General features: G+C 67.5%; 213 protein-coding genes and 1 tRNA gene (2 of these 214 cut by a window edge). 127 read left to right on the top strand and 87 right to left on the bottom strand.

All coding sequences use genetic code 11. From position 1 onward, the window contains the following. From pcaQ to FHR96_RS02425, 5 genes are all read left to right on the top strand, one after another. A protein-coding gene (gene pcaQ, locus FHR96_RS02445) for a pca operon transcription factor PcaQ (RefSeq protein ID WP_183386040.1) crosses the window boundary here: on the top strand, window positions 1-322 show its end. 617 nt of this gene lie to the left of the window's left edge; the window shows 322 of its 939 coding nt (coding positions 618-939); its start codon lies off the left edge, out of view; the stop codon is at window positions 320-322. Window positions 323-474: 152 nt separating this feature from the next. Further along, the gene (locus FHR96_RS02440) at window positions 475-1,158 is read left to right on the top strand and encodes a metal-binding protein ZinT (RefSeq protein ID WP_183386039.1); all 684 of its coding nucleotides are present in this window, start codon (window positions 475-477) and stop codon (window positions 1,156-1,158) included. 239 nt (window positions 1,159-1,397) lie between these two features. Then, window positions 1,398-2,129: a protocatechuate 3,4-dioxygenase subunit beta gene (pcaH, locus tag FHR96_RS02435; protein ID WP_183386038.1), complete on the top strand. Its 732-nt coding sequence runs from the start codon at window positions 1,398-1,400 to the stop codon at window positions 2,127-2,129. Window positions 2,130-2,169: 40 nt separating this feature from the next. Further along, window positions 2,170-2,802: a protocatechuate 3,4-dioxygenase subunit alpha gene (gene pcaG / locus FHR96_RS02430; RefSeq protein WP_183386037.1), complete on the top strand. Its 633-nt coding sequence runs from the start codon at window positions 2,170-2,172 to the stop codon at window positions 2,800-2,802. Between the two features lie 140 nt (window positions 2,803-2,942). Further along, window positions 2,943-3,773 carry a 3-oxoadipate:acetyl-CoA acetyltransferase gene (locus FHR96_RS02425; protein ID WP_183386036.1) on the top strand — a complete coding sequence of 277 codons (831 nt, stop codon included), beginning with the start codon at window positions 2,943-2,945 and terminating at the stop codon, window positions 3,771-3,773. Window positions 3,774-3,810: 37 nt separating this feature from the next. On the opposite strand, the gene FHR96_RS02420 is transcribed toward FHR96_RS02425, so the two are convergent. After that, window positions 3,811-4,269 carry a MarR family winged helix-turn-helix transcriptional regulator gene (locus FHR96_RS02420; RefSeq protein WP_183386035.1) on the bottom strand — a complete coding sequence of 153 codons (459 nt, stop codon included), beginning with the start codon at window positions 4,267-4,269 and terminating at the stop codon, window positions 3,811-3,813. 207 nt (window positions 4,270-4,476) lie between these two features. Here FHR96_RS02420 and FHR96_RS02415 point away from each other — a divergent pair, with 207 nt between their 5' ends. From FHR96_RS02415 to fabG, 9 genes are all read left to right on the top strand, one after another. Then, complete coding sequence (locus FHR96_RS02415) at window positions 4,477-6,315, top strand: feruloyl-CoA synthase (RefSeq protein WP_183386034.1); 1,839 nt, start codon at window positions 4,477-4,479, stop codon at window positions 6,313-6,315. Between the two features lie 22 nt (window positions 6,316-6,337). Next, entirely contained in the window at window positions 6,338-6,757 is a 420-nt protein-coding gene (locus FHR96_RS02410) for an acyl-CoA thioesterase (RefSeq protein ID WP_183386033.1), read from the top strand. Between the two features lie 255 nt (window positions 6,758-7,012). Beyond that, entirely contained in the window at window positions 7,013-8,143 is a 1,131-nt protein-coding gene (locus tag FHR96_RS02405) for a C4-dicarboxylate TRAP transporter substrate-binding protein (protein ID WP_246392729.1), read from the top strand. Window positions 8,144-8,207: 64 nt separating this feature from the next. Then, window positions 8,208-8,726 carry a TRAP transporter small permease gene (locus FHR96_RS02400; RefSeq protein WP_183386032.1) on the top strand — a complete coding sequence of 173 codons (519 nt, stop codon included), beginning with the start codon at window positions 8,208-8,210 and terminating at the stop codon, window positions 8,724-8,726. A 3-nt stretch (window positions 8,727-8,729) separates the two neighbouring features. Then, window positions 8,730-10,028, top strand: coding sequence for a TRAP transporter large permease (locus FHR96_RS02395; protein WP_183386031.1), 1,299 nt, complete (start codon window positions 8,730-8,732; stop codon window positions 10,026-10,028). 100 nt (window positions 10,029-10,128) lie between these two features. Then, complete coding sequence (locus tag FHR96_RS02390; RefSeq protein WP_183386030.1) at window positions 10,129-11,688, top strand: malonate decarboxylase subunit alpha; 1,560 nt, start codon at window positions 10,129-10,131, stop codon at window positions 11,686-11,688. A gap of 40 nt (window positions 11,689-11,728) precedes the next feature. After that, window positions 11,729-12,919 carry a thiolase family protein gene (locus FHR96_RS02385; RefSeq protein WP_183386029.1) on the top strand — a complete coding sequence of 397 codons (1,191 nt, stop codon included), beginning with the start codon at window positions 11,729-11,731 and terminating at the stop codon, window positions 12,917-12,919. Between the two features lie 33 nt (window positions 12,920-12,952). Next, complete coding sequence (locus tag FHR96_RS02380) at window positions 12,953-14,137, top strand: porin family protein (protein WP_246392727.1); 1,185 nt, start codon at window positions 12,953-12,955, stop codon at window positions 14,135-14,137. A 312-nt stretch (window positions 14,138-14,449) separates the two neighbouring features. Continuing rightward, complete coding sequence (gene fabG, locus FHR96_RS02375; RefSeq protein WP_183386028.1) at window positions 14,450-15,190, top strand: 3-oxoacyl-ACP reductase FabG; 741 nt, start codon at window positions 14,450-14,452, stop codon at window positions 15,188-15,190. 415 nt (window positions 15,191-15,605) lie between these two features. Here the strand turns inward: fabG and FHR96_RS02370 are convergent, their stop codons facing one another. The 9 genes from FHR96_RS02370 to FHR96_RS02330 all read right to left on the bottom strand — a co-directional run bounded on the left by FHR96_RS02370 (window position 15,606) and on the right by FHR96_RS02330 (window position 26,350). Next, window positions 15,606-16,556: an electron transfer flavoprotein subunit alpha/FixB family protein gene (locus tag FHR96_RS02370; protein WP_183386027.1), complete on the bottom strand. Its 951-nt coding sequence runs from the start codon at window positions 16,554-16,556 to the stop codon at window positions 15,606-15,608. A gap of 29 nt (window positions 16,557-16,585) precedes the next feature. Then, on the bottom strand, window positions 16,586-17,347 hold the full coding sequence (locus FHR96_RS02365) for an electron transfer flavoprotein subunit beta/FixA family protein (RefSeq protein WP_183386026.1): 762 nt from the start codon (window positions 17,345-17,347) through the stop codon (window positions 16,586-16,588). Between the two features lie 26 nt (window positions 17,348-17,373). Next, on the bottom strand, window positions 17,374-19,161 hold the full coding sequence (locus FHR96_RS02360; RefSeq protein ID WP_183386025.1) for an acyl-CoA dehydrogenase: 1,788 nt from the start codon (window positions 19,159-19,161) through the stop codon (window positions 17,374-17,376). 347 nt (window positions 19,162-19,508) lie between these two features. Next, window positions 19,509-20,291 (bottom strand): 3-hydroxyacyl-CoA dehydrogenase, encoded by a 783-nt coding sequence (locus tag FHR96_RS02355; protein WP_183386024.1) that lies wholly within the window; start codon window positions 20,289-20,291, stop codon window positions 19,509-19,511. An 81-nt stretch (window positions 20,292-20,372) separates the two neighbouring features. Next, the gene (locus FHR96_RS02350; protein ID WP_183386023.1) at window positions 20,373-21,143 is read right to left on the bottom strand and encodes a crotonase/enoyl-CoA hydratase family protein; all 771 of its coding nucleotides are present in this window, start codon (window positions 21,141-21,143) and stop codon (window positions 20,373-20,375) included. Between the two features lie 31 nt (window positions 21,144-21,174). Then, on the bottom strand, window positions 21,175-23,037 hold the full coding sequence (locus FHR96_RS02345) for a feruloyl-CoA synthase (protein WP_183386022.1): 1,863 nt from the start codon (window positions 23,035-23,037) through the stop codon (window positions 21,175-21,177). A 215-nt stretch (window positions 23,038-23,252) separates the two neighbouring features. Continuing rightward, entirely contained in the window at window positions 23,253-24,263 is a 1,011-nt protein-coding gene (locus FHR96_RS02340; protein WP_183386021.1) for a TRAP transporter substrate-binding protein, read from the bottom strand. A gap of 42 nt (window positions 24,264-24,305) precedes the next feature. After that, window positions 24,306-25,286 carry a PDR/VanB family oxidoreductase gene (locus tag FHR96_RS02335; protein ID WP_183386020.1) on the bottom strand — a complete coding sequence of 327 codons (981 nt, stop codon included), beginning with the start codon at window positions 25,284-25,286 and terminating at the stop codon, window positions 24,306-24,308. Next, window positions 25,283-26,350, bottom strand: a complete 1,068-nt coding sequence (locus FHR96_RS02330; protein ID WP_183386019.1) for an aromatic ring-hydroxylating dioxygenase subunit alpha — start codon at window positions 26,348-26,350, stop codon at window positions 25,283-25,285. Before FHR96_RS02330 ends, FHR96_RS02335 begins: the two co-directional genes overlap by 4 nt. A 167-nt stretch (window positions 26,351-26,517) precedes the next feature. Between FHR96_RS02330 and FHR96_RS02325 the strand changes: the two genes are divergently transcribed. The 4 genes from FHR96_RS02325 (at window position 26,518) to FHR96_RS02310 (ending at window position 30,173) form a co-directional block, all read left to right on the top strand. Then, window positions 26,518-27,174, top strand: coding sequence for a GntR family transcriptional regulator (locus tag FHR96_RS02325; protein WP_343066312.1), 657 nt, complete (start codon window positions 26,518-26,520; stop codon window positions 27,172-27,174). 151 nt (window positions 27,175-27,325) lie between these two features. After that, window positions 27,326-28,360, top strand: a complete 1,035-nt coding sequence (locus tag FHR96_RS02320) for a TRAP transporter substrate-binding protein (RefSeq protein WP_183386017.1) — start codon at window positions 27,326-27,328, stop codon at window positions 28,358-28,360. Between the two features lie 3 nt (window positions 28,361-28,363). Then, window positions 28,364-28,894, top strand: a complete 531-nt coding sequence (locus FHR96_RS02315) for a TRAP transporter small permease (protein WP_343066311.1) — start codon at window positions 28,364-28,366, stop codon at window positions 28,892-28,894. Next, window positions 28,884-30,173: a TRAP transporter large permease gene (locus FHR96_RS02310; protein ID WP_183386016.1), complete on the top strand. Its 1,290-nt coding sequence runs from the start codon at window positions 28,884-28,886 to the stop codon at window positions 30,171-30,173. Before FHR96_RS02315 ends, FHR96_RS02310 begins: the two co-directional genes overlap by 11 nt. A 105-nt stretch (window positions 30,174-30,278) precedes the next feature. Here the strand turns inward: FHR96_RS02310 and FHR96_RS02305 are convergent, their stop codons facing one another. Next, on the bottom strand, window positions 30,279-31,187 hold the full coding sequence (locus FHR96_RS02305) for an MBL fold metallo-hydrolase (RefSeq protein ID WP_183386015.1): 909 nt from the start codon (window positions 31,185-31,187) through the stop codon (window positions 30,279-30,281). 178 nt (window positions 31,188-31,365) lie between these two features. Continuing rightward, entirely contained in the window at window positions 31,366-32,277 is a 912-nt protein-coding gene (locus FHR96_RS02300) for a helix-turn-helix domain-containing protein (RefSeq protein ID WP_183386014.1), read from the bottom strand. Window positions 32,278-32,428: 151 nt separating this feature from the next. Here FHR96_RS02300 and pobA point away from each other — a divergent pair, with 151 nt between their 5' ends. From pobA to FHR96_RS02280, 4 genes are all read left to right on the top strand, one after another. Beyond that, entirely contained in the window at window positions 32,429-33,625 is a 1,197-nt protein-coding gene (pobA, locus tag FHR96_RS02295) for a 4-hydroxybenzoate 3-monooxygenase (RefSeq protein WP_183386013.1), read from the top strand. Window positions 33,626-33,816: 191 nt separating this feature from the next. Then, window positions 33,817-34,770, top strand: a complete 954-nt coding sequence (locus tag FHR96_RS02290; protein ID WP_183386012.1) for a Gfo/Idh/MocA family oxidoreductase — start codon at window positions 33,817-33,819, stop codon at window positions 34,768-34,770. A 27-nt stretch (window positions 34,771-34,797) separates the two neighbouring features. Then, the gene (locus tag FHR96_RS02285) at window positions 34,798-35,586 is read left to right on the top strand and encodes a M48 family metallopeptidase (protein ID WP_343066310.1); all 789 of its coding nucleotides are present in this window, start codon (window positions 34,798-34,800) and stop codon (window positions 35,584-35,586) included. A gap of 101 nt (window positions 35,587-35,687) precedes the next feature. Continuing rightward, the gene (locus tag FHR96_RS02280) at window positions 35,688-36,470 is read left to right on the top strand and encodes an ion transporter (protein ID WP_183386011.1); all 783 of its coding nucleotides are present in this window, start codon (window positions 35,688-35,690) and stop codon (window positions 36,468-36,470) included. A 59-nt stretch (window positions 36,471-36,529) separates the two neighbouring features. On the opposite strand, the gene FHR96_RS02275 is transcribed toward FHR96_RS02280, so the two are convergent. Beyond that, window positions 36,530-37,405, bottom strand: coding sequence for a LysR family transcriptional regulator (locus FHR96_RS02275; RefSeq protein ID WP_183386010.1), 876 nt, complete (start codon window positions 37,403-37,405; stop codon window positions 36,530-36,532). Between the two features lie 102 nt (window positions 37,406-37,507). Here FHR96_RS02275 and FHR96_RS02270 point away from each other — a divergent pair, with 102 nt between their 5' ends. From FHR96_RS02270 to FHR96_RS02155, 24 genes are all read left to right on the top strand, one after another. Next, window positions 37,508-38,629, top strand: a complete 1,122-nt coding sequence (locus FHR96_RS02270) for a muconate cycloisomerase family protein (protein ID WP_183386009.1) — start codon at window positions 37,508-37,510, stop codon at window positions 38,627-38,629. 30 nt (window positions 38,630-38,659) lie between these two features. Beyond that, window positions 38,660-38,950, top strand: coding sequence for a muconolactone Delta-isomerase (catC, locus tag FHR96_RS02265; protein ID WP_183386008.1), 291 nt, complete (start codon window positions 38,660-38,662; stop codon window positions 38,948-38,950). 47 nt (window positions 38,951-38,997) lie between these two features. Beyond that, complete coding sequence (gene catA / locus FHR96_RS02260) at window positions 38,998-39,972, top strand: catechol 1,2-dioxygenase (protein ID WP_183386007.1); 975 nt, start codon at window positions 38,998-39,000, stop codon at window positions 39,970-39,972. A gap of 552 nt (window positions 39,973-40,524) precedes the next feature. After that, the gene (locus tag FHR96_RS02255; protein WP_246392725.1) at window positions 40,525-41,634 is read left to right on the top strand and encodes an NAD/NADP-dependent octopine/nopaline dehydrogenase family protein; all 1,110 of its coding nucleotides are present in this window, start codon (window positions 40,525-40,527) and stop codon (window positions 41,632-41,634) included. Window positions 41,635-41,659: 25 nt separating this feature from the next. Next, on the top strand, window positions 41,660-42,643 hold the full coding sequence (locus tag FHR96_RS02250; protein WP_183386006.1) for a 3-hydroxybutyryl-CoA dehydrogenase: 984 nt from the start codon (window positions 41,660-41,662) through the stop codon (window positions 42,641-42,643). 21 nt (window positions 42,644-42,664) lie between these two features. Continuing rightward, window positions 42,665-43,714 carry a TRAP transporter substrate-binding protein gene (locus tag FHR96_RS02245; protein WP_183386005.1) on the top strand — a complete coding sequence of 350 codons (1,050 nt, stop codon included), beginning with the start codon at window positions 42,665-42,667 and terminating at the stop codon, window positions 43,712-43,714. A gap of 413 nt (window positions 43,715-44,127) precedes the next feature. Next, window positions 44,128-45,192, top strand: coding sequence for a porin family protein (locus FHR96_RS02240; RefSeq protein WP_183386004.1), 1,065 nt, complete (start codon window positions 44,128-44,130; stop codon window positions 45,190-45,192). 300 nt (window positions 45,193-45,492) lie between these two features. Continuing rightward, window positions 45,493-46,545 carry a TRAP transporter substrate-binding protein gene (locus FHR96_RS02235; protein ID WP_183386003.1) on the top strand — a complete coding sequence of 351 codons (1,053 nt, stop codon included), beginning with the start codon at window positions 45,493-45,495 and terminating at the stop codon, window positions 46,543-46,545. 73 nt (window positions 46,546-46,618) lie between these two features. Beyond that, window positions 46,619-47,095, top strand: a complete 477-nt coding sequence (locus FHR96_RS02230) for a TRAP transporter small permease (RefSeq protein ID WP_183386002.1) — start codon at window positions 46,619-46,621, stop codon at window positions 47,093-47,095. Next, window positions 47,092-48,381: a TRAP transporter large permease gene (locus FHR96_RS02225; RefSeq protein WP_183386001.1), complete on the top strand. Its 1,290-nt coding sequence runs from the start codon at window positions 47,092-47,094 to the stop codon at window positions 48,379-48,381. Before FHR96_RS02230 ends, FHR96_RS02225 begins: the two co-directional genes overlap by 4 nt. A gap of 84 nt (window positions 48,382-48,465) precedes the next feature. Beyond that, the gene (locus tag FHR96_RS02220) at window positions 48,466-49,590 is read left to right on the top strand and encodes an amidase (protein ID WP_183386000.1); all 1,125 of its coding nucleotides are present in this window, start codon (window positions 48,466-48,468) and stop codon (window positions 49,588-49,590) included. Window positions 49,591-49,608: 18 nt separating this feature from the next. After that, complete coding sequence (locus FHR96_RS02215; protein ID WP_183385999.1) at window positions 49,609-50,754, top strand: acyl-CoA dehydrogenase family protein; 1,146 nt, start codon at window positions 49,609-49,611, stop codon at window positions 50,752-50,754. A gap of 37 nt (window positions 50,755-50,791) precedes the next feature. After that, window positions 50,792-51,136 (top strand): IacB protein, encoded by a 345-nt coding sequence (locus FHR96_RS02210; protein ID WP_183385998.1) that lies wholly within the window; start codon window positions 50,792-50,794, stop codon window positions 51,134-51,136. A gap of 42 nt (window positions 51,137-51,178) precedes the next feature. Next, entirely contained in the window at window positions 51,179-52,468 is a 1,290-nt protein-coding gene (locus FHR96_RS02205) for an aromatic ring-hydroxylating oxygenase subunit alpha (protein ID WP_183385997.1), read from the top strand. A gap of 5 nt (window positions 52,469-52,473) precedes the next feature. Next, window positions 52,474-52,950 (top strand): aromatic-ring-hydroxylating dioxygenase subunit beta, encoded by a 477-nt coding sequence (locus tag FHR96_RS02200; RefSeq protein ID WP_183385996.1) that lies wholly within the window; start codon window positions 52,474-52,476, stop codon window positions 52,948-52,950. Between the two features lie 10 nt (window positions 52,951-52,960). Next, entirely contained in the window at window positions 52,961-53,704 is a 744-nt protein-coding gene (locus FHR96_RS02195; protein WP_183385995.1) for an SDR family NAD(P)-dependent oxidoreductase, read from the top strand. A 24-nt stretch (window positions 53,705-53,728) separates the two neighbouring features. Continuing rightward, complete coding sequence (locus tag FHR96_RS02190; RefSeq protein ID WP_183385994.1) at window positions 53,729-54,685, top strand: PDR/VanB family oxidoreductase; 957 nt, start codon at window positions 53,729-53,731, stop codon at window positions 54,683-54,685. A 26-nt stretch (window positions 54,686-54,711) separates the two neighbouring features. Further along, window positions 54,712-55,260, top strand: a complete 549-nt coding sequence (locus FHR96_RS02185) for a TRAP transporter small permease subunit (protein WP_183385993.1) — start codon at window positions 54,712-54,714, stop codon at window positions 55,258-55,260. After that, on the top strand, window positions 55,253-56,584 hold the full coding sequence (locus tag FHR96_RS02180) for a TRAP transporter large permease (RefSeq protein WP_183385992.1): 1,332 nt from the start codon (window positions 55,253-55,255) through the stop codon (window positions 56,582-56,584). The genes FHR96_RS02185 and FHR96_RS02180 overlap by 8 nt, the downstream gene beginning before the upstream one ends. Window positions 56,585-56,632: 48 nt before the next feature. Next, entirely contained in the window at window positions 56,633-57,661 is a 1,029-nt protein-coding gene (locus FHR96_RS02175) for a TRAP transporter substrate-binding protein (protein WP_183385991.1), read from the top strand. Continuing rightward, a complete protein-coding gene (locus FHR96_RS02170; protein WP_343066315.1) occupies window positions 57,637-57,909 on the top strand; it encodes a 2-hydroxymuconate tautomerase in 273 nt (90 codons plus the stop codon). Before FHR96_RS02175 ends, FHR96_RS02170 begins: the two co-directional genes overlap by 25 nt. 33 nt (window positions 57,910-57,942) lie before the next feature. Then, entirely contained in the window at window positions 57,943-58,872 is a 930-nt protein-coding gene (locus tag FHR96_RS02165) for a flavin reductase (protein WP_183385989.1), read from the top strand. Window positions 58,873-58,962: 90 nt separating this feature from the next. Next, on the top strand, window positions 58,963-59,532 hold the full coding sequence (locus tag FHR96_RS02160) for a nuclear transport factor 2 family protein (protein WP_183385988.1): 570 nt from the start codon (window positions 58,963-58,965) through the stop codon (window positions 59,530-59,532). 187 nt (window positions 59,533-59,719) lie between these two features. Continuing rightward, window positions 59,720-60,196, top strand: coding sequence for a MarR family winged helix-turn-helix transcriptional regulator (locus tag FHR96_RS02155; protein ID WP_183385987.1), 477 nt, complete (start codon window positions 59,720-59,722; stop codon window positions 60,194-60,196). A 237-nt stretch (window positions 60,197-60,433) separates the two neighbouring features. On the opposite strand, the gene FHR96_RS02150 is transcribed toward FHR96_RS02155, so the two are convergent. Continuing rightward, complete coding sequence (locus FHR96_RS02150; RefSeq protein WP_183385986.1) at window positions 60,434-60,844, bottom strand: hypothetical protein; 411 nt, start codon at window positions 60,842-60,844, stop codon at window positions 60,434-60,436. Next, window positions 60,837-61,313: a PepSY domain-containing protein gene (locus FHR96_RS02145; RefSeq protein WP_183385985.1), complete on the bottom strand. Its 477-nt coding sequence runs from the start codon at window positions 61,311-61,313 to the stop codon at window positions 60,837-60,839. Before FHR96_RS02145 ends, FHR96_RS02150 begins: the two co-directional genes overlap by 8 nt. Window positions 61,314-61,524: 211 nt before the next feature. Between FHR96_RS02145 and FHR96_RS02140 the strand changes: the two genes are divergently transcribed. The 3 genes from FHR96_RS02140 to FHR96_RS02130 are packed head-to-tail and all read left to right on the top strand — an operon-like array spanning window position 61,525 to window position 63,922. Then, window positions 61,525-61,911: a PepSY domain-containing protein gene (locus tag FHR96_RS02140; protein WP_343066309.1), complete on the top strand. Its 387-nt coding sequence runs from the start codon at window positions 61,525-61,527 to the stop codon at window positions 61,909-61,911. Continuing rightward, window positions 61,908-62,582, top strand: coding sequence for a response regulator transcription factor (locus FHR96_RS02135; RefSeq protein ID WP_183385984.1), 675 nt, complete (start codon window positions 61,908-61,910; stop codon window positions 62,580-62,582). Before FHR96_RS02140 ends, FHR96_RS02135 begins: the two co-directional genes overlap by 4 nt. Further along, window positions 62,579-63,922: an ATP-binding protein gene (locus tag FHR96_RS02130; protein ID WP_183385983.1), complete on the top strand. Its 1,344-nt coding sequence runs from the start codon at window positions 62,579-62,581 to the stop codon at window positions 63,920-63,922. Before FHR96_RS02135 ends, FHR96_RS02130 begins: the two co-directional genes overlap by 4 nt. A gap of 41 nt (window positions 63,923-63,963) precedes the next feature. Here the strand turns inward: FHR96_RS02130 and FHR96_RS02125 are convergent, their stop codons facing one another. Continuing rightward, the gene (locus FHR96_RS02125; protein WP_183385982.1) at window positions 63,964-64,965 is read right to left on the bottom strand and encodes an LLM class flavin-dependent oxidoreductase; all 1,002 of its coding nucleotides are present in this window, start codon (window positions 64,963-64,965) and stop codon (window positions 63,964-63,966) included. A gap of 367 nt (window positions 64,966-65,332) precedes the next feature. On the opposite strand from FHR96_RS02125, the gene FHR96_RS02120 reads away from it, so the two are divergent. Then, entirely contained in the window at window positions 65,333-66,034 is a 702-nt protein-coding gene (locus FHR96_RS02120) for an extensin-like domain-containing protein (protein ID WP_183385981.1), read from the top strand. A 6-nt stretch (window positions 66,035-66,040) separates the two neighbouring features. On the opposite strand, the gene FHR96_RS02115 is transcribed toward FHR96_RS02120, so the two are convergent. The 4 genes from FHR96_RS02115 to FHR96_RS02100 form a co-directional block, all read right to left on the bottom strand. Beyond that, complete coding sequence (locus FHR96_RS02115; protein WP_183385980.1) at window positions 66,041-66,280, bottom strand: hypothetical protein; 240 nt, start codon at window positions 66,278-66,280, stop codon at window positions 66,041-66,043. Window positions 66,281-66,437: 157 nt separating this feature from the next. After that, window positions 66,438-67,553 (bottom strand): agmatine deiminase, encoded by a 1,116-nt coding sequence (gene aguA, locus FHR96_RS02110; RefSeq protein WP_183386096.1) that lies wholly within the window; start codon window positions 67,551-67,553, stop codon window positions 66,438-66,440. Between the two features lie 14 nt (window positions 67,554-67,567). Continuing rightward, the gene (locus tag FHR96_RS02105) at window positions 67,568-68,911 is read right to left on the bottom strand and encodes a Na+/H+ antiporter NhaC family protein (protein ID WP_183385979.1); all 1,344 of its coding nucleotides are present in this window, start codon (window positions 68,909-68,911) and stop codon (window positions 67,568-67,570) included. Window positions 68,912-68,984: 73 nt separating this feature from the next. Next, complete coding sequence (locus FHR96_RS02100) at window positions 68,985-70,403, bottom strand: aminotransferase (RefSeq protein WP_183385978.1); 1,419 nt, start codon at window positions 70,401-70,403, stop codon at window positions 68,985-68,987. Window positions 70,404-70,542: 139 nt separating this feature from the next. On the opposite strand from FHR96_RS02100, the gene FHR96_RS02095 reads away from it, so the two are divergent. From FHR96_RS02095 to FHR96_RS02070, 6 genes are all read left to right on the top strand, one after another. Continuing rightward, window positions 70,543-71,781, top strand: a complete 1,239-nt coding sequence (locus FHR96_RS02095) for a M20 family metallo-hydrolase (RefSeq protein ID WP_183385977.1) — start codon at window positions 70,543-70,545, stop codon at window positions 71,779-71,781. A gap of 15 nt (window positions 71,782-71,796) precedes the next feature. Further along, window positions 71,797-73,311 carry an aldehyde dehydrogenase gene (locus FHR96_RS02090; RefSeq protein ID WP_183385976.1) on the top strand — a complete coding sequence of 505 codons (1,515 nt, stop codon included), beginning with the start codon at window positions 71,797-71,799 and terminating at the stop codon, window positions 73,309-73,311. A gap of 62 nt (window positions 73,312-73,373) precedes the next feature. Continuing rightward, window positions 73,374-75,269 (top strand): amidohydrolase, encoded by a 1,896-nt coding sequence (locus FHR96_RS02085; RefSeq protein WP_183385975.1) that lies wholly within the window; start codon window positions 73,374-73,376, stop codon window positions 75,267-75,269. A 196-nt stretch (window positions 75,270-75,465) separates the two neighbouring features. Further along, window positions 75,466-76,377, top strand: a complete 912-nt coding sequence (locus FHR96_RS02080) for a LysR substrate-binding domain-containing protein (RefSeq protein ID WP_183385974.1) — start codon at window positions 75,466-75,468, stop codon at window positions 76,375-76,377. Window positions 76,378-76,447: 70 nt separating this feature from the next. Continuing rightward, window positions 76,448-77,566, top strand: a complete 1,119-nt coding sequence (gene aguA, locus FHR96_RS02075; protein ID WP_183385973.1) for an agmatine deiminase — start codon at window positions 76,448-76,450, stop codon at window positions 77,564-77,566. Window positions 77,567-77,730: 164 nt separating this feature from the next. Beyond that, complete coding sequence (locus FHR96_RS02070) at window positions 77,731-78,954, top strand: MFS transporter (RefSeq protein ID WP_183385972.1); 1,224 nt, start codon at window positions 77,731-77,733, stop codon at window positions 78,952-78,954. A 75-nt stretch (window positions 78,955-79,029) separates the two neighbouring features. Here FHR96_RS02070 and msrA read toward each other — a convergent pair whose 3' ends face one another. After that, on the bottom strand, window positions 79,030-79,752 hold the full coding sequence (gene msrA, locus FHR96_RS02065) for a peptide-methionine (S)-S-oxide reductase MsrA (RefSeq protein WP_183385971.1): 723 nt from the start codon (window positions 79,750-79,752) through the stop codon (window positions 79,030-79,032). Window positions 79,753-79,848: 96 nt separating this feature from the next. Beyond that, window positions 79,849-80,700, bottom strand: a complete 852-nt coding sequence (locus FHR96_RS02060) for a helix-turn-helix transcriptional regulator (protein ID WP_221195655.1) — start codon at window positions 80,698-80,700, stop codon at window positions 79,849-79,851. Window positions 80,701-80,798: 98 nt separating this feature from the next. Between FHR96_RS02060 and FHR96_RS02055 the strand changes: the two genes are divergently transcribed. The 8 genes from FHR96_RS02055 (at window position 80,799) to FHR96_RS02020 (ending at window position 91,413) form a co-directional block, all read left to right on the top strand. After that, complete coding sequence (locus FHR96_RS02055; RefSeq protein ID WP_183385970.1) at window positions 80,799-81,896, top strand: PDC sensor domain-containing protein; 1,098 nt, start codon at window positions 80,799-80,801, stop codon at window positions 81,894-81,896. A 156-nt stretch (window positions 81,897-82,052) separates the two neighbouring features. After that, window positions 82,053-82,988, top strand: a complete 936-nt coding sequence (locus tag FHR96_RS02050; protein WP_183385969.1) for a cobyrinic acid a,c-diamide synthase — start codon at window positions 82,053-82,055, stop codon at window positions 82,986-82,988. Between the two features lie 137 nt (window positions 82,989-83,125). Further along, window positions 83,126-84,307, top strand: coding sequence for a toxic anion resistance protein (locus FHR96_RS02045; RefSeq protein ID WP_183385968.1), 1,182 nt, complete (start codon window positions 83,126-83,128; stop codon window positions 84,305-84,307). Window positions 84,308-84,537: 230 nt separating this feature from the next. Further along, entirely contained in the window at window positions 84,538-86,028 is a 1,491-nt protein-coding gene (locus FHR96_RS02040) for a PAS domain S-box protein (RefSeq protein WP_183385967.1), read from the top strand. Between the two features lie 218 nt (window positions 86,029-86,246). Continuing rightward, window positions 86,247-87,554, top strand: a complete 1,308-nt coding sequence (locus FHR96_RS02035; protein WP_183385966.1) for an ATP-grasp domain-containing protein — start codon at window positions 86,247-86,249, stop codon at window positions 87,552-87,554. 15 nt (window positions 87,555-87,569) lie between these two features. Further along, window positions 87,570-89,597 (top strand): CocE/NonD family hydrolase, encoded by a 2,028-nt coding sequence (locus tag FHR96_RS02030; protein WP_183385965.1) that lies wholly within the window; start codon window positions 87,570-87,572, stop codon window positions 89,595-89,597. Between the two features lie 116 nt (window positions 89,598-89,713). Continuing rightward, complete coding sequence (locus FHR96_RS02025; RefSeq protein ID WP_183385964.1) at window positions 89,714-91,069, top strand: MFS transporter; 1,356 nt, start codon at window positions 89,714-89,716, stop codon at window positions 91,067-91,069. Between the two features lie 170 nt (window positions 91,070-91,239). Then, window positions 91,240-91,413, top strand: coding sequence for a hypothetical protein (locus tag FHR96_RS02020; RefSeq protein ID WP_183385963.1), 174 nt, complete (start codon window positions 91,240-91,242; stop codon window positions 91,411-91,413). Between the two features lie 49 nt (window positions 91,414-91,462). On the opposite strand, the gene FHR96_RS02015 is transcribed toward FHR96_RS02020, so the two are convergent. Next, complete coding sequence (locus tag FHR96_RS02015) at window positions 91,463-92,077, bottom strand: flavin reductase family protein (RefSeq protein WP_183385962.1); 615 nt, start codon at window positions 92,075-92,077, stop codon at window positions 91,463-91,465. A 98-nt stretch (window positions 92,078-92,175) separates the two neighbouring features. Between FHR96_RS02015 and FHR96_RS02010 the strand changes: the two genes are divergently transcribed. From FHR96_RS02010 to modC, 7 genes are all read left to right on the top strand, one after another. Then, window positions 92,176-92,703 carry a retropepsin-like aspartic protease family protein gene (locus FHR96_RS02010; protein ID WP_183385961.1) on the top strand — a complete coding sequence of 176 codons (528 nt, stop codon included), beginning with the start codon at window positions 92,176-92,178 and terminating at the stop codon, window positions 92,701-92,703. A 47-nt stretch (window positions 92,704-92,750) separates the two neighbouring features. Then, window positions 92,751-94,430, top strand: a complete 1,680-nt coding sequence (locus FHR96_RS02005; RefSeq protein WP_183385960.1) for a VRR-NUC domain-containing protein — start codon at window positions 92,751-92,753, stop codon at window positions 94,428-94,430. Next, window positions 94,427-96,694 (top strand): helicase C-terminal domain-containing protein, encoded by a 2,268-nt coding sequence (locus FHR96_RS02000; RefSeq protein ID WP_183385959.1) that lies wholly within the window; start codon window positions 94,427-94,429, stop codon window positions 96,692-96,694. The genes FHR96_RS02005 and FHR96_RS02000 overlap by 4 nt, the downstream gene beginning before the upstream one ends. A gap of 51 nt (window positions 96,695-96,745) precedes the next feature. Next, window positions 96,746-97,117, top strand: a complete 372-nt coding sequence (locus FHR96_RS01995) for a winged helix-turn-helix domain-containing protein (RefSeq protein WP_183385958.1) — start codon at window positions 96,746-96,748, stop codon at window positions 97,115-97,117. A 94-nt stretch (window positions 97,118-97,211) separates the two neighbouring features. Further along, complete coding sequence (gene modA, locus FHR96_RS01990) at window positions 97,212-98,018, top strand: molybdate ABC transporter substrate-binding protein (protein WP_183385957.1); 807 nt, start codon at window positions 97,212-97,214, stop codon at window positions 98,016-98,018. A 15-nt stretch (window positions 98,019-98,033) separates the two neighbouring features. Further along, a complete protein-coding gene (modB, locus tag FHR96_RS01985; protein WP_221195671.1) occupies window positions 98,034-98,729 on the top strand; it encodes a molybdate ABC transporter permease subunit in 696 nt (231 codons plus the stop codon). Window positions 98,730-98,755: 26 nt separating this feature from the next. Continuing rightward, a complete protein-coding gene (gene modC / locus FHR96_RS01980; RefSeq protein WP_183385956.1) occupies window positions 98,756-99,883 on the top strand; it encodes a molybdenum ABC transporter ATP-binding protein in 1,128 nt (375 codons plus the stop codon). Between the two features lie 244 nt (window positions 99,884-100,127). Here the strand turns inward: modC and FHR96_RS01975 are convergent, their stop codons facing one another. Next, window positions 100,128-101,372 (bottom strand): amino acid deaminase, encoded by a 1,245-nt coding sequence (locus FHR96_RS01975; protein WP_183385955.1) that lies wholly within the window; start codon window positions 101,370-101,372, stop codon window positions 100,128-100,130. 206 nt (window positions 101,373-101,578) lie between these two features. Here FHR96_RS01975 and FHR96_RS01970 point away from each other — a divergent pair, with 206 nt between their 5' ends. From FHR96_RS01970 to FHR96_RS01955, 4 genes are all read left to right on the top strand, one after another. Continuing rightward, window positions 101,579-102,442 carry a MurR/RpiR family transcriptional regulator gene (locus FHR96_RS01970; protein ID WP_183385954.1) on the top strand — a complete coding sequence of 288 codons (864 nt, stop codon included), beginning with the start codon at window positions 101,579-101,581 and terminating at the stop codon, window positions 102,440-102,442. A gap of 1 nt (window position 102,443) precedes the next feature. Beyond that, a complete protein-coding gene (locus FHR96_RS01965) occupies window positions 102,444-103,904 on the top strand; it encodes an N-acyl-D-amino-acid deacylase family protein (protein WP_183385953.1) in 1,461 nt (486 codons plus the stop codon). A 44-nt stretch (window positions 103,905-103,948) separates the two neighbouring features. After that, window positions 103,949-104,341: a RidA family protein gene (locus FHR96_RS01960; protein ID WP_183385952.1), complete on the top strand. Its 393-nt coding sequence runs from the start codon at window positions 103,949-103,951 to the stop codon at window positions 104,339-104,341. 208 nt (window positions 104,342-104,549) lie between these two features. Further along, window positions 104,550-106,043, top strand: coding sequence for a sodium:solute symporter family protein (locus FHR96_RS01955; RefSeq protein ID WP_183385951.1), 1,494 nt, complete (start codon window positions 104,550-104,552; stop codon window positions 106,041-106,043). 95 nt (window positions 106,044-106,138) lie between these two features. Here FHR96_RS01955 and FHR96_RS01950 read toward each other — a convergent pair whose 3' ends face one another. The 4 genes from FHR96_RS01950 to FHR96_RS01935 all read right to left on the bottom strand — a co-directional run bounded on the left by FHR96_RS01950 (window position 106,139) and on the right by FHR96_RS01935 (window position 110,833). Beyond that, entirely contained in the window at window positions 106,139-107,956 is a 1,818-nt protein-coding gene (locus FHR96_RS01950) for a monovalent cation:proton antiporter-2 (CPA2) family protein (RefSeq protein ID WP_183385950.1), read from the bottom strand. 112 nt (window positions 107,957-108,068) lie between these two features. After that, the gene (locus FHR96_RS01945; protein WP_183385949.1) at window positions 108,069-108,275 is read right to left on the bottom strand and encodes a DUF3565 domain-containing protein; all 207 of its coding nucleotides are present in this window, start codon (window positions 108,273-108,275) and stop codon (window positions 108,069-108,071) included. A gap of 2 nt (window positions 108,276-108,277) precedes the next feature. Continuing rightward, window positions 108,278-108,685, bottom strand: coding sequence for an NUDIX hydrolase (locus FHR96_RS01940; protein ID WP_183385948.1), 408 nt, complete (start codon window positions 108,683-108,685; stop codon window positions 108,278-108,280). A 90-nt stretch (window positions 108,686-108,775) separates the two neighbouring features. Continuing rightward, a complete protein-coding gene (locus tag FHR96_RS01935) occupies window positions 108,776-110,833 on the bottom strand; it encodes a TonB-dependent receptor family protein (RefSeq protein WP_183385947.1) in 2,058 nt (685 codons plus the stop codon). A 184-nt stretch (window positions 110,834-111,017) separates the two neighbouring features. On the opposite strand from FHR96_RS01935, the gene FHR96_RS01930 reads away from it, so the two are divergent. Next, window positions 111,018-111,656 carry a rhomboid family intramembrane serine protease gene (locus FHR96_RS01930; RefSeq protein ID WP_221195654.1) on the top strand — a complete coding sequence of 213 codons (639 nt, stop codon included), beginning with the start codon at window positions 111,018-111,020 and terminating at the stop codon, window positions 111,654-111,656. A 78-nt stretch (window positions 111,657-111,734) separates the two neighbouring features. On the opposite strand, the gene loiP is transcribed toward FHR96_RS01930, so the two are convergent. From loiP to FHR96_RS01905, 5 genes are all read right to left on the bottom strand, one after another. Then, the gene (gene loiP, locus FHR96_RS01925) at window positions 111,735-112,493 is read right to left on the bottom strand and encodes a metalloprotease LoiP (RefSeq protein WP_183385945.1); all 759 of its coding nucleotides are present in this window, start codon (window positions 112,491-112,493) and stop codon (window positions 111,735-111,737) included. A 418-nt stretch (window positions 112,494-112,911) separates the two neighbouring features. Continuing rightward, window positions 112,912-113,940: an L-glyceraldehyde 3-phosphate reductase gene (gene mgrA, locus FHR96_RS01920; RefSeq protein ID WP_183385944.1), complete on the bottom strand. Its 1,029-nt coding sequence runs from the start codon at window positions 113,938-113,940 to the stop codon at window positions 112,912-112,914. A gap of 227 nt (window positions 113,941-114,167) precedes the next feature. Beyond that, on the bottom strand, window positions 114,168-114,488 hold the full coding sequence (locus FHR96_RS01915; RefSeq protein WP_246392722.1) for a hypothetical protein: 321 nt from the start codon (window positions 114,486-114,488) through the stop codon (window positions 114,168-114,170). Window positions 114,489-114,734: 246 nt separating this feature from the next. Then, window positions 114,735-115,970: a ribonucleotide-diphosphate reductase subunit beta gene (locus tag FHR96_RS01910; protein ID WP_183385942.1), complete on the bottom strand. Its 1,236-nt coding sequence runs from the start codon at window positions 115,968-115,970 to the stop codon at window positions 114,735-114,737. A 180-nt stretch (window positions 115,971-116,150) separates the two neighbouring features. Beyond that, window positions 116,151-119,057 carry a ribonucleoside-diphosphate reductase subunit alpha gene (locus tag FHR96_RS01905; protein ID WP_183385941.1) on the bottom strand — a complete coding sequence of 969 codons (2,907 nt, stop codon included), beginning with the start codon at window positions 119,055-119,057 and terminating at the stop codon, window positions 116,151-116,153. 353 nt (window positions 119,058-119,410) lie between these two features. On the opposite strand from FHR96_RS01905, the gene FHR96_RS01900 reads away from it, so the two are divergent. Together FHR96_RS01900 and FHR96_RS01895 are read left to right on the top strand one after the other, a co-directional pair. Continuing rightward, window positions 119,411-120,124: a winged helix-turn-helix domain-containing protein gene (locus FHR96_RS01900; RefSeq protein ID WP_246392720.1), complete on the top strand. Its 714-nt coding sequence runs from the start codon at window positions 119,411-119,413 to the stop codon at window positions 120,122-120,124. Next, window positions 120,124-121,767, top strand: coding sequence for an ATP-binding protein (locus FHR96_RS01895; RefSeq protein WP_183385940.1), 1,644 nt, complete (start codon window positions 120,124-120,126; stop codon window positions 121,765-121,767). The genes FHR96_RS01900 and FHR96_RS01895 overlap by 1 nt, the downstream gene beginning before the upstream one ends. 9 nt (window positions 121,768-121,776) lie before the next feature. Here the strand turns inward: FHR96_RS01895 and FHR96_RS01890 are convergent, their stop codons facing one another. Further along, on the bottom strand, window positions 121,777-122,691 hold the full coding sequence (locus FHR96_RS01890) for a LysR family transcriptional regulator (protein ID WP_183385939.1): 915 nt from the start codon (window positions 122,689-122,691) through the stop codon (window positions 121,777-121,779). A 261-nt stretch (window positions 122,692-122,952) separates the two neighbouring features. Here FHR96_RS01890 and metE point away from each other — a divergent pair, with 261 nt between their 5' ends. The 3 genes from metE to FHR96_RS01875 all read left to right on the top strand — a co-directional run bounded on the left by metE (window position 122,953) and on the right by FHR96_RS01875 (window position 126,852). Then, the gene (metE, locus tag FHR96_RS01885; protein ID WP_183385938.1) at window positions 122,953-125,259 is read left to right on the top strand and encodes a 5-methyltetrahydropteroyltriglutamate--homocysteine S-methyltransferase; all 2,307 of its coding nucleotides are present in this window, start codon (window positions 122,953-122,955) and stop codon (window positions 125,257-125,259) included. Window positions 125,260-125,361: 102 nt separating this feature from the next. Then, the gene (locus FHR96_RS01880) at window positions 125,362-126,132 is read left to right on the top strand and encodes a COG3650 family protein (protein ID WP_183385937.1); all 771 of its coding nucleotides are present in this window, start codon (window positions 125,362-125,364) and stop codon (window positions 126,130-126,132) included. Window positions 126,133-126,252: 120 nt separating this feature from the next. Continuing rightward, window positions 126,253-126,852 carry an FMN-dependent NADH-azoreductase gene (locus FHR96_RS01875; RefSeq protein ID WP_183385936.1) on the top strand — a complete coding sequence of 200 codons (600 nt, stop codon included), beginning with the start codon at window positions 126,253-126,255 and terminating at the stop codon, window positions 126,850-126,852. 81 nt (window positions 126,853-126,933) lie between these two features. On the opposite strand, the gene FHR96_RS01870 is transcribed toward FHR96_RS01875, so the two are convergent. After that, window positions 126,934-128,001, bottom strand: coding sequence for a metal-dependent hydrolase (locus FHR96_RS01870; protein WP_183385935.1), 1,068 nt, complete (start codon window positions 127,999-128,001; stop codon window positions 126,934-126,936). Between the two features lie 30 nt (window positions 128,002-128,031). Continuing rightward, entirely contained in the window at window positions 128,032-128,586 is a 555-nt protein-coding gene (locus tag FHR96_RS01865) for a DNA-3-methyladenine glycosylase I (protein WP_183385934.1), read from the bottom strand. Window positions 128,587-128,670: 84 nt separating this feature from the next. On the opposite strand from FHR96_RS01865, the gene FHR96_RS01860 reads away from it, so the two are divergent. Further along, on the top strand, window positions 128,671-129,111 hold the full coding sequence (locus FHR96_RS01860; RefSeq protein ID WP_183385933.1) for a VOC family protein: 441 nt from the start codon (window positions 128,671-128,673) through the stop codon (window positions 129,109-129,111). Between the two features lie 134 nt (window positions 129,112-129,245). Here the strand turns inward: FHR96_RS01860 and FHR96_RS01855 are convergent, their stop codons facing one another. After that, entirely contained in the window at window positions 129,246-129,650 is a 405-nt protein-coding gene (locus FHR96_RS01855) for a DoxX family protein (RefSeq protein WP_183385932.1), read from the bottom strand. 103 nt (window positions 129,651-129,753) lie between these two features. Here FHR96_RS01855 and FHR96_RS01850 point away from each other — a divergent pair, with 103 nt between their 5' ends. Next, window positions 129,754-130,194, top strand: a complete 441-nt coding sequence (locus FHR96_RS01850; RefSeq protein ID WP_183385931.1) for an META domain-containing protein — start codon at window positions 129,754-129,756, stop codon at window positions 130,192-130,194. A 67-nt stretch (window positions 130,195-130,261) separates the two neighbouring features. Here the strand turns inward: FHR96_RS01850 and FHR96_RS01845 are convergent, their stop codons facing one another. The 5 genes from FHR96_RS01845 to FHR96_RS01825 form a co-directional block, all read right to left on the bottom strand. After that, window positions 130,262-133,111, bottom strand: coding sequence for a valine--tRNA ligase (locus FHR96_RS01845; RefSeq protein ID WP_183385930.1), 2,850 nt, complete (start codon window positions 133,109-133,111; stop codon window positions 130,262-130,264). Window positions 133,112-133,404: 293 nt separating this feature from the next. Continuing rightward, window positions 133,405-133,848 (bottom strand): DNA polymerase III subunit chi, encoded by a 444-nt coding sequence (locus tag FHR96_RS01840; RefSeq protein ID WP_183385929.1) that lies wholly within the window; start codon window positions 133,846-133,848, stop codon window positions 133,405-133,407. Window positions 133,849-134,056: 208 nt separating this feature from the next. Next, window positions 134,057-134,797: an SDR family oxidoreductase gene (locus tag FHR96_RS01835; RefSeq protein WP_183385928.1), complete on the bottom strand. Its 741-nt coding sequence runs from the start codon at window positions 134,795-134,797 to the stop codon at window positions 134,057-134,059. Between the two features lie 60 nt (window positions 134,798-134,857). Continuing rightward, a complete protein-coding gene (locus tag FHR96_RS01830) occupies window positions 134,858-135,958 on the bottom strand; it encodes a branched-chain amino acid aminotransferase (RefSeq protein WP_183385927.1) in 1,101 nt (366 codons plus the stop codon). 146 nt (window positions 135,959-136,104) lie between these two features. After that, a complete protein-coding gene (locus FHR96_RS01825) occupies window positions 136,105-137,628 on the bottom strand; it encodes a leucyl aminopeptidase (RefSeq protein WP_183385926.1) in 1,524 nt (507 codons plus the stop codon). A 282-nt stretch (window positions 137,629-137,910) separates the two neighbouring features. Here FHR96_RS01825 and lptF point away from each other — a divergent pair, with 282 nt between their 5' ends. The 5 genes from lptF (at window position 137,911) to bfr (ending at window position 141,481) form a co-directional block, all read left to right on the top strand. Next, window positions 137,911-138,993, top strand: a complete 1,083-nt coding sequence (gene lptF, locus FHR96_RS01820; protein WP_183385925.1) for an LPS export ABC transporter permease LptF — start codon at window positions 137,911-137,913, stop codon at window positions 138,991-138,993. Then, window positions 138,990-140,054 (top strand): LPS export ABC transporter permease LptG, encoded by a 1,065-nt coding sequence (gene lptG, locus FHR96_RS01815; protein WP_183385924.1) that lies wholly within the window; start codon window positions 138,990-138,992, stop codon window positions 140,052-140,054. Before lptF ends, lptG begins: the two co-directional genes overlap by 4 nt. 14 nt (window positions 140,055-140,068) lie before the next feature. Next, the gene (locus FHR96_RS01810) at window positions 140,069-140,542 is read left to right on the top strand and encodes an RDD family protein (RefSeq protein WP_183385923.1); all 474 of its coding nucleotides are present in this window, start codon (window positions 140,069-140,071) and stop codon (window positions 140,540-140,542) included. A 103-nt stretch (window positions 140,543-140,645) separates the two neighbouring features. Then, the gene (locus FHR96_RS01805) at window positions 140,646-140,852 is read left to right on the top strand and encodes a (2Fe-2S)-binding protein (RefSeq protein WP_183385922.1); all 207 of its coding nucleotides are present in this window, start codon (window positions 140,646-140,648) and stop codon (window positions 140,850-140,852) included. Between the two features lie 152 nt (window positions 140,853-141,004). Then, entirely contained in the window at window positions 141,005-141,481 is a 477-nt protein-coding gene (gene bfr, locus FHR96_RS01800; protein WP_183385921.1) for a bacterioferritin, read from the top strand. A 155-nt stretch (window positions 141,482-141,636) separates the two neighbouring features. Here bfr and FHR96_RS01795 read toward each other — a convergent pair whose 3' ends face one another. The 3 genes from FHR96_RS01795 to FHR96_RS01785 are packed head-to-tail and all read right to left on the bottom strand — an operon-like array spanning window position 141,637 to window position 143,460. Further along, window positions 141,637-141,861 (bottom strand): DUF1653 domain-containing protein, encoded by a 225-nt coding sequence (locus FHR96_RS01795; RefSeq protein WP_183385920.1) that lies wholly within the window; start codon window positions 141,859-141,861, stop codon window positions 141,637-141,639. Window positions 141,862-141,874: 13 nt separating this feature from the next. Continuing rightward, the gene (gene tcdA, locus FHR96_RS01790; RefSeq protein ID WP_183385919.1) at window positions 141,875-142,699 is read right to left on the bottom strand and encodes a tRNA cyclic N6-threonylcarbamoyladenosine(37) synthase TcdA; all 825 of its coding nucleotides are present in this window, start codon (window positions 142,697-142,699) and stop codon (window positions 141,875-141,877) included. Next, on the bottom strand, window positions 142,696-143,460 hold the full coding sequence (locus FHR96_RS01785; RefSeq protein WP_183385918.1) for a pseudouridine synthase: 765 nt from the start codon (window positions 143,458-143,460) through the stop codon (window positions 142,696-142,698). Before FHR96_RS01785 ends, tcdA begins: the two co-directional genes overlap by 4 nt. A 151-nt stretch (window positions 143,461-143,611) precedes the next feature. On the opposite strand from FHR96_RS01785, the gene FHR96_RS01780 reads away from it, so the two are divergent. Both FHR96_RS01780 and FHR96_RS01775 read left to right on the top strand, forming a co-directional pair. Then, window positions 143,612-144,334: an SIR2 family NAD-dependent protein deacylase gene (locus FHR96_RS01780; RefSeq protein ID WP_183385917.1), complete on the top strand. Its 723-nt coding sequence runs from the start codon at window positions 143,612-143,614 to the stop codon at window positions 144,332-144,334. Window positions 144,335-144,479: 145 nt separating this feature from the next. Then, window positions 144,480-145,235, top strand: a complete 756-nt coding sequence (locus FHR96_RS01775) for a tRNA-uridine aminocarboxypropyltransferase (RefSeq protein ID WP_183385916.1) — start codon at window positions 144,480-144,482, stop codon at window positions 145,233-145,235. Window positions 145,236-145,238: 3 nt separating this feature from the next. Here the strand turns inward: FHR96_RS01775 and FHR96_RS01770 are convergent, their stop codons facing one another. Beyond that, window positions 145,239-147,170, bottom strand: a complete 1,932-nt coding sequence (locus tag FHR96_RS01770) for an FUSC family protein (RefSeq protein WP_183385915.1) — start codon at window positions 147,168-147,170, stop codon at window positions 145,239-145,241. After that, window positions 147,167-147,628: a MarR family winged helix-turn-helix transcriptional regulator gene (locus tag FHR96_RS01765; protein ID WP_183385914.1), complete on the bottom strand. Its 462-nt coding sequence runs from the start codon at window positions 147,626-147,628 to the stop codon at window positions 147,167-147,169. The genes FHR96_RS01770 and FHR96_RS01765 overlap by 4 nt, the downstream gene beginning before the upstream one ends. A gap of 160 nt (window positions 147,629-147,788) precedes the next feature. Between FHR96_RS01765 and FHR96_RS01760 the strand changes: the two genes are divergently transcribed. Continuing rightward, window positions 147,789-148,736, top strand: coding sequence for a bile acid:sodium symporter family protein (locus FHR96_RS01760; protein ID WP_183385913.1), 948 nt, complete (start codon window positions 147,789-147,791; stop codon window positions 148,734-148,736). A gap of 33 nt (window positions 148,737-148,769) precedes the next feature. Here FHR96_RS01760 and FHR96_RS01755 read toward each other — a convergent pair whose 3' ends face one another. The 9 genes from FHR96_RS01755 to def all read right to left on the bottom strand — a co-directional run bounded on the left by FHR96_RS01755 (window position 148,770) and on the right by def (window position 158,563). Beyond that, window positions 148,770-150,071 (bottom strand): TrkH family potassium uptake protein, encoded by a 1,302-nt coding sequence (locus tag FHR96_RS01755; RefSeq protein WP_246392718.1) that lies wholly within the window; start codon window positions 150,069-150,071, stop codon window positions 148,770-148,772. Window positions 150,072-150,149: 78 nt separating this feature from the next. Then, the gene (locus FHR96_RS01750) at window positions 150,150-150,806 is read right to left on the bottom strand and encodes a potassium channel family protein (RefSeq protein WP_183385911.1); all 657 of its coding nucleotides are present in this window, start codon (window positions 150,804-150,806) and stop codon (window positions 150,150-150,152) included. Between the two features lie 61 nt (window positions 150,807-150,867). Beyond that, the gene (locus tag FHR96_RS01745; protein ID WP_183385910.1) at window positions 150,868-152,106 is read right to left on the bottom strand and encodes a TraB/GumN family protein; all 1,239 of its coding nucleotides are present in this window, start codon (window positions 152,104-152,106) and stop codon (window positions 150,868-150,870) included. Between the two features lie 152 nt (window positions 152,107-152,258). After that, window positions 152,259-153,746, bottom strand: a complete 1,488-nt coding sequence (locus FHR96_RS01740) for a TrkH family potassium uptake protein (protein ID WP_183385909.1) — start codon at window positions 153,744-153,746, stop codon at window positions 152,259-152,261. A 102-nt stretch (window positions 153,747-153,848) separates the two neighbouring features. Then, entirely contained in the window at window positions 153,849-155,222 is a 1,374-nt protein-coding gene (gene trkA / locus FHR96_RS01735) for a Trk system potassium transporter TrkA (RefSeq protein ID WP_183385908.1), read from the bottom strand. A gap of 105 nt (window positions 155,223-155,327) precedes the next feature. After that, complete coding sequence (locus FHR96_RS01730; protein WP_183385907.1) at window positions 155,328-155,531, bottom strand: dodecin; 204 nt, start codon at window positions 155,529-155,531, stop codon at window positions 155,328-155,330. A gap of 84 nt (window positions 155,532-155,615) precedes the next feature. After that, complete coding sequence (rsmB, locus tag FHR96_RS01725; protein ID WP_183385906.1) at window positions 155,616-156,956, bottom strand: 16S rRNA (cytosine(967)-C(5))-methyltransferase RsmB; 1,341 nt, start codon at window positions 156,954-156,956, stop codon at window positions 155,616-155,618. Further along, the gene (fmt, locus tag FHR96_RS01720) at window positions 156,953-157,936 is read right to left on the bottom strand and encodes a methionyl-tRNA formyltransferase (RefSeq protein ID WP_183385905.1); all 984 of its coding nucleotides are present in this window, start codon (window positions 157,934-157,936) and stop codon (window positions 156,953-156,955) included. The genes rsmB and fmt overlap by 4 nt, the downstream gene beginning before the upstream one ends. A gap of 114 nt (window positions 157,937-158,050) precedes the next feature. Continuing rightward, on the bottom strand, window positions 158,051-158,563 hold the full coding sequence (def, locus tag FHR96_RS01715) for a peptide deformylase (RefSeq protein ID WP_183385904.1): 513 nt from the start codon (window positions 158,561-158,563) through the stop codon (window positions 158,051-158,053). 165 nt (window positions 158,564-158,728) lie between these two features. Between def and FHR96_RS01710 the strand changes: the two genes are divergently transcribed. From FHR96_RS01710 to FHR96_RS01685, 6 genes are all read left to right on the top strand, one after another. After that, the gene (locus FHR96_RS01710) at window positions 158,729-159,817 is read left to right on the top strand and encodes a LysM peptidoglycan-binding domain-containing protein (RefSeq protein ID WP_183385903.1); all 1,089 of its coding nucleotides are present in this window, start codon (window positions 158,729-158,731) and stop codon (window positions 159,815-159,817) included. A gap of 9 nt (window positions 159,818-159,826) precedes the next feature. After that, entirely contained in the window at window positions 159,827-160,945 is a 1,119-nt protein-coding gene (dprA, locus tag FHR96_RS01705; RefSeq protein ID WP_183385902.1) for a DNA-processing protein DprA, read from the top strand. A 37-nt stretch (window positions 160,946-160,982) separates the two neighbouring features. Continuing rightward, window positions 160,983-161,552 (top strand): L-threonylcarbamoyladenylate synthase type 1 TsaC, encoded by a 570-nt coding sequence (gene tsaC / locus FHR96_RS01700; protein ID WP_183385901.1) that lies wholly within the window; start codon window positions 160,983-160,985, stop codon window positions 161,550-161,552. A gap of 29 nt (window positions 161,553-161,581) precedes the next feature. Then, the gene (gene hemF / locus FHR96_RS01695; protein ID WP_183385900.1) at window positions 161,582-162,505 is read left to right on the top strand and encodes an oxygen-dependent coproporphyrinogen oxidase; all 924 of its coding nucleotides are present in this window, start codon (window positions 161,582-161,584) and stop codon (window positions 162,503-162,505) included. A 159-nt stretch (window positions 162,506-162,664) separates the two neighbouring features. Next, window positions 162,665-163,477 carry a shikimate dehydrogenase gene (gene aroE / locus FHR96_RS01690; protein ID WP_183385899.1) on the top strand — a complete coding sequence of 271 codons (813 nt, stop codon included), beginning with the start codon at window positions 162,665-162,667 and terminating at the stop codon, window positions 163,475-163,477. Between the two features lie 8 nt (window positions 163,478-163,485). Further along, a complete protein-coding gene (locus tag FHR96_RS01685; RefSeq protein ID WP_183385898.1) occupies window positions 163,486-164,496 on the top strand; it encodes an MDR family NADP-dependent oxidoreductase in 1,011 nt (336 codons plus the stop codon). 7 nt (window positions 164,497-164,503) lie between these two features. Here FHR96_RS01685 and FHR96_RS01680 read toward each other — a convergent pair whose 3' ends face one another. Both FHR96_RS01680 and FHR96_RS01675 read right to left on the bottom strand, forming a co-directional pair. Then, window positions 164,504-164,788: a hypothetical protein gene (locus FHR96_RS01680; protein WP_343066308.1), complete on the bottom strand. Its 285-nt coding sequence runs from the start codon at window positions 164,786-164,788 to the stop codon at window positions 164,504-164,506. A 58-nt stretch (window positions 164,789-164,846) separates the two neighbouring features. Next, window positions 164,847-165,638, bottom strand: a complete 792-nt coding sequence (locus tag FHR96_RS01675; protein ID WP_183385897.1) for a M48 family metallopeptidase — start codon at window positions 165,636-165,638, stop codon at window positions 164,847-164,849. Window positions 165,639-165,757: 119 nt separating this feature from the next. Between FHR96_RS01675 and FHR96_RS01670 the strand changes: the two genes are divergently transcribed. After that, entirely contained in the window at window positions 165,758-166,615 is an 858-nt protein-coding gene (locus tag FHR96_RS01670; RefSeq protein ID WP_183385896.1) for an ATP-binding protein, read from the top strand. A 249-nt stretch (window positions 166,616-166,864) separates the two neighbouring features. On the opposite strand, the gene FHR96_RS01665 is transcribed toward FHR96_RS01670, so the two are convergent. The 15 genes from FHR96_RS01665 to trmJ form a co-directional block, all read right to left on the bottom strand. Then, window positions 166,865-167,500 (bottom strand): hypothetical protein, encoded by a 636-nt coding sequence (locus FHR96_RS01665; protein ID WP_183385895.1) that lies wholly within the window; start codon window positions 167,498-167,500, stop codon window positions 166,865-166,867. 287 nt (window positions 167,501-167,787) lie between these two features. Continuing rightward, window positions 167,788-169,191 (bottom strand): ribosome biogenesis GTPase Der, encoded by a 1,404-nt coding sequence (gene der, locus FHR96_RS01660; protein ID WP_183385894.1) that lies wholly within the window; start codon window positions 169,189-169,191, stop codon window positions 167,788-167,790. After that, window positions 169,188-170,339: an outer membrane protein assembly factor BamB gene (bamB, locus tag FHR96_RS01655; RefSeq protein WP_183385893.1), complete on the bottom strand. Its 1,152-nt coding sequence runs from the start codon at window positions 170,337-170,339 to the stop codon at window positions 169,188-169,190. The genes der and bamB overlap by 4 nt, the downstream gene beginning before the upstream one ends. Beyond that, window positions 170,336-170,992, bottom strand: a complete 657-nt coding sequence (locus FHR96_RS01650; protein ID WP_183385892.1) for a tetratricopeptide repeat protein — start codon at window positions 170,990-170,992, stop codon at window positions 170,336-170,338. The genes bamB and FHR96_RS01650 overlap by 4 nt, the downstream gene beginning before the upstream one ends. A 29-nt stretch (window positions 170,993-171,021) precedes the next feature. Then, on the bottom strand, window positions 171,022-172,329 hold the full coding sequence (hisS, locus tag FHR96_RS01645; RefSeq protein ID WP_281378351.1) for a histidine--tRNA ligase: 1,308 nt from the start codon (window positions 172,327-172,329) through the stop codon (window positions 171,022-171,024). A 23-nt stretch (window positions 172,330-172,352) separates the two neighbouring features. Continuing rightward, window positions 172,353-173,468, bottom strand: a complete 1,116-nt coding sequence (gene ispG / locus FHR96_RS01640; RefSeq protein ID WP_183385891.1) for a flavodoxin-dependent (E)-4-hydroxy-3-methylbut-2-enyl-diphosphate synthase — start codon at window positions 173,466-173,468, stop codon at window positions 172,353-172,355. A gap of 5 nt (window positions 173,469-173,473) precedes the next feature. Beyond that, window positions 173,474-174,508: a RodZ domain-containing protein gene (locus tag FHR96_RS01635; protein WP_183385890.1), complete on the bottom strand. Its 1,035-nt coding sequence runs from the start codon at window positions 174,506-174,508 to the stop codon at window positions 173,474-173,476. A gap of 30 nt (window positions 174,509-174,538) precedes the next feature. After that, window positions 174,539-175,258 carry a type IV pilus biogenesis/stability protein PilW gene (gene pilW / locus FHR96_RS01630; RefSeq protein ID WP_183385889.1) on the bottom strand — a complete coding sequence of 240 codons (720 nt, stop codon included), beginning with the start codon at window positions 175,256-175,258 and terminating at the stop codon, window positions 174,539-174,541. A gap of 105 nt (window positions 175,259-175,363) precedes the next feature. After that, entirely contained in the window at window positions 175,364-176,491 is a 1,128-nt protein-coding gene (gene rlmN, locus FHR96_RS01625; protein ID WP_183385888.1) for a dual-specificity RNA methyltransferase RlmN, read from the bottom strand. A 235-nt stretch (window positions 176,492-176,726) separates the two neighbouring features. Next, the gene (ndk, locus tag FHR96_RS01620; RefSeq protein ID WP_183385887.1) at window positions 176,727-177,152 is read right to left on the bottom strand and encodes a nucleoside-diphosphate kinase; all 426 of its coding nucleotides are present in this window, start codon (window positions 177,150-177,152) and stop codon (window positions 176,727-176,729) included. A gap of 162 nt (window positions 177,153-177,314) precedes the next feature. Then, a complete protein-coding gene (locus FHR96_RS01615; protein ID WP_183385886.1) occupies window positions 177,315-177,641 on the bottom strand; it encodes a HesB/IscA family protein in 327 nt (108 codons plus the stop codon). A gap of 62 nt (window positions 177,642-177,703) precedes the next feature. Further along, window positions 177,704-178,852 (bottom strand): aminotransferase class V-fold PLP-dependent enzyme, encoded by a 1,149-nt coding sequence (locus tag FHR96_RS01610; RefSeq protein WP_183385885.1) that lies wholly within the window; start codon window positions 178,850-178,852, stop codon window positions 177,704-177,706. Window positions 178,853-178,874: 22 nt separating this feature from the next. Further along, window positions 178,875-179,345 (bottom strand): Rrf2 family transcriptional regulator, encoded by a 471-nt coding sequence (locus FHR96_RS01605; protein WP_183385884.1) that lies wholly within the window; start codon window positions 179,343-179,345, stop codon window positions 178,875-178,877. A 106-nt stretch (window positions 179,346-179,451) separates the two neighbouring features. Then, complete coding sequence (cysE, locus tag FHR96_RS01600; RefSeq protein ID WP_183385883.1) at window positions 179,452-180,333, bottom strand: serine O-acetyltransferase; 882 nt, start codon at window positions 180,331-180,333, stop codon at window positions 179,452-179,454. 255 nt (window positions 180,334-180,588) lie between these two features. Further along, the gene (trmJ, locus tag FHR96_RS01595) at window positions 180,589-181,335 is read right to left on the bottom strand and encodes a tRNA (cytosine(32)/uridine(32)-2'-O)-methyltransferase TrmJ (protein ID WP_183385882.1); all 747 of its coding nucleotides are present in this window, start codon (window positions 181,333-181,335) and stop codon (window positions 180,589-180,591) included. Window positions 181,336-181,572: 237 nt separating this feature from the next. Between trmJ and FHR96_RS01590 the strand changes: the two genes are divergently transcribed. Both FHR96_RS01590 and FHR96_RS01585 read left to right on the top strand, forming a co-directional pair. Then, the gene (locus FHR96_RS01590; RefSeq protein WP_183385881.1) at window positions 181,573-182,367 is read left to right on the top strand and encodes an inositol monophosphatase family protein; all 795 of its coding nucleotides are present in this window, start codon (window positions 181,573-181,575) and stop codon (window positions 182,365-182,367) included. A gap of 276 nt (window positions 182,368-182,643) precedes the next feature. Next, window positions 182,644-182,991, top strand: a complete 348-nt coding sequence (locus tag FHR96_RS01585; RefSeq protein ID WP_246392716.1) for a hypothetical protein — start codon at window positions 182,644-182,646, stop codon at window positions 182,989-182,991. Between the two features lie 103 nt (window positions 182,992-183,094). Here FHR96_RS01585 and FHR96_RS01580 read toward each other — a convergent pair whose 3' ends face one another. Further along, entirely contained in the window at window positions 183,095-183,997 is a 903-nt protein-coding gene (locus FHR96_RS01580) for a LysR family transcriptional regulator (protein WP_183385880.1), read from the bottom strand. A 114-nt stretch (window positions 183,998-184,111) separates the two neighbouring features. Between FHR96_RS01580 and trpB the strand changes: the two genes are divergently transcribed. Beyond that, window positions 184,112-185,347, top strand: coding sequence for a tryptophan synthase subunit beta (gene trpB / locus FHR96_RS01575; RefSeq protein WP_183385879.1), 1,236 nt, complete (start codon window positions 184,112-184,114; stop codon window positions 185,345-185,347). 11 nt (window positions 185,348-185,358) lie between these two features. Then, window positions 185,359-186,192: a tryptophan synthase subunit alpha gene (trpA, locus tag FHR96_RS01570; protein ID WP_183385878.1), complete on the top strand. Its 834-nt coding sequence runs from the start codon at window positions 185,359-185,361 to the stop codon at window positions 186,190-186,192. A 76-nt stretch (window positions 186,193-186,268) separates the two neighbouring features. Here trpA and secF read toward each other — a convergent pair whose 3' ends face one another. The 5 genes from secF to queA all read right to left on the bottom strand — a co-directional run bounded on the left by secF (window position 186,269) and on the right by queA (window position 191,838). After that, window positions 186,269-187,192 carry a protein translocase subunit SecF gene (secF, locus tag FHR96_RS01565; RefSeq protein WP_183385877.1) on the bottom strand — a complete coding sequence of 308 codons (924 nt, stop codon included), beginning with the start codon at window positions 187,190-187,192 and terminating at the stop codon, window positions 186,269-186,271. Window positions 187,193-187,201: 9 nt separating this feature from the next. Further along, the gene (secD, locus tag FHR96_RS01560; RefSeq protein WP_183385876.1) at window positions 187,202-189,052 is read right to left on the bottom strand and encodes a protein translocase subunit SecD; all 1,851 of its coding nucleotides are present in this window, start codon (window positions 189,050-189,052) and stop codon (window positions 187,202-187,204) included. 145 nt (window positions 189,053-189,197) lie between these two features. Next, window positions 189,198-189,536 (bottom strand): preprotein translocase subunit YajC, encoded by a 339-nt coding sequence (gene yajC / locus FHR96_RS01555; protein WP_183385875.1) that lies wholly within the window; start codon window positions 189,534-189,536, stop codon window positions 189,198-189,200. 81 nt (window positions 189,537-189,617) lie between these two features. Next, complete coding sequence (gene tgt, locus FHR96_RS01550; RefSeq protein ID WP_183385874.1) at window positions 189,618-190,736, bottom strand: tRNA guanosine(34) transglycosylase Tgt; 1,119 nt, start codon at window positions 190,734-190,736, stop codon at window positions 189,618-189,620. A 64-nt stretch (window positions 190,737-190,800) separates the two neighbouring features. Next, window positions 190,801-191,838 carry a tRNA preQ1(34) S-adenosylmethionine ribosyltransferase-isomerase QueA gene (queA, locus tag FHR96_RS01545; protein ID WP_183385873.1) on the bottom strand — a complete coding sequence of 346 codons (1,038 nt, stop codon included), beginning with the start codon at window positions 191,836-191,838 and terminating at the stop codon, window positions 190,801-190,803. A 139-nt stretch (window positions 191,839-191,977) separates the two neighbouring features. Between queA and FHR96_RS01540 the strand changes: the two genes are divergently transcribed. Further along, window positions 191,978-192,064: transfer RNA gene (locus FHR96_RS01540), tRNA-Leu, on the top strand. Between the two features lie 289 nt (window positions 192,065-192,353). On the opposite strand, the gene FHR96_RS01535 is transcribed toward FHR96_RS01540, so the two are convergent. After that, window positions 192,354-192,968, bottom strand: coding sequence for an exopolysaccharide biosynthesis protein (locus FHR96_RS01535; RefSeq protein WP_183385872.1), 615 nt, complete (start codon window positions 192,966-192,968; stop codon window positions 192,354-192,356). Window positions 192,969-193,304: 336 nt separating this feature from the next. On the opposite strand from FHR96_RS01535, the gene FHR96_RS01530 reads away from it, so the two are divergent. The 3 genes from FHR96_RS01530 to FHR96_RS01520 all read left to right on the top strand — a co-directional run bounded on the left by FHR96_RS01530 (window position 193,305) and on the right by FHR96_RS01520 (window position 196,347). Continuing rightward, entirely contained in the window at window positions 193,305-194,417 is a 1,113-nt protein-coding gene (locus tag FHR96_RS01530) for a glycosyltransferase family 9 protein (protein ID WP_183385871.1), read from the top strand. Between the two features lie 31 nt (window positions 194,418-194,448). Beyond that, window positions 194,449-195,066, top strand: coding sequence for a LysE family translocator (locus tag FHR96_RS01525; RefSeq protein WP_183385870.1), 618 nt, complete (start codon window positions 194,449-194,451; stop codon window positions 195,064-195,066). A gap of 81 nt (window positions 195,067-195,147) precedes the next feature. Beyond that, a complete protein-coding gene (locus tag FHR96_RS01520) occupies window positions 195,148-196,347 on the top strand; it encodes an EAL domain-containing response regulator (protein ID WP_183385869.1) in 1,200 nt (399 codons plus the stop codon). A gap of 12 nt (window positions 196,348-196,359) precedes the next feature. Here the strand turns inward: FHR96_RS01520 and FHR96_RS01515 are convergent, their stop codons facing one another. Together FHR96_RS01515 and kynA are read right to left on the bottom strand one after the other, a co-directional pair. Further along, the gene (locus FHR96_RS01515) at window positions 196,360-198,015 is read right to left on the bottom strand and encodes an acyl-CoA dehydrogenase family protein (protein WP_183385868.1); all 1,656 of its coding nucleotides are present in this window, start codon (window positions 198,013-198,015) and stop codon (window positions 196,360-196,362) included. 74 nt (window positions 198,016-198,089) lie between these two features. Next, on the bottom strand, window positions 198,090-198,938 hold the full coding sequence (gene kynA, locus FHR96_RS01510; RefSeq protein WP_183385867.1) for a tryptophan 2,3-dioxygenase: 849 nt from the start codon (window positions 198,936-198,938) through the stop codon (window positions 198,090-198,092). 160 nt (window positions 198,939-199,098) lie between these two features. Between kynA and FHR96_RS01505 the strand changes: the two genes are divergently transcribed. Next, a complete protein-coding gene (locus tag FHR96_RS01505; protein WP_183385866.1) occupies window positions 199,099-199,647 on the top strand; it encodes an NUDIX hydrolase in 549 nt (182 codons plus the stop codon). Between the two features lie 82 nt (window positions 199,648-199,729). Next, complete coding sequence (locus FHR96_RS01500) at window positions 199,730-200,215, top strand: glutathione peroxidase (protein ID WP_183385865.1); 486 nt, start codon at window positions 199,730-199,732, stop codon at window positions 200,213-200,215. A 51-nt stretch (window positions 200,216-200,266) separates the two neighbouring features. Here FHR96_RS01500 and FHR96_RS01495 read toward each other — a convergent pair whose 3' ends face one another. Then, window positions 200,267-200,659 (bottom strand): DUF7079 family protein, encoded by a 393-nt coding sequence (locus tag FHR96_RS01495; RefSeq protein ID WP_183385864.1) that lies wholly within the window; start codon window positions 200,657-200,659, stop codon window positions 200,267-200,269. A gap of 164 nt (window positions 200,660-200,823) precedes the next feature. Here FHR96_RS01495 and fabV point away from each other — a divergent pair, with 164 nt between their 5' ends. The 5 genes from fabV (at window position 200,824) to FHR96_RS01470 (ending at window position 205,054) form a co-directional block, all read left to right on the top strand. Beyond that, complete coding sequence (fabV, locus tag FHR96_RS01490) at window positions 200,824-202,032, top strand: enoyl-ACP reductase FabV (protein ID WP_183385863.1); 1,209 nt, start codon at window positions 200,824-200,826, stop codon at window positions 202,030-202,032. 52 nt (window positions 202,033-202,084) lie between these two features. After that, window positions 202,085-202,294, top strand: coding sequence for a hypothetical protein (locus FHR96_RS01485; protein ID WP_183385862.1), 210 nt, complete (start codon window positions 202,085-202,087; stop codon window positions 202,292-202,294). Between the two features lie 142 nt (window positions 202,295-202,436). After that, the gene (locus tag FHR96_RS01480; protein WP_183385861.1) at window positions 202,437-203,414 is read left to right on the top strand and encodes a GlxA family transcriptional regulator; all 978 of its coding nucleotides are present in this window, start codon (window positions 202,437-202,439) and stop codon (window positions 203,412-203,414) included. 121 nt (window positions 203,415-203,535) lie between these two features. After that, complete coding sequence (locus FHR96_RS01475) at window positions 203,536-204,093, top strand: isochorismatase family protein (protein ID WP_183385860.1); 558 nt, start codon at window positions 203,536-203,538, stop codon at window positions 204,091-204,093. Beyond that, window positions 204,080-205,054 carry a GlxA family transcriptional regulator gene (locus FHR96_RS01470; RefSeq protein ID WP_343066307.1) on the top strand — a complete coding sequence of 325 codons (975 nt, stop codon included), beginning with the start codon at window positions 204,080-204,082 and terminating at the stop codon, window positions 205,052-205,054. Before FHR96_RS01475 ends, FHR96_RS01470 begins: the two co-directional genes overlap by 14 nt. Window positions 205,055-205,120: 66 nt before the next feature. Here FHR96_RS01470 and FHR96_RS01465 read toward each other — a convergent pair whose 3' ends face one another. Next, on the bottom strand, window positions 205,121-205,744 hold the full coding sequence (locus FHR96_RS01465) for a class I SAM-dependent methyltransferase (RefSeq protein WP_183385858.1): 624 nt from the start codon (window positions 205,742-205,744) through the stop codon (window positions 205,121-205,123). A 182-nt stretch (window positions 205,745-205,926) separates the two neighbouring features. Here FHR96_RS01465 and FHR96_RS01460 point away from each other — a divergent pair, with 182 nt between their 5' ends. The 14 genes from FHR96_RS01460 (at window position 205,927) to FHR96_RS01395 (ending at window position 221,594) form a co-directional block, all read left to right on the top strand. Continuing rightward, window positions 205,927-207,141 (top strand): aspartate aminotransferase family protein, encoded by a 1,215-nt coding sequence (locus FHR96_RS01460; RefSeq protein ID WP_183385857.1) that lies wholly within the window; start codon window positions 205,927-205,929, stop codon window positions 207,139-207,141. A 50-nt stretch (window positions 207,142-207,191) separates the two neighbouring features. Next, on the top strand, window positions 207,192-208,262 hold the full coding sequence (locus FHR96_RS01455) for an arginine N-succinyltransferase (RefSeq protein WP_183385856.1): 1,071 nt from the start codon (window positions 207,192-207,194) through the stop codon (window positions 208,260-208,262). After that, window positions 208,262-209,308 (top strand): arginine N-succinyltransferase, encoded by a 1,047-nt coding sequence (gene astA, locus FHR96_RS01450; protein WP_183385855.1) that lies wholly within the window; start codon window positions 208,262-208,264, stop codon window positions 209,306-209,308. The genes FHR96_RS01455 and astA overlap by 1 nt, the downstream gene beginning before the upstream one ends. Continuing rightward, window positions 209,308-210,777: a succinylglutamate-semialdehyde dehydrogenase gene (gene astD / locus FHR96_RS01445; RefSeq protein WP_183385854.1), complete on the top strand. Its 1,470-nt coding sequence runs from the start codon at window positions 209,308-209,310 to the stop codon at window positions 210,775-210,777. Before astA ends, astD begins: the two co-directional genes overlap by 1 nt. Further along, on the top strand, window positions 210,774-210,923 hold the full coding sequence (locus tag FHR96_RS01440) for a hypothetical protein (RefSeq protein WP_183385853.1): 150 nt from the start codon (window positions 210,774-210,776) through the stop codon (window positions 210,921-210,923). Before astD ends, FHR96_RS01440 begins: the two co-directional genes overlap by 4 nt. After that, window positions 210,920-212,275 carry an N-succinylarginine dihydrolase gene (astB, locus tag FHR96_RS01435; protein ID WP_183385852.1) on the top strand — a complete coding sequence of 452 codons (1,356 nt, stop codon included), beginning with the start codon at window positions 210,920-210,922 and terminating at the stop codon, window positions 212,273-212,275. Before FHR96_RS01440 ends, astB begins: the two co-directional genes overlap by 4 nt. A gap of 112 nt (window positions 212,276-212,387) precedes the next feature. Beyond that, window positions 212,388-213,308, top strand: coding sequence for a DUF808 domain-containing protein (locus tag FHR96_RS01430; protein ID WP_343066306.1), 921 nt, complete (start codon window positions 212,388-212,390; stop codon window positions 213,306-213,308). Window position 213,309: 1 nt separating this feature from the next. Then, window positions 213,310-214,446: a cell division protein ZapE gene (gene zapE / locus FHR96_RS01425; RefSeq protein ID WP_183385850.1), complete on the top strand. Its 1,137-nt coding sequence runs from the start codon at window positions 213,310-213,312 to the stop codon at window positions 214,444-214,446. Between the two features lie 193 nt (window positions 214,447-214,639). Beyond that, window positions 214,640-215,836, top strand: coding sequence for a maltose/maltodextrin ABC transporter substrate-binding protein MalE (malE, locus tag FHR96_RS01420; RefSeq protein WP_183385849.1), 1,197 nt, complete (start codon window positions 214,640-214,642; stop codon window positions 215,834-215,836). Between the two features lie 70 nt (window positions 215,837-215,906). Continuing rightward, window positions 215,907-217,478, top strand: a complete 1,572-nt coding sequence (gene malF, locus FHR96_RS01415) for a maltose ABC transporter permease MalF (RefSeq protein WP_183385848.1) — start codon at window positions 215,907-215,909, stop codon at window positions 217,476-217,478. Between the two features lie 19 nt (window positions 217,479-217,497). Further along, a complete protein-coding gene (gene malG, locus FHR96_RS01410; protein WP_183385847.1) occupies window positions 217,498-218,388 on the top strand; it encodes a maltose ABC transporter permease MalG in 891 nt (296 codons plus the stop codon). A 356-nt stretch (window positions 218,389-218,744) separates the two neighbouring features. Next, complete coding sequence (locus FHR96_RS01405; protein ID WP_183385846.1) at window positions 218,745-220,013, top strand: maltoporin; 1,269 nt, start codon at window positions 218,745-218,747, stop codon at window positions 220,011-220,013. Between the two features lie 98 nt (window positions 220,014-220,111). After that, window positions 220,112-221,026, top strand: coding sequence for a MalM family protein (locus FHR96_RS01400; RefSeq protein WP_183385845.1), 915 nt, complete (start codon window positions 220,112-220,114; stop codon window positions 221,024-221,026). A gap of 67 nt (window positions 221,027-221,093) precedes the next feature. Then, window positions 221,094-221,594: a DUF1993 domain-containing protein gene (locus FHR96_RS01395; RefSeq protein ID WP_183385844.1), complete on the top strand. Its 501-nt coding sequence runs from the start codon at window positions 221,094-221,096 to the stop codon at window positions 221,592-221,594. Window positions 221,595-221,648: 54 nt separating this feature from the next. Here FHR96_RS01395 and ugpC read toward each other — a convergent pair whose 3' ends face one another. From ugpC to malT, 3 genes are all read right to left on the bottom strand, one after another. Further along, on the bottom strand, window positions 221,649-222,764 hold the full coding sequence (gene ugpC / locus FHR96_RS01390) for a sn-glycerol-3-phosphate ABC transporter ATP-binding protein UgpC (protein WP_183385843.1): 1,116 nt from the start codon (window positions 222,762-222,764) through the stop codon (window positions 221,649-221,651). Further along, on the bottom strand, window positions 222,752-224,425 hold the full coding sequence (locus FHR96_RS01385; RefSeq protein WP_183385842.1) for an alpha-amylase family glycosyl hydrolase: 1,674 nt from the start codon (window positions 224,423-224,425) through the stop codon (window positions 222,752-222,754). The genes ugpC and FHR96_RS01385 overlap by 13 nt, the downstream gene beginning before the upstream one ends. A gap of 163 nt (window positions 224,426-224,588) precedes the next feature. Continuing rightward, a protein-coding gene (gene malT, locus FHR96_RS01380; protein ID WP_183385841.1) for an HTH-type transcriptional regulator MalT crosses the window boundary here: on the bottom strand, window positions 224,589-225,729 show its 3' end. The gene runs 1,571 nt beyond the window's last position; 1,141 of the gene's 2,712 nt are visible here — the last part of the coding sequence; the start codon falls outside the window, past its right edge; the stop codon is at window positions 224,589-224,591.

Here is a 225,729-nt window from a genome sequence, read left to right as displayed (position 1 = left end):
GCGCCAGCAGGTCGACAGCTTCTGCGTGCGCCATTCGCTGACGCTGCCCGGCCGGCTGCTGGAGACCCTGTCGCTGCCGATCAGCCGCCGCTTCACCCAGGAGGGCGATGCCATCTGGGTGGCGCCTCGTGAGTCGGTGCTCGAGGATCTCGCCGACGGCCGCCTCGTCGAGCTGGCGCTGCCGCTGGAGGGGCAGGGCGGCTCGGTGGGGCTGTGCACCAACGCCACCATGCAGCCCTCGCTGGTGCTGGAAGCGTTCTGCGAGGTGCTGCGCGAGGTGGCCGCCGAGCAGCGGATCGGGCAAGCCACCGGCGACGCCTGAACCAGCGCTTTCCCATCGAGCGGTTGGGCAGGGGATCGAGGTCGGGGGCGTCGGTAGGGCTGGTGTCGCATGAGATTTTTTTGTTATGTTATATCGTAGCTTGTTAGCCTCCGCCAACTCCGGCGGGATTCGACCATCAAGGAAAGGACATCATGGAGATGCGATCTGCAAGGAAGGCCAGCGTCCTGGCCATCGGGCTGCTGTCATTGGCAGGCAGCCAGTGGGTCATCGCCCACTCGTCCGAGGGCGAACACGACCACGGGCATGACCATGCACACGACCATGGGCACGACCACGACGAGGATATCTACGCCGGCTATTTCGACGACAGCCAGGTCGAGGACCGTTCGCTGGCTGACTGGCAGGGCGACTGGCAATCGGTATATCCCTATCTGCAGGATGGGACGCTCGACGAGGTGATGGCCGCCAAGGCCGCGAACAGCGCCGACAAGACGGCCGACGACTACAAGGCGTATTACCGGAAGGGCTACCAGACGGACGTCGCGCGCATCGAGATCGACGGCAGCGACGTCACCTTTCATGACCCGCAAGGAGCCCGCACCGGCGAGTATGTCTATGACGGCTACGAGATCCTGACCTACGAGGCCGGCAACCGCGGCGTCCGCTATATCTTCGAGCGGCAAGCCGGGGGCGAGGCGCTGCCCGAGTTCATCCAGTTCAGCGACCACGCGATCGCCCCGAACGACGCCGGGCATTACCACCTGTACTGGGGCGACGATCGCCAGGCGCTGCTGGAAGAGGTCGAGCACTGGCCGACCTACTATCCCGCCGATCTGGAGGGCCAGGAGATCGCCGAGGAGATGCTGGCGCACTAGCGCCGCTGACCGCGCCCTCGCGGCATGGCCGTGCCCCTGTATCGTGCAACCCGTTTAGTACACGAAGGCCCCTCAAGCGAGGGGCCTTCGCGTTGTCGAGGTGATAACCATGGAGTTATACCCCCTCGGCGAGACGTCAATTGGCAGCCCCGCGACGAGGCGCCACACTGGCTGTCATGAGGTGGCTTTCCGTCTTTGCCGGCGGTGCCACTCCCGTCAGCCAGCAAGAGACACGCCATATGCAAGACGATAACAAGCGTTTCGTGGAACGCGACCGTGACTGGCATCCGCCCGCCTATGCGCCGGGCTACAAGACCTCCGTCGCCCGCTCGCCGAGCCAGGCCCTGGTGAGCCTGCAGTCGCCCAGCATCTCCGAGCTCGGTGGCCCCGACTTCCGCCGGCTGCGTATGGGACGCTACGACAACGACCTGCTGATGAACTATCGGGAAGGCCAGGGGCAGGACGGCCTGCCGGTAGGCGAGCGCATGATGCTGTTCGGCCGCGTGGTCGACCAGTTCGGCAAGCCGGTGCCGCATACCCTGGTGGAAATGTGGCAGGCCAACGCCGGCGGCCGCTATCGCCACAAGAAGGATGCCTACCTGGCCCCGCTCGACCCCAACTTCGGTGGCGTGGGGCGTTGCCTCACCGACGAGCAGGGCTGGTACCGCTTCCGTACCGTCAAGCCTGGCCCCTATCCCTGGGGCAACGGCATCAACACCTGGCGCCCGGCCCATATCCACGTCTCGGTGATGGGGCCGGCGATCTCCACCCGCCTGATCACCCAGATGTATTTCGAGGGCGATCCGCTGATTCCGATCTGCCCCATCGTGCAGACCCTCAAGGACCCCGAGGCCGTCGAGACCATGATCGGTCGACTCGACATGGCGCAGAGCAAGCCCATGGATTGCCTGGCCTATCGCTTCGACCTGGTGGTGCGCGGCGAGCTGCAGACCTACTTCGAAAATCAATGAGCTGGTTCGAGAATCAGTGATACAGGATCAGGGGACCATCATGAAACAGCCCAATTCGACCCCCACCGCCGAGCTGATGCTGCGCGAGACCGCCTCCCAGACCGCGGGGCCCTACGTGCACATTGGCCTGGCCCTGGACGTGGCCGGCCTGCCCGAGCGTGAGGAAGAGATCTGGAACCGCATGGCCAAGGCGGAAGCCGAGGGTGAGCACATCGAGGTGGTCGGCACCGTCATCGACGGCAACGGCGACCCGGTGCGCGACGCCCTGATCGAGGCCTGGCAGGCCGATAGCCAGGGCGTATACCGGCCCGGGTTCGATCTCGAGCAGCCGTTCAACGGCTTCGGCCGCACCGCCACCACCGCCGAAGGTGCCAGCGAGTGGCGCCTCGAGACCATCAAGCCGGGGGCGGTGACCCGCGGTGACGGCAAGGTCATGGCGCCGCACATCAACCTGGCGATCTTCGCCCGGGGGATCAACATTCAGTTGCAGACCCGGCTCTACTTCGAGGACGAGGCCCAGGCCAACGCCTCTTGCCCGGTGCTGAACGCCATCGAGTCGCCGACCCGGCGCCAGACGCTGTTCGCCAAGCGCGAGGAAGTGAACGGCAAGGTGCGCTATCGCCTCGATATTCGCCTGCAGGGCGAGGGCGAGACGGTGTTCTTCGACTTCTGAGTCGCGCCCCGTGACACGAGCATAGCCGTGGCGCCGTCCTATGCTTGGGGCGGCGCGCTTCGTTGGTGCTATCGCCAGCCAGGGCCGGGCCCGTGGGAGCCGCGGCCCCACCCGCCCCGGCGACAACAGGAGAGGTCGTGATGTCCAACCCCTGCATCATCTGCGTTGCCATTACCGGCAGCCTGCCACGCAAGGAAAACAACCCCGCCGTTCCCATCAGCGTCGAGGAGCAGGTCGAGAGCGCCCAGGGGGCCTTCGAGGCCGGCGCCAGCATCGTCCACTGTCATGTGCGTAACGAGGACCAGACCCCGACCTCCGATCCGGAGGCGTTCGCCAGGCTGTTAGAGGGGTTGCGCAAGCACTGCCCGGGCATGATCGTGCAGCTCTCCACCGGCGGGCGCTCGGGAGCCGGCCAGGAACGTGGCGGCATGCTGCGGCTGCGGCCCGACATGGCGAGCCTGGCGGTGGGCTCCAACAATTTCCCCAACCGTGTCTACGACAACCCGCCGTCACTGGTGGAGTGGCTGGCCGACGAGATGCTGAAGTACGACGTCAAGCCGGAGATCGAAGCGTTCGACCTGTCGCATATCCACCAGGCGGCGAGCCTGTGCCGGCAGGGCAAGATCAAGGCGCCGCTCTATGTGCAGTTCGTGATGGGCGTCAAGAATGCCATGCCCGCCGACAGGCCGACCTTCGATTTCTATATCGAAACGCTGAAGCGGCTGGCGCCGGACGCCCAGTGGTGCGGCGCAGGAATCGGCGCCAACCAGCTGGTGCTCAATGAGTGGTCCATCGCCGCGGGCGGCCATACCCGCACCGGCCTCGAGGACAACGTGCGTCTCGATCGCCATACCCTGGCCCCGTCCAACGCCGCCCTGGTGGAGCGCGTCGTGGCGATGTGCGAGCAGTACGAGCGGCCGGTGGCCAGTTGGCAGCAGGCCCGGGAGATCCTGGGGCTGAAGCCTGCCTGAAGACGCTCCATGATGGGGGCGGGCCGTTGCCGCGGGTTCAGCTGCCCCTGCGGGCCTGGATGATCCGGTCGAGGGTCTCCAGCAGCTGTTCCCGCTCTCCCTCTTCCATGAAGGTGGTGAACGCCTCCTCGCCCGCCTCGACCTTCTGATTGAGACGTTCGGTGAAGGTCTTGCCCTTCGGTGTCAGGTAGAGCGCATAGGAGCGACGGTCGTGCTTCGACTTGCGTCGCTCGATCACTTCCATGCCCTCCAGCTTGTCGATCGCCGCCACCATGGCGGAGCGGTCCACGTCCAGCGCATTCGAGACGGCCGACTGGGTCAGTCCGGGGTTGTGGTAGACGATGGCGAGGATGCCGAACAGTCCCGGGGTGATGCCTTCCCTGGCACAGGCCTCGGCGAAGACGTCGAAGTAGACCATCTGGGCGCGCCGCAGCTTGTAGCCGAGGCGTGACTTCAGCATCGAATAGTCGATCTCATTACTGTCGTCGTGATTCATGTGTCTGCTCTGCTCGTGTGTAAGCGTCAGGCGCACAAAGGCGGTCGGAGCCGTTCGCAGCGGTACCCTAGACCAATGTTTAACACATATAATGTTTTGCACCTAAACAATATGTGGAACTATTGAAGAGCATGCTACCAAGGCATCGATGCCCGGGGTAGGGCAGATCGAGCCTTCTCGACAACGACACAATGACCGGGTGCGAACATGCTTCATTCCTTCCGCGATGTCCGTCTGGGCGAGGCGACGGCGCAGCTCACGCGCCGCGATGATGGCGTCCAACTGCTGCGAGTCGCCGAGCCGCTCGGCGACTATCCGGACACCCTGATGGATTGCCTGGACCGCTGGGCGGCCGAGGCGCCAGCGCGCTGCTTCGTGGCGCGGCGTGATGACACGGGCCAGTGGCAACGCCTGAGCTATGCCGATGCGCTCGAGCGGGTGCGCTGCCTGGCCCAGTGCCTGCTCGATGCAGGGCTGAGCGTCGAGCGTCCTCTCGTCATCCTCAGCGGCAATTCCGTTGAGCACCTGCTGCTGGCGATGGCCGCCATGTACGTGGGGATCCCTTATGCATCGATCTCCCCCGCCTATTCGCTGGTCAGCCGCGACTTCGTCAAGCTGCGCCATATCGTCGATCTGCTGACGCCGGGCATGGTGATGGTCGACAGGGCCGACGATTTCGCCGCCGCCCTGGCGGCGGTCAAGCCCGACGACTGCGAATGCCTGGCCGTGGAGCCCGGGGCCGTGGACGGGGCACGCCAGTTCCGCGAGCTGCTTGATACCCCGGTCAGCGAGGCGGTCGACTCGGCCCATGCGGCCGTCACCCCCGACACCATCGCCAAGTTCCTGTTCACCTCCGGCTCCACCGGCATGCCCAAGGGAGTGATCAACACCAACCGCATGCTGTGCGCCAATCAGGAGATGCTGGCCGCCCAGATGCCCTTCCTGCGCGACGAGCCGCCGGTGCTGGTCGACTGGCTGCCCTGGAACCATACCTTCGGCGGCAACCACAATGCCGGCATCGTGCTCTACAACGGCGGAAGCCTCTATATCGATGACGGCCGTCCGGTGCCTGGGGAGTTCGACAAGACACTCGACAACCTGCGCGAGATCGCCCCGACGATCTACTTCAACGTTCCCAAGGGCTTCGAGATCCTGGTTGAACATCTGAAGCGCGACGATGCCCTGCGCGAGACCTTCTTCTCGCGTCTCAACCTCATGTTCTTCGCCGCCGCGGGACTCTCTCAGCATGTCTGGGACGAGCTCGATCGCCTGGCCATCCAGACGCTCGGCTGCAAGGTGGGCATGCTGACCGGGCTGGGCGCCACCGAGACGGCGCCCTCGGCGATGTTCGCCTCGCTGGAGGAATCTCGCTCCGGCGTGGTCGGGCTGCCGGCCCGCGGCGTGACGGTCAAGCTGGTGCCCAACGGCGGCAAGCTGGAGTGCCGGGTGAAGGGGCCAAGCGTCATGCCGGGCTACTGGCGTCAGCCCGAGATCACCGCCAAGAGCTTCGACGAGGAGGGCTTCTACTGCCTGGGCGATGCGGTCAAGTTCATCGACCCTGAAACGCCCCAGCGCGGCATGCGCTTCGACGGCCGCATCTCCGAGGACTTCAAGCTCGATACCGGCACCTGGGTAAGCGTCGGCCCGCTACGGGCCCGCGTCATCGAGCTGGGCGCGCCCCACGTCAAGGACGTGGTGATCGCCGGGATCGACCGCTCCCATGTCTCGATCCTGGTCTTCCCCGAGCTCGACAAGTGCCGTGAGCTGGCGGGGGCTGGTCGGGAGGCGACGGTCGCGGAGGTGCTGGCCAGCGAGCCGGTGCGCGAGCGCTTCCGCCGCCTGCTGGGCGAACTGGCCGAGCACGGTACGGGCAGCTCGAATCGCGTCCGACGCGCGGTGCTGCTCGACGAGCCGCCGCGCCTGGATGCCAACGAGGCCACCGACAAGGGCTCGATCAACCAGCGAGCGGTGCTGGAGAATCGCGCCGCCATCGTCGACGAGCTCTACGCCGACGCGCCGTCCGAGAGGGTGCTGCGGCTCGACTGAGCCCGGCCCCGGTGAGGAGCCCATGCTGACCCATACCCATGTTCGCACCATCGAATGGGGCGACTGCGATCCGGCGGGGATCGTCTTCCATCCCCGCTACCTGGCCTACTTCGATCACGCCACCTGCCTGTTGTTCGCCAAGGCCGGTCTCGACCTGGCGACCCTGCAGGCGCGCTTCGCGGTGATCGGCTACCCGGTGGTCGACCTGCGCAGCCGTTTCCTGGCCCCCTGTCGCTTCGGCGACGAGGTGCGCATCGAGACGCGGATCGCCGAGTTCCGGCGCAGCAGCTTCGATGTACACCATGTGCTGCATCGCAGCGAGGCGGTGGCCGTGGAAGCCTCCGTGACCCGCGTGTGGGCGGGATGGCATCCGGACGACCCGCAGCGACTGCAGGGCCGGCCGGTGCCGGAGGAGGTGCGGGAGGCCCTGGGGCCGGGTTAGTAGGGCAACACGCTGGCATTCGCGCCCCGTGTGTCACGCCTTGAGCCTTCATGACGCAATACGCCCCGACAGGCTATGCCTGCCGGGGCGTATTGCGTCCTCGCACTTTGCCACACCCGAGACCACGACGTTCATACCAAAGTCTGGTATCGGGCATGGTGGTTGTGTGACCTATAATCGGGCTCAAGATAGATGTGTAAATCTATTGTTTTATAAATAAACAAATACAACGCCACCCGACCGCTGAGGTGATCCATGATGCATCGCTCCTTCAAGACCCTCGCCATCGCCGCCGCCCTGGGCAGCCTGACGCTCGCTGGCCAGGCCCAGGCCCGCGACCTGCGTATGGCGCCGGGGGTGCCGCCGGCGCATCCCGCCCACACGCCGCTCTATACCGACTTCGTGGACCTGCTGGGGGAGGCGACGGATGGCCGCCTGGGCGGGCAGCTCCTCGGCACCGAGATCGCCTCGATCAGCAACATGCGCAACGCGATGCGCAGCGGCCTGGTGGAGGTGGGGCTGTTCCTGCCGGCCTATTTCCCGGCCGACCTGCCCGAGATCAACCTGGTCGGCGACATGGCGCTGCTCGGCACCAATCCCTATGCCATGGGGGCGGCGATGACCGAGTACATCGCCACCTGCGAGGCCTGCCAGGCGGAGCTCAAGGCGCTCGGCATCGTCTATACCAGCACCCATTCCACCGATACCTATCAGCTGCTGAGCACCCAGCCGGTGCGTACCCAGGAAGACCTCGAAGGGCTGCGCCTGCGGGTCGGTGGTCCGCAGTACTCGCGCTGGGCGGAGGCCATGTCGGCCTCGCCGGCCTCGATCCCGGTGGGCGAGCAGTTCGAGGCGCTGTCCCAGGGCGTCATTGACGGCACCGTCGCTTCGATGGGCGACATCATCTCGTTCCGCCTCGAGGACGCGATCGACAGCATCACCAAGCTCGACCTGGGCACCTTCCACAGCACGATCTCCCATGCCGTGAGCGAAACGACCTGGCAGAGCCTGTCGCCGGCGGATCGCGAGGCCATCGTGCGCGCCTCGACCGAGGCCAGTGCCCGGGCGATCGAGCGTTGGGCCTACGAGATGACCGACGAGGCCATGGAGATCGCCCGCGAGCATGACATCGAGATCATCGAGCCCGACGAGGCCCTGGTCGAGGCCAGCCGTGCCTTCGGCGAGCAGGATCTCGAGTACGCCGCGGAGCAGGCCCAGGAGCGCTACGGCGTCGAGGATGCGCGTGCCAAGCTCGACCGTTTCATCGCGCTGGTCGACAAGTGGAACGGCATCGTCGAGGAGGTCGGCGAGGAGCCTGAGGCCGTGGCGGAAGCGGTGAACCGCGAGGTCTGGGACAAGGTCGACTTTTCCTCCTACGGCATCTGATGCCCCACCCCGGAGACCGTGAATGGCGGTCTCCGGGCCCGACCACGATGCTGGAGACTCGCTCATGGCCGCTTTGTATCGCTTGACCGATCGCATCGCCGTCGGCCTGGCGCTGCTCGGGACCCTCGGTATGCTGCTGATGGTGATCCACATCACCCTGGACGTGGTACTGCGCTGGACCCTGTCGGTGTCGGTGCCCGCCACCGTCGAGCTGGTGACCCGCTACTACCTGATCGCCATGGCGCTGCTGCCCCTGGGCTGGGTGGAGCGCCGCCGCGGGATGATCGCCGTGGAGGCCCTGGAGGGGCTGATGCGTCCCTGGCTGCTGCGCCTCTCGGACCTGTTGGTGGTGGTGCTCTCGGTGGCGGTCTACGTCGTCCTGGCCGTGGCCACCTGGGGCAAGGCCATGGAGCAGTTCGACATCGGTTCCTACGTGATGTCGCTCAATGTCGCCATTCCCGTCTGGCCGACCTATTTCGTGCTGCCGCTCGCCTTCGGCCTGGCGGCCCTGGTCTGCGCCGTCCGCCTGCCCGCGCTGCTCGGGGGCGAGGCGCCCGAGCCCGCCGGCCAAGGAGAGAGGTGAATCATGTCCGTCTCCATCGGCCTCTATGGCCTCGCCGCCCTGCTGTTGCTGCTGGCCCTGCGCGTGCCGGTCGCCCTGTCGCTGATCAGCGTGTCGCTGGGCGGCATGACCCTGATGCTGGGGTGGGACACCGCCATCGGCATGCTGTCTTCCTCCCCCTACGAGTTCATCGCCAAGTGGACGCTCAGCGCGGTGCCCATGTTCCTGCTGATGGGCTTCGTCTGCTTCCATTCCGGCCTGACCCAGGGATTGTTCAATGCCGCCAAGGTGCTGTTTCGCTGGCTGCCTGGCGGGGTGGCGATCTCGAGCATCGTCGCCAGCTCCGGCTTCGCCGCGGTGAGCGGCTCCAGCGTGGCCTGTTCGGCGGCCATGGGACGCATCGCCATTCCCGAGATGGTCAGCGGCGGCTACAAGCCCAGCTTCGCCTGCGGCACCATCGCCGCCGGCGGCACCATCGGCGCGCTGATCCCGCCGAGCATCCTGATGATCGTCTACGGGGTGTTCGCCCAGGTCTCGATCACCCAGGTGTTCCTGGGCGGTATCACCATCGGCCTGCTGACCGCGCTGAGCTATGCCCTGGTGATCCTGCTGGTCAGCTGGTGGCGCCCGGACATCGTGCCGCGCGAGGCCGTCGGCGCCCGCGAGCTCGGCGCCCGTGAGGCCCTGGTCGATATCTGGCCGGTGCTGGTGCTGGGCGTGCTGGTGTTCGGCGGGCTGTTCTCGGGCGTGTTCACCGCCACCGAGGCGGGGGCCGTGGGCGCCGCCGGGGCCATCGTCATCGCCCTGGTTCTGGGTCGCCTGAATCGCGAGGCCATGAAGGCCGCGCTGCTCGAGACGCTGACCACCACCTCGGCGCTGCTGATCATCGGGGTGGGGGCGAGCATGTTCACGCTCTTCCTCAGCCTGAGCGGGCTGGCCGGCTACATCACCGGGGCCGTCAGCGGCTGGGATCCCTCCTATCTCGAGCTGATGCTGGTGGTCGTCTGCATCTACCTGTTCCTGGGGCTGTTCATGGAACCGTTCGGCGCCATGCTGGTGACCCTGCCGGTGCTGCTGCCGGTGTTCGAGCTCTACGACGTCAGCCTGATCTGGTTCGGGGTGCTGCTGGTGAAGCTGCTGGAAATCGGCATGATCACGCCGCCGGTGGGCATGAACATCTTCGTCATCAAGGGCGTCGCCGGGCAGTACGCCTCGCTGGTGGACATCTTCAAGGGCGTTGCGACCTTCCTGGTCGCCGACATCCTGGTGGTGGCGCTGGTGATCTTCTATCCCCAGATCGTGCTGATGATGACCGGCGGCTGAAGGCCGCCAGCGGCGGGGAGTGGTGCGCCTCAAAATGTTTGTTGTTTAAACAATATATTCAAATCTCAGCATTCTATGCCTGCACAAGAGGGCCGAGACAGTGAGCAAGATCATCGACAGCAGTACCGCGGCCGCACTGATCCAGGATGGCGACACCGTCGCCTGGACCACCGCCGGCCTGTGCGGCTTCGCCGAGGCAGTGGCCGCGGCGCTGGAGACGCGCTTCCTCGACAGCGGATCGCCCCGTGACCTGACCGTGGCGCACAGCTGCGGCTGCGGCGACGGCAAGACCCGCGGCATGAACCACCTGGGGCATGCCGGCCTGGTCAAGCGGCTGGTCAGCGGCCACACCGGCCAGGCGCCGCGCATGGGCGAGCTGATCCGCGAGAACCTCATCGAGGGCTACTTGTTGCCCCAGGGCGTGATGGCCCACCTGTGGCGACACATCGCCGGCGGTAAGCCGGGGGTGATCAGCAAGGTGGGGCTCGGCACCTTCGTCGACCCGCGCCTGGAGGGTGGCAAGGCCAATACGGCAGCCGAAGAGGACCTGGTCAAGTGCCTCGAGCTCGAGGGCGAGGAGTGGTTGCTCTATCGCACCTTCCCGATGGACGTGGCGGTGATCCGCGCCACCACCGCCGACGAGCGCGGCAACCTGAGCCTGGAGCGCGAGGCGATCTTCCTCGAGCAGCTGTCGATGGCCCAGGCGGCCAAGAACAGCGGCGGCATCGTCATCGCCCAGGTGGAGTACCTGGCCAAGCAGGGCAGCCTGCATCCGCAGCGCGTCAAGGTGCCGGGCGACCTGGTGGACTACGTGGTGGTGGCCGAACCCGAGCAGCACATGCAGACCATGGCGACCGGCTACAACCCGGCGCTCTCCGGCGATCTCAAGGTGCCGCTCGGCGGCATCGCGCCGATGCCGCTGGATCCGCGCAAGGTGATCGCCCGGCGCGCCGCCATGGAGCTGGTGCCGGGTGGCATGGTCAACCTCGGCATCGGCATGCCCGAGGGGGTCTCGAGCGTCGCCGCGGAGGAGGGCGTCAGCGACCTGATGACCCTGACCACCGAGCTCGGCACCTATGGCGGGGTGCCGGCTAGCGGCGGCGACTTCGCCACCTCCTGGAACGCCGAGGCGATCATCGACCACGGCTACCAGTTCGACTTCTACGACGGCGGCGGCCTGGACGTCTGCTTCCTCGGCCTGGCCCAGACCGACCACGAGGGCAACCTCAACGTCAGCAAGTTCGGCGACAAGGTGGTCGGCCCGGGCGGCTTCATCAACATCAGCCAGAACGCCCGCAAGGTGGTGTTCTGCGGCACCTTCACCAACGGCGGCGAGGTGATGGTCGAGGACGGCCGGCTGGCCATCCGCCGGGAAAGCCATCGCCGCAAGTTCGTGCAGCGCGTCGACCAGGTCACCTTCAGCGGGCGCTACGCCCGCGAGGTCGGCAAGCCGGTGCTGTTCGTCACCGAACGCTGCGTGTTCGAGCTGATCGACGGCGAGATCACCCTCACCGAAGTGGCGCCGGGCCTCGACATCGAGCGCGACATCCTGGCGGCCATGGACTTCGTGCCGCGCATCGCCGACGAGCTGCGCGAGATGCCCCATGAGCTCTTCCAGCCCCAGTGGGGCGGGTTGCGCGAGCGGCTGACCGTCGCCTGAGCCCCGCGGCGAGTCCCTTCATCCCATCGAGGAGTCGAACATGTTCAAGAACGCCTATATCCCCTATGGCGGTTATTACTCCAGCCCCTTCTGCAAGTGGATGGGCAGCCTGGCCAACGTCAACTCCATCGAGCTGGGCGCGGCCACCAGCAAGCGCTGGTTCGCGTCCCGCGATCTCGACCCGACGATCATCGACTACCTCTATCTCGGGGTCTCGGTGGGACAGAAGTCGATCTTCTATGGTGCGCCCTGGGCGGCGGCCATGATGGGCGCCGGACAGGCGCCCGGGCAGAACATCACCCAGGCCTGCGCCACCGCCACCACCGCGGTGTTCAATGCCGCCCTGGCGGTGGAGGCCGGCGCCTTCGACACCACCTATTGCCTGCTCGCCGATCGCACCTCCAACGGCCCTCACACCATCTGGCCGAATCCCACCGGGCCGGGCGGCGAGGTGATCGCCGAAAACTGGAACATGGACAACATCGCCGCCGACCCGGCCACCGGCAAGGACATGCTGACCACCGCCGAGAACGTGGCCCGCGAGCACGGCTTCACCCGCGAGCAGGCCGATGAATTGACGCTGCATCGCTACGCCCAGTACGCCGAGGCGCTGGCCGACGATCGCGCCTTCCAGAAGCGCTACATGTTCCCGCTGGAAGTTCCCGTCTCGCGGAAGGACACCAAGCTCGTCGAGGCAGACGAAGGGGTGACCGCCACCAGCGCCGAGGGCCTGGCCAGGCTGCGCACGGTGCAGCCCGACGGCATTCACAGCTTCGGCGCCCAGACCCATCCCGCCGACGGCAACGCCGGCATCCTCGTGACCACCCGGGAGCGGGCTCGAGACCTGAGCACCGACCCCCAACTGGCGGTGCAGGTGGTGGCCTACGGGCACGCCCGCACCAAGCCGGCCCATATGCCCATGGCACCTGCCACCGCCGCTCAGCGGGCGCTCGATCAGGCCGGGCTGACGCTCGACCAGATCAAGACGGTCAAGAACCACTCGCCGTTCATCGCCAATGACCTGCACCTGGCCAAGGCCCTGGGCCTCGATGCCAACGCCTTCAACAACTATGGCACCTCGCTGGTGTTCGGCCATCCGCAGGGGCCGACCCTGGCGCGGCTGCTGATCGAGGCCATCGAGGAGACCGCGCTCAAGGGCGGCGGCTACGCCCTGGTGACCGGCTGCGCGGCGGGTGACTCCGCGGCGGCGCTGGTCGTCAAGGTGGGCTGAGGTCGCGCCGCCGCCATTCACGCCCGGGGGCATATGCCCGGGCAACGCAGAAAAACAACAAGAGAACAGCAGTTCTCCAAGGGGACTTTCCCCATTCATGGCTCTCTGGAAATCGAGCCTTTCATCACGACAACAATACGGAGCAACGCAGCGATGACATTCAATAACAAGCTCGCACTCGCCGTGGCCGTCGCCTCCATGTCTTCCCAGGTTCATGCCCTGGAGATCGCGGAGGTCGACGGAACGACATTCAGCGTTGGTGGCTATGTCAAGGCAGAAGGTATTTTCACCGACCCCGACGGTGGGGACAGGTACTTCGATGGTTCTGCCCGCCAGTCTCGGCTTAACTTCAAGGTGGACCGAGAGATCGAGGGGCATGATGTCACGGCCTTCGTGGAAGGCGACTTCTGGGACAATGCCACCGATACCAGCGATACGAGCTACGCCATGCGCTTGCGCCATGCCTATGTCAAGGTCGACAACCTGACGCTTGGCCAGACATGGACGGGACAGTTCTATGCCTCGGCGCCGTTCGACGTTCGGGTTCTGGATTTCTATGGCACGGGCATCGGCACCATCGCGGGAAGCGGGGCCGTCGTGCGGCCCGACCTGGTCCTGCACTATACGACGGGCGGTTTCCGTTTCAGCTTCCAGGATCCGGTCTACAGCGATGCCGACGTCCCGGACATGGTGGCCTCATACACCCATCGAACCCAGGCGGGGCATGCGTTCAACCTGGCCGTTACCGGGCGTGAGGTCGAAACCGGGCTGGATGACTCGGAGTTCGGTGCCGCGATCTCTCTGGCGGGCAAGCTGAACTTCGGCGATACCTCTGTCGCCCTGAGCGGCTACACGGGGGAGGGGAATAACGTACAAGCCGGCTGGGGGTATAACGGCGCGGCATCACCGGGCAGCATCGCACGCAAGGGAGAAGTCGACGCCAACGGCGATCTGGTCAGCACGACAGGCTTTTCCGCCGGTATCAGCCACCGCTTTACCGAGCGACTGAGTGGCAACGTGCGCTACGGGCAGGTGACCGCCGATGAGGTATCGCCGGCAGTGGAGGACGACACCCTGCAGGTGACCAACGTCAACCTGATCTACACCTACCTGCCGGGCCTGGACCTCGGCATCGAGTGGCGTGATCGCAACGCGCTCACCATGCCGCTGCGCCCGGGCGGCCAGCAAGTCGAGCTGATGGCCATGTACAAGTTCTGATGCAGTGATTCCCGGATAAATTCTTTTCCGCGTTTCGATCCATTGAAAGGTGAATCATCGGCCGTTCCGGTGCTCGATGATTCGCCTCTTTTTTAGTGTTCTTCGTGGGAGCGACCTTTAGATCGCGAAGGCGCCGTCAGGCGCCTAGGAATGCGTTCCCAATCGTGCAGTGGTGCCGGATCTTGCACTCCCATAATGATATTACACGCCAAGATGCGAAGACCCCTTGTTTAGGGGCCGACGTCGGCTTGGTGCCATTTTCGAATGTTCCAGCATGGTGGGCACGGGACCCAACTAAATGGAGATGATGCGATGAAGTTGCACGAACGCGTGGCCGTGGTGACCGGTGCCGGTCGCGGCCTGGGCGCCGCCATGGTCGAGCGGCTGGCCGCCGAGGGGGCCCGCACCGTGGTGGTGGACATCGATGGCGAGGCCGCCCGGCGGGTGGCCGAAACGCTGGTCGAACGGGGCCACGACAGCCTGGCGATCGCCTGCGACGTGGCTGACCGTGCCCAGGTAGCGGCGCTGGTACGGCGCGTGATAGAACGCTTCGGCCACCTGGACATCCTGGTCAACAACGCCGGCATCACCCGCGATGCCGCTTTCCTCAGGATGACCGACGAGCAGTGGAACGCGGTGATGGACGTCAACCTCACCTCCATGTTCCTGTGCACCCAGGAGGTCGCCCGACACATGGTCGAGCGCCAATCCGGGCGCATCGTCTGCATCAGCTCGCTGTCCGGCAATGAGGGCAACGTCGGCCAGGCCAACTATTCCGCCGCCAAGGCGGGCGTGATCGGCTTCGTGAAGAGCCTGAGCAAGGAGCTGGCGCGTCAGGGCGTGGCGATCAACGCGGTGGCGCCGGGGTTCATCGACAGCGAGATGACCGCGCAGATTCCGGAAAAGGTCCGCGACAAGCTGCTGGCGCGGATTCCCCAGGGCCGCAGCGGCCGACCGGAGGAGGTGGCGGCGGTGGTGGCCTTCCTGGCCTCCGACGAGGCTTCCTACGTCAACGGGCAGACCCTCAACGTCAACGGCGGGATGTACGTGTGACGACGTGGGTTGGCATACAGAAGGCGCAGACCGCACCTGGTCAGCGCCAAGGATATCGCAGTTGGCCATGGTGAGAGCGCCGGGGGCAGCTCGTCGAGGGGGTTTTTGGCCATGGGTGAGGCGATCTTCGCCGAACGCGCTGGCCATGGATGGCCAGCGCCGGCTCTGCAAGCGGAGCAGGATGCGAGAGCGAAGCAGGGCCAAAGTAGCGCCCAGGGAGGGGTTCATAGCGCCCCTCGCCGACCTGTCGCCGGATCAGCCCAAACGATGCGGTTATCTGCGATTGCCCCGTGGTCAGCGCCTTCTAGCGTAGCTTACAGCTTGCTCTCGAGCTCCGGCAGCGCCTCGAAGAGATCGGCGACGAGATCGGTGGCTGCCGAGAGCGCGACCGATGGGGTCGCGCCTTGCCTTGGGCTTAGAGCTTCTGTTCCAGCTCGGGCAGCGCCTCAAAGAGATCCGACACGAAACCATAGTCTGCGACCTGGAAGATCGGCGCCTCGTCGTCCTTGTTGATGGCGACGATCACCTTGGAGTCCTTCATCCCCGCCAGGTGCTGGATGGCACCCGAGATGCCCACCGCGATGTACAGCTCCGGGGCCACGATCTTGCCGGTCTGGCCGACCTGCATGTCGTTGGGCACGAAGCCGGCATCCACCGCCGCGCGCGAGGCGCCGATCGCCGCGCCGAGCTTGTCGGCGACGGCCTCGAGCAGCTTGAAGTTCTCGCCGCTGCCCATGCCGCGGCCGCCGGAGATGACGATCTTGGCGGCGCCCAGCTCGGGGCGGTCGCTCTGCTCGAGCCGCTCGTCGATGAAGCTCGACAGGGCGTTGTCGATGCCGGCCTCGACCGCTTCCACGGCGGCGCTGCCCTGATCTTGTGAAGAGCCGCCCACGGCATCGAAGGCGGTGGGCCGCACGGTGATCACCTTCAGCGCGTCCTCGCTCTGCACGGTGGCGATGGCATTGCCGGCGTAGATCGGCCGCTGGAAGGTGTCGGCGCTCTCCACGCCGATGATCTCGGAGATCTGGCTGACGTCCTTGAGCGCGGCGAGCCGCGGCAGCACGTTCTTGCCGGTGGTCGAGGCCGCCGCCAGCACGTGGCTGTAGTCATCGGCCAGCGCCACCAGCAGGTCACCCAGCGGCTCGGCCAACTGGTGGGCGTAGACGGCGGCGTCGGCGACGCGCACCCGGGCCACGCCGTCGAGCCTGGCGGCGGCCTCGGCGATGGCGCCGACGTTCTCGCCGGCGACAAGGACGTCGATATCGCCACCGATGCTCTCTTTCACTTTCCGGGCCGCGGCGACCACATGGGCGGTGGCCTCGGTCAGCTGGCCGTCGTGGTGTTCCGCAAGGATCAGGATGCTCATCCGATCGGCTCCTTTCAAAGCAGCTGTTTTCAAAGAACCTTTGCTTCGTTCTTGAGTTTGTCCACGAGCTCGTCCACGGAGCCCACCTTGACGCCGCCCTGACGCTCGGCCGGCGGCTCGACGCGGATCCGCTTGAGCCCGGAGGCGACCGACACGCCCAGTTCGTCCGGGGTCTTGGTGTCCAGCGGCTTCTTCTTGGCCTTCATGATATCGGGCAGCTTGGCGTAGCGCGGCTCGTTGAGGCGCAGGTCGGTGGTGACGATGGCCGGCAGCTGGAGCGCGACGGTCTGCAGGCCGCCGTCGATCTCGCGGGTGACCTTGAGGCTTTTGTCATCAGCCCCGCCATCAACCTCCACTGCGGAGGCGAAGGTGCCCTGGGGGCGGCCGGTCAGCGCGGCGAGCATCTGGCCCACCTGGTTGTTGTCGCTGTCGATGGCCTGCTTGCCGAGAATCGTCAGGCCCGGCTGTTCTTCCTCGACCACCTTGGCCAGCAGCTTGGCCGCGGCCAGCGACTCGACGGCCTCATCGGTCTGTACGTGGATGGCACGATCGGCGCCCAGCGCCAGCGCGGTGCGCAGCTGCTCCTGGGCGGCCTTGGGGCCCACGGTGACCGCGACCACTTCCGTCGCCACCCCTTTCTCCTTGAGCCGCACCGCTTCTTCCACGGCGATCTCGCAGAAGGGGTTCATGGCCATCTTGACGTTGGTCAGGTCGACGTCGGAGTGATCCGGCTTGACCCGGATCTTGACGTTGTAGTCGATGACGCGTTTGACCGCGACGAGGACTTTCATGGGCTTCTCCTGTCTGTGAAGAGAACTTAGAGGCGGGTTTCGGGAAACTGGGCCAGGACGTTGCCGCCGTCACGCACGGCCCGGGCGTGGGAGGCTGCCTCGGGCGCCACGCTGGCCATGTAGAAGCGGGCGAGATCGATGATGCCGGCCAGGTAGTCGGCGTCGCCCTCGTCGGCGTCGAGCTGGCGCTGTGCCGCCTGGGCGGCCCGGGCCAGTTGCCAGCCGCCGCACACGGTGCCCAGCAGGTGCAGCAACGGCACCGCGCCGCCGTATAGCGCGGCGGTCCGTTCCTTGCCCTGGGCGAGCAGCCAGTCGGCCGTGGCGGCCAGGGTGTCGAGCATCTCGTCCAGGCTCGTGGCCAGCTCGGTGAGCCGATCGTCCTTGCCGACCGAGCGGGCGCAGGCGCGGATGTCGTCGATCAGCTCGCGCAGCGTTTCGCCGTTCTCGCGCAGGATCTTGCGGCCCAGCAGGTCGTTGGCCTGGATGCCGGTGGTGCCTTCGTAGATGGTGATGATGCGGGCGTCGCGAAACAGCTGGGCGACGCCGGTCTCCTCGACGAAGCCCATGCCGCCGAACACCTGGATCGCCTCGTCGCACAGGTCGTTGCCAATCTCGGTGCACCAGCCCTTGGCCACCGGCATCAGCAGGTCGACGTAGCGCCGGTGCCTGTCGGCGACCTCGGCGTCGGGATGGTGGCGGGCCAGGTCGAACCAGCCGGCGGCGGTGTAGAGGAAGGTGCGCATGGCCAGTAGCCGCGCGCGCATGCCCACCAGCATGCGCTTGACGTCCGGGTGGTGCAGGATCGGCAGGCCCGTCTCGCCGCTGACCACGTTGCGTCCCTGGACGCGCTCCCGGGCATGCTCCAGCGCCGCCTGGTAGGCGCGCTCGCCCAGCGCCAGGCCTTGCACGCCGACCCCGAAGCGGGCCTCGTTCATCATGATGAACATGGTCTTGAGGCCCTGGTGGGGCTCGCCGACCAGCTGGCCCACGGCGCCGTCGTTATCGCCGAAGCTGAGCGTACAGGTGGGGCTGCCGTGGATGCCCATCTTGTGCTCGATGGAGATGCAGCGCACGTCGTTCTTCTCGCCGGGGGTGCCGTCCGCCTCCAGGCGGTACTTGGGCACCAGGAACAGCGACAGCCCCTTGACCCCCTCGGGGGCGTCGGGCAGTCGAGCCAGCACCAGGTGCACGATGTTGGGGGTGAGTTCGTGCTCGCCGTAGGAGATGTAGATCTTCTGCCCGAAGAGGCGGTAGTCGCCGCCGGGGTCGGGCTCGGCGCGCATGCGGGTGGCGGCCAGGTCGGAGCCGGCCTGGGGCTCGGTGAGGTTCATGGTGGCGGCCCACTCGCCGCTGACGATCTTCTCGAGCCAGGTGGGTTTCTGATCCTCGCTGGCGGCGATCAGCAGCGCCTCGGCCTGGCCGACGTTGAGCTGTGGCAGCATGGTGAAGGCCATGTTGCTGGAGAACCACATCTCCCATACCGGGGTGGAGACCAGCTTGGGCAGGCCCTGGCCGCCGAATTCCTCCGGCAGCGACAGCCCCAGCCAGCCCGACTCGCAGAACTGGTCGTAGGCGGCCTGCCAGCCCTCGGGCACGATGACCCGCTCGCCCTCCAGGCGGCAGCCTTCCAGGTCGCCCTGGCGGTTGGTCGGGGCCAGCACGCCGGTGGCGAACTTGCCGGCCTCCTCGAGGATCGCCGCCACCAGGTCGGGGGAAGCCTCCTCGCAGGCGGGCAGCGCTGCCACGTCGGGAAGGCCGGCGAGCTCGTCGAGAATGAACTGCATGTCACGCAGCGGCGCGTGGTAATCGATCATGGTGGTGTCCTCCTGGCCTGGGGTGTCCTGTGCCGAGCATTAGTGGTTGGCACAGGCGCCCCGCCTGGCCGCCACCGGCGGCCAGGCTATCGAGATCAGCAATGAAGCGGCTCATCGCAGACTGGCGTGCAAGTGCTAAGGTCGAGGGAGCGCACGCCCCGGCGCGCTAGCTCGGCGACTCGCTGCGTGCATGGGGCGCCTGCCGGCGCCATCGCGCACTGAAGTGCACTCCCACAGGCATTGGCGGTGTCCGCGAGCATTCCCGCCGACAGGCATGAGCCAATGAATCGCATGGCTCCGAGGATGGCCGGAACACTCGACGAAGCTGGTCCGTCCTCTGGCGGGCCTTACCGGGGTGCCATGCGCAGGGCGCCGTCCAGCCGGATCGTCTCGCCGTTCATCATGGCGTTGTCGACGATCTGGCAGGCCAGGCGGGCGAACTCGTCGGGCCGGCCCAGGCGGTGGGGGAAGGGGATCGACTCGGCCAGCGACTGCTGGACCTCCTCGGGCAGCGTCTCCATCAGCGGCGTCATGAACAGCCCCGGGGCGATGGTCATCACGCGGATGCCGTGGCGGGCCAGCTCGCGGGCGACGGGCAGGGTCATCGACACGATGCCGCCCTTGGAGGCGGCGTAGCCGGCCTGGCCGATCTGGCCGTCATAGGCCGCCACCGAGGCGGTGTTGACGATCACCCCGCGCTCGCCGTCGGCCTGGGGCTCGCCCTCGGCCATGGCGGCGGTGGCCAGGCGGATCATGTTGAAGGTGCCGATCAGGTTGATCTGCACCACTCGCGAGAAGGTCGCCAGCGGCTGGGGGCCCTGGCGGCCCAGCACCTTGGCGGGATCGCCGATGCCGGCGCAGTTGATCAGCCCCTGCAGGCCGCCGAAGTGCGAGACGGCCAGGTCCACTGCAGCCTGGGCGTCGTCCTCGCGGGTGACGTCGGTGCGCTGGAAGGCCGCGCGCTCGCCCGAGCCATTCTCATTCAGCTCGGACGCCAGGGCCTCGCCGCGTTCGGCGTTGAGGTCGGCGATCACCACTCGAGCGCCGGCGCCGTGCAGTTCGCGCACCGTGGCTTCGCCGAGGCCGGAGGCCCCGCCGGTGACGATGAAGGTATTGTCCTGAAACTTCATGGTTCTCTCCTGAAACGGTAAACGACGTCGGTAGGAAAACGCTGATTCATGTCGCGAATGCCGCCATCCATCGGCCTTTCCTCAGGTGCGCGGGCCCTTGCCCTTGCGCGTCAGGAACTCCCCGATGCGTTCGGCCACCTCGGGGCTGGTCTGGGTCAGGGCGGCGGTCAGCGACTCGACGAACAGGCCGTCGTCGCTGGACATGTCGCCGATGCGCGAGATGGCCGAGACCATGGCCCAGTTGGCCATGGGCGCGTTCTCGGCGATCCGCTCGGCCAGCTGGCGGGCCTTGGCCAGGCTCTCGCCCTCGCCGACCACGTAGTGGGAGAGCCCCAGGCGCTGGCCCTCGTCGGCGTCCATGAGGCGACCGGTGAGCATCATTTCGCACATGCGGCCGGCGCCGATGATGTTGGCGACCCGCACCGAGGCACCGCCGCCGACGAAGATGCCGTGGCGCCCCTCGGGCAATTGATAGAGGGTGTTCGGCTCGGCGACGCGCACGTGGGCGGCACTGGCCAGTTCCAGGCCGCCGCCGATCACCGCCCCCTGCATGGCGGCGACCACCGGGATGCCGCCGTTCTGCAGGCGATCGAAGATGCGGTGCCAGCCGCGTGAGTGCTGCATCACGCCGAAGGGTTCGCGATGCTGGTGCTCGGCGAGATCCAGCCCGGCGCAGAAGTGCTTGCCCTCGGCGGCGAGGATGATCACCCGGGTGCCTTCCGGTGCGGCGACCACCGCCTCTTCCAGGGCGCCGAGCAGGCGGTCGCTGACCGCGTTGCGCTTCTCGGGGCGGGCCAGGGTGATGGTGTAGATGCTGTCATCCAGTGACGTCTTGACGAGGGTCTCGGTCATGGTGGGCCTCGGCGATGTGGAAAGTGGTGAATCAGAGCGTGATGACGGCCGTGGCCGGCGTGTCGGTGGCATACAGGGTCTGGACCCGATCGGCGCGCCGGGTCAACACCTGGCGCTGGTTGATGTAGCCCTTGTCGGTGATCTCGCCGGCTTCCGTGGAGGGCGGCTCCTCGAGCAGCAGGGCGCGGGTCGGATAGGTGGAGCTGCCGCCGCCCTTGGCCTTCAGGGCCTGCATGCCCTGGCGCACGCGCTCGACGACCGCGGGATGCGACAGCACGCTCGCCGCGGGAGCGTGCTCGTCGAGATCCGGGCACAGGCGGCGGCACTCGCCAAGATGCGGGAAGATCAGGAAACCGATCTCGTCGCGGTCGTGGCCGGCGACCACGATGTCCAGGGCGATAGGCTTGAGGGCGTCGAGGCCGGCCATGCGCAGCGCGCCCACGTGCACCCAGGTGCCGGTGAGCAGCTTGAAGTCCTCGCTGACGCGGCCGTCGAACAGCAGGCCCTGTTCGGGACGCTCGGCATCCACGAACTTCACCGCGTCGCCGATCATGTAGAAGCCCTCGTCGTCGAAGGCCTTGGCCGACAGCTCGGGCTGCTTCCAGTAGCCGGTGAAGATGTTGGGCCCCTTGACGCGTACCTCGAGTTTGCCGGCGGTGGGCACCAGCTTCAGGGTGGTGCCCGGCACCGGCACGCCGATCACACCGGAGCGGATCGCCGGGTAGTGGCAGTCGGTGCAGATCGGCGCGGTCTCGGTGGAACCCCAGGAGGAAGCGATCAGCACCTCGCGGCCGGTGGTCTGCCGCGCCATGCTCTCGAGCTCGGTCCACAGGTGCGCGGGAAGGGCCGCGGCGGCGTAGAAGACCAGCTGCAGGCGGCGGAAGAAGGCCTCGCGCAGGGCGGCGTTCTCGCGCAGCAGGGGCATCAGCATGTCATAGGCGCGCGGCACGCTGAAGTAGTGGGTCGGCGAGACGTCCACGAGATTGCGGGCGGTCTTCCCGATCAACTCCGGGGTCGGCTTGCCGTCGTCCAGATAGAGGGTGCCGCCCCAGTGCAGCACGATGTTGAAGTTGTGGTTGCCGCCGAAGGTGTGGCTCCAGGGCAGCCAGTCGAGCAGCACCGGCGGACGTTCGGCCAGCGTCGGCCAGATGAGGGCCTTGGCCCGCTGGTTGGAGCACAGCATGCGCTGGGTGTTGGGCACCGCCTTGGGCGTGCCCACCGAGCCCGAGGTGAACAGGAACTTGGCGATGGTGTCCGGGGTGATGGCCGCGAAGGCGCGTTGCACCGAGGCCTCGTCGCGCTCGACCTCGAGTTCGGCGAAGGGCAGGGCGCCTGCGATGTCGCGGCTGCGGCCGCCGGCGACCAGCTCGCCGTCGTGGCAGTCGGCGATGTTCTCGAGCGCCGGGCGAAAGGGCTCGATCGGGTCGGCGTAGACCATGCCCGGCTCGAGCAGCGCAATCTGACGCTTGAGCTTGGCGTGGTCCTTCGACATCAGCGAGCTGCCCGGCGAGATCGAGCAGCAGGGCACGCCGATATGCATGGCCGCGGTCATCAGCAGCGCATGCTCGATGCTGTTGTCCGAGAGGATCACCAGCGGACGCGCCGCGGAGAGCTCCCGGTGCAGCAGGGCGCTGGCGATGGCGATCACCCGACGATGCGCCTCGCCGTAGGTCAGTTCTCGCCAGCCTCCCTCGCCATCGCGCTCGGCCAGCCAGACCCGTTCCGGGGCCTCGCGGGCCCAGTGCTCCAGCCATTCGCCGCTGCAGCGAGCGTAGTCGCCGGCCAGGGGAATCGCGGAATCCAGCAGCTGGGTGCCATCCTCCCGCACCTCGAGTCGTACCCGGGGCTCGGTGAAGGACGGGGAGGCGGATGGTTCGAGTGTGGAGGCTGTCATGTCGGCTCCTTTCGGTCTCCCGGCTGAGCGGGCGATATGTTGTTATCAAATACTGTTGTTGTGTTAAACATTATGTTTGGAGACTACAACAGCTTTCCCGACGGGTCATCCCCGCGAGCTACGTCTTTGGTCTATGGGCCTGATGCGCACGGAAACGCGAACGGCGGCCCGTGGGCCGCCGTTCGCGTTGTTCAGGAAGGAAAGGGAGGAGGGGATCAGGCAGGGCACTGTCCCTTCAGGGCCATGGCGTCATCGTAGACCTCGGCGGCGCGCTCGCCGTGCTCGCCCAGGTAACGGTCGATGGTCTCCTGCAGTACCGGGCCCCAGTCGGGGTCGTCGAGGGCATCGTCGATGACCAGGATCTCGTCGCCGGCCGCCTCGGCCTCCTGGCGCCCCTGGCGGATCAGCTCGTCGTAGACCGCCGCGGCGCGCTGCGACCACTCCGGGCCGCTATGGTCGTCGATGACCCGTTGCAGGTCGGCGGGCAGCGTCTCATAAGCGCGCTGGCTCATGGTGGCGAATAGCGACAGGTCGTAGAGCGGGATTTCGGTGTGATGGTCGGCCAGTTCGTTGAGCCGGAAGGTCTTCATGGCCTCCCAGTTGAAGCTCAGGCCGTCGACCACGCCGCGCTGCATGGCGGTGAACACGTCCGGCGCCGGCATGCCCACCGCCTGGGCGTCGAGGCGCTCGAACATGTCGCCCACCAGCGGCGTGGGGCGGCGCAGGCGCAGGCCGGCCAGGTCGTCGGGCGTCTCGATCGCCCGCGCCTGGGTGTGCAGGTAGCCCGGCCCGGTGGTGAACAGGAACAGCGGATGGGTGTCGGCGTATTCGTCGTCCAGCGCTCCCCGGTCGTAGAGCGACTGCAGGATGCAGGCGCCCTGGGCGGCGCTGGCCGAGACGCCGGGCAGCTCGACGACCTGGGTCAGCGGGAAACGCCCCGCGGTATAGCCCTGGGCCGAGGCGCCGATATCGGCGATGCCGCTGGCGGTGCTCTGGTAGGTCTGATCCGACTTGGTCAGGGTCTGGCCGGGGTAGACCTCCACCTCCAGGCGGCCCTGGGCGGCCTCCTCGACGCTGGTCGCCCAGGCCTGGAAGAGTTCGCGGTCGATCAGCGAACCGCCGGGCCACACGTGGGCGATGCGCAGGGTGGTGGTCTCGGCGAGGGAGGCTTGGCTGGCCAGGGCGCAGGCCAGCGCGAGGCAGGTCACGGTCGGCTTGAGTCGCATGGAATCCTCATCGTGTCGTTGTGGTTATGGGGAATCGAGGGATCAGAGGTCCAGCACCAGCACCTTGCTTTTCGCTCGCGAGCAGCAAGGCGTGAACTGGTCGTTGGCGGCGTGCTCGTGGTCTTCCAGGAACAGGTCGCGATGGTCGGGCTCGCCCTCCAGCACCCGCGTCAGGCAGGTGCCGCACACGCCCTGTTCGCAGGAGACCATGATCTCGACGCCGTTCTCGGCCAGCACCTGGTGCACGGTCTTGTCGGCGGGCACGGTGTAGCTGGCGCCGCTGCTGGCGAGCCGGACCTCGAAGCTGTCATCGTCTTCGCTGGCGGTCACGGCGCCGGCGAAGTACTCGCTGTGCAGCCGCTCGTCGGGCCATCCCTGGGCCTTGGCCGTCGACATCACGGCGTCGATGAAGCCGGAGGGGCCACAGACATAGACCCGGGCGTCGGGATCCGGGGTGGCAAGCAGTCCGGCCAGGTCGAGCTTCTGGTCCTCGTCGCCGTCGTCGAAGTGGAAGCGCACCCGGTCGGCGAAGCCGGCGGCGTCGATGCGCTCGCGGAAGGCCGTGCGCTCCGGTGACCGGGTGCAGTAGTGCAATTCGAAGTCGGCGCCGGTGTGCGCCAGCCGTTCGGCCATGCACAGCAGCGGAGTGATGCCGATGCCGCCGGCCAGCAGCAGGATGCGCTTGGCCGGCTCGAGCGGGAAGTGGTTCTTGGGCGCGCTAATCTGGATCAGGTCGCCCTCCTGGAGCTGGTCGTGCATGGCCACGGAGCCGCCCCGCGAGTTCGGGTCGCGCAGCACACCGATCTGGTAGCGGTCGCGTTCCTCGGGGTGATTGCACAGCGAGTACTGGCGAACCAGGCCTTCCTGACCCTGCGACGGGACGCGCACGTCGATGTGAGCACCGGCACCGAAGGCCGGCAGCGGCCGGCCGTGAGGATCGGCCAGCTCGAAGGTGACGATGTCGCGGGCTTCCTCGCGGCGCGCCTTGACCTCGACGATCAGCGACAGGGGAACCTGGCTCATGAGACGCCCTCCTTCTCGGAGACCTCGTTTTCCTCGGCGAGGATCCGGTCGATGATGCGCCGCGCCTGGACGCCGCCGCCGTCGATGTTGAGCTTGAGCAGCTGGCGGTCGGGGTAGCGCAGCAGGTTGCGCTGCTGGGACTCCAGCATCTCCAGGTCCTCGGAGAAGATCTGGCCCTGGCCCTCGCGGATGCGGTCGGTGAGCGCCTGGTCCTCCGGCTTGAAGTTGCGCGCCATGCCCCAGAAGTACCAGATCGAGGTATCGGTCTCGGGGGTGATGAAATCGACCACGATGCTCGATGCCTTGACCTCCGCCGGCGCCTCGTAGCCGCCATGGCCGGCATGGGCCACGCCCACTTCGATCAGCACGTGACTTGGCGGGGTGAAGCGGCAGATCTGCCAGCGATCCACCGGCACGTCGTCGGCCAGGCCGTTGCCGCGCAGCGCCGCCTGCCAGAATGGCGGGGCGGGGATGCGCTCCATGTGGCGTTCGGTGATCGCCTCGTCGCCTTCGATGCGGGTCGCGGGCGCGGACTCCTCGATCTCGGGCTGGCCGATGCTGGAGGCGTGGACGTAGGTCTCATGGGTCAGGTCCATGAGGTTGTCGATCATCAGCCGATAGTCGCAGTGGATATGGTAGAGCCCGCCGCCGTAGGCCCAGTCCGGATCCTCGGCCCAGTGCAGCTCGGGGATCAGGCTCGAGTCGGCCTGCTCGGGATCGCCGGGCCAGATCCACACGAAGCCGTGGCGCTCCTCGACCGGGTAGGCGCGGATGCGCGGGAAGCCTCGCACGCGCTGCCCCGGCATGCTGGAACACTTGCCGTCGCAGCCCATCTCCAGGCCGTGGTAGCCGCACACCAGCTGGCCGTCGCGCACGAAGCCCAGCGACAGCGGCGCGCCACGGTGGGGGCAGAAGTCCTCCACCGCGGCGACCTTGCCTTCCTCGCCGCGGAAGAACACGATCGGTTCATTGCAGATGGTGCGGCCCAGCGGTTTGTCCTCCAGCTCGTCCGGAGTGCAGGCGACGTACCAGGTATTCTTGGGATAGGGCGCTCGGTGGGTCATGGGATCTCCTCGGGTGCCGGTCCAGGTTGCTTGTATTTTGGATCCAAAGTTAAGGCTTTATGGCTTATTGTCGTCAACTTATCCTTTAGTTGGATCCAAAGTCTTCGCGGCGATGAATCGAATGATCACGGTAGGGAAATCAAGTGAGTAACAGTGGCAAGAGTGTGGTGAGCCAGCTTCGCCGATTGATCAGCGACGGTGAGTTAGCGCCCGGGAAACGGCTCGGTGAGGTCGCGGTGGCGGAGCAGCTGGGCGTGTCGAGGACGCCGGTGCGCCTGGCTTTCCGCACCCTGGAGCAGGAAGGACTGCTGCAGCGGGCCGGCAAGCGTGGCTTCCAGGTGCGCGAATTCTCCGACACCGATGTGCGCTGTGCGGTGGAGGTGCGGGGCGTCCTGGAGGGGCTGGCGGCACGCCGTCTGGCCGAGCAGGGACTCTCCTCGGAGCTGCTCGGCCAATTGGAGTTATGGATCCAAAAAGGGCGTGATCTGCTCGCCAAGGGCTATCTCGACGAAGACGATGTCGTCGACTGGAGCGAGCTGAATCTGGGCTTCCACGATGCGATCGTGGCGTCGGCCGGCAGCGAGGTCATCGGCGATGCGATCGCTCGCAACAACCATCTCCCGTTTGCGGCGGCGGACTCGATCATCCTCGATACCGGGGCGCTGGAACGGGAGTATCGCAAGCTGCAGCTGGCGCAGATGCATCACGAGCTGGTGCTCCAGGCGCTGCGCGACGGGGAGGGCGCCCGCGCCGAGATGCTGATGCGCGAACATGCCCTGGTCGGGCTGCGCTACGCTGAGGTGCTGGAAGGGCGGTCTCGCTGAGCCAGACGGGTGTCGATGGATCCCATCTACGACCAAAGTCGCTTTCCCCCCTGGCGACGGGTGGTTTACCTTTCTTCGTTATAACGAACAGATGTTCACCATGCGAACCGCAGGTGGCATACGACCAAGATGCGAACGCTCGGAGGAAACCATGAAGACCAAGGTCACCGCTTGCCTGCTGGCGGCAACCATCGCCGGCCTGGCCACCGCTTCTGCACAGGCCGCCACGACCCTGCGCATGGCCCACTTCTGGCCCGGTGCCTCCGGCATCAACCAGGATCTGTTCGAGGCCTGGGCCAAGGCCGTCGAGGAGGATTCCGACGGTGATCTGCGCGTCGAGATGTACCCCTCCGGCACCCTGGCCAAGCCCGATGCCATCTACGAGGCGGCGGCCAACGGCATCGCCGATATCGGCGCCACGGCACAGGGCTACACCGCGGGACGCTTCCCGCTGTCGCAGGTCGTCGAGCTGCCTGGGGTCGCCGACAACGCCACCCAGGGTGCCTGCGTGCTGCAGACCCTCTACGACGAGGGCCACCTGGACTCGGAGTATGAGGATACGCGTCCGCTGTTCATGTTCACCACCGGGCCGGGCGGCATCCACACCATCGACACCGATGTCCAGGTGCCGTCGGACCTGGATGGCCTGCGTATCCGCCGGCCCACCGCGGTGGCCGGAGAGATGCTCGAGAACATGGGCGCCACGCCGGTCGGCATGCCGGCGCCGGACATCTACACCGCCATGCAGCGCGGCGTGATCGACGGCCTGAGCTTCCCCTGGGAAGGACTCAAGGGCTTCCGTATCAACGAGCTGGTGAACTACCACACCGAAGTGCCCTTCTACACCCTGATCTTCGTCGCCACCATGAACCAGAGTACCTATGATCGCCTGAGCCCCGAGCAGCAGGCGGTGATCGACGAGAACTCGGGCATGCAGTGGGCCGAGAACGCCGGTGCGGTGTTCGACCGGCTCGATCGCGAGGGCAAGCAGGAGGCCATCGAGGCCGGCCACACCATCCGCGAGATCGACGACCCGCTGAACGATCCCGACTGGCAGAAACCGCTCAAGGACGGCATCGACGGCTATCTCGCCAACCTCGAGGAGCGTGGACTGCCGGGCCGTGAGGTCTACGAGGCGGCGCTGGCCGCTCGCGATTCCTGCGCCGGCGCCGCGTCCCAGGAATAAGCCATGATGACGACCTATCTGGAACGGGCCAGCCACGCGCTGGCCCTCGTCTGTCGGGTGGTGGCCGGCATTGCCCTGGTCGCCCTGCTGGCGGTGACCATCGCCGACGTCAGCACCCGCTACCTGTATCGGCTCACCGAGGGCGCCATCGCGCTGCGGGTGACCGGCAGCGTCGAGCTGGTCAGCTACCTGATGCTGTGCTCGCTGCTGGCCGCCATGGCGGCCAACGTCGAGAAGAGCCAGGTGGTGGTCGAGGCCTTCTCCCACGGCCTCGCCCCGGCGATAAAGAACCGCCTGCATGGCGTCTACCTGCTGGGTTTCGCGGCACTGGGCCTGGTGCTGTTCCTCGGCCTGGTCGACTCGGCGCAGAGCGCCGCGGGCCACGGCGAGGTGACCCAGGACCTGCGCCTGCCGATGAGCCCCATCTACTACGCGGCCGCGGCCCTGAGCCTGCTGCTCGGGGTACGCAGCCTGATCGAGGCGCTGCTCGGCGCGCTGTTCGGTCGCGACGCGGAGGTGTCCCATGGCGAGTGAGATGATCGGGACGCTGGGCCTTGGCGGACTGCTGGTGCTGATGATCCTGCGCGTGCCGGTGGCGCTGACCATGCTGGTCGTCGGGGTGGTGGGCTTCGCCCAGGTGATCAGCTGGGACGCGGCGATTTCCCAGCTCAAGACGGTGCCGGTGGAGGTGCTGTCCAACTACAGCTTCAGTGCGGTGCCGATGTTCATCCTGATGGGCGTGCTGGCGGCCCACTCCGGCATGGCCGGCAAGCTGTTCCAGGCCACCCGGGTGATCTGCGGCGGCTGGAAGGGCGGCCTGGCGATCGCCGCGGTGGGCTCGTGCGGGGTGTTCTCGGCGATCTCCGGCTCGTCGCTGGCCACCGCCAGCACCATGACCCGCGTGGCGCTGCCGGAGATGGAGCGCTATGGCTACCATCGAGGCCTGGCCACCGGCGCGCTGGCCGCCGGCGGCACCCTGGGGATCATGATTCCGCCATCCATCGCGCTGCTGATCTACGCCATCCTCACCGAGCAGTCGGTGGGCGACATGTTCATGGCCGGGCTGGTGCCGGGGTTGATGGGGCTGGTGATGTACGCGCTCACGGTGACCGTGGTGATGCGCGTGAAGCCGTCGCTGGCGGTGGCCGGCGAGCCGACCACGTGGCGCGAGAAGCTGGCCTCGCTGTCCGGGCTGGTGCCGTTCTTCGCGGTGTTCCTGGTGATGATCCTGGGCATCTACTTCGGCATCTTCACCCCCACCGAGGGGGCCAGCGTAGGGGCCTTCGCCACCCTGCTCTACGCCCTGGCCAAGGGCCTGCGCGGGCGTGAGCTGTGGCGGGCGGTGCAGGAGACCCTGGCGCTGTCGACGGTGGTGTTCTTCATGCTGGTGGGCGCCGACACCCTGGGCTACTTCATCTCGGTGTCGCGGATCTCGTTCTCGATCAGCGACTTCCTCTACGGCATGGAGCTGGCGCCGATCGTGGTCGTGCTGTGCATCCTGCTGATGTACTTCGTGCTGGGCATGTTCATGGACTCCATCGCCATGCTGGTGATCACGGTGCCGGTGGTGTTCCCGATCATCCAGTCGCTGGGCATCGACCCGGTGTGGTTCGGCATCGTCACGGTGCTGACCGTGGAGCTGGGGCTGATCACCCCGCCGGTGGGCATGAACGTGTTCGTGATCAAGGCCATGGCGCCGCACGTGGGGCTGGGCGAGATCTTCCGCGGGGTGTCGCCGTTCATCGCCTCGGACTTCGTGCGCCTGGCGCTGCTGATCCTGTTCCCTGCACTGACGACGCTGTTCCTGATGTAGTCCGGGAGTGCTTCCCCACGGACCCGGCCTGGCAACAGGCCAGGACAAGGCCGGCCCTCGGGCCGGCCTTGTCGTGTCAGCGCGACGGGCAGACGGAGACGGGGGTCAGCGGAAGACGTCGAGGTCGTCGGCCAGCACCACCTCGCCGTCGTACCGCTGCTGAACCTCCTCGAGGGCGGACTCGATCGGCGCGCCGTAGTGCAGCACATGGTAGAGCACCAGCAGGTCCGGCCGGGCGGCGTTCGCCAGGCCGGCCAGCTCGTCGCTCAGGGTGTGGGCATACTGATGGTAGGCCTGCCATTGCTCCGGGAGATCTGCCCAACCGCTGCGGCTGATCACCTCATGGATCAGGATATCGGCGCCCTCGGCCTGGCGCTGGACCTCGGCGTCGATCGAGGTGTCGCCGGAGATGACGATGGTCTTGTCGGGCGTCGTGACCTTGTAGCCGTAGGCCTCGTCCCAGTCGCCATGCGACACCGGGAAGGCGTCGATCCGAATCTCGCCAGCCTCGTACACCGTGCCGGGGCCGCTGATCTCGGTGACGGCGGCATGGGCCGCCTCGGGATTGGTGACTGGGCTCTTGTCCTTCAGGCGCGTTTCGGTGTCATCGGCGAGCATGGTGTAGATGCCTTCGCTCATCGCGTGGGTGCCCGGCGGGCCGATGACCTGCAGCTGATCGCTGCGCCGCCACCAGTAAGTGGCCAGCAGTTCCGGATAGTCCAGCACATGGTCGCTGTGCAGGTGGGTCAGGAACAGGTGATCGATGTTGATGGGGCTCAGCGGCTCGATATCGAATCGCTCGGCCGCTTGGGTCGCTCGTTCGACGACGCCCGCCCCGACATCGAAGACGTAGGCTTCACCGTCGTGGATGACGGCGACGCCGGCCCCCGCGCGTTCACCATCGGGGACGGGGGTGCCGGTGCCGAGCATGACCACCTGGGTTTCGGCCAGTGTCACGCCGGAGGCGCTGGCCGAGAGGCCGAGCACGGCCAGGCAGAAGAGACGTTTTTTCATGGTGTGGATCTCCCGTGGAGAGAGGAGGGCCGCAGGGGGATTGCTCATGAATGCGGTTCGTTATGCGAATTAATGTTTGTTATTCGCTCAGGGAGATTAGCATTCAACTCTGGCACGGCAATTCGACGAATGTGGGCATGTGCGGAGGTGGATATCGTCAGAGCGAGAGAGAAGCGCTTCACGGCGTCTCTGGCTGTTCGGTGCCCTTGTGCTGGTGCCGGAAGTCGCGAGGCGGCATGCCGGTGAGGCGCTTGAAGAAGCGTGTGAAGTAGGCGGGCTCGGAGAAGCCCAGGCCGTCGGCCACCTCGCCGACCGTCATGTTGGTATAGGTGAGCTGACGCTTGGCTTCGAGCAGCAGGCGTTCATGGAGCAGTTGCAGTGCGCTGCGACCGGCGAGGCGTCGGCACAGCAGGTTGAGATGGGCGCTGCTCATGCCCAGTCGTTCGGCGAACCACTCGATACCGGGCTGCTCGGCGTAGTGCTCTTCGATCAATGCCTGGTAGGCCTGAAGGTGTTCCCTTGCCTCGCCGCGCTGACGAGGGCGCGAGCGCGCGGCGGCGCCGGGCAACGGCTCTGCCAGCCGTGCCACCTCGACGGTCAGTGCCTCCACCAGGGCCTCCAGCAGGTGGCTACGGCCCAGCGCCGGGTGCCGATACTCGTCGTCGATCTGGTCGATCAGGGTGGCGATACGTGCCCGCTGACGCGGCGAGTTCAGCGGATGCGCCTCGGGCCGTGCCAGCACGCCGGCCTGGCCGGCCAGGCGCTGCTGCAGTCCTTCGGCCAGCGGCCGCGACAGGGTGACGATATGGCCCTGGGTGTCCGGCGAGAAATGAAAACCATGGATGCTCATGGCCGGTACCACGATCAGCAGCGGGGCATCGAAGGTCCGCTCGCTGCCCTCAAGCTCCAGGTTCACGCCGCCCGCCGAGAGATGCAGCAGGTGGTAGAGGTCGGCATGGCGGTGGGGGCGAATGCGCCAGTCGTGGCGGCGGCTGCGCTCGGGGATCGATTCGCAGTGCAGCAGGTCGGGCGTCGGCCACTGTCGGGTCTCGCCGTAGAGCTGGAAGACGGGCACGAGGGAGTCGGCCATGGCGGTTCCTGAAGATGGGGATACTACGACTAAGGTAGGTGGTTAATGCCGGAAATGTCCAAGGCGTGATGCGGATATTGCCTTATCCAGGCCGTGGTTTCAGTGAAAAATACAACTCATCAACTGCGAACGCATCATCACGGAGCACGCCATGAAAACACAGGTCGCGATCATCGGCGCCGGACCCTCGGGGCTGCTGCTGGGCCAGCTGCTGAGCCGTCAGGGTATCGACAATGTCATCCTCGAGCGCAAGAGCGGCGAATACGTGCTGAGCCGCATCCGTGCCGGCGTGCTGGAGCAGGGCATGGTCGACCTGCTGCGCGAGGCCGGCGTGGACGAGCGCATGGATGCCGAGGGCCTGCCCCACGACGGTGTCGAGCTGGCCTTCGACAATCGCCGAGTGCGCATCGACCTCGCCGGGCTGACCGGCGGCAAGCGGGTGATGGTCTACGGTCAGACCGAGGTGACGCGCGACCTGATGGAGGCCCGTGAGGCCAGCGGCGGCACGACGATCTACGAGGCCGACAACGTCCAGCCCCACGATCTCGAGGGTGACAGCCCCGATGCCACGCCCTACGTCACCTTCGAGAAGGACGGCGAGACGCATCGCCTGGACTGCGACTACGTGGCGGGCTGCGATGGCTTCCATGGCGTGTCGCGGCGCTCGATTCCCGAACACCGCATCAAGGAGTTCGAGCGGGTCTACCCGTTCGGCTGGCTGGGTATGCTGTCCGACACCCCGCCGGTGGCCGACGAGCTGATCTATGCGCGCCACGAGCGCGGCTTCGCGCTGTGCAGCATGCGCTCCGAGACCCGCAGCCGCTACTACATTCAGGTGCCGCTGGACGAGAAGGCCGAGGACTGGTCGGACGAGCGTTTCTGGGAGGAGCTCAAGCGCCGTTTGCCCGAGGAGACCGCGGCCCAGCTGGTCACCGGTCCGTCGCTGGAGAAGAGCATCGCGCCGCTGCGCAGTTTCGTGGTCGAGCCCATGCAATACGGCCGGCTCTTCCTGGTGGGCGATGCCGCCCATATCGTGCCGCCCACCGGGGCCAAGGGACTCAACCTGGCGGCCAGCGACGTGAATACCCTCTATCGGTTGCTGGTCAAGGTCTACCGGGAAGGGCGCACCGACCTGATCCCGCGCTATTCCGAGACCTGCCTCAAGCGCATCTGGAAGGCCGAGCGTTTCTCCTGGTGGATGACCTCGATGCTGCACAAGTTCTCCGAGGAGGAGGATTTCGGCACCCGCATGCAGCAGGCCGAGCTCGACTATGTCACCGGCTCCGAGGCGGGGCTCACCACCATTGCCGAGAACTACGTGGGACTGCCCTACGAGCCTCTGGAATAGCCTCGGCTGCGGGCTGCGGGCTGCGGGCTACGGGCTGCGGGCTGCGGGCTGCGGGCTGCGGGCTGCGGGCTGCGGGCTTCGGGCTTCGGGCTTCGGGCTGCGGGTTAAAGGCAAAGGGCTACGAGCTGTGGGCTTTCTGCGCAGGGCCGTCTCTGGAATCATGCGCTCGACGTTCAAGCAGGGAGAACACCATGAGCGAGCAACCGCTGCGTCTGTTGCTGGCCGGCGAGGGGGGCATTGCCGGCGTCCATATGCGGGTCCTCGGCGAGATCCCCGGCGTGGAGGTGGCCTGTCTGGTGGGTGGCGACGAGGCCGATGCCCGCACCTTCGCCGCGGAGTGGCAGATCCCCGAGGTGGTGCTCGACATGGACACGGCGCTGACCCGTGATGACCTCGACGCGGTGATCCTGGCCACGCCGAGTCCCCGGCATGCCGATCAGGCAGAGCGGGTCATCGCCGCTGGCAAGCATCTGCTGTGCGAGATTCCCATGGCCCTGAGCCTCGCCGATGCCGAGCGGATCGTCGCCCGGGCCGAGGCCTCGGACAGGGTCTGCATGGTAGCCCATACGCGGCGCTTCAATCCGCCGCACCGCGAGCTCAAGCGGCGCCTGGCCGCCGGCGAGTTTCATCTCCAGCACCTCGTCTCGGAGACCTATTTCTTCCGTCGCGAGAACCTCAACATGCAGGGGCAGCCGCGCCGCTGGGTGGACAACCTGCTGTGGCACCACGCCTGCCACAGCGTCGACCTCTTTGCCTGGCTGCTCGACGATCCCGAGCCCGAGGCCTGGGGCAGCCGGGGGCCGGACCATCCCGAGCTCGGCATTCCCATGGACATGAGCATCGGGCTGCGCTCGCGCCGCGGGGTACTGGCGACCCTGGCGCTGTCGTTCAACAACCGCGGCCCGTTCGGCGGCTTCTATCGCTACATCGGCGAGGAAGATACCTTCCTGGCCTTCCGCGATGAGCTCGAGGATCATCGGGGCGAGTCGGTTCCGTTGAGCGGCAGTGGCTTCCTCGACCAGGACCGCGAGTTCGTCGCCGCCATCCGCGAGGGCCGCGCGCCCGAGGCCTCCTTTTCCAGCTGCCTGCCGAGCATGCGGGTGCTCGATCGTCTGCAGCGGAGCATGGCATCCTCTCAGGCCTGACCCCGCCGAGCCGAGAGACGAACGATCGTGAAACGTGTACTGACGTGGATCCTGCTGGTGCTGTTGCTGGCCGGCTGCGAGGAAACCCCTTCCGGGCGCTCGCAGCTGGCGCTGGTGCCCGACACCCTGATGGCGCAGCTGGGCGAGCGGAGCTTCGCCCAGCTGCGCGAGCGCCGGCCCACCGTGCAAGATTCGGCCATCGACCGGCGGGTGCAGTGTGTGGCCGACGCGGTGGTGGAGGCCGCGCGGCGCCACTATCCCGAGGTCGAGATGCCCGAGGCCTGGGAGGTGGTGGTGTTCGACGATGCCGCGCCCAACGCCTTCGCCTTGCCCGGCGGGCGCATCGGCGTGCATAGCGGCCTGCTGCGGGTGGCCGAGTCGCCTGACCAATTGGCGGCGGTGATCGGTCACGAGGTCGCCCACGTGCTGGCCGACCACGGCAACGAGCGGCTGACCCAGCAGCTGGGCATCAAGGCCGCGCTGCTGGTGGTGGGGCTGGTCAGCGAAGGCGAGCTGGCCGGGGAGCCGCTGATGCGGGCGCTGGGCATCGGCGCCCGGTTGGGCATCAGCCTGCCGTTCAGCCGCACCCATGAAGAGGAAGCCGACCTGATGGGGCTGGAAATCATGGCGGCGGCGGGCTTCGAGCCTGGGGAAAGCGTCGCGCTGTGGCGCAACATGGCCGCGGCGGGGGGCGGCCAGCCGCCGGAGTTTCTCTCCACCCACCCCGCCCACGACTCGCGCATCGCACTGCTGGAAGGACACCTCGACGAGGCACGCGCGCTAGGCCGCCAGGCCCAGGCGCCGGCCTGCGGTTGATGTCCCGTCGTGAAGGCCCGTCGTGAAGGGGGAGAGGCGACAAGCGGGCGCCGGGAGCGTAAGGTTCGGCATTTCGTACCATCGAATCCGATCTCTATGCCATGAACGATCGTCTCACCCCCTTCCAGCTGCTGATCCTCGTGCTGTCCTTCTACGTCCTCGGTGCGCTGGCCGTGGACGTGCTCTTCGCCTTGCCGCCGGAGATGTCGCGGCTGCTGCACTACCTCGATCTGGTGGCCTGCCTGTTCTTCTTCGCGGATTTCTGCATCCGCTTGCGTGCCGCGCCGAACAAGTGGCGCTTCATGCGCTGGGGGTGGATCGACCTGGTGGCGAGCATTCCCGCGGGCCTGCTGTTCGCTGGCCGCCTGGTGCGGGTGGTGCAGGTGATTCGGCTGCTGCGGGCGATCAAGTCGTTGCACATGATCTGGCGGCTGCTGTTTCGCAATCGCGCCGAGGGCATCTTCGCCTCGGCCGCCACCGCGACCCTGCTGCTGGTGGCCTTCGGCTCGATGACCATCCTGCTGGTGGAGGGGCCCAATCCCGAGAGCTCCATCGACACCGCAGAGGAAGCGCTATGGTGGGCCTTCGTGACCGTGACCACGGTCGGCTACGGCGACTACTTCCCGGTGACCACCCTGGGACGCATGGTGGCCGTGGCGCTGATGATCGCCGGGGTGGGACTGTTCGGCAGCTTCGCCGCCTACGTGGGCTCGCTGTTCGTCGACGACCAGGAGGACGAGCAGGCGCGGTTGCACCGGGCCAATCGCGATCTGATTCGCGAGCTTCACGGCGAGGTGCGCGCCCTGCGCGAAGAAGTCGGAGCGCTGCGCGGCGAGCTCGCCGGCCGGGAAGGCGAAGTCAGCGGCGAGCGGCGGGCCGATTAGCCCCCGCCGTCGCGGTCCTTGACCTCGTAGTCGCCCTCGAGGCGTCTGCCAGAAGTCGGTTATCCCTCTTCGCTCAGCAGCGCATCGACTTGGCGCATGACAGGAGATAGCGGTTCCCCTTTACGCCGGCTGTAGATCACGGGAGAAGTGATGGTCTCGTCGGCCAGGGGGGTGAAAACGATACCCGGTCGATGAACACAACTGACCTGTTCTGGCACCAGGGTGATGCCTAGGCCCGAGGCCACCAGTCCGAGGGCGGTCTGTAGTTCGTTGGTTTCCTGCACCACGCGAATGGCGATGCCGCGACGCCGGAACTGACCCTGCACCATATCGGCCAGGCTGGGGCGTGGCGTGGCGGGAAACAGGATCAAGGGGTACTCGGCCAGCTCGGCCAACGTCGGTTGTCTGTCCCTCAGAGGGTGATCGGCCGGCAGGGCGGCGATCAATGGTTCGTCGAATAACACCTTCTGCTCGATCTCAGGGTCATCGATCTTCAGGCGTCCGAAGCCCAGATCGATGCGACCGGCTTTGAGGGCTTGGACCTGCTCCACCGTGGTCAACTCTCTAAGGGCAAGCTCGACCTCATCCTTTTGTCGCAGGCTGCGAACGAGTAACGGTAACTGCCCGTAGAACACCGAGGGCACGAAGCCGATGCCGAAGATTGGCGCCTGGCCGCGCTCCATCTGGCGAATGGTCGCCATGCTTGTCTCTACCTTGCTCAGAATCTGCTTTGCCTGCTCATGCAAGAATTCTCCGGTCGCCGTCAGGGATAGTCCCCTGGGGCTTCGAAAGAACAGCTGAGTGCCGAGCTCCTCCTCTATTGTCTTGATTCTTCTTGATAAAGGCGGCTGTGTCATATGTAGCTTGGCGGCCGCTCGCGTCAGGTTGAGCTCTTCGGCGATGACGAGAAATACCCTCAGTTGACTAAGTTCCATCATACCTCCTGGGGCATGGAGCCTGCCCGAATGGATATTGGTCGGGAGACACGGGTATGACGAGAATACTTGAAAAGTATAGTTACTGGTATCGGGACACTCATGTCATCTGTGATCGAGTCCATAGAGACGCTGCTGGTCGATCTGCCGACCATCCGCCCCCACAAGCTTTCCATGGCCACCATGGCCTGCCAGACGATGGTCATCATCCGTCTGCGCCTGTCCGACGGCACCGAGGGGCTGGGCGAGGCCACGACCATCGGAGGCCTGTCTTACGGCCCGGAGAGCCCCGAGGGCATCAAGCAGACCATCGACACCTACCTGGCGCCGCTGCTGATCGGCCAGCCGTCGCACAACCTCAACGCCCTGCGAGCGTGCCTGGATCGCCATGCCCGCGGTAACAGCTTCGCCAAGTCGGGGCTCGAGACCGCGCTGCTCGACGCCGAGGGCAAGCGCCGCGGCCTGTCGGTGGCCGAGCTGCTGGGCGGCGCTCGCCACACGCATCTGCCGGTGCTGTGGACCCTGGCCAGCGGCGACACCCGGAAGGATATCGACGAGGCCTTCCAGCGCCTCGAGGAACGCCGCCACTGCGACTTCAAGCTCAAGATCGGCGCCAACCCGTTGGACCAGGACGTGCGCCATGTCGCGGCGATCAAGGCAGCGCTGGGCGATCGGGCAAGCGTGCGCGTCGACGTCAACCAGGCCTGGGACGAGGCCACCGCGGCCCGCGGCATCGACGCCCTGGAGGCCGCCGGCATCGATCTCATCGAGCAGCCGATCCCGGCCCGGGAGTTCGCCGGCCTGACCCGGCTTGCCCAGCGCTTCGTGGTGCCGATGCTGGCCGACGAGGCGGTCCACGACGCCCGCGACGGCTTCACCCTGGCCGCCGGCGGCTTCGGCGATGCCTTCGCCTTGAAGATCGCCAAGGCCGGCGGACCGCGCAGCGTGCTGGAACTGGCCCATGTGGCTCGGGCCGCCGGCGTCGGCCTGTACGGCGGCACCATGCTCGAGGGCACCATCGGCACCGCGGCCTCGCTGCACGCCTGGGCGACCCTGCCCGAGATGACCTGGGGCACCGAGATGTTCGGCCCGCTGCTGCTCAAGGACGACATCGTCGCCGAGCCGCTGCGTTACCACGACTTCGGCGTCGACCTGCCGGCCGGTCCCGGCCTCGGCATCAGCCTCGACGAGGACAAGCTCGACCATTACCGGCGCCGCGACTGAGCCGCGCCCAGCCCAGCCAAGGAGATTCCCATGCTCTTCCAGGTGGAAATGACCGTGAAACTGCCGCCGGAGATGCCCGCCGAGCAGGCCGCCGAGATCAAGGCGACCGAGAAGGCTTACTCCCAGGAGCTGCAGCGCGCCGGCAAGTGGCGCCACCTGTGGCGGGTGGCCGGCAGCTATTCGAACGTCAGCATCTTCGACGTCGAGGACAACGCCGAGCTGCAGGAGCTGGTCTCCCACCTGCCGCTGTTCCCCTACATGGAGATCGCCGTCAAGCCGCTGTGCCGCCATCCCTCGTCGATCCGTGACGACGACAGCTGATACGCCGTTCATCGATGACTCGCTATAACAACCATGAGGACGCCAGCATGACCGTGAAGATTTTCGATACCCCCGAGGTTCAGGACTTTCTCAAGGCCGTCAGCGGCTTCGAGCAGGACGGCGGCAACGAGCGCGCCAAGCAGATCCTGCATCGCCTGCTCTCCGACCTGTATCGGCTGATCGACGATTTCGACGTCAGCCCCGAGGAGTTCTGGAGCAGCGTCAGCGTGCTCAACGCGCTCGGCCAGGGCACCCAGTTCGGCCTGCTGGCCCCGGGGCTCGGCTTCGACCACTACCTGGACATGCGCATGGACGCGGCCGACGCCGAGGCCGGCCGCACCGGTGGCACGCCGCGCACCATCGAGGGCCCGCTGTACGTGGCCGGCGCCCCGGAGCTGCAGGGCAGCGGGCGCATGGACGACGGCACCGATAGCGACGGCGAGGCGATGTGGTTGACCGGCCAGGTGCGCGACACCGACGGCCAGCCGGTGGCCGGGGCCAAGGTCGAGATCTGGCACGCCGACTCCAAGGGCGGCTACTCCTTCTTCGACCCGTCGCAGGCCGAGTACAACCTGCGCCGCTCGATCATCACCGACGCCGAGGGTCGCTACGCGGTGCGCAGCATCGTTCCCTCCGGCTATGGCGTGCCGGAAGGCGCGCCCACCGACCAGGTGCTCAAGGCCCTGGGCCGCCACGGCCAGCGCCCGGCGCACATCCACTACTTTGTCTCGGCGCCGGGGCACCAGCACCTGACGACCCAGATCAACCTGGCGGGCGACCCCTACACCTTCGACGACTTCGCCTTCGCCACTCGCGAGGAGCTGGTGGTCGCCGGGCAGCGAGTCGAGGATGCGGCAACGATCGAAGCACGCGGCTTCGAAGGCCCCTTCACCGAGGTGGTGTTCGACGTCGAACTGTCGGCGACTGCGGACCGTGAACTGCAGCATCGCCACAAGCGCCCGCGGGCCAAGGAAGACGAGCAGGACCAGGCCAGCCAGCAGGCGGGTTCCGCCAAGGTCTGAGTTATGCACTGCCCGTGTGCAAGGAAGTCTGCCTGGCACGCAAAAAGTGCCGGGGGGCGTCCGGAGAGTAAAAAAGAATATATATAATTAGCTGTCATATAAGGAATTTAAGTGAGTTGGCATATGGAGTGCCTTCTATTGATAGCATCAGCCTAGTCTTGAGGCACGGGCTAACTATTACTGATCAATTTGGTTGAAATTTCATGTGATATTTTCTTTTTAGGTATCGATGCCCGATACAAGACAATCATGAGGAGCCCCGACATGACCAAGCTATCGATAAGCGGGAATCTGATGACTTGGCAGTTTTTAACGATATTGCCGCAGAGCACCATGTGTGCCTTCAAGATGGAGCAAGAGTTCGGGGTAAAGCCTGGCAGCTGGTAGGAACCGTAAATACCAGAACCATTATCTTTGCTTGGGATGATAGTTGGTGAAGATTTAATTAGAGGGCTTTGGTGGGAGCAGGGACTCTAGGTGGTGCCGCGTTTTAAAAAAATAAGACAACGCTGTGCATTTGTGAAACATGAGAAACGAAAAAGGACAAGAGAAATGATGAAGGTGAGTGTAATTGGTGGTGGTCATGGCTGTTATGCCGCGGCAGTGGAGATGGTCGAGAAAGGCTTCGATGTCGTGCTGTGGCGGCGAGATGGTGAGGCGTTGAGGGAACTGAAAGAGCTGGGAGGCATAGACGTCAAAGACGTCAAAGGCGAGCGACGTATTCCCGTCGGCGGGGGACGGGGAGAGCTGACCCTGACAGATGATTTGGCAGCCGCAGTGGAACATGCTCAGTTGTTGGTCATGCCGCTACCTTCGACCACTCACGAGAGCCTGGCAAAACAGATGGCCCCGCTATTCAAGGACGACCAGGTGGTGTTTTTGCCACCGGGGACCTTCGGTAGCTATCTGTTCTACCAGGCCATGCGCGATTCCGGCAATCAGAGTCGTGTGGCGTTCTGCGAAACAGGCACACTGCCCTACCTGGCGCGCAAGCACGGGCCGAATCGCGTCGTTATCAGCGTCTACGCTACACGACTACCGACTGGAGTATTTCCCAGCGCGTTGTCGGACCACGCCTTTAGCCTTCTTGGCAAGGCCTATCCCAGCGTCGAGCCCATCGAGGATGCTTTGAGTGGTGCGCTAATGAATGCGGGTCCCGTTATTCATCCACCGCTGATCATGATGAACGCCGGCCCTCTGCAGCATTTCGACGCTTGGGACATTCACAACGAAGGTACTCAGTCCTCGATCCGTAGCGTCACTTCCAGGCTGGACGGTGAACGTATCGCTGTGCGCGAAGCACTGGGGTATGGCCCTTCTCACTTCCCGCTTGCTAACCATTATGCCAGTGATGGTGAAGAATGGATGTACGGTCGAGGTGCCCACGGCAAGCTCACCGATAGCGGCGATTGGCGTGAAAACATCGACCTTCAGAGTCACCGGTACATGCTGGAGGACACCCGCTTGGGTCTCTCTTTCATCGTCTCTGTCGGTCGTTGGGCAGGGCAAGCCACGCCGGTCGCGGAAGGGCTGCTGAACCTGGCCTCGGCGATCACCGGTCGAGACCTCTACGCCGAGGGTCGTACCCTGGAGGCGCTGGGGTTGGCGGACCTATCCCAAGAAGCGATGCAGAAGTTGCTGGGTCAAGGCTCCCGTGCATGAAAGTTTCTGACCGAGGAGAGCGGTTATGACCGAGCGAATTTCTGTACTGGGTTCTGGACGCATGGGGGAGGGTATCGCGCTTGCATACATGCTGGCAGGTCGGGATGTGGTGATGGTCGACTTCAAGAAGCGAGACTCCGATGCGCGCGAAGTCTATTACGCTGCCATCGTCGATAGGCTGCGTGAAGAGTTGGCTTATCTCGAGGATAGAAGGATCGTCGGTTCGGGCGATATAGATATCATCATGTCGCGACTTAGCCTGGTCAGGCACAACCAGAAAGACCTGGTGTGGGATGATATCAAACTCGCTTTCGAGGCGCTTCCCGAAGTCAAGGAAATCAAGTCGGAAGCTCTCGGGTGGGCCAGTCGACATTTCAGCGACGATACGGTGATCGCCTCTACGACCTCGACCTTCCTGGTCACCGAGTTGGCCGAGATGGTTAGCCGCCCCGAGCGCTTTATGAATGCTCATTGGCTCAACCCGGCTCATCTGATGCCGTTGGTGGAGGTGAGTAAGGGAGCCATCACTGGAAAGGTGGCCATTGACTCCCTATTCGAGAGCCTCAAGGCCATAGGCAAGGTTCCAGTGCTATGCAACGCCTCGCCGGGCTATATCGTGCCGCGTCTTCAAGTGCTGATTATGAATGAGGCCGCGAGAATGGTGGAGGAGGGAGTGGCCAGTGCCAATGATATCGATACTGCCATTCGCACTGGGTTTGGGCTTCGCTACTCGGTGCTGGGTGTGCTGGAGTTCATTGATTGGGGTGGCGGAGATATCCTCTATTATGCTTCTAACTATCTTAGTGACGCCCTCGATGAACGCTTCCGGGCGCCTGAAGTAATTCATGCCAATATGCTCGAGGAGCGTCGTGGATTCCGCGACGGTCGTGGTTTCTTTGACTACGCCGGCGTCGATCTTGCTGAACGGCGTCGTTATCGCTCAGATGACTTTCTCGAGCGCCTTCGTCTGACTCAGTTGCTACCCGTGGTCGCTACTCCGGGCGGTTGATGAAACAACGAGGAACTTGCGATGAAAACAATTATACAAGCGACAAATAATCGGGCCAGGCTGTTCGCCTCATTCATGGGATTAGGTGCTCTGTTGACAGGCCAAGGGGTCGTTCAGGCTCAAGAAAGTGTTGTTCTGAATTACGCCTTCTTCGCCCCCGCACAGAGTTTTCCAGCTGTGCAGATGAAGCACTGGGCCGAGGAGGTGGAGGATCGAACTGACGGCCTCGTCTCGGTGAATCTTTTTCCAGGGGGAACCTTGCTGACGGCCAATAATATGTACGACGGCGTATTGAGTGGCGTGGCGGACATTGGTCTGTCGGCCACTTCCTACGAGCCTGGGCGATTTCCTCTGCTCAATCTGGCCGGCACTCTGCCTGGCCAGGAGGTAAACTCTGAAGTCGCAAGCCAAATGACCTTTCAGTTGATTCAAGAGTTCGAAGAGCATATGCCGGCATTCGACGATTTAAAGGTCATTGCTGCTTTCACTTCGGAACCGGCCTATCTCCAGACTCTCGATCCGATACGTAACCTGGAAGACTTGGAGGAGCTGGAGATTCGGATATCCGGTGACAACTCGATTGCTCTTGAGGCTTTAGGCGCAACGGCTATCGGTATGTCTCAGACGGATGCGGGTGAAGCATTGCAGTCCGGTATCATCGACGGCTACGCGGCATCCCGGGAAGTGCTGATGGATCTTAAGTTCGCGAGGATGGCCAAGTATGTAACCGACTATCCGTTGACAAATACATTGTTTGTTGCGGCGATGTCACGGGATAGATGGGATTCGCTTCCCGACGACGTTCGTCGCGTGATCAATGACCTGGCGCCAGAAATGTCGGCTTTTACTGGTCGTTATCTCGACGATCATATCCAGAACTCCTTGGAGTGGGCGCAAGATACACAGGGCGTCGAGATAGTTTCACTTTCCGAAGCAGAGCGTGAGCGCTGGAATGATCGCCTTTCCCCGGTCAGCGAAACACTACTTGATAATGTCGAGGGTCAAGGGCTTCCAGCGCGAGAATTTGCTCAAAGAATGCGCGAGCTGACGGAGAAGTATCGCACTCCCTGATTTGGCTATATACGAAAAAGGTGAAGGGACCTCGTGTGATAAGAAAGTCATGAGAGTCTGGCATGAGACTGCCATGGCGGTACATCCGAGATCCCCGCCTTTTCTCATACCGGCCTCATGACGGACTTCCGCCATCGCCGATGTGATCACCTCGGATGACCTGGAGTCGGCGTTTGCCGAGGCCGTCGCCAAGTTCCCTCAAAGGCAGTAGTGGTCCCTGGGGGATCGGCTACACGGCGGGCGCCCCAAGGTGGCGCTAGTCGTGAAGATGGGGTGAAGCCTCGTCGAGGCGCCATCTCGCGAGCGAGGCAGGAGCACGGCAGGGAACGATTTTTTTACCCGGGGATGCCCCCTTTTATGGCTCGATGGCTCTCGAGCCTTTCAGCATGACAACAATACGGAGCAACGCAGCGATGACATTCAATAACAAGCTCGCACTCGCCGTGGCCGTCGCCTCCATGTCTTCCCAGGTTCATGCCCTGGAGATCGCGGAGGTTGACGGAACGACATTCAGCGTCGGTGGCTATGTCAAGGCGGAAGGTATTTTCACCGACCCCGACGGTGGGGACAGGTACTTCGATGGTTCTGCCCGCCAGTCTCGGCTTAACTTCAAGGTGGACCGAGAGATCGAGGGGCATGATGTCACGGCCTTCGTGGAAGGCGACTTCTGGGACAATGCCACCGATACCAGCGATACGAGCTACGCCATGCGCTTGCGCCATGCCTATGTCAAGGTCGACAACCTGACGCTTGGCCAGACATGGACGGGACAGTTCTATGCATCGGCGCCGTTCGACGTTCGGGTTCTGGATTTCTATGGCACGGGCATCGGCACCATCGCGGGAAGCGGGGCCGTCGTGCGGCCCGACCTGGTCCTGCACTATACGACGGGCGGTTTCCGTTTCAGCTTCCAGGATCCGGTCTACAGCGATGCCGACGTCCCGGACATGGTGGCCTCATATACTCATCGAACCCAGGCAGGGCATGCGTTCAACCTGGCCGTCACCGGCCGGGAAGTCGAGACCGGTGTGGATGACTCGGAGTTCGGCGCCGCGATCTCCCTGGCGGGAAAACTGAACTTCGGCGACACTTCCGTCGCCTTGAGCGGCTACACGGGGGAGGGGAATAACGTACAAGCCGGCTGGGGCTATAACGGCGCGGCATCACCGGGCAGCATCGCACGCAAGGGAGAAGTCGACGCCAACGGCGATCTGGTCAGCACGACAGGCTTTTCCGCCGGTATCAGCCACCGCTTTACCGAGCGACTGAGTGGCAACGTGCGCTACGGGCAGGTGACCGCCGATGAGGTATCGCCGGCAGTGGAGGACGACACCCTGCAGGTGACCAACGTCAACCTGATCTACACCTACCTGCCGGGCCTGGACCTCGGCATCGAGTGGCGTGATCGCAACGCGCTCACCATGCCGCTGCGCCCGGGCGGCCAGCAAGTCGAGCTGATGGCCATGTATAGGTTCTAGCGGTGACTATCAGGTATTGGTGGTGCCGTCGGGTTTTATGCCTGCACTACCCGAGCGCTTCGGGGCCCGCTAGGGGCGATAGTGGTGCCAGATGGTTGGCAGCAGGATGACGGGCTCTACCTTAATATTCTGTAATTAAAGAAAATTTTATTTATTGGCCTCCTTATCGCTTAAGGAACTCGGGATTAGACTTAAGGCAAAATCGATCGAATCCGTGTGGTTTTGTTTGAAATTTCATGTGATATTGAGTGTATGTGATGCCAAAGCATCCGACACAACAACAAACGAGAGGTGGAACCCATGACAACGCAGCAGACCGTGACCACGATCTCCAGGCGCCTGACAGGCGCCGCTTGCCTGAGTGGGCTGATGGCTGGCTCGCTCTTCGCTGGCAGTGCCGCCGCTAGTGAGATCACCCTCAACTATGCCTTTTTCGCTCCCGCCCAGACCTTTCCCGCTGTGCAGATGGAGCACTGGGCCGAGGAGCTGGAGCGTCGCACCGACGGCCGCGTTTCGGTAAATACTTTCCCGGGTGGCACTCTGCTGTCCGCTGGTAACATGTATGACGGCGTGCTGAGCGGTGTCGCCGACATTGGCCTCTCCGCGACTTCTTATGAGCCGGCACGTTTCCCCTTGCTCAATCTGGCCGGCAATCTGACGGGGATCGATGTTGATTCCACGGTCGCAAGCCAGGTGGTGTACGACCTGACACAGGAGTTCCCCGCCGACCAGCTGGGCCTCGAGGACTTCAAGGTCATTACCGCCTTTACGTCCGAGCCGGGCTATCTCCATACCCGAAATCCCGTGACCTCTCTGGACGACCTCCAGGGTCAGGAGATCCGTGTTCCCGGTGACAGTACCGAAGTGATGGAGGCACTGGGTGGTGTCCCCGTGGGGTTATCTCAAGCCGAGACCGGTGAGGCCCTCCAGGCTGGAGTGGTAAATGGATATGTCGGTTCTCGCGAGACTCTGATGGACCTGCAATATGCACGCAGTGTTCAGTATGTCACCGACTATCCACTGACCAACGTTGTCATGGTCGCTGTCATGAGTCGTCAGCGCTGGGAGTCTCTTCCCGAGGATGTACGACAGGTGATCGACGAGCTGGGAGGCGAGATGGCGCACTTCGCCGGTGATTATCTGGATAGTCATATCGAAGAGTCGCTGGCCTGGGCCGCCGAGAGTCACGGCGTCGAGACCCTCGCGCTGAGTGACGAGGAGGCGGAGCGTTGGTCTGAACGCCTGGAACCCATCAACGAGGCGCGCCTGACGAAGGTGGCCGAGATGGGCCTGCCCGCCGTGGCGTTCCACTCGCGCATGCAGGAGCTGGTCGAGAAGTATCGTCAGCCCTGAGGTGCGAGGAGCACGGGACCGGCGGCGAGCACGTCGCTGCCGGAAGTGACCGACCCTGCGAGGCATTCGTCCTATGTATCGATGTAATCTACTGATCAGTCGCGTCTTGCTGCTTGGGGCCGGCCTGGCCCTGTTAGCCATCGTTGCCCTGGTCGCCATCAATATCGTCATGCGCCAGGTAACGTCGTCCTTCGGCGGTACGACCGAGGTCGTCGGCTGGCTGACCGCGGTGGTGGTCGCGTTTTCCCTTGCCCATGCCCAGCTGAACAAGGCCCATGTGGAGCTGGACATCCTGGTGGCGCGGTTTCCCGTTCGGTTCCAGGCGGTGCTCCAGGCCCTGGTGGCATCGGTGAGTCTGCTGTTCTTCAGCATGGTGGCCATCAAGCTCTGGGAGTACGGCTATGGGGCCATGCAGCGTGGCATGACCTCCCAGACGCTGCGGTTACTCCTCTATCCGATGATCTATCTGGTAGCCCTCGGCTTCTCCGCCTTCTGCCTGGCTCTGCTGATGGATGTCTTCGATAGTTTGAAACGAGTGGTGATGAAATGAGCATGACCCTGATAGCGGTGGTCGGCATCATGGCCCTTTTCCTGCTGATCCTGCTCAAGATGCCGATCAGTTTCGCCATGTTTATTGTCGGTTTCTTCGGGATGCTGCAGATGACCAGTCCGATGGCCGCCTACAACATCGTCAGCTCGGGAATCTGGGAGCAGCTTTCGGCCTACTCGCTGAGCGTGATACCGCTGTTTATTTTCATGGGCGAGCTGCTCTTTCGCTCGGGAATTACAGAAAAGATCTTCGCCTCTGCCTATGCCTGGATCGGTCATCGACGCGGCTCCATGGCGACCACGACGATCCTTAGCAGTGCAGGCTTCGCGGCGGTCAGTGGCTCCAATACCGCCACGGCGGCCACTGTCGGAACCATAGCCCTGCCGGAGATGAAGAAGTTCGGCTATCACCGGGCACTCAGCGCGGGAAGCGTCGCCACCGGTGGCACTCTGGGGGTGATCATTCCTCCCAGCTCAGTATTGATCGTGATCGCCCTGCAGGCGGAGCTGGCGATTCGTGACCTGTTTATTGCCAGCATCGTGCCCGGGTTGCTCTTGGTTACGCTGTTCGTGATGACCATCGTATGGCTCTGTCGTAAGAATCCGTCCATGGCCCCCGCCGGGGAACGCGCCACCTGGTCCGTGCGGCTGGCATCGCTCAAGGGGGTGCTGGAGATCGCGGCGCTTTTCGCCCTAGTATTGGGGGGGCTCTTCGCCGGCTGGTTTACCTCCACCGAGGCAGCTGCCGTGGGCTGTGTGGGCGCGCTGGCCATCGTTGCCCTCCAGGGGCGACTGTCCTTGGAAGTGCTGCAGGAGGCCTTGGCTAATGCCCTCAAGTCGTCGGCGATGATCCTGATGTTGGTGGCCGGCGCCGTGGTCTTCGGGCGTTTCCTTACGGTGACGCGCCTGCCCTTTCTGGTCGGAGAGTGGGCCGCGTCTCTGCCCCTCCCGGCAGTTCTGATCATGGCTTGTGTGCTGATGATCTACGTGATTGGTGGAGCCCTGATGGATGCCATGGGCTTCTTGATCATCTCGATTCCGATCTTCTTTCCGGTGGCGTTGGCGCTGGGCTATGACCCTATCTGGTTCGGTATTCTGGTCTGTATTGTCACGAGTATGGGGGCAATTACGCCGCCGGTGGGTGTCAACGCCTTTATCGTCAAGAGTCTCGATACGGAGCTCAGTATCGGTGAGGTCTTCCGTGGAGTGGGCTACTTTATGCTGCCCTACTTGGTCTGCATCTTGCTGTTGTTGGCGATTCCCGAGCTGATCCTTTTCGTGCTCTAGGGATGGAGAGTGCCGGGACATCAATAAAGATGTCTTGAGATATTTATTATAAATTTCATGTGAAAAATACATAAAGGCTTTGGCATGACCTCTGTGATCGAAAACCTCGCCCTGGGGCGAGGCCCCAAGCGGGTGGTGGTCAAGGACACCATCGATATCGCCGGTCACCCGACTCGGGCCGGATCGGCGGCCCTGGCGGAGGCGGCTCCTGCCGGGCGTCACGCGGAGATCGTCGCGCGAATCCTGGCGGCGGGTTACCGCATCGTCGGTAAGGCGAACCTGCATGAACTGGCCTTCGGCATGACCGGCCTCAACGCCTGGACCGGTACGCCCGAGAACCCGCGATTCCCGGCGCTGATCCCCGGAGGTTCTTCCAGCGGGTCTGCAACGGCAGTGGCTGCCGGGCTAGCCGACATTGGTATCGGCACCGATACCGGTGGTTCGGTCCGGCTGCCGGCAGCTTGCTGCGGCCTCTATGGCCTCAAGCCGACCTTCGGACGTCTCGATCGTCGCGGCGTGATGCCGGCGATCAGCAGTCTCGATTGCGTGGGGCCCATCGCTGCGGATCTGGAAGAGTTGATCGCCTTCATGGCTGCGGTGGATTCCGGTTTCGCCATGCCAGCGACGCAGGGACCGCCCCGGGTGGCGCGGCTCGACGTCGAGGCCGATGACGCCATTCAGGACGCCGTGGACGAGGGGCTCGAGGCCTCGGGGCTGCCCATGGCGCCGGCCGCACTGGCGCTGCTGGATGAGGCCTATAACGCGGCCATGGCGGTGATCAATCGAGAGACCTTCGATGCATGCTCAACCTGGCTGGAGGGAGGCCGTATCGGTGCCGATGTGGCCAGGCGTTTGCGATTGGCGGGAGAAACCACCGATGCCGAGGTGCGCGAGGCCGAGGGGGTGCGTCACGCCTTTGCCGCCGAGGTGGATCGGCTGTTCGAGGCTTATGACCTCCTCGCGCTGCCGACCCTACCGCATGCGCCCTTGACCCGTGAAGCCGCTCAGGCGGGGCAGCAGGATCTGACGATTTCCGCGCTGCTGCGCCCCTTCAACCTCTCTGGACACCCGGCACTGACCCTGCCCCTGGCGTCTCGAGAGGGATACCCGATGGCGCTGCAGCTGGTGGGGCGGCGTGGTGGTGATGCCGGCCTCTGTCGAGCCGCTCTTCACCTGGCCGTCGCCTCACGGGCGAACGCCACCGCATAAAACAACAGGAGAATGCTCATGCATAGCACTGTCGACAAATCCCAGTGGGGCGGCGAAGCCCGTTTCGATGCCCTGCTCGACAAGATCCGCCAGCGTCGCGAGGAGTTCGAAGCCCAGCGACATATCCCTCAGGACATCATCGAGGAATTCCAGGCCATCGGTGTCTATCGCGCCATGGTTCCGGGCGGTTACGGCGGTGATGAAAGGTCTCCCGCCGAGTTCCTGAAGATGGTTGAGGCGATCTCGGCGGCGGATGGCTCTGCCGGCTGGGTGGCCAGCTTCGGCATGAACCCCGCCTACCTGGCCGCGTTGCCCGAGGAAACGCTGCAGGAGGTGTGGCGGGACTCTCCCGATGTGGTCTTCGCCGGTGGCATCTTCCCGCCCCAGCCCGCCGAGCGGGTCGATCGCGGCTTCCGCATCAAGGGGCGTTGGAAGTTCGCCAGTGGCTGCATGGGCGCCTCCCTGTGCGGGGTGGGCATCCTGCCCGAGGAGGAGGGAGCCTTGCCGCGCATGGCGGTGCTGCCTCGTGACGAGGTGGCGATCGACCCTACCTGGAACATGCTGGGCATGGTGGCCACCGGTAGCCATGACCTGGTGGTCGAGGAAGCCTATGTACCGGAGGCCTGGACCTTTGTGCGCGGCGCTAAGCCCTCCGTGGATGCGCCCTTCTTCCGGTATCCCTCGCTGGCCTTCGCCGCCCAGGTATTGGCAGTGACGACCCTGGGCCTGGCGCGTGAGGCGCTGGATATCGTGCGTGCCATGGCCGGCGGGCGCAAGTCCGTTACCGGGGCCCCCAATCTGGGCGAGCGGGAGTATGCCCAGATCACCCTGGGCAAGGCCGAGGCCCGGGTTCGCGCAGCACGAGGGTTCTTCTACGACAGCACCGAGGCCGCTTGGGCGACCATCGAAGCCGGGGGGGAGCCGAACCGCGAGCAGGTCAATCTTTTGCGCCTCTCCACGACTCACCTGACCCAGGAATGCGCCGAGGCGATTCGTAGCGTCTACCAGATCAGCGGCATGACCGGGGCCGACAACGGCCATCCCCTGTCGCGAATCCTGCGCGATTCTCAACTCTGCACCCAACACGCCTTCATGGGCGAGATCACCTGGAAGAACGCCGGAGCCATCTTCTTCGGCCATGACCCCTTGCCGGGCTACCTGTGACCGGCCACCTCCCCACTGACGAACGGAGATTACCACTATGAATCGCGTACTGTTCTGCATTGGCATCAACCAGAATTTCATGGATGCCCCCGCCGAGGAGGGCAAGCAGGTCTGGCAGGCCTTCAGCCAGATGATGCAAGGCATCGACGAGCTGCCCGGCGTCAACATTCTGGGAATCATGGATGACGACCGCATCATGGTTGGCCCTTCCGCCACCGCGCCCTGGACCGCCTACATCATGGCCGACGTGCCGGACTACGAAAGCGTCGTGGCGGCCTGCAATTTCTTCCGTACCACGCCAGTGGGCGACGGCACCTACAAGCTGTGGAAATACGCTCGCGTCGAGGCACGCATCGGCCGTGAGCTGGTCGTTCCCGAGTGACTCGCCAGCGGATGATTCATCGTAACGGATGAGGACAGGACCATGACTCAATTGATCGATATCGAAAACGTCACCGCCGACCCCGGCCACCTGGTGGAAGAGGGGCGTGTTCACAAGAGCCTCTACTCGAATTCCGAGCTCTTCGAGCAGGAACTGGACAAGATCTTCAATCGCACCTGGGTGTGGGTGGCCCACGAGAGCGAGGTGGCAGAGGCCGGCTCCTACAAGACCGCCCATGTCGGTCGACAGCCGGTGATCGTCAGCCGTGATCGCAAGAAGAACATCCATGTGTTGCTCAACCGTTGTCGTCATCGCGGCGCCACGGTGTGCGAGGGAAAGCGGGGCAAGACCCGCGCCTTTACCTGTCCCTATCACGGCTGGGGCTATTCCCTGGATGGCGAGCTGCGTGCCATTCCCAAGCCGGAACAATACGACGGCGTCATCGACAAGCAGGAGCTGCCGCTGGAACGCCTGCGCCACGAGTCCTATCAGGGGATGATCTTCGCCACCTTCAATGAGGATGCCGAGCCGCTGGAGGAGTTCCTGGGCGGGGCCAAGAAGTGGATCGACCTCTTCATGAAGCAGTCCGGCGGCTATCCGATGCAGGTGCTTGGTGACCACCGCTTCCGCTTTCCCGGTAACTGGAAGATCCAGCTGGAGAACACCACTGACGCCTACCACTTCCCTATTGTCCACAAGTCCTTTATCTCGTCGCTGGACGACCAGACATCCGAGGTCTTCGACTTCCTCGACGGCGAGGGCTTCGTCGAAGACCTGGGCAACGGCCATAGCGTCATGGTGATGATCCCAGAGCTGGTCGACCTGGAAGCCAACCTCGACGACCCCATCCCCGAGCGTTTCGCGGAGCTGGCCGTGGCACTGCGTGACGAGGGCCATGACGAGGCCAAGGTGCGTCGCCTGGTGCGCGCCGTGGGTGGTTCCGGCTTCAATCTCAATCTCTTCCCCAATGTGGCCTGCTCCATGGCCTTCTTCCGGGTGCTGACGCCGGTCAGCGTCGATGAGACCGAGATCCATCATGTTGCCATCGGTGGCGCTGGGGCCCCGGCCCCCTTCAATCAGACGCGCATGCGTCTCCACGAGCATTTCCAGGGCCCCATGGGCTTCGGCACCCCCGACGACGCCGAGGGCTGGGAACGCGTGCAAAAGGGCTCCCTGGCCGGTCCCGACGGCTGGATTTTGGTCAACCGTGGCCTCGAGCGCATGCAGCCCTCCGCAGACGGCAACCCCGCCGGTGCGGTCTGTTCCGAGGTCGGTATGCGCGCCGCTTACCAGATGTGGAAGCGACTGATGAGCGACGAGGCAGGGGAGTAAACACCATGGCAGACAACATGTTTCAGCAGGCGATCGATTTCATCAACCAAGAGGCCGACCTGCTCGATCACAAAGCCTATTCCGAATGGCTTGGGCTCTGGGAGCGAGACGGTAAGTACGTGGTGCCGGTGGATATCCACGAGACGGATTTCGCCAACACCCTCAATTTCGCCTATGACGACCACGCCATGCGCGAGATGCGGGTCGCGCGACTGCAGAACGGTGAGTCGGTTTCCAGTGTGGCCCAGGAGGGCACGGTGCGCAGCATGTCTCGTTTTCGGCTGCTCGATGAGGACGACCAAGCAATCCGCTTGCGCTGCGCCATGTTCCTGAGCGAGGTGCGCCTGGCCAAGCCGCTGCTCTATCCCGCCAATGTGGAGTATCGCCTGACCAAGACCTCCAAGGGGTTGCGCCTGCACACCAAGGTGGTGCGCCTGCTCAACGCCGGCCATCACCTCAATACCGTCGCCTTTATCTTCTGAGGAGGAAGCCATGCAACCGATTGCCGTGATCACCGGGGCAGCCCAAGGACTGGGCAGCCTCATCGCCGGCCAGCTACTTGCGGAGGGTTTCCATGTAGCCATCACCGATCGTGACCGTGAAGGGGCCGAGCGCCTGGCCAGGGAACTCGACCCCGAGGGTGGACGGACCCTGGCTTTGGGGCTGGATGTGACCCGCAAGGAAGATTTCACCGCGGCCCTGTCGGAAGTGGAGGCGCATCTCGGTGCTCCCACCGCCTTAGTCAACAACGCCGCCATGACCCCGACGACTCCGGTGATGGAGATCACACCGGAGGAGTTCGACGCAGTGGTGGCTATCAACCAGCGCGGCACCTTCTTCGGTTGTCAGGTGTTCGGCGACTACTTCGCCGGTCGTGGCTACGGGCGCATTGTCAATATCGCCTCCTTGGCGGGACAGAACGGTGGCACCGCCTCTGGTGCCCACTATGCCGCCAGCAAGGGCGCCATCCTGACCCTGACCAAGGTCTTTGCCGGCCAGTTGGCGGGGGCCAATGTCACCGTCAATGCGGTGGCGCCGGGGCCTCTGGATCTGCCGTCGGTGCGCGCCGCGGTACCCCCCGAAAAGCTGACGGACATCATTGATCGTGCAATTCCGGTCAAGCGCCTGGGTAATCCGACCTTCGTGGCCACGACCGTGGCACGGCTGCTGGGCGACGAGGCCGATTTCGTAACCGGGGCGGCCTGGGATATTAACGGCGGCATCCATATGCGCTAGCCGCCCGTCGGCGAGGAGCAAATCATGACACAAGACACCCTGACCCTGAGGGTCGTCCGACGCCAGGAGCACACCGATGAGATCGCGGTGCTAGAGCTGGTCACCGTCGACGGCTCCGCCCTGCCGCCCTTCGAGGCGGGGGCACATATCGACCTGCACCTTGGCGAAGGACTGGTGCGTCAGTACTCACTGAGCAATGCCCCCACCGAGGGGGACCGCTATCGCCTGGGAGTGCTCAATGATCCCGATTCCCGCGGTGGGTCGCGGGCGGTCCACGAGCGCCTTCATGAGGGCGTGGAGGTGGTGGCGAGCGAGCCGCGCAACCACTTTCCCCTGGCCGCCACGGCGGAGCACAGCCTGCTGGTGGGTGGGGGCATCGGCATTACCCCGATGATCGCCATGGCGCATGCGCTCAAGGTCGCCGGTCGTTCCTTCGAACTTCACTACTGCTGTCGTTCCCGGGACAAGGCGGCTTTCCTCGTCGAGCTCGAGGGCACCTTCGGCGATTCCCTGGTGCTGCACTTCGACGACCAGGGGGCGGAGCAGCGCCTCGATATCGAGGCGCTGCTCGCCGCTCAGGGCGACGCCGCCCACCTATACGTCTGTGGCCCCTCGGGATTCATGGATTGGGTGATCGGTACCGCCGGAGAGGCGGGCTGGCCAAACGAGCGTGTGCACTTCGAGTACTTCAATGCCGAAGTCGACACCAGTGGCGGCGCCTTCGAGGTGGAGGCCGCGGCCAGCGGCGTCAGTGTCTGGGTCGAAGAGGGAATGTCCATCGCTCAGGCGCTCAAGGACGCCGGGGTCAAGGTGGACGTTTCCTGCGAGGAAGGAGTCTGCGGCACTTGTATCTGCGATGTGCTGGAGGGAACCCCGGACCACCGAGACCATTTCCTCAACGACGAGGAAAAGGCCGACAACGATCAGATGGCAGTGTGCTGTTCGCGAGCCAAGAGCGAGCGGCTGGTCATCGATCTGTAGCGCAGCCGAATGGGGAGGACACGAAGATGGGGATGTGGAAACGGCGTTGGTGCGAGCGAGCCTTGGACGTCTGTGGCCTCTGCCTGCTGGCGATCGCCTTCGTGATTGCCGCGGGGGTGGCGATGCACCTCCTAGGTCTGTCCCGGCTACTCGATTTCGAGCGTTCCTACTGGCTGGTGGGGCAAGCGATTACCTTCAATAGCCTGATGGGCCTGCAGGTGTTGCTCTTCTCCATGGCCATCATGCTGGCCATCGCGCCGGTGTTGTTGCTGGACCGACATGTGCGAGTCGATGTGCTGCATGGGCGTCTCTCGCGGCGCGGGCAACGCCGGCTCGAGCTGGTCGGTCACCTGGGCTTCGCGCTCCCCTTTTTCGGTGGCCTGCTGTGGCCCGCCTGGCGCTTCGTCGAGCGTGCCTTCGTGACTGGTGAGCGCTCGATGGACGGCGGTCTGAACGATATCTATGTAATCAAGGCGATGCTGCCCATGGGCATCGTGATGATCCTGGCGGCATTGCTCATCGTGATCGCAGCCCTGCTGCGTGGGCGTACCCCGCGGGAGGTGCTCCATGGCTGAGCTCTGGATGCCTCTGGCGATGGTGGCGCTGCTCTTTGCCGGCATACTCTCCGGCTATCCCGTGGCGCTGGTGCTGGGAGGCACCTCGACGCTGTTCCTGCTGCTTTCCGACCTACCCATGGCCTTCGTCAATCTGATGCTGACACGGGTCTATGCCAACGCCTTAAGCAATTGGCTCTATGTCGCTATCCCCATGTTCATCCTGATGGGGCTGCTGTTGGAGCGCACTGGGTTGGCGCGGAATGCTTTTCGCGTCAGTGAGCGGCTGCTGCATCGCCTGCCGGGGCACCTCTCGCTGACCGTGCTGTTCGTGGGTGGGCTGTTGTCGGCAACCACCGGAGTGGTCGGCGCCTCGGTCGTGCTGCTATCAGTGCTGGCATTGCCTAGGATGCTCGATGCAGGCTACTCGGCCCGTGCTTCCTCGGGGCTGATCTCGGCCTCGGGAACGCTGGCGATCCTGATGCCCCCCTCGGTGATGCTTATCGTCCTGGCCAGCCTGGTCTCGGTGCCTGTCGGACAGCTTTTCCGTGCTGCCCTGGTGCCAAGCGCTCTGTTGATCCTGTTCTATACCCTCTACTCGCTGATCAGTGCCTGGGATTCGGCGCGCAAGGAGCCGGAACCCGAGTTCGCCCGGCGACGGCAGGACGAGAGAATGTCCACCCCATGGCGGGACGCCCTGGCGCTCTCTCCCTTTGTGGTGCTGATTCCCCTGGTGCTGGGGGCAATCATTACCGGAGTTGCTACACCCACCGAGGCAAGTGGTATCGGCGTGGTGGCGGTGCTGCTGTTTGCCTGGTTGACCGGTAAGGCGCGCCTGGTCTCGGTGCGGGAGGCGGCCCGGGAAACCGCCGTCGCCACCGCCATGATCATGCTGCTGGTGATCACCGCGACTTGCTTCTCGCTGATCTTCAAGGGCGTCGGCGGCGACCGATTGATCCTCGCGGCCCTGGGGCTGCTGGGCGCGAGCGACTGGAGTGCTATCTTCTTGATTCTGCTGCTGGTTTTCCTGCTCGGCTTCTTCCTGGACTGGCTGGAGATCTCGCTGATCCTGATGCCGATCTTCGTGCCCATCGTCGCCCAGCTCGAGCTCGACAACGACTTGGGAGGCGGCGCCTTGATGGTGTGGTTCGCGGTACTCTTCGCCATCAACCTGCAGACCTCGTTTCTTACCCCGCCCTTCGGCGTCTCGCTGTTCTACCTCAAGGGCGCCATGGGCGATCGTGTAGCCACCATCGATATCTATCGCGGCGTGATCCCATTTATCGCCATGCAGTTGCTGGTGCTGCTGATAATTCTGCTGTTTCCCGCGGTGCTGCTGCTCTAGCGGTGTGCCTAAGGATTCACCCCGAACCCCCCATTCAGGAGCCCGACAATGAACAAGACCCTGACCCCATCCATCGCCATCGTAGGGGCCGTCCTGGCCTCCAGCGGAGCCTTGGCCCAGACCCTGACACTGCAGTCGGCCTTTCCCTTCAGTCTGGAGGTGATCGACGACTCCATTCATCGCTTCGTCGAGGATGTCGAGACCGCCACGGGAGGAGAGCTGAGCTTCACGCCCTACGATGCCGGGGCTTTCTCACCGCCTTTCGAGATCCTCGCGAATGTCGGCAACGGCAGTCTGGACGCCGGCTGGTCGGCGGCCAGCTACTGGGCCGGCCAGCTCCCCGCCGCGGCCCTGTTCCAGAGCATTCCCTTCGGGCCCGATGTGCCCCAATACCTGGCCTGGCTCTATGGCGGTGGTGGCATCGAGCTGTGGGAGGAGCTCTATCGGCCCTACAACGTGGTGCCGATTCCCTGTGGCTCGATGATCTCCGAGGCAGGGGGCTGGTATGTCGATGAAATCACCGGTGTCGATGACCTGAATGGCATGAGTGTGCGCATCAGTGGGCTCGGTGGCGAGGCGATGAGTCGGCTGGGGGTATCCCCAGTCTCCCTGCCTGCCGGCGAGACCTTTCTTGGCCTCGATACCGGGCGCATCGGCGGCGCGGAACTCAGCTTTCCGACCATCGATACCAGCGTCGGCTTCCAGGAAGTGGCGAACCACTACTACTTCCCAGGCTGGCATCAGCCCGGAAGCCTCAACGAGCTGATCGTCAACGCTGACGTCTGGGATGGCCTGAGTGAGGGCCAGCGCCAGGCCGTTCGTCATGCCTGCAGCGATCTCAGTATTCATATGTATGCCCAGGACATGCAGGCCCAGTCGTCGGCCTTACAGGAGTTCCGCCAGGCGGGGGTCGAGGTGGCGCGTTTCCCCGAGGCGGTGCTGGAGGCATTGCGTGGGGCATCCACCGAGGTGCTGGCAGAGAACGCCGCCGAGGATGACGACTTCCGTCGCGTGCTCGAGTCCTACCGGGCCTTCAGCGAACGCTACGAGGAATACCGGGAGCTGACCGATTTCTAGCACCGGGCCCTGGCCGAAGCGGGGGCAAGTTAACATATTCTGATAGGAGTCATGAAATGCCTACTGTCCATGTGTACATGATGTCGGGCCGTACCCAGCCCCAGAAGGAAACCTTGATCCGCGAAGTGACGAATGCCGTTATGACATCCGTCGATGCCCCCGAGAAGAACGTGCGGGTGATCATTAGCGAGATTCCCAAGGGCGACTACGGCATCGGCGGGACCACCGGCGAGAAGTTAGGGCGCTGAAGACGATTACATGACTGTAATGGAGGATGGACGATGAGCCTCGATACGAGAGATTTCCGCCGGGCCCTAGGCAAGTTCGCCACCGGGGTCACCGTCGTCACTACCCGGGATGCTGATGGCGAGCATTTCGGTGTCACCGCGAGCAGCTTCAATGCGGTGTCGATGGACCCGCCGCTGATTCTATGGAGCATCGACAAGGGGGCATACAGCCTGCCCGCCTACCGGGATGCGGACCACTTCGTGGTCAATGTACTGAGCAACGAACAGGTCGATATCTCCAACCGTTTCGCGAGCCGTGGCGAGGACAAGTTCTCCGGGATCGACACCGGGGAAGGGGTGGGTGGCGTCGCCAAGATGAAGGATGCCGCCGCTCATTTCGAATGCCGTACCTGGAACGTCTATGAGGGTGGCGATCACCTGATTATCGTCGGTGAGGTGGTGCGCTATAGCTATCGAGACGCCGGTAGTGCCCTGGTGTTCCACAACGGCCGTTATGCTGTGCCCGAGCCGCACCCCATGATGCTGCCCGTGGACGAGAAGAGCTCTCCGGATGGTCGCCTGGGCAAGCATCTGCTGTACCTGATGCGTCAGGCTCTCGCCGCCTATCGCGCCGATTTCTATCCGCGACTGGGCAGCCTCGGTGTCAACGACAAGGAGTGGCGGGTGCTGACCCTGCTGGCGGATCGCGGCCCCCTGGAGACCGAGGTCCTGGGCCGTCGCGTGGCCCAGCCTCTGGCGGATCTCGACGATACCCTGAACGGCCTGCTGGAGCGTGACCTGGTGGCCATCGAGGGCGAGAGCCGAGTGACGCTAAGCGAGGCGGGCCGGGCGCTGGCATTGCGGCTGCTGACCATGGCCGATGATTACGAGAAACGCCTGCTCGAGGAGCTTGAGCCCGCCGAAGTCGACACCGTCAAGACGGGGCTAGGACGGGTGATTGAACGTCTCGGCGTCTCACTATAAGGCGAACACGCTGAATTCCCCCAGGCCTGAGGGCTTAGACAGTCGGCGGGGTGGTAAGCCCGGCTCGCCGTAATAGTAAAGGAGGAAGACATGCCGGAAGTATCGAATGCCGAATGGCAGGCCATGATGGCACGTATCGAGACGCTGGAAGCCGAGGCGGAGATTCGCCGGCTTCAGGCACGCTATATGTTCCTTTGCGACACACCGCTTCCCGAGTTCGGCATCAAGGAAGATGTTAAGCGTATCGACGCGATCATGGCACTCTATAGCGAAGAGGCCGTCTGGGAGGGGGTCGGCGATTATTACGATAACCAATTCGGTCGCCTCGAGGGGGCGGCGGCTATTCGTCGCCACTTCGAGAACTTCTGGGGGCAGAAACGCGATCCCGAACTGCTCTTGAACGTGCACTACCTGACTTCGGAGCAGATTCATGTCAGCGGCGATAGTGCGGAAGGTCAGTGGGTGCACTGCCAACCATGGATCTTCTCCGATGGCTCTTCGCTGTTGCGCTCGTCGCGACTTAACAATGCTTTTCGTCGCGAACCGGACGGTTGCTGGAGGATCACTCGAACCCGCACCGAGAATGTCTTCGTAGCACCACTCAAGGAAGGTTGGGCCAGTGACTTTGCGAAAACGTCGGTCTTGATGAGAGAAGCCTAGCCATCAAGGCCAGCGTGCCGTGAGGCCTTGGCCTGTGGGGCCGGTAGCGACCTCCTTCAGGCCAAGGTTTTGCCTTCTCAGGCAGGAAGGCGGCCCTGCCAGTGGCCTTGCCCATCGAGGGCCGGCTGCTGGCAGATGTGGCCATATGCTAGAATAATCAACTATTTCTTCGGAATGGCATGGGCCCATGGCTGACAAGGATGCACTTTCACCCTCCTTCTTCCCCCTGTCGGAGGGTTTTCGCTCTAGGGATTACCCCTTCTACTGGATCGCTCGCCTGAATGCGAAGTACAGCGCCGATATGGATGCCCTGCTCAAGCCAAGGGGACTGAGCTCGTCCAAGTGGAGAGTTTTGATGATCCTGCATGAGCATGGTCGGCTCAGTATGTCGGATATCGCCATCCATACCGTGGCCAAGCTTTCGACTATTACTAAGATCGTCTACAAGATGCAGGAGGCTGAACTGGTCGTTACTGCACCTTCCGACGAGGACCGCCGCGTCACAGAAGTGGTGTTGACCGAGCAGGGGGAAGAGTACCTGGAGGTGGCCAGGGAGATGACTCACCGCCTGGTGGAGAAAGCTTTCCATGGGCTGGATGCCGAGGAGATCGTGACGTTGAACCGCTGCTTAGGCAAGATTTTCAATAATCTGAATTCGATATAGCCGCCTGGAAGGCTTGTGCTTGCATTTGCCATCCCTCGTTGCTGGCGATTCCCCCTATCGCTATGGCTCCCGGCCAGTCTCCGGAGGCAGCCCGCTCACGCCCTACGGCGGAGGGCCTACCTGGGGGCCATCCCCGCCCAATGGCCTCTGAAAGGATGGTGTTCAATTGCTTCGCTATAGCTGGCGGGAGCATTCGTCTTCCCGTCAGGGAGGCACGGCCTTCGGAAGCGGGACTGACTAGTCAACTCCGTCCCGGTCCTTGACCTCGTAGTCGCCCTCGAGGACGTCGCGCTCCCGTTTCCCGGTGCGTTCGTCTCGGCCGCGAGATTGCCGGTAGTGCGTTTCCTGGTAATGCGTCTCGCGATATGACGTGCCACCGCCCACGTCCTGGGCCTGGTCGGCGCGCATGCGTTCCATGCGCTTCTTCATGCGATGGCGCAGGAAGGGCAGCATCAGCCAGCCGATCAGCAGGAAGACCAGGCCGATCAGGGTGCCGACGATCATCATGGCGCCGAACAGCAGCCAGGTGAGGATCATGCGCGGCCCGCTCATGCCCCGGGTGGGGCGCGCCCGGCGCGCCCGCTCCCGCCATTGCTCGGCCGCCAGCCAGGCGGCATTCTGGTCACGCCCTTGGCGTCGATCAGTCATTTTCCACTCCCGTGACCTTCATGTTGTGATCGAGGCGCAGCTCGATCTCGCGGTCGTCGGCGTCTCGGCCTTCGATCTCGATGGTGCCTCCGTCATCGACATCCAGCGTCGAGAATCGTTGCAGGCCGGCCCGGTGGGCGTTGGCCAGCGCCTGGCGGAGCTGGTCGCCGGTCAGGCTCCAGTCCGGGATCTGGCTCTGGCGCTGGGCCTCATGAAGCAGGTTACCATCCTCGGTTCGCATGTCGACTTCGAGCCGCCAGCCGTCGTCGCGCCAGCCTTCCAGCTCGAGGCGATGCCCGTCGTCGAGGTCGAACTCCTCATAGTGACTGAAGCCATACGCCTCCGCGCCATCCAGCAGGCGCAGCAGGTCGTCCTGGGTCAGGCTGCCGTCGTCGGCCATGGCGGTTCCCGTCATGCCGGTCATGCCGGCCAGGGTCAGGGGGGCGATCCATTGGGTCAGCGTCTTCATTGCGGCTCTCCTTGACGTGAGCGAGGCCTCATTGCCTCGGGTATCGTTATCGCACCGTGCAGCTTGCCGTGGGCTGACGGCCTCGTTCATGATCGGTTCATGTCGCGGCGCATCTTTCATGCTCGCCAGACGAGCCTGCCGCGATGCGTCTGTCCCTGGGCTGACGGGAGTGTTCATGGTGTGTTCATGCCGCTTCTGGCAGTCTTCCCGCATGAAGATGCTTTTCCCGAAAGGCGCCGCCGAGGCGAGCCTGATACGGCAGCCGGGCCGCTGGTGGCTGGCTGCCGGCCTGCTGATCGTCGCCTTGGGTGGGTCGGCGGCCGGTGCATGGGCCGATGACGACGAGTCGTGGCAGTCGCTGCACGAAGCGGTGCGCGACGGTCGCATCGTGCCCTTGCCCGAGGTGCTCGATTGGCTCGAGGCGCACTATGAGGGCCAGGTGCTGGAAGTAGAGCTGGATAGCGAGGACGGCGAGCGCCGCTATGAGATCGAGATGCTGGGACCCCAGGGCCAGCTGGTCGAGTTCGAATTCGATGCCGCGACCGGCGAGCTGGTGGGAATCGAGGGAGTGAACATCGAGGGCATGCGACGCCAATGAAGGTACTGCTGATCGAGGATGATCGGGCCCTGGCCGAGGCGCTCGGCGAGGCGCTGGGCGATGCCGGCCTGTTGGTCGAGACCGCCGGCACCGGCGGCGATGGCGACTATCTGCTGCGCACCGAGCGCTATGACGCCGTGGTGCTTGACCTTGGCCTGCCCGACGGCGACGGCACTCGCTGGCTGGCCCAGTGGCGGGAAGATGCCATCGACCTGCCGGTGCTGGTGCTGACCGCCCGCGAGCGCTGGTCCGACAAGGCCGCCGGCTTCTCCGCCGGCGCCGACGATTATGTCACCAAGCCCTTCGAGACCGCCGAGGTGCTGTTTCGCCTGCATGCGCTGGTGCGGCGAAGCCATGGCCATGCCCATCCGGTGCTGTCGGCCGGCCCCCTGTCCTACGACACCCACACCGGCAGCGTGACCCTGGCCGGGCGGCCGGTCTCGCTCACCGCCCAGGAGACGCGACTGTTGGCCTACCTGATGCACGCCGCGCCGAGGGTGGTCAGCCGCAGCGAGCTGGCCGAGCATGTCTACGACCGCGACCACGAGCCCGATTCCAACGTCATCGATGTCCAGATCAGCCGGCTGCGCCGCAAGCTGGGTGGCGAGCGCATCGAGACCCGGCGCGGCCAGGGTTATCGCCTGGTAGCGGTGGAGGGTGAGGGCGCGTGATCCCGACGCGCTGGAGTCTGGCGCGGCGCCTGCTGCTGGCCGCGGGGGTACTGGTGCTGGTGGTGCTGCCGCTGGCCGGGGCCGGGCTCGCCTATACCTTCCGCGAGTCGGTGACCGCGTCCTTCGATGAGCGTCTGGATTCGATGATGCGCGTGCTGTTGGCGGCGGTGGAGCGCGACCCCCTGGGTGGCGGGCTGTCCGTGGCCCCGGCCCTGGGTGATCCGCGCTTCGACCGGGTGTTCTCCGGCTGGTACTGGCAGGTCGGCGACGGCGAGGGCCTCACCCATGTCTCCCGCTCGCTGTGGGACCAGCGGCTGCCGCTGCAGGAAGCGGCAGCGGGGGTCGTGCGGCGCGATATCACCGGCCCCCGCGGCGAGTCGCTGCGCTTGATCGAGCGGCGCGTCCGCCTGGCCGGCTATCCTCGTCCTCTGAGGGTCGGGCTCGCGGTGTCGCGACAGGAGCTGGACGCGGAAGTGGCGCGCTTCGAGTGGCTGCTGTGGCTGTCGTTGCTGGCACTGGGCGTTCTGCTGCTGGGTGGGCTGGCGGTGCAGATTCGCTGGGGGCTGGCGCCGCTGCGCCGGCTGCACGTCGACCTTCGCGCCGTGGAGACCGGCCGAGCGGAGCGTCTCGGCACCCGCCTGCCGGCTGAGTTGGCCGAGCTGGCCGGCGCCATGAACGAAGTCCTGGCCCGCGACCGCCGGCTGATCGAGCGCGGCCGCGCCGCGGCCGGCAACCTGGCGCATGCCCTCAAGACGCCGATCAGCGTGCTGCGCACCCTGGCCGACCGTCATCCCGAACCGCAGCGCCAGCGGGTCCGCGACGAACTCGCGAGGCTCGACGAGGCGGTGCGGCATCACCTGGCGAGGGCCTCGGCCGCGGGGGGCGCCTCGCTGGCCGGACCGGTGCCGATCGCCGAGGTCCTGGCGCCGGTGGTCGATGGCCTGAGTCGCCTCGCCGAGCGGCGCGGGATCGAGCTCGACGCCGAACTGGCGCCCTCGCTCCGGGTGCGCGTGGACGCCCAGGACCTGCAGGAGATGGTCGGCAACCTGCTCGAGAACGCCCTGCACTGGGCTCGGGAAAGGGTGACGCTGCGCGTGGTGGTCGTCGACGGTGAGGCCTGCCTCGACGTCGAGGATGACGGCCCGGGGATGACGCCCGAGCAGCGCGAGGCGGCGTTGGCGCGGGGCGCGCGGCTCGACGAGCGACGCTCGGGAAGCGGCCTGGGCCTGGCCATCGTCGAGGACCTGATGGCACTCTACGACGGCCGACTGACCCTCGAGACGGCGCCGCTGGGCGGGCTGGCCGCGCGCATCCGGCTGCCGCTCGGCGCGGCGGCATGAGTCACCCCGCCGGCGTCCTTCACGCCGTTCCCGGCATCACCTCAAGCGTCGGCCTGCCATAGGTCGGCGACGATCTCGTAGCTCCTCAGGCGATCCTTGAGGCCGTAGACATCGGTGTGCAGCATCAGCTCGTCGGCGCCGGTTGCCTCGAGGAAGGCCTCGAGGCCCTCGTGCACGGTCTCCGGACCGCCGATCACCGCCGCCCCCAGGAACTGCTCGACCTGGGACTGTTCCAGCGGCGTCCAGTCCATGCGTTCCACCGGTGGCAGCGCCTGGGTGCGGCGGCCGCGCACCATGCCGAGGAATTTCTGGTAGGCGGTAGTGGCCAGGTACTCGGCCTGGAGATCGCTGTCGGCGGCGATCACCGGCAGGCCGACCATGGCATGGGGGGCGTCGAGCACCGCCGAGGGTTGGAAGTTGTCGCGGTAGACGCGCAGCGCCTGATGCAGCTGGGCCGGCGCGAACTGGGCGGCGAAGGCGAAGGGCAGGCCTTCACGGGCCGCCAGGCGGGCGCTGTAGTCGCTGGAGCCCAGCAGCCACAGCGGCACCCGGGTGCCCTGTCCGGGCACGGCGCGAACCCGTTGACCGGGTTGCTCCTCGTCGAGGAAGCCCTGCAGTTCGGCCAGGCGCTGGGGAAAGTCGTCGACGCCGGCGAACGGATCCCTGCGCAGTGCCGCCATGGTGGCGGCGTCGGCGCCCGGGGCGCGGCCCAGCCCCAGGTCGATGCGCCCCGGGTAGAGCGTTTCCAGGGTACCGAACTGCTCGGCCACCACCAGTGGCGGATGGTTGGGCAGCATGATACCGCCGCTGCCGACCCGGATGCGCGAGGTCTGACCCGCGACATGACCGATCAGCACTGCGGTGGCGGCGCTGGCGATGCCATCGATGCTGTGGTGCTCGGCCAGCCAGAAGCGCTCGAAGCCGCGGCCCTCGGCCAGCTGGGCCAGGGCCACGCTGTCGTGAAAGCTGTCGGCGGCGCTGCCGCCCTGGCGGATCGGCGCCAGGTCGAGCACCGAGAGGGGAATGTCCTTGAGGCGGGGCATGGGGGCTCCATTTATTAGCTTGCTCAAGAGTGATATGGGGACGATCGGTCGTCGGCTCAATGGGACACTGGTCTCGCGTCCCTGGGCCCCGTAAGCTCAGGGCTCAGAATGCAATACGGATTTCGCTGATGGCTTCCCCGCGCTCCCGCCCTCCGACACGCCGCCGGGGGGCGACACGTCGTCGTATGCGGCGGCGCTTCGACTGGACGGGTCTCGATCGCTGGCTGGATCGCCTGGTCGCCTTGGCCGTGGTCACCGCCCTGGTGGTCGGTGGCTCGGCGCTGGTCGTCAGCCTGGTGCTGTAGCCCGATAGCGCGGCGAGGAGGCTGACGCCGCAATCGGGATATGAGCGTTATGGGAGAGCGGTATGCGAGGAAGGGGGCTGGTCTTGCTGTTGGGGCTGGTCGGCGTCGGCATCGCCTTCGACAAGGGCGTCTGGACGCTGCCCGCCGGCTGGAACCCCTGGCAGCCGCTGTCGGTGGAGGATCCGCTGACCCCGGTGACTCGCTGGAAGCTCGGGCGGCTGCAGGGCGACCGCGAGACCTGCCTGGCGGTGCTGGCGCGCGCCCCCGAGGCTGCGCTTTCCTACGCGCCGCTGGTCGATCACACCCCGGTGGCGGGCTGCCCGCTCGAGAACGTGGTGCGGCTGGAGCGGGCGGGGGTCGCCTTCGGATCGAGCTTCGTGGCGGCCTGTCCGATGGCAGTGGCATGGCTGCGCTACGAGCGCCATCGCCTGCAGCCCGCCGCCCGGGCGCTGTTTGGCCAGCCCGTGGCCATGGTCGAGCACTACGGCAGCTTCGCCTGCCGCAATATCTATGGGCGCGAGCAGGGGCGGCGCAGCCAGCACGCCACGGCGGAGGCGCTGGACGTGTCGGCCTATCGGCTCGACGACGGCCGACGCATCGAGGTACGTCGCGACTGGGGCGACGATGACGCCGCAGGGGAGTTCCTCCGGCGGGCCCGGCAGGGCGCCTGCGATGTCTTCGGCACCGTGCTGGGACCCGACTACAACGCCGCCCACGCCGATCATTTCCATCTCGCCATGGGCGGCTATCGGGTCTGCCGCTGAGCGCGCTCAGCGATAGCGGTTGAGGTCGATGTCGTCCGAGTCGGTGGCCGCGCCGGTGGCCGCCCCCACGCCGCCGCCGATCACCGCCCCGCGGGTGACGCTGCCGCCGGTCACGGCCGCTGCCCCGGCGCCCACCGCGGCCCCGACGCCTGCCCCGCTCAGCGCCCTTTCGCCGGTCGTGGTGCCGCACCCGGCCAGGGCGATCGCCAGGGTCGTGCCGGCCAATATCATCATCAGTCGTTGCATGGTGGTCTCCTCACAGTGGCATTCCCTGAGTTGGAGGCGTGCAGGCCGGATAAGTTTCGAAACGGTGTTTTTTATTTCGGCCAAGGAGACGCGATGGGGCAGGGCTGGCAGTAGAAGGGGCCGTCGCCGCCGAGCACGGCGACGACGGGAGCAAGGCTCAGGGGCGGGGCTGCTGCTGGGTGATGCAATGGATGTTGCCGCCGCCGAGCAGGATCTCCCGGGCCGGCACGCCGATCACCCGGCGCGTGGGGAACAGCGCCTGGAGCAGGTCGCGGGCCTCGTCGTCCCGAGCCGGGTCGAGCAGCGGCATCACCACCACCGAGTTGCCGATGTAGAAATTGACATAGGAGCCGGCCATGCGGTCGCCGGGGCGCCGCGGATGCGAGTGGCTCAGGCGGTCGATGCCGCTGGCCTCGTCCTCGCCGATATGCAGCGGGCCGGGCTGGGGCAGCCGGTGCACGGTCAGCGTGCGGCCGCGGGCGTCGGTGGCGTTCTCCAGCACGGCCAGCGCCTCCCGGGAGATGGCGTGCTGGGGATCGGCCTCGTCATCGGTCCAGGTCAGGGCGACCTCGCCGGGGGCCACGAAGCAGGCCAGGTTGTCGACGTGGCCGTCGGTCTCGTCGAGATGGCAGCCGCGGGGCAGCCAGATCACCTTCTCGACGCCCAGGGTGTCGCACAGCAGCCGTTCCATCTCGGCCCTGGAGAGGTCCGGGTTGCGGTTGGCGTTGAGCAGGCACTCCTCGGTGGTCAGCAGGGTGCCTTCGCCGTCCACGTGGATGGCGCCGCCTTCCAGCACCACCGGCGCCACGAAGCGCTCGATGCCGAGCATCTCGGCGATCTTGGTGCGGATACGCCGGTCCTTGTCCCAGGGGAAATAGAGCCCGCCCTGCAATCCACCCCAGGCGTTGAACTCCCAGTCGACCATGGCCAGGCGGCCGTCCGGATGGGTGAGGAAGGTCGGGCCCACGTCGCGCATCCAGGCGTCGTTGCTGGAGAGCTCGACCACCCTGACGTGGTCGGGCAGCTGGACGCGGGCGTTCTCGTACTGCTCGTCGTTGACGCCGACGAACACCGTCTCGCTCTCGGCGATGGCCGTGGCCACTTCGACGAAGGCCTGCTGGGCCGGCTTGGCCCCATAGCGCCAGGTGTCGGGGCGCTGCGGCCACAGCATCCAGCAGGCGTCATGGGGGGCGAACTCGGCCGGCATGGCGAAGCCCTGGGCCGCCGGGCTCTCGGGAGTGGCGCCCGTCTGGGCGCCTTGGGCAGATGTCATCGTCATGGCAGGTCTCACAGGTAGCCGACCACCAGGAATACACCGGTGGCGATGGTGGCGGCAATCAGCACATAGGGGAGCTGGGTCAGGGCGTGGGCCATGGGCGTGCAGCCGCTGCCCTGGGCCGAGAGCACGGTGGAGTCGCCGTAGAAGCAGGCATGGCTGCCGAAGGCGCTGGCCGAGATCAGCGCGCCGACCACCAGCGGCATGTTGGCGTGCACGCTTTCGGCCAGCGGCAGCACGATGGGCATGGCCACGGCGAACAGGCCCCAGAAGGAACCGGTGGCGAAGGCCAGGAAGGCCATGGTGACAAACACCACCGCGGGCAGCAGGCTGGAGGTCATCAGCGGCTCCACGGCGGTGATCACGAAGTCGGTCAGCCCCAGGACGTCGTTGACCTCCTTGAGGGTGAAACCGGCCACCAGGGTGCCGAGCGGCATGAGCATCGCCTTGAACCCGTCCAGGGCGGTGTCGAAGGTCTCGTGGAAGCTCAGCAGGCGCTGGGCGCCGATCATCACCAGCAGCACGACCAGCGAGACGATGACCCCGCGCAGGATGTCGATGTCGAAGTACCAGGTGAAAAAGATCAGCGTGGCGATGGGCAGCAGGAAGTTGATCAGGTGCGGGCGCGGCTTGTCCTCGTCCACCTCCAGCGCGGCGTCGTCGACGCCCGAAGGCATCGGCTGGCCGGCGCTGGCACGGGCTTCGGCGGCCTTCATCGGGCCGATGTCTGGCATCCAGCCGAGCGCCACCAGCGGCACGATGGCGGCCGCCACCCAGGCGTAGAACATGTAGGGGATGGCCTCGATGTAAAGGCCCATGCCGTTGCCGGTCACGTTGTTCTCCTCCAGCAGGCCGGCGAAGAACACCGCCCAGGTGGAGAAGGGCACCAGGATGCACACCGGGGCCGCCGTGGAATCGACGATGTAGGCCAGCTTCTCGCGGGAGATGCCGAAGCGGTCGGTGATCTTCTTCATCGAGGCGCTGATGGTCAGGGCGTTCAGGTAGTCGTCGACGAAGATCACCAGGCCTAGCACCCAGGTGGTCAGCAGGCTGTGGTGCTTGCGATGGATGCGGCGTGTCATCACGTCGCCGAAGCTGAGTACCCCGCCGGTCTTCACCAGCAGGGCGATCAGGCTGCCGAACAGGCCGCAGACCAGGATGATCCAGGTCACGGTGTCGTTGCCCAGCACGCCGAGCAGGATATCCGAGCCTTGAGTGACCACGGTGGTCGGGTCGATCATCAGCAGGCCGACCACGGTGCCGGCCAGCAGGGACTCGATGGTGCGTCGGGTGATCAGAGCCATGCCCAGTACCACCAGGGTAGGGATCAGGCTCCAGGCGCCATAAGTATCCATGGGGAAAGTCTCTATTGTCGTTGTCTTGCGTCGTCATGGGCGCGCGGCGCCCGCGTGGGCGCCGCGCTGGCAGTTACAGGTAGCCGTCGGCCTTGAGGGACTCCGTGGCCGCCGTCAGCGCCTCGTCGAGGATCGCCACCGCGGTATCGACGGTCTCGCGGCTCCAGATCAGCGTCGGCGAGATCACGTTCAGGTGACCCACCGGGCGGATGATCAGGCCGCGCTTCTGGGCCTCGAAGGCGATGCGGTCGCCGACCCGGGCCTCCACCGGCAGCAGCTCCTTGGTGTCCTTGTCGGCCACGTTCTCCAGACACATCATGAAGTGGCTGCCCCGCACGTTGCCGACGGTGGCGTGGTGGGAGAGCGTCTTGAGCTGCTGTTCGAGATAGGGGCCGACCTCGCGGACATTCTCGCAGATGGCCTCGCGCTCGATGATCTCGATGCTCTTGAGCGCCGCGGCACAGCTTACCGGATGGCCGGAGTAGGTGAAGCCGGTGCTCAGCACGCCGCCCTTGCGCTGGGGGGTGCCCAGCACCTCGTAGATCTCGTCGGAGATCAGGGTGGCGCCCAGCGGCGCGTAGCCGGAGGACAGCCCCTTGGCGCAGTTGATGATGTCCGGCTGGGTCTCGAACACGGCCTCGGAGGCGAAGAAGTGCCCCAGGCGGCCGAAGCCGGTCACCACCTCATCGGCTATGAACAGGATCTCGTTGGCGCGGCACACCGCCTGCATGCGCTTGTGATAGCCCTCGGGCGCCACCAGCACGCCGCCGGCGCCCATGATCGGCTCGGCGATGAAGGCGGCGATGTTGTCGGCGCCGATCTCGGCGATGGTGTCCTCGAACTCGGCCACCAGGTGATCGCAGTACTCGGCCTCGCTCATGCCCTCGGGGCGACGATAGCAGTTGGCCTCGCTGAGATGGGTCACCAGGTGATCGAGGGTGTCGAAGTCCCAGTTGTTGCTCTCGATGCCGGTCAGGGTGGCGGCAAGATAGGTGGTGCCGTGGTAGGCGTTGTTGCGCGAGATGATGCGCTTCTTGTTCGGCTTGCCCAGGCGATTGAAGTAGTAGTGCACCAGGCGAATGGTGGCATCGTTGGCCGTCGAGCCGCCGCAGCTGTAGAAGACGTGGTTGAGATGCGCGGGAGCCAGCTCGGCCAGCTTGGCGGAGAGCTCCGCGGCCGGGGCGTTGGACAGGTTGTTGAAGGTCGAGAAGTAGGCCATGCGGGTGGCCTGTTCGGCCATGGCCTGGCCGATCTCGGCGCGGCCGTGGCCGACGTTGACGCACCACAGCCCGGCGATGCCGTCGATGAAGCGGTTGCCCTTGGCATCCTGGACGTAGATGCCCTCGCTGTCGGTGATCAGGTCGCAGCCTTCCTCGTGGAAGACGCTGAAGTCGGTGAAGGGATGGATGAAGTGATCCTTGTCCTTCTGCCACAGGGTCTTGGCATCGAGGACGGGGCGGTCGGTCGTCGGACGGGTGCTTGTTGTGGTCATGGCAATACCTCCTGTCGAGTGGAAGCCAGACTAGCCATCCCCGGCCAGGGGGGAACATATCCTGATTGGGGTATATCGGGGACTCGTGCCGTCCTCGTAAGGTCGCTGGCATGACGAACAACGACCAATGAGGCGCACCATGACGATTTCCATCGACGGCCAGCGGCTGTGGGACACGCTGATGGCCATGGCCGAGATCGGCCCCACCGCCAACGGCGGCAGCTGCCGCCTGGCGCTGACCCCCGAGGACGCCGCCGGCCGGCGCCTGCTGCTCGACTGGTGCGAGGCGATCGGCTGCACCTGGCGGGTCGACCGGGTCGGCAACCTGTTCATCCGCCGCGCCGGCAAGCGCGACGACCTCGAGCCGGTGGCCACCGGCAGCCACCTGGACACCCAGCCCAAGGGCGGCCGCTTCGACGGCATCCTCGGCGTGCTGGCCGGGCTCGAGGTGTTCCGCAGCCTGCATGACCAGGGCATCGTCACCGAGCGCCCGCTGGAGCTGGTGGTGTGGACCAACGAGGAGGGCAGTCGCTTCGCCCCGGCGATGGTCGCCTCCGGCACCTATGCCGGCGAGTTCGCCGTCGAGGACACCCTGGCCCGCCGCGACGCCGACGGGGTGACTCTCGGCGAGGCCCTGGAGGCCTGCGGCTTCGCCGGCGACCTGCCGGTGGGCGAGCCGCGGCTGGACGGCTTCTTCGAGCTGCACATCGAACAGGGGCCGGTGCTCGAGGACGCCGGGGAATCCGTCGGCGTGGTCACCGGCGTGCAGGGCATGCGCTGGTTCGACGTCACCTTCACCGGCCAGTCGGCCCATGCCGGCCCCACGCCGATGCGGCTGCGCCACGACGCCCTGGCGGCGGCGGCGCGCCTGATCGACCGCCTGCAGGCCCACGCCATGGCTGACGCCAGCGGCGACACCAAGGTCACCTGCGGCTGCCTGGACATCGAGGCGGCCTCGCGCAACGTCATCCCCGGCGAGGTGCGCCTCACCGTCGACCTGCGCCACGTGGTGGAAACCGAGCTGGATGCCCTCCAGGCGCTGTTCGAGCGCGAGCTGGCCGCCGCCGGCGAGACCTTCGGCGTGACCGTCTCCCAGCAGCGGATCTGGGCCTCGCCGGTGGTGGAGTTCGCCTCCGAGTGCATCGCCGCGGTGGAGGCCGCTACCCGGGCCCAGGCGGTGCCCTGGCGGCGCATGATGAGCGGCGCCGGGCACGACGCCGTCTATGTGTCCCGCGTCGCCCCCACTTCGATGATCTTCATCCCCTGCCGCGACGGCATCAGCCACAACGAGGCCGAGTACGCCACCCCGGAGCATTGCAGCCTGGGTGCCCAGGTGCTGTGCGACGCCATGGTCGCCCGCGCCGACCGTCCGGCCTGATCACGGGAGCCCCCTATGACCGAACATCGCCGAATTCCCCAGACCTGCGACGACTGGCAGGCGCTGGCCGCCTCGCTGGCCGAGCAAGGCCTCGAGACCCGCGCCTATATCGACGACGCCTTCGTCGACGCTGCCGACGGCGCGACCCTGACCACGATCAATCCGGCCACCGGCGAGACGCTCGCCGAAGTGGCGAGCTGCGACGCCGCCGACGCCGAGGCGGCGGTGGCGGCCGCCCGGCGCGCCTTCGAGGGCGGCGAGTGGTCGCGCCGGGCCCCGGGCCAGCGCAAGGCCGTGCTGCTGCGCCTCGCCGAGCTGATGGAGGCCCACCAGCACGAGCTGGCGCTGCTCGACACCCTGGACATGGGCAAGCCGGTGGGCAGTTCGCTGGGCGACATGGCCGGCGCCATCGGCTGCCTGCGCCACCACGCCGAGTCGATCGACAAGCTCTACGGCGAGGTGGCGCCCACCGGCAACGACGCCCTGGGCCTGGTGCTGCGCGAGCCGCTGGGGGTGGTGGCCTCCATCGTGCCGTGGAACTTCCCGCTGATGATGACCGCCTGGAAGATCGCCCCGGCGCTGGCCGCCGGCAACAGCGTCATCCTCAAGCCCTCGGAGAAGTCGCCGCTGTCGGCGCTGCGCCTGGCCAGCCTGGCCCGCGAGGCCGGCCTGCCGCGCGGCGTGTTCCAGGTGTTGCCGGGCTTCGGCCACACCGTGGGCAAGGCGCTGGCGCTGTCGATGGACGTCGACTGCCTGGCCTTCACCGGCTCCACCGGGGTCGGCAAGCAGCTGATGCAGTACGCCGGCCAGTCGAACCTCAAGAAGGTGTTCCTGGAGTGCGGCGGCAAGAGCCCGAACCTGGTGTTCGCCGACTGCAAGGATCTCGACAGGGTCGCCGAGCACGCCGCCGGGGCGATCTTCCACAACCAGGGCGAGGTGTGCATCGCCGGCTCGCGGCTGCTGGTCGAGAACAGCATTCGCGAGGCCTTCGTCGACAAGGTGCTGGCCGCCGCCGAACGCATGCAGCCCGGTGACCCGCTGGACCCGGACAGCTTCATGGGCGCGATGGTCGATCAGGCCCAGCACGAGCGGGTGCTCGGCTATATCCGCCGCGGCGTGGAAGAGGGCGCGACCCTGCGCTCAGGTGGAAAGGCGCTGGACGGTCCCGGGCTGTTTATTCCGCCGACGGTGTTCGACGGCGTCACCGACGCCATGGCGATCGGCCGCGAGGAGATCTTCGGCCCGGTGCTGTCGGTGTTCGGCTTCGACAGCGAGGACGAGGCGGTGCGGCTGGCCAACGACAGCGACTACGGTTTGGCGGCGGGGCTGTGGAGCCAGGACATCGACCGCATCATGCGCGTCACGCGCCGGCTGCGCTCGGGGCAGGTGTTCGTCAACAACTGGGCGGACATGGACCAGACGGTGCCCTTCGGCGGCGTCAAGCAGTCGGGCAACGGCCGCGACAAGTCGCATCACTCGCTGGAGGAGTACTCCGATCTGAAGAGCGTATGGATGACGCTCGCCACTTGAGTGTCGTCTGGTCCCCGAGGCGGGGGCGTGAACCCAGCACCACCAACGGAAGGATAACAACAATGCCCATCAAGACTTCGACGCCGAATCGCGTCCTGCTGGCCGGCGCGCTGTCCACCCTGAGCGTCGGCGCCGTCGCCGAGCCGTCGACGCCGGCCGATACCGTGCTGCGCGACGGCAGCCTCTATACCGTCGATGCCGAGCACCCCATCGCCGAGGCGCTGGCGGTGCGCGACGGGGTGATCGTCTACGTCGGCGACGAGGCCGGCGTGGAGGCCTACGTCGGCCCGGATACCCGGGTGATCGACCTCGACGGCAGGATGGTGATTCCGGGGCTGCAGGATGCCCATATCCACGGCATCACCGCCGGCCGTGCCCAGTGCGACCTCGACTACCGGCCGCTGAGCGTCGACGAGTTCACCGCGCACCTCGAGGGCTGCCTCGCCGACCCTGCTTTCGGTGCGCAGCCCGACGACTGGCTGACGGTCGAGCACTGGTACGTGCAGTTCCTCAAGCCCCGCGGCACCGAGATCGACAAGGCGGTGCTGGACGCCATCGACACCGAGCGGCCGATCATCGTCCATGACGTCTGGGGCCATGCGGCCCTGGCCAACTCCCGGGCCCTCGCGCTGGCCGGCATCGACGCCGACACCCCTGACCCCCAGGGCGGGGTCATCAAGCACGATGATCAGGGCCAGCCGAACGGCTGGCTCTACGACGACGCCCAGTTCCTGGTGGACGAGGCGATGCCCGAGCGGCCGCCGCTGGATGCGCTGGAGGCGGCCCGTCGCGGCCTGGCGGTGCTGGCCGAGGAGGGCATCACCAGCTTCCAGGCCCAGAGCGAATCGCGGGACACGGTCGAGACCTTCGCCAGGCTGCGCGAGGCTCACGGCCTGACCGCCCGGGCTCATTTCCTGATCGACTCCGGCGCCAGGACCGGCGACGACCTGGCGGCCTTCATCGACGAGCTGGATGTCATCCGCGAGGCCTTCGAGCGTCCCGAGCAGCTGCCGCTGCAGGTGCGCGCCTGGCGGCCCGGCGAGCAGCAGGGCGAGCGCCTGGTGGCCGAGCCCGGAGTCGCGGTGGCCGGCGTCGGCGAGGTGATGGCCGACGGCATCCTGCAGGCGCCGACCCAGACCGCGGCGCTGCTCGAGCCCTACCGTGTCAACGCCGGCAGCGTGGCCGCGCCGGACTGGCAGCCCGGCGACAACCGCGGCGAGGCCTACATCGATGCCGAGACCCTGGGCGAGATGGCCACCCGGTTTGCCGAGCGCGGCTACCAGACGCAGATTCACGCCATCGGCGACCGCGCGGTGCGCAACACCCTGGATGCCTTTGCCATGCTGCGAGAGGCCGACGCCACCGCGCCGCAGGCCAGCGGCTACGACCGGGGCGGCGACTCGCGACCGCTGATGTCCCACGCCGAGCTGGTCGACGCCGCCGATCACGAGCGTTTCGCAGGGCTCGGGGTGGTGCCGGTGATGTCCTACCAATGGGCCAAGCCAGCACCGGACTCCACCGATGCGGTGAAGCCCTACCTCGGCGCCGAGCGCTGGGCCGGCTACGAGCCGGAGGGCGAGCTCGCCGCGGCGGGGGCGAAGATCGCCTACGGCAGCGACTACCCGGTGGACCCGCTCGACCACTGGTTCGCCCTCGAGGCGGCGGTGCTGCGCGAGGCCGACTGGGGGCCGGAGTTCCCGGCCTACGCCGGTGACCTCAACGCCGAGCAGCAGGCCCTGTCGCTGGAGGCGGCGATCCGCGGCATCACCCTGAATGCCGCCTACGCCATGCATCAGGACGAGGTCACCGGCTCGCTGGTGGTCGGCAAGCTCGCCGACCTGCTGGTCCTCGACCGGAACCTGTTCGAGATCCCGGCCGAAGACATCTCCGAGACCCAAGTGCTGATGACCATGGTCGGCGGCGACGTCGTCCATCGTGCCGAGGCCTTCCAGCCCTAGGTGCTGACACCTCGGCCCGTCGGGGCGCCGCCAGCGGTGCCCTCGAGCTTCATCGACGTGCCATTGGGGAACGTTTTCCACGTCGTTTGCCGGCCTTCGGGCCGGCTTTTTTGATTCTTCGCAGATCGACGTGCGGCGGGCGGGAATCGCGTATCCTGTCGGCCCCGTCGAGAGAGCGCCCGAGGAGGCTCCCGCCATGCGTCGTCTACCCTCGTTGACCGCGCTGCGCACCTTCGAGTGCGCCGCACGCCATGCCCACTTCGGCCGCGCGGCGGCGGAGCTGTGCGTCACCGACAGCGCCGTCAGCCACCAGGTCCGCCAGTTGGAGGAACAGCTCGGGGCGACGCTGTTCGTGCGTCGGGGTCGCCACATGCAGCCCACGCCCCAGGCCCGGCGCCTGCTGCACAGCCTGCAGCAGGCCTTCGAGCGGGTCGGCGAGGCCTGCGAGGCGATCGCCGCCCCGGACACCCAGGCCGCGCTGCAGGTGGCCGTGCCCGCCGAGCTGGCCCAGAAGTGGCTGGTCGGGCGCCTGGACGATTTCTGCCGCCGGTATCCGCATATCGATCTGCACCTGCACGCCCGGGCCTACGACGTCCAGAGCCTCGATCCCGACCTCGACCTGGCGATCATCTACGGCGCCGGGCCGGCGGATGCCCACGAGCTCTTCGTGCGCCCCCTGCCGGCGCTGCATTTCTTCCCGGTGTGCAGTCCGGGACTGTTCAACGCGGGCGGCCTGACCCGCCCCGCGGACCTGGCCCGCTGCCGGTTGCTGCACGATGACCAGGACGGCGGCACCTGGGCCGCCTGGCTGGCCACCCATGCCGGCGACGCCCGTGCCGGGCGCAACCTCTACTTCGAGCACGCCGGCCTGGCCCTGGAAGCCGCCGCCAACGGCCTGGGCGTGGCGCTCGGCGATGCCCTGACGGCCTCGGAAGACCTGGCGCGGGGGCGGCTGGTGCGGCCCTTTGCCGCGAGCGTGGGCTCGCTCGGCCAGTACGCGCTGGTCTGCGACCGCCAGCGCCTCGAGCGGTCGGCGGTCGCAAATTTCATCGACTGGTGCGTCGAGCGTCTCGAGACTCCTGAATTCCATTCAAGGGTCGCGCAATAATCGTCGTTGGTGCGTCGCAAGAGGCCGGGCCTAGCATCGGAATACCCCAACAACGAGAAAGAGGTGTTCCATGGCGCGCTTGCTGACCTCCCTGCCCAAGGCCGATGGCTTCCGGCTGCCCGGTGAGTTCGAACCCAAGGCCGGCTGCTGGCTGGGCTGGCCGGAGCGCCCGGACGTATGGCGCAACGGCGGCAAGCCGGCGCAGCGGGTGTGGGCCGAGATCGCCGCCGCCATCGCCGAGAGCGAGCCGGTCACCGTATGTGCCTCCGCGGCCCAGTTCGCCAACGCACGGCGCCTGCTGCCGCCCTCGGTGCGGGTGGTGGAGATGACCTGCAACGACAGCTGGTTCCGCGACAGCGGCCCGGCCTTCGTGGTCAACGACGCGACCGGCGAGGTGCGCGGCGTGGACCTCGAGTTCAACGCCTACGGCGGGCTCGACGGCGGGCTGTACTTCCCCTGGGACAAGGACGACCAGATCGCCCGGAAGGTGCTCGAGATCGAAGGCCTGGACCGCTACCGGGCGCCGTTCATCGCCGAGATGGGCGGCATCCAGTGCGACGGCCAGGGCACCCTGCTGACCACCGAGCAGTGCCTGCTCAACCGCAACCGCAATGGCCACCTGGGCAAGCAAGCGGTGACCCGACACCTCGAGGACTACCTCGGCGCCGAGCGGGTCATCTGGCTGCCGCGGGGCTGCAAGTTCGACGAGACCGACGGCCACATCGACGACCTGGCCTGCTTCGTGCGCCCCGGCGAGGTGCTGCTGCAGTGGACCGACGACCGCGACGACCCGCAGTGGGAGATCTACCAGGAGGCCTACGAGGTGCTGAAGAGCACCCGCGACGCCCGCGGCCGTGAGCTCACCGTGCACAAGATGCCCCAGCCGCGCGCCCTGGAGTGGACGGCCGAGGAGGCCGAAGGCCTGGACCAGGTCGACGGCACTCACCCGCGCCAGGCTGGCACCCGCATCTGCGCCTCCTACATCAACTACTACGCCGGCAACTCGGTGATCGTGGTGCCGCTGTTCGGCGATCCCAACGATCGCGTCGCCCAGGCCACCCTGGCCGAGCTGTTCCCCCGTCACCGCATCGTCGGCATCGAGGGCTCCCGCGAGATCCTGCTCGGCGGCGGCAACGTCGCCTGCATCACCATGCCCCAGTACGCCGCCCCGACGCCGAGCGGCGGCTGACCCGGCGCGCCCGGCCGCTGCCCTCGGCGGCGGCCCTGGCCCTTTCCTCTCCAGCTCGACAGTCGGCCCCAGCGGCCGCCGGTGCCCCGCCTGTGCGGGGCGCCAGGGGCCCCTGCGGCCGGAACCGACTCGACAACAACCAACAAGCGAGTGAGGTATCCACGATGACGCAATCCACTACCGTCCCGGGCGAGGCCCGGGGACTGCCCCGCATCGGCGTCGACCATCCGCTGGCGATCGCCGCCGCCGTGGCGATCAGCTTCGTCGGCAATGCCGTGGTCATGGGCATGCCGCTGATGGTCGGTGCATGGGCCGACTTCCTGCACTTCGACGAGCAGCAGGTGGGCTGGCTGGCCTCGGCGGACCTGGGCGGCATGTTCCTGGCCTCGCTGGCCACCGCGGCCCTGGTGTCGCGCCTCAACCGGCGCCACCTGGCGCTGTTCGGCATCCTGGTGGCGATCGCCGGCAACCTGCTGTCGACCCAGTATCACGATGTCGGGCCGCTGGTGGCGGCGCGCCTTCTGGCCGGCTTCGGCGGCGGCATCTGCTACTCCACCGGCATCGCCTGCCTGGCCATCACCCACAAGACCGGGCGCAACTTCAGCATCATGATGTTCGGCCTGGTGGCCATCAACGCCATCGAGCTCTACACCATTCCCTACCTGACCGGGGCCTGGGGGATCGACGGCATCTTCCTGGCGTTCTGCGTGGCCTTCGCGCTTTGCCTGGCGGTGATTCCCTTCCTCTATCCGCACACCCCGGCCGACGCGGAGAAAGTACCCGGCGAGCGCCAAGCGGACACCGCCCCGCGGCTGCCCCGCCTGCTGCCGTGGTGCTGCCTGCTGGCGGTCTCGTGCTTCTACATCACCATCGGTTCGTTCTGGGCCTTCATCGAGCGCGCCGGGGTCGATGCCGGGCTGGGCGACGCCTTCATCGCCAACGTGCTGACCCTGGGCAACGTCTTCACCCTGGCCGGCTGCGTCGCGGCGGTGTGGCTGAGCCGTCGTGCCGGCCAGTCGCGGGTGCTGATGGCCGCGCTGGTGGGGATGGCCGGGGTGCTTCTGCTGCTGGCCGTGGAGATATCGGCGACCACCTTCGTCATCGGCACCTTCGGCTTCTGCATCGCCTGGCTGTTCACCGACATCTTCCAGCTCGGCACCCTGAGCCATATCGACGCCTCGGGCCGCTACGCGGCGCTGGTGCCGGCCGCCCAGGGGCTGGCCCAGACCGCCGCCCCGGCGATCGCCGGCTTCCTGCTGGCCCGCGAGCTGGGCTACGGCGCGGTGATGATGCTCGGCGCGGCCGGGTCGCTGGCAGCGCTGTGCCTCTACGCCTTCGTCTATGCCCGCCTGCGCCGGCTGGTCCCCGAGATGGCCGACGCCGAGTAGTCGCCGCCGTCGCCCATGGCGCGAACGCCCCGGGGCCAGGTTCCTGCACTGGCCACGGGGCGTCTTGCGTCCGGCTCAGGGCGTCGCGACGCTTGCCGGGTCGTCCCGGTAGATGCCGGGGAACAGGCGCTCGAGGTTGGCCACCTTGGGCTGGTCGTGGATCACGATGTAGGGATGCTGGGGATGGCGGCGGGCGAAATCCTGATGGTAGGCCTCGGCCGGGTAGAAGCCGTCCAGCGCCTCGACGCGGGTGACGATCTGCCGGTCGAAGGCGCCGGCGTCCTCGAGCTGGTCGATGTAGGCCTCGGCGACGCGCCGCTGGGCCGCGTCGGCGTAGAAGATCGACGAGCGATACTGCGGGCCGGTGTCTGGCCCCTGGCGGTTCAGCTGGGTCGGGTCGTGGGCCACCGAGAAGAACACCTGCAGCAGCCGGGCATAGGAGATCCGCTGCGGATCATAGGTGATGCGTACCGACTCGGCGTGGCGAGTGCGACCGGCGCTGACGCTGCGGTAGTCGGCGCCGGCCGCGCGGCCGCCGCTGTAGCCGGAGACCACGTCGTTCACGCCGTCGAGGTGTTCGAACACCGCCTCGACGCCCCAGAAACAGCCGCCGGCGAGCACCGCGGTCTCAAGTCCGCTGCCCTCTGGCGTTGGGCCGCCGTCGGCGGGTGGCGGCAGGGCGACGGCAGGTTCGGCGGCAAGGCCGGAAGGTGGCGCGGCAAGGGCGGCACACAGCGCCAGGGCGGCGCCCAGGCCGACGAGGACGGGGCGGGGCAGGGACAAGGACGAAGTAGGCATGGCGAGACTCCTGCGTGGGAAACCATGCCCCACGCTAGGCGTCCGGCGCCGGGCGAATCATCACGATTCGGTCACGATGCCCGCGATCCCGTCTTGTCAGCCGCCCTGCTGGCGGGAGACCAGCGCCACGTGGTCGAGGAACAGCCGGAACAGCTGCGATTGGCTGGAGACCTCGAGGCGCTGGTAGATGTGCTTGCGGTGCACCTTGACGGTGCCGTCGCTGATGTCGAGCTCGCGGGCCGCCGACTTGGTGGAGTGGCCGGCCAGCAGCAGCCGGACGATCTCACGCTCGCGCTGGGTCAGGGCCTCCTGGCCGAAGCTGTCGAAGGCCGCCTCCACCGGCTCGCGCTCCTCGAGGCTGGCCTGGAAGCCGTGCCCCTGCCACTTCCAGTACTCGCCGAGCAGCGCATCCACCACCGGGGCGATATGGCGCAGCGCCAGCATGTCGCGACGCGTCACCCGAGGGCCGTCGCCGCGAAAGCCCAGCGACACCACCATCACCACGTCGGCGTCGACCCGGGCGAACAGCCCGATTTCGTCGGACAGGCCGAGCGCGCGGTAGTAGTGGTGGTAGTACTCGCTGCTCTCGAAGCGGTCCGGGGCCAGCTCGCGCAGCCGATAGGCGCTGGTGTCGAGGCCGTCGTGGACGGCCTTGAAGAAGGGGTCGAGCAGGTAGGCCTGGCTCAGGTAGCGCTCGATGCCCTGCTCGCGACGCCCCGGCGGATAGTTGTCGTGAATCAGCAGCGGCCGATGGCTGCCCTTGTAGGTGTTGATCAGGATGGTGTCGAACCCGGTCAGTTCGTGCAGGGTCCGCTCCAGCATGGCCGGAAAGGCGGTGCTGCCGGCGCTGCGGATCAGCTGGGCCAGGCGCTGGTGCCACGCCAGGCTGGCGGCGGTGGCGAGAGTGTCGGCGGAGATCACGATGGGGCGGTCCTGAAGGCGTGTCATGTTCCTCGGCGGGTCGAGCATACCACGGGGTAGGCCCGCTTATTGCATCAGCAATGACTGAAGTCCCGCGAGGTCCATCGCCACCAAGGAGTCTGTCCATGCAAGAGAACCGCATCCTCGACCTGGCCTACGGCATGTCCGACGCGACCCGCGACAAGATCGGACGCATCGAGAGCATCACCCGCCAGACCGAGATCCTGGCGCTCAACGCGCGCATCGAGGCGGCGCGGGCCGGCGCCGCGGGGGCCGCCTTTGGCGTGGTCGCCGAGCAGATGGGCGAGGTGTCCAGCGACATCCAGCGCATCGCCCGGACCTTCCGCGACGAGGTGGCGCGCCAGACCGCCGAGCTTGAGGAAGCGGGCACGGCCATGGTCGACGACTTCCGCGGCCAGCGCCTGACCGACCTGGCCCTGAACGCGGTGGAGATCATCGACCGCAATCTCTTCGAGCGCTCCTGCGACGTGCGCTGGTGGGCCACCGACAGCGCCGTGGTCGAGGCGGCCGAGGCGCCCGACGATGCGGCGCGCCAGGCCCATGCCAGCGACCGACTGGCCACCATCCTGCGCTCCTACACCGTCTACCTGGACCTGTGGATCGCCGACCGTGACGGGCGGGTGATCTCGACCGGTCGCCCCGGTCGCTACCCCGAGGCCATCGGCGCCGACGTCTCCCGCGACGACTGGTTCCGCCGCGCGCTGCACACCCGCTCGGGAGACGACTTCATCGTCGCCGACATCGAACGCAATCGGTCCCTGGAGGACGCCGCGGTCGCCACCTATGCCACCGCCATCCGCGAGGGCGGACGCGAGGACGGCGCGGTGATCGGCGTGCTGGGCATCTTCTTCGACTGGGCGCCCCAGTCCATGGACGTGGTGCAGGGCGTGGGGCTGTCGGAGGAAGAGCGTGAACGCTGTCGGGTGATGCTGGTCGACGCCCGCCACGGCATCATCGCCGACTCCCGCGACGAGGCGGCGCTGGGCGAGACCTACGAGTTCGCGCCCGAGGGACGGGGGCGGGGCTATGACCTCGAGGCCGGGCGCCTGGTCGCCTTCGCCGAGACGCCGGGCTACGAGACCTACGAGGGGCTGGGCTGGTACGGGGTCATCGAGTACCGCCGCGAGGCCGAGCCGCGCCATGACCGGGCCGATGGGAAACGCGCCTCAGCGGTGCGCGATCTGGCGGCGGTTGCATCATGATGGTGCGTGAGTGGTGAGTGGTGAGTGGTGAGTGATGAGTGATGAGTGGTGAGTCGTGAGTCGTGAAGCGCGGGTCGGGGTGGCGGGATGGCCTCGCTGGCCTCATCATGAGGCCGTCACCGATGCGATCGTTCGAAGGGAGGCCACGACGACGCCATGCTGGGATTCCTTCAGGGAGCCGCCTACGGCCTGTTCCTGACCTGCCTGCCGTGGTGCCTGGCCGGCTTGGCCAGTCCGCGACTGGCGCTGGCCAACGAGCACCCCACCCGCTTCCAGGTGGTGGTTCGCTACGTCTTCCTGGTGCCCTTCGTCAGCCTGCTGATGTGGCTGACCTCGCTGTGGGGTGGCTTCGACCCCAGCCTCGGCGGGTGGCTGGCCGGGCTGGTCGCCATCGCCGTGGAATTGCCGCTGGAACGCCGCTGGCGGCGTTTTCGGGCGCGCCGTCACAAGCGCCGGCTCGAGGAGATGCTGCGCGCCGAGGCGGACCGTCGACGCCATGAGGACGCCCGCGAGGCCGGGGTCAGCGAGCTCGATCCCGCGCATCCGCCGAACGATGCCGACGAGGTGGTCCAGGCGCTTTGCCGTGCCAAGAAGGCCCTGCTGGAGGCCAGTCGTGCCGATCATGCCGCCCAGGTCGATCGCCTCTACAGCCGCTACCGACATGTGCTGGAGGTGATGGCCTCGCGCTTCACGGCCGGCGAGCTGGCCCATGAGCGGGCCCGCTCGCTGGTGGTCGAAGTGTGCCTGGGCGCGGTGGACAACTTCACCGCCATGGCCTCCCAGGCCCGCGGGGTGGCCGGCCTCGACATCGACTTCATCCGCCGTCGCCTCGGCCAGGAGGCCGACCAGCTGTCGGCCAACGAGACCAGTGCCCTGCGTCGCCGGCTGGCGCTGATCGAGGACACCGAACGCTCGCTGCGCCGGCTCGCCGCCCGCAACGAGGCGGCGCTGACCGCGCTCGACGACACCAGCGTGGCGCTGTCGCGGATCGTCACCGATCGCCCGCAGGCCCGGATCGGCGCCGATCAGGCCTGCGAGGAGCTGCGCCGTTTCATCGACGGCGCCGGGCGCTATGGCCGCGAGACGCGATAGACTGCAGGGAGACGGGTCCCGGCCGCCATCGCCAGCGCCGATGTCTTCTGGAAGAGCGCTGATGGCTTTTGGAAAAGCGCTGATGGCTTCTGGAAAAGCGCCGGCGGCTTTTGAAAAGAGAAAAGGAGAGCCACGCCATGACCGACGCGCCTCGTTCATCGGGCAGCCCGCTGTCGCTGCCCCCCGTGGAACGCATTGCCGAGGAGCTGGAACAACCGGCGGCGGATGAGGCCGGGCGTGCTGCGGCGGATCCGGAACTTGCCTCCATGGCCGAGGCCTTCGTGGCCCAGACCCTGGGCGACGAGGCCGAGGGGGCCGCCGCCCGCCAGCGCCGGGCGGTGGACGAGATGGGCCTCGAGCTCCAGCAGCAGGCCGCCCGACAGAGCGAAATGCTCAAGACGCCGCTGCGCCAGCTGGCCCGCCATGGCGAGGAGGGCGGGCCGGTGGCCAAGGCGCTGGTCGCGCTGCGCGGCCGCATGGATGCCCTGGATCCGCGCCATCATCGCCTGGAGCCCGGCCGCTTCGACCGCCTGCGCCGCCTCCTGCCTGGCGCGAGCAGCCGCCTGCAGCGCTACTTTCAGCGCTTCGAGACCGCCCAGCAGGCGCTGGAAGCGATCATCGCCGACCTCCAGGGCGGTCGCGACATGCTCGAACGCGACAACCTGACCCTCGCCGACGACCAGGAGGCCATGCGGGGTATCCTCGATCAGCTCGAGCGCCAGGTGTCGCTGGGCCGGCTGATCGACGAGCGCCTGGCGGCGGCTCGCGATGACATCGCCGACGATGCGCGGCGGGCCTTCGTCGACGAGGAGCTGCTGTTCCCTCTGCGCCAGCGCATCCTCGACCTCCAGCAGCAGCAGGCGGTGTGCCAGCAGGGCGTGCTGGCCCTGGAAGTGATCATCCGCAACAACCGTGAGCTGATGCGCGGCGTCGACCGGGCGGTCAACGTCACGGTGTCGGCGCTGAGCGTGGCCGCCACCGTGGCCCTGGCGCTGGCCAACCAGCGGCTGGTGCTGGACCGGGTCGAGTCGCTCAACGCCACCACCAGCGAGACCATTGCCGGCACCGCCCGGGCGCTGCGCCAGCAGGGCGTCGACATCCAGACCCGTGCCGCCTCGGCCAACCTCGACATGAAGGCCCTCGAGGGCGCCTTCGCCGACGTCATGGCGGCGGTCGACGACCTGGCGAGCTACCGCCGCGAGGCCCTGCCGCGGCTGGGCGAGCAGATCGAGCGCCTGGAGACGCTGACTCGAGAAGGGCATGGCGCCGTCGAACGCCTTGGCCGCGAGACCGGAGGCAAGGACGACGCCTCGAGCTAGCCTATCGTCGCCGTGCCTCGGAGCCGCTTCCTTCCTGCCCCGGTATCGCTCGATGCCGGGGCAACGTTTTCCTGCCCTCCCCTCGGCCGATCCTCATGGCACTTTAGCGACGCGATTAAACGTTGGACCTCCAACGCTGGGACTAAAGTGGCAGAAGTGTCATGTGACCGGCGGATCGTGGTCGACGTCGAATGACATAACAACGCGTCAGGACGACGCAGGGGGCTCTCATGCAACTGAACTACAAGAAATGGCTGCAGCCCGTGCAGCATCGGGAAGTGGACAAGGGAACAGGGGCGGCGGTACTGGACAGCGGGGCTGGCGAGGGGCTTGCCGAGGCGGTCCTGGAGTCGGCCGTGGACGGCATGGTGGTGATCGACGCCGAGGACCGGGTGATTCGCTTCAACGCGGCGGCGGAACGCCTCTGGGGGCTGTCCCGGGCCGCGGTACTCGGCCAGCCGGTGGATCGGCTGGTGCCCGAACTGCTTCGCGAAGAACACCAGGATCATCTTCAGGCCAGCCGAACGACCGGCCATGACGTTCAGGTGGGGCGGCATCGCGAGGTGCGGCTGGAGAGAGCCGATGGCGGCCGGCGCCGGGTGAGCATCGCCCTGTCGCGTGTGATGCTCGACGGCGGCGAGGGGTATGTCGCCGTGGTGCGAGACGTCGGTGCCGCTCGTGAGGCGGAGCAGGGGCCTCGCCAGGCGCTGGAACAGTGCCTGGACGCCGTGGTCAGCATCGACGAGCACAACCGGGTGACCTTCTTCAATGCCGCCGCCGAACGGCTATGGGGTCGCCGCCGCGACGAAGTGCTGGGCGAGAACGTCAATCGCCTGGTACCCGGCGCGATCCGCGACCGGCATGACGGCTTCGTCGACCGCCATCGGCGCCACGGCGATGACCGCATCGTCGGCACCAGCCGCGACGTCCAGCTGGAGCGCGCCGACGGCGAGGTACGCTGGGTCAACCTGGCGCTGTCGCGTTTCGTGGTCGACGGGCACCAGTGCTATACGGCCTTCGTGCGCGATATCACCGAACAGCGGCAGTTCCGCACCCTGATGGAGAGCACCCTGGAACAGGCCATCAATGCCGTGGTGACCATCGACGAACATAACCGGGTGACCTTCTTCAACGCCGCCGCCGAGCGATTGTGGGGCTACCAGCGTGACGAGGTGATGGGCGAGAACGTCAAGATGCTGGTGCCCCATGCCATCCGCGGGCATCACGACGGCTATGTGCAGCGCAATCGCGATACCGGCGAGGATCGCCTGGTCGGCAAGACCCGCGAGGTCGAGGTGGTACGCAAGGACGGCACCTCGGGATGGGCCAGCCTGTCGCTGGCGCGGATTCGCATCGACGATGCCATCGTCTACACCGCCTTCCTGCGCGATGCCACCGAGGATGTCGCCCATCGCGACAACATGGCCAGGCGCACCGAGGAATTCGCCACCGCCAACCAGCGGGTCACCCGCTTCGCCGAGGACATCGAGGCGATCGCCATGCGCACCAACCTGCTGTCGCTCAATGCCTCCATCGAGGCGGCGCGAGCCGGCGAGGCGGGGCGAAGCTTCTCGGTGGTGGCCGAAGAAGTGAGGGCGCTGGCCGAGCGCGCCTCGGCGTCGGCCAAGGACATCGGCGAGGTGGTCCAGCACTCCCAGACGCTGTTCCAGGAGCTGCAGGACGCCCTCCAGGCCATCGAGGATACCGCCCGAGGCCAGTGACCCCGGCAGCCTGCCGGATTCGGCACGGGTCGATGCCGAATCCTTGCTGACCGGCCCAGTCCTGAAGGCGGCGAGGCGTCCCTCATGCGGGGACGCCGATCCGGCTCGCCCCGACTGGACTATGCTGCCAAGGAGGCGGCAGCGCTGTCGCCGAGGAGGCAACCGGGGGGCGCCCGAGATGCCTCGATGACGCGGCCGGCTGGCCGCAAGGGGCGATCATGAGCGATGACGTGCGCAATGTCTTCGTGGTGGGGCTCAACGATTTCAACCGGGAGCGACTCGAAAACCTGAGGGGTGCCGATGGCTGCCGCTTTCATGGCGTCATCGACCCGGCGGCCGTCTACGACACCGAGGTCTTCGACATTGCCGCCATGCTCGAGGAGGCTACCGCGCAGTTGGAGGCTTTCGACGGCAACGTGGATGCCATCGTCGGTTACATGGACTTTCCCGTCTCGACCATGCTGCCGATCCTTTGCGAGCGTTTCGGCACCCGGTCGCCGACGCTTGCGAGCCTGCTCAAGTGCGAGCACAAGTACTGGAGCCGTCGGGTACAGAAGGAGGTCATTCCCGAGTACATCCCCGGCTTCACGGCCTTCGATCCCTTCGATGACGATGCGCTGACCCGCATCGGCGAGGCCGGGCTCTACTTCCCGTTCTTCGTCAAGCCGATCAAGTCCTCCGGCTCGCGGCTGGGTTTTCGCATCGACACGCCGGAAGACTTCTACCACGCCATCGAGCGGCTGCGAGGCGAGATCGGCCTGATCGCCGATCCCTTCAACACCGTGCTTGAACAGGCCAGGTTGCCGGACGAGATCGCCGCGGTGGACGGCCATTTCTGCATGGCCGAGGAGATCATCGGCGGCTGGCAGTGCACCGTGGAGGGCTATGTCTTCGACGGCGAGGTGGTCAGCTACGGCATCGTCGACTCGCTGCGCTACCCTCAGGTGTTGAGCTTCTTTCACTACCGCTACCCCTCGGGGCTGCCGGATCCCGTCCAGGCCAAGATGCGCGAACTCACCGACACGGTGATGCGCCACATCGGCTTCGACAACTCGGCCTTCAACATCGAGTACTTCTGGGACGAGGTGCAGGATCGCATCTGGCTGCTGGAGATCAACACCCGGATTTCCCAGTCCCACTGTGACCTGTTCGAGAAGGTCGATGGAGTCAGCAACCAGCAGGTCACCATCGACCTGGCGCTCGGTCGACGCCCCGACATGCCCCATCGCCAGGGCGACTACGCGGTGGCGGCCAAGTTCTTCTACCGGGTGTTCTTCGTCGACGCCGTGGCCGCCCGGGTGCCGAGCGACGAGGAGATCGCCGAGCTGGAGGCGGACTTCCCGGGCAGCGTGATTGCCCTGCAGGTGGCGACGGGCCAGCGGCTGTCGACCCTCCCCGAGCAGGACAGCTACAGCTATGCGTTGGCCTACATCTGGATGGGGGCCGACAGCGCGGAACGCCTGCTCGAGGACTACGAGCGCCTGGCGGCCCGGCTGACGTTCGAATTCGACGATATCGAGGGCTGAACGAGGAGGACAGGGATGCGCATCGTCGTTGATTTTCCCCGCGTGGTGCGGGAGGAGGAAACCTGGATTCCCATGGCCGACGGCACCCGGCTGGCGGCGCGCATCTGGCGGCCGGTGGATGCCGAGGCACATCCGGTGCCGGCGATCCTCGAGTACCTGCCGTACCGCAAGCGCGACCTCACCGCCGCCCGCGATGTCCAGAGCCACCCCTACTGGGCCGGCCACGGGTATGCCGGGGTACGGGTCGACATTCGCGGCACCGGGGAGTCCGACGGCGTGCTCACCGACGAGTACCTGCCCGAGGAGCTGGCCGACGGCGTGGCGATCATCGAGTGGCTGGTAGCCCAACCCTGGTGCAGCGGCGAGGTCGGCATGGTGGGCATCTCCTGGGGCGGCTTCAACGGCCTGCAGATTGCCGCCCTGGGCCCGCCGGCGCTCAAGGCGGTGATCACCCTGTGCTCCACCGACGATCGCTACGCCGACGACATCCATCACATGGGCGGCTGCCTGCTGGGTGACAACCTGTCCTGGGCCTCGACCATGTTCGACGGTAACGCCTGCCCGCCGGATCCGATACTGGTCGGTGAGCGCTGGCGGGAGATGTGGCTCGAGCGGCTCGACGGCAGCGGCCTGTGGCTGGCCCAGTGGCTCGAGCACCAGCGCCGCGATGCCTACTGGCGGCACGGCTCGGTGTGCGAGGACTTCTCGGCCATCCGCTGTCCGGTCTACGCCATCAGCGGCTGGGCCGACGGCTACTGCAACGCCGTGTTCCGGCTGCTGGCCGGCCTCGACGTGCCGCGCAAGGGGCTGGTCGGGCCCTGGGCCCACAAGTACCCGCACCTGGGCGTGCCGGGGCCGGCCATCGGTTTCCTCCAGGAGTCGCTGCGCTGGTGGGACCAGTGGCTCAAGGGCCGCGACACCGGGATCATGGACGAGCCCATGCTGAGAGTGTGGATGCAGGAATCGGTGCCGCCCTCGGCGCGCTATGAAATGCGCCCCGGGCGGTGGGTGGCCGAGCCGAGCTGGCCGTCGCCGCGCATCGTGCCGGCCTCTTTCCGGCTCACCGCCGGCCACGACCTGCTGCCGGAGGCCGAGGGCGTCGATGACGCGGCCGAGCTCGCCATTCGCTCGCCGCTCTCGGTGGGGCTCTACGCCGGCAAGTGGTGCTCCTACAATGCGCCGCCCGACCTGCCCCACGACCAGCGCGACGAGGACGGCGGGGCCTTGATCTTCCAGACTCCGCGGCTCGAGGAAACGGTGGAGATCTGCGGGGCGCCGACCGTCGAGCTCGAGCTCGAGGCCGACCAGCCGGTGGCCATGGTGGCGCTGCGGCTGAGCGATGTCGCCGAGGATGACAAGGCCACTCGGGTCTCCTACGGCCTGTTGAACCTCACCCATCGCGACAGCGACGAGCAGCCCGAGCCGCTGGTGCCGGGGCAACGCTACCGGGTGACCGTCACGCTCAAGCACATCGCCCAGCAGTTCCCGGTCGGCCATGCCATTCGCCTGGCGCTCTCCACCAGCTACTGGCCGCTGGCCTGGCCGGCGCCGCGGCCGGTCAAGCTGACCCTGTGCCCCGGGCGCAGCCGGCTGGTGCTGCCGGTGCGCGCGCCGCAGCCGGTGGAGGAGGCCGCATTGCCGGCCTTCCTCGAGCCGGAAGGTGCGGCACCGATCGCCAAGACCCTGATCCAGCCGACCCAGGAGAGCTGGCGGGTGATCCGCGACCTGGCCAACGACCAGACGACGCTCGAGGTGATCAACGACGAGGGGCGCTATCGGCTCGACGACATCGACCTGGAGATCGCCGCCCGGGTCACCGAGCGCTACCGCTACGCCTACGGCAGCTACGACAGCGTCAGCGGCTGGACCGAGTGGGAGCGCAGCTTCAAGCGCGGCGACTGGGAGGTGCGCACCCTGACCCGCACCCTGATGACCAGCGATCCGGACAACTTCCGGCTGCGCGCCACCCTGGACGCCTGGGAAGGCGAGACCCGCATCTTCGCTCGCACCTGGGACGAGACGATCCCGCGGGACCTGGTGTAGCGCGACCCACGAGCACCGAGGGGCGCCGGGAGCAGGTCGAAGAGGAAACCCGACGTCGATAGTCGGCGAGATGCGCGGCTGCTATCTTGGCCTCTTTCTCGACAGGGATGCCCCCCATGAGCGTGACCGCCACCGATGCGCCCGCCAAGCCCTGGGCTTCGCGCAAGGAGATCCTGGGCTGGGCGATGTTCGACTTCGCCAACCAGGCCTACACCCTGCTGATCATCACCGTGGTGTTCGGCGAGCTGTTCACCACGGTGATCGTCGGCGACCGCGGCGACGGCTACCGGCTGGCCAACTTCCTGTGGAGCCTGGCGCTGGCGATCAGCTACCTGCTGGTGGTGATCACCGGCCCGCTGTGCGGCGCGGTGATGGACTATCGGGCGGAGAAGAAGCGCTTCCTGTTCGCCAGCTACGTGGTCACCATCGTCGCCACGGCGCTGCTCTATTTCGTCGCCCCGGGCTACGTGTGGCTGGGGCTGATCCTGATCGTGGTCTCGAACTACGCCTACTCGATGGGCGAGTCCTTCATCGCCGCCTTCCTGCCGGGGCTCGGCCCACCCGAGTCGCTGGGTCGCATCTCCGGCTTCGGCTGGGCGCTGGGTTACGTCGGCGGGCTGTTCGCCGCCGGCTTCACCCTGGTGGTGCTGGGCGAGGCCAGCGCCGAGAACTTCGAGCGCATCCGCTGGGTCGGGCCCTTCGCCGCCGGCTTCTTCCTGATCACCGCCATCCCCACCTTCCTGTGGGTGAAGGAGCGCGGCACGCCGCAGCCCGTCGCGCTCTCTTACCGGGCGATCGCCTGGCAGCGGGTCTCGACCACCCTCCACGAGCTGCGTCGCTTTCGCGATCTGGCCACCTTCCTGGTGTCGCTGCTGTTCTCCATGGCAGGTGTCTACATCATCATCGCCTTTGCCTTCATCTACGGTGCCCAGGTAATCGGCTGGGACGAGTCGATCCGCAACCTGATGTTCATCATCGTGCAGGTCACCGCCGCCGCCGGGGCGATCGGCTTCGGCGCCATCCAGGACCGCATCGGCACCCGGGTCACCTACCTGATCACCCTGGTGCTGTGGGTGGCGGCGATTCTGGCCATCTGGGCGACGCCGTCGCTCACCGCCTGGTTCAACGCCGCGCTCGGCCTCGACTGGCAGGCCCAGCACCTGTTCCTGCTGGTCGGCTGCCTGGCGGGGCTCAGCCTGGGCTCGAGCCAGTCCGCCAGCCGCGCCCTGGTGGGGCTGTTCTCGCCCAGCCGCAAGGCCGCCGAGTTCTTCGGCTTCTGGGGCCTGGCCAACAAGCTTGCCGGGGTGGTGGGCATCGTCGCCCTGGGGGTGCTGCAGTCGGTGGTCGGGCTCCAGGCCTCGATCCTGCTCTGCGCGGCGTTGTTCATCGTCGCGATCCTGATCTGCCTGGGCGTGAGCCAGTCTCGCGGGATGCAGGCGGCGAGGGACTGGGAAGCCCGCAATGGCCGGTGACGCCGAGTCGCATCAGGGGCTTCGCCAAGCTTTGGTATGCTAGGGGTTCACTCAAGGACACAAGAACACGCCATGCCAACGCTGAACTCCTTCGTCGCCGCCTCGGCGGCCATGCACGACCGCCGCGCCCGCCAGTCTTTCATCGGCCATGACGCCGTGAGGAGGCTCGCATGATCCGGGCATGGAAACGCTTCGCCGCCTACGTGCTGATCTCGCTGGCCATCCTGGTGGGCATGGACATGGCGCGGGCCGATGCGGGCTCAACGGTTGCCCCGGCGGCGGGCCCCGGGGACGCCGCTCGCTCATGGGCGGGACACATCGCTGCTCTCCGGGCACGGGCCTAGCCCCGGACGTCGCTGCCCGACGGCGCCCCCGTGTCGGGCACGCGCGGGGTCATTGCGGCCGCTCGAGGGCGAAGCGATCGGTAGTTCGGCTGTAGTCGGCGCCCGCCAGTCGGCCGATCGGACGCAGGGCGTCGATGTCCACGTGGCGACCGTCCCAGACGCTTGGATCGGCGTGGACCTCCACCACCTCGGCCAGTACCAGGTTGCCGGCCCGCGGGCGGTCGCCGAAACGGATCACCTCGCGCAGTCGGCAGCCGAAGGCCACCGGCGCCTCGGCGATGCGCGGCACCCTGAGTTCCCCCAGTGCGGCCTTGGAGAGGCCGGCGTGCTCGAACTCGTCCTCGCCGCGGGGCAGGCTTGCGCTGGTGGCGTTGAGCGGCTCGGCCAGCGCCTCGCCGCCGATATGGATCACGCACTCGCCGACCTCGTCTAGGTTGCGCAGGGTGTCCTTGGCATTGCCCTCGCCGTCGAGCAGCGGCGAGAACGCCAGCACCGGCGGGTCGACGCTGGCCACGTTGAAGAACGAGAAAGGCGCCAGGTTGGCACGGCCCTCGGCATCGATGGTGGAGACCCAGGCGATGGGGCGCGGGGCGATGGCGCCGGAAAACAGTCGGTAGAGGGTGCCGGCATCGAGCGCGGCGGCGGTGGGGCTGGTGTCGCTCATGGGACGTCCTGGCAGCTGACGAAAGGCCCATCCCAGCATGGGCAGCCTCGGGCGTCCAGTGTCATGATGATGCCGGGTAAGGGCGAGGAGAGCACGCGATGGGCGAGCGCGGCAGCGAGGTGAAACGCACGGGGCTCGGCATGATGCTGGCCTTCTGGGTGCTGTTCATCGGGCTTGGGACCTGGTGGTTCCAGGGCATGCTCGAGGAACGGATGAACCCCAATGCCCAACTGGTCGAGTCGGTGGACGGCGCCCCCTTGAACCTGACGCGCAACGCCGCCGGCCATTTCGTGGCTACCGGGCGACTCAACGGCGAGGCGGTGACCATGCTGCTCGATACCGGTGCCACCCAGGTGGCCGTGCCGGCCGAGCTGGCCGAGCGGCTCGACCTGCCGCGGCTCGGCGAGGCCAGATTTTCCACCGCCAACGGGCGCGTCAGCGGGCGCTTCACCCGCCTCGACGAGGTGCGGCTCGGCGGGCTGGTCGCCCACGACGTGCGCGGGGCCATCGTGCCCGGGATCGAGGATGGCGTGGTGCTGCTGGGGATGAGCTTCCTGGGGCGCTTCGACCTTCAGATGCGCGGCGATACCCTGACCCTTCGCCTGCCCGAAAAGGACAAGGGCTGAGTGACGCAAGGGCTCACCCGCCGGCGCGGGACTGATACCATGGTGCCATGAACAGCGTCACGTCCGCCGCCGCGCTCACGGCCTCCCTGGACGATCCCTTCTACTACCTGGCGAACTTCCAGTGCGTGCTGGACTGGGTGGCCGCGCGCCATGGCGATCTGCTCAGCGAGCCCGAGCGTGCCTTCCTCGCCGATTTCCCGACCCTGCCCCGGGGGGCGCGGGCGCTGCTGGTGCGCATGGTGATGCGCAAGGGCGAGCACTTTCGCGTCTCGCGACTGGCCTACGACGAGATCGGTGACGCCGCGGCGGCGCTTGGCCCTCTGCTAGAGGCCGGCTGGGTCGATGACGCCCCGGCGCTGCCCCTCGACGAGCTGTTTCGCCAGTTGCGCCTGGCCGAGTTGCGCCACGCTCTGGCCGGCGAGATCGCCGCGGCCGGCCTGCCCGGAAGCGTCGCCAAGGGCGCGCTGCACGCGGCCATGGCCGAGCGCGGGCTCGAACCTCGCCGGCTGGAGGACTGGTGGCCTGCGGCGCCGGATCGCGTGGTGCGCCTGACCCTGATGGCGCTCTGTGACCGGCTGCGGCTGATGTTCTTCGGCAACCTGCGTCAGGACTGGGCGGAGTTCGTGCTCGCCGAGCTCGGCCTGCAGCGCTTCGAGAGCGTGCCCTTCGGCGCGGATTCCCGCGCCTTCCAGCGCCGCGACGAGGTCGACGCCTACCTGGCATTGCATCGTCTGCGTGAACGGCTCGACGACGGCGAGTGCCCGGTCGCACTGGCCGCCGAGGTGCCGCCTGTGCCCGACAACGCCTGGCTGGCCGCCCGTCGGGCGCGGCTGCTGCTGAAGCTGGGCCGCGAGGCCGAGCGCCGGGGCCAGGCCGAAGCGGCGCTGGAAGGTTATGCGGCCGCCGGGCTCGGCGAGGCGCGCGTTCGCCGGCTGCGCCTGCTCGAGCGGCGCGGCGAGTTCGCGCTGGCCCATCGGCTGATCGAGGCGGCCGAGTCGGTGAACGAGGCCGAGCGCCAGGCGCTGGCCCGCCTGCATCCTCGGCTGTGCCGCAAGCTGGGCCTGCCGTCGCCGCCCCGCGAAACGGAGCCGGTGCCCGAGCGGCTCGACCTGACGCTGCCTTCCTCTCCCGGCGGCGTCGAATGCGCGGTGGCCGAGCATCTGGCCACGCCCGAGGCGCCGGTGCATTACGTCGAGAACGCCCTGATCACCGGGCTGTTCGGCCTGCTGTGCTGGCAGGCGATCTTCGCGCCGCTGCCCGGCGCCTTCTTCCACCCCTTCCACAGCGGCCCCGCCGATCTCGGCCGCGAGGACTTCGTGGCCCGGCGCCGCGCCCTGTTCGACGCCTGCCTGGCCGAGCTCGACGACGGGCGCTATCGAGCCACCATCCGCGATCGCTTCCGCGACAAGTGGGGCCTGGCCTCGCCCTTCGTGCACTGGGGGGCGATCGACGAGGCGCTACTGGAGCGGGCCCTGGTCGCCATTCCGCCGGCACACCTGCGGGCCTGCTTCGAACGCCTGCTCGACGATCCGCGCACCAATCGCGCCGGCCTGCCGGACCTGATCCAGTTCCTGCCCGGCAGCGATACCGAAAGTCCCGGCTACCGGCTGATCGAGGTCAAGGGGCCGGGCGATCGGCTGCAGGACAACCAGCGCCGCTGGCTGGCCTTCTTCCACGCCCATGACATTCCGGTGGCGGTCAGCCACGTGCGCTGGGAGGAACCGTGAGCGAGCCGGCTGATCGCCGCGTCGCCGTGCGGGCGCTGTGCGAGTTCACCGCCCGCGAGGGTGATCTGGACCACCGCTTCACCCCGGCGCCCAGCGCCCGGGAGGGCATCGAGGGGCATGCTCGGGTGCGCAGCCGGCGCGGAGATGGCTATGAGGCCGAGGTGGCGCTGTCCGCCAGCGTCGAGGGGCTGACCGTCGGCGGCCGCGCCGACGGCTTCGACCCCGCGGCCAATCGCCTGGAGGAGGTCAAGACGCATCGCGGCAGCCTCGAACGCATGGCCGCCAACCAGCGCGCCCTGCACTGGGCCCAGGTCGAGGCCTACGGCGCGCTGCTGTGCGCCGAGCGCGGCCTGGCCGCGGTGACGCTGGCGCTGGTCTACCTGGATATCGCCACCGGTCGCGAGACCGTGCTGACTCGCGAGGCCGGCGCCGACGAGCTTTGGGCGCGTCTCGCGGCCCACTGCCGGGCCTATGCCGAATGGGCCGATCAGGAGGCCGAGCATCGCGCGGCGCGGGACGCGGCCCTCGGCGCGCTGGTCTTTCCCCACGATGACTTCCGCCCCGGCCAGCGCAATCTGGCCGAGGACGCCTATCGCGCCGCCGCTACCGGCCGTTGCCTGCTGGCGGAGGCGCCCACCGGCATCGGCAAGACGCTCGGCACCCTCTATCCGCTGCTGGCCGCCATGCCGCGCCAGGGCCTCGACCGCCTGGCCTTCCTGACCATGAAGACGCCGGGGCGGCGCCTGGCGCTGGATGCCCTGAGCGACCTGGGCGCCGCCGACGAGGCCGACCGGCTGCCGCTGCGGGTGCTCGAGCTGGTGGCGCGCGACAAGGCCTGCGAGCATCCCGACCGCGCCTGCCACGGCGAGTCCTGCCCGCTGGCCCGAGGCTTCTACGACCGGCTGCCGGCGGCGCGGCGCGACGCCGTGGCCCGGGGCTTCTGGGATCGCGCGTCGTTGCGTGAGCTGGCGCTCGAGCACGGCGTCTGCCCCTACTACCTGGGCCAGGAGCTGGCACGCTGGGCCGACGTGCTGGTCGGCGACGTCAATCACTACTTCGACGACGGCGCCCTGATCCACGGTCTGATGCAGGCGGATGGCTCGCGCCTGGGCGTGCTGGTGGACGAGGCCCATAACCTGGTCGACCGGGCCCGCGGCATGTACAGCGCGTCGCTCGACCAGCGCCGGCTCAACCGGCTGCGCAAGGCCTCGCCGCCGGCGCTGTCCAAGCCGCTTTCGCGACTGTCGCGGCACTGGCAGGCGCTGCTGCGCGAGGTCGAGGAACGCGAGTGGCAGGCGCTGGAGGCGGTGCCGGGGGGACTGCTCGGCGCCCTGCAGCAGGCGGTGGCGGCGATCACCGACTACCTGGGCGAGCATCCGACGGGCGTCGACCCGGCGCTGCAGGAGTTCCTGTTCGAGGCGCTGGCGTTCGCTCGCCGTGCCGAGACCTTTGGTGAGCATTCGCTGTGCGAGCTCGAGCGTCACGGCCGCGGTCGGGCGAGACTGGCGATCCGCAACCTGGTGCCGGCGGACTTCCTGGCGCCGCGTTTTCGCGCCGCTCGCTGCGCGGTGCTGTTCTCGGCGACCCTGAGCCCGCCGGGCTATCATCGCGACCTGCTGGGCCTGCCCGGCGACGCCGTGACGCGAAGCGTGCCGGCGCCCTTCGTCGCCGAGCAGCTCGAGGTGCGGCTGCGCTCGGATGTCTCCACCCGGCTGCGCGACCGCGAGGCGTCGCTCGCCCCCATCGTCGCCGAGCTGGCCGGCCAGTTCCGGCGCCGGCCGGGCCACTACCTGGCCTTCTTCAGCAGCTTCGCCTACCTGGAAGCGGCGCTGGCGCGCTTTCGCGAGGCCTGTCCCGAGATACCGGTGCGCGCCCAGCGCCGCGGCATGGACGAGGCCGAGCGCGAGGCCTTCCTGGCCGGCTTCGTGCCCGGCGAGACGGGCGTTGCCTTCGCCGTGCTCGGCGGCGCCTTCGCCGAGGGCATCGACCTGCCCGGCGAGCGGTTGGTCGGCGCCTTCGTCGCCAGCCTCGGCCTGCCCCCCTTCGATGCCTACCACGCGGCGCTGGAGGCGCGGCTCGAGGCGCGCTTCGGGCGCGGCCATGACTATGCCTATCGGGTGCCGGGCATGATCAAGGTGGTCCAGGCCGCCGGGCGGGTGATCCGCGGTCCCGAGGATCGCGGCGTGGTGGTGTTGATGGACGATCGCTTCGACCGCGCCGAGAATCGCGCGCTGCTGCCCGACTGGTGGCGCCTCGCGCCCTGACCCTTGCCCGTGGCCTGGCCTGCCCATTCCCCTGTCGATGAGGAAACGCCCATGACCCGAACCCGCCATGATCGCCCCACCTTCCAACTGCGGCTGGTCGCCGACCGCGATGTGGTGCTGGGACCCGGCAAGGCCGACCTGCTGGCGGCGATCGCCCGCGAGGGCTCGATCTCCGCGGCGAGCCGGTCGCTGAACATGAGCTACAAGAAGGCCTGGCAGCTGATCGAGACCATGAATCGTCACTTGCCGGGCGAGGTGATCGCCACCAGCACCGGGGGAAGCCGACGTGGCGGGGCGCACCTCACGCCGCTGGGCGAGGAACTGCTGGCCCGCTACCGGACCCTGCAGCGCCGGCTGGACCCCGAGGCCTGCGACGATGCCCGGGCGCTGCTCGAGCTGATCACGGCCAGCGGAGACGACTGAGGCCGTGGTGCGCGTCGTGGCCGGCACTTGGCAGCGCCCGGTCGAACGACTATGGTATTTCCGCTATTTCCAGTCGTACACAACGGGAGTCGTCATGTCGACCATCCAACGCCATCAGCGCGTCTTCGCCCGGGCCAGCGGCATGCTGTTGCTTGGCCTGCTGGGCGTCGTTCCGCTTGCCCAGGCCGAACCGACGGTCAAGGTGTTCGCAGCCGCCTCGCTGACCGATGCCTTGAATGCCGCCATCGAGCGCTACGAGTCGAGCCATGACGTCAACGTGGTGCCGGTCTACGCTTCGTCCTCCACGGCAGCGCGCCAGGTGGCCAACGGCGCACCGGCCGACCTGTATTTCTCGGCCAACGAGAAGTGGATGGACTGGCTGGGAGAGCAGGGCATCGAGCTGGCGGATCGCCAGGACCTGCTGCGCAATCGCCTGGCGCTGATCGCCTCGCCGCACAGCGGCCTGGACGACGTCACCCCCGGCGAGGGGCAAACGCTGGCGGCCTTGCTCGAGGACGACCAGCGCCTGTCGGTGGGCGATCCCGATCACGTGCCGGCAGGCATCTATGCCCGGCAGGCGCTCGAATCCCTCGGCGAGTGGGAGGCGCTGGCCCCGCGACTGGCCCGCGCCGACAACGTTCGCGCCGCCCTGGCGCTGGTCGAGCGAGGCGAGGCACCGCTGGGCATCGTCTACCAGACCGATGCCGGCGCCAGCGACAAGGTGAGCCTGCTGGGGCTGTTTCCGGCGGATAGCCATGCGCCGATCACCTATCCGGTGGCATTGGTCGACCCGCCGGCCAGCGATGCCGCCCAGGCGTTTCGCGACTGGCTGGGCAGCGATGCCTCGCTGGCGGTGTTCACCGATTTCGGCTTCTCGCCCGCCGCCGGCGACGGCGAGTGATCGATGGCGGCGCTGATGCTCTCCGAGGCCGAGTGGCAGGCCATCCTGATCAGCCTGCGGGTCGCCGGCGTCGCGGTCGGCTGGATCCTGGTGCCCGGCGTGGCCCTGGCCTGGCTGATGGCGCGCCGCGAGTTCCGCGGCAAGGCGCTGCTCGACGGCGTGCTGCACCTGCCGCTGGTGCTGCCGCCCGTCGTGGTCGGCTACCTGCTGCTGCTGTCGCTGGGCCGCCAGGGCTGGCTGGGACAGTGGCTGGACCAGTGGTTCGGAGTCACCCTGCCGTTCACCTGGCAGGGCGCGGCGGTGGCCGGCGGGGTGATGGCCTTCCCGCTGCTGGTGCGCGCCGTGCGCCTGTCGCTGGAGGCGGTCGACGTCAAGCTCGAGGCCGCCGCCAGCACCCTGGGTGCCGGCCGCTGGCGGGTGTTCTTCACCATCACCCTGCCGTTGGCCTTTCCCGGACTGCTGACCGGGGGCGTGCTGGCCTTCGCCCGTGCGCTGTCGGAGTTCGGCGCCACCATCACCTTCGCGGCCAATATTCCCGGCGAAACCCGTACCCTGCCGCTGGCGCTCTACACGCTGATCCAGACGCCCGGTGCGGAGGCCGCTGCGGCCCGCCTGTGCGTGCTCTCGATCGTCATCGCCATGCTCTCTCTGCTGGCCTCTGAGTGGCTGGCCCGCCATGCCCGCCGTCGCCTGAGTGAGCGCGATGGCTGACACTTCCTTCCACCAGGCCGTCGTCCATGTCCTCGATTACCCCGACCCATGATCTGCATCCGCAGCGCCGGGACGATCTCCAACTGACGGTCGACAAGCGTCAGGGGGGCTTTCGCCTCGAGGCGTCGCTGACGTTGCCCGCCAGCGGCGTCACGGCGCTGTTCGGCCCCTCCGGCAGCGGCAAGACCAGCCTGCTGCGCCTGATCGCCGGCCTCGATCGCCCCGACAGCGGCAGCATTCGGCTCGGCCACGAGACCCTGACCGATACCCGGCGTCGACGGTTCGTGCCGCCTCATCGCCGGCGTCTCGGGGTGGTGTTCCAGGAGGCGCGGCTGTTTCCCCACTACCGGGTGCGCGGCAATCTTGCCTACGGCATGCGCGGTACGGCGCGGGCGCGCTTGGACGACATCGTCGAGCTGCTGGGGATCGGGCATCTGCTGGAGCGTTTTCCGGCGACCCTTTCCGGCGGCGAGGCGCGCCGGGTAGCGATCGGCAGGGCGCTGCTCAGCGAGCCGCGACTGCTGCTGATGGACGAGCCGCTGACCGGTCTCGACGGGGCTCGCAAGCAGGAACTGCTGGACTACATCGCCCGATTGGCCCGTGACATCGATATTCCCATCGTCTACGTCAGCCACGAGACCGACGAACTGATCGCCATCGCCGATCACCTGGTACTGCTCGAGCAGGGTCGGGTCCTGGCTCATGGGCCGCTCGATGACCTGCTGACCCGCTTCGAACTCACCGACCAGCTCGGTGGCTTCGATGCCGCTTCGCTGATCACGGCGACGGTGGACGGCCACGAGCCGCACTATGCCTTGACCCGGCTGCGCCTGCCCGACGGTCAGCCGCTGACCATTCCCATCGTGGACGCCGCCCCCGGTAGCCGGCTGCGGGTGCGCATTCCGGTGCGCGAGGTGGCGCTGGCCCTCGACGAGCCCGGCGCCACCAGCTACCGCAATCGGCTGCATGCCACGGTCGAGGAGATCGGCCCGCCGCAACCGGGGCGGGCCGCCGTGGAACTGCGTCTGCGGCTCGGCGAGCAGGTGCTGCGTGCCCGCCTGACCCGCAAGTCTCTCGACGAGATGGGGCTCACGACCGGCACGTCGGTTGTCGCCCTGGTGCGCAGCGTGTCCTTCGATACTCGCCGGGGTTAAAAATTATTCATCGCCGATCAGCGTGAAGCCACTGCACAGCCCAGTTTGGCATGCTGGGAGTGCTCTTCGAGGGAGCGATCTTTAGATCCGGTCCGACGCATCGGCGAAGGCGCCGTCAGGCGCCCGGGGTATTGCCACTGATCGCGCAGCAAGCTGCGCTCCCACGAAGAGCGACGGCGCTCAGCCCCATGGAGAGTGGAATCTCCCATGATCTCAATGCCTTCACGCTAGTCCGTGATGAACCTTAAAAATACGTTGCCCAGGTGTCGATGACGTTCAGGCGTTCATCGACCAGGTGGATCCGGCGCCACTTGTCGAAGGTCAGGCAGGGGTGGGAGGCGCCGAAGGCGATGATATCGCCAACGCGCACGTCGCCAACGCGCACGTCGCCGGCACCTTCCGGCAGGGCGATGAAGGCGTGCTGGTCCATCAGCTTGGTGACCCGCCAGCCGTCCACCGACAGGGGTTCCGCGACGCTGCCGCCTTCGCGATAGCGCGCCAGCGGCTCGGGGAGCTGGTCGACGCCGATGTCGCGCTTGCCGAGCGCCACGATGGCCAGCCCCGGCTCCGGCAGCGACTGCACCTGGGCGTACACCTCGAGCGCCGGGCGCAGTCCCTCGTGCAGGTCCGGGCGCCGTGACAGCACGCCGCGCTGGGCCTCGCGATAGATGCCGTGGTCGTGTACCACATAGCAGCCCGGACGCAGCACCGGGGTGAAGCGGCCCTCAAGCCCGCCGTCGCGGAAGGCCTCGGCGATCAGGTCGTACCAGGCCGAGCCCGAGGCGGTGACGATCGGCGCCTCGACGCCGAACAAGCCTTCCTGCGCGATCCGCCGGACGCCGGCCACCAGCCGCTCGGCGTAGGCGCGGATGCCGGCCTCGGGATCGTCGCCGTGCACCACGCCCTCGTAGCCCTCCAGGCCGGCCAGCATCAGCCCCGGCCGCGCGGCGATGTCGCGAGCCAGCGCCATGACGTCCTCGTCGCGGCGGCAGCCGCAGCGCCCGCCGTCCACCCCGACCTCGATCAGCACCGGCAGCGCCAGGCCGGCCGCAGCGAAGACCTCGCCCAGCTCGGCCACGTTGGCGTGGCCGTCCACCGTCACGTAGAGCTCGGCGCCGGCGCGCACCAGTTCGACGGCGATCGCCATGTTGGCGTGGCCGACCAGCTGGTTGGCCAGCAGCAGGCGCGTCGCGCCCTCGGCGAAGGCGGCGCGGCACTGGGGGAGAGTGGCCAGGGTGATACCCCAGGCGCCGGCCTCGAGCTGGCGGCGGAACAGCGCCGGCGTCATGGTCGTCTTGCCGTGGGGGGCCAGCTCGGCCCGGTGGCGGCGGGCGAAGTCCTGCATCCAGGTGAGGTTATGGGCCAGCGGTGCCTCGTGGATGACGGCGGCGGGCAGGCTGACATCGGCCAGCAGGTCGCGGCCGGTCTCCAGGGTGCCCTTGTGGCCGCCCTGCCAGGCGGGGGAGGTGTCGGGTGTGATGTGCGTCATGGGGTGCTCCGGTGAGGGTCGGCGGGACTCCATCATACGAGCGCGATGGTGGGCCCGATGCGTCGGTGGCTGCGACTTTTGTTTGAAATTTTCATATTACCTTGACTGCTTGTTAGAAACTAACATAGCGTGAAACCCATGATCCATGCCAGCGGCAGGCGTCGCCGAGCGAACCCGACCGCTCCCGACGCCGGAGGAACCGACCCATGAGCCAACAGATCGACATTCTCTCCGGCATCACCGCCAGCGTTGGCTCGCTGAGCGAGTCGGAGCGCAAGGTGGCGGAGCTGATCTTCGAGGACATCGATTTCGTCACCGAGGCCAGCATCACCGGCATCGCCCACCGGGCCGGCGTGAGCGAGGCGACGGTGACCCGCTTTTCGCGCTCGGTGGGCTGCGCCAACGTGCGCGACCTGAAGCTGCGCCTGACCCGCGCCCTGGCCGCCGGGCGGCGCTTCATCCAGGATGCCGATCCCGCCGAGGGGCCGGGCGTGGTGTACGACATCGCCACCCAGACCCTGGCGCTCAACCGCGAGCTGCTGCTGGAGGCCGACGTGGCCGGTGCAGTGGAGAGCCTCGACGGCGCCCGTCAGATCATCGCCTTCGGCTGCGGCGGCGGTTCCAGCGTGATGTGCCAGGAGCTGCAGTTCCGCCTGGTGCGGCTGGGCTATGCGGTCAGCGCCTATCCCCAGGGGCTGCTGCCGCGGATGGTGGCCTCGACGCTGGACCCCGCCGACGTGGTGGTGGTGCTCTCGGTGTCGGGCTACACCCCCGAGATGGTCGAGTCGGCCCAGGTTGCTCGCCAGTACGGCGCCCGGGTGATCGCCATCACCGCGGTCGGCTCGCCGCTCGCCGACAATGCCGACGTGGTGCTGCCGATCGCCGCCCGCGAGACCGATTTCATCCTGCACCCCTCCGCCTCGCGCTATGCGCTGATGGCGGCCATCGATGTCCTCGCCCTGGAGCTGGCCCTGCGCCATCGCGACCAGGCGCGCGACAAGCTGCGCCGCCTGAAGATCACCCTCGACGACCACCGCGGAGGCGACAACCGCCAGCCGCTGGGAGACTGAGATGCGCCATGACCTGCTGATCCGACGCGCCGAGGTGATCGACGGCACCGGGCGTGCGCCCTATACGGCCGACGTGGCCGTGGATGGCCAGCGCATCGTGGCCGTGGGCGACCTGGAGGGGCACGACGCCGAGGAGACGATCGATGCCCGTGGGCTCTATCTGACCCCGGGGTTCATCGACGTCCATACCCACGACGACACCAACGTGATTCGCGCCCCCGAGATGCTGCCCAAGCTCTCCCAGGGCGTGACCACGGTGGTGGTGGGCAACTGCGGCATCAGCGCCGCGCCGGTGACGCTGACCGGCGAGGTGCCGGACCCCATGAACCTGCTGGGCGAGGCGGTCGACTTCGCCTACCCCAGCTTCGCGGCCTATGCCGAGGCGGTGGAGCTGGCGCGGCCGGCGGTCAACGTGGCGGCACTGATCGGCCACACCAGCCTGCGCAGCCAGGTCATGGACGACTTCCACCGCCCCGCCAGCGCCGACGAGATCGCGCGGATGCGCGCGGCACTGGAGCAGGCGCTGGCGGAAGGCGCCATGGGCCTGAGTTCCGGGCTCGCCTATCACAACGCCTTTCATGCTCCCGGCAGCGAGATGGCGCCGCTGGTAACGGCGGTGGGCGAGGCCGGCGGCCTCTATACCACCCATCTGCGCGACGAGTTCGCCGGCCAGGCGGCGGCCATGGACGAGGCCTTCGCCACCGCGCGCCGGGGCGGTGCACCGCTGGTCATCTCGCACCTCAAGTGCGCCGGGGCAGGCAACTGGGGCCAGGCGCCGCGGGCCCTGGCCCAGTTGGAGGGAGCCGCCGAGCGCCAGCGAGTGCACTGCGACTGCTACCCCTACACCGCCGGCTCCTCGACCCTGGACCTCGGCCAGGTGACCGACGAGATCGCCATCACCATCACCTGGTCGCGGTCGCACCCCGAGCAGGCCAGGCGGTCGCTGGCCGACATCGCCGGCGACTGGGGGCTGTCGCTGATGGAGGCCGCCCGACACCTGCAGCCGGCGGGGGCCGTCTATCACAACATGAGCGAGGACGACATGCGCCGGGTGCTGGCGCACCCGCTGGCCATGGTCGGCTCCGACGGCCTGCCCAACGACCCGCATCCGCATCCCCGGCTGTGGGGTGCCTTCCCGCGAGTGCTGGCCCACTACAGCCGCGACCTGGCGCTGATGCCGCTGCCCGAGGCGGTGCGCAAGATGACCGGGCTCTCGGCGGCGACCTTCGGCCTGGTGGACCGCGGCGAGATCCGCCAGGGCGCCTACGCCGACCTGGTGCTGCTGGACCTGGCATCACTCGAGGACACCGCCGACTACGACGCTCCGGTGTCGCCGGCTCGCGGCATCCTGCGCGTAGTGGTCAACGGGGCCACGGCCTATGCCGACGGCGCGCCGGGCAGGACGCGCACCGGGCGCATGCTGCGGCGAAGCGTAAGGCTGAGCCCGTCACCCGGCCAGTAGATCGCCATTTCTCATCATCAACACGTCCATCAGGAGGACATTCCATGAGCATTACACGCTATGGCGCCGAAGGCGGCGTCGGTACCGGCGGCCAGAAGCTGCCGTTCTCCCGCGCGGTGGAAGCCGGCGGCTGGCTGAAGGTGTCGGGTCAGACCCCGATGACCGACGGCGAGGTGGTCGAGGGCGGCATCGTCGAGCAGACGCGGCTGGCCTTCGACAATGCCCTGGGCATCGCCCGGGAGGCAGGCTATTCGGTGGAGGACGTGGTGCACGTCACCGCGGTGCTGACCGACGCGCGCTACTTCTCGTCGTTCAACAAGGTGTTCGCCGAGATCTTCCGCGATCATCCGCCGGCGCGCATCTGCAGCGTCCAGGACCTGGTGGTGGACTGCAAGGTCGAGGTTGACCTGACCTGCTATCGCGCCGACCGCGCCTGACGCTCAGGGGCGGCAGGCAGACGGGCCGCCGGACGCCACGTGACGTCGACATTACACGCAACATCCACAACCCGAACCAGTAACGCGATACCAAGAACAACAGGAGGCGCCGGATCCCGGCAAGGACCCGGCGCCAGGCACAGCAAACGGCAAACGTCCACTGTCCCGATCGCGGCAACGACCGGGACGACAAGTATAAGAGGTCTGTATGAACAGTCACCTTTTCCTCGGCAGTTTCTTCGTCTATATCCTGGCGATGATCGGCTTCGGCTGGTGGGTCTCGCGCAACGACCGCGGCACCGGCGATGATTTCCTGCTCGGCGGGCGCAGCGTACCGCTGTTCCTCACCGTGGGCACCACGGTGGCGACCATGGTCGGCACCGGCTCGAGCATGGGCGCGGTGGGCTTCGGCTATTCGAGCGGCTGGGGCGGCGCCCTCTATGGCATCGGCGGTTCCATCGGCGTGCTGCTGCTGGCGCTGTGCTTCTCCGGCATCCGTCGGCTGCGCTTCATGACCATGAGCGAGGAGCTGTCGTTCTACGTCGGCGCCAATCGCATCGTGCGTAACGTCGTGGCGCTGCTGATCTACATCGCCTGCATCGGCTGGCTCGGCGCCCATATCCTCGGCGGCGGGCTCTACCTGGCGTGGATGGCCGACATCCCGGCCTGGCAGGCCAAGATCATCGTCGCGCTGGGCTTCGGCGTCTACTGCGTGATCGGCGGCTACATGGCGGTGGTATGGACCGACACCGTGCAGGCCATCGTGCTGTTCATCGGCTTCTTCCTGATGGCCGGCGTGGCGGTGGTCGAGGTGGGCGGCTTCGAGGCCATGACCGCGGCGCTCGACGACTCCGCCACGAGCTTCCTGGCCATCGACAAGATCGGCCTGCTGCCGGCGATCTCGCTGTCCACGGTGATCGCGGTCGGCGTGCTGGCCACCCCGTCGTTCCGCCAGCGCATCTACTCCGGGGCCTCAGTGGGCTCGGTGCGTCGCTCCTTCCTGATCACCGGTGTGCTGTACATGGCGTTTTCCATCGTGCCTGCGATCATCGGCATGGCCACCCATGCGCTGAATCCCGACCTCGAGAACAGCAACTTCGCCTTCCCCTACCTGGCCACCGAGGTGCTGCCGGTGGGGCTCGGGCTGCTGCTGCTGGTGGCCGGCCTGTCGGCGACCATGTCCAGCGCCAGCAGCGATGCCATCGCCGGCGTCACCACCCTGATTCGCGATGTCTACGTGCTGGTCAAGGGCCGTGCGCCCTCGGCTCGCCACGTGGTGCTGTTCTCGCGGGTGGGGCTGGTGGTCACCATCGGCCTGGCCCTGTCCTTCGCGCTGAGCTCCGACAACGTGATTTCCTATATCACCAGGATGGTGTCCACGGTGCTGGCCGGGATGTTCGTGTGCGGCATGCTGGGGCGCTTCTGGCCGCGCTACAACTGGCAGGGGGCCATCGCCTCGCTGGTGGTGGCCTCGGCGACGTCGCTGGCGATCATCGCCAATGCCGATTGGAGCGCCTACTGGGGCAACCCGAGCATTCCGGCGGTGCTGCTGGCGGCCCTGGCCGGCGTGGCGGTGAGCCTGGCGACCCCGGCATCGCGGCGCAGCGAGGCGGAGGCCCTGCAGGTCATCTCCGAAGAGCGCGAGCGCATGGAAGCGGTGCCCGAGGTACCGCTCGGCAACACCAAGGCCGTCGACGCCTGACCTGAGGCTCGCTCCTCGTCGCCAGGCCCCGCTCCCGTCTCCGGGGGCGGGGCCTGGCGCGTTTCGTTCGGGGCGGCGGCTCGCGCCGCGTCGGCTCAGCGGCGCTCGGCGGGGCGCCCGGGCGCGGTGGTGGCGACGTCCTCGTCGGCTTCGAACAGCTCCTCGAGCTCACGGGCGGCCTGCTGGATGGTCTGTATCTGCTGCTGCTTGTTGCCGAAGGCTTCGAGCTGGCGCTCCAGGGCGCGCTCGTCGTGGGGGCGAAAGGTATCCACGGTGTGCTGGGCCTGGTCGCGAGGGATGCCGAGGCCGACCAGTACCTCGCGGGTCAGCTCCAGGCTCGCCGGCAGCAGTTCGCGGATGATGTAGGCGACCTCGGCGCGCATCAGCAGCTGGGCGTGGTAGCGGTCCCGGGCCCGAGCGTAGAGGCGCAGGTGCGGGAAGCGACGCTTGACCCGCTGGACGATGCGCATCGAGGTCTCGATGTCGCCCACCGCCACCACCAGCACCCGGGCCTTGTCGGCCCCGGCGGCCTCCAGCAGGTCGAGGCGCGAGGCGTCGCCGAAGTAGATCTCGTTGCCGTAGCGGCGTACCACGTCGACGTGTTCGGCGTTGATGTCGAGCACCGTGTAGGGAATCTTCAGACCCTGCAGGATGCGCCCCATGATCTGGCCGAAGCGTCCGAAGCCGGCGATGATGATCTGGGGGCCGTTCTGGGGCGGCCTGTCGAAGTCTCGGCGTGGTTTGCCGGCCTTGAACAGCGGACGGATCAAGCGTGCATGCAGCTGGACGAGCACTGGCGTGGCGGCCATGGACAGCGACACTGCCAGCACCAGCAGGCCGACCAGCGCCGGATCCAGCAGGGCGGCGGCGCCCGCCGCGGTAAGCAGCACGAAGCCGAACTCGCCGCCCTGGGAGAGCAGCGCGCCCAGGTTCAGCGCCACCTTCCAGTCGCCGCGATAGGCGCGGGTGGCGACCACCAGGCTCAGCCACTTGGCGGCCAGCAGGGCGGTGGCGAGGCCCAGCACCAGGCCGGGGCGCTCGGCCAGCAGGCCGATCTGGGCGGTCATGCCCACGGCCATGAAGAACAGCCCCAGCAGCAGGCCGCGGAAGGGTTCGATGTCGGCCTCGATGCTGTGGCGATACTCCGAGTCGGCCAGCAGCACCCCGGCGATGAAGGCGCCGAGCGCCATGGACAACCCGGCCAGCTCCATCAGCAGGGCGGCGCCGATCACCACCAGCAAGGCGGTGCCGGCGAACACCTCGCGGCTGCGGGTCGCCGCGGCGAAACGGAACAGCGGCCTCAGCAGATAGCGACCGCCGACGATCAGCCCGGCGAAGGCGCCGACGGCGATCAGGACTTCGCTCAACATATGGCCCCAGCCGCTGGCCAGCGGGTCGTCGCCGGCCAGCAGCGGGATGGCCGCCAGCACCGGAATGGCGGCCAGGTCCTGGAACAGCAGCAGGGCGAAGGCGTAGCGGCCGTGCCGGCTGGAGAGCTCGCCGCGCTCGCCGAGCAGCTGCAGCACCAGCGGCGTGGAGCACAGCCCCAGGCTGAAGCCGACCACCAGGGCCGCGGCGGGCGAGAGCCCCGCCGCCAGCGCCAGGCCGGTGAGCAGCGCCGTGGTGATGGCCACCTGCAGGCTGCCGAAGCCGAACACCGCCTTGCGCATCAGCTTGAGGCGCGACGGCTTGAGCTCCAGGCCGATCACGAACAGCAGGAAGACGATGCCCACCTGGGAGAACTGCAGCACCGCATCGGCATCGGGGACCAGCCCCAGCGCCGAGGGGCCGATCACCACCCCGGCGACCAGGTAGCCCAGCACCTCGCCGAGCCCCAGGCGCTTGACCAGCGGCACGATCAGTACCGCGGCGGCAAGGAAGATCAGGGCGTTGTAGAGCAGGGCGATGGCCAAGGCGGGCTCCTCCAGTGGCGATGCAGGTGGCGGTCGGCGAGTCCCCATCCTACCGCAGAGGACCGCCCCAATGGCCAAGCAAGAAGTGGGCCAGGGATTCCCCGGCGGGCGTTCACGGCCGGTCCGGCGGCTCGCCGCGGTCGCACTTGGTGCACTCCAGCGCCAGGCCCAGCCGCGAGCGTCGGCCGGCCTCGGTGGTCACCCAGGGGCGCTCGGCCCAGGGCGGCTGATGGCGGACGTGCTGGCCATGCCCGCAGGCCAGCTCGGCCACCCAGTGGCCCTCTTCGTCGCGGTGATAGCCGACGATTGCCTGGCGCATGGTCAGGCCGTGGCCAGGCCGGCGCGTGGCAGCACCCGGTCGCGGGTCAGCGGGGCCAGCGGCAGCGCCAGGGCCTCGGCCGGAGTCACCCAGCGCAGTTCGGCGATCTCCGCCGCGGCTTGCAGTGGCCCCTCGAGTTCGGCGCGGAACAGGTGAGCGCGCAGCTCGTGGCCCGGCTCGTTGGCGGCCGGTGCGGAGAACTCGCCGAGCGGCTCGAGACGCGTCGGGGCTTGGCCGAGTTCCTCCTCGAGCTCCCGGGCCAGGGCGGCGGCGGGAGACTCGCCGGGCTCCAGCTTGCCGCCGGCCTGCATGAAGGCGGTGGTGCCGCGCTTGCGCACCAGCAGCAGCCGGCCCTCGGCGTCCTCGATCAGGGCGGCGGCGATATGCAGGATCGGGGCGTCGGTGGTCATGGCGGAGCTCCGTGGCGGGTGAGGGCGAGCGATTCTAGCATTCCGCTTTCGGAGCCGCCTCGCCCTTCCAGGGTGGTACGGACGGCGTGGTCAGAACGCCAGCTCTACGCCGGCATGGACGCTGCGGTCCGGCGCCGTGGAGAAGTAGCGCCCGCGCTGGTCGTTGATGACGATGTTGTCGAAGTGCTCGCGGTCGAACAGGTTCTGTACGCCGACGTAGGTGCGGAGCAGGGTGTCGCCGCCGAGGCGCCAGCCATCGCCGACGCGCAGGTTGGCTAGCCAATAGTCGTCGATCTTCACGCGGTTGGCGTCGTCGGCGACCATCGAGCCGACATAGCGAGTCTCCAGGGTGGCGAAGCGCTCGCCAATGCCCTGCCAGGTCAGCTGGTTGACCCAGGTGCGCTCGGGCAGGCCCGGGATGCGGTGGTTGGCGAAGTCGTTGCCGTCGCCATCTACGTAGTCCTGGAATTCGTAGCGCGCCAGGGTCAGGGCGCTGTCGAGGCGCCAGTCCTCGGCGAACTGCCAGCCCAGGGCCACTTCCAGGCCGTCCTGGCGGCTGCGTCCGGCGTTGCGATAGAAGTCGCGGCCCGCGTCATCACGATAGGCGATCAGCGAGTCGCGCACCCGGGTCGAGAACAGCGCCACGTCGTAGTCGAGGCCGGCGTCGGCGAAGGTGCCGCGCAGGCCGATCTCGCGGTTCCAGGCCTTCTGCGGTTCGATGTCCGGATTGAAGCCGCCGACGCGGGCCGGATTGGCGAACTCGGTGAAGGTCGGCGTTTCGTAGGCGGTGCCGGTCGAGAGATAGGCCTGATGGTCGGGCAGATAGCGGTAGCTCAGCCCGGCGCTGCCGCTCCACTGATCGAAGCGGCGATCGCCGCTGTTGTCGCCGTCGGCGAGGTAGGCGTCGTCGATATCGAACTTGGTGTGGTCGAAGCGGGTGCCGAGGGAGAGGGTCCAGCGATCGCTCAGGTCCAGGTCGCCCTGGGCGAAGACGCCGACCGAACTGGCCGTCTGGGTCTCGTCGGCGACGCGGCCCTGATGGTCGCCGTCGATGGTGACCTCGTCACGGTAGCGCTCGTCCTCCTGGCGCGCCACGTCGACGCCGGTCACGTAGCTCAGCGGCAGGCCGCCGACGGTCAGCGACTGGCGATACTCGGCGCTGCCGCCGTAGTAGTCGCGATCGTAGGCGACGAAGCTGTCGCCCGCATAGGCCAGCTGCTGCTCGAAGTCGCGCTGCAGGTAGAAACCGCGCAGGGTCAACTCGCCGGGGCCGGCGGCGAGGTCCTCGTACTCCAGGCCGAGCACCTGCTGGTCGATCGACTGTCCCGCATCGATGCGGGTCGGCGAATAGAAATTGCTGTCGATCGTGCCCTTGCGGTCCTCGCTGACCGCCTCGGCGGTCAGCCCACCCGGATCCTCGGAGCGCGGATTGTCGAGCAGGTTGACGATGGCGGTGACCGAGCGGTCCGCGTCCAGCTCGCGGCGTAGCTTGGCGTTGAGCTGGTACTTCTCGACCTCGCTGTGGTCGCGATAGCCGTCCAGGCCCAGCGCCGAGACGCTGACGTGGTGCGACCAGGGGCCCTCGACGCCGCCGTTGCTGAGGGCCAGCTTGCGATAGCCGTCGCTGCCGCCCTCGACGCGCAGCCGGGTGCCGGGGTCGCTTTCGCCGTCGGCGGTGGTGACGTCGATCACGCCGCCGGCGGCGTTGCCGTACTGCACCGCGGCAGGGCCGCGAATCACTTCGATGCGCTGGGCGCTGTCCAGGTCGATGGCATCGAGCTGGGCCTGGCCATCGGGCAGGGTGTAGGGAATGCCGTCGACGCGCACCGTGATGCCGCGAACGCCCCAGGGCGTGCGGGCGCCGAAACCGCGGATCGATATGCGCTCGCCCTGGACGAAGTTGTGGCGATTCTGGAGATAGAGCCCCGGCACGCTCGACAGTGACTCATCGAGGCGCTCGCGCGACTGGCCCTGGGCGATCTGCTCGCCTTCCACCACGGAAACGGCGGCCGGCGTGGCATAGAGCTCGCGCTCGAGCCGCGATGCGCTGACCGTCATCGGCTTGAGCGCGAGCTCGGCGGCCTGGCCGGCGGCGGGCAGCAGCAGAAGGGGCGTCATCATGGCGGGAGCGAGGGCATGTCGGGGCATTGGGCGTCCTGTCGGTACGTGGTGGAGGGGGCAGAATGTTCGCATCCTAAGTGATGCCTGACAAATCGTGTCCATGCCTCCGAATCGTCGACCAGGCGACAGAGGTCTTCAACGTCGGCCAGGCCTTGCCCCTCGGATCGTCGACGTCCACCTTGAGAAGATGCCGAGCCGGGAGGAGAGGCGGATGGGACCCATGCGGGAGCGCGCGGCCGGTGGTGGGGCCTCGGTGATCACTCTGCTGCTGGCGGCCAACGGCCTGGCCTTTCTTGTGCAGCTGATGCTGCCGGGCCCGATGCTGCGCTACTTCGCGCTCTGGCCCCTCGGCGTGGCGCCGGAGGCGCTGCCGCTGCCCGCCGGCATGCCGGTGGGCGAGTTCCACCTCTGGCAACTGTTGAGCTACGCCTTCCTGCACGGCAGTTTCTTCCATCTGGCCATCAACATGTTCGTGCTGTGGATGTTCGGCAGCCCCCTGGAGCGTGATTGGGGCAGCCAGCGCTTCGCCCTCTACTACGTCCTGTGCGTGCTGGGCGCGGCCGCGGCGCAGCTGCTGGTGGTCTCGACGGGCGCCTACGCGCCCACGGTGGGCGCCTCGGGCGGCGTCTATGCGTTGCTGCTGGCCTTCGGCATGCGCTATCCCAATCAGTACATCCTGCTGCTGATCCCGCCGATTCCCATGAAAGCCAAGTACTTCGTGATCGTCATCGGCGTGGTGGAGCTATGGTCGGGCATCGCCGGTACGCGCCAGGGCGTGGCGCACTTCGCACACCTGGCGGGCATGCTGGTGGGGTTGGCGCTGATGCTGACGTGGCGGCGTCGCCGATGAAACACGCCTCCGCTTGGGCGTGCCAAGCGGAGGCGTGCAGTGACGTGTCGATGATCGCCCCTTGCGAGGCCCGCGCCATCAGCCTTCGGCGTTGAGCTTCGCTCGCATGTTCTCGGCGCGCTCCGAGGAACCCGGGTGGGAGGACATGAGGCTGCCTTCGCCACCGTCGAGGCTGGCCAGTTTCTCGAAGGCCGTGACGAGGCCCTGGCGGGAGATGCCGCGTTCGCCCAGCAGCTCGAAGGAGAAGTTGTCGGCCGCCGTTTCCTGGCTCTGCGAGAACTGCGCGTTGACGAATTTCTCCCCCAGGTCGCCTAGTTGGGAACTGGACAGGGAGGCGACCGCGGCGTTGCCGGAAGCGGCCATGGCATCGCGCGCGAGAGAAGTGGCATAGGCCGTCTGCATGGATTTCTTGCTATGGCCCAGCGCCACGTGTCCCAGCTCGTGGCCCAGCACGCCTTCGACCTCGTTGTCGTTCATCATGTCCATCAGCCCGCTGTAGACGCGCACGCAGCCGTTGGCCATGGCCCAGGCATTGGGCTGGTCATTCAGGTAGACCTTGTAGTTGACCGGCGTGCCATCGATCTCGTGGCCGAGGTGGCTGGCAATGGTCTCAAGGCGCTGCCCGTAGACGGAGTCCTCCCCGGCGATCTGCGCCTCGGCGTCCATCTGCGCGCAGGATTCTTCGGACATCTGGCGGACTTCCTCGTCACTCAGGGTGGCGGCATTGAAGGCCCCCATGCCGGTTTGCATCATGGCATCGGGTGAAAGGCTCTCGCAGCCGGCGATGAGGGCTGAACTGCAAAGGGCGGCAACGGCAAGCGTAGTGCGGATTTGCATGACATCTCCATTGAGTCTTGAGTGACGTATCCCTGTCAGCGCATTCGGTGGCGAAAACGCCTTACGCTGAGGCCGAACCGAGAAGCTTTCGCCAGGCCTGGATAGGGTGGAAAGGCTTCTGGAAGGCGGTTCAGGCGCGTCGGACTTTACAGGAGATCGGGCAATCTGGATGTGAGATATTGCTTACATCTTGGTGGGAATACTCGAACGATGGACCCGCGTTGGCGTTGGCGTTGGCGTTGGCGTTGGCGTTGGCTGTTCGGAGACCGGGCGTCGGATCACCACGTCCATCGCCGACACGGTAGGGAGCGCCGATGCCGTCATCGGCGGGTTCAGCGGGTGGAGGGCTGCTGATCGCGGAGGAGGGGAGTGCGTACCTCCCTAGGACGAGGGCGAGGCGGTGCCTCGCCCTTCCAGCTCAGCGTTCCGCCGAGGCCGCCCAGAGATTCACGCCGCCTTCCACCGCGTAGCGGTCGATCTCGGCCAGTTCCGCGTCACTGAAATCGAGTTGCTCCAGGGCGCCCACGCAGTCGATGACCTGCTGCGGCCGGCTGGCGCCGATCAGCGCCGAGGTCACCCGGCCTCTGCGCAGTACCCAGGCGATGGCCATCTGGGCGAGCGACTGGCCGCGGCGCTCGGCGATCGCGTTCAGGGCCCGCACGCGCTCCAGGTTCTCTGCCGACAGGTGGGCGTCCTTGAGGCTTCCGCCCTGGGCCGCCCGGCTGTCGTCGGGCACGCCCTTGAGGTACTTGTCGGTGAGGAGTCCCTGGGCCAGCGGCGAGAACACGATCGAGCCGGTACCCAGCTCGTCGAGGGTGTCGAGAAGGCCATCGTCCTCGATCCAGCGATTGACCAGCGAATAGCTCGGCTGGTGGATCAGGCAGGGCGTGCCCAGCGAGCGAAGGATCTCCACTGCCTCGCGCGTGCGCTGGGCGTTGTAGGAGGAGATGCCGGCGTACAGCGCCTTGCCCTGGCGCACTGCCTGGTCGAGCGCACCCATGGTCTCCTCCAGTGGCGTCTCGGGATCGAAGCGGTGAGAGTAGAAGATATCCACGTAGTCGATGCCCAGGCGCTCGAGGCTGCGATCCAGGCTGGAGAGCAGGTACTTGCGGCTGCCCCATTCGCCGTAGGGGCCGGGGTGCATCCAGTAGCCGGCCTTGGTCGAGATCACCAGCTCGTCGCGCAGCCCGGCGAAGTCGCTTTGCAGGATGCGGCCGAACAGCGCCTCGGCGCTGCCCGGGGGCGGGCCGTAGTTGTTGGCCAGGTCGAAGTGGGTGATGCCGTGATCGAAGGCGGTACGGCAGATCGCCCGAGCGTTGTCTGCGCTGGCGTTGTCGCCGAAGTTCTGCCATAGCCCGAGCGAGATGGCGGGCAGCTTCAGGCCGCTGCGCCCGCAGCGGCGGTAGGGCATTCGTTGGTAGCGGTCTTCCGAGGGCGTATAGCGCATGGGTCCGTCCTGTGCCGAGGGCGGGGCGCGCCGGCCCCGCCGGGTGGTCGTCTGCCATGCCATTATGCGCATCGACCGGCGGCGGGAAAACTCGACGACGGTCTGGCCCTGAGGACGGTGACACCGACCCGCTTGCCCAGGGGATGACGGGAGCGGCGAACGAAAAAAGCCGACGCTGCTGCGTCGGCCTTGGTGTCGCGGGCCAGGGAGAAGGCGCCGGTGTAGCCTCAATGGGTGTGAGGCCGCCGGTCGCGTGCCCGTCGGCTGAAGCGTACCGGGGGTTGGTATTTCTCGTCCCGAGAGGCCCGCTCCGGCGCCGGACGCACGTGCCAGCCCCGGTCGGTGGCCCAGGCCTTCAGCTCGCGGTAGTCGAGCAGGGGATGGTCGGGGGTATAGGGGTTGGGGGATGACGAGGGGAAGGCATGGGCCACATGGGGATAGTGGGCCAGGGCGACCTCGTCGTCATGGGCGGCCAGCGCACATTCCAGGGCCGACTGCCAGGCCTGGACATCGCGGTGGGAAGCGCGTTGCGGGGTGGCATGCATCATCGGATGGTCCTCCATGGTGTCGCCTGGAGACAGGCGTTGTCCGGGTTTTGATGGCACCCGGCGGCATGAAAAACGCCCCGCTCGGCGGTGCCGAGCGGGGCGTTTCCACGAGTGGACATCGAGCCGGCAATGGCTCGACCTCCGGTCGAGGGAGGCCACGCGGAGCGTTCTGCACTCCGGTAGTCAACATGGCGAGAAGGAATGGCGTTCTCGATCATGGCCGTGCCTCCACACGAGGAGCTGTGATCAATCCCAGCTCAGCGCGCCGCCCACCTGGTATTCGGTGACGCGGGTCTCGAAGAAGTTCTTCTCCTTGCGCAGGTCGATGATCTCGCTCATCCACGGGAAGGGGTTCTCGGCGCCCGGGAACTGCTCCTTGAGGCCGATCTGCGCCAGGCGGCGGTTGCAGATGAAGTGCAGGTACTCCTCCATGATCGCCGCGTTCATGCCCAGCACGCCGCGGGGCATGGTGTCGCGGGCGTAGGCGATCTCCAGCTCGGTGCCCTCGAGGATCATCTGGGTGACCTCGTCCTGGAACTCGGCGGTCCACAGGTGCGGGTTCTCGATCTTGATCTGGTTGATCATGTCGACGCCGAAGTTCAGGTGCATCGACTCGTCGCGCAGGATGTACTGGAACTGCTCTGCGACGCCGGTCATCTTGTTGCGCCGGCCCATGGACAGGATCTGGCTGAAGCCGCAGTAGAAGAAGATGCCTTCGGTCACGCAGTAGAAGGCGATCAGGTTGCGCAGCAGCTCCTGGTCGGTCTCCGGGGTGCCGGTGTGGAAGTCCGGGCGGGCCAGCGACTGGGTGTGCTTGAGGCTCCAGGCGGACTTGGCCGAGACGGAGGGCACCTCGCGGTACATGTTGAAGACCTCGCCTTCGTCCATGCCCAGCGATTCCACGCAGTACTGGTAGGCGTGGGTGTGGATCGCCTCCTCGAAGGCCTGGCGCAGCAGGTACTGGCGGCACTCGGGGTTGGTGATCAGGCGATAGACGGCCAGCACCAGGTTGTTGGCGACCAGCGAGTCGGCGGTGGAGAAGTAGCCCAGGCTGCGCTCGACGATGCGGCGCTCGTCCTCGGTGAGGCCGTCCGCGCTCTTCCACAGCGCGATGTCGGCGTTCATGTTCACTTCCTGGGGCATCCAGTGGTTGGCGCTGCCGTCCAGGTACTTCTGCCAGGCCCACTCGTACTTGAAGGGCACCAGCTGGTTGAGGTCGGCGCGGGCGTTGATCATCCGCTTGTCGTCGACGTCGATGCGCTGGGCGCCGACTTCCAGCTCCTCGAGGCCGGCGGCGACATCGAGCTCCTCCAGGGACTGCTTGGCGCGGGCCAGACGATCCTGCTCGGCCACCTGGTAGGCGCCGGCGCTGTCGCGGACCTCGGCCGCGGGTGCCTCGGCCTTGGGTGCGGGCTGCGGCGCCTCGGCGGTCGCGGTGTCGTTATCAGCCGTGTCTTCGTGGAACTCGTCCCAGTTCAGCATGGTGTCTCTCCCGGTGGCATTCCGGATGGTTCGTGGGAGCGCAGCTTGCTGCGCGAGGGGACCTCGGAGGTCTCTTGAATCGCGCAGCAAGCTGCGCTCCCACAGGTATCAGTTGGTCGTTGAGCCGGAAGCCGTCGGTTTTTCTTACGGCTTCCAGCTTATAGCTTAAAGCTCAAGCAGTTACTGGCAGGCCTCGCAGCCCAGCTCGTCGATCTCGCCCGCCGAGGGCGCCCGGGAGCCGCTGCCACTCTTGCCCTGCAGGAAGTCGTCGATGCCCTTGGGCTCCTTCACTTCCGGTGCGGCGGACGGCGTCGGCGCCGGGGCGGCGCCGGGCGAGGCGTTGCTCACCGCGTTGAGGTTGCCGCGGTCCACGGTGGATTTCTCCACCGAGGTGGCGCCCAGGGCGCGCAGGTAGTAGGTGGTCTTGAGGCCGCGGAACCAGGCCATGCGATAGGTCACGTCCAGCTTCTTGCCGGAGACGCCCTGGATGTAGAGGTTCAGCGACTGGGCCTGGTCGATCCACTTCTGGCGGCGCGCGGCGGCCTCGACCAGCCACTTGGGCTCGACCTCGAAGGCGGTGGCGTAGGTGGCCTTGAGATCGTCCGGGACGCGGTCGATGGGCTGTACGGAACCGTCGTAGTACTTGAGGTCGTTGATCATCACCTCGTCCCACAGTCCGCGCGCCTTGAGGTCGTTGACCATGTAGGCGTTGACCACGGTGAACTCGCCCGACAGGTTCGATTTCACGAACAGGTTCTGGTAGGTCGGCTCGATCGACTGCGAGACGCCACAGATGTTGGAGATGGTCGCGGTCGGGGCGATGGCCATGACGTTGGAGTTGCGCATGCCCTGGTGGGCGATCTTGTCGCGGATGCGATCCCAGTCCTGGGTGGCGGAGGTGTCGACCTCGATGTATTTCTCGCCGCGCTCCTGCTTCAGCTTCTCGATGGAATCGATGGGCAGCACGCCCTGGTCCCACAGCGAGCCCTCGAAGCTCTGGTAGCGACCGCGCTCGGCGGCCAGGTCGCTGGAGGCCTCGATGGCGTGATAGCTGACCAGCTCCATGGAGGTGTCGGCGAAGGTCACGGCCTCTTCGGAGGCGTAGGCGATGTCCTGGGCGTACAGGGCATCCTGGAAGCCCATGATGCCCAGCCCCACCGGGCGGTGCTTGAAGTTCGAGTTCTTCGCCTGCGGCACCGCGTAGTAGTTGATGTCGATGACGTTATCGAGCATCCGCACCGCGGTCTTGACGGTCTTCTTCAGCTTGTCGCCGTCGAAGGCGCCGTCCACCACGTGCTGGGCCAGGTTGATGGAGCCCAGGTTGCACACCGCGATCTCCTCCGGGGAGGTGTTCAGGGTGATCTCGGTGCACAGGTTGGAGCTGTGGACCACGCCGGCGTGCTGCTGGGGGCTTCGCAGGTTGCACGGATCCTTGAAGGTGATCCACGGGTGGCCGGTCTCGAACAGCATCGACAGCATCTTGCGCCACAGGTCCTTGGCCTTGACGCGCTTGAACAGCTTGAGCTGGCCGTTGCGGGTCATCTCCTCGTATTCCTGGTAGCGCTTCTCGAAGGCGGCGCCGTACAGGTCGTGGAGGTCCGGGCAGGTGGCCGGCGAGAACAGGGTCCACTCCTGGTCGTCGAAGACCCGCTTCATGAACAGGTCCGGCACCCAGTTGGCGGTGTTCATGTCGTGGGTGCGGCGACGGTCGTCACCGGTGTTCTTGCGCAGCTCGAGGAACTCCTCGATGTCGAGGTGCCAGCTCTCGAGGTAGGCGCAGACGGCGCCCTTGCGCTTGCCGCCCTGGTTGACGGCCACCGCGGTGTCGTTGACCACCTTGAGGAACGGCACCACGCCCTGGGACTTGCCGTTGGTGCCCTTGATGTAGGAGCCCAGCGCGCGCACCGGAGTCCAGTCGTTGCCCAGGCCGCCGGCCCACTTGGAGAGCAGGGCGTTGTCGCGGATGGCGCTGTAGATGCTGTCCAGGTCGTCCGGCACGGTGGTCAGGTAACAGCTGGAGAGCTGGCTGCGCACGGTGCCCGAGTTGAACAGGGTCGGGGTGGAGGCCATGTAGTCGAAGCTGGAGAGCAGCTCGTAGAACTCGATGGCCCGTGCCTCACGGTCGTCCTCGTTGAGCGCCAGGCCCATGGCGACGCGCATGAACATCACCTGGGGCAGTTCGTAGCGGACCTCGTCGCGGTGGATGAAGTAGCGGTCGTAGAGGGTCTGCAGGCCCAGGTAGGTGAACTGGGCGTCGCGGGTGTGGTCAAGAGCATCGCCCAGGCGCTCGAGGTCGAACTCGGCCAGCCGCGGGTCGAGCTGCTCGAACTCGATGCCCTTGCCGATGTAGGCCTGGAAGGCCGGCTTGTAGAGCTCGGCCATCTCCTGGTAGGTCGCCTCGTCGGCGATGCCCAGGAACGACAGCGCCTCGCGACGCAGGTTGTCCTGCAGCAGCCGGGCGGTGACGTAGGTGTAGTTGGGGTCCTTCTCGACCAGGGTGCGCGCGGTCATCATCAGCGCCTGGGAGACACCGTCGACGGTCACGCCGTCGTAGAGATTCTTCAGCGAGTCCTCGACGATCTTGCCCGGATCGACGTTGGACAGGTTCTCGCAGGCGTCGAAGGCCAGGGTCTCGACCCGACCCAGGTCGAGCGGGCGGGTGCTGCCGTCCGGCGCGGTGACGTTGAGCGTCGGGTGGGGCTTTTCGATATCGGCACCGGACTCGGCGCGGGCGCGGGCGTGCTCCTCGCGGTAGAGCACGTAGGCGCGGGCGACCTTCTGCTCCCCGGCGCGCATCAGGGCCAGTTCGACCTGGTCCTGGATGTCCTCGATGTGGACGGTACCGCCGTCGGGCATGCGGCGCAGGAAGGCCTGCGCGATGCCTTCGGAGGCGCGCTGCACGAAATCGCGGACCCGCGAGGAGGTGGCGGCGTTGTCGCCCTCCACGGCGATGAAGGCCTTGCTCAGGGCCACGGCGATCTTGCCGGCATCGAAGGGCACGACATCGCCGGTGCGCTTGATGACACGCAGGGTCTGCGGTGCAGTAACGGAGACGGACGGACGGTCCGGGGCAGCGGTGGTATCCATGGCGCCGGGGTTCCCTACCTTGTCGGTTGAAGAAGGCCGCCGGAGGGCGACGGTTGACAGAGTGCGGCAAGGTTGCTAGTGCCACATGATGTGGTGTTCCTGCCGAGGTCGAGCACAAGATAGTGTGCTTTTGACCGCTCATCAAGTGGATAAGTTGTGGATGGGCTGTGGCCTTTCGGGGGGTGATTCGGCACCTCATCGCGAGGCCGCATGGTTGGGCCGTCGGCGTGAATTCGTGCCGGCGACCTTCGAGCGAAGGAAGGCGTTGTCGGGTATTCTTTAGCTATCGGTGGTCGGTCAAGCGCCGACGGTGCCACTCTACCCGAACGCCCGTTGAGGATGATGACGCAGAAATGGACGACAGCCTGGACCCCCAAGAACAGGATCACGTGCTGATCATCGAGGATGATGAGCGCCTGGCCGAGCTGACCCGCGACTACCTCGAGGCCAACGGTTACCGTGTGACCCTCGAACCCGACGGCGCCAACGGCGTCGAGCGGATCCTCTCCCTGCAACCCGACCTGGTGATCCTGGACCTGATGCTGCCCGGCGAGGACGGCCTGTCGATCTGTCGCCGGGTGCGTTCGGAGTATCCCGGGCCGATCCTCATGCTGACCGCCCGCACCGATGACATGGATCAGGTGCTGGGGCTGGAAATGGGCGCCGACGACTACGTGGCCAAGCCGGTTCAGCCGCGGGTGCTGCTGGCCCGCATGCGCGCGCTGCTGCGTCGCCGTGAAGCGGAGCCGGTCGGGGATGAGGTGCGGCTGGCGTTCGGCCAGCTGGAAGTCGACAACGCGACCCGCGAGGCCTTCCTGGCCGGGGAGCGCATCGACCTGACCAGCGCCGAATTCGATCTGCTGTGGCTGCTGGCCAGCAACGCCGGCCGGGTGCTGACCCGCGAGGAGATCTTCTCCCAGCTGCGCGGCATCAAGTACGACGGCCAGGATCGTTCGATCGACGTGCGAGTCTCGAGAATTCGTCCCAAGATCGGCGACGATCCCAACCAGCCGCAGCGTATCAAGACCGTTCGTAGCAAGGGCTACCTTTTCGTCAAGGACGGCTGATGGCAACCTCCCGCTTGCTGCCCCGGGCCCTGGCCGACAGCACCTTCCTGCGGGTCTATGTGCTGCTGGCCCTGGCCCTGGTGATGATCTTCGCCCTGGCACTGCTGGCCATCACCGTCGTCGACAAGGTGCGTCGCCAGCACTACCAGGAGCAGCTCGCCGAGGCTCCGATGACCCTGCTGACGGCTCAGCTCGAAGCGCTCCCCGCCGAGCGGCGGGCCGACTGGCTGCGCGAGCAGAGTGCCCGGCTGAATATCCAGCTGTCGCTGCATGACATGGCGGACTACCCGCTTGGCTACTTCGACCGAGCCCGTCTCGAGGGTGGCCAGACCCTGGTGCGTCAGACCGAGGCCATGGGCTGGCGGTTGCACCGCCGGCTGGCGGACGAGCCCCTGCTGATGCGGGCCGAACTGGCGTCGCTGGGCGAAGACCAGCTGATGGGGCTGGCCCGTCAGTTGGGGCAGTGGTTGATGGCGGTGCCGCCCGGGCAGCGGGCCGCCCGGCTCGACCGGTTGCGCAGCGGAGTGATCCAGCTCAAGCTCACCGATACGCCGCCCGAGGGCCTCGACCCGGCACGCCTGGCCACGCTGGGAGACACCGAGGTGGTCGTGCGCCTGCTGCCCCAGCGCTGGGCCATGTCGCTCTACCTGCGGCTGTCGAGCGCCGATGGCGACATGCAATGGGTCGAGGTCGGCCCGCTGTATGCCTTCGAGCCGCTGCCGGCCTCGCTGCTGCTGCTGCTGCTGCTGTTGCTGCTGTTGCTGGCCATGCTGGCAGTGATCATCTACCTGATCGTGCGCGGCGTGGAGGCGCGCATGGCCAAGCTCGAGCTCGCCGCCACGCGCATCGCCGCCGGGCGTCTGGACACCCGAGTGAAGGTCGAGGGCAACGACTTCCTGAGCCGGCTGGGCATGGCGCTGAACGGTATGGCGACTCAGGTGCAGTCGCTGCTGCGTGGCCAGCAGGACATGATCCGGGCGGTGTCTCACGAGCTGCGCACCCCGGTGGCGCGTATCCGTTTCGCCGTGCAGATGGTCGAGGACATGACCGACGATCCGGGGGTGCGTCGCCACCTGCAGGGCATCGACGCCGACATCACCGAACTGGACGACCTGGTCGACGAGATTCTTACCTACGCGCGCCTGGGCAGCGAATCCGTCAATGGCGTGACCTTCGAGACCTCGCTGGTGGAGTGCCGGGCCATGGCCGAGCGGGTCATCGAGACGCTGCATCCGCTGCATGCCCACCTCAGTCTCAGCCTGGCGCCCGGCGCCGAGGTGGAGGCCGCGGCCGAGACACGCTATCTGCAGCGGGCGCTGCAGAACCTGGTGGCCAACGCCTGTCGCCATGCGCGCTCCCGGGTGATGATTCGCATCCACGGCGAGCCGCGGCTGGTGCGCTTCGACGTCGAGGATGACGGCCCCGGGGTGCCGACGGCCAAGCGCAGCGAGATCTTCAAGCCCTTCGCGCGGCTGGACAACAGCCGCGCCCGGCGCTCGGGGGGCTACGGTCTGGGGCTGTCTATCGTGCAGAAGGTCATGGCCTGGCACGGCGGCAGCGTGATGGTCGATGACAGTCCGTCGCTTGGCGGGGCTCGCTTCACGCTGCTGTTGCCCCAGCGAGCCACGGTCCGGGACGCTTGAGCCGTCCGCTCAGGCCGGCTTGATCCCCGACAGCACCGAGAACGATGTCTCGCGGGCGGTACGCAGGAAGTCTTCCATCCAGGGGGCGTCCCGGGTCTCCTCGCGGATCGCCGCGAACAGCGTGCTCCACACCCCGTGCTCACCCAGCGGTACCGCCTTCACGTAGTCCCGTTCCAGGTATTCGGTCAGCGCCCAGTTGGGCAGTGCGCAGACCCCGCGGCCGCTGGCGACCAGCTGCATCATCATGATGGTCAGCTCGGCGGTGCGTACCTCCCGGGGCTTGCAGCCGGCCGGGTCGAGGAACTGGGTGAAGACATCCAGCCGGCCGTGCTCCACCGGATAGGTGATCAGGGTCTCGTCGACCAGCTCCTCCGGCGTCACGAAGTGCTGGCCGGCCAGGCGATGCTGGCGGGCCACGGCCAGTAGTCCCTCGTAGCGAAACAGCGGCTCGTAGTGGACGCCGGGCAGCGGCTGGGGGTCGGCGGTGATCACCAGGTCGAGCTGTTCGCGGGCCAGGGCGGGCAGGGGATCGAAGTGATGGCCGCCGGGGATGTCGATCTCCACTTCGGGCCAGTGGTCACGGAAGTGGTCGACGGTGGGCATCAGCCACTGGAAGCAGCTGTGGCACTCGATGGCCATGTGCAGCCGCCCCTGCTCGTTGCCGGCCAGCCGTGCCAGGTCACGCTCCGCCATGCGCACCTGGGGCAATACCTGTTCGGCCAGCGTCAGCAGGCGCAGGCCGGCGCGAGTAAACTCCACCGGTCGGGTCTTGCGCAGGAACAGCGGGCTCCCCAAGCGTTCCTCCAGATCCTTGATCTGGTGGGAGAGGGCGGACTGGGTCAGGTGCACCCGTTCGGCGGCTTCCACCAGGGAGCCGGCGTCGCGCAGGGCGATCAGGGTGCGGAGGTGACGAAGTTCGAGCATGTCAGTGATGGAAACACGGCGGGATGGCGGCGTAGGCGAATCGCTGCGTTACGCGGTGCTGGAGTGCCAGCCCGGTCGATCCTCACCCGGCATGGCACTGGTCCGGTTGCTCCGCTCCGGACGTCCTGCGCTTCTCCTGCTTGCCTATTCCTGTCGTGCTTCCTGAACCCTTTTCATTTTCAAGATTAGAAAGTTTAGTTTGATTCACCATCCGTGGCCAGCCAAACTCCGTGGCATCATTCATGTTCATGGGGTTTTATCATGACAATTGCTCATGTTCTGGGCTATCCGCGTATCGGCGCGGACCGTGAACTCAAGAAGGCCAGCGAGGCTTACTGGAAGGGCGACATCGATCGCCAGGACCTGGAGGCCGAGGGCCGCGAACTGCGCCGCCGCCACTGGGCGGCCCAGCGCGAGGCCGGCCTGGACCTGGTCACGGTCGGCGACTTTGCCTTCTATGATCAGGTGCTCAACGTCTCTACCCTGCTCGGGGCAGTGCCGGCGCGCTTCGGCGCCGAGCACGAGGTGGCCCGCGGCGAGGTCGATCTCGACACCGCCTTCCGCATGGCCCGCGGTCGCGCGCCCAGCGGCGAGCCCGCGGCGGCCTGCGAGATGACCAAGTACTTCGATACCAACTACCACTACCTGGTCCCTGAGCTTTACCCGAGACAGCGCTTCCAGTTGGCCAGCACGCGGCTTTTCGACGAGGTCGCGGAAGCCCGGGAGCAGGGCCATGCGGTCAAGGTGGCGCTGACCGGTCCGCTGACCTGGCTGTGGCTGGGCAAGGGACGCGGCGACCACGCCGAGGCCTTCGACCGCCTCAGCCTGCTCGACGGGGTGCTGGAGGTCTATGACCAGGTGCTGGCCAGGCTCGCCGCCCAGGGCGTCGAATGGGTGCAGCTCGACGAGCCTGCACTGGTGCAGGACCTGCCGGCGGACTGGAAGCAGGCCTACGAGCGGGCCTATCACCGCCTGCAGGCGGCACCGCTCAAGCTGCTGCTGGCGACCTATTTCGGTGGGCTGGGCGATAATCTCTCGCTGGCCGTGGGGCTGCCGGTGGACGGCCTGCACCTGGACGCGGTGCGTGCCCCGGAGCAGGTCGAGGCGGTGGTCGACCGCCTGCTGCCCCACAAGGTGCTGTCGCTGGGCGTGATCGACGGTCGCAACGTTTGGCGCGCCGACCTGGCCGCGCTGCGCGGCCGGCTGGTGCCGCTGGCGACCCGCCTGGGCGATCGGCTGTGGCTGGCGCCGAGCTGCTCGCTGCTGCATGTGCCGGTGGACCTCGCGGCCGAGAGCGAGCTCGACGACGAGCTCAAGGGCTGGCTGGCCTTCGCCCGCCAGAAGCTCGATGAGACGGTGCTGCTGGGCCGTGCCCTGGGCGCTCGGTTGAGCGCCGACGACGAGGCGCGGCTGGCCGAGGCCGGCGTGGCGCTGGCCGCGCGTCGCGGTTCGCCGCGCATCCATCGCCCGGCGGTGGCCGAGCGGCTGGCGGCAGTGCGCGACGCCGACAGCGAGAGGGCCAGCCCCTACGTCGACCGAGTCCGGGCCCAGCGGCGGCGCCTCGACCTGCCGTTGTTCCCCACCACCACCATCGGCTCCTTCCCGCAGACCGCCGAGATCCGCGCCGCGCGTCGTGCGCACAAGGCCGGGGAGCTGTCCTGCGCCGACTACGAGGCGCGCATGGAAGCCGAGATCGAAGGCGCGGTGCGCCGGCAGGAGGCGCTGGGGCTGGACATGCTGGTGCACGGCGAGGCCGAGCGCAACGACATGGTCGAGTACTTCGGCGAGCGGCTCGATGGCTTCGCCTTCACCCGCTTCGGCTGGGTGCAGAGCTACGGCTCGCGCTGCGTCAAGCCGCCGATCCTGTTCGGCGACGTGGCCCGCCAGGCGCCGATGACCGTGCGCTGGAGCGAGCGGGCCCAGTCGCTTACCGACAAGCCGATGAAGGGCATGCTCACCGGGCCGGTGACCATCCTGCAGTGGTCCTTCGTGCGCGACGACCAGCCGCGCGCCACCACCTGTCGGCAGATCGCCCTGGCGCTGCGCGACGAAGTGGCCGACCTGGAGGCCGCCGGCATCCAGGCCATCCAGATCGACGAGCCGGCGCTGCGCGAGGGGCTGCCGCTGCGCCAGGCCGAATGGCAGGGCTATCTCGACTGGGCGGTGGACTGCTTCCGGCTGAGCGCGGCGGTGGCGGCCGATGCGACTCAGATCCACACCCACATGTGCTACTCGGAGTTCAACGACATCATCGGCGCCATCGCCGCGCTGGACGCCGACGTCATCACCATCGAGACTTCGCGCTCCGACATGGAACTGCTCGACGCCTTCCGCGACTTCGCGTACCCCAACGAGATCGGGCCGGGCGTCTACGACATTCACTCGCCCAATATCCCCGAAGTGGACTGGATGGTGGCGCTGATGGACAAGGCGGCCGAGCGCATCCCGGTCGACCGGCTATGGGTCAATCCGGACTGCGGCCTGAAGACCCGCGGCTGGGCGGAGGTGGAGCCGGCGCTCGCCAACATGGTCGAGGCGGCGCGGGTGCTGCGCCGGCGTCACGGCTGAGCCGGGCCGATCCTCATGACGACCCTCGCCGGGCGGCGCCAAGCCGCCCGGCGACTGGTATGCTGGCGGCCATGGAGTCCCGCTGCACAAGGAGTCATTGCCATGCCGCATTCCTCGTCTTTCCGGATCGCCCTGCCGCTACTGATGGCGCTGGGACTGTCCGGCTGCGTCACCTACGTGAACTCGCCGGCGCCTGAGCCTGCTCCCGAGCCGCCGGCGATCGACGAGGCCAACGCCGGTGCCGAGGATGAGGCCCCGGCATCGCCCAAGGCGCCGCTGCTGCCCTCGACGCTGTTCCCCGGCGAGGCCGACGAGCTGGTCGGCTGGCGCTGCACCCCGGCCCAGGATCTGGTCACCGCCGCCACCGGAGACGAGCTGAGGTTGTGGTCGGCCCTTGGCGCCACGCGGCTCGAGCCTGCGGTGGTGGCCAGCGGTAGCCGCTACCAGAAGGGGGCGCTGAGCGTCTGGCTCAAGGGCAACGAGGCGCTGGTCGAGAGCCAGCGAGGCCGGCTGGACTGCCGGCGCGATATCGCCCTGGATGCGCTGACCCGCGAGGGCCATCCGGGCGTGATGTTCCATGGCCGCGGCAACGAGCCGGGCTGGAGCGTCGAGCTGGCCAACGACGTGCCGAAGCTCGATCTGTCGCTGGATTACGGCAATCGGGAGCTGACGCTGCCCTACCGGGTGACTACCCTCGACAACGGTGCCGGCCGGGTGATCCTGGCCAGCGGCCAGGCGGCCCGCCCCTTCACGCTGCGCATCGAGGCCAAGGCCTGTTTCGACGACATGAGCGGCCAGCCCTGGCCGGCCCGGGTGACACTGGCGCTCAATGGCGAGACCTACCGGGGCTGCGGGCAGGGGATTGCGCCCTGAGCGCCTCGCCTTTGTTCGATATAGTCGAACGATAGCTGCGGTTTTTCCCGCTTATCGTGGTCAAAAACGAATATATAATGGCGATCATTCCTCAGCTAACGATGCTTCAAGGAGATCGCCATGACCCGCGTCCTCGTTCTGACCTCTTCCATCCTCGGCGGCAACTCTCAGCAACTGGCCGATCACTTCAGCGGCCTGGCCGTCGAGCGTGACGGCGTCGAAATCACCCGCCGCGACCTGGTGGCCGACGAGCTGCCCCATCTGGGCCTGGCGGAGCTGTCCAGCTGGCAGGTGGCAGCGGACGAGCGCAGCGACGAACAGCGCGAGCTGGCGGCCCGCTCCGATGCACTGATCGAGGAGCTCCAGGCGCATGACGTCGTGGTGCTGGGCGTGCCGCTCTACAATCTCGGCATTCCCTCCCAGCTCAAGGCCTGGTTCGACCGCGTGATGCGTGCCGGCGTGACCTTCCGCTACACCGAGAACGGTCCCCAGGGCCTGCTGGAAGGTAAGCGTGCGGTGATCCTGGCCGCCCGCGGTGGCCAGTATGCCGGTACCGAGCTCGACAGCCAGACCCCGCACCTCAAGGGCATGCTGGGCCTGATGGGCATCGGCGAGGTGAACACGGTGTTCGCCGAGGGGCTGGCCATGGGTGAGGCGCAGCGCGACGGCGCCATGGCCGAGGCTCGCCAGGCCATCGCCGGGCTGGTCGAGCGTCTCTGACCCCGAACGCCGGACCGGCGCCGGAACGTGGAAAGTGAGCAGGGCGGCCTTCGGGCCGCCCTGCTTTCGCGTGGGCGATGCTCAGCAGGTGGGCGGCGAGGCCAGCCGCCAGCGCGGGTCGACGAATCGGCCAAGGCAAAGTCTGGCATCCGGCGACAGCAGGCGGGCTCCCAGCAGCTGAAGGGCCTCGTCGCTGTCTCGGCGCGGGGCATCCAACTGGCGGGTGGGCGTCAGCGGCCGCCAGCCGTCCGTGCTGCGCTCGGCGAGGGCGAAGCGGAAGGGATGAAAGCCAGGGAAGCCCAGCCTCAGGTCGGTGGCCACCAGGATGGCCGGCTCGGTTCGTTCATCGATCTCGTAGTGCAGGAAAGGGCCGGCGAACCAGTCCAGCCGCCGGCCGGCCCGGCCGGAGAGGGCGATCGCCTCCGCCTCGGTACCGCGCGTGAAGGTTTCCACGCGAGGCCGCTGGCGGCCGTCGAAGACGCCAATCAGCAGCTCGTGATAGCGATCACTCTCTGCCACGGTGGCGCGCCACAGCAGCACGTTGAAGGGCGTGGGCTGCACCAGCCGTGGCGCCTCGCTCAAGCCGCGTTCGGCAAGCACCGGTTCGAGGCGCTGCTCGACCAGCGTCCTGGCCCCCAGCGACAACGTCAGGTAGAGGCAGGAGAGCGCGAGTCCCCAGGCCGGGGCTCGGTGGGCACGGCCGGTGATCAGCGCTATCAGCACGCCCCCCAGCAGCGGCAGCGAATAGAGCGGATCGATGATGAATACCAGCGGATAGGCCGTGGGGCGTACGTCCAGCGGCCACCATAGCTGGGTGCCGTAGGTGGTCAGGGCGTCCAGCAGCGGATGGGTGAGCAGGCATAGGCCGAAAAAGGTCGCCCAGCGCCGCAGGCCGATGTCGCGCGCAGGCGCGAGGCGCGTCGCCAGCAGCGCCAGGGCCGCCGCGAGCCCGGCCAGCACGAACAGCGAGTGACTGAAACCGCGGTGGCGGGTGACGTTGGCGACCGCGTCGCCGTAGTCGATGACCACGTCCAGGTCGGGCAGGGTGCCCAGGACGGCGCCAAGCAGCACCGCCTTGCGGCCCAGTCGGCGGCCCAGCACGGTGCCACCGATCGCCGCGCCCAGCGCGGCCTGTGTCAGGGAATCCATGTTCGCGTGCGTCCTCTCGTCGGCGCCGGCTCAGGTGTCGGACGTGGCGTCCGGGCGCGCCCAGGCGGGTCCCGCGGCGAGGATGCGCGTCTGTACCGGGCAATCGTCGCGGTGGGCGCCGGGCAGGTAGCCGGTGCTCATCAGGAATTCGCCGACGATCTCCGGGCCGGTGAAGCGGAAGGTACGCTTGAACAGCTTGACCCAGTCGCCATGGGGGCGTGGGTGGTGCGCCTCCAGCCATCCCCGGAAGCTGCCGTGCTCGGCCTGGAGCCGACGCACCACGCCGGCGTTGTGGATGACCGCGTCGACCTTGAGGCGGTTGCGGATGATGCCGGCATCCCCCAGCAGGCGGGCTCGCTCTGTCTCGCCGTAGGCGGCCACGCGGTCGATGTCGAAGTCCTCGAAGGCCGCGCGGAAGGCGTCGCGCTTCTTGAGCACCGTCAGCCACGACAGCCCGGCCTGGTTGATCTCCAGCACCAGGCGTTCGAAGAGCACGTGGTCGCCTTCCACCGGGAAGCCGTATTCGTGGTCGTGATAGGGGCCGTGAAACGGATGGGCCGGGGCCAGGTCACAGTAGTGGCTCATGAGTCCTGCTCGTCGAGTTTGGCGAAGTCGTGTGTTGCTGTCAGCATGCCCCGGTTCGTCCGTTCTGTGAATAAGGAGAATTTCATGCAATACCTGCACACCATGGTCCGGGTCAGCGATCTGGAAGCCTCGCTGCACTTCTACTGTGACCTGCTCGGCCTCGAGGAAGTGCGTCGCAAGGAGAGCGAGAAGGGCCGCTTCACGCTGGTGTTCCTCGCTGCGCCCGCCGACGAGGCGCGCTCGACGGAGCTCCAGGCGCCGGAACTCGAGCTGACCTGGAACTGGGACCCCGAGACCTATACCGGCGGGCGTAACTTCGGCCACCTGGCCTATCGCGTGGCCGATATCTATGCGCTCTGCGAACGCCTTCAGTCCGGCGGGGTCACCATCAACCGTCCGCCCCGGGACGGCCACATGGCCTTCGTCAGGAGCCCCGACGGCATCTCCGTCGAGCTGCTGCAGGAAGGCGAACCCCAGGCCCCGCAGGAGCCCTGGGCCTCCATGGAGAATGAGGGGTCGTGGTGAAAGGAGAAGAGTGAGGCGGAAGTGGCGAGTGGTTAGTGGTGAGTCGTGAGTAGCGAGTGGTGAAGGCGTGAGCGGTGAGACGTCCGCCGCCGACGGGGAAGCCGTCGGCGGCGGTGTCATGGTGGGCCGTGGCGTCAGTCCGGTCGGACCGCCATGCGGCCACTGCCCAGGAACACCAGCGCCAGGGCGCCGAGGAAGTACAGGCCCTGCAGCTCCAGCTCCCAGCCGCCGTTGTCGTTGAGCATGAAGATCTGGCCGGTGTGCACCAGCAGGAAGGCCACCAGCATGTTGCCGGCCATCAGCAGTCCCGCCAGCCGGGCCTGCCAACCGACGATGGCCATGATCGGGGCGACGACCTCGCCGATCAGTACCCCATAGGCCAGCACGGCGGGCAGCCCGTAGCCCTCCAGCATGCCACCGATCCAGTCGATCGATCCCGGATTGAGCAGCTTGGATATGCCGTGGAACAGTATCAGCCCGCCTACGCCGAGGCGCAGGATCAGCTTGCCGAGGGGCTCGTTGTGCAATGCATTGAGCATGGGACATCTCCGTGTCGATGGGGATGCTGAAAGCATTGTCCGAAAGGCCCGCCTGGGGCAAGCTTGGTCGCGATACCGCCATTCCCCGTTCAAGGACGATGTCATGATCGTTAAGCTACGCCATGCCCTGCCGTTGATGCTGCTCACGCTGCTGGTAGGCTGTGCCTCCGGCCCCGCGCCGGTGGACCAGAGCGGCGAGTCTGTTTCCGGCCCGGTGGTCGGGCCGCGCTGGAACCTGCTGCTGGTTGGCACCAGCGATCGCCTCGACATGCCGACCACGCCCTGGTTCGAGATCTCGTCGGAGGGCCGGGTCAGCGGTCATGACGGCTGCAATCGCTTCACCGGTAGCGTCGAGCTGGGACCGAACAACCGCATCGAGTTCGGCCAGTTGGCATCTACCATGATGGCCTGCCCCAACATGGCCGAGGCCGGCCAGGTGACCGCCATGCTGGATCGCGCCTATCGCTACCTGATCGACCACGACCGCCTGGTGTTCTTCGGCCCCGACCAGCGGGTACTGGGCGGTTTCCGACGCGACGATTGAGCGTGGTGTCCTGAAGCGCGAACGGCCCGCCGGATAGGCGGGCCGTTCGCGTTACACGGGGTGTTTCCTAGAGCGCGGCGATCTTGTCGCGCTGCTCCACCAGCACGCGGCGGGTGGCCTGGAAATCCTCCAGCTTGCCGCGCTCCTTCTGCACCACCGCTTCGGGGGCCTTGGCAACGAAGCTCTCGTTGCCGAGCTTCTTCTCGATGCCGCCGATCAGCTTGTCCTGCTTGTCGATCTCCTTGGCCAGGCGCGCGAGCTCCGCGTCCTTGTCGATCAGCCCGGCCATGGGCACCAGCACCTCCATCTCGCCGACCAGTTGGGTGGCCGCGAGCGGCGCCTGCTCGGGGTCGTCGAGCCAGGTGACGCTCTCGAGCTTGGCCAGCTTGGCGAGGAACGGCCGATTGGCCTCCAGGCGCGCGCTGTCGCCCGCGGTACCCTTGGTCAGCAGCACCTCCAGCGGCTTGCCCGGGGCGATGTTCATCTCGGCGCGGACGTTGCGCACCGCGACGATCACGCCCTTGAGCCACTCGATGTCGCGGGTGGCGTCGTCGTCGATCAGCGCCTCGTCGGCCAGCGGCCAGGGCTGGGTCATCACGGACTCGCTCCCGCCCTCGGAGGCGGTGCCGGCCAGCGGCGCCACGCGCTGCCAGATCTCTTCGGAGATGAACGGCATCATCGGGTGGGCCAGGCGCAGCACGGCCTCGAGCACGCGCACCAGGGTGCGGCGGGTGCCCCGCTTGGCGGCCTCGGAGGCGGCGTCGTCCCACAGCACCGGCTTGGAGAGCTCCAGGTACCAGTCGCAGTACTCGTTCCACACGAAGTCGTAGAGCGCCTGGGAGGCGTGGTCGAAGCGGAACTCTTCCATCGCCTTCGTTACCTGGGCCTCGGTCTTCTGCAGTTGGGAGACGATCCAGCGGTCGGCCAGCGACAGCTCTACCTCGCCGCCGGCCGCCCCGCAGTCCTGGCCCTCGGCGTTCATCAACACGTAGCGCGAGGCGTTCCACAGCTTGTTGCAGAAGTTGCGATAGCCGTCGAGGCGGCCCATGTCGAACTTGATGTCGCGACCGGTGGTGGCCTGGGACAGGAAGGTGTAGCGCAGGGCGTCGGTGCCGTGGGGCTCGATGCCGTCCGGGAACTCGCCGCGGGTGGCCTTGGCGATCGCCTTGGCCTTCTGCGGCTGCATCATGTTGCCGGTGCGCTTCTCGACCAGGGCGTCCAGCTCGATGCCGTCGATCAGGTCGATGGGGTCGAGCACGTTGCCCTTGGACTTGGACATCTTCTGGCCCTGGCCGTCGCGCACCAGGCCGTGGACGTAGACCTGCTTGAAGGGCACCTCGCCGGTGAACTTCAGGGTCATCATGATCATCCGTGCGACCCAGAAGAAGATGATGTCGAAGCCGGTGACCAGCACGCTGGACGGGTGGAAGGTCGCAAGCTCCGGCGTCTGCTCGGGCCAGCCCAGGGTACCGAAGGTCCACAGCCCGGAGCTGAACCAGGTGTCGAGCACGTCCTCGTCCTGGGTCAGTTCGAGGTCGGCGGGCAGATCGTGCTTGGCGCGCGCCTCTTCGGCGGTGCGCGCCACATAGACGTTGCCCTCGGCGTCGTACCAGGCCGGGATGCGGTGGCCCCACCACAGCTGGCGCGAGATGCACCAGTCCTGGAGGTCGCGCATCCAGGCGAAGTACATGTTCTCGTAGTTCTTCGGCACGAACTCGATGTCGCCGTTCTCGACCGCGGCGATGGCCGGCTTGGCCAGCTCCTCGACGGCCACGAACCACTGGTCGGTGAGCAGCGGCTCGATGACGTCGCCGGAGCGGTCCCCAAAGGGCAGGGTGTTGTTGACGGTCTCGACCTGCTCGAGCAGGCCGGCGGCGTCCATGTCGGCGACGATGCGCTCGCGGGCCTCGAAGCGGCCGAGGCCGGCGTAGGCGGCGGGCAGCGAGGTGTCGATGTCGGCAAGCGGACGGCCCTGGAGGTCGAACGCCTCGGCGGCCGCGAGGACGGCGGCGTCCTTGGTGAAGACGTTGATCAGCGGCAGGTCCTGGCGCTTGCCGACCTCGTAGTCATTGAAGTCGTGGGCCGGGGTGATCTTCACGCAGCCGGAGCCCTTGTCCATGTCGGCGTGCTCATCCGCCACGACCGGGATGCGGCGGCCGACCAGCGGCAGGTCGACGAACTTGCCGACCAGCGAGGCGTAGCGCGGGTCTTCCGGGTTGACCGCCACGGCGCTGTCGCCGAGCAGGGTTTCGGGGCGGGTGGTGGCGACGACCAGGTAGTTCTTGCCGTCGTCGGTGGTCATGCCGTCGGCCAGCGGATAGCGGAAGTGCCAGAACTGGCCCTGCTGGTCCTTGTTCTCGACCTCGAGGTCGGAGATGGCGGTGTGCAGGGTGGGGTCCCAGTTGACCAGCCGCTTGCCGCGGTAGATCAGGTCCTCTTCATAGAGGCGCACGAAGACTTCCTGCACGGCCTTGTAGAAGCCGTCGTCCATGGTGAAGCGCTCGCGGGACCAGTCGACGCTGGCGCCCATGCGGCGCAGCTGGCGGGTGATGTGGCCGCCGGACTCGTGCTTCCACTCCCAGATCTTGTCGGTGAAGGCCTCGCGCCCGAGATCGTGGCGGCTCTTGCCTTCCTCGGCGGCGACCTTGCGCTCCACCAGCATCTGGGTGGCGATGCCGGCGTGGTCGGTGCCCACCTGCCACAGGGTGTTGCGACCCTGCATGCGCCGCCAGCGCGTCAGGGTGTCCATGATGGTGTCCTGGAAGGCATGGCCCATGTGCAGGCTGCCGGTGACGTTGGGCGGCGGGATCATGATCGAGAAGGGCTCGCCCTCGCCGGAAGGGGCGAAGCGGTTGTCGGCTTCCCAGCGCTCGTACCAGCGGGATTCGATCTGCTCGGGTTGGTAGGTCTTGTCCATGGGGGCTTCCGGGTCGAAGGAGGTGGCGACGACGCGGCACGGCGGGCCTTTCGGGCCGGCGGTGCGGGACGCGAAAAATGGGCTCGATTATAGCCCGAGGGGCCGGGCGGCGTCATGGGCCGGGAGAGGGCGCCGCCTGCTGCTGTCTGCGAGATGGATGGCCGGGGCTGATCCGGCGACAGGTCTTCGAGGGGGCGCTGTGAACCCATCCCTGGGCGCTACCTTTTGCCATCCATGGCAAAAACCCCCTCTACGACCTGTCCCCGGCGCCCCGCCGTGGCTGATCGGTACCGTCAGGCCCCGGCGCGCAGATGGTGAGGGGTGACCGGATAGCCACGCTTCTTGTAGGTCTGCCAGCAGCGCCGCTTGGCGGTCAGCACCGCCTGGTGCTGGTTGATGATCTCGGCGACCCGCTCGAAGCGCGAGAACCACTCGGGGATGTCGGGATGCAGGTTGAGCATCGCCTGCACGCCGGCGTCGCCGGGCGGCGGCTCCTGCCAGCCGATGGTCACCGGCACGCCGTCGGCCTGTTCGCTGCCCACCAGGGCATGGGGCAGGTAGGCGTCGGGCCGGAAGGTCCACAGGACGTCGTCCAGTTCCCGGGCCATGGCCTCGTCCTCGGCGTGCAGATGCAGCCGGTAGCCCTTGCGGGCGATGGTCTCGGCCAGCCGGCAGGCGAACGCCAGCCGCGCTTCCAGGGTGGTCTCGGGGAGGATGTAGAAATCGATGCGGGTCATGGGGCCCTTCGGGCAAGCTGTAAGCTAGGAGCGGCGCTTTGCGCCTGGAAGCTGTAAGAAAGGCGCTTGGGCCTGGTTTGGCATCATCGCCCCATTCGAGAGGGCGTTACGGAAACCTTTAGCCATCTGCCATCGAGGCTGATGACATGGTGTTACCCACTCTACAGTCTACCGTTTGAAGCTTACAGCTCAGGGCGTAGCTCGGTGGTCATACGCCGCCATCGACGTCGATGATCGAGCCGGTGGAGAACTCGCTGCCGATCAGCCACATGATGGCCGAGGCGATCTCTTCGGGCTCACCGATGCGGCCCAGCGGAATGCGCTGGCCGGCGACGTCGACCTTGTTCGCATTGTCGGCGCTGGCGTGGATCGCGGTGCGGATCACGCCAGGGCGAACGGCGTTGACGCGAATGCCTTCGCCGGCGACCTCTCGGGCCAGTCCGCGCGTCAGGCTGTCGACGGCTCCCTTGGACGCGGCGTAATCGACGTACTCATCGGGGCCGCCCAGGCGAGCGGCCACCGACGAGACGTTGACGATGGCGCCGCCGCTGCCGCCGCGGCGAGTCGACATGCGCTTCACCGCCTCCCGGGCACAGATCATCGGTCCAGCGACGTTGATGCGCATCATGCGCTCGACGCGCTCGAAGTCCATGTCCTCGACGCGGCAGTTGACGTCCACCACGCCGGCGTTGTTGACCAGTACGTCGAGGCGACCCAGCTCGGCGTCGACGATAGCGAACAGCCCTCGGATACCGTCCTCGCTGGCGACATCGGCCTGTGCGGCGATGGCTTGCCCGCCTGCTTCGCGGATGGCGCTGACCACGCCTTCGGCGGCCCGATGATCGCGGAGATAGTTGACGACCACCGTATAGCCCTGGCGAGCCGCCAGTTGCGCAGTGGCCGCGCCGATACCGCGGCCGGCACCGGTGATCAGCATCACGGGATTCATGCGATGTCTCTCCTGCAGGAAAGGCCGGGCTCCCCGGGCGACGGCCCGGGGAAAATGGCCCTATACCAGGCGGGTCAGCCAGCCGTACTTGTCCTCGCTGCGGCCGTACTGCAGATCGAGCAGACGGGTGCGCAGGCGCTTGGCGATCTCGTTGTCGCCCTCGGTGGCCAGGCGGAGGGTGTCGTCCTCGGTCACCAGTTCGCCCACCGGGGTGATGACCGCCGCGGTGCCGCAGGCGAAGACCTCGATGATCTCGCCGCTGGCCGCGCCCTCGCGCCACTCGTCGATGCTGATCGGACGCTCCTCCGGGGTCAGGCCCTCGTCTCGTGCCAGGGTCAGCACCGAGTCGCGGGTCACGCCCTCGAGGATGGTGTCGGTCAGGCGCGGAGTGACGATGCGGCCGTCGCGGTAGACGAAGAACAGGTTCATGCCGCCCAGTTCCTCGATCCACTTGTTCTCGGCGGCGTCGAGGAAGGCCACCTGGCTGCACTCGTGCTCGGCCGCTTCCTTCTGCGCGGCCAGGGAGGCGGCGTAGTTGCCGCCGCACTTGGCGAAGCCGGTGCCGCCGGGTGCGGCGCGCTTGTAGTGGGAGGACAGCCAGATCGATACCGGCTTGATGCCGCCCTGGAAGTAGGCCGCGGCCGGGGAGGCGATGACGTAGTAGTCGACCTCGTGGGACGGGCGCACGCCGAGGAAGGTCTCGCTGGCGATCATGAACGGACGCAGGTAGAGGCTCGACTCGTCGGCTTCGCTGGCCGGGGTCGGCACCCAGGCGTGGTCCTGGGCCAGCAGCGCCTTGAGCGAGTCGATGAAGTCATCGTCGGAGAGCTCCGGCAGCGCCAGGCGGCGGGCGCTGCGACGGAAGCGCTCGGCGTTCTTCTCCGGGCGGAAGGTCCACACCGAGCCGTCGGCGTGCCGGTAGGCCTTGACCCCTTCGAAGATCTCCTGGCCGTAGTGCAGCACCGCGGCGGCCGGATCCAGGGTCAGCGGGCCGTAGGGGCGTACCTCGTGGCCGTGCCAGCCGGCGTCGACGGTCCAGCGCACGTGAGCCATGTGATCGGTGAAATAGCGGCCGAACCCGGGGTTTTGCAGGATGTCCTCGCGGATCGGGGCCGCCAAGGGTTGGGCGGCGGGCAGCACGGTAAAACGTTCGGTGGACACGGCTTGTTCTCCGCTTCATCGGGGCGCTTCCCGCACCCCGGTACGCTAAACAGGATCACCGGGCCGCTCGGCCCGGTGCGTTGCAATCGACGCCTTTCATGAAAAAGTCGTCACGCCCGGAAGGCAACCCCCGGACGTGATATCCCTCAGGCCTCGTCGTCCGTCTCGAGCCGGCCGTCGGTCTCGCGATCCAGCAGGTACTGGGTGAGCAGGCTGACCGGCCGGCCGGTGGCGCCCTTCTGCTGGCCGGAATTCCAGGCGGTGCCGGCGATGTCCAGATGCGCCCAGGGGAACTTGTCGGTGAAGCGCGAGAGGAAGCAGCCGGCGGTGATGGTACCCGCCGGACGCCCGCCGATATTGGCCAGGTCGGCAAAGTTGGAGTCCAGCTGCTCCTGGTACTCGTCCCAAAGCGGCAGGTGCCAGGCGCGGTCCCAGGCGGTCTCGCCGGCATCGAGCAGGTCCAGTGCCAGGTCATCGTCGTTGGCCATCAGGCCGGTGGCGTGATGGCCCAGCGCGATGATGGCGGCGCCGGTGAGGGTGGCGATGTCGACCACGCTGGCCGGTTCGAAGCGCTCGGCGTAGGTCAGGGCGTCGCACAGCACCAGACGGCCCTCGGCGTCGGTGTTGAGCACCTCCACCGACAGGCCCTTGAGGGTCTTGATGATGTCGCCAGGCTTGGTGGCGCGGCCGTCGGGCATGTTCTCGGCGCTGGCGACGATAGCCACCAGGTTGATCTTCGGGCGAATGGCAAGCACCGAGGTGACGGCGCCGAACACGCTGGCGGCGCCGCACATGTCGAACTTCATCTCGTCCATGCCGGCACCGGGCTTGAGCGAGATGCCGCCGGCGTCGAAGGTGATGCCCTTGCCGACCAGCACATGCGGCGCTTCGTCCGGATCCTCGGCCCCCTGATACTTCATCACGATCAGCCGCGAAGGCTCCTCGCTGCCGCGTCCCACGGAGAGCAGCGAGTGGGCGCCGAGCGCCTCGAGGGCTTCCTCGTCGAGGATCTCGGCGCTCAGCGCGCCGTTGGAAGCGGTGGCCAGCTGCTCGGCACGGCTCGCCAGGTAGCGCGGCGTGCAGACGTTGCCGGGCAGGTTGCCGAGGGTTCGGGCGGCGTTGATCCCCTGGCCGATGCCATCGCCGACCCGCGCGCCCTCGCGGGCCGCCTCGGCGTTGCCGCCTTCGCTGACCAGCAGGGTGACGCGCTCGAGCCGCGGCTGGGGGCCGGGCTCGGACTTGAACTCGGTGAATCGATAGACGGCGCGGTGGGCGGCCTCGGCGACCATGCGGGCCTTCCAGTCGCAGTCGCGGTCGGGAACCGGTACGTCAGTGAAGGCGACCGCAGCATCGTCGGCCGGAAGCGTTGCCAGTGCCGTGAAGGCAGCGTCCACGGCCTTGCGGAAGGCGCCTTCCTGGCACTTTTCACGGTTCCCCAGGCCGACCAGCAGCAGGCGATCGGCGTTCAGCCCCGGAGCGAAGGGGATCATCTGCACGTTGCCCAGCTTGGCGTCGAAGTCTTCGCGATCGATCAACTGGCCGATCAGCCGCTCGCTGGCGTCGTCGAGCTTGGCGGCGGCGGGCAGCAGGTCGCCATCCTTGAACACCGGGACCACGAGGCAGGCCGTCTCGGCCTTGGCGGGGTTGGCCGTCTGAACTAGGAATTCCATGGTGTCTCCACAAGACAAGCGGTGGGGGATTCTGGATAATGCCGGCACGTTGCCGAATCGTCCCAGTGTACCCCAGGATCCTGCCGGACTTCACACCGAACTATCGTGTCCAGAGGGATCGTATCCTGAGGGCGGACCCTGGCGCTCGTGTCTCCGTCGTCCGGCGGGGCCGTGCCTCGCACGATCGACGCGGGCGATGGGCGACGCGTCCGACGGGCGGCCGGGACGGTCGCCATGGCATGGAAGATGGTCGGGCCGCACGGCCCGGGCCGGGAGACAACGTTGATCATATTCCGCTACCTGACCCGCGAGATCCTGCAGACCATGGCCGCCGTGGCCGGGGTGCTGCTGCTGGTGATCATGGGCAGCCGTTTCATCCGCTACTTCGCCAACGCGGCGGAGGGCGAGATTCCGCTCGATATTCTCGGCACCCTGATGCTCTTCCACCTGCCGGGCTTTCTCGAACTGATCCTGCCGCTGGCCTTCTTCCTGGGCATCCTGCTGGCCTATGGCCAGCTGTATCTCAACAGCGAGATCACCGTGCTGGTGGCCTGCGGCACCAGCCCCAACAAGCTGCTGCAGGTGAGCCTGGTGCCTGCCACCGTGGTGGCGGTGCTGGTAGGGCTGTGCAGCCTGTGGCTGACCCCTGCCGGGGCGCTGCACAATGAGGTGATGCTCGAGAAACAGCGCAGCCAGCTGGATTTCTCGGCCCTGACGCCGGGGCGTTTCCAGGACTTCGGCGGCGGGCGGACCGCCTACACCGAGGCGCTGACCGAGGACGACAGCCGCATGCAGGAGGTCTTCATCAGCGAACGACAGCGCCGCTCCGACGGCACCCCCTCCACCGTGGTCACCCGGGCCGCCGCCGGCTACCAGACCGTCGACCCCGAGACCGGTAGCCGCTTCCTGGTGCTCTCCGACGGGGAGCGCTACAGCGTCGCACCGGGGCGTGCCCAGGCCGAGCGCCTCGAGTTCGGCAGCTACGCCGTGCGATTGTCGCGGGACGAGGAGAGCCTCGACCTCGACGAGCCCGAGTTCACCACCACGGCGGCATTGCTGGCCGACGAGAGCACTGCCGGCGAGGCCCAGCTGCAGTGGCGCCTGGGGCTGCCGCTGATGGTGTTCATCCTGACCCTGCTGGCGATGCCGCTGTCGCGGGTCAATCCGCGCCAGGGCCGTTTCGCCAAGCTGCTGCCGGCGATCTTCCTCTATGTGGCCTACCTCAGCCTGTTGCTGGCGGCGCTGGACGCCATTGCCAGGGGCAACTGGCCGGCCACCCTCGGCATGTGGCCGATCCATGCGACCTTCCTGGCCATCGGCCTGGCGATGACGCTGCAGGCCCAGCGCAAGGGGATGAGCGGATGATCGCCGATCGCCTCGACCGTTACATCGCTCGCCAGATCCTCGGCGCCATCCTGGTGGTCCAGGTGATCTTGCTGGGCCTCGACATGGTCATCACCTACATCAACGACCTGGGCGACGTGGAGGGCGACTACGGTGCCCTGCAGGTGTTCTTCTACCTGGTATTCCGGCTGCCCTGGCGCTTCTACCAGTATGCGCCGGTGGGCGTGTTGATCGGCGCCCTCATCGGGCTCGGCAGCATGGCATCGAGCAACGAGCTCACCGTGATGCGCGCCGCAGGCCGGTCGCTGACCCGTATCCTGTGGGGGGTGATGAAGCCGATCATCCTGGTGATCGCGGTGGTGCTGTTCGTCGCCGAGTTCGTCAGCCCCAAGACCGAACAGTTCGCCAGCGCCTGGCGGCTCGAACAGCGGCAGGGCGAGGGCGCGGTCCTGACCGAGAGCGGCGGCTGGCAGCGTGAGGGCAATGACTTCTATCGCTTCGGGGCGATTCGCGCCGACCAGGTAGTGCTGGACCTGACCCGCTATCGCTTCGAGGGACGCGAGCTGCGCGAGACGCTCAATGCCCGCCGCGCGGTATGGCGCGACGGCGCCTGGGTGCTGGAGGACGTCTCCGAGACCCGTTTCGTGGACGGCCGTACCGAGGCCAGCCACCTAGCGAGCCGCCCCTGGCGAACCGAATTGACCCCGCAGAGCCTCGACCGGCTGCTGCGGGACGTGGAGACCCAGGCGCCCAGCGAGCTGTGGGCCTACGCTCGTCACCTGCAATCCCAGGGCCAGGATGCCACCCAGCCGCTGATCTACTTCTGGCAGAAGGTGCTGATGCCGCTGACCATGGCCTCGCTGGTGCTGGTGGCGGCCTCCTTCGTGTTCGGTCCGTTGCGCAGCGTGGCCGCCGGCACCCGGGTGTTCTATGGCGTGGTCACCGGGCTGGTGTTCAAGTACCTGCAGGACCTGCTGGGGCCGGCCTCCACGCTGTTCGGCTTTTCCCCGGCCTGGGCGGTGCTGGTGCCGACGCTGCTGTGTGCCGGCCTCGGGCTCTACCTGCTGCGCCGAACCGGCTGATCCGGAGTCCCGTCATGCCGCGACGCTTCGACCGCCTCGACGATGTCTGGCCCGCCGGCCTCGGCCGGCGCCTCGGTGCCATGCTCTACGACGGCCTGCTGGTGCTGGCGCTGTGGATCCTCATCGCCGCCGTCCATGTGGCGGTGAGCCGCCTGGCGATCGGCCTGTCTCCCGAGCGGGTCGGCCTCGGTGCCGCCCAGGTATGGTCGCTGCGTGCGCTGATGGCGGGGGCCGCCTGCCTCTTCTTCACCTATTTCTGGACCCGCGGCGGCATGACGCTGGGCATGCAGGCCTGGCGGCTGCGCGTGCAGACGACGGACGGCCATGCCATCGGCTGGCGCCAGAGCCTGGTGCGCTGCGTGGTCGGAGCGCTGGCCTTCCTGCCGCTCGGCCTTGGCCACCTGTGGGTGCTGTTCGACGGCGAGAAACGCAGCTGGGCGGACATCGCCTCCGGCACCCGGCTGGTGGTGTTGCCTGGGCGACGCTGACGTCGTCGTGGGCGTCCCGCGACCAAGGTAGTGGTACGCTATGCTTGCGATAGCCCATGCGAATCATTTACATTCGGTCTCGTGATCGATGTGAGGTGATGTCATGTACGTGTGTCTGTGCAAGGGTGTGAGCGACAAGGCGATCCGTCGTAGCGTGGAAGAGGGCGCGCGCAGCTGGCGTGAGGTCCAGCGCGAGACGGGGTGCGGCACCCAGTGTGGCAAGTGCGCCTGCATGGGCAAGGGCATCACTCGTGAGGCCATCCAGGAAGAGCTGTCCCTGGCCCAGCAGGGTCTCGCCTACGCCGTGTGATGGCAATCGCTATCGTTTCTTTTGGCGTTTTCAACCGTCTGATTTATTTGAATTTTTCCTGATATCGCCTAGACTGCCGTCAGACATGGCGGTGCGCTCCTGCGCGTGCCAAGCTGATCAACGACCCTGACGACAGCAATGAGGTAGTAGTCATGAAAGGCGACAAGAAGGTCATCGAGTACCTCAATACCGCCCTCGGTAATGAACTGGTGGCGATCAACCAGTACTACCTGCACGCCAAGATGTACCAGGACTGGGGCCTGGCGGCGCTCGGCAAGTTCGAGTATGAAGAGTCCATCGACGAGATGAAGCACGCCGACAAGCTGATCGAGCGGATCCTGTTCCTCGAGGGCGTGCCCAACCTGCAGGACTACGGCAAGCTGCTGATCGGCGAGGACACCAGGGAGATGCTCGAGTGCGATCTCAAGCTCGAGCTGCAGGGCCGCGACGACTACGTCGAGGCGATTGCCTACTGCGAGTCGGTGCAGGACTACGTCACCCGCGACCTGTTCCGCGACATCCTCGCCGACGAGGAAGAACACATCGACAAGCTCGAGACCGAGCTGTCGCTGATCGACAAGGTCGGCATCGAGAACTATCTGCAGAAGCAGATGCACGACGCGGAATAAGCTCACCGGGCTGCGCCCGGAGCTGTAAGCTATAAGCGGTAAGAAACCCCTGGACCTGAAAATGGCTGGGGGTTTCTTGCTTTCGAGCTTCGCTGCCTCGGGGATGCCCTTCGAATCCCGCGACTCGATGCTCGCGACACACGGCTCTTCCCTGCCTAGAACGCCTTCTCCAGGGCGAAGCGCGGCAGCGGCTCGCCCTGCACCTCCACGGTCTCCATGAACATGTCCAGCGGGCGCACCCACAGGCCGTAGTCGCCGTAGAGGGCGCGGTAGGTCACCAGCGGCTCTTCGGTCTCGCTGTGGTGGGCCACGCCGATGACTTCGTAGAGCGGGCCCTTGTAGTGGCGATAGATGCCGGGCACGGGATGCTGGACGTCCATGTAGGTCTCCGGGTCAGGGGGAGGAGGCGGCATCGCGAGCCAGCCTGGCGAGGGTACGCGAGGCGGCCACGAAGCCGAAGCTGCCGGTGACGAAGGTCGCCGCGCCGAAGCCCGAGGCGCAGTCGAGGCGGGTGGCCTCGCCGCGGCCGGGCTTGGCATGGCAGACCTCGCCGTCGGCGCCGGGATAGACGAGCTGCTCGTCGGAGTAGACGCACTCCACCGAGAAGCGTCGCTTGGGGTTGCGCGAGAAACCGTGGTCGCGGCGCAGTCGCGAGCGCACCTTGGCCAGCAGCGGGTCGTGCTCGGTGCGCGTCAGGTCGGCCACCTTGATGCGGGTCGGATCGGTCTGGCCGCCCGCCGCGCCGGTCACGGTGATCGGCAGCTTGCGGCGCTTGCACCAGGCGATCAGCGCCGCCTTGGCCACCACGCTGTCGATGGCGTCGATGACGTGGTCCAGCTCCTCGGGCAACCGCTCGGCCAGGTTGGTCGGGGTCACGAAGGCGGTATCCGCCACCACCTCGATGCCGGGCTGGATGGCCCGGCAGCGCTCGGCCAGCACCTCGACCTTGGGGCGGCCGACGGTGCCGTCCAGGGCGTGCAGCTGGCGGTTGACGTTGGACACGCAGACATCGTCGAGGTCGATCAGCGTCAGCTTGCCGATACCGGAGCGGGCCAGGGCCTCCACGGCCCAACTGCCCACGCCGCCGACCCCGATCACCGCGACGTGGGCGGCGCGAAAACGGGCCAGGGCACGGGCGCCGTAGAGGCGTCGAATGCCGCCGAAGCGCAGCTCATGGTCGTCGGTCTCGAGAGAGGCGGGGCTCGGGAAATCGTTCATGGCATTTCACAGGGCTCGGGGGAGGAGGCGCGACGGTTGGCGGGCAAGTGGCCCGCCCAGCCGAAGCGCCGGAACAGCTCGGTCATGGGCGCATCCAGGGCGCAGCCCAGATCCAGGCGCTGGCCGTCCACCGGATGGTCGAAGCTCAGGCCCACGGCGGCCAGCAGCAGCCGCGGGCAGTCGAGATGGTCGGCGAAGAAGCGGTTGTGCACGCCCTTGCCGTGCTTGGCGTCGCCGATGATCGGGTAGCCGCGCTGGGACAGGTGACGGCGGATCTGGTGGCGCCGCCCGGTCAGCGGGCGTGCCTCCATCAGCGAGTAGCGGCTGGTGGGGTAGCGATCGACCCGCACCGGCAGCTCGACGCTGTCCAGGCGCCGCACCTCGGTGATGGCCTCCATGGCTGGCATCTCGGCCTTGGGGCGGTGGCCGTCCTCCTCGCGCAGGGCGTACTCCAGGCGCTCGGCGTCCGGGCCTGTACCGCGCACCACGGCGAGATAGCGCTTGGCGACCCGCTGCTGCTCGAAGGCCTCGCCCAGGCGGCGAGCGACCTCGGACGACAGCGCGAACACCATCAGCCCCGAGGTGGGGCGGTCGAGGCGGTGCACCGGATAGACCCGCTGGCCCAGCTGGTCGCGCAGCGTCTGCAGCAGGAAGTGCCGTTCGCCCCGGGCCAGGGCGCTGCGATGCACCAGCAGCCCGGACGGCTTGTGCACGGCGACCAGGTGCTCGTCATGGTGAAGGATGGGCAGCGGTTCGGACATCGGCGGCTCGGGGATGTTGCGAGGGTGCCCATTGTCGCTGTGTGGCGTGTGGATGTCATCCATCGCCTTGCCGGCTTGTCCCCGGTGGCCTCTGCGCTGCCGGGACAAGATATGGCAAGCTGAGGCGAGTTCCCCGACTCACGAGACGACCATGAGCGATGCTTCCCGCCCCCATCTGGTGGTACTGACCGGCGCCGGCATCAGTGCCGAGAGTGGCATCCAGACCTTTCGCGCCGCCGACGGCCTGTGGGCGGACGAGCCCGTGGAGGCGGTCGCCACTCCCGACGCCTGGGCCCGCGACCCCGCGCGGGTGCTGCGCTTCTACGACGCGCGCCGCGACCAGGTGCGCCGGGCGAGTCCCAACGCCGCTCATCTCGCCCTGGCCCAGCTCGAGCGTGAGGGCTTTCGGGTCAATATCGTCACCCAGAACATCGATGACCTGCACGAGCGGGCCGGCTCGCGCCGGGTGCTGCACCTGCACGGCGAGATCCTGATGGCGCGCTCCAGCGTCGATCCGGCGCTACGCTATCCGTTGCCCCGAGGCGGCATCCGCCTCGGCGACCTGTGCGACAAGGGCGGTCAGCTGCGCCCCGACGTGGTGTGGTTCGGCGAGGCCGTGCCGCACTATCCTGCGGCCTGCGAGATCGTCGCCGAGGCCGACCTTCTGCTGGTGGTCGGCACCTCGCTGGCGGTGATGCCGGCTGCCATGCTGCTCGAACAGGCACCGCTCGGCTCACCCTGCGTGCTGGTGGATCCCCAGGCCCATGCCCTGGCACCCCCGGGGGTGGCATGCCTGGCCATGCCCGCCGGTGAGGGCGTGCCGGAGCTGGTGAGCCACTGGCGGCGCGAGGGGCGGCTGTGGGTACCGGAGTGAGCTGGGGGATTCGAGCTACGGGCTACGGGCTACGGGCTACGGGCTACGGGCTGCGAGGTGTGAGTGGTGAGGGCCGAGGGGTGAGGAAGAGAGACGTCGTGGTCATGTTAGAATGGCGCTCCTTTTTCCGGCCCGACGATGACTCATGCAGGACGATACCCCGAGCCCCGACCCTGTCGACCAGGACCCCGCCACGGGCCGCCCACGGCCGCCGCGGCGCGAGTTCAAGGCTCGCGGCAGCTTCGTGCGGCGCTGCGAAGACTGCAACCTGCCGGCGCTGAATTGCCTGTGTCCCTACCGGGTGACGGCGGACAGCCGTACCCGCGTCTGGCTGCTGACGCATCCGCTGGAGCACTACAAGCCCACCAATACCGGCCGGTTGATCCGCGACGTGCTGCCTACCACCGAGGTCTTCACCTGGTATCGCACCGTGCCTGACCCACGGCTGCTGGCGCTGCTCGAGGACGAACGCTATGCGCCCTTCGTGATCTTTCCCGATGACCAGGAGGACTACGCTCATCGGGTGGTCGGCATGGAATGCGTGGCGGCGCGCCAGCAGGCGGGGCGGATTCCGGTGTTCCTGATCCTCGACGGCACCTGGCGCCAGGCGCGGCGCATCTTCCGCAAGAGCGCCTACCTGGCGGACCTGCCGGTGCTGCCGCTTTCCACCGAGCGCCTGACGCGCTATCGGCTGCGCAAGCCGGCCTCCGCCGCGCACCTGTGCACCGCGGAGGTGGCCGTGGAGTTGCTGCGTCAGGCGGGTGACGCGCAGGCTGCCGGCCTGCTCGACGACTATTTCGACGTCTTCAACGACAGCTATGCCGCCAGCCGGCGACACGGCAAGATCGAGACGCCGACGCCGGCCATGCAGCGGCTGCTGGCGGCCCGAGCGTCGTCCTAGGTGTTAGTCCCGGGTGTGGCGGAAGAACGCCGCCTGATCGCGGAGGTGCGCCGCCGTGCGCTCGACGACCGGAGCGGCGCTGCGCCCGCGGCGTGCCAGGAAGTCGGCCAGTCGGGTCAAGGCGTCGGCCACGGCTTCGGGAGCATGGCGAAGCCCGTCCAGGCGACGCAGGGTGGCCCGTATCGCCAGGCGTTCCCGTGCGCTGAGGGTGTCCTTCTCGCCCAGGGCTTGCAGGGTCAGTACCGTCCGGCCGAGGTCATAGACCGCCAGGCTGCCGCGGGTGGCCGCCTGGGCGGGATCGCCGAGACGATGGCTCCACTGCATCAGCGTCATGATCCGATGATGCAGGCGTGCCCGCCAGATAGCTGGCCGTGGCGCCGATTCCGGCCGGGCCGCCATGGCCTGAAGCTCGCGAATCATCATCGCCTTGAGGCGTCGCTGCCGGCGTCGGGCATCGGTGGGGAAGATCAGCGTGAAGGCGATGACGGCCAGTAGCGGGCCCATCACCACCGCGATGGCGGTGGTCAGCGAGCCGGCGATATCGACGCTGCGCGGCAGGCCGGGCTGGGAGAGCAGCAGCAGGACCATGACATAGTCTACCGAGCCGGTCATGGTGCGGCGGTGGGCAAAGGGCAACACGGCCAGCAGGATGAAGGGCATCAGCATGGCCAACTGATGCCATTCGGTCGTGGCCAGGGGCCATAGTGCCCAGTGGCAGACCAGCGATGCGACGGCGCCGACCGTCTGCCAGGCCAGGATCCGCCGCATCAGCCAGGCCGGATTGTCGAAGGTGGAGAACAGCGTGACCATTACCGAGGTGCCGAGCAGCACGTAGGCCCCCGGTGCCCAGCCGCTGAGCGCCCAGGTGCCCCCCACGATCAGCATGACGCCGCCGGTGCGCAGGAAGGCCTGCCGGCCATGCACCCAGTCGCGATGACGGATCACCTGACGCCTGAGCGTCTCGCTCTGGGTCGTGCCGGTGTCGTGAAAGCGGGCCCGCTGGCGATGCGCCTCGGCGATTCGCCTGAGGCACATCGCCAGGGAGGGGGCGCTGGCGGCTCGGGTTTCGGCTCGGGTGAGCGCGACCAGCAAGGCGTCGATCGCGCCGTCGGCATCATCGAGTGCTGTGGCCGCCTCATCGAGGGCTGTGGCGATGGCTCGACCGTCGTCGGGCAGGACGTCGGGGCGCTCGAGCCACAGCAGGGCTTCGATCTGGGTGGCGAGGATGGCACGCAGCGAGCGAGCCGAATGGCGGCCCTTGGCCGATCCTGCCCCATGGGCGTCCAGTGTGGCCTCGATGGCCGCGGCCTCGCTCAGCAGGACGGTCAGCTCGGCGGTGGCGGGTGCCGGCTGGCCATCCAGGCGCCGTGCCAGCCGTTGAAGCACCAGGATCATGAGGCGCCGGGTGCGGCCGCTGGGGTCGTCCTCCCGGTTGCGGCCGCCGAACAGCAGGCCAATGAGCAGCGCCACCAGTACCCCCACCATCACCGTGGTGAAACGGTCGATGCCCAGCGACAGGAAGCCCAGGGGCGCCGTCTGGCCGAGCAGTGCCACCATGGAGGCGGAGTAACCGGCCAGCAGGGCGCCGTAGGACCTCAGTCCGTGCAGCAGGTTGCCGGTGCCGGCACAGAGTCCGACCCACAGCGCCAGGCCAAGGACCAGCCAGGCGGTATGGTCGCCCACCGTTGCCAGCAGGGCCACGCCGACCAGGGTGCCGATCAGCGTACCCAGCGCCCGGAAGGCGCTCTTCTCGATCAGCATGCCGCGTACCGGCTGCGAGGCGGCCCATACGGTCATGGCCGACCACTGGGGGTGTTCCAGCCCCAGGCCCCAGGCCACTGCCAGCGCCAGGCAGGATGCCAGGGCGGTGCGCAGCCCGAAGGATAGTCGCTCCGGATCGAGGCCGAGCCGGGCGATGGCGCGCCCGGGGTTCATGAGGGTTCCTCAGTGCCCTCGGCATCGCTTTGCAGACGCCGGTCGATGATGTCGAGGGCCTCGACGAGGGTTTCGAGCCGGGCGTCGTCCAGGTCGTCGAGCAGCGCCATCTCGGCTGCCAGCAGGTCGGCGCGAAGGGTCGTCACGGCATCGCGTCCCGCCGGCGTCAGGAAGACCCGCTTGGTGCGGCGGTCCCGTGGATCGCTCTGCCGGCGGACCAGGCCTCTGGATTCCAGGCGATCCAGATGGCGCACCAGGCTGGAGCCCTCCATGCCCACCCGCTTGGCCAGGGCCTTCTGGCTGAGGCCGTCGCCGCCCGCCTCGAGATGGATAAGCGGCGCCCAGCTGGTATCGGTGTGGCCGGCGAGGGCCAGCCGGTGGTCGAGGGCGCGGCGCCAGCGGCGCGATACGGTAGTGAGGCGAATGCCGAAGCGTTCACGGGCGGAGGTCGGTGCCATGCAACAAGTTTCCTTGCTAATAATTTGTCGGAAACTTATCATGCCCGGCCCGGCTTGTCAGCCATTGCCCACCATGGCGTAACGCTGGACCATAAGAGGCGAGTGCGACCCGCGCCCGACGAGCCGGGAAGGCCCATCAATATCAACGCAAGGACACGTCATGCCATTCTTCGAACGCTTCAACCGTCTGTTTCCCGTCTGGGCGGTGCTGCTGGCGGCACTGGCCGCCTTCCAGCCGCAGCTCTTCACCGGCCTGGCCGGCAGCATCAAGACCCTGCTGGTCGTCATCATGTTCGCCATGGGGCTGACGCTCTCGAAGGCCGATTTCGCCCGAGTGATCAAGTCGCCGGCGCCGATCGCGGTGGGCGTGGTGCTGCAGTTCCTGATCATGCCGGTGGCGGCGCTGGCGATCTCCCGGTTGCTGGGGCTCTCCGACGCGCTGACCATCGGCATGGTGCTGGTCGGTGCCACGGCCGGCGGCACCTCCTCCAACGTCATGACCTGGCTGGCCGGCGGCCGGGTGGCGCTGTCGGTCTCGATGACCATGGTCTCGACGCTGCTGTCGGTGGTCGCCACGCCGCTGCTCACCCTGCTGCTGGTCGGCCAGAGCGTCGACGTGCCGGTGGCGGGCATGTTGACCAGCATCGCCCAGCTGGTGGTGGCACCGATCGTGGTCGGGGTGATCCTGCACCACTGCCTGGGATCGCGCATCGAGCGGGTCGAGCCGGCCCTGGCGAGCCTGGCGATGTTGGCCATCGTGGTGATCATCGCCATCGTGGTGGCGCTCAATGCCGAGCGTTTGGCGACCCTGGGGCCGATCGTCGCGCTGGCGGTGATCGCCCACAACGCCGTCGGCCTGGCCGGTGGCTATGGCCTGGCTCGCGCGCTGCGCTTCGATACCCGCACCGCCCGCACCATCGCCTTCGAGGTCGGGCTGCAGAACTCGGGCCTTGCCGTGGCGCTGGCCAACCAGTTCTTCACCGCCACGGCGGCCCTGCCGGGGGCGCTGTTCTCGGTGTGGCACAACGTCTCGGGCTCGCTGCTGGCCGGCTGGTGGAAGCGTCGCCCGGTGGCCGACGAGGCGGTGCCGGCGATGACCTCGCGCTGAGCGCATCGCGAACCAGCACTCGGCCGGGGCGCGTCAGCCAACGTGCACCCGGCCCTCGGCGAAACGCAGCGATTCGGTCTTGCGAGTGGCGAGCAAGTAGCCCAGCGAGATCGGACCGACCCGCCCCAGCAGCATGGTGGCGATCAGCACCAGTTGGCCGCTGGCCGACAGCTCGGCGGTGACGCCGCGGGAGAGCCCGACGGTGGCGAAGGCCGAGACGGACTCGAAGGCCAGGCCGAGGAAGTCCTGGCCCGGTTCGGTGATCGTCAACGCCAGCAGGCAACCGAAGACCAGCAGCATGCCGGCCAGCGCCACGGCGACGGCTTCCATGACCGTGCGGGCGGACAGCGAGCGACCGAAGGCCACCGGCCGTGCCTGGCCCTTCAGGAAGGCCCGGGCGACCAGCAACAGCACCATGAAGGTGGTGACCTTGATGCCGCTGGCGGTGGACCCGGAGCCGGCGCCGATGAACATCCACAGCATGGTGAGCAGGGCGCTGGGCGTCGTCATGGCGCCGATGTCCAGGGTGTTGAAGCCTGCCGTGCGGGGTGTGACGGCCTGAAACCATGCTGCCTGCAGCTTGGCGCCGAGGCCCTCCAGGCCGCCCAGGGTGGCGGGATTGTCCCACTCGAACAGCAGCACGCATGCCATGGCCGCCAGGATCAAGCCGCCGCTGGCATGGAGCGTGATCCTGGCATGCAGTGACAGCCCGCGACCCGGGCGCCAGTTTGCCAGCTCGGCGATGACCACGAAGCCCAGCCCGCCGACGATGAACAGCAGGCTGATCACGCCGTTGACCAGCGGGTCGGCGACCTCCCGTGCCAGGCTGTCCGGCCAGAGGGAAAAACCGGCATTGTTGAAGGCCGAGATGGCGTGAAAGGCGCTGATCCACAGCCCCGCGGCGACGCCGTGCTCGGGCATCCAGACGAGACTCAGCAGCAGGGTGCCGGCCAGTTCGGTGGCCAGGGCGAAGCCGACGACCAGCCGTACCATCTGTGCCAGCTCGGCGAAGGAGGTGTGCTCCAGACTCTCGCTGATCAGGCGCTTCTGGTAGAGCGGCAGGCGCATGCCGAGCAGGACCATCATCATGGCGGCGCAGGTCATGAAGCCGAGTCCGCCGACCTGGATCAAGCCGAGGACCACCAACTGTCCGAACAGGCTGAGCGACGAGGTGTCGACCACTCCCAGTCCGGTGACCGTCACCGCCGAGGTCGCGGTGAACAGGGCCTGATGCCAGTTCAGCGGCTGTTCGGCGGCGATCGGCAGGCTCAGCAGCAGGGCCCCGAGCACGCTGAGCAGCAGGAATCCTGCCAACAGCAGCTCCGGCAGGGACATGGCGAGGACCGGCCCATGCGGTGGACGCCGAATCGGATGCCTCAGGCGCTGTCGCATTCCCGCTCCCGCCTGGTCGGCTCAGAGATGGCGCCCCAGGTCGCGCAGCGCATCCAGTTCACCCACCAGCACCAGGCGGTCCCGGGGCCGAAGCACGAGATCGCGCGCCGGGGAACGGAGCAGTTCGGTGTCTCGCTTGATCGCGACCAGTGACAGGCTGTCATGGTGACGCTCCATGTCTTCCACGCTGGGAAAGGCCTCGTTGAGCCGTTCGGTGGCCTGCAGCTCGACCACGAACTGGCGATCGCCCAGATCGATGAAGTCGACCAGGGCGTGATAGTGGAGGCTCTCCGCCACTCGCAGCCCGATGTCGTACTCCGGATAGACGATGCGGTCGGCCCCCAGGCGCTCGAGCAGGCGGTAGTGCGTATCGGAGTGGGCCTTGACCCACACTTCCCGGGCCCCGTGCTCGCGGGCCAGCAGAGTGCAGATCATGCTGGCCTCCAGGTGATCGTCGGCATCGATGATCACCGCATCGTACTCGTGAAGGGAAAGCTGGCCGATGACCTGCTCGTCGGTGATGTCGCCGACCACGGCATGGCTGAACAGATCCGCATAGGCATCGACACGGGAGGCGTCGCGGTCGACGCCCAGGACCTCGTCGTTCTGTCGACGCAGTTCCTGGGCCACCGTGATGCCGAAGAATCCCAGGCCAAGAATCGCGAACTGGCGTGACATCGCTCCCTCCTGTATGAACTCCCCGTCGCTCCTGCTCCCGCGAGCCGTCCGGCGCGCGGCGTCAGCCGCCGAACAGGGCGCCGGCGATGCGGAAACCGGCGATCCAGGTGCCGGCGGCGGAGCCCAGGGTGGCGGTGAGGAACACCAGCAGGGTGCGCGAGACCCGGTTGCGCCACCATCCCTTCAGCTCGGTGACGTCGTGGCGCAGGGTGGTGAAGTCGCGCACCTTGGGCTTGCGCATGGCCAGTTCCACGCCAGCGGCCACGAAGCCTGCGCCGATGGTGGGATTGAGCGAGGTCAGCGGGGCGGCGAACACGGTGGCGATCACCGTCAGCGGGTGGGCCAGGGCCACCAGGGTGGCGGCGCCCGAGAGCACGCCGTTGATCAGGAACCATTCGGCCACCAGCTGCCAGCCGAGCTCGGTGTTGCGCGAGAAGCCGATGGCGAAGCCGGTCAGCACCAGGGCGGTGATGATCCAGGGCAGCGCCTTCCACACCTTCGACGGCGGTGGCGTGGCCTCGAGGGTTTCACGCTCGGGGGTCGGCGCCTCGGGCAGCGGGCGTTCCAGGTGCTCGGCCATGCCCTTGAGGTGGCCGGCGCCGATCACCACCAGCACGTGGCGGTAGCGCCCGGGCGGGCACTGCTCGGCCAGGCGCAGCACCATGTAGCGGTCGCGTTCGCTGATCAGCGGCGTATACAGGGTCTCGGACTCTGCGGCGAATTCGCTGAAGGTGGACTCCAGGACATCGCCTTCCTTGAGGCGCTCGATGTCTTCGGCGGAGACGTCCTGTCGCGACAGCACCCCGCCGAGCAGCCCCGAGAACAGCGAGAAGCGCTGCCACCAGGGGACGTTGTGGTAGATGCGCTTGAGCGTCACTCCCACGTCGCGGTCGATCAGCAGCAGCGGCAGCTTGCGAGCCCGGCTAGCCTCCAGGGCGGCACGCATCTCGGCGCCGGGCTCGATGCCGGACTGCTCGGCGACCCGCTGCTGGAAGGCGCCCAGCGCCAGGCTGGCGGCCACCATGCCGGCCTTGCCCTGACGGAAGATCTGGAACAGGTCCTGCTCGCCCAGGGCATCGGGGTTGGCGAGATTCTGGTGACGCGAGTCGCACAGCTCGATGGCCACGGCGTCGAACTCGCCGGAGTCGATCAGCGCGCGCACCTCGGCGGCGCTCTCGGCAGAGACATGGGCGGTGCCCAGCAGGGTATAGCGGGTCTCGCCCACCTGAAGGGTGCGGCGCGGACCGCCGCCGGCGGCCTGCTCGCGCTCGACGGTCGCGGTGTCCTGGGAGTCGGTCATGGACGCTCGGGTCTGAAGGGTGAAGGCTCGATTATCCATGAAGCTCGCCGGCGGGCCAAACCCGCCGCGGGCACTTGCACCGGCTTTGCGACTTGTCGCTATACCGCGTCCGATGGGAAGTCGGGGGAGCGCAGCCATCAATCCGCGTTTCCCTATTTGCGCCAGAACATCGGCGTAAACAGCACCAGCACGGTGAGGATCTCCAGGCGGCCCATCAGCATGCCGATGCACAAGAGCCACTTGGCGGTGTCGGGCAGCGTGCTGAAATTGCCCGCCGGGCCGATGGTATCGCCAAGCCCAGGCCCGACGTTGGCGACCGCTGTCGCCGCGCCCGACAGCGCGGTGACCAGGTCCAGGCCGAGCAGCGAGAGCCCCAGGGCGAGCCCGGCGATGGTCAGGAAGAAGAAGAACGAAAAGGCGATGACGCCGCGGGTGACGTCGTCGGTCAGCGGATGACCGTTGTAGCGGGCGGAAAAGACACCGTTGGCGTGGACGAGGAAGCGCAGCTGGTTGCGCAGCAGGATGGCGGCGACCTGGAAGCGGAACACCTTCATGCCGCCGCTGGTGGAGCCGCTGCAGCCGCCGATGAAGGTCAGGTAGAAGAAGGCCACGGCGGCCAGGCTGCCCCAGGCCGTGTAGTCGTCCGAGGCATAGCCGGTGGTGGTGACCACCGATACCACGTTGAAGGTCACCTGGGTGAGGGCCTCGAAGGCATCGTTGCCCAGCCAGATGCGCCAGGCGGTGAGCAGCAGGATGACGATCGCCAGCAGGCCCAGCAGGCCGCGCACCTGCTGGTCGTGCCAAAGGGCCATGTGGGCACCGCGCAGTACGCGGATATAGATCACGAACGGCAGGGCGCCGCCGAGCATGAACAGGCTGCCCAGCCACAGCAGGTGGGGCTGGTCGGCGTAGGCGCCGAAGGAGGCGTCCGAGTTGGCGAAGCCGCCGGTGGCCACCGAGGTCATGGCATGCACGATGGCGTCGATCGGCGCCATGCCGCCCAGCCAGTAGCTCGCGACCGCCGCCAGGGTCATGCCGCAGTAGATGACCAGCGTCGCCTTGGCGATGCCGCCGGTGCGAGGCATCACCTTGTCCGACCAGTCCGAGGACTCGGTGTGGAACAGCCGCATGCCGCCGACCTTGAGGAACGGCAGGATGGCGATGCCCATGACGATGATGCCGACCCCGCCCAGCCACTGCATGATGCCGCGCCACAGCTTGAGGCCGTCGGACAGGTGGTCGATGTCGGTGAGCACCGTGGACCCGGTGGTGGTGATCGCCGAGACGGACTCGAAAACCGCATTGGCGAACGATAGCTGGGGGGCGCCAAGTGCCAGCGGCAGGCTGGCGAAGCCGCTGATCGAGACCCAGCTCAGGGTGGTGAGCACGAACATCTGCCAGGGCTTGAAGCTGATCTCCACGCGCAGCGTCGACAGCAGCACCGCGGCGACCGAGCCCAGCACGATCAGGATCGACAGGCCGAACGCCGTGGCGTCGACATCCTGCTCGAGCAGCAGCACCAGCCAGGGCACCAGCATGAACGCCGCCAGCACCAGCCACAGCAGGGCCAGCACCTTGAGCACGGGGGCCCAGTGTCGGGTTCGGTCGAGGGTCGCCCCGGTGGCCGTCAGCAGGCTCATGAGCTCGGCTCCACGATGCGCGCGCTCGGGGGCTCGACGACGTCAACGTGCGGTGGCTGGTGTCTCATGCGAATTCCCTATCGTGCGGTCTGGCGGCGGGGCTCAGAAGAAGGTCAGGCCGACCTGGAAGAGCCGTTCCACGTCGCGGATGCGGCGCTTGTCGATGACGAACAGGATCAGGTGATCGCCGGACTGGATGACCACGTCGTCGTGGGCGATCAGCACGTCCTTGCCGCGCACCACGGCGCCGATGGTGGTGCCCCGCGGCAGATCGATGTCGCCGATGGCGCGCCCCACCACCTTGGACGACTGGGTGTCGCCGTGGGCAATGGCCTCGATGGCCTCGGCGGCGCCGCGGCGCAGCGAGTGGACGTTGACGATGTCGCCGCGGCGCACGTGGGTGAGCAGGCTGCCGATGGTGGCCTGCTGGGGCGAGATGGCGATGTCGATCTCGCCGCCCTGGACCAGGTCCACGTAGGCGGCGTTGTTGATCAGGGTGAGGACCTTCTTGGCGCCCATGCGCTTGGCCAGCATCGACGACATGATGTTGACCTCGTCGTCGTTGGTCAGCGCGCAGAAGATGTCGCACTCCTCGATGTTCTCTTCCTCCAGCAGGCGCTTGCTGGTGGCGCTGCCGTGGAGTACCACGGTGCGGTCGAGGCGCTCGGAGAGCTGGGTGCAGCGCTCGAGGTTGTGCTCGATGATCTTGACCTGGTGGCTGTGTTCCAGGTGCTCGGCGAGGCGTTCGCCGATGTTGCCGCCGCCGGCGATGATCACCCGGCGGAAGTCGCGCTCGAGGCGCCGCAGTTCGCTCATCACCGCGCGGATGTCGCGACGGTCGGCGATGAAGAATACCTCGTCGTCGGCCTCGATGACGGTGTCGCCGCGCGGGATGATCGGCCGGTTGCGGCGGTAGATGGCGGCGACGCGGGTGTCCACGCTGGGCATGTGGCGGCGCAGGAAGCCCAGCTCCTGACCCACCAGCGGGCCGCCGTAGAAGGCCTTGACCGCCACCAGCTGGACCAGCCCGCCGGCGAACTCCAGCACCTGCAGGGCCCCGGGATGCTCGATCAGACGGCGGATGTGGTCGGTGACCACCTGCTCGGGACTGATCAGCACGTCGATTGGCACCGCCTCGTGGGCGAACAGGCCCTTGCGGGTCAAGTAGGCGGTGGCGCGGACCCGGGCGATCTTGGTCGGGGTGCGGAACAGCGTGTAGGCGACCTGACAGGCGATCATGTTCACCTCGTCGGAATTGGTCACCGCGATCAGCATGTCGGCGTCTTCGCAGCCGGCCTGGCGCAGCACCATGGGGTAGGAGCCGGCGCCGGTCACGGTGCGGATGTCGAGCCGGGTATGAAGCTCGCGGAGCTTCTTGGCATCGGTGTCCACCACCGTGATCTCGTTCTCTTCGCGTGCCAGGTGCTCGGCCAGGGTACCGCCGACCTGGCCGGCGCCGAGGATGATGATCTTCATCGCGTGTCACAGTCCGCAGCAAGACGGACGGCGCCGCGGGTGCGCCGTCGCATGGGTGGCGGCAAGCCTAAACCAGCCGGGGATGGATGAACAGGGCGAGACCCGTCAATCCAGGGTGAAGCCGACCTTGAGGGTGACCTGCCAGTGGGCCACCCGGCCGTGCTCGATGTGGCCGCGGGTGTCGATCACTTCGAACCAGCGCATGCTGTGCAGGCTCTCCGAAGCCTTGGCCAGCGCGCCCTGGATGGCGTCCTCGATCCCCTTCTCGGAGGTGCCGGTCAGCTCGATGTGCTTGTAGGTATGGCTCATGGTGTCGTCCTTTGGCAGCGGGGAAGTGACGGGGATGCCGACAAGCCCCTGTGCTCGCGGCCTTCGTCGGCAACCTCTGGCCGCTCAGGCGGCCCGCTTCCTCAGTCTGGCATAGAAGAAGCCGTCATGGCTGTCGATGCTCGGCAGCAGCTGGCGTCCCGCGCCGGCGGGGCGCCCCCAGGCCACGCCCTCGGGGGTGGTCACCTCGGCATCCGGCGTGCGCGCCAGGAAGGCGGCGACCTGGTCGGCGTTCTCCTCGGGCAGCACCGAGCAGGTGGCGTAGAGCAGGGTGCCGCCGGGCGTCAGCAGCGGCCAGAGGTTGTCGAGCAGCCGGGCCTGGAGTTCGGCCAGCTTGGTGATGTCCGAGGGCCGGCGCAGGCGCTTGATATCGGGATGGCGTCGGATCACCCCGCTGCCCGAGCAGGGCGCATCGAGCAGGATGGCGTCGAAGGACGTGCCGTCCCACCAGTCGCGCTGGGTCGCGTCGCCATGGGCCAGTTCCGCGGCCAGGCCCAGCCGCGACAGGGTGTCCTCGACCCGTGCCAGGCGGGCGTCGTCGCTGTCGATGGCCTGGAGCTCGATGTCGAACAGCTCGAGCAGGTGAGCGGTCTTGCCGCCCGGGGCGCAGCAGGCGTCCAGCACTCGGGCGCCGGGCCGCGGGGCGATCATCGGGCCGAGCAGCACCGCGGCGAGCTGGGCCGCCTCGTCCTGGACGCTGACCAGGCCCTCGTCGAATCCGGGCAGGGAAGCCACGTCGCGAGGCTTGTCCAGGGTCAAGCCCTCGGGGGCGTGCAGGCACAGCCGGGCGCCGATGCCCGGCGAATCGAGGCGCGACAGGTAGGTCTCGCGGTCGCCGTGGCGGCGGTTGACGCGCAGCGTCATCGGGCCGGGCTGATTGTTGGCCTCGCAGATGGCGCGCCAGTCGTCCGGCCAGGCCTGGCGAAATGCCTTGAGCCACCACTTCGGATGCAGCAGGGCCACGGCGGGGTCGCGATCGACCTCGGCCTGGAGGGCCGAAGATTCGCGCTGCAGGCGACGCAGGCAGCCGTTGATCACCCGGGTCGCCCAGGCCTTGTTGAGCAGCCGTGCGGCTCCGGCGGTCTCGCCCACCGCGGCATGGGCCGGAATGCGTAGGTAGAGCAGTTGGTAGATACCCACCAGCAGCAGCGCCTGGATGTCGGCGTCGCGGGCCTTGAAGGGCTTGTCCAGCAGCTTGCCGGCGAGCGCCTCGAGTCGGCACAGGGTGCGGCAGCTGCCGAAGCACAGCTCCTTGAACAGGCCGCGGTCCCGGGACACGACCTGATGATCGTCGAGGTTGTTGAGCGAGCCCTTGCCGGTGATCACCGGGGCCAGGGCCCGAGCGGCGGCGGCGCGCACCGCCAGGCCGTTGTCGAGGGACTTGGAACGTCCGCCGTGGTTGCTCATGCGCTGGTCTCCCGATGCGGCTGGCCCAGGCGCAGGCCCGGGGAAAAGCGATCCGCGCGGGCCTTGAGCAGCTCGCGGACGTCCAATGCCTTGCCCCCTGGCAACTGGGCCCGGGTCACCCTGAGAACCTGATCGCCGGCCGCGCCGCAGGCAATCTGCAGTGCGTCGCCTTCGGCGGCGAGCAGGGTGCCGGGGGCGGCGGCATCGACTTCGCCCGGCATTGCCTCGGCCATCAGCAGCCGCAGGCGGTCGTCGCCCAGCGCGCACCAGGCCACCGGCCAGGGGTTGAAGGCGCGGATTCGTGCGGCGAGCGCCTCGGCGCCCTCGCGAAAGTCGAGCTCGGCCTCGGCCTTGGAGAGCTTGGCGGCGTAGGTGACGCCGGCCTCGGGCTGAGGGATGGCCGCCAGGCCGTCTCCGGCCAGGGCGTCCAGGGCCTCGACCAGCGCCTTGCCGCCCAGCTCGGCCAGGGTATCGTGCAGCTCGCCGCCGGTGGTCGCGGCGGTGATCGGCGTGCGTTCGATTCGCAGCATGGCGCCGGTGTCCAGGCCCTCGTCCATCTGCATGATGGTCACGCCGCTCTCTCTGTCACCGGCCTCGATGGCGCGCTGTATCGGCGCCGCACCGCGCCAGCGCGGCAGCAGCGAGGCGTGGACGTTGATGCAGCCGAGCCGCGGTGCATCGAGCACGGCGCGCGGCAGGATCAGGCCGTAGGCCACGACCACCATGATGTCCGCCTCCAGGGCGGCCAGTTCGGACTGGGCGTCCGGCGTCTTCAGGGAGACCGGCTGATGGACGGGCAAGCCGTGCTCCTGGGCCAGCGCCTTGACCGGGCTTGGCGTGAGCTTGCGGCCGCGGCCGGCAGGGCGGTCGGGTTGGGTATAGGCGGCGACGACGCGGTGTGAGCTCGCCAGCAGCGCCGCCAGGCTCTCGGCGGCGAAGTCGGGCGTGCCGGCGAAGATGACGCGCAGGGGTCGGGACATGGGATCGAGGGCCTTGCCGGAATGAATGCCCCCTATGATAACGGAGCGAAGCGCAAACGACGAAGGCCGGCGCCATCAACGGCGCCGGCCTTCGCGATCAGCAGCGGCGGCGGATCAGGCGGGCTGCTGCTGCCTGTGGCGCTTCTGCATCTTCTTCATCACCCGGTCGCGCTTGAGCGGCGAGAGGTAGTCGACGAACAGCACGCCCTCCAGGTGATCGTATTCGTGCTGGATGCAGTGAGCCAGCAGGCCCTCGGCCTCCAGCTCGTAGGGCTGGCCGTCACGGTCCAGGGCCTTCAGGTGAACCTTGAGCGCGCGGGGCACCTCGGCGTAGTACTCGGGGATCGACAGGCAGCCTTCCTGCATGGGCTCGCGCTCGTCGCCGATCGGCGTGTACTCGGGATCGATCAGCACCAGCGGGGTGCTCTGGTCGTCGCTGACGTCCATGACGATGACCCGCCTGTGGACGTCCACCTGGGTGGCCGCCAGGCCGATGCCGCGGGCGTCATACATGGTCTCGAGCATATCGTCGATCAGCTGGCGCACCTCGTCGTCGACCGTCTCCACGGGGGCCGCCTTGGTGCGAAGCCGCTCGTCGGGGAATTCGAGAATGGGGAGTTTGGCCATGGCGTTGGTGTCACCGTTATGCTGTCATTCAGGGAATGCGATCATTCTAGAAGCCTGCGGGTCGCGTTGAAACCACGCCCCGCGCATCGTACCGATAGCATCAGACTATACCACGGCGGCGAGGTTCCTGGGGCTGCCGCGATCACCGGGCGAGGGACCGTGGGAATGAGACACACTGGACGCGTCAGGCTCGCGAGGCGCCGGCTGGGAGCGCTGGTCCTGGGGCTCCTTGTCGCCACCATTGCACAGGCGCAAGGGCTGACCTGGGACGATGGCCTGCGCGACGACGCCCCGGACCGCTACACCGTGGTGCGCGGGGATACCCTCTGGGACATCGCCGGGCGCTTCCTGCGCCATCCCTGGCAGTGGCCGGAAGTCTGGCAGGTCAATCCCCAGATCGAGAACCCGCACCTGATCTATCCCGGCGATACCGTCACCCTCCACGACTGCGGCGGGCGGCCCTGCCTGGGGCTGGAGCGCGGCCGGAACGTGGTACGCCTCTCGCCGGAGATGCGTGCCGTACCGCGACGCGAGGCCATCGCGCCGATTCCGCTGGAGACGGTGCGGCCCTTCCTGCGCGACCATCGGGTCGTCGGCGATCCCGAGTCCCTCGGCGAGCTGGCTTACGTGGTGGCCGGCGATGACGGTCGCCTGATCAGCGGGGCCGGGGACCGCTTCTATGCCCGGGGGCGCGTTCCCGCCGGCGGGCGTGTCGGCATCTATCGTCCCGGCGAACGCTATCGCGATGAGGCCAGCGGCGAGCTGCTGGGGCTCGAGCTCGAGAGCGTGGGCGAGGCTCGCCGAGTGCGCCAGGAGGAAGACATCGCGGTGCTCGAGGCCACCCGGGCCAGTCGAGAGATTCGCAACGATGACGTCCTGCTGCCGCTGGAGGCCGGCTTCCCGGCTGCCGGGTTCCAGCCCCGGGCGCCGTCACAGTCGATCGATGGCCGTATCCTGGCGGTACCCGATGGTGTGCGCTTCTTCGGGCGCCGGCAGATGGTCGCCCTGGACCGTGGAAGCCGCGACGGCCTGGCACCCGGCCACGTGCTGGCGGTGGAACGGCGCGGCGAGCTGGTCGACGATCCGCGCAGCGGCGAAATGCTGAGGCTGCCCGGTGAGGAGGCCGGCCTGGTGATGGTCGTGCGCGCCTTCGAGAAGATGAGCTACGGCCTGGTCATGCGTGCCAGTCGTCCCCTGGCGGTGGGCGACCGTCTCCACAATCCGCGCCCGGCCCTGGGCACGGCGCAGCGTTAGGCGTCGCCCATGTTGACCGCCAAGGAGTGGCTGCTGCTGTCGCGCCTGCCCGGCCTCGGGGTCGTGGGGCTTGCCGAGCTGGTGGCTCGTTCGCCGGCGTGGCCAGACGGCTGGCTGGCGGTGATGCCGCCCGAAGCGGCGACGGCACTGCGGCTGTGGCTTGACCATCCCGGCAAGAGCCCGCTGTGCGGAGCGCTCGAAGCCGACGAGGCCTGGCTGGCCGAGGCCCCGGACCGCCATCTACTGCATCCCCATCATCCGGACTGGCCCGCGCTGCTGGCCCAGATCCCCGACCCGCCGCCGGTGCTGTGGGCGTGGGGCGATCTCTCGGCGCTTGCCCCGCCGCGGCTGGCCATGGTCGGCACGCGCAAGCCGACCCGCGAGGGCCTCAACAATGCCGCCGGCTTCGCCCGGGCGCTGGCCGGCCGTGGCTGGGGCGTGGTCAGCGGCATGGCGTTGGGCATCGACGGTGCCGCCCAGCACGCGGCCCTGGAGGCCGGCGGGCGCAGCGTGGCGGTGCTCGGCGGCGGGGTAGACGTGATCTATCCGGCTCGCCACCGCGTCCTGCACGAGCGGCTGCGCGAGCCGGGTGGGCTGCTGCTCTCCGAGCACTCGCCGGGCACCAAGCCGCACCCGGCCTATTTCCCGCGCCGAAATCGCATCGTCACCGGACTGGCGCGCGGTGTGCTGGTGGTGGAAGCCGCCGAGCGCAGCGGCTCGCTGGTCAGCGCGCGACTGGCCGGGGATCAGGGCCGCGAGGTGTTCGCCGTACCGGGATCGATCCACAACCCCCAGGCGCGTGGCTGCCTGGAGCTGCTTCGCGATGGCGGCGTACTGGTGCGCGACGTCGACGACATCCTCGCCGAGCTGCCTGCCTGGAGCGCACCGCAGGAGACGCCTCGTCCCGCGCCGCGCGCGGCGCGGGACGAGGCGTCGTCATCGTGTGGAGACGATCCGCTTCTGGCCTGGCTCAGCGACACCCCGACGCCGGTGGACGCCCTGGTCGGCCTCACCGGGCTGACGGTGGCCGACTGTCAGCGCCGGCTGCTGACGCTCGAGCTGGAGGGTCTTGCCGCCCCTGCCGTCGGCGGCTGGGTGCGCCTGCCGGGGCCTGGGGGAGCATGGTAGAATCCCGGCCCATGCCCGTGACCGCCAGTATTCTACGATGACCCAGGACACCGCTCTTGCCACCGCCGTGGCCGCCCTGCGTGCCGGCGGCGTGATCGCCTATCCCACCGAGGCCGTATGGGGCCTCGGCTGCGACCCCGACGACGCCTCGGCCCTGACCCGATTGCTCGCCCTCAAGCGCCGCGACCCGGCCAAGGGCGTGATCCTGGTGGCCGCCGATATCGACCAGCTCGCGCCCTGGCTGACAGGGCTCGACGCCGGGCGCCGCGCGACCCTGGCCACGCCCTGCGATACGCCGACCACCTGGCTGGTGCCGGACAACGGCCGGGCGCTGCCGCTGGTGCGCGGCGAGCACGACCGGGTGGCGCTCAGGATCAGCACCCATCCGCGGGTGGTTGAGCTGTGCCGGGCCTTCGGCGGGCCCATCGTCTCGACCTCCGCCAACCGCGCCGGCGAGCCCTCGGCGATGAGCGCCGAGGAGATCCATGCCGTCTTTGGTGAAGGGGCCGGCGGCGAGCTCGACGCCGTGCTCGACGGTCCCCTGGGCGGCCACGACCGCCCCAGCACCATTCGCGACCTGGTCACCGGCCGGGTGCTGCGCGACTGATCCTTTTCGCTGCCGACCAAGGAGGCCCCGTGGCCTACGCCCATCTCGACCCCGTGAAGACCTACCTGCTCGATCTCCAGGACCGGCTGTGCGAGGCCCTGGCCGCCGAGGATGGCCGGGCGAGCTTCCGTGAGGACGCCTGGCAGCGTGCCGAGGGTGGCGGCGGCCGCTCGCGGGTGATCGAGCGCGGCGCGCTGTTCGAGAAGGGCGGCGTCAACTTCTCCCACGTGCACGGCGCGACCCTGCCGCCCTCGGCCACCGCCGCGCGGCCCGAGCTCGCCGGCCGCGGCTTCCATGCGGTGGGCGTCTCCTGGGTGCTGCACCCCGAGAATCCCCACGTGCCGACCAGCCATGGCAACGTGCGCTTCCTGATTGCCGAGAAGGAGGGCGAGGACCCCGTGTGGTGGTTCGGCGGCGGCTATGACCTGACGCCTTTCTATCCGGTGCTCGAGGACGTGCGCCACTGGCACCGGGTGGCCCGGGACGCCTGCGCGCCCTTCGGCGAGGATGTCTACTCGCGGTACAAGGGCTGGTGCGACGACTATTTCTATCTGAAACACCGCGACGAGACCCGCGGCGTCGGAGGGCTGTTCTTCGACGACCTCAACGAGGGCGGCTTCGATCACTGCTTCGCCTTCCAGCGAGCGGTCGGTGACAGCTTCCTCGACGCTTACCTGCCGATCGTGCGGCGCCGTCGCGAGACGCCCTGGGGCGAGCGCGAGCGCGACTTCCAGCTCTATCGCCGCGGGCGCTACGTTGAGTTCAACCTGGTGTGGGACCGCGGCACCCTGTTCGGCCTGCAGAGCGGCGGGCGCACCGAGTCGATCCTGATGTCGATGCCGCCCCTGGCGCGCTGGGAGTATGCCTGGACGCCGGAGGCCGACAGCCCCGAGGCGGCGTTGACCCGCGATTATCTGCATCCCCGCGACTGGCTCGCGGAAGACAGCGAATAAGCATCCTGACGCCGATATCTCGGCGTCGCGCGGTGCCCGGCGCCAGCCCGGTCGATATCCTCAGCCGTGTCGCCTGGGCTGTCGATGCCGCACCGGGCGCCTTGCGCGGCCTGGCGTGCGACGCCTGCTTCAGTGCCCCCTGGACAATTTGGAGTTTCCATGACTGACCGCTACTGCGTCTTCGGCCACCCGGTGAGCCATTCCAAGTCACCCGTCATCCACGCCGCTTTCGCCGAGCAGACCGGCGAGGCCCTCGAGTACACCGCCATCGAGGCGCCGCGGGACGGCTTCGCCGGCGCCTGGCGGGCCTTTGTCGAGTCGGGCGGGCGGGGGGCCAACGTCACCGTGCCCTTCAAGGAAGACGCCTACCGGCTGTGCGACACGCTTACCCCGAGGGCCGAGCGTGCCGGGGCGGTGAACACCCTGATCCTGGAAGCGGATGGACGCACCCGAGGGGATACCACCGACGGTGCCGGCCTGGTCGGTGACCTCGAGCGCTGCGGGGTGACGCTGGCCGGTGCGCGCCTCCTGGTGCTCGGCGCCGGCGGTGCGGTGCGCGGCGTGCTGGAGCCGCTGCTCGCGGCCGGTCCGGCGAGCCTGCACATCGCCAATCGCACCGCCGCGAAGGCCAGCGCCCTGGCCGCGGACTTCCGCGACCTGGGCGAGGTGAGCGGCGGCGGCTTCGACGCGGTCGAAGGCCCCTTCGACGTGGTGATCAACGGCACCAGCGCGAGCCTCGGCGGCGAGCTGCCGCCGCTGCCCGACGACCTCTTCGCTCCCGGGGCGACCGCCTACGACATGATGTACGGCGCCGAACCCACCGTCTTCCTGCGCTGGGCCAGCGAGCGCGGCGCCGAGACCCTTGACGGCCTGGGCATGCTGGTCGGCCAGGCCGCCGAGTCCTTCATGCTGTGGCGCGGGGTGCGTCCAGACGTTACCGCGGTGCTGGAGTCTCTGCGTCGGACGCTGTGAGCCGCGTCATGACCCGCGCCTGGCACCTGGCCCGTACGCCGCGGGGCGTGCCGGTCGCCGAGGACTTCGTCTGCCACCGGGCGAGCCTGGCGGCGCCTGAGGCGGGGGAAGCGCTGGTCGCGCCCCACTGGCTGTCCGTCGACCCCTACATGCGCACCCGGATGCAGCCGACGGGTTACGGCTACCTGGACAAGTGGCGGCCGGGCAGTCCGCTGTCGGCCTGGGGCCTGGCGCGGGTGATCGAGTCGCGCGGCCCGTGGCGGGAAGGCGACTGGGTCATCGGCCACATGCCGGTGGCCGAGCGCTGCCTGCTGCGCCCGCACTCCGACCAGGGCGGCTTGCCCCTGGTGCTGCCGGCCGCTCAACCTCGCCCCGAGCAGTGGTTGCACGAGCGCGGCATGACCGGCTTCACCGCCTGGCTGGGGATGCGTCGCTATGGCCGGCCTCAGCCCGGTGAAAGCGTACTGGTGTCGGCAGGCGCCGGAGCGGTGGGTGGTCTCGCCGTGCAGTGGGCCCGACGTGCCGGGGCGAGGGTCGTCGCTACTGCAGGCAGCGCGGCCAAGCGTGACTGGCTGCGCGAGACCCTGGGCGTGGCGGCGGCACTGGACCACCACGTGCCGGATATCGCGACGCGGCTCCTGGCGGTGGCACCGCAGGGCCTCGATCTGGACTTCGAACAGCTGGGGGGAGCCGTGTTCGAGGCGGCCATCGATGCGCTGGCTCCGGGCGGCAGGGTGGTGCTGTGCGGCCTGGTCAGCCAGTATCACGACACCGAGCCCCGGCGTGCTCCATCCAACCTTGGCCGGCTGAGACGGATCGGTGGCGGCATCACGCCTTTCGTGGTGCCGGGACACGAGGCGGCCCATTGGGCCGACTTCCAGCGCGAGATGGCGGCCCTGGACGGGGCCTTTCGGGCGCCACTGGATATCGTCGAGGGCTTCGCGGCCTGGCCGCGCGCCTTCTGCGGGCTCTTCACCGGCGACACCGGCATCGGCAAGCGGGTGGTGCGTCTGCGCTGAACCGGCCTCAGCGACGTCGCACGCAGCGACCGACCAGGCACATCACCAGGCCTGCCAGCGAGAGCAGCAGGCCGCCGTTGACCAGCCAGGGGCGGCGATCGATCCACGGCTCGAAGGGCTGCGGGGTATCACGGCACACGCCTGCGAGGTAGTCCCAGTGGCCCTGCTGGATCAGCTGACAGTCGCGTACGTCGCCCAGCTCCAGGAAATAGGCACCCATCAGCCCCAGCGGAGGCAGGATCAGCAGGGTGAGTCCGACAGGCAGCAGGCGCTGGGCAGTGGGATGACGCATGGTGGTTTATCGCTCAGGACTGTTTTTCGGCTTTATCGGCTCAGGGCTGTCTGTCGGCTCAGGGCTGTCCGCAGTCCGGCGCCTGACCGGCCTGCCGGTAGCGCTGCAGCGCCTCGGGCATCCCGGCCTCCAGGCCGGCGATGCGGCTGCCGTGGCTGGGGTGGGTGGACATCCACTCCGGCGGCTGGCCGCCTCCGGCGCGCTCCATGTTCTGCCACAGGGCGATGCTGGCCCGCGGGTCGAAGCCGGCGTCGGCCATCAGCCTCAAGCCAATGGTGTCGGCTTCGCTCTCGTGGCTGCGCGAGAAGGGCAGCAGGATACCGTACTGGGCGCCCATGCCCAGTGCCGCCATGACCTGCTGGCCGCCGGCGCCCTCCAGGCCGGCGGCCGAGGAGAGCACCGACAGGCCGAGGTTGGTGGCGCTCTGGGTGGAGGCGCGCTCGTTGGCGTGATGGGCCAGCACGTGGCCGATCTCGTGGCCGATGACCGCGGCCAGTTGATCCTGGTTCTCGGTGATCTCGAGCAGCCCGGTGTTCACGCCCACGTAGCCGCCGGGCAGGGCGAAGGCGTTGGCCGAGTCGTCCTGGAAGACCTTGACCTGCCAGTTGTCCCGCTGCAGCTCGGCGGGGAGGGTGGCGACGATCTCCCGGGTGACGCACTGGGCGAGCCGGTAGGGCGCACCGCCCACGGTGGTGCGCTCCTGCTGGTATTCGGCGAAGGCCTGGGCACCCATCTGGTCGAGCTGGTCGTCGGACATCAGGGTCAGCTGAGAGCGTCCGGTGGGCGAGGTGGTGCAGGCGGCCAGGGCGACGCTCAACGCGCCCACGGCGAGACAGTGAATCCAGCGCATGAAGGACCTCCTGGGAGCCGGTCGTGGCGGTGCCACTGGACGGCGGATAAGGGTTCGCCACAAGATACCCCGACTGTCTGCAAGATCAACCGCGAAACCTGCAATCACGGAGGAAGTTCATGGACGAGGCCCTGGCACAGCGACTGCTGGCCCTGCTCGAGCGCGTGGAACCCTGGCTGCCGCCGGCCGCCGAAGGCGTCGACTGGGAGCGTGACGTGGCCGCGCTGTGGGAACGCCACGCCCTGGGCGGGCGCCTGGTGCCGGTACCGCCCCGCGACGCCCTGGCCCTGGATGACCTGCTGGGCATCGAGCGCCAGAAACGGGCGCTGGTCGACAACACCCGCGCCTTCCTGCGCGGCCATCCGGCCAACCACGCTCTGCTGTGGGGCGCCCGGGGCAGCGGCAAGTCGTCGCTGGTGCGGGCGCTGCTCAATGGACTGGCCGACGAGGGGCTGCGCCTGGTGCAGGTGGACCGCCACGACCTGGCCGGCCTGCCGGCGCTGGTCAATCAGCTGCGCCACCAGCCGCATCGCTTCGTCGTCTACTGTGATGATCTCTCCTTCGAGGGCCACGACGATGCCTACAAGGCGCTCAAGAGCGTGCTCGACGGCACCCTGACGGGGCCACCCGAGAACGTGCTGCTCTACGCCACCTCCAATCGTCGCCATCTGCTCCCCGAGTCGCTGGCCGACAACGACGCGACCCGCCTGGTGGGGGACGAGCTTCACCACGGTGATGCCGTCGAGGAGAAGATCTCGCTGTCCGACCGCTTCGGGCTGTGGTTGGCCTTCCATCCCTTCTCCCAGGACGCCTATCTCGAGGCCTGCCGCCACTGGACGCGGCGGCTCGGCGAGATGGACGACTGGGACGAGCAAGCGCGGGCCGAGGCGCTGCGCTATGCGACCCTGCGCGGTGGCCGCAGCGGCCGGGTGGCCTGGCAGTTCGCCTGCCAGTGGATCGGCCTGCGGCGGCTCTAGGGCGCGTCAACCATCGTCCGCCGATGGCGTTGCCGTCTCACCCGAGGCAGGCCAGGCGACGGCCGCCGTCAAGGGTGGTTCCCTTGACCAGGACGTCGCCGGGTGAGGCGCAACCCGCAGGTCTGGGCCGGTGGCGGCGCAGCTCTTTGTTGTTCACGACTCATTTGGCACCGCCAAACCACCTCGTTCACGCTGCGATCTGCACCACCACCGGCTCCGGCGCAACGTCCGTGCGATGGTTAACGCGCCCTACGGCGAGGCCTGATCGCCCAGCGGGCGCAGCATGCCGTTCTCGCCCACGGCCAGGCGCAGGGTTGGCGTCAACAGGCCGGCCGGCAGGGTCATGCCCAGGCCGCTGAGATCGCCGGGGGTGATCGACAGCTCGCTGCCCTCGGGCAGGTCGCCGGTACTCGCCATCTGCCGCGCCAGGTCGACCAGCGGGCTGAGCTGGCTGCGGTCCGCCTGCAGCAGGTCGAAGGCCAGCGGCAGGCGCAGGTCGGCGGCGTCGCCCGGGGTCAGGGCTACGTCCTGTTCATAGCGGCCGCTGACGGCCTCGAGCCCGGGGACGTCCAGGTTCCAGTCGAAGCCGGACATCTGCACGGCGGGCAGGCCGGCGGGCAGGCCGAGCCCCAGGGCCATGGTGGCCTGCACCGGCAGGCTGCCGGCGCCCAGGCTGGAGGCGATCAGCGAGGTGAGATCGGAGGTGTCGAGGCCGGCATCGATGGCGTATGGGCCGATGCGGATGTTCTCGACGCCCAGCGACGTGACGGCCAGGCGAAAGGCGAACAGGCCGGTCTGGGGCAGCGCCAGGCAGCCGCCGAGCAGCAGCACCAGGCAACCGGGAATCAGGAAGCGCGCTCGGCGGCGCAGGAAACGAAGGGACATGGCGACTCTCGCTAACGGGAGGGGATGGCTCCTGAGCGCTCGCGGGGATCGTGCCGTGTCGTCGACGGGGCGTCGAGAAATCGCGCTGAGCCCGCCATGGCGCGCGACTTTTGCCCCTCCTGGTCAAAAGCTCCTCGTCCAGCCGTCGGCGGCGCGCCATGGCGAGCGCCTCGGGATGACATGCGTAAACCGCCGGCCCGGGGGCCGGCGGTGCGTACTATCGGCGAGATTCGATCACGCGTCGAGAGTCGATGGACGGCGACGGTACCTGTCGCCGTGGGGAGACATCAGCGTCGGCCGCGGCGCGACTCCTTGGTGCGGTTGAGCTCGCGCTTCTTGGCCTTCTCGCGGTCACTGGCGCCGGCCATGTGGTCGTAGGGGTTCTTGCCCGAACGGAACTCGAAGCGCATCGGCGTGCCGCGCACCTTGAGCACCTTGCGGAAGGTGTTGGTCAGGTAGCGCTTGTAGGCCTCGGGCAGCGACTCGGTCTGGTTGCCGTGCACGACGATGATCGGCGGATTGCTGCCGCCCTGGTGGGCCATGCGCAGCTTGATGCGCCGGCCGTGGATCATCGGCGCCGGATGCTGTTCCACGGCATCGCGCAGGATGTTGGTCAGGCGGTTGGTCGACCAGTGGCTGTTCGCCGAGGCGAAGGCGCGCTCGATGGACGGGTAAAGATCGCCCACCGCGGTGCCGTGCAGCGCCGAGATGAAGTGCAGGTCGGCGTAGTCGGCGAAGCCCAGGCGGCGCTTGATCTGGGCGCGCATCTTGTCCTTGGCTTCGCTCTCCAGGCCGTCCCACTTGTTGACCGCCAGTACCAGCGCGCGGCCGCTGGTCAGCACGTAGTCGAGCAGGTGCAGGTCCTGTTCCACCAGGCCGCTTCTGGCATCGAGCACCATGACGGCGACGTGGCACTCCTTGATCGCCTCGAGGGTCTTGATGATCGAGAACTTCTCGGCGGTCTCGCTGACGTTCTTGCGCCGCCGCACGCCGGCGGTGTCGACCAGCACGTAGGGCTCGCCGCGCCGCTCGAAGGGGATCTCGATGGCGTCGCGGGTGGTGCCCGCTTCATCGAAGACCACCACGCGCTCCTCGCCGAGCAGGCGGTTGACCAGCGTCGACTTGCCCACGTTGGGGCGGCCGATGACGCCGATGCGGATGCCCTTGGTGCCGGTATCGGCGGGAATGTCCTCGTCGCGCTCGGGGAAGGGCGCGAGCACTTCCTCGATCAGCGCGGTGACGTTGCGGCCGTGGGCGGCGGCGATGGGGTGCGGGTCGCCGATGCCGAGCTGCCAGAAGTCGGCCATGGCGGAGTGTTCCTCCAGGCCATCGGTCTTGTTGACGACCAGCCAGGTCTTCTTCTGGTTGATGCGCAGGTGGTTGGCGATGGCCTCGTCGGCCACGTTCAGTCCACTGCGACCGTCGACCAGGAACAGCACGATGTCGGCCTCGTCGATGGCCTGCAGCGACTGCTCGGCCATGGCCGCATCGATGCCTTCCTCGTCGCCGCTGATGCCGCCGGTGTCGATGACCGTATAGGCCTTGCCGCCGAGCACGCCATTGCCGTACTTGCGATCCCGGGTCAGGCCCGGAAAGTCGGCGACCAGGGCGTCACGGGAGCGTGTCAGGCGGTTGAACAGGGTCGACTTGCCCACGTTGGGGCGGCCGACCAGTGCGATCACGGGATTCATGGTTGCAGTCTCAGGGCCTCGAAGCTGCCGTCGTCGGCCAGGGCATAGACGCGCTTGCCGTCGGTGAGCGGGGCCACGCTGATGCCGGAGCCGTCGATCTCGGTACGGCCGACCAGGGTGCCGTCTCGGGCATCGATCAGATGCAGGTAGCCTTCGAAATCGCCGACCACCAGGCGGCCGTCGGCGAAGGCCGGGTCGGTCAGCTCGCGGCCTTCCAGGTCGTCGAGCTGCCACACCGTCTCGCCGCTGTCGGCGTTGAGGGCGAGCACGTGGCTGGCTTCGTCGATCACGAACAGGTAGTCGCCGACCAGCATCGGGCTGCGATAGCTGGACAGGTCACGGGCCCACGAGATTTCGCCGCTGACGGCCTTGAGGGCCACCAGGCGACCCTGGTAGCTGGTCACGAACAGCCGGCCGTCCGGGGTCAGCAGCGGCTGGCCGGCCAGGTCGACCAGCCGTTCTATCTCGCTGCGGCCCTGGGGAACGGCGATGCGGCGCTCCCACAGCGGTTGGCCACCGCGGTTGTCCAGGGTGACCAGTCGACCGTTGGCCAGGCCGGCGATGGTGACCTGGTCGATGACCCGCGGGGTGCCGGTGTTGCGCAGGGTCAGCGAGGGGCGGGAGCCGCTGTGGACCCAGCGTTCGGCGCCGCTCTGGCGGTCCAGGGCCGTTATGCTGCCATCCACCGCCTGCACCACCAGCAGTTCGCGGTTGGCCTGGGGGGCGGCCAATACTTCGCTGTTGACGCGAGTGCGCCACAGCACCTCGCCGTCGGCCTGGTCCAGGGCCAGCACCTCGCCGTTGCGAGTGCCGAGATAGAGCCGGTCGGCTACGGCGGTCAGGCCGCTGGATGCGCCGGCGTCGAGCTCGACGCTCCAGCGCGGCTCGCCGCTGGCGGCGTCGATGGCCTCGACCAGGCCGTGCTGGTCGGCGGCGAACAGGGTGTCGCCGTCCCGAGCCGGGGCCAGCGGGTAGCCGCCCTGTCCTAGGCCGTCGCCGATCTGTTCCTGCCACAGGGTCTCGACGCGAGTGGTTCCGGCGGTATCGTGCAGTTCCTTGGGCGGATACTCGGGCTCCACTTGCCCTGCACAGCCGGTCAGCAGGCCAAGCGCGGCGGTGGCGGCGATGGCGAGAGTCGTCTTGCTCATGAGGTCTCCTCGACGCCCAGGTCGTCCAGTTTGAGTTGTACGCCGTAGAGTGGCTGATCGCTGGCTTGGGAGAGGCTCAGCGCCTCCTGCCAGGCCTTCCGGGCGGCCTCTCGGTCGCCGAGCGCCAGGTGAGCGTCGCCGCGGATGTCGGCGCGCTGGGCGGCCAGCGGGGCGGGGATCTCGCCGTCCAGGGTGGCAAGCGCCGTCTCGGCGTCATCGCCGGCCAGCTGCAGACGGGCCAGGCGCAGGCGGGCCAGCCCCTGGAGATAGGGACGCTCGGCGTCGGATACCAGGGCTTCCAGGGCGGTCTTCGCCGCATCGGTGTCGCCGGCCTGCACCGCCAGGCGAGCCTCCAGCAGGCGCGCCAGGTCGGTGTAGAGGCTGTCGCCGTGCTCTTCGGCGAGGCTGCTCACCAGCTGCTCGGCCTGCTGGCGGGCGCCTTCGTCGAGGCTGTCCTGTCCGCTCAGGGTCAGCAGCTGCTGGTAGGTGGCCGAGGCCGCCTCGGCCTGGCCGGTCTGGTAGTCCTGCCAGGCCTTCCAGCCGAACACCCCGGCTGCGGCGATCGCAGCGCCGGCGATCAGCGAGGTGCCGTTTTCCTTCCACCAGCGCTTGAGCGCCTCCACCTGTTCTTCTTCGCTTCTCATCTCCGCCACGGGCGGTCTCCTTTTGTGTCCGTGGGCCGTCAGGCGTCGCCTGCCAGCAGGGATGTGAGGGCCTCGGCGAGTGCGTCCTGGTCGAGACGCTGCTGTTCGCGGTCCTCGCGCAGGAACTTCAGCGTCACGGCATTCTCGGCGAGTTCGTCTTCGCCGAGCAGCAGGGCCAGGCGGGCCCCGCTCTTGTCGGCTTTCTTGATGCGACTCTTGAAGCTGCCGCCGCCGCAGTGCAGCTGTACGCTCATGTCGGGCAGCGCTCCGCGCAGCCGCTCGCCCAGCAGCAGGGCGGCAGACTCGGTGGCCTCGCTCATCGGCAGCAGGTAGACGTCGAGTTCGCCGCGGGCCTCGTCGGGCACCAGGTCCAGGGTGTCGAGCAGCAGGATCAACCGCTCGATGCCCATGGCGAAGCCGACCGCCGGCACCGGCTTGCCGCCGAGCTGCTCGACCAGCCCGTCGTAGCGGCCGCCGGCACACACCGTGCCCTGGCTGCCCAGCGCCGTGGTGGTCCATTCGAAGACGGTACGCGAGTAGTAGTCCAGGCCGCGCACCAGCCGCGGGTTGACCACGTAGGCGATGCCGGCGGCGTCGAGCATGGCGGTCAGGCGCTCGAAGTGCTGCTTCGATTCCGCGTCCAGGTGATCCATCAGCCGCGGTGCGTCGGCCAGCATCGGGGCCATGTCCGGGTTCTTGGAGTCGAGGATGCGCAGCGGGTTGGTGGTCAGCCGGCGGCGAGAGTCCTCGTCGAGCACCTCATGGTGCTGCTCGAAGTAGGCCACCAGGGTGTCGCGATAGGCGGCGCGGGCCTCCGGCGAGCCCAGCGAGTTGAGCTCCAGGGTGACGTGCTCGAACAGCCCGAGCTGTTTCCACAGCCGGGCCGAGAGCAGGATCAGCTCGGCGTCGATGTCCGGCCCCTCGAGGCCGAAGGTCTCCACGCCGACCTGGTGGAACTGGCGATAGCGACCCTTCTGGGGGCGCTCGTGGCGGAACATCGGGCCCTGGTACCACAGCCGCTGGGTCTGGTTGTGCAGCAGGCCGTGCTCCATGGCGGCCCGCACGCAGCTCGCCGTGCCCTCGGGACGCAGGGTCAGGCTGTCGCCGTTGCGATCCTCGAAGGTGTACATCTCCTTCTCGACGATGTCGGTGACCTCGCCGATGGAGCGCTTGAACAGTGCGGTCTGCTCGACGATGGGCGTGCGGATCTCGTCATAGCCGTAGCGGCCCATGAGGGTGCGCACCTGGCCCTCGAAGTACTGCCACAGCGGGGACTGCTCCGGCAGCAGGTCGTTCATGCCACGAATGGCCTGGATCTTTTTCTTGCTGGTGTCGGACTTGCTCAATGCTGGCTCCTTGTCGGCACGCCTCAGGCGTCCCGGGCGATGACGTCCTGCTCGGCCTGTTCCTTCTCGCGGACCTTGTCGCGAATCAATCGCTCCAGGTCATCGACCAGGTGGTCGTTACGCAGTTTGCTGGCCGGCTTGCCGTCGATGTAGACGAGGTTGGCGGGACTGCCGCCGGTCAGGCCGATGTCGCTTTCCTTGGCCTCGCCCGGACCGTTGACGACGCAGCCGATGACCGAGACGTCGAGCGGCGTCATCACGTCATCGAGGCGTTCCTCGAGCGCGTTCATGGTGCCGATGACGTCGAAGTTCTGGCGCGAGCAGCTCGGGCAGGCGACGAAATTGATGCCCTTGGCCCGCAGGCGCAGGCTCTTGAGCATGTCGAATCCGACCTTGATCTCCTCGACCGGGTCGGCCGCCAACGACACGCGGATGGTGTCGCCGATGCCGTCCATCAGCAGCATGCCGAGGCCGATGGACGACTTGACGGTGCCCGAGCGCAGCCCGCCGGCCTCGGTGATGCCGAGATGCAGCGGCTGCTCGATGCGCGTGGCGAGATCGCGGTAGGCAGCCACCGCCATGAACACGTCGGAGGCCTTGACGCTGACCTTGAAGTCGGGGAAATCGAGGCGCTCGAGATGGTCGATGTGGCGCATCGCGGACTCGACCAATGCTTCCGGGGTCGGCTCGCCGTACTTCTTCTGCAGGTCCTTCTCCAGGGAACCGGCGTTGACGCCGATGCGGATCGGGATGCCGTTGTCGCGGGCGGCGCCGACCACGGCCTTGACGCGGTCCTCGCGGCCGATGTTGCCGGGGTTGATGCGCAGGCAATCGACGCCGAGCTCGGCGACGCGCAGGGCGATGCGGTAGTCGAAGTGGATGTCCGCGACCAGCGGCACCTCCACCTCGCGCTTGATGCGGCCGAAGGCCTCGGCGGCGTCCATGCTCGGCACCGAGACGCGCACGATGTCCGCGCCGGCCGTCTCCAGCTGGCGGATCTGCGCCACGGTGGCGGCCACGTCCAGGGTGTCGGTGTTGGTCATGCTCTGGACGGAGATGGGCGCGCCGCCGCCGACCGGCACCTTGCCGACGTGGATGCGGCGTGACTGGCGACGGGTGATGGGCGATGTAGCGTGCATCGGACTCATTCTCCCAGGGTGAAACGGGCGACGTTGTTGGCGCCGGTGCGCGGCGCCAGGTCCACGGGGTCGCCGTGCCAGGCCAGTTCGACCCCGGTGGCATTGCCCACGGTCAGGCGGAAGGGCGGTTCGCCTTCGACGCGTGCCGTGGTGCCGGGTTCCTGGAGGCCGACGAAGATGCGCTGACCGTTGGCGTCGAAGATCTCGGTCCAGGACTGCTCGTTGAAGGTCAGCTCCAGTACTCGACGATCTCCCGTCGCTGCGACGGCCTCCTCGGTGCCCTCGGTTGCTTCTTCTTCACCGGCCTGGGGGGCGGCACTGGCATCGGCAGCGTTGCCCTCGGTCTCGGCGGTAGCGTCGGAGGTGGCGCTCGCGGCCTGGGCGGGGGCGTCAGGCGTCGCCGCATCGCGCTCGGCCGGCGTTTCGTCGCCGGCGGCCTGGCGGGCGTCGTCGTTGGCGCTGGTGTCGTCGCCGGCGTCGGTGGCGACCTCGCGGCTCCAGTCACGCTCCGTTGCCTCATCGTCGGCCGTGGCCGGTTCGCCGCCCTCGGTCACGGTGGTGCCGTCGAGACTGTCCACCGCCACCGGGGCGTTGTCGCCCGGCGTGGGCGGCTGGCTGCCGCCGCGGCTTTGCCACCACAGCAGGGTCAGGCCGACCAGGCCGGCGATCACCAGCAGGGTGGCCAGGCGGAACAGCCAGGCGCCGAGGCGCGAGGGCGGCTTGTTGACCACGTGCACCGGGGTGACCTTGCGCTCCGTGTCTTCGCTGCCGAAGCGCGCCTGGTAGGCGGCCAGCACCCGTTCGGCGTCCATGCCCAGCAGGTTGGCGTAGCTGCGCAGGTAGCCGCGCCGGTAGGTGGCGATCGGTACCTCGTCATAGATATCGTTCTCCAGGCCCTCGATCACGGCCGGGCGCAGGTTCAGGGCCTCGGCGACCTCATCGCGCGACAGCTCCAGGGCCTCGCGTTCGCGGCGCAACAGCTCGCCGGGCGAGGCCTGGGAGGCGTTCGCGTCGGGCTCCAGATAGGGGGTGTCGCTCATGGCGTGGCATCCTTCATGGGAAAAACGGGATCAGGGTGCGTCATCGGATGCCGCCGACCGGTTGCCACGGGCGCGTGCCAGATCATCGGCCAGCCTTCGTGCCGCCGGCGTGGCGCCTGCCAGGCGCACGAAGGCCTCGAGCTGCTGGTCCGCCCGACCATACCGACCCTGTGCATATTCGAGCTGGGCGAGGCGCAGATAACTACCCGCGCGGCGCGGGTCGATGTTCTGGGCGCGCTCCAGGCTGGTGCGGGCGGCCTGGACGTCGCCGAGGCGTCGCTGGCACTGGCCCAGGTTGGAGAACAGTTGGGCGCGGTTGGCGTACTGGGTGTCGGCGGTGGCCTGCTCGAGCTGGTGGCAGGCCTCGCGAGTGCGTCCCTGATCATACAGGAAAGCGGCGTAATTGTTGCGTGCCCGGGTCAGCCCGGGGGCGGCGTCGAGCGCTCGTCGAAAGGTCCGGTCGGCGAGGTCCGCCTCGCCCTGTCGCTGGTAGACGATGGCCATGGCCTGCAGGGCTTCGGCGTCGTCCGGGGCGATCTCCAGGGCGTGATCCAGGGCCGACAGGGCTCGGGGCAGGTTGTCGCGTTCCAGGTAGGCGGTGCCGAGCCGAGTATAGGCATCGACGGGGTCGGGCGTGTCCGCCTCCGGCAGGGGGGCCCCGGGACGAGTGGCGCAGCCGGTCAGCCAAAGGGCGCTCGCCAGGACGACGGTAATGGAAAACTGTCGATGACCGGGCGGGCGGCGTGTCATGGCATCCTCTCTGAGGGAGCGGCGCGGGGGCGGCACTCGACCGTTGCTGAAAAAGGCCCGACCATCAAAGCGTCGTGCCTTGTTGAAGTCAAGGTGCCCCGGGGCTCAATCGGCGTCGATCTGGATCGACTGGATGTAGCGGGCATGACGCTTGGTGCGATCCTTGACGCGGCCCACCAGCTGGCCGCAGGCGGCGTCGATGTCGTCACCTCGGGTAGAGCGGATCGGCGCCGTATAGCCGAGATCGGCGAGCCATTGCTGGAAGCGCATCGTCTGATTGCGCGACGGCTTCTCGTAGCCCGAGTGGGGAAAGGGGTTGAACGGGATCAGGTTGATCTTGCACGGCAGCTCTTCGAGCAGCTCGGCGAGCTGGCGGGCGTGCTGCTGCTGATCGTTGACGTCCTTGATCAGGGTGTACTCGATGGTGATCAGCCGCGTGTCGCCGCACTTGGCCAGGTAGCGCTGGCAGGCATCGAGCAGGGTGCGGATGTCGTACTTGCGGTTGAGCGGCACCAGCTCGTTGCGCAGCTCGTCGTTGGCGGCGTGCAGCGAGATGGCCAGGCTCACGTCGAGCTCGTCGCCCAGGCGGTCGATCATCGGCACCACGCCGGAGGTGGAGAGCGTGACGCGGCGCTTGGAGAGGCCGTAGCCGTTGTCGTCGAGCATCAGCTTCATCGCCGGCACGACGTTGTCGTAGTTCAGCAGCGGCTCGCCCATGCCCATCATCACCACGTTGGTGACCGGGCGGTTGGCGGTGTCGTTGCGCGGGCCGAAGCTGTTGCTGGCGACCCACACCTGACCGATGATCTCGGCCGCGGTGAGGTTGCGCTGGAAGCCCTGCTTGCCGGTGGAACAGAAGCTGCAGTCCAGCGAGCAGCCGACCTGGGAGGACACGCAGAGGGTGCGGCGCTTGCCGTTCTCGGCGGGAATCAGCACCGTTTCCACGTAGCTGCCGTCCTCCACTTCCAGCACCCACTTGCGGGTGCCGTCGCTGGAGGTGCCCTCGTAGACCACGCCCGGGCCGCGGATCTCGGCGACCTCCTCGAGACGTGCGCGCAGCGCCTTGGACAGGTTGGTCATGGCCGCGAAGTCGGCGCAGCCCTCGTGATGGATCCATTTCATCACCTGGGCGGCACGGAACTTCTTCTCGCCGATGGAAAGGAAGAAGGCTTCCATCTCCTCGCGGGTCATGCCGAGCAGGTTGGAGCGTTGGGGAGCGGTGGTGTCGGTCATGGGCGGTCAGCGGCGTCGGTGGGGCTGGGTGCGGGGGCGAGATCGCCCCCGCTCGGCAGTGAGGCTGCCAGTCCGGGAGGAAACGGCAGATTCATGTGGCGAGCGAAGCGGGTTCGGAGGGTCGCCGGCGTTGGGTCGGTATCCGATGAAGATGCCAACCGGGCTGGCATTCCAGCACCGCCAGCGGCCAGCTCCTGTATCAACTACGCGAGCGTCGCCATGAATCGGCGTTTCCTTAGCGGGAGCAGATCTCGCTGTCTTCGAAGAAGTAGGCGATCTCGCGAGCCGCGGATTCCGGAGAGTCGGAACCGTGGACGGCGTTGGCGTCGATCGACTGGGCGAAGTCGGCGCGGATGGTGCCGGCCTCGGCTTCCTTGGGGTTGGTCGCGCCCATCAGGTCGCGGTTGGCGACGATGGCGTTCTCGCCTTCCAGCACCTGCACGACCACCGGACCGGAGGTCATGAAGCCGACCAGGTCGCCGAAGAAGGGGCGTTCCTTGTGCTCGGCGTAGAAGCCTTCGGCCTGTTCCTGGGACAGCTGGAGCATCTTGGCGGCGACGATCTTCAGGCCGGCTTTCTCGAAGCGGCTTTCGATTTCGCCGATGACGTTCTTGGCGACGGCGTCGGGCTTGATGATGGACAGGGTGCGTTCGGTAGCCATGGGTGGTCTCCAGTCTGGAAAGTCACGAGCGTTGACGGCCTCGCGCCGCCCCGGAAGACCCGGGGCGGCGCGAGGCCGGGAAAGATGCGGTTCGACGCCGGGCGCCGAATGGGCGCAGAGTATACCGCCCCCGGACGGCGATGGACAATCCGTGGCGTCGGCTCAGACGCTGAAGCTTTCGCCGCAGCCGCACTCGTCCTTGACGTTGGGGTTGCGGAAGCGGAAGTAGCGGTTCAGGCCTTCCGAGACGTAGTCGACCTCGCTGCCGTCGAGCATGTCCAGCGCCTCGGGAGCGACGTAGACCTTCACGCCGTGCTCTTCGACGATCACGTCGTCGTTGGCTGCTTCGTCGGCGAAGTCAAGCACGTAGCTGTAGCCGGAGCAGCCGCTGGGCTTGACCGAGACTCGCAGGCCCAGGCCGTGGCCGCGCTCGTCGAGCACCCGGCGGATCTGGTCGGCGGCGGCGGTGGTGATCGAAAGATTCGCCATGGTGTGTCTCCTGCGGAGGTAAGAAGTTCGTTGGCGAAAGCCGGCGTGGGCCGTGCTTTTCGTCAGCGGCGCAGCCCGATCAGGGCATGCCGCAGTGCCGCGAGTGTGCGGTCGATCTCGGCCTCGGTGGTGAAACGCCCGAAGCTGAAACGCAGCGAGGCGAGCGCCAGGCGGCGTGGCACGCCGATGCCTTTCAGTACGTAGGATGGCTCGACGCTGGCCGAGTTGCAGGCCGAGCCGGTGGACAGCGCGATGTCGCGCAGTGCCATCAGCAGCGATTCGCCGTCGACGCCCTCGAAGGCCAGGTTGAGAATATTGGGGACCGCGTGGTCGATCGAGGTGTTGCGGTGCACGCCGTCGAGATCCTCGAGGCCGGCCAGGAAGCGGTCGCGCAGGGCGCGAATGTGGGCCTGATCGTCTTCGCCCTCGCGGCCGGCGATGGCGAAGGCCTCGCCCATGCCAGCAATCTGATGGGTCGGCAGGGTGCCCGAGCGCATGCCGCGCTCGTGGCCGCCGCCGTGGATCAGTGCCTCCAGGCGCATGTCCGGATCGCGCTTCACGTACAGCGCGCCGACGCCCTTGGGACCGTAGACCTTGTGGGCCGACACCGACATCAGGTCGATGCCCTGGGCGGCCATGTCCAGCGGGATGCGCCCCACCGCCTGGGCCGCATCCACGTGCAAGACTGCACCGCCGGCGTGGGCTACCTCGGCCAGGGCCGGCAGGTCGTGGATGGTGCCCAGCTCGTTGTTCACCGCCATCAGCGAGACCAGCACGGTATCGTCGCGCATGGCGTCGCGCAGCGCCTCTGGCGTGATGCGGCCGTCACGATCCGGCGTCAGCCAGCTGACCTCGAAACCTTCCTGCTCGAGGGACTTGGCGGTATCGACGACCGCCTTGTGCTCGATGATCGAGGTCACCAGATGGCGGCCGCGGGCGCGGTTGGCACGCATGTAGCCAGTCAGTGCCAGGTTGTCGGCCTCGGTGGCGCCGCTGGTCCAGACGATTTCGCGGGGGTCGGCGCCGATCAGGTCGGCGACCTGGCGCCGGGCGCTTTCCACCGCTTGCTCGGCCTGCCAGCCGGGCATGTGACTTCGCGACGCGGGATTGGCGAAGATGCCCTCCCGGGTCAGGTAGCGGCTCATGACCTCGGCGACCCGCGGGTCGATGGGGGTGGTGGCAGCGTAATCGAGGTAGACGGGTGCGCTCATGGGCTCGTGACGGTAATGGGGTTCAAGGCGAGACGGTCGGGATCTGGTCGTCGTCGATGCGGCGTTGCTGGCGTTCGGCGATGCGACGAAACTCTTCGCGGCCGGCCAGCTGGCCCAGCGTCACGCCTTCCAGGTAGCCGTGGATCTGTTCGGACAGCTCGCTCCACAGGTGATGCGTCAAGCAGGTGTCGCCCTGCTGGCAGTGCGAGAGCCCGCCGCAGCGAGTGGCGTCCACCGACTCGTTGACCGCATCGATCACTCGGGCCACCGAGATGGCGTCCGGCGCCAGGGCCAGCAGGTAGCCGCCGCCGGGGCCTCGCACGCTGTCGACCAGGCGTGCGCGCCGCAGTCGGGCGAACAGCTGCTCCAGGTAGGACAGCGAGATCTCCTGGCGCCGCGAGATGTCGGCGAGGCTGGTCGGGCCCTCGTCGGCATTCATGGCCAGGTCGAGCATGGCGGTGACGGCGTAGCGTCCCTTGGTAGTCAGGCGCATGGGGTAATCACCTCGGTGCCGACGCCGGCGTCGACCATCGGTGAAGCGGGCCGACGCGCATGGCGTCGGGTCGGCCAACCATTATGATAAAGCCCGAGCGTGGCGGTCAACCATTCTGGCGGCGGCGCGGTTCGGAGTCCTGGCGTTCTGGCTTGGAGTCGTCGGAGTCGGACTTGTCCGCGTCCTCCTGGGGGCCGCAGCAGGTGTCCACGTCGGCGAGGATGTTGGCGAAATCCTCGTCGCGAAGCTCGGGCAGGCGGCCGTCGCGGAAGCCGGCATCGATCTGGCGCAGCGTCGAGCACATGCGTTCGATGCGCTCGTCCACGGCGTGCATGTGATCGAGCATGGCCTGCATCGAACGCGCCACCGGGTCGGGCATGTCCTGGCTGACGCCGTAGGCGTCGAAGCCGAACTTGCGGCGCATGGCCTCGCGCCGCTCGGGATCGACCTCGAGCGGGGTAACGGTGTCGGGCTCGTCGCGCTTGACCACCTTGCCGGGAATGCCCACCACGGTGGCGCCGGCGGGCACCTCCTTGGTGATCACGGCGTTGGAGCCGACCTTGGCGCCGGCGCCGACGGTGAACGGGCCGAGGATCTTGGCGCCGGCGCCGACGATCACGCCGTCCTCCAGGGTGGGGTGACGCTTGCCCTTGTTCCAGCTGGTGCCGCCCAGGGTCACGCCCTGATAGAGGGTGACGTCGTCGCCGACCTCGGCGGTCTCGCCGATCACCACGCCCATGCCGTGATCGATGAAGAAGCGTCGACCGATGGTGGCCCCGGGATGAATCTCGATGCCGGTGAACCAGCGCGCCAGGCTCGACAGGGTGCGCGCCAGCCACTTGAGGTTCTTCTGCCACAGCCAGTGGCTCAGGCGGTGGACCAGCAGGGCGTGCAGGCCCGGATAGTTGGTGAGCACTTCCAGGAAGTTGCGCGCCGCGGGGTCACGGGCGAATACGCTGTTGATGTCTTCGCGCAGACGTTGAAACATGCGGCGGATCCTTGGTTGCAGGGCTAGGCCTGGTACGAAAAGTCGCCGAGCGACGGTCAGGCAAGGCGAAATCGATCGAAGAAGCGGAATTTACGGGGTGGTAAATGAGCATTCTGACATCGATTCAACGCCGCATCACCGAGCGCAGACAGTTTTCGTTCAGAGCCTAAGTAAGGCCTGAAGGGGCGTGATGATCCTTTCATAGTGGGGGCGTGGCGGGCCGGCTTCAAGCCGCGGGTGCCCCCGTCGCCTCGCTCAGTCGTCCTCGCGCCGTGGCACCAGCCGTTCGGTGTAGGAGAGGATGCCGCGCAGGATGTTGAGTTCCATGCGCTCCGGCCGGGCGCGCAGGGTGAAGCGGCGCAGCCGCGCCATCAACTGGCGTGGCGTGGCCGGGTCGTGGAAGCCGATGGCAACCAGGGTGCGCTCCAGGTGGGCGAAGTAGTGTTCCAGCTCCTCATGGCTGGCCAGCGGCTGCTCGGCCGGCGCCTGCGGCTCGTCGGCCTGATGATCCAGCCAGGCCAGGCGGCACTCGTAGGCCAGTACCTGCACCGCGGCAGCCAGGTTCAGCGAGCTGAAGTCCGGATTGGTAGGGATGTGCACATGGGCGTGGCAGCGCTGCAGCTCGGCGTTGGTGAGCCCGCTGTCCTCGCGGCCGAACACCAGGGCGACGCGGCTTTCCGGTGCGGCCAGCTCTTCGGGCAGTCGCTCACCGAGCGCCCGCGGCGTGATCATCGGCCAGGGGAGGGTCCGCGAGCGGGCGCTGGCGCCCACCACCAGGGTGCAGTCGGCGACGGCCTCCTCCAGTGTTTCCACGGTGTGCGCGCCGTGAACCAGGGCGTCGGCGCCCGAGGCGCGGGAGACGGTATCCGCGGTGAGCGGTTCGCAGCGCGGCGCCACCAGGGCCAGGTCCGTCAGGCCCATGTTGTGCATGGCGCGGGCGGTGCCGCCGATGTTGCCGGGATGGCTGGTGCCGATCAGGACGATGCGGATGCGCTCGAGCATGGGAACTTCCGGTTGGGACTGTCGAAGATGGGAAAGGCGCAGTCTAGCATGCTGGCTTCGAGCTTCGAGCTTCGAGCTTCGAGCTTCGAGCTTCGAGCTTCGAGCTTCGAGCTTCGAGCTTCGAGCTTCGTAGTGAGTGGTGAGAGGGGAGTGGGCTTGCGTGGCGTGTGGCGCGTGCTTCTGCTAGGATTCGCGCCGACCCGTTCTTTAACACTACCGACTCCCCAAGGCCCGATCATGCATCCGATGGTCCAGTACGCCCTGCGTGCCGCACGCAGCGCCGGCGAACAGTTTCTGCGTATCCGTGAGCGCATCGAAAACGCCCACGAAGAGCACAACCTCGACAAGCTGCTCGAGGATACCGCCCGCAATGCCGAGGCGCTGATCACGCGTCAGCTGTCCCGCGGCTATCCCCAGCATGGCGTTGTCGGCCGTTACACGCCTCATCGCAGTGGCGAGGGCGACGGTGCCGACGTGCTGTGGCGTATCGAACCTTTCCACGGTTATTCCAACCTGTCCGTCGCCGCCCCCGGCTTCGCGCTGTCGCTGGTATGCCTGGTCAAGGGCCGCCCGGAGCATGCGGTGGTGATCTGTCCCTTCAGCGACGACGAGTACCTGGCCAGCCGCGGCCGCGGCGCTCAGCTCAACGGCAAGCGCATCCGCGTGTCCAAGGCCACGGCGATCCCCGGTACCCGGGTTGCCATGAGCCTGCCGGAGACCTGGCTGCGCGATCGGCAACTGCCTTCCTACCTGACCTTGACCCAGCAGCTGGCGCCTCAGCTGGAGTTGCTGCGAGCCTCCGGTAGCGGCCTGCTGGACATCGCCGAGCTGGCGGCGGGTCGCGTCGATGCGGCCTTCGTCCTGGGAGTCGAGGAGCAGGACCTGCTGGTCGGTTCGCTGTTGCTCAAGGAAACCGGCGCCCTGCAGGGTACGCCCGACGGCCAGCCGTCGGTGGCCGCCGAAGGGCAGCTGATGGCCGCCGGTCCGCGCCTGTTCAAGGCCTTGCTGAAGCAGCTCAAGCCCCACTTCTGAGCGCGCGCCGCCGCAGGGCGGCCGCCGTCGTGTTCGAGACGCCGCGTTCGAGACGGCGCGATGCTGGCCCCGATCTAACGAAGACGCCTCCGCGGCTTAGCCGCGGAGGCGTCTTGCGTTCGGGAACGTTACATCCGGTGACGTTCGCAAGACTGTTCTGAGTCCGCGAGTGGGTGTAGCTTGGGGGAGTCGGAGGCGTTCGATGCCCCGGCTCCATGCACCCCGGCCGCCTCGCTCTCCAAGGCCGGGCCATGCCCCTCATTCGCGAGAGGAGTGATGATGGAACCGCTCAGCTATTACTACTATAACGTGCTGGAAAGCCTGGAAAAGCCGTGCGACGTGCCAGCGCTGCACCTCCAGGAAGGCTACGATCTGCTGTACCGCTACGGCGGCCGGGTCGAGATGGACCTGATCCGTCGTGCGGAGGTGGCCAGCGCGAATGGCGAGCCCTACCACTGGCACGAGGCGCTGGACGACGAGCAGCAGGACAAGCTGCGTCGCGCGCTCGACGACCAGAACCCAGCCAAGATCCTCAAGGTGATGCAGCGCAATGGCTATGCCGGCGTGCTCTATCACCATGCCCGCGAAGTCTTCTCGCCCGATGAGGCCCAAGGCGTCGCCTAGGCATCCTCCCGGCGAACCCCGACGCCGCCCACCCGGCGGCACGCGGACCGAGAAGCCCCCGGCAACCCCGGGGGCTTTTTGCTGCCCGTGCGTTGGCGGAGCGTCAGCCGGTGGAGTGCGCAAGCTCCTGTGCCAGCCACTCGACCAGCCGCTCGATGTCCCGTCGCGGCGCCCCCGGCGGCAGCCACAGCCCGAGCCGCGCCGGCGTTTCGATGAAGCCCCAGGGGGCGACCAGACGGCCCGTGCGCAGGTCCTCTTCCACCAGGTAGGACGGCGCGATGGCCACCCCAAGGCCCACCAGCGCTGCCTCCAGCATGTAGTGAAGGTGCTCGAACGACTGGTCGTGGCGCATCGTCGCGGGGTCCAGGCCCTGGGCGGCGAACCACTGCGACCAGGCCTGGGGACGCGACTGAGTATGCAGCATCGGCAGCGACGTCAGCGCGGCGGTGTCGTGCCCAGGGGGGATGTGAGAGGGCGCGTCGAGCAGCTCCGGCGCCAGCACCGGCCCGATGCGCTCAGGCGCCAGTTCGACCACCCTCATGTCATCGGGCCAGGGCGGTTCGGCGAAGCGCAGCACGGCGTCCACGTCGGTGCCCAGCCGGCCGGCCACCTCTTCATCGGCGGTCAGGTGCAGGTTCAGTTCCGGGCACTGGGCCTTCAGGCGGTCCAGGCGAGGGATGAACCAGCGGGCGAGGAAGCTGCCGGGGCAGCCGAGCACCAGCGGTGCCTCCGACGCGCGCCGGCGCAGCTGGGTGCAGGCCTGGCCGAGCCGCTCGAAGGCCTGTGAGGTCGAGGCACGCAGCAATTCGCCATCCTGGGTCAGCGACAGGCCGCGACCCTGGCGCCGAAACAGCGCCACCCCGAGCTGTTCCTCGAGCTGCTTGAGCTGGCGGCTGACCGCGCCGTGGGTGACGTGCAGCGCCTCGGCGGCGCGCGTGACGCTCAGCGTGCGGGCCGTCTCGTCGAAGGCGCGCAGGGCATTCAGCGAGGGCAGTCGATCACTCAAGGCGGGCTCCTGACATGTCAGCTTTTCTCACAGATTAGCGAGCAATGATCGCTAATCACAAGGCGCGGTGCGATGTATCTTGGTGGCCATTCCCCACTGTCAGGAGTCGTCACCATGGGTCTGCCGCACCCCACCGCCGAACTCGCCCCCGATGCCGATGGCTTCTTCGGCCGCTTCGGTGGTCGCTTCGTCGCCGAAACCCTGATGCCGCTGATCCTCGAGCTTCAGCAGGCCTACGAGTCGGCCAAGCAGGACCCCGAGTTCCACGCCGAGCTTGACGCGCTGCGCCGCGACTACATCGGCCGCGAAAGCCCGCTCTACTTTGCCGAGCGGCTGACCGAGCAGCTAGGCGGGGCGCGGATCTATCTCAAGCGCGAAGACCTGATGCATACCGGCGCGCACAAGATCAACAACTGCATCGGCCAGGTGCTGCTGGCCCGGCGCATGGGCAAGCAGCGCATCATCGCCGAGACCGGCGCCGGCATGCACGGCGTGGCCACCGCCACCGTGGCGGCTCGCTTCGGCATGAAATGCATCATCTACATGGGCAGCACCGACATCGACCGCCAGCAGCCCAACGTGCAGCGCATGAAGCTGCTGGGCGCCGAGGTGATCCCGGTGACCAGCGGCACCGGCACCCTGAAGGATGCGATGAACGACGCCCTGCGCGACTGGGTGACCAACGTCGCTGACACCTTCTACATCATCGGCACCGTGGCCGGTCCGCATCCGTACCCGGCCATGGTGCGCGACTTCCAGTCCGTGATCGGCCAGGAGGTGCGCGAGCAACTGGCCGAGAAGGAGGGCCGGCTGCCCGACTCGCTGGTGGCCTGCATCGGCGGCGGCTCCAACGCCATGGGCCTGTTCCATCCCTTCCTCGAAGACGAGAGCGTACGGCTGGTCGGCGTGGAAGCGGCCGGCGAGGGCCTGGACACCGGCAAGCACGCCGCTAGCCTGCAGGGCGGCAGCCCCGGCGTGCTTCACGGCAACCGGACCTTCCTGCTGCAGTCCGCCGAGGGCCAGATCACCGATGCGCACTCGATCTCGGCGGGCCTCGACTACCCGGGCATCGGCCCCGAGCACGCCTGGCTGCACGAGGTCGGTCGCGCCGAGTACGTCGCCGTGACCGACGACGAGGCGCTGGACGCCTTCAAGACACTGTGCCGCCTGGAAGGCATCATCCCGGCCCTGGAGTCCTCCCACGCCATCGCCCACGCGATCAAGCTGGCGCCGACGCTGCCGGAAGATCATGTGATGGTGCTGAACCTGAGCGGGCGCGGCGACAAGGACATGACCACCGTCACCGAACGCCTGGCCGACGAGCTGGCGGCCGACGCACCGGCAGAATGAGGAGAGAGACGATGACCCAACGCCACGACCGCATCGCGCGCCGCTTCGACGAGCTCAAGGCCGCCAACCGCGCCGGCCTCGTCACCTTCATCAGCGCCGGCGATCCCGACTACGAGGCCAGCCTCGAGACCCTGCTGGCGCTGCCCGAGGCGGGCGCCGACGTGATCGAGCTGGGCATGCCGTTCACCGATCCCATGGCGGATGGTCCGTCTATCCAGGCCTCCACGCTGCGCGCCCTGGAGGGCGGGCAGACCATGGCCAAGACGCTTTCCATGGTGCGTGCCCTGCGCGAGCGCGACGACGCCACCCCGGTGGTGCTGATGGGCTACTACAACCCCATCTACTGCATGGGCGTCGAGGCCTTCCTGGCCGAGGCCGCCGAGGCCGGCGTGGACGGGCTGATCGTGGTCGACCTCCCGCCGGAGCACGATGCCGAGCTGTGCCTGCCGGCCCAGGCCCACGGCATCGACTTCATCCGCCTGGCGACGCCGACCACCGACGCCAAGCGTCTGCCGCTGGTGCTCGAGAACACCTCGGGCTTCCTCTACTACGTTTCCAGCACCGGGGTGACCGGCGCCGCCGCGCCGTCCGCCGAACGCGTGGCGGAGGAAGTCGAGGCCATCCGCGCGCACTCCGCGTTGCCGATTGGCGTCGGCTTCGGCATCCGTACCCCCGAGCAGGCCGAGCGCATCGCCCGCTTCGCCGACGCGGTGGTGGTCGGCTCTGCCTTCACCGACGCCATCGGAGAGGCCGCACGTCCCGAAGATGGCGTGCGCCGGGTCGTCGACCTGACCCGTTCGCTGTCTGAGGCGGTGCACCGCGCCCGTGAGGCGGAAGAGGCCTGAGTCGCCCATCTCGCGGCGCCAGGCATGAAAAAAGCCACCTCGAAGGGTGGCTTTTTCGTGGGCAGAGGGGCGGCCGTCAGGGCAGCTCCTCGGCCTCCGGGTCCTCCTTCCTGGCCGGGATCAGGTCCTCGCGCTGCAGCTTCAGCGGCAGCAGCAGGGCCGAGGCCACGTAGATGGAGGAGAAGGTGCCGATGCCGATGCCGATGATCAACGCCACGGCGAAGTTGTGGATCATGTCGCCGCCCAGCAGCACCAGGGCCAGCAGCACCAGCAGGGTGGTGCCGGAGGTCGCCAGGGTGCGCGACAGGGTCTGGTTGATGGACTCGTTGAAGATGGCCGGCATGTCGTCGATGCGCGACTTGCGGATATTCTCGCGGATGCGGTCATAGACCACGATGGTGTCGTTGAGCGAGTAGCCGATCACCGCCAGGACTGCCGCCAGCACCGTGAGGTCGAACTCGAAGCCGAACAGCGCAAAGGCGCCGACCACGATGATGACGTCGTGAATCAGTGCCAGCAGGGCGCCGAGGGCGAACTTGTACTGGAAGCGGAAGGCGACATAGAGCATCACGATGCCCAGTGCCACCAGCATGCCCATGCCGCTCTGGTCGCGCAGCTGGTCGCCGACCTGGGCGCCGACGAACTCGGCGCGTACCAGTTCGACGCTGGCGCCGCCCTGGTTGAGCAGCTCGACGACCCGGTCGCCGACGCCGGCTTCGAAGGCCTGCTGCAGGCGGATCAGCACCTCGGTGGAGGCGCCGAAGGTCTGCACGGCCACGTCCTGGAAGCCGGCGGTTTCCAGGGTTTCGCGCACGCTAGCCAGGGCGGGCGCCGTGGCATAGCGGACCTCTACCAGGGTGCCGCCGGTGAAGTCGAGGCCCAGGTTCAGCCCCTGGACCAGCAGGGCGACGATCGACACCAGCAGCATCAGCCCGGAGGCCATGAAGGCCAGCCGACGCTTGCCCATGAAGTCGATCTGTCGATTGATGAACGATTGCATGGCCTTCTCCTAAATCCAGAGCTTCTTCACGGGCTTGCCGCCGTAGCACAGGTTGACCATGGCGCGGGTCACCATCAGGGCGGTGAACAGCGAGGTCAGGATGCCCAGCGACAGCGTCACGGCGAAGCCCTTGACCGGGCCGGTGCCGATCGAGAACAGGATCAACGCCACCAGCAGGGTGGTGATGTTGGCGTCGACGATGGAGGTGAAGGCGCGCTCATAGCCGGCGTGGATCGCCTGCTGCACCGATAGACCGGTGCGGAGCTCCTCGCGGATGCGCTCGAAGATCAGCACGTTGGCGTCCACCGCCATGCCTAGCGTGAGCACGATGCCGGCGATGCCGGGCAGCGTCAGGGTAGCGCCGAGCAGCGACATGGCGGCCACCAGCAGCACCAGGTTGAAGCCGAGGGCGAGATTGGCGATCACCCCGAACACCTTGTAGCGCAGCAGCATGAAGGCCACCACCAGCAGCAGGCCGATCTCCACCGAGAGGATGCCGCGCTCGATGTTCTTCTCGCCGAGGCTCGGCCCGATGGTGCGTTCCTGGGCGAAGTAGATCGGTGCGGCCAGCGAGCCGGAGCGCAGCAGCAGCGCCAGCTCGGCCGCCTCGGTGGGCGAGTCGAGCCCGGTGATGCGGAAGCTGTTGCCCAGCGCGCTCTGGATGGTGGCCAGGCTGATGATGCCGCGCTCGGTGTAGGGCGTGCGGACGGTGGTCTCCTTGCCGTCCTCGATCACCGTGCGGTCGCGGGTCTTGTGCTCGATGAACAGCACCGCCATGTTGCGACCGATGTTGGTGCGGGTGGAGCGGTTCATCAGGGTGCCACCGGTACCGTCCAGGTTGATGTTGACCTGGGGCCTACCGTTCTCGTCGAAGCTGCGGTTGGCGTTGGAGACGCTGTCGCCGGTGATGATGACGTCGCGCATCAGGGTGGCGTTGCGCGAGGCGTCGTTACGGAACGGGAAGCTCTCGGTCTCGGCCTCCGGGGTGTCCGGGCGGGCCTCGAGGCGGAATTCCAGGTTGGCGGTGGCGCCGACGATGCGCTTGGCGGCGGCGGTGTCCTGCACACCGGGCAGCTCGACGACGATGCGCGCCGGCCCCTGGCGCTGGACCAGCGGTTCGGCCACGCCCAGTTCGTTGACGCGGTTGCGCAGCGTGGTCAGGTTCTGGTTGACCGCATAGTCCTGGATCTCTTCCACGGCCGCGTCGGTCAGCGTCATGGCCAGCCCGGCCCCGCGGTCGCGCTCGAGATTGCGGTACTCGAACTCGGGGAACTCGCGGCTGATCAGGCGGCGGGCTTCGTCGCGATCCTCGGCGTTCATGAAGTCCATGCGGATCGCGCGCGTGTCGATCTCGGTGTTGCGGTAGCGGATCCGCTCGTCGCGCAGGGTCTCGCGCATGGCGCTGGCGTTGACCTCGAGGCGCTGCTGAAGAGCGGCGTCCATGTCGACCTCGAGCAGGAAGTGCACGCCGCCGCGCAGGTCCAGGCCAAGGGTCATCGGAGAGGCGGCCAGGGACTCCAGCCAGGCCGGGGTCGATTCGGCCAGGTTAAGTGCCACCACGTAGTCGTCGCCCAGCGCCTCGCTGAGCATGTCGCGGGCCTGGATCTGGTCATCGGCGTTGTCGAGGCGGATGAGCACGCTGGTGGGCTCGCGTTCGACGGACTGGATGTCGATGCCGGCGTCGGAGAGGGAGGTCTCGAGGCGCTCGAGACGGCGCTCGTCGAGGGTGAATTCGCCCCGGTCGCTGCTGATCTGTACCGCCGGATCCTCGGGGAAGAGGTTGGGGAGGGAATAGATCAGGCCGACGAGGAGCACGAGGAGTATCAGCAGATACTTCCACAGGGGATAACGGTTGAGCATGGGGGCCCTGCCCTCAGGTTGCTGATGATGGAACGGACGCTATGCCATCACGAGCACCGGGCGGAGCCGGCCGGCCGGGCCCCGCCTCGGTGGTCGCAGGGCAGCCCGCACGGCCTTGCAGCGGTGCGGGCGCGGGGGCGTCCGGTCAGATGGACTTGAGCGTGCCCTTGGGCAGAACGGCCGCCACGGCGGTTTTCTGCACGCTGACCTCGGTGCCCTCGGAAATCTCCATGGTCAGGAACTCGCTGTCTTCGCTGACCTTGGTGATGCGGCCCAGCATGCCGCCGCCGATGACGATCTCGTCACCCTTGGACAGGCCGGCGACCAGCTGCTTGTGCTGCTTGGCACGCTTGGCCTGCGGGCGCCACAGCAGGAAGTAGAAGATCAGCACGAAGCCGACCAGCATCACGATCTGGGCGATGCCACCGCCCGGGGCGCCTCCGGCGTCCTGGGCCAGGGCCGGGGAAATGAAGAAGTCCAGCATGTACGACGATCTCCTGAGTCGCGGGAAAACCAGGCGCCTTCCATCGGCGCTCGGCGAGTGGCCACGGGGGCCGCCCGCCGATCAATTCGGTGCGGGGGGGACCGGCAGGCCGCGCTGCGCGTAGAACCCTTCCACGAAGTTGGCCAATGTACCCGCTTCGATAGCACCGCGCAAACCAGCCATCAGGCGCTGATAGTGACGCAGATTGTGGATGGTATTGAGCATCGAGCCGAGCATCTCGCCACAGCGGTCCAGGTGGTGCAGATAGGCCCGGGAAAAATGCTGGCAGGTATAGCAGTCGCACCCTTCCTCCAGCGGCCGGGTGTCATGGCGATGCTTGGCGTTGCGAATCTTGACCGTGCCTTCCCCGGTGAACAGGTGGCCGTTGCGCGCGTTGCGGGTGGGCATCACGCAGTCGAACATGTCGACCCCGCGGCGCACGCCCTCCACCAGGTCCTCCGGCTTGCCCACGCCCATCAGGTAGCGCGGCTTGTCGGCCGGCATCCATTCGGGCAGGTAGTCGAGCACCTTGATCATCTCTTCCTTGGGCTCGCCCACCGAGAGGCCGCCGATGGCGTAGCCGTCGAAGCCGATCGCCTCGAGGCCTTCGAGCGACTTCTCGCGGAGCTCCGGGTACATGCCGCCCTGGATGATGCCGAACAGCGCCGAGGGCGAATCGCCGTGGGCATCCCGCGAGCGCTTGGCCCAGCGCAGCGACATCTCCATGGACTTGCGCGCCTCGTCCTCGGTGGCCGGGTAGGGCGTGCATTCATCGAAGATCATCACGATGTCCGAGCCCAGCGAGCGCTGCACGGCCATCGACTCCTCGGGGCCCATGAACACCTTCGCGCCGTCCACCGGGGAGCGGAAGTGCACGCCTTCCTCGGTGATCTTGCGCATCTCGCCGAGCGAGAACACCTGGAAGCCGCCGGAGTCGGTGAGGATCGGCTTGTCCCACTGGGCGAAGTCGTGAAGGTCGCCGTGGCCCTCGATCACATCAACGCCCGGGCGCAGCCACAGGTGAAAGGTGTTGCCGAGGATGATCTCGGCGCCGATCTCCTTGACCGACTGGGGCGTCATGCCCTTGACGGTGCCGTAGGTGCCCACCGGCATGAAGGCGGGTGTCTCGACCGTTCCCCGGGGGAAGGTCAGCCGGCCGCGGCGCGCCCGGCCATCACTGGCCAGGTGCTCGAAATTCATGAAGCATTCGTCTCGCATGGGGTCTCTCGAAATTCGTCGGAGCGGGTGGCCGTCGGTCTTCGGCTCAGCGGGCGCGCGTCAGCAGCATGGCGTCGCCATAGCTGAAGAAGGCGTACTCTTCGCGGACCGCTTCCTGATAGGCGGCCATCACCGTTTCGTAACCCGCGAAGGAGGACACCAGCATCAGCAGGGTCGACTCCGGCAGGTGGAAGTTGGTGATCAGGGCGTCGACCACCCGCCAGTCGTAGCCGGGATAGATGAAGATGTCGGTCTCGCCGCTGTAGGGCGTGATCTCGCCATCGGCGCTCTTCAGGCAGGCCGATTCCAGGCAGCGCACGCTGGTGGTGCCCACCGCGATCACCTTGTTGCCCCGGGCGCGAGCGGCGCGCACCTGCTCGCAGACCGTCTCGGAGACCTCGATCCACTCGCTGTGCATCTCGTGGTCGCGGATGTCGTCGGCGCGCACCGGCTGGAAGGTGCCAGCGCCTACGTGCAGGGTGACGAAGGCACTTTCCACGCCCTTTTCGGCGAGCTTTTCGAGCAGCGGTTCGTCGAAGTGCAGCCCCGCGGTCGGCGCGGCCACTGCGCCCTCGCGGCGGGCGTAGACGGTCTGATAGCGCTCGCGGTCGGAGAGCTCGTCCTCGCGGGTGATGTAGGGCGGCAGCGGCATGTGGCCGTGGGTCTCGAGCAGCTCCACCAGCGGCGTTTCGCCGAGGAAGCGCAGCTCGAACAGCGCCTCGCGGCGGCCCTCGACCACGGCGCGGATGCCGCCCTCGAACTCGAGCTCGGTGCCGGGCTTGGGCGACTTGCTCGAACGCAGGTGCGCCAGGCCGCGATGGGCGTCCAGCGGACGCTCCAGCAGCATCTCGACGCGCCCGCCGCTGGCCTTGTGGCCGTGCAGCCGAGCCGGAATCACCCGGGTGTCGTTGAACACCAGCAGGTCGCCCGGCTCGAGCGTCTCGAGCAGGTCGGGGAAGCGGCGGTGCGCGAGCGCGCCGCTCTCGCCGTCGACGCACAGCAGGCGACAGTCGCTGCGCTGCTCGGAGGGATAGCGGGCGATCAGCGCCTCGGGAAGCTCGTAGTGGAAATCGGCGCGCTGCATGGGGCGAAACGATCCGGCTGATGGGATGGACGGTGGCTCGGGAGAGCCGCGGCAAGCCGCCAAGGATACCCTGTTGCCGCTGTTAAGTCAGGGCCCGTAATTGACCTGCTGCTCTGCACACGTATAATGCACCGCCGTTGCCGGTGTGGCGGAATTGGTAGACGCAGCGGATTCAAAATCCGCCGGGTGCAAGCCCTTGTCGGTTCGAGTCCGACCACCGGTACCATAAAATCAAGCACTTACCTCCCTCCTTGTGCTTGTTCTGAATGAGAAATCCTTAACGTGTCAACGGAATGACGACGGAAGATCTACGCGTCGTCGCGCTTGGCTCGTGCATGCCTGTCATTGCTGCTCACGGCTGGCCATACGGTCAAAGTCATGATGTGGGGCCGTATATAAGCGCTTTCCGGAAAATATCCCGTGAAATTGATCATGAATAATGGGTGGTGTGTCAGCTTCCCTGCATGACACATTTCCCGTTTCCGGCGGCCTTGTCCAAGGCCGCTTTTTTTGGTTCAGGCGAGGCCGATGATCACCAGTGCCAGGGTGGTGCCGGTCAGCAGGTAGGCCGCGAGCGCCATCAGGCCGTCTTCGGCGAGCAGTGCCAGGCCGAACAGGGTCAGCGCCAGGCCGCCGCCGTTGGCGGAGAAGGGCACCAGCTCCATCGGCGGCATGGCCAGCCCGATCAGCAGGCAGGTCAGGGCCACCGGCAGGTGGGCCGGGGAGCGGGTAAGCCAGGTCAGGCGAGCCCGCAGGCAACAGTCGACCCAGTGGGCTGGCTTCTCCAGCCAGCCGGTGACCCGCAGGAAGCGCTCGCGGGATACCCGCCGCTCCAGCAGGAAGCGCGGCAGCCAGAAGTGCTGTCGGCCCAGCAGCAGTTGGGCGGCCACCAATACCACCAGGCTGGCCATCAGGGTGGGCACCCCGGGTATGTCGCCGATCAGCGGTGCCAGGGTGATGAGTCCCGCGATCAGCAGAAAGGGAGCGAAGCTGCGCCGCCCCACCGCGTCGAGGATGGCGTCAAGGCTGATGTCGTCTCGGCGGCGGCCGGCATGCCGTACCCGGGCGATCAGTGTCGACAGGTTGCGAGGGCGTTCGAGGTGCGGGGCTAGGGGAGTGTCGCTGGACATGCGTTACCTGCAGGTTCGTGAGCGGGAGCAGGGAGTGGAGGCGTATTGCGACCCTATCATGGGCAATGCAATGAGGGACGTCTCCCCACCGGCGCGATGCGTCTCGCGGGTGGCCCTGTTGCAAGACACCGCGATATCGTATGGTGAGTTTTTCTCATGCCCGAGTGCGCACTGGCTTCGTCAGGCCGGCAGGCGTACCGTTGCCAGGCTTCCGGCCCCGTCGTGCCAGCGCCATGAGCGTTGCCCCGGCCTGCCTGGCAAGTCGGTAGTGCTGAGAGACGCACCACGAGGCCACTCGATGTCCCTCTCGTGAATACCTGGTTTGCCACGTCATCTATGGCCGTTCCCCCCACATTTTCCCAGCAGCTTCTGCGCCACCCGATTCGTACCCTGTCTCGGCGCTATCACCAGTTCCGGTACGATTATTCGTCGGGCGTGGACGTTCCCGAGACGCTCCACGCTGCGGTGCTCTACGTGCCCAAGAAAATTGGCGATGGCATGGCGGTGTTCCCCGTCATCAGGGCCTTGCAGGCACGTGGCGTACCGCGCATCGTGATCGTGGCCTCGGCCTACAACGAAGTCGTGTTCCGGAGGATCGACGACGAGAGGGTCGAGGTGGTGACGATCGACCAGCACCGGGATATCGGGGCGACCCGCGCCGTGGCTCGCGACCTGAAGGCCCGCCACGGTCGCATCGACCTGTGCATCGAGGGCACCATCCGCTACAGCTCCGCGGCGTGCTGTTTCGTCGGTACCCTGCAGGCGCGCTGCAATCTGCGGCTGGGGGGCTCGCCCCTGCGCTGCTACTCGCCGCTCGGCGAGGCTGCCAGGTCGCTGCATGATCGAGGCGGCGCTCGCCCGCACTGCTGGGCCGCGCTGATGCGCGAGGCCGGTATTGCCGAGGTGCCCGGGGCCTACGAGTTCCCGATCGCCGCCGAGGATGAACAGAGGGTACGTCGGAGCGTGGCGCCCTTGGGGCCCTACGTGGCGTTGAACCTGGAGGGCGGCCATCCGGCACGCCAGCTTTCTCTCGACCAGGGGCGCCGACTCTGCGAACTTCTTCATCACGAGCATGGGCTGCCGGTGGTGATGGTCTTCGGCCCCGATGGCGAGGGCAAGGCGCAACGGCTGGCGACGGACTTGCCCTGGGTGCACCTCCTGGCGCTGGATGTCAGCCTGCCGCATAGCGTCGCCATCGTGAAGCATGCCGCCCTGGTGGTGACGCCCGATACGGCGGTGCTGCACATGGCCAGTGCCTGGAACCGGCCGACCCTGGGGCTCTTCGCCAGACCCCAGCGTCGCTGGCGGCCACTGGCCGAACATGGCGCGATGATCGAGACCGGCAGTCATCTCGCCGATCTCGACATGGACGAGGTGGCCCGGGCACTGGCCGCCTTGCCACTCGGCGATGACGCACGGAGCGAGCACGCCGATAGGGTTCGCCCTTGAGCCCTGACCTAGATGATCCAAGGAGACCGTGATGCCGTTTTCACTGTGGATGTCCCTGGCAGCCGTCTGTGCCATGGGGGCCATGTCGCCGGGACCGAGCCTGGCGCTGGTGCTGCGTCATACCCTGGGCGGAGGTCGCCTGCCGGGTATCATGGCGGCACTGTCCCATGCGCTGGGGGTGGGGCTCTATGCGTTGCTTACCGTCTGGGGGCTGGGCGCGCTGATCGAGCGTTATCCAGCGCTGTTCCAGGGGCTCACCTGGGGCGGGGCGGCCTACCTGGCCTGGCTCGGCATCAAGGCCCTGCGAGCCGGCCGCGCCGGTGCCCTGCAGGCCGATGCCATGACCACGACCGGTGGTCAGGCAGCCCGCGATGGCATGCTGGTTGCGCTCGGCAACCCCAAGCTGATCCTGTTCTTCGTTGCGTTGCTCAGCCAGTTCGTGACGCCCGACATGAGCCTGGCCGCTCGGGCGATCATCGTGCTGACGGCGATGATCATCGACGGGGGCTGGTACGTGCTGGTGGCCGTCAGTCTCTCGCATTCGCGAGTGCTCCCGTGGCTGCAGGCCCGGGCCCACTGGATCAATCGCGCCACCGGCGTGCTGCTGCTGGCCCTGGCGTTGCGGGTGGTAGCGGGCCCCCTGCACTGAGGCTGGCGTTGATCGCGATCAGTGGATTGTCGTGCCCCGCTTGATACCCTTGTGAGTTTGCTTCCACCGGAAATGTCGTCAATGAACGCGTCTTCTGCCCCGACGCTGGCAATGGTGCTCGAAGACGATGCCGATGCGGCTGCCACGCTGGCGGTTCAGCTCCAGGTGCTGGGAGTGGAGACCCACCATTCCCGCCATGTGCATCATCTGGTCGACGAGGTCATGGTTCGCCGCCCCCGTCTGGTCGCCATCGGGCTGGCCTTCGGCGACCACGATCACATCGTGGCGCTGCGACATCTGGCCGAGTGTCGCTATTCCGGCAAGGTACTGCTGCTCAGTGGCGTCGAACGCAAGGTGGCACGCATTGCCGAACGCCTGGGCGAGTCGCTCGGCCTGGACATGCTGGTGTCGCTGGACAAGCCGATGCGCCTCGCCGAGCTGCGCGAGCGGCTGGCCTGCCTGGAGCCGACCTGTCGAGAGGTGCCGGCGCGCCTGGGGCCCCGATTCCGGCAGCAGGATCTGGAACGGGCTTTCGCCAGTCATGAGCTGATCCTCCACTATCAGCCCCAGTTCGATCTGGCCACGCGCCGCCTCTCCGGCGTCGAAGCCCTGGTGCGCTGGCGTCATCCCGAGGCCGGGCTGCTGGCCCCGGGGGAGTTCCTGCCGTTGCTCAGCGCCGTCCAGGGGCGGCAGTTGACGCGCCGCGTGCTGCAGATGGCCATGTCGGATGCCGCCGGCTGGCGCCGTGCGGGGGTACACCTGTCGCTATCGCTCAACGTGACGCCCGACGATCTGCTGTGTCCAGAGCTGGTAAACCTGGTGCGGGCAAGGTGGCATGCCTCTGGTGGTACGCCTCTGGTGCTGGAAATCATCGAGTCGTCGTCCATGGAGGATGAGCTGCTCGGCAGCGAGGTGGCGACACGCTTGCACCTTTCGGGCCTCGAGGTCTCCGTGGATGACTTCGGCGTGGGATATTCGTCACTTTCACGGCTGCAGCGGCTGCCGATCAGCGAGCTGAAGATCGATCGCAGCTTCGTCAGCCGTGTGCATGAGGACGTCCAGGATGCCGCTATCGTCGAGGCCGTGGCGCTGCTCGGGCGACGCCTGGGGATCCGGGTGGTGGCCGAGGGCGTCGAGGATCTCGCCTGTCTGGGGCTGCTGGAGCGTTTCGGTTGTACCCATGTGCAGGGCTTCGGCCTGGCACGCCCCATGGCCGCCAGCGAGATTCCGGCTCTGGCCCGGCGTGCTTCGCCGCTGGAACGCGCGGTAATGGCCGGCTAGGCGGCCTCTCGATCACGCCGGGAGTAGCCGGTCCAGCAGGTCGTCCAGAGGGGTATCGATGGGCAGCACCCCATAGGCGGGGCTCGCAGCGTCTCCGAACCGGCTGCGACAGAAGGTCTGGGCCACCGACTGCGGGGCGTGGCGCAGCAGTAGCGCGGCCTGCAGGCACTGGGCAAGGCGCTGGGTCAGCCAGCGCGCGCGGGGTTCGAGCGCCTCCGGCGCCTCGCCCAGCAGGCCTTCCAGCTCGGCCAGAGCGCGGTCGAGCTCGGTGGATTCGCCCTGCACCGTGGCGAACTCCGCGCGCAGCGCCGCCAGTGCCTCAGGGTGTCGCCCGAGCACCCGCAACACGTCCAGGCAGATGACGTTGCCCGAGCCCTCCCAGATCGAGTTGACCGGCGCCTCGCGGTAGAGCCGTGCCAGGGGCGTCTCCTCCACGTAGCCGATGCCGCCCAGGCATTCCATGGCCTCGGCCAGGAAGCCGGGCGCGCGCTTGTTGTGCCAGTACTTGGCCAGCGCCGGCAGCAGGCGGGCCAGGGCGCGTTCGTGCTCGTCGTCCCGGGCGGCACCGTCGAAGGCTCGAGCGGTGCGCATGACCAGTGCCACCCCGGCCTCGACTTCCAGGGCCAGGTCGGCGATCAGCATCCGCATCAGCGGCTGTTCGGACAGCCGCCGGCCAAAGGCCTGGCGTTCCCGCACGAAGCGCCATGCCTCGGCCAGCCCCTGGCGCATCATCGCCACGGGAGCGGTGGCGGCGTCCAGCCGGGTCTGCTGGACCATCGTCAGGATGGTCGTCACGCCGTGGCCCGGTTCGCCCAGCGGTTGGGCCCAGGCGCCCCGGTACTCGATCTCCGCCGAGGCGTTGGCACGGTTGCCGCACTTGTCCTTGAGGCGCTGCAGCTCGATGGGATTGCGCGAGCCGTCTGGGGCGAAGCGTGGCACCAGGAAACAGCCGAGGCCATCGTCGGTCTGTGCCAGGGTCAGGAAGGCGTCGGACATGGGGGCGCTGCAGAACCACTTGTGGCCGGTCAGCCGCCAGCCGTCGGCGGTGAGATCGGCGCGGGTGGTGTTGGCGCGCACGTCGCTGCCGCCCTGCTTCTCGGTCATGGCCATGCCGAAGGTCAAGGCGCTCTTGCGCTCGGCGGGCAGGGCGCGAGGGTCGTAGTCCCAGGCCAGCAGCCCCGGCGACCATGCGCCGAGTGCCTCGGGCGAGGACCGCAGTGCCGGCATCGCGGCATGGGTCATGGTCACCGGGCAGCAGAAGCCCGGCTCGGCCTGGGTCAGCAGATAGAGGGCGGCCACGTGCGCTTGATGGCCGCCGCGGCCCTCCTCCTGCCAGGCCACGGCCTGCCAGCCGTGGTCCAGGGCCAGGTGCATCAGTTCGTGATAGGCGGGGTGGTAGACGACCTCGTCAAGGCGCCGGCCGTAGCGGTCGAACAGGCGCAGCTCGGGTGGGTGGCGATTGGCCGCCTCGCCCAGCGCCTGGACTCGCTGACTGCCCACCTCGCGGCCCAGCGGTGCCAGGCGACGGGCGACCCAGTCCGGTGCCTCGCGGCCCAGCGCCTCGCGTAGCGGCAGATCATCGCTCAGTGCGTCGCGGTCCTTGGGGGAAGGCGGCTGGTTGGTCACCGTGTGGGTGGCTAGCCGGTCGCGGGGAGCATGGTCCTGCATGATCGATCTCCGGCAGGCGGACTCACCTGAGCATGGTGCCTGCCGGCGAGGTGGTCAAAGCCGCTCTTCGCGACCTACAGCGAGGTGCGCACCGACCACAGCTCAGGAAAGAATTGCAGGTCCAGCGCCTTGACCAGGTAGTTCACCCCCGCCGTGCCGCCGGTGCCGCGGCGATAGCCGATGATGCGCTCCACCGTCTTCATGTGGCTGAAGCGCCATTTCTGGAAGTTGTACTCCAGGTCGACCAGCTTTTCGGCCAGCTCGTAGAGGTCCCAGTGGGTCGTGGTGTCGCGGTAGATCGCCGCCCAGGCGGCTTCCACCTCGGGCGAGGCGACATAGGGCGCTGACCAGTCGCGCTCCAGGTGGCTCGTGGGGATCTCGAAGCCACGCGCGGCGAGGCGCTGCAGCACGATGTCGTAGAGGCTCGGCGCCTGAAGCACCGCCTTCAGGTGATCATAGTGTTCGGGGCGGGCGCGGTGGGCCTCGATCATGCGCGCGTTCTTGTTGCCGAGCAGGAATTCCAGTTCACGATACTGGTAGGACTGGAAGCCCGAGCTCTGGCCCAGTTCATCGCGAAAGCTCGAGTAGTCCGCCGGGGTCATGGTCACCAGCACCTCCCAGGCCTTGATCAACTGCTCCTGGATGCGGGCGACGCGCGTCAGCATCTTGAAGGCCGGGCGCAGGTGGTCTCGATGAATATGCTCGGCGGCGCCGTGGGCCTCGTGCAGGCACAGCTTCATCCACAGCTCGGAAGCCTGGTGAATCACGATGAAAAGCATCTCATCGTGCTGGTCGGAGCGCGGGTGCTGGCAGTCGAGCAGCGTCTCGAGACCCAGGTACTGGCCATAGCTCAGGTCCTGGTCCCAGTGGATGGCTTCGTTATCGAGGTCGACGCTCGAGCGCGGTGGGCGAGGATCGGTCATGGCGGGCTCCCGGGTGAGTGAACGGTGTCGAAACTGTTTCGACTCTACTCGGCGACAGCGTGGATAGGGATGGTCCGCCATGGACGCTGCGGCGGGCCGATCGGGCGTGACCCCTTGGGCACGACTGGGTAGGCTGAGAGCATTTCCCCGGAGAGCCGTGATGACCGACGACGCCCTGGCCCCCGAGCCGCTGCCCGCTCCCCGCATCGCCGACGAGAGCATTCAACTGGTGGATGCCCGCAATCGGCCTTGCGGCAGTGCCCCCCGAGCCACCATGCGCCGCTACCGCTATTGGCATCGCGCCACCTACATCGTGGTACGCAATGCCGCCGGTGACATCTGCGTGCAGCGCCGCACCCTGACCAAGGAGGTGTTCCCGGGCGGCCTCGACCTGGCCGCCGGCGGCGTGGTCGGGGCCGGTGAGGCGGTGCATCTGGCCGCGCGGCGTGAGCTGGCCGAAGAGCTGGGGATCGTGGGCGTTCCGCTGCATCATGTGCTGGAGTTCGTGCATGCTGCCGGCGGCCATCACATCTTCGGCAGCGCCTACCTTGTCGACTACGACGGCCCGCTGAGGCTGCAGGCCGAGGAGGTCGCCGAAGCCTCCTGGCATTCGCCCGCCGAGGCGCTGGCCCTCGATGGCGTTACCCCGGACACTCGACAGGCGGTGGAAGCGCTGTGGCGGGCCGGCCGGCTCGGGGAGGCGCCTTGAGCCGGCCGGCGGGTGCCGGGCCGGGACTGGCACAGCGCGGCGCGGCGTGGCATCGTGACGGAATAGACAGTGAGCCCACGCCATGAGCATTCATGATCATGACTGCCACACTTCTCGTGGCGAGCCCTTCAACCTGCGCGCCCTGCGCGGGCAGGTGCTGTTGATCGTCAACGTGGCCAGCAAGTGCGGCTTCACGCCCCAGCTGCGCGATCTCGAACGACTCTATCGGCGCTATCGCGACCGTGGCTTCACCGTGTTGGCTTTTCCCTGTAACCAGTTCGCCCGTCAGTCCCCGGAATCGGCCCAGGAGTTCTGCCGCTTCGGCGAGCGGGAATACGGCGTGACCTTCCCGCTGATGGAAAAGGTCAAGGTCAACGGCCACGACACCCATCCGCTGTTCGTCGAGCTCAAGCGCGCGGCGCCCGGAGTGCTGGGGACGGGGATGATCAAGTGGAACTTCACCAAGTTCCTGGTGGGCCGCGACGGCCGGGTGATTCGCCGCTTCTCGCCCCGAGACGGCGAGACGGCGCTGGTCGAGGCCCTGGAGCGGGCGCTGGACGAGAACTGAAACGCGCCAGCGTGGTGCTTCCATGCCATGTCGTTGGCCGCGCGCGAGGTATCAGGAGGGCACGTCCTCGCCGCGGGCGATCATCAGCCGTTCCATCAGTTCGTTCCAGCGCTGGCGTGCCATCATGGTGGTCAACCCCGAGAACAGCGCCCAGGTCTTGCGCCGCCAGCCGGTCAGGCGCAGGTTATGGGCCACCAGCTGGCGCATCAGCTTGCGATCGTCGAAGCGGCGCCACTCGCCGGCCACCGACATCTGGTGGCGGGACAGCACCGGGGCCAATTCCAGACGGAACACCCATTCCAGCTCATGCTTGCTCAGCGCATGGCGCTCGATCACCTTGACCATGCGTGCATAGTCGGTCTCCCGCGGTTCCCGCTCCAGCCACAGCGGGGCCAGCGCCAGCCAGAGGTCGCCGCGCGTGTCGACGAGGGTCTGTGCGTCCATGGGATCTCCTGCAGGATGATGATGCCCGCATCCTGCCCCAGCCGGCGACGTCGCTCAAGGGCGGACAGCGCCCGGCGAGGCCGCTAGAATGTCGCCACGTACGAATTCCATTTCATCGGGGCGGCGATTGATGGCGCCCCGCTGCGAACGCCAAGAGGTCTCACGTGATCATCAAGCCCAAGGTCCGCGGTTTCATCTGCACCACCACCCATCCCGTCGGCTGCGAGAAGAACGTGCTCGAGCAGATCGAGGCGACCCGCGCCCGGGGCCTGGACAACAGTGCCGGGCCGAAGAAGGTCCTGGTGATCGGGGCCTCCAGCGGCTACGGCCTCTCGGCGCGGATCACCGCTGCCTTCGGCTACGGCGCCGATACCCTCGGCGTGTTCTTCGAGAAGCCGGGCACCGAGAAGAAGCCGGGCACTGCCGGCTGGTACAACGCCGCCGCCTTCGACAAGTTCGCCAAGGCCGAGGGCCTGTACAGCAAGTCCATCAACGGTGACGCCTTCTCCCATGAGGCGCGCGACAAGGCCATCGAGCTGATCAAGCAAGACATGGGGCAGGTCGACCTGGTGGTCTACTCGCTGGCCTCGCCGGTGCGCAAGCTGCCGGACAGCGGCGAGCTGAAGCGCTCGGCCCTCAAGCCGATCGGCGAGACCTACCGTGCCACCGCCATCGACACCAACAAGGACGCCATCATCGAGGCCGAGGTGGAACCGGCCACCCAGCAGGAGATCGACGACACCACCGCGGTGATGGGCGGCGAGGACTGGGAGCTGTGGATCGACGCCCTGGACAAGGCCGGCGTGCTGGCCGAGGGCGCCAAGTCCGTGGCCTTCAGCTATATCGGCACCGAGATCACCTGGCCGATCTACTGGCACGGTGCCCTGGGCAAGGCCAAGGAAGACCTCGATCGTGCCGCCGGCGAGATCAATGCTCGCCTCGAGCCAAAAGGTGGCGGCGCCAACGTGGCGGTGCTCAAGTCCGTGGTGACCCAGGCCAGCGCCGCGATTCCGGTGATGCCGCTCTACATCGCCATGGTCTACAAGGTGATGAAGGAGCAGGGCCTGCATGAGGGCACCATCGACCAGCTCAACCGCCTGTTCGGCGAGCGGCTCTATCTCGGCGCAGGGCAGGGCAGCGCCGATACCGACGAGGCAGGCCGCCTGCGCCTCGACGACTGGGAGCTGCGCGACGATGTCCAGCAGGCCTGCAAGGACCTGTGGCCGCGGGTGACCACCGAGAATCTGTTCGAGATCACCGACTATGCTGGGTACAAGCACGAGTTCCTGAAGCTGTTCGGCTTCGAGCGCGATGACGTCGACTACGACGCCGACGTGAATCCGATGGTGGAATTCGATGTCGTAGAGCCGTAGGGCCCGGAGCGCCGGCGCCCTGCCTCCCGATCCTCGAGCCCAGGAGGTGCGCATGGATACCAGGGAAAGCAAGACGCCGGACGAAGAGCTGGAACACCTCCACGAGGTCAGCCAGCCCGAGGACTATGATCACCCCGAGCCGGACGAGGACCAGCCCGAGGCCCGCGAGCCGGATCACGGCATGGCCTGGTTGCTGCCCGCCATGATCGTGGTGGTGGCGGTGGTGGTGATCGGCATGCTGGTAGTCGGCCTCAGCGGCTGACGACCCGCTCCCCACATTGCAGGGGCGGGGAGGGCTCATCCCAGGCGCCGGGCACCCCGCCCGGCGTCGCCGTATTCGGGCGGCTGTTATGGCCGGCGGCTTCGGCCTAGAATAGGCCTTCACCGCCCGCGAGAGAGTTCCCATGCCTGACGCCTCACCCCCTGCATCGGCCGTGCCGCTGTCCCGGCATGTCGGCGTGGTGGTGCTGCCGGGCTTCTCGCTGCTGGCCCAGGCCTGCGCCACCGAACCGCTGGTAGTGGCCAATCGCCTGGCGGGGCGCAGCCTCTATCGGCTTTCCACCTTCGCCATCGACGAACGCCCGGTGCCCAGCGCCGCCGGACAGGCGCTGCTGCCCCAGGCGCTGGCCGGCGAGCCAGACCAGGCCCTGGACATGCTGCTGGTCTGCGCGCCCGGGCCGCTGTCGGGCAGCGTGCCCGAGGCGCTGCTCGAGTGGCTGCGGCGGCTGGCCGCCGCCCGGGTGGTGCTGGGCGGCATCGGCGGCGGCACCGAGCTGCTGGCCCGGGCCGGGGTGCTCGAGGGCTACCGGGCGACCCTGCCCTGGACGCGCTTCGAGGCCTTCGCACGCGACTATCCCCGGGTGCGGCTCTCCCAGCAGCTGTTCGAGATCGACCGCGACCGCCTGACCTGCGGCGGCGGCACCGCCGCCATGGACATGATGATGACGCTGATCGGCAGCCAGCACGGCGCCGAGCTGGCCGAGCGCATCTCCGAACACTTCGTGCTCGAGCGCATCCGCATGGGCGACGAGCCCCAGCAGGTGCCGCTGCGCACCCGGCTGGGCAATGCCCCGCAGAGCCTGATCGATGCTGTGGCGCTGATGGAGTCCAACATCGAGGAGCCGCTGACCACCCATGAACTGGCCGAGCACCTGGGGATATCGCGACGCCAGCTGGAGCGGTTGTTCAAGAAGTACCTTCAGGCGGTGCCCAGCCGCTACTATCTCAACCTGCGCCTGCAGCAGGCCCGCAAGCAGCTGCGCGAGAGCGACCGGCCGGCCGGCGAGATCGCCCTGCAGACAGGCTTTTCCTCGGCGGCGCACTTTTCCACCGCCTATCGCAATCACTTCGGCATCACGCCTCGCGAGGAGCGCCTGGGCTGAGATCCCTGTGGCGACTCATTGGCGATGGCCGAAATGGTCCGCATGTTGACCGGCCGGGGCACTCGCCGTGGGCGTCACGGCGATATGGTGGGCACTTCACTTCCCATGAGAGACTTGTCCCATGACCACCGCCCTGTTGCTGATCGATGTCCAGGCTTCCTTCCCCGCCCGCGATTACTGGGATGAGGCCCTGGCCGGCCCCTGGCGCGAGCGCCAGCGCGAGCTGCTGGATCTGGCCCGTGAGGCCGGCCTGCCGTTGGTGCGCATTCTCCATGAGGAGCCGGACAGCGGCACGCCCTTCGATCCCGAGTGTGGCCTGATCCGTCCGCTCGAAGGCTTCGACGATCCTGCTGCGGCGACCTTCCACAAGCGTGTCCATAATGCCTTCACCGACACCGGGCTCGAGGCCTGGCTGCGCGAGCGCGGGATCCGCCGGTTAGTGGTCAGCGGCATCCGCACCGAGCAGTGCTGCGAGACCACCACGCGGGTCGCGTCGGACCTGGGCTTCGCGGTGGATTTCGTCGGCGAGGCGACCCTGACCTTCCCCATGACGCGCCACGGCCGCACCTGGAGCGCCGAGGAGATCCGTGCGCGCACCGAGCTGGTGCTGGAGGGACGCTTCGCGCGGATCGTCGATGTGGCGACCCTGCGGAAGGAGTGGCGCGGTGTCGCTGCCTGAGCAGAGCGAACTGCGGGTCGGGGTGCTGATGCTCCCCGGCCAGGTGCCGCTGGACCTGGTCGGGCCGTTGCAGGTGCTGCACGCCGCCCAGAAACTGGCGGGCGGGCTGGCGATCCGCTACTTCGGTCCTCGCGAGTCGATGGAGTGGCTGGGGCCGCTTACGCTCGGCGGCATCGAACCGTTGCCGGAGACGCTCGAGCCGCAGGACCTGCTGGTCGTGCCCGGCCAATATCGCTGCGGCATCGATCCCGCCCTGCAGCCGGCCTGCGTCGATTGGCTACGCCGCCATGCCGGCCAGGCCGATACCCTGATGGGCATCTGCTCAGGCTCGCTGCTGCTGGCCGAGGCCGGGCTGCTGAATGGGCGGCGCTGCACCACCCACCACACTCTGCTGGCGCGGCTGCGCGAACTGGCGCCCGATGCCCGGGTGCAGGGCGATTGCATTTTCATCGAGGACGGGCCCTGCCTGACCAGCGCCGGCATCTCCACCGGCATCGATACCATGCTGCACTGGCTGACCCGGCGCCTGGGGCATCGCCTGGCGCTGGCGGTGGCCCGGGAGATGGTGCTCTACCTGCGACGCAGCGGGCACGAGCCCCAGCTGGCCGGCTGGCTTGCGGGACGCAACCATGTCGACGAGCGCATCCACCGCCTGCAGGACGCGCTCTGCGCGCGGCTCCGGGAGCGCTGGACCCTGGCCGGCATGGCCGATGCCGCGGCGATGAGCGAGCGTCACCTGCGTCGCCGCTTCGTCGCCGTGGCGGGGATGTCGCCCGGGGACTACCTGACGCGGCTGCGCCTGCAGCTGGCGCGCCAGTTGATGGAGGAGACGCCCTGGAGCCTGGCGCGCATCGCCGGGGAGGTCGGACTGGGCGACGACCGCCAGCTCAGGCGCGCCTGGAAACGCCTCGAGGCGGAGTCGCCCAGGGAATGGCGCCGGCGCCATGCGACGTCGGCGTGATGCTGGCGATAGGGTCAGGCCGCGTTTGAAGAGCCGGCAAGTTCCGTCACCCTTCAGGCTCACGATTCAGATATTGCCTTTGCGCGCCAGCAGGGCGCGAAACAGGCTGCCCATCATCACCGGCCGGTCGGCCTCGATCACGAAGCCGGCGTCTGCCAGCAGCGGCCGGGCCTGGCGGGTGATATCGGTGGCGATCGCCGAGGTGATCAGGTTCAGCGCCCGCCGCCCGAGGCTGGCCGGACGCTCGTCGGACTGGAACTTGTCCATCACGCACAGCTGGCCTCCCTCGGCCAGCACCCGGCGGGCCTCGGCCAGGCCGCGGGCCGGGTCGGGCATCACCGCCAGGATCAGGTGCATCACCACCACGTCGAAGTGGCCGTCGGGGAAGTCAAGCGCCTCGGCGTCCATCACCTCGACCGCTACGTCCCGCTCCAGCGTCTCGGCCCGGCGTTCGAGGCGTCGTGTCATGGCGGGAGACAGGTCGGTGGCGTGCAGTTCGATGTCCCGGGGCAGCCAGGGCAGGTCGAGGCCAGTGCCGGCGCCCACCAGCAGCACCCGCATCCCTGGGCGCCAGTGCACCTGGCCCAGTGCTTCGCGCCGCGCGCGGCGAAAGGCGCGCTCGGCCACGGCGTCGTAGATCGGCGCATAGACGTCATAGCGCAGGCGGTTCCAGGCGGTGGTGTTGAACATGCGAGGTTCTCCCGTCAGGCCATCACCTTAGCCGATCCGGCACGCTGGCGCGTCGAGACGCCCCTGCCTTTTTCACAAATCGCCGTCCCATTGCTGAAAGCCCCCCTGGAAGGCGCTCCCTATACTCGAATGATCCGATTCATCCTGAACGAGCCGGCTGGCTCGAGACAACGGAGAATGACATGACCCAGACCCCGACCCGCAGCGATTTCGACCAGTACATGGTGCCCAACTACGCGCCGCAGAAGGCCATCCCGGTGCGCGGCGAGGGCAGCCGCCTGTGGGACCAGGAAGGTAAGGAGTACATCGATTTCGCCGGCGGCATCGCGGTGAACTCCCTGGGCCACTGCCATCCGGTGCTGGTCGATGCCCTCAAGGCGCAGGCCGACAAGCTGTGGCATCTCTCCAACGTCTACACCAACGAGCCGGCGCTCAAGCTGGCACGCTCGCTGGTCGAACGCACCTTCGCCGACAAGGTCTACCTGTGCTCCTCCGGCGGCGAGGCCAACGAGGCCGCGCTCAAGCTGGCGCGTCGCTGGGCCCACGACAACCACGGCGAGCACAAGCATCGCATCGTGTCCTTCTACCAGTCGTTCCACGGTCGCACCTTCTTCACCGTCAGCGTCGGCGGACAGCCCAAGTACTCCCAGGGCTTCGGCCCGGTGCCGGGCGGCATCGTCCACGGCGAGTTCAACGACCTGGACAGCGTGCGCGACCTGATCGACGGCGACACCTGCGCGGTGATGGTCGAGCCGATGCAGGGCGAGGGCGGCATCCTGCCCGCCACGCCGGAATTCCTGCAGGGCCTTCGCCAGCTGTGCGACGAGCACGACGCGCTGCTGATCTTCGATGAGGTGCAGACTGGCGTGGGCCGCACCGGTTCGCTGTTCGCCTACATGGAATACGGCGTGACCCCGGACATCCTGACCAGCGCCAAGTCGCTGGGCGGCGGCTTCCCGGTGGGCGCCATGCTGACCACCGACCGCATCGCCCCGGCCATGGCCATCGGCACCCACGGCTCCACCTACGGCGGCAACGCCCTGGCCTCCGCCGTGGCCCTGGCCGCCGTGGAGCACATCGACACCCCCGAGGTGCTGGGCGGCGTCAAGCAGCGCCACGACCTGTTCCGCGAGCACCTCGAGGCGATCAACCGCGAGCACGGGGTGTTCAAGGAGATCCGCGGCATGGGGCTGCTGATCGGCGCGGAAATGAGCGACGACTACCACAACCGCGCCAAGGACATTCTGCCGCTGGCCATCGAGGAGGGCCTGATGGCGCTGGTCGCCGGGCCCAACGTGCTGCGCATGGCGCCCTCGCTGGTGATTCCCGAGGCCGACATCGCCGAGGGCATGGCGCGCCTGGAACGGGCCATCGCCCGGCTGGTGGCCGCCCAGTGAGCCGCGGCCACACCATGCGAGATCCGGAACCATCCGCGGGAGGCCAAGCCATGCTGGTCGTACGTCCCACCCGGCCGGCGGACCTGCCGGCCCTGGAGCGGCTGGCGGGCAATGCCACGCCGCGCCTGACCAACCTGCCGGCCCACCGGGACCGCCTGGAGGAGCGCATCACGCGCTCCCAGCGAGCCTTCGAGGCCGAGGTGGAGTTCCCCGGCGACGAGCACTACACCTTCGTGCTCGAGGACCAGGAGCGCGGCGAGGTGGTGGGCACCGCCACCGTGCGCGCCCAGGCCGGCGCCCGTGAGGCCTACTACACCTACCGGCAGGAGACGCTGATCCACGCCTCGCAGCAGCTAGATGTGCGACGTGAGGTGCAGACCCTGTCGCTGTCCCACGAGGTCTCAGAGGCGAGCCTGCTGTGCGCCTACTCGCTGGACTCGCGCTATCGTGGCACCAGCGCAGAGAGCCTGCTGCGTCGCGCGCGGCTGATGTTCATCGCCCAGTACCCGGAGCGCTTCGCCGAGATCCTGGCCATGGCCTTCCCCGGATTCCTGGACGACGACCAGCAGTCGCCGTTCTGGAACAGCGTCGGTCGCCACTTCTTCGTGCGCGACTACCAGGAGATCAACTACGTGGCCGGGGTGCGCTCGAAAAGCTTCATCGCCGAGGTGATGCCCCAGTTCCCGCTCTACCTGGCGCTGCTCACGCCCCAGGCGCGGGCCGCCATTGGCCGCGAGCACCCGGACCACGAAACGGCGATGGACGAGATGCTGGCCGAGGGCTTCCTGCGCTCGCGCCATGTCGACATCTTCGACGCCGGCCCGGTGATCAAGGCCGAGCGCGACCGCCTCTCGAGCTTCCGGCGCGCCGCCTGGCACCCGGTGCGCATTCGCCCGGCCCACTCGCTGCCGGACGCCGAGCCGGCGATGGTCGCCAACCAGCGGCTGCGCGACTTCCGCTGCGTGGTGGCGCGCTACGCGCTGTCGCCCACCGGCCAGCTGATGCTGTCGCCGGAGCATGCCGAGCAGCTCGGCGTGGAGGAGGGCCGCGCCGTGCTGGCCGCGCCGCTCGGCCTGCCGGGCGACGCGCACGACCCGGGCTACGACGAGGGAGAGCTGTGATGCGCATCCGACCCATTGCCCCGTCCGACCTGGACGAGCTGCAGGCCCTGGCCCGCGAGACCGGGGTGGGCTTCACCTCGCTGCCCGACAACCGCGACTTCCTGGCCGCCAAGATCGACACTGCGGTCAGCGCCTTCGGCCAGCAGACGCCGGCGGACCAGCGCCTCTACTTCTTCGTGCTCGAGGACGAGGCCACCGGCAAGCTGGCCGGCTGCTGCGCCATCGAGGGCCAGGTGGGCCGCGAGGTGCCCTTCTACCACTATCGGGTGGGCACCCTGGCCCATTCCTCGGTGCAGCTCGACCTGCACCGCACCATCGACACCCTGTTCTTGAGCTCGGACCACACCGGCGACGCCGAGGTGGCCTCGCTGTTCCTGCGCCCCGAGTACCGCGGCGCCGACCGTCGGCACGAGCGCAACGGCGCGCTGCTGTCGATGATGCGCTGGCTGTTCATGGCCGAGTTCCGCGACAGCTTCCCCGAGAAGGTGCTGGCGGAGATGCGCGGCGTGTTCGACGCCGAGGGCCGAAGCCCCTTCTGGGAGTGCCTGGGTAGCAACTTCTTCCCCATGGACTTCAATGAAGCGGACAGACTGACTGGCTTAGGCCAGAAGAGCTTTATCGGCGAGCTGATGCCGAAGTTCCCGATCTATACCCCCTTCCTCTCCGAGGAGGCCCGGGCCTGCATCGGCCAGGTCCACGAGCACACTCGCCCGGCACTGGCGATGCTCAAGAAGGAGGGCCTGCGCTGGGAAGGGTTCATCGACATCTTCGACGGTGGTCCCACCGTGGAAGCCTATATCGACGACGTGCGCGGCGTGCGCCTGTCCCGCAGCTGCCGGGTGGAGGTCAAGGCCGGCGAGCTTGCCCAGGCCGAGCGGCCGCGCTGGCTGGCCGCCACCACCTCCATGGCCGGGTTCCGCGCGGCTTGGCTGGGCCGTGGCCCCGATGACGACGGCGTGGTGACCCTGAGCGAGGCCGAGGCGGCACGCCTCGAGGTCGGCTCCGGCGACACCCTGCGCATTCTGGATAGCGACGAGGAGGCGTGATGAAGGCGACGCAACGACTGCTGATCGGCAGCCAATGGCAGGACGGCGAGGCCGAAGGCTTCGCCAAGCAGGATCCGGTCTCCGGCGAGGCGCTGTGGCATGGCTACGCCGCCTCCGAGGCCCAGGTGGGCGCCGCCGTCGACGCCGCCCGCGCCGCCTTCCCGGGCTGGGCGCGGCAGCCCTTCGAGGCCCGCCAGGCCATGGTCGAACGCTTCCGCGAAGTGCTGGAGAGCCACCGCGAGGATCTGGCCACGGCGATCGCCGCCGAGACCGGCAAGCCGCTGTGGGAGGCGCGCACCGAGGTGGGCGCGATGATCGGCAAGGTGGCAATCTCGATCCGCGCCTACCAGGAGCGTACCGGCGAGCGCGAGCGCGACCTGGGCGATGCGCGGGCGGTGCTGCGCCACCGGCCCCACGGCGTGATGGCGGTGTTCGGGCCCTACAACTTCCCCGGCCACCTGCCCAACGGTCACATGGTGCCGGCGCTGCTGGCCGGCAATACCGTGGTCTTCAAGCCCAGCGAGCAGACCCCGCTGACCGCCGACCTGACCCTGCAGTGCTGGCGCGAGGCCGGCCTGCCGGAGGGCGTGATCAACCTGGTGCAAGGCGGAGCCCCGGTGGGGCAGGCGCTGTCCGCCCATCCCGGCATCGACGGCCTGCTGTTCACCGGCAGCGCCAAGGTCGGCGGCCTGCTGCAGCGTCAGTTCGCCGGCCAGCTCGACAAGATCCTGGCGCTGGAGCTCGGCGGCAACAACCCGCTGGTGATCAAGGACGTGCCCGACCAGGACGCCGCCGTGCTGACCATTCTGCAGTCGGCCTTCCTGTCCGGCGGCCAGCGCTGCACCTGTGCGCGCCGGCTGATCGTGCCGGAAGGCCAGGTGGGCGACCACCTGCTGGACGCCCTGTCCGACGCCATCTCGCGGCTTCGCGTGGCCGGCCAGTTCAGCGAGGACGCGCCGTTCTACGGCGGCCTGGTGAGCGTGGCGGCCGCCGACGGCCTGCTGGCCGCCCAGGACGACCTGGAGGCCCGTGGTGGTACGGTGCTGTCGCGCATGCATCGCCTGGAGGAGGGCACCAGCCTGCTGTCGCCGGCGCTGATCGACGTCACCGGCCTGGAGATCCCCGACGAGGAGCACTTCGGCCCGCTGCTCAAGGTCCATCGCTACCGTGACTGGGACGAGGCGATGGCGCTTGCCAACGACACCCGCTACGGTCTCTCCGCCGGGCTGATCGGCGGCGAGCGTGAGGACTGGGACGACTTCCTGTTGCGCATCCGCGCCGGCATCGTCAACTGGAATCGCCAGACCACCGGCGCCTCCGGCGATGCGCCCTTCGGTGGGGTGGGCGACAGCGGCAACCATCGCCCCAGTGCCTACTATGCAGCGGACTACTGCGCCTATCCGGTGGCCTCGATGGAGAGCGAAGCATTGAGCCTGCCCGACAAGCTGCCGCCGGGGGTGACGCTGTGATTCAGATACTGATGCCCATCGCTCCGCAGGCGCCCCGAGCGCGCTCTTACAAGACCGCAGCGGATTACTGTGCCTATCCGGTGGCCTCGATGGAGAGCGAGGCGCTGAGCCTGCCCGACAAGCTGCCGCCGGGGGTGACGCTGTGAGCCAGACACCGAATCCGACCGTACGCGAGGTCAACTTCGACGGCCTGGTGGGCCCGACCCACAACTACTCGGGGCTGGCCCACGGCAACGTGGCCTCGATGAGCCATGAGGGGCTGGTGGCCAATCCCCGCGAGGCCGCCTTGCAGGGCCTCGAGAAGATGAAGTCGCTGATGGACGCCGGCTACGCCCAGGGCGTGCTGCCGCCCCAGCAGCGGCCGGACCTGGGCGCCCTACGCGCGCTGGGCTTCACCGGCAGCGATGCCCGGGTGCTGGCCCGGGCCGCCGAGGAGGCGCCCCAGGTGCTGCGCGCGGTGTGCTCGGCCTCCAGCATGTGGACCGCCAATGCCGGCACGGTGACGCCGAGCGTCGATGCTCCGGACCGCCGGGTGCACTTCACGCCGGCCAACCTGCAGTCGAGCTTTCATCGCTACCTGGAGCCGGCCACCACTGGCCGAGTGCTGGCATCGATGTTCCGCGACGAGCGCTTCTTCGTCCATCACCCGGTGCTGCCGTCGACCCCGGCCTTCTCCGACGAGGGCGCGGCCAATCATACCCGGCTGGCCGGCGACCACGGCGAGCCCGGCGTGCACCTCTACGTCTACGGTCGCCAGGCATTCGGCGGAGACGGCGTCGAGCCCAAGCGCTTCCCGGCCCGCCAGACCCTGGAGGCCAGTCAGGCGGTGGCTCGCCAGCACGGCCTGGAGGCGTCGCAGACGGTGTTCGCCCAGCAGCATCCCGAGGCCATCGACGCCGGCGTCTTCCATAACGACGTCATCGCCGTGGGCAACGGGCCGGTGCTGCTCTACCACGAATATGCCTTCCGCGACGAGCAGGGCACCCTCGACGCGCTGCGCGCGAAGATGGCGTCGCCGCTGATCCCGGTGCGGGTGCCGGTGGAGGCGGTGAGCCTGGACGATGCCGTGGCCTCGTACCTGTTCAACTCCCAGCTGCTCAGCAACCCGGACGGCACCATGACCCTGGTGGTGCCCGGCGAGTGCCAGGAGCGCGAGGCGGTGTGGCGCTGCCTGCAGGATCACCTGCTGGCGGGCAACAACCCCATCGCCGAGGTGGTGGTCAAGGACGTCAAGCAGTCGATGCGCAACGGCGGCGGCCCCGCCTGCCTGCGGCTGCGGGTGGCGCTCTCCGAGGAGGAGCGGGCCGCGGTATCGGGCCGTGTGCTGCTCGACGACGCCTTGCACGGTGAACTCACCGCCTGGGTCGAGCGTCACTACCGCGATCGCCTGGCGCCGGCCGACCTGGCCGACCCGGCGCTCGCCCACGAGACGCTCACCGCCCTGGACGAGCTGACCCGCCTGCTCAAGCTGGGCAGCGTCTACCCCTTCCAGCGATGATGTCCCTCGCCCCCTGATGCTCTCTCGTTGCCCCGCTCTCAGCGGGGCTTTTTTTGTCCTCGCGGGCGGTTATGCTGGGAACGACTCGCCCATCCATGCCAAGGAGGCCAACGTGGCCGGAAGCAGCCTGCTGACCCTGATCGACGACATCGCCACGCTGCTCGATGACGTCTCGTTGATGACCAAGGTGGCGGCCAAGAAGACCGCCGGGATGCTGAGCGATGACCTGGCGCTCAATGCCCAGCAGGTCACCGGCGTGCATGCCGACCGTGAGCTGCCGGTGGTGTGGGCGGTGGCCAAGGGCTCGCTGCGCAACAAGGCGATCCTGATTCCCGCGGCCTTGCTGATCAGTGCCTTCGTGCCGGTGCTGGTGACGGTGCTGCTGATGCTGGGCGGCGCCTATCTCTGCTATGAGGGCGCCGAGAAGCTGGCCCACAAGTTTCTGCATGGCGAGGAAGACGAGGCCGAGCATGCGCGCCGCGTCGAGGCGCTGGCCGGAGAGGGCGTCGACATGCGCGCGTTCGAGCGCAAGCGTATCAAGGGCGCCATCCGCACCGATTTCATCCTCTCCGCGGAAATCATCGTCATCACCCTGGGCACGGTGACCGGCGTTGCCCTTGGCCAACAGGTGCTGGTGCTGATCGGCATCGGGCTCTTGATGACCGTGGGCGTCTACGGCCTGGTGGCCGGCATCGTCAAGCTGGACGACCTGGGGCTCTACCTGAGCCGTCGCGACGGTGTCCTTGCCGGTCTGGGGCGCAGCCTGGTCACCGCCGCGCCCAGGCTGATGAAGCTGCTGTCGGTGGTCGGCACCGCGGCCATGTTCCTGGTCGGCGGCGGTATCCTCTCCCACGGCGTACCCGTGCTGCATCATCTGACCCGGGACGTGGCCGAGGCGGACCTGGCCGTACCGGGCCTCGAGGCTGTCGTCCACGGCCTGGGGCCGATGCTGCTCAATCTGGTGATCGGGCTGGTGGTCGGCGCGCTGGTGCTGGGCGCTGTGACGCTGGTCCAGAAGCTGCGTCGGGGCTGAGATGGCATCGACGGTCCAGCCTTCTCCAGTCGGCCCCGAAGCGGCCTATCGTGAGGCCCTCGAGCGGCACGGCTTCGTCGAGGATCCCGCCCAATGGCGGGCCGTCGCGGCGCTGGGGGCGACCCACCGGGCCCTGGCGCGCGGAGAGCCGGCGCCGGACGGCGTCTACCTGTGGGGCTCGGTCGGGCGGGGCAAGACCTGGCTGATGGATCGCTTCCATGCTGGGCTGACGGTGCCGGCCCGGCGACTGCACTTCCATCACTTCATGCGCTGGGTGCATCGGCGGCAGTTCCAGCTCTCCGGGACGCCCGATCCGCTGTGTCACCTGGCGGCGGAGCTCGCCGACGAGGTTCGGGTGCTGTGTCTCGACGAGCTGTTCGTCAACGATATCGCCGATGCCATGCTGCTGGGGCGTCTGTTCGAGGCGCTGTTCGAACGGGGACTGGTGCTGGTGGCGACCTCCAACCAGGCGCCGGAGCAGCTCTATGCGGACGGCTTCAACCGTGAGCGCTTCCTGCCGGCGATCGACGCGATCAATCGCCACATGGGCGTGGTGCACCTAGACGGCGACGAGGACCATCGCCGTCATCCCGGGGCGGGACAGCGCCGCTACTGGGTGCGCGAGCCAGGCCAGCCGACGCCCCTGGCGGCGGTCTTCGATACGCTGAGCGCCGGCCAGGGCCGGGTGCCTGGCCCCGTCGAGATCGGCCACCGGTCCATTCCGGTGGAGGCGAGAAGCGAGACGGTGCTGTGGTGTCGCTTCGCGTCCCTGTGCGAGGCACCGCTGTCGGCGCTGGATTTCATCGACCTGTGCGATCGTTTCCGCCATGTGCTCATCGGGGAGGTGCCGCGGCTCGATGGCGGGCCTGCCCTGGGTGGCATCGCCCGAGGCACGGAAGACGCCAGCCGTCGCGTGGCGACCGGCGATCGCGAGCTGCCGGCGTTGACCCGCCAGGACGATGGCGTGCGGCGCTTCATCGCCCTGGTCGACGAGTGCTATGACCGGGGCGTGCCGCTCTACCTCGAGGCGGAGGTCCCGCTCGAGGGGCTCTACCGGGTCGGGCACCTGTCCTTTCCCTTCCGCCGCACCCTGAGCCGGCTCGGCGAGATGCAGCTGGCGCGCTTCGGGGGCGCTTGAACACTGCGCCCGACGCGTGCCAGCTGCTCCCCTGCTTTTTTCCTACTCCCTGACCTTACGCCGCCTCCTCCCCCTGCGGGGAGGAGGCGGGGCGGAAGGTGATTGGCGACCCTTGTCGCAGAGAGAGACCGCCGCCTGCCGGAGCGGGCTTTCTCGCTGACAGACGACGGTTCACAACAACAAGGGGCTCGACATGACACGACGCCACGCCTTCCTCACTCCACTGCTGGTCGCCACGCTCGGTGCCGGGGCCGCGTTGCCGGCGATGGCCTTCGAGGATGACTCACTGACCATCTGGATGGGGGACAACAAGGGGCCCGAGGGCATCCGCGAGGTGGCCGATCGCTTCACCGCCGACACCGGGATCGCCATCGACATCGTCCACCCCGATAACCTCACCGACCGCTTCCAGCAGGCCGCCGGTAGCGGCCAGGGGCCGGACATCGTCATCTGGGCTCACGATCGCATGGGCGAGTGGGCCCAGAGTGGGCTGCTCAAGCGCGTCGCACCGGGTGATGCCTACCGTGAGCGTTACTTCGATTTCACCTGGGACGCCGTGGTCTGGAACGGCGAGACCTACGGCTATCCCATCTCGGTGGAGTCGCTGGGCCTGATCTATAACAAGGCCCTGGTGAAGACGCCGCCCGAGAGTTTCGCCGAGCTGGCAGAGCTCGATGCCGAACTCGAGCAAGAGGGCAAGAAGGCGATTCTCTTCGACTATGGCGAGCCGTATTACGGCTGGACGCTGCTGGCGGCCAACGGCGGTTACCCCTTTCGGCGCACCGAAGGCGGCTACGACGTCGACGATATCGGCGTCAACAACGCCGGTGCGCTGGCGGGGGCCGAGCATCTTCAGGAACTCATCGAGAGCGGGGTGCTGCCCGAGGGCACTGACTACAGCATGATGGATACCCGCTTCAACCGCGGCGAGGTGGCCGCCATGATCAGCGGTCCCTGGGCCTGGGGCAATCTGGACAAGAGCGGCATCGACTACGGCGTGACCCTGCTGCCCAGGGTCGGCGACGAGCGCGCCAAGCCGATGTTCGGGGTGATGACGGCGATGATCAACTCGGCCTCGCCCAACGACTTCCTGGCCACCGAGTTCCTCGAGAGTTACCTGCTCAGCGAGCAAGGACTGCGGACCTTCAATAGCGACGGCTCGCTGGGGGCCGTGGCCCACAAGGCCTACCAGAAGGATCTGGCCTCCGATCCGCGTATCGCCGCGACCCTGGAGAATGCCGAGCTCGGCGTGCCGATGCCCAATATCCCTGAGATGGGGGCCTTCTGGTCGGCCATGGAGCCGGCGCTGCAGAACATCGGTAGCGGGCGTCAGGCGCCGCAGGCGGCCCTCGATGCTGCCGCCGAGCGCATCCACAACGCCATCCAGTAACCACAAGCCGTGTCCGGCATCACCGATCGTGTCCCCGCGGCCCGATCGGTGGCCCGGGGAAGGATTCGCCATGTATACCGCCAATGCGTCGCGCGGATTGCCGCGCCATCGTTCCCGCTATCCCGCCGAGCGTTACACTCGCTGGGCCCTGCGCGCCCTGACCGCGTCGCTGGTGCTCGCCACCCTGTGGCTGGTGGTGGCCTTCCACCTGCGCGGCCAGTGGATGTTCGCGCTGCTGTTCCTGGTACTGGGAGCCTCGCTGGCGATCGTCTTCGGCAAGCGCCAGTTGATGAGCCATCGCTACATCTTCCCGGCACTGGCCGGGATGGGCGTGTTCGTGATCTTCCCGCTGCTCTATACCATCGGCATCAGCTTCAGCAACTACAGTTCGAGCAACCTGCTCAGCGAGGAGCGGGTCCGCGCTCAGTTCCTCGATCGAACCTACCAGGCCGAGGGCCTGGCCTTCGACTTCCGGCTGTACCAGGATGGCGGCCAGACGCGGCTCTACCTCGAGACTCCGGGAGCCGGGCTGGAAGGGACACGGCGCCTGGCCTCGATGCCGCTGGCCGAGGCTGGCGACGGGAAGCCGTTGGCGGTGCGTCCGGTTGAGGCGGCACCGGCCGGCGAGGCGCTGGGCCTGCGCGAAGTGATCGCCCGGCGTGATGTCCTCGAGGGGCTGACCCTGGTGACGCCTGACGGCACCGAGCTGCGTATGGCCGGCCTGCGTCGCTTCGCACCGATGCTGCCGCGCTTCGAGTCGAATCCGGATGGCAGCCTCACCGACCGGCGCGACGGCACCACCCTGACGCCCGACCGCGAGACAGGTTTCTTCGTCACAGAAGATGGCGAGCGCCTGACCCCCGGCTGGCCGGTGGCGGTGGGCCTCGACAACTACGCCAAGATCTTCACCGACCCCGACATCCGCGGGCCCTTCCTGCAGATATTCGTCTGGACCTTCGTCTTCGCCGGGCTGACGGTGGCGTTCACCCTGGCGGTGGGCTTCGTGCTGGCGTCGCTGCTGCAATGGGAGCAACTGCGCGGCAAGGCCATCTACCGCACCCTGTTGATCCTGCCCTATGCGGTGCCGGCCTTCATCTCGATCCTGATCTTCAAGGGGATGTTCAACCAGCACTACGGTGAGATCAATCTGATCCTCGAGAATGTCTTCGGCATCAGCCCCGACTGGTTCACCGACCCGGCGCTGGCGCGCACCATGCTGCTGGTGGTCAACACCTGGCTGGGCTATCCGTACATGCTGCTGCTGTGCATGGGGCTGATCCAATCGATCCCCCGCGATCTCTTCGAAGCCTCGGCGGTGGACGGCGGCGGGCCGCTGACCAACATGTTCAGGATCACGCTGCCGCTGATCCTCAAGCCGCTGACGCCGCTGCTGATCGCCGCTTTCGCCTTCAACTTCAATAACTTCGTGCTGATCGCCCTGCTCACCGGCGGCAAGCCGGACATCCTCGGCGCCAGCACGCCGGCGGGCACGACCGACCTGCTGGTCAGCTACACCTACCGCATCGCCTTCCAGGATGCCGGCCAGAACTTCGGCCTGGCGGCGGCCATCGCCACCCTGATCTTCCTGATGGTGGTGGGGCTGTCATTGCTCAACCTGCGGCTTTCCAAGGTCAAGGTCTAAAGGTCCAGGAGGAACTCCCATGGCCATGGTTCAACCCCGTACGATCCGCGCCCGCAAACTGGGTGCCCATCTCGCCCTGCTGGGCTTCGTCAGCCTGGTGGTGTTTCCGCTGCTGCTGGTGATCTCGATCTCCTTCCGTGAGGGCAACTTCGCCACCGGCAGCCTGATTCCCGAGCGCTTCTCTCTGGAGCACTGGGCGCTGGCCTTCGGCATCCCCTGGGAGCGCGCCGACGGCAGCATCGTCCAGCCGCCGTTCCCCGTGCTGCTGTGGCTGTGGAACTCGATCAAGGTGGCGCTGGTGTCATCGCTGATGATCCTCGCGCTCTCCACTACCAGCGCCTATGCCTTCGCGCGCATGCGTTTCAAGGGCAAGGCGCCGATCCTCAAGGGCATGCTGATCTTCCAGATGTTCCCGGCGGTGCTGTCGCTGGTGGCGCTCTATGCGCTGTTCGACCGCCTCGGGCAACTGGTGCCCTGGCTGGGCATCAATACCCACGGCTCGCTGATCCTGGCCTCGCTGGGCGCGGTGGCGCTGCACATCTGGACCATCAAGGGCTATTTCGAGTCCATCGACGGCTCCCTGGAAGAGGCGGCGGTGGTCGACGGCGCCAGCACCTGGCAGGCCTTCTACCACATCCTGCTACCGCTGTCGGTGCCGATCCTGATGGTGGTGTTCATCCTCGCCTTCATCATGTCGATCATGGAGTACCCCATGGCCTCGGTGCTGTTGCTCGACGAGGACAAGCTGACGCTCGCCGTGGGCGCCCAGCAGTACCTCGCCGACCACAATCAGCGCTGGGGCGATTTCGCCGCCGCGGCGGTACTCTCGGGGTTACCCATCACCCTGGTCTTCCTGCTCTGCCAGCGCTGGATCGTGGGTGGCCTCACCTCGGGGGGGGTGAAGGGCTGAGTTCCCGTTCCCCATCGCTCCTTCCTAGCCCCGTAACGCTCGCTTCCCCGGCCACGTGCCGGGTTTTTTTCGCTTATCCCGCCAGAGGCGTGTGTCGGTCGACGCCGGCACTGGCCGCAGGTGGGCGCGCGCTCGCCGATCACCGGTCTCGCATGACTTTCCACCAAAGGCTTACACCCGACATTCCCCTTCCCTACGCCCCTCGTCCCCTCCCTCGTTCGGGGGCGTGGGGAGGGTCAAGGCAGATGGCATCCGGGCGAAAGTGGCTGCAGCGCCAGCGGCGCTGACTTCATGCACGCTCCCGAGGCCGAACGATGGCCCGGGGATGGGAACGAGACAACAACAAGGGGATCATCATGCGTCTCTCGCATCACACGTCATTTCGGCTCTCCACGGTGGCGGCCGCCATGGCCCTGGGCACGACGGTGGCACAGGCAGCCGACGTCGACTTCCATGGCTATGCCCGTTCCGGCATTGGCTCGACCAGTGGCGGCGGCGATCAGGCCTGCTTCCAGGCGGCCGGGGCACCGGCCAAGTATCGCCTCGGCAATGAGTGCGAGACCTACGCTGAACTGGGGCTCGGTTCGACGCTCTACGAGGAAGATGGAAAGTCGTTCTATTTCGACAGCCTGGTGGCCTACGTCAACGAACAGGCCAACGACTTCGAATCCCTGGATGGCGCGAGCGACGATGGCAACACCATCGCCCTGCGCCAGCTCAACGTCCAGGCCAAGGGGGTCATCGAGTCGCTTCCCGAAGCCACGCTGTGGGCCGGCAAGCGGTTCTACCAGCGTCACGACATCCACATGAACGACTTCTACTACTGGGATCTTTCCGGTCCCGGTGGTGGCATAGAGAACGTCGACCTGGGGTTTGCCAAGCTGAGCCTGGCCTGGTTGCGTAATACCAGCACCGACACCGAGTTCCCTGATGCCAGCCAGAACCTGGCCAACAACACTTTCGACGTACGCCTGGCAGGAATCGCCACCAACCCGGGCGGTAGCCTCGAGATCGGTTACGACTACGGCGCCGCAACACTGACCGAGGCCCAGGATCGAGCCGGTATCGATCCTGAAAAGGGACACATGCTGACCCTCGAACACACTCAGGGGGACTGGTTCGGCGGTTTCAACAAGCTGGTCTTCCAATATGCCACCGACGGCATCATCGGCAGTGCCGGTCGTCCCACCACGGCGTCGGCCACGCCCGAGGGCAGCATGGTACGAGTGATCGATCACGGCCTCGTCGAGCTCTCGCCCAATGTCGACATGCTGTACGCGGCCATCTATGAGGATCGTGACCTGGACAACGGCCAGGGACAGACCTGGATGTCTTCCGGTATCCGCCCGACCTATTACTGGAGCGATACCCAGAGTACGGCGCTGGAGCTTGGCTACGATCGGATCGATCCCCAGCAGGGCGATCTGGACACGGTCGATCTGACCAAGCTGACGCTGGCCCAGCAATGGTCAGCGGGCCGCGGTGCCTTTGCCCGCCCGGTGCTGCGTGCCTTCGCTACCTATGCGAACTGGGATGGTGATGTCTACAACGCGGCCAGCGAGTCCATCGACATGGGCGAGGACGATGGTGTCACCGTCGGCCTGCAGGTCGAGGCCTGGTGGTAAGCAAGATCGTGATGTCAGCAATGCCTGCTGATACTTGGCCGACACCGCCCGAGGCGGGGTCGGCATTTTTTCTGGTCGCCGTGACAGGAGGCTTCTTCATGATTCCGGCAAAGACCCTGGTGGCGGTGGCACTGGGAACGCTCTGGCTGAGCGGCTGCGCTACCTCGACATCGCCATCCTCCATGCCCGCCGATGCTGACTGGCTCGATCGCGCAAGCGACTGTTGTGCGGAACTCGCCGACCTGCCCCAGATGGACCTGTCCGCCCGGGGCTCGCAGGACCTCGAGTTCGGTCTCATGGCACCGGTTCATCGCTTCGATACCGGCGTGAGTGCTTTCCGGGCGCTGCGATTGCCCCGCAGCTCAGGTCCGCTGCGACTCGAGCTGGTGAGTGCCGTACAGCGAGACGCCCGGGGCCAGCCCGCGTTGTTTGCGCCGACGCTGCTGATCCTCGACGAGGCCGGGCGCATTCGTCGTCGCCATGACTGGCAGGAGTTCACCTACCGTCCCGCTCAAGGGCTAAAGGGCGATCGCCTGACGCTGAGTCTCGATGTGATGCCCTCGAGCGATGCCGATCGCCTGGTCGTGTTGACGACCGAGGCGGCGCTGTCCGCCGAGACCGAGCTGCTGCATCCTGCGCGGGCCCTGGCCCGGGCCCGCCACCTGGCCGAGCCGGCGGTGCTCAACCCGGTGGCAGCGCACCGGGCCGAGGGCGAGGTGACGCTGCGGGTCCACCCCATCGGCGAGACGGCCGGTCTGTTGGCGCCACTGATGGCAGGCGGAGGCGATGAGCCGCCGCCTGTGTCGCCCGCTGCGGACGCCGGGATGGCGAAGACGGCCGACACGGCGCCCCACGGGCAACCGACGCCGGCGCCGCTGGACTGGCGGCGTACCATCCGAGCCGCTCTCGCGGCCGGTGACCTGGAACTGGCGATGTCGCTGGCCGAGCGAGCCGAGCTGGCCGGTGAAACGGGCACTCGACGCTGGCTGGCACAACAGCTGGAGCGACGCTGATGTCCGCTGCGTCGGCGAGCATGATGCTTCGGGGCGAAGTACCCCCTTGAACACGAAGGAGAGAGAAATGCTGCCGCAAGACCTGTTCGCGCGCTACCTGGAACGGCTGTCCCGGCTCATGGCGACGATCGAGCGTCATGACACGCAGGGCGATGGTGTGCTCCATGCCAGCCTGGCGCCGGACATGTTCCCGTTGCTGACCCAGGCACGGATCACGGCGAACTTTGTACTCCGGGCTTGCTGCCAGTTGGCGGCGGTCCCGGTGGTCAGCTTCGACGATACCGATGATACCTTCGCGGGTCTGGAAGAGCAGCTTCGCCGCAGTCGGGAGTACATCGTGTCCCTCGTCATTCCGGGAGAGCCGCGTGCCTTGCCCATAGGGCAGGATACGGCGGGTGACGCCGCGATCTCCTTGCCCATGGACGAATACGTTCACGCCTTTGCCCTGCCGAACTTCTTCTTTCACCTGTCGATGGTCTATGCGATCGCCAGGGCGGCCGGCGTCCCGCTGGGCAAGGCGGACTTCGATGGCTACCACCAGTATCCGCCCGGGTTTTCCTTCCGCTAGCGGCGGACGCCTGGCGGCCCTGGAACCTCCGGGACCGCCAGGTTCCAGGGGCGTTCAGGCGACGATGCCGGGGATTTCCACCTGGCGTGGGCAGGCCGTACCGTCCGACGCGAACAGGTGGCAGTGGTCGCCGGCCAGCCCCAGGGGGACGACCTGATGTTCCTCAAGATGCGCCAGACCGTCGAGGCGCTGGGTGATCGTGCCTTCGACGCCCTCCACTCGTAGGTGGGCGAGCGTCTCGTAGCCGAGCTTCTCGGCCACCATCAGCCGCGCCGTCAGCCGTGCTTCGCCCCGGTCCGGCGTGACGAAGTCCTCGGCACGAATCCCCAGGGTGGCGGTCTCGCCGGCCGCCAGGCCGCGTCCGTCCACTGCCACGGCGAGCGTCTCGCCGGAGGGCAGGCGCACTCCCGTGCGCCGCGGGCCCGGATCGACCACCGTCACCGGCAAGGTATTGATGCGCGGCGAGCCGATGAACTCGGCCACTTCGAGAGACTGCGGGAAATGGTAGAGCGACAGCGGCGCACCGACCTGGGCGATGCTGCCGCTCGACAGCAGCACGATGCGGTCGGCCAGCGTCATGGCCTCGACCTGGTCGTGGGTGACGTAGATCATGGTGGCGCCCAGGCGCTTGTGCAGCTCGGCGATCTGCACCCGCATCTCGACCCGCAGCGAGGCATCAAGGTTGGACAGCGGCTCGTCGAACAGGAACACCGCCGGCTCCTTGACTAGGGTGCGGCCGATTGCTACCCGCTGGCGCTGGCCGCCGGAGAGGTCCTTGGGCTTGCGCTCGAGCAGCGGGGTGAGCTGCAGGATGTCGGCGGCGTGCTCGACGCGGCGGCGGATCTCTCCCTTGTCGGTGCGCGCCAGCTTGAGGCCGAAGGCCATGTTCTCTGCCACCGTCATGTGCGGGTAGAGCGCATAGGACTGGAAGACCATGCCGATGTCGCGCTCCTGGGGCGGGATCTCGTTGATCCGCTCGCCGTCCAGGCACATCTCGCCGCGGGTGGTGTCCTCGAGCCCGGCGACCATGCGCAGCAGGGTCGACTTGCCGCAGCCCGAGGGGCCGACAAACACCACGAACTCGCCGTCGTCGATGGTCAGGTCGATGTCGCGCGAGATCTCGACGCCGTCATAGTCCTTGCCGATGCCTTCGAGTGTCAGTCGTCCCATGAGGCTTCCTCCGAATCGATGGTGCAGCGGGCGATGGCGATGCCGTAGGCCGGCAGCTCAAGGGTGCCGGCCTGCCAGCGTCCGTTGACCAGGGCCGGTGCGTTGGCGAGGGTGCGGGCGGCTCGTGGGGCCGGCAGCTCGCGGGGAGTGTCGGCGAAATTCAGTGCCACCAGCAGCCGCTGGTCGCGGTAAGAGCGTTCGAGGCGCAGCACCTCGTCGCGTACCGGGTGGTAGCGGATCTCGCCCTTGACCAGCGCCGGCTGGTCGCGGCGGAAGGCCAGCAGGTCGCGGATGGCGTTGAGCAGCGATTGCGGGTCGCTGTCCTGCCGGTCCACGGCCAGGTCGAGGTGCTCGTCGGGCACCGGCAGCCAGGGCGTGGCCGGGGAGAAGTCGCCGTTGAGGGCATTGGCCTGCCACGGCAGGGGCGTGCGGCAGCCGTCGCGACCCTTGTAGGCCGGCCAGAAGGTGATGCCGGCGGGGTCGACCAGTTGATCGAAGGTCAGCTCGGCTTCGGTCAGGCCCAGTTCCTCGCCCTGGTAGAGGCAGACGCTGCCGCGCTGGGTGAGCAGGAAGGCCATGTACAGACGCAGCGCCGCGGCGTTGCCTTCGACCCCCCAGCGAGTGGCCAGGCGGGTGACGTCGTGGTTGCCAAGCGCCCAGCATGGCCAGCCATCGCCGATGCGCGCTTCCATGGCGGTGAGCATGTCGTGCAGGAAGGTCGGGTCATGGCGCTCACCGAGCAGGTCGAAGGAGTAGGCCATGTGCAGGCGGTTGCCGCCCTGGGTGTAGGCGGCCATCACGCCCAGCGAGTCGTCGTCGCCGACCTCGCCGACGCTGGTCGTGCCGGGATACTCGTCGAGCAGCGCGCGCAGTCTCTCGAGGAAGGCCAGGTTTTCCGGCTGGGTCTTGTCGTAAAGATGCCGCTGATAGCCGTAGGGATTATCGGGGCGTACGCCGATGAAACCCTCGGCGACATCGTCCCGTGGCGGGTTGTCCTTCAGCTCGCCATGGGTGCAGAAGTTGATCGCGTCCAGTCGGAAGCCGTCGACGCCACGCTCCAGCCAGAAGCGCACCTCGCCGAGGATGGCCTCGACCACTTCCGGGTTGCGGAAGTTGAGGTCCGGCTGCTCGATCAGGAAGTTGTGCAGGTAGTACTGGCAACGCCGGGTATCCCACTGCCAGGCGCTGCCGCCGAAGATCGCCTGCCAGTTGGTGGGTGGGGCGCCGTCGGGCTTGGGGTCGGCCCACACGTACCAGTCGGCTTTCGGATTGTCACGACTCTGTCGGCTCACCTGGAACCAGGCGTGCTGGTCGGAGGTGTGGGAGAGTACCTGGTCGATGGTGACCTTGAGGCCGCGGGCATGGGCGGCCTCGACCAGGCGGTCGAAGTCCTCGAGGGTGCCGAACATGGGGTCGACGCCGCGATAGTCGCTGACGTCGTAGCCGAAGTCCTTCATCGGCGAGGTGAAGAAGGGCGACAGCCAGATGGCATCGACGTTGAGCGAGGCAATGTAATCGAGCCTGTCGATCACCCCCTGGAGGTCGCCGATGCCGTCTCCGTTGGCGTCCTGAAAGCTGCGCGGATAGATCTGGTAGATTACTGCGCCGCGCCACCAGTCGGCGCCCTGCCGACCGAGGTACTGAGGAGTCTCTGTGATCATGAGCCGGATTCTCGTCGTGGACATGCGCAGGCGTCGGCGTTGGCGCCGCACCCGCGGGGAATAGCGTCAGGCTCATGGTGGCGGCGGGGGCAGCGGGAGACATCCTCCCTTCAAGAGGAGGATGGGCGTAGTCGGGGGGAGGAGTGGGCAGGCGGGGCGGTGCCTACTCCCCCTCTATGCGGGCCAGCAGGTCGCCGGCCAGGGCGATGGCCTCTTCGCGACGGCGAATGTTCTGTTTCTGGTAGAGGCTTCGGATGTGTGTCTTGACGGTGGTCGGTGCCACCGAGAGCTGCTCGGCGATCTGCTCGTTGGACAGTCCCGCATGGATCAGCCCCAGGATCTGCCATTCCCGGCGGGTCAGCGGCGAAGTGCGGATCAACTCGGGGACGTCGGGACGGGCGACGATATCGGCGATCACCGCCTCGTCGAGTATCAGTCGCACGGCGCGGCCGAAGTCGCGCTGGCGGCCGGCCAGTTCGATCAGTCGCTCGGCGCGACGCCGCGCCAGCTCATCTAACTCGTGGCGCTCGAGCAGCCGAACGAGCATGGCGGTGAGGGTTTGGCCCAGACGCAGGAAACTGCCGATGAGCCCCGTGCGCGAGGCCAGCTCCAGAGCGTTCGCCAGATGATCCAGCGCCGCTTCTTCGCGGCCGCACTGCCACTCCAGTGCTGCCAGGCATAGTCGATTGCGGTTGGCGTCGGTCACCAGGCCGAAGCGCTCGGTCTGCGCCTCCAGCGCCTCCAGCAGGGGCCGAGCCTCGTCAGGTCGCTCGAGCAGCATCAGCGCGCGGGCATGGTTGCGGACGTTGGCCTGGGCGAAGTGGTTGCTGGCGGTAGCGGGCTCGGCGGTTGGCGCCTCCTGCAGCCAGCGGGCCACGGCGTCGCGGTCGTCGTTGGCCTGCCACCAGGCCAGTAGAGTGGCGTGGGCGTTGGCCCGCCAGTCGATGTGGTAGTGGCCCTCGGCAAGGATCTTGCGGATTCTCCGGACATGGTCGGCGCACTGTGCCTGGTCGCCGCGCGCCAGGGCCACCTTGGCCAGGCTGATATGGCACTGCAGGGTCCAGCTTTCACCCTGATTGTCGAGCACCGCGATGCCGTCCAGCGCAGCCTGTTCGGCCTCGTCCAGCCGATGCCATTCCCACAGCAGTTGACTGCGGATGCGATGCAGGAATTCGGCGACCGGTAGACGATCGAGGCCGCAGTGCTCGATATGAGCGTAAGCGCGCTCCTGGATGTCATAGGCCGCCTGCAATCGTCCCTGGGCGACCAGGGTTTCCGAATGGTGACACAGGGCCCACAGCATC

The sequence above is a fragment of the Halomonas organivorans genome (assembly GCF_014192055.1).
GTDB classification, from domain to species: Bacteria; Pseudomonadota; Gammaproteobacteria; order Pseudomonadales; family Halomonadaceae; genus Halomonas; species Halomonas organivorans.
This window is presented reverse-complemented; position numbering and strand designations above follow the sequence as displayed.

Coding starts and splice junctions, on each gene's coding strand:
- astA (WP_183385855.1), top strand. CDS start 208,262: ATGCGCATCCGACCCATTGCCCCGTCCGACCTGGACGAGCTGCAGGCC.
- FHR96_RS01840 (WP_183385929.1), bottom strand. CDS start 133,848: ATGACCCGCATCGATTTCTACATCCTCCCCGAGACCACCCTGGAAGCG.
- FHR96_RS02050 (WP_183385969.1), top strand. CDS start 82,053: ATGCTGGGATTCCTTCAGGGAGCCGCCTACGGCCTGTTCCTGACCTGC.
- FHR96_RS02195 (WP_183385995.1), top strand. CDS start 52,961: ATGCAACCGATTGCCGTGATCACCGGGGCAGCCCAAGGACTGGGCAGC.
- malG (WP_183385847.1), top strand. CDS start 217,498: ATGGCCATGGTTCAACCCCGTACGATCCGCGCCCGCAAACTGGGTGCC.
- FHR96_RS02085 (WP_183385975.1), top strand. CDS start 73,374: ATGCCCATCAAGACTTCGACGCCGAATCGCGTCCTGCTGGCCGGCGCG.
- kynA (WP_183385867.1), bottom strand. CDS start 198,938: ATGACCGATCCTCGCCCACCGCGCTCGAGCGTCGACCTCGATAACGAA.
- pobA (WP_183386013.1), top strand. CDS start 32,429: ATGAAAACACAGGTCGCGATCATCGGCGCCGGACCCTCGGGGCTGCTG.
- FHR96_RS01590 (WP_183385881.1), top strand. CDS start 181,573: ATGCATCCGATGGTCCAGTACGCCCTGCGTGCCGCACGCAGCGCCGGC.
- FHR96_RS02055 (WP_183385970.1), top strand. CDS start 80,799: ATGCAAGAGAACCGCATCCTCGACCTGGCCTACGGCATGTCCGACGCG.
- FHR96_RS01870 (WP_183385935.1), bottom strand. CDS start 128,001: ATGGATTCCCTGACACAGGCCGCGCTGGGCGCGGCGATCGGTGGCACC.
- FHR96_RS01515 (WP_183385868.1), bottom strand. CDS start 198,015: ATGCAGGACCATGCTCCCCGCGACCGGCTAGCCACCCACACGGTGACC.
- FHR96_RS02345 (WP_183386022.1), bottom strand. CDS start 23,037: ATGACAGCCTCCACACTCGAACCATCCGCCTCCCCGTCCTTCACCGAG.
- FHR96_RS01960 (WP_183385952.1), top strand. CDS start 103,949: ATGAGCATTACACGCTATGGCGCCGAAGGCGGCGTCGGTACCGGCGGC.
- ugpC (WP_183385843.1), bottom strand. CDS start 222,764: ATGGGACGACTGACACTCGAAGGCATCGGCAAGGACTATGACGGCGTC.
- FHR96_RS01825 (WP_183385926.1), bottom strand. CDS start 137,628: ATGGAATTCCTAGTTCAGACGGCCAACCCCGCCAAGGCCGAGACGGCC.
- trpB (WP_183385879.1), top strand. CDS start 184,112: ATGGGTCTGCCGCACCCCACCGCCGAACTCGCCCCCGATGCCGATGGC.
- FHR96_RS01915 (WP_246392722.1), bottom strand. CDS start 114,488: ATGATGCATGCCACCCCGCAACGCGCTTCCCACCGCGATGTCCAGGCC.
- FHR96_RS01750 (WP_183385911.1), bottom strand. CDS start 150,806: ATGTCACGCCAGTTCGCGATTCTTGGCCTGGGATTCTTCGGCATCACG.
- FHR96_RS01670 (WP_183385896.1), top strand. CDS start 165,758: ATGGACGAGGCCCTGGCACAGCGACTGCTGGCCCTGCTCGAGCGCGTG.
- rlmN (WP_183385888.1), bottom strand. CDS start 176,491: ATGACCGACACCACCGCTCCCCAACGCTCCAACCTGCTCGGCATGACC.
- FHR96_RS02215 (WP_183385999.1), top strand. CDS start 49,609: ATGCATAGCACTGTCGACAAATCCCAGTGGGGCGGCGAAGCCCGTTTC.
- astD (WP_183385854.1), top strand. CDS start 209,308: ATGAAGGCGACGCAACGACTGCTGATCGGCAGCCAATGGCAGGACGGC.
- FHR96_RS02005 (WP_183385960.1), top strand. CDS start 92,751: ATGAACAGCGTCACGTCCGCCGCCGCGCTCACGGCCTCCCTGGACGAT.
- FHR96_RS02060 (WP_221195655.1), bottom strand. CDS start 80,700: ATGACACGCCTTCAGGACCGCCCCATCGTGATCTCCGCCGACACTCTC.
- loiP (WP_183385945.1), bottom strand. CDS start 112,493: ATGCAAATCCGCACTACGCTTGCCGTTGCCGCCCTTTGCAGTTCAGCC.
- FHR96_RS01460 (WP_183385857.1), top strand. CDS start 205,927: ATGACCCAGACCCCGACCCGCAGCGATTTCGACCAGTACATGGTGCCC.
- FHR96_RS01525 (WP_183385870.1), top strand. CDS start 194,449: ATGCCGTTTTCACTGTGGATGTCCCTGGCAGCCGTCTGTGCCATGGGG.
- catA (WP_183386007.1), top strand. CDS start 38,998: ATGACCGTGAAGATTTTCGATACCCCCGAGGTTCAGGACTTTCTCAAG.
- FHR96_RS01955 (WP_183385951.1), top strand. CDS start 104,550: ATGAACAGTCACCTTTTCCTCGGCAGTTTCTTCGTCTATATCCTGGCG.
- FHR96_RS02255 (WP_246392725.1), top strand. CDS start 40,525: ATGATGAAGGTGAGTGTAATTGGTGGTGGTCATGGCTGTTATGCCGCG.
- FHR96_RS02125 (WP_183385982.1), bottom strand. CDS start 64,965: ATGCCCCGCCTCAAGGACATTCCCCTCTCGGTGCTCGACCTGGCGCCG.
- queA (WP_183385873.1), bottom strand. CDS start 191,838: ATGCAGCGCGCCGATTTCCACTACGAGCTTCCCGAGGCGCTGATCGCC.
- FHR96_RS01860 (WP_183385933.1), top strand. CDS start 128,671: ATGCAATACCTGCACACCATGGTCCGGGTCAGCGATCTGGAAGCCTCG.
- bfr (WP_183385921.1), top strand. CDS start 141,005: ATGAAAGGCGACAAGAAGGTCATCGAGTACCTCAATACCGCCCTCGGT.
- FHR96_RS02440 (WP_183386039.1), top strand. CDS start 475: ATGGAGATGCGATCTGCAAGGAAGGCCAGCGTCCTGGCCATCGGGCTG.
- FHR96_RS01395 (WP_183385844.1), top strand. CDS start 221,094: ATGCTGCCGCAAGACCTGTTCGCGCGCTACCTGGAACGGCTGTCCCGG.
- FHR96_RS02225 (WP_183386001.1), top strand. CDS start 47,092: ATGAGCATGACCCTGATAGCGGTGGTCGGCATCATGGCCCTTTTCCTG.
- tgt (WP_183385874.1), bottom strand. CDS start 190,736: ATGAATTTCGAGCACCTGGCCAGTGATGGCCGGGCGCGCCGCGGCCGG.
- FHR96_RS02210 (WP_183385998.1), top strand. CDS start 50,792: ATGAATCGCGTACTGTTCTGCATTGGCATCAACCAGAATTTCATGGAT.
- FHR96_RS01940 (WP_183385948.1), bottom strand. CDS start 108,685: ATGACCACCGACGCCCCGATCCTGCATATCGCCGCCGCCCTGATCGAG.
- FHR96_RS01935 (WP_183385947.1), bottom strand. CDS start 110,833: ATGCCCCGACATGCCCTCGCTCCCGCCATGATGACGCCCCTTCTGCTG.
- FHR96_RS02180 (WP_183385992.1), top strand. CDS start 55,253: ATGGCTGAGCTCTGGATGCCTCTGGCGATGGTGGCGCTGCTCTTTGCC.
- FHR96_RS02230 (WP_183386002.1), top strand. CDS start 46,619: ATGTATCGATGTAATCTACTGATCAGTCGCGTCTTGCTGCTTGGGGCC.
- FHR96_RS01975 (WP_183385955.1), bottom strand. CDS start 101,372: ATGACGCACATCACACCCGACACCTCCCCCGCCTGGCAGGGCGGCCAC.
- FHR96_RS01465 (WP_183385858.1), bottom strand. CDS start 205,744: ATGTTCAACACCACCGCCTGGAACCGCCTGCGCTATGACGTCTATGCG.
- FHR96_RS02370 (WP_183386027.1), bottom strand. CDS start 16,556: ATGAGCATCCTGATCCTTGCGGAACACCACGACGGCCAGCTGACCGAG.
- FHR96_RS02135 (WP_183385984.1), top strand. CDS start 61,908: ATGAAGGTACTGCTGATCGAGGATGATCGGGCCCTGGCCGAGGCGCTC.
- FHR96_RS02275 (WP_183386010.1), bottom strand. CDS start 37,405: ATGGAACTTAGTCAACTGAGGGTATTTCTCGTCATCGCCGAAGAGCTC.
- tcdA (WP_183385919.1), bottom strand. CDS start 142,699: ATGAACGATTTCCCGAGCCCCGCCTCTCTCGAGACCGACGACCATGAG.
- FHR96_RS01965 (WP_183385953.1), top strand. CDS start 102,444: ATGCGCCATGACCTGCTGATCCGACGCGCCGAGGTGATCGACGGCACC.
- FHR96_RS02385 (WP_183386029.1), top strand. CDS start 11,729: ATGTTCAAGAACGCCTATATCCCCTATGGCGGTTATTACTCCAGCCCC.
- modB (WP_221195671.1), top strand. CDS start 98,034: ATGCTCTCCGAGGCCGAGTGGCAGGCCATCCTGATCAGCCTGCGGGTC.
- FHR96_RS01385 (WP_183385842.1), bottom strand. CDS start 224,425: ATGATCACAGAGACTCCTCAGTACCTCGGTCGGCAGGGCGCCGACTGG.
- FHR96_RS02190 (WP_183385994.1), top strand. CDS start 53,729: ATGACACAAGACACCCTGACCCTGAGGGTCGTCCGACGCCAGGAGCAC.
- FHR96_RS02100 (WP_183385978.1), bottom strand. CDS start 70,403: ATGACCACAACAAGCACCCGTCCGACGACCGACCGCCCCGTCCTCGAT.
- msrA (WP_183385971.1), bottom strand. CDS start 79,752: ATGCCTACTTCGTCCTTGTCCCTGCCCCGCCCCGTCCTCGTCGGCCTG.
- pcaH (WP_183386038.1), top strand. CDS start 1,398: ATGCAAGACGATAACAAGCGTTTCGTGGAACGCGACCGTGACTGGCAT.
- FHR96_RS01535 (WP_183385872.1), bottom strand. CDS start 192,968: ATGTCCAGCGACACTCCCCTAGCCCCGCACCTCGAACGCCCTCGCAAC.
- FHR96_RS02250 (WP_183386006.1), top strand. CDS start 41,660: ATGACCGAGCGAATTTCTGTACTGGGTTCTGGACGCATGGGGGAGGGT.
- FHR96_RS01910 (WP_183385942.1), bottom strand. CDS start 115,970: ATGCTGAACTGGGACGAGTTCCACGAAGACACGGCTGATAACGACACC.
- FHR96_RS02305 (WP_183386015.1), bottom strand. CDS start 31,187: ATGAAAAAACGTCTCTTCTGCCTGGCCGTGCTCGGCCTCTCGGCCAGC.
- FHR96_RS02145 (WP_183385985.1), bottom strand. CDS start 61,313: ATGAAGACGCTGACCCAATGGATCGCCCCCCTGACCCTGGCCGGCATG.
- FHR96_RS01730 (WP_183385907.1), bottom strand. CDS start 155,531: ATGAGCCATACCTACAAGCACATCGAGCTGACCGGCACCTCCGAGAAG.
- FHR96_RS01605 (WP_183385884.1), bottom strand. CDS start 179,345: ATGCGCCTGACTACCAAGGGACGCTACGCCGTCACCGCCATGCTCGAC.
- FHR96_RS01865 (WP_183385934.1), bottom strand. CDS start 128,586: ATGAGCCACTACTGTGACCTGGCCCCGGCCCATCCGTTTCACGGCCCC.
- FHR96_RS02015 (WP_183385962.1), bottom strand. CDS start 92,077: ATGAGCGACACCAGCCCCACCGCCGCCGCGCTCGATGCCGGCACCCTC.
- FHR96_RS01480 (WP_183385861.1), top strand. CDS start 202,437: ATGCCTGACGCCTCACCCCCTGCATCGGCCGTGCCGCTGTCCCGGCAT.
- secD (WP_183385876.1), bottom strand. CDS start 189,052: ATGCTCAACCGTTATCCCCTGTGGAAGTATCTGCTGATACTCCTCGTG.
- FHR96_RS01635 (WP_183385890.1), bottom strand. CDS start 174,508: ATGAGCGACACCCCCTATCTGGAGCCCGACGCGAACGCCTCCCAGGCC.
- FHR96_RS02420 (WP_183386035.1), bottom strand. CDS start 4,269: ATGAATCACGACGACAGTAATGAGATCGACTATTCGATGCTGAAGTCA.
- def (WP_183385904.1), bottom strand. CDS start 158,563: ATGGCCAAACTCCCCATTCTCGAATTCCCCGACGAGCGGCTTCGCACC.
- FHR96_RS02270 (WP_183386009.1), top strand. CDS start 37,508: ATGTCATCTGTGATCGAGTCCATAGAGACGCTGCTGGTCGATCTGCCG.
- FHR96_RS02320 (WP_183386017.1), top strand. CDS start 27,326: ATGAAGACCAAGGTCACCGCTTGCCTGCTGGCGGCAACCATCGCCGGC.
- metE (WP_183385938.1), top strand. CDS start 122,953: ATGACAATTGCTCATGTTCTGGGCTATCCGCGTATCGGCGCGGACCGT.
- FHR96_RS02310 (WP_183386016.1), top strand. CDS start 28,884: ATGGCGAGTGAGATGATCGGGACGCTGGGCCTTGGCGGACTGCTGGTG.
- FHR96_RS01945 (WP_183385949.1), bottom strand. CDS start 108,275: ATGCGCCAGGCAATCGTCGGCTATCACCGCGACGAAGAGGGCCACTGG.
- FHR96_RS01780 (WP_183385917.1), top strand. CDS start 143,612: ATGAGCGATGCTTCCCGCCCCCATCTGGTGGTACTGACCGGCGCCGGC.
- FHR96_RS02365 (WP_183386026.1), bottom strand. CDS start 17,347: ATGAAAGTCCTCGTCGCGGTCAAACGCGTCATCGACTACAACGTCAAG.
- FHR96_RS02360 (WP_183386025.1), bottom strand. CDS start 19,161: ATGATCGATTACCACGCGCCGCTGCGTGACATGCAGTTCATTCTCGAC.
- FHR96_RS01995 (WP_183385958.1), top strand. CDS start 96,746: ATGACCCGAACCCGCCATGATCGCCCCACCTTCCAACTGCGGCTGGTC.
- FHR96_RS02335 (WP_183386020.1), bottom strand. CDS start 25,286: ATGAGCCAGGTTCCCCTGTCGCTGATCGTCGAGGTCAAGGCGCGCCGC.
- FHR96_RS01770 (WP_183385915.1), bottom strand. CDS start 147,170: ATGAACCCCGGGCGCGCCATCGCCCGGCTCGGCCTCGATCCGGAGCGA.
- aroE (WP_183385899.1), top strand. CDS start 162,665: ATGACTGACCGCTACTGCGTCTTCGGCCACCCGGTGAGCCATTCCAAG.
- FHR96_RS02070 (WP_183385972.1), top strand. CDS start 77,731: ATGACGCAATCCACTACCGTCCCGGGCGAGGCCCGGGGACTGCCCCGC.
- FHR96_RS01880 (WP_183385937.1), top strand. CDS start 125,362: ATGCCGCATTCCTCGTCTTTCCGGATCGCCCTGCCGCTACTGATGGCG.
- FHR96_RS02185 (WP_183385993.1), top strand. CDS start 54,712: ATGGGGATGTGGAAACGGCGTTGGTGCGAGCGAGCCTTGGACGTCTGT.
- FHR96_RS02120 (WP_183385981.1), top strand. CDS start 65,333: ATGCGAGGAAGGGGGCTGGTCTTGCTGTTGGGGCTGGTCGGCGTCGGC.
- FHR96_RS02410 (WP_183386033.1), top strand. CDS start 6,338: ATGCTGACCCATACCCATGTTCGCACCATCGAATGGGGCGACTGCGAT.
- FHR96_RS02165 (WP_183385989.1), top strand. CDS start 57,943: ATGAGCCTCGATACGAGAGATTTCCGCCGGGCCCTAGGCAAGTTCGCC.
- FHR96_RS02200 (WP_183385996.1), top strand. CDS start 52,474: ATGGCAGACAACATGTTTCAGCAGGCGATCGATTTCATCAACCAAGAG.
- FHR96_RS02245 (WP_183386005.1), top strand. CDS start 42,665: ATGAAAACAATTATACAAGCGACAAATAATCGGGCCAGGCTGTTCGCC.
- catC (WP_183386008.1), top strand. CDS start 38,660: ATGCTCTTCCAGGTGGAAATGACCGTGAAACTGCCGCCGGAGATGCCC.
- FHR96_RS02140 (WP_343066309.1), top strand. CDS start 61,525: ATGAAGATGCTTTTCCCGAAAGGCGCCGCCGAGGCGAGCCTGATACGG.
- der (WP_183385894.1), bottom strand. CDS start 169,191: ATGAATCCCGTGATCGCACTGGTCGGCCGCCCCAACGTGGGCAAGTCG.
- FHR96_RS02380 (WP_246392727.1), top strand. CDS start 12,953: ATGCCCGGGCAACGCAGAAAAACAACAAGAGAACAGCAGTTCTCCAAG.
- FHR96_RS01805 (WP_183385922.1), top strand. CDS start 140,646: ATGTACGTGTGTCTGTGCAAGGGTGTGAGCGACAAGGCGATCCGTCGT.
- FHR96_RS02160 (WP_183385988.1), top strand. CDS start 58,963: ATGCCGGAAGTATCGAATGCCGAATGGCAGGCCATGATGGCACGTATC.
- FHR96_RS02350 (WP_183386023.1), bottom strand. CDS start 21,143: ATGACCGAGACCCTCGTCAAGACGTCACTGGATGACAGCATCTACACC.
- bamB (WP_183385893.1), bottom strand. CDS start 170,339: ATGAGCAAGACGACTCTCGCCATCGCCGCCACCGCCGCGCTTGGCCTG.
- FHR96_RS01875 (WP_183385936.1), top strand. CDS start 126,253: ATGACCCGCGTCCTCGTTCTGACCTCTTCCATCCTCGGCGGCAACTCT.
- FHR96_RS01970 (WP_183385954.1), top strand. CDS start 101,579: ATGAGCCAACAGATCGACATTCTCTCCGGCATCACCGCCAGCGTTGGC.
- FHR96_RS02315 (WP_343066311.1), top strand. CDS start 28,364: ATGATGACGACCTATCTGGAACGGGCCAGCCACGCGCTGGCCCTCGTC.
- FHR96_RS01680 (WP_343066308.1), bottom strand. CDS start 164,788: ATGCGTCATCCCACTGCCCAGCGCCTGCTGCCTGTCGGACTCACCCTG.
- modC (WP_183385956.1), top strand. CDS start 98,756: ATGTCCTCGATTACCCCGACCCATGATCTGCATCCGCAGCGCCGGGAC.
- FHR96_RS01615 (WP_183385886.1), bottom strand. CDS start 177,641: ATGGCGAATCTTTCGATCACCACCGCCGCCGCCGACCAGATCCGCCGG.
- FHR96_RS01905 (WP_183385941.1), bottom strand. CDS start 119,057: ATGGATACCACCGCTGCCCCGGACCGTCCGTCCGTCTCCGTTACTGCA.
- FHR96_RS01685 (WP_183385898.1), top strand. CDS start 163,486: ATGACCCGCGCCTGGCACCTGGCCCGTACGCCGCGGGGCGTGCCGGTC.
- FHR96_RS02090 (WP_183385976.1), top strand. CDS start 71,797: ATGACCGAACATCGCCGAATTCCCCAGACCTGCGACGACTGGCAGGCG.
- FHR96_RS01850 (WP_183385931.1), top strand. CDS start 129,754: ATGATCGTTAAGCTACGCCATGCCCTGCCGTTGATGCTGCTCACGCTG.
- FHR96_RS02290 (WP_183386012.1), top strand. CDS start 33,817: ATGAGCGAGCAACCGCTGCGTCTGTTGCTGGCCGGCGAGGGGGGCATT.
- FHR96_RS02395 (WP_183386031.1), top strand. CDS start 8,730: ATGTCCGTCTCCATCGGCCTCTATGGCCTCGCCGCCCTGCTGTTGCTG.
- FHR96_RS02095 (WP_183385977.1), top strand. CDS start 70,543: ATGACGATTTCCATCGACGGCCAGCGGCTGTGGGACACGCTGATGGCC.
- FHR96_RS01665 (WP_183385895.1), bottom strand. CDS start 167,500: ATGTCCCTTCGTTTCCTGCGCCGCCGAGCGCGCTTCCTGATTCCCGGT.
- FHR96_RS01765 (WP_183385914.1), bottom strand. CDS start 147,628: ATGGCACCGACCTCCGCCCGTGAACGCTTCGGCATTCGCCTCACTACC.
- FHR96_RS01755 (WP_246392718.1), bottom strand. CDS start 150,071: ATGTCCCTGCCGGAGCTGCTGTTGGCAGGATTCCTGCTGCTCAGCGTG.
- FHR96_RS01740 (WP_183385909.1), bottom strand. CDS start 153,746: ATGAGCCTGCTGACGGCCACCGGGGCGACCCTCGACCGAACCCGACAC.
- FHR96_RS01495 (WP_183385864.1), bottom strand. CDS start 200,659: ATGGACGCACAGACCCTCGTCGACACGCGCGGCGACCTCTGGCTGGCG.
- lptG (WP_183385924.1), top strand. CDS start 138,990: ATGATCGCCGATCGCCTCGACCGTTACATCGCTCGCCAGATCCTCGGC.
- fmt (WP_183385905.1), bottom strand. CDS start 157,936: ATGTCCCGACCCCTGCGCGTCATCTTCGCCGGCACGCCCGACTTCGCC.
- fabG (WP_183386028.1), top strand. CDS start 14,450: ATGAAGTTGCACGAACGCGTGGCCGTGGTGACCGGTGCCGGTCGCGGC.
- ndk (WP_183385887.1), bottom strand. CDS start 177,152: ATGGCTACCGAACGCACCCTGTCCATCATCAAGCCCGACGCCGTCGCC.
- FHR96_RS02280 (WP_183386011.1), top strand. CDS start 35,688: ATGAACGATCGTCTCACCCCCTTCCAGCTGCTGATCCTCGTGCTGTCC.
- FHR96_RS02115 (WP_183385980.1), bottom strand. CDS start 66,280: ATGCAACGACTGATGATGATATTGGCCGGCACGACCCTGGCGATCGCC.
- FHR96_RS01455 (WP_183385856.1), top strand. CDS start 207,192: ATGCTGGTCGTACGTCCCACCCGGCCGGCGGACCTGCCGGCCCTGGAG.
- FHR96_RS02240 (WP_183386004.1), top strand. CDS start 44,128: ATGACATTCAATAACAAGCTCGCACTCGCCGTGGCCGTCGCCTCCATG.
- FHR96_RS02035 (WP_183385966.1), top strand. CDS start 86,247: ATGAGCGATGACGTGCGCAATGTCTTCGTGGTGGGGCTCAACGATTTC.
- FHR96_RS02025 (WP_183385964.1), top strand. CDS start 89,714: ATGAGCGTGACCGCCACCGATGCGCCCGCCAAGCCCTGGGCTTCGCGC.
- malE (WP_183385849.1), top strand. CDS start 214,640: ATGACACGACGCCACGCCTTCCTCACTCCACTGCTGGTCGCCACGCTC.
- FHR96_RS01405 (WP_183385846.1), top strand. CDS start 218,745: ATGCGTCTCTCGCATCACACGTCATTTCGGCTCTCCACGGTGGCGGCC.
- mgrA (WP_183385944.1), bottom strand. CDS start 113,940: ATGCGCTATACGCCCTCGGAAGACCGCTACCAACGAATGCCCTACCGC.
- FHR96_RS01900 (WP_246392720.1), top strand. CDS start 119,411: ATGGACGACAGCCTGGACCCCCAAGAACAGGATCACGTGCTGATCATC.
- FHR96_RS02175 (WP_183385991.1), top strand. CDS start 56,633: ATGAACAAGACCCTGACCCCATCCATCGCCATCGTAGGGGCCGTCCTG.
- FHR96_RS02045 (WP_183385968.1), top strand. CDS start 83,126: ATGACCGACGCGCCTCGTTCATCGGGCAGCCCGCTGTCGCTGCCCCCC.
- trkA (WP_183385908.1), bottom strand. CDS start 155,222: ATGAAGATCATCATCCTCGGCGCCGGCCAGGTCGGCGGTACCCTGGCC.
- FHR96_RS02415 (WP_183386034.1), top strand. CDS start 4,477: ATGCTTCATTCCTTCCGCGATGTCCGTCTGGGCGAGGCGACGGCGCAG.
- dprA (WP_183385902.1), top strand. CDS start 159,827: ATGTTGACCGCCAAGGAGTGGCTGCTGCTGTCGCGCCTGCCCGGCCTC.
- FHR96_RS01505 (WP_183385866.1), top strand. CDS start 199,099: ATGACCGACGACGCCCTGGCCCCCGAGCCGCTGCCCGCTCCCCGCATC.
- FHR96_RS02330 (WP_183386019.1), bottom strand. CDS start 26,350: ATGACCCACCGAGCGCCCTATCCCAAGAATACCTGGTACGTCGCCTGC.
- FHR96_RS02020 (WP_183385963.1), top strand. CDS start 91,240: ATGATCCGGGCATGGAAACGCTTCGCCGCCTACGTGCTGATCTCGCTG.
- modA (WP_183385957.1), top strand. CDS start 97,212: ATGTCGACCATCCAACGCCATCAGCGCGTCTTCGCCCGGGCCAGCGGC.
- FHR96_RS02425 (WP_183386036.1), top strand. CDS start 2,943: ATGTCCAACCCCTGCATCATCTGCGTTGCCATTACCGGCAGCCTGCCA.
- FHR96_RS01930 (WP_221195654.1), top strand. CDS start 111,018: ATGGGACCCATGCGGGAGCGCGCGGCCGGTGGTGGGGCCTCGGTGATC.
- FHR96_RS01530 (WP_183385871.1), top strand. CDS start 193,305: ATGGCCGTTCCCCCCACATTTTCCCAGCAGCTTCTGCGCCACCCGATT.
- FHR96_RS02235 (WP_183386003.1), top strand. CDS start 45,493: ATGACAACGCAGCAGACCGTGACCACGATCTCCAGGCGCCTGACAGGC.
- FHR96_RS02150 (WP_183385986.1), bottom strand. CDS start 60,844: ATGACTGATCGACGCCAAGGGCGTGACCAGAATGCCGCCTGGCTGGCG.
- FHR96_RS01500 (WP_183385865.1), top strand. CDS start 199,730: ATGAGCATTCATGATCATGACTGCCACACTTCTCGTGGCGAGCCCTTC.
- pilW (WP_183385889.1), bottom strand. CDS start 175,258: ATGACACGCCGCCCGCCCGGTCATCGACAGTTTTCCATTACCGTCGTC.
- FHR96_RS02405 (WP_246392729.1), top strand. CDS start 7,013: ATGATGCATCGCTCCTTCAAGACCCTCGCCATCGCCGCCGCCCTGGGC.
- FHR96_RS01610 (WP_183385885.1), bottom strand. CDS start 178,852: ATGAGCGCACCCGTCTACCTCGATTACGCTGCCACCACCCCCATCGAC.
- FHR96_RS01835 (WP_183385928.1), bottom strand. CDS start 134,797: ATGAATCCCGTGATGCTGATCACCGGTGCCGGCCGCGGTATCGGCGCG.
- FHR96_RS01520 (WP_183385869.1), top strand. CDS start 195,148: ATGAACGCGTCTTCTGCCCCGACGCTGGCAATGGTGCTCGAAGACGAT.
- aguA (WP_183386096.1), bottom strand. CDS start 67,553: ATGACATCTGCCCAAGGCGCCCAGACGGGCGCCACTCCCGAGAGCCCG.
- FHR96_RS01895 (WP_183385940.1), top strand. CDS start 120,124: ATGGCAACCTCCCGCTTGCTGCCCCGGGCCCTGGCCGACAGCACCTTC.
- FHR96_RS02030 (WP_183385965.1), top strand. CDS start 87,570: ATGCGCATCGTCGTTGATTTTCCCCGCGTGGTGCGGGAGGAGGAAACC.
- secF (WP_183385877.1), bottom strand. CDS start 187,192: ATGCAATCGTTCATCAATCGACAGATCGACTTCATGGGCAAGCGTCGG.
- zapE (WP_183385850.1), top strand. CDS start 213,310: ATGGCATCGACGGTCCAGCCTTCTCCAGTCGGCCCCGAAGCGGCCTAT.
- FHR96_RS02105 (WP_183385979.1), bottom strand. CDS start 68,911: ATGGATACTTATGGCGCCTGGAGCCTGATCCCTACCCTGGTGGTACTG.
- FHR96_RS02040 (WP_183385967.1), top strand. CDS start 84,538: ATGCAACTGAACTACAAGAAATGGCTGCAGCCCGTGCAGCATCGGGAA.
- FHR96_RS01795 (WP_183385920.1), bottom strand. CDS start 141,861: ATGGACGTCCAGCATCCCGTGCCCGGCATCTATCGCCACTACAAGGGC.
- FHR96_RS01585 (WP_246392716.1), top strand. CDS start 182,644: ATGATGGAACCGCTCAGCTATTACTACTATAACGTGCTGGAAAGCCTG.
- aguA (WP_183385973.1), top strand. CDS start 76,448: ATGGCGCGCTTGCTGACCTCCCTGCCCAAGGCCGATGGCTTCCGGCTG.
- FHR96_RS01745 (WP_183385910.1), bottom strand. CDS start 152,106: ATGACCGACTCCCAGGACACCGCGACCGTCGAGCGCGAGCAGGCCGCC.
- tsaC (WP_183385901.1), top strand. CDS start 160,983: ATGACCCAGGACACCGCTCTTGCCACCGCCGTGGCCGCCCTGCGTGCC.
- malF (WP_183385848.1), top strand. CDS start 215,907: ATGTATACCGCCAATGCGTCGCGCGGATTGCCGCGCCATCGTTCCCGC.
- FHR96_RS01785 (WP_183385918.1), bottom strand. CDS start 143,460: ATGTCCGAACCGCTGCCCATCCTTCACCATGACGAGCACCTGGTCGCC.
- pcaG (WP_183386037.1), top strand. CDS start 2,170: ATGAAACAGCCCAATTCGACCCCCACCGCCGAGCTGATGCTGCGCGAG.
- FHR96_RS01855 (WP_183385932.1), bottom strand. CDS start 129,650: ATGCTCAATGCATTGCACAACGAGCCCCTCGGCAAGCTGATCCTGCGC.
- FHR96_RS01775 (WP_183385916.1), top strand. CDS start 144,480: ATGCAGGACGATACCCCGAGCCCCGACCCTGTCGACCAGGACCCCGCC.
- FHR96_RS01475 (WP_183385860.1), top strand. CDS start 203,536: ATGACCACCGCCCTGTTGCTGATCGATGTCCAGGCTTCCTTCCCCGCC.
- FHR96_RS01485 (WP_183385862.1), top strand. CDS start 202,085: ATGGATACCAGGGAAAGCAAGACGCCGGACGAAGAGCTGGAACACCTC.
- FHR96_RS01675 (WP_183385897.1), bottom strand. CDS start 165,638: ATGCGCTGGATTCACTGTCTCGCCGTGGGCGCGTTGAGCGTCGCCCTG.
- FHR96_RS02400 (WP_183386032.1), top strand. CDS start 8,208: ATGGCCGCTTTGTATCGCTTGACCGATCGCATCGCCGTCGGCCTGGCG.
- FHR96_RS02300 (WP_183386014.1), bottom strand. CDS start 32,277: ATGGCCGACTCCCTCGTGCCCGTCTTCCAGCTCTACGGCGAGACCCGA.
- FHR96_RS02205 (WP_183385997.1), top strand. CDS start 51,179: ATGACTCAATTGATCGATATCGAAAACGTCACCGCCGACCCCGGCCAC.
- cysE (WP_183385883.1), bottom strand. CDS start 180,333: ATGTTTCAACGTCTGCGCGAAGACATCAACAGCGTATTCGCCCGTGAC.
- FHR96_RS01710 (WP_183385903.1), top strand. CDS start 158,729: ATGAGACACACTGGACGCGTCAGGCTCGCGAGGCGCCGGCTGGGAGCG.
- trmJ (WP_183385882.1), bottom strand. CDS start 181,335: ATGCTCGAGCGCATCCGCATCGTCCTGATCGGCACCAGCCATCCCGGC.
- FHR96_RS02220 (WP_183386000.1), top strand. CDS start 48,466: ATGACCTCTGTGATCGAAAACCTCGCCCTGGGGCGAGGCCCCAAGCGG.
- yajC (WP_183385875.1), bottom strand. CDS start 189,536: ATGCTGGACTTCTTCATTTCCCCGGCCCTGGCCCAGGACGCCGGAGGC.
- FHR96_RS02355 (WP_183386024.1), bottom strand. CDS start 20,291: ATGAAGTTTCAGGACAATACCTTCATCGTCACCGGCGGGGCCTCCGGC.
- rsmB (WP_183385906.1), bottom strand. CDS start 156,956: ATGAGCAACCACGGCGGACGTTCCAAGTCCCTCGACAACGGCCTGGCG.
- FHR96_RS02155 (WP_183385987.1), top strand. CDS start 59,720: ATGGCTGACAAGGATGCACTTTCACCCTCCTTCTTCCCCCTGTCGGAG.
- FHR96_RS01890 (WP_183385939.1), bottom strand. CDS start 122,691: ATGCTCGAACTTCGTCACCTCCGCACCCTGATCGCCCTGCGCGACGCC.
- FHR96_RS02010 (WP_183385961.1), top strand. CDS start 92,176: ATGGGCGAGCGCGGCAGCGAGGTGAAACGCACGGGGCTCGGCATGATG.
- FHR96_RS01760 (WP_183385913.1), top strand. CDS start 147,789: ATGCCATTCTTCGAACGCTTCAACCGTCTGTTTCCCGTCTGGGCGGTG.
- FHR96_RS02340 (WP_183386021.1), bottom strand. CDS start 24,263: ATGCGACTCAAGCCGACCGTGACCTGCCTCGCGCTGGCCTGCGCCCTG.
- FHR96_RS01845 (WP_183385930.1), bottom strand. CDS start 133,111: ATGGACAAGACCTACCAACCCGAGCAGATCGAATCCCGCTGGTACGAG.
- FHR96_RS01400 (WP_183385845.1), top strand. CDS start 220,112: ATGATTCCGGCAAAGACCCTGGTGGCGGTGGCACTGGGAACGCTCTGG.
- trpA (WP_183385878.1), top strand. CDS start 185,359: ATGACCCAACGCCACGACCGCATCGCGCGCCGCTTCGACGAGCTCAAG.
- FHR96_RS02080 (WP_183385974.1), top strand. CDS start 75,466: ATGCGTCGTCTACCCTCGTTGACCGCGCTGCGCACCTTCGAGTGCGCC.
- FHR96_RS01810 (WP_183385923.1), top strand. CDS start 140,069: ATGCCGCGACGCTTCGACCGCCTCGACGATGTCTGGCCCGCCGGCCTC.
- ispG (WP_183385891.1), bottom strand. CDS start 173,468: ATGCACGCTACATCGCCCATCACCCGTCGCCAGTCACGCCGCATCCAC.